This is a genomic window from Sphingobium sp. (genome assembly GCF_033795625.1).
Taxonomy (GTDB): Bacteria; Pseudomonadota; Alphaproteobacteria; order Sphingomonadales; family Sphingomonadaceae; genus Sphingobium.
In genome coordinates, this window is sequence record NZ_JARYGI010000001.1 from 1 (window position 1) to 223,995 (window position 223,995).

Below are 223,995 nucleotides of genomic sequence, written 5' to 3' on the forward strand. Positions count from 1 at the left end.
CGCATCCTCACCTCCCGTCAGCCGCAATGAATCAAATCACGCAGCCATTGGCTAGGGGTTTTTGGAGGTCCCCAGGTGCCCTGGTGCCAACAGCACGCTTGCGGCTGCGTCGCCGTCTCACCGCCAGGCCCTCCTCCTTGTAGAGCCGCTGGGTCTTCTTGCGGTTGATCGTAACGCCGTCTCGGCGGAGCAGGATGTGCAGTCGCCGATAGCCGAACCGCCGGCGCTGCTGCGCCAGCTCGCGCAAACGCGACCGCAGGTCGCCATCATCTGCCCGGCACGAGCGATACCGCATGCTCGTGCGATCCGCCCCGACGACAGCACACGCCCGCCGCTCGCTCATCCCCAGCGCCGTCTGGAGATGCGCGACTGCTTCCCGCTTCGCGGCAGGCGTCACCATTTTTTTGAAAGCAAGTCCTTCAGACCTGCGTTGTCGAGCATCGTGTCCGCCAGCAGCCGCTTGAGCCGGGCGTTCTCCTCCTCGAGCGCCCGCAGCCGCTTCGCATCGGATACCTCCAGGCCGCCGAACTTGGCCTTCCACGCGTAATAGGTCGCGCTCGACATGCCGTGCCGCCGGCACAGATCGGTCACCACCGCGCCCGCCTCCGCTTCCTTCAGGATGCCGATGATCTGCTCTTCCGAAAACTGCTTCCGCTTCATCTGTCCGTCCCTTCTTCGGGCCGGACTCTAGCTCCAACTGAAGGAAAAAACGGGGGTCACGTCAACACCGATCTTGCGTATGAGACCTACCCGTTCAGAGCGCGCGCCAGAGTATATTGAGCATGCGTAGCATGACACTTTCAATCGCAGAAAATCCGCTTAAGTTTCTGCCGTAATGAGCGACGGTGCAGCGCCGGTCTGTGAGCCGTCAGTTTCTCCCCCACGTAGACGCTAGGTCGTGGCCGCCCATCACTGATTGCACTTACGTCACGTAGGTCCAGCTGCCCTAAAGCCTCATCAGAAAAAGCTGGAGTGAAGTAAATGCATTCTTCAAAATAATAATGTGTTACTTGCGACCAACGGGTGAGACGACAGTCATTTTGATGGCTACCGCCGTGTAGCAGGTTTGCGCACCAGATGAGTGCCTGGCCTTTGCGCGCCAGGAATGTTTCCTCCGTTGTGCCATAGGCATCGCACAATGCGCGCCAAGCCGCTCCATAAGGATCTTGAGCCGACTGCAATTTGCCACCAAAACCCCGCCGGCCGATCAGTGCATTTGTCACGATCGGCCACCGATGCGATCCCGAATGATAGAAAAGTGGGCCAGCATCAGGGCTGACATCTTCCATGGCGACCCAGACCCCGCACATAAACCGTTCGGGCAGACTGGAAAAATGGACCGAGTCTGAATGTGCTTCCTGTTGCGTGCCGACAGGGAAGTTCAACGTCTGAAATGGAAACGCTGCCCGGCCGTACAGTTTACCCAAAAGGTCCAAGACCACCTGATTGGCGGCGATGGCGCGGACATCGGCATCCGCCTTCCATGCATCCTGGATACGGCGTGCGCCAATTGTCTTATCGCTTTGTAGATCATCGAAAGCGATGCCGTAGCGCGGCCCCAAATTCTGCTTGATGCGCTCGATCCGCGCATCGAGGCCCGCATCAGGAAAATCGAAGACGGCATAGCCTTTTTCGTGGAGATCATTAGCGATCCGCTCTTCTTCCGTCGTTAGCCCCCAGTCTGCCTTGAGCGCGGGAAAGAGTGGGGATTCGATCAGGGGCAGGCCGGGAAAGATATTGGTCAAGCGCGTCGGTCCCTTGTGCGGCGAATAGATGGTTCAGAAAGCGTCATCCTCAACCCCGATAGAAATTTTGGTCGAGGATCAGGCGCAGGACACGTTTCCATTTGCTCGGCCCCTGCCATGTCTGTTTCAATATTCTAGTAAAATCTTGCCGGATTGTCCCGCGATCATCTAAGTGGCGATAAAGCTTCCAAAAAGCATCCACACCTATCGCCTGCGGCATGAGCCAGGCACCGTGATAGCCGAAACTACTGGACACGTCTCCTGCTCGCTCAGCCGAGAATAGATCAGCGATCACACGTGGAGCAAAGCGCATCCCCTTGCTTTCCAGCCATTCGCGGTTGATTCGTCCAATTGCTATATCTTCGGGGTGACAAGAACGAAAAGCAGAGTCGCGGCACAGCGCCATCAAGCGGCGGCTGCGCAGAGAAAATCCGCCATTTCCGACATCATGCCCGTCGGAAAATTGGGGCCAACTGGCACCGATGTAGTCATAGTCGAGGAAATCGTGCCGCCATCGCGCTGCGTCCAGCACATGGCCGTCCCACTGGGCAACAAGACAGTGGGTCGTGTCGATATGGTCGACCATGTGCGCCAGCAGAAAGTCGGAATATGCATGCGAGGAAGCGATGCGGGCGATCGGTACCACGGTGATTCCCGGATGATCGGATTGGACTGGCGCATCGGTAAACAGCTTGCAGACCGCAAAATCGATCTGTGCCAGACTGGCTTCCAACGCGCGGATCGTGGTCGCGACATTGACCGAACTGGCCGCGCACAACGTCACTTGCGGGAGCGACAACCGTGATGGGGAAGTGCCCTGCCCCATGACGTCAGAGCGCCACCGCGAACTGCTCGCTTGCACGACTGAGTTGGGGATGATGATAGGGATCAACGATTTCGTCGGTCTTCCAAATGCGTTTAAGCGCGGCCAGTTCCCCAGCGAATCGTGCGGCGCCGACCGGATCCTCATCCAGCCCGCGCGACACCGATTCGTGGTGGATCAGAATGGCCCGCGGCTCGTAAAGCGACTGCCACCCGCGCTGATTGAGGCGCAGGCAAAGATCTACGTCGTTGAAAGCGACAGCAAAATTGCGCTCGTCGAGGCCACCAACGGCAAGGAACTTGTCCCGCTCCACTACCAAACAGGCGGCCGTCACAGCCATGGTGAACTGCGGCAGGCTGTGACGATGAAAATAGCCTTCCTCTTCGGGTCGCAGGAAACGATGGGCATGGCCGGCCGCATTGCCGACCCCAAGAACGACGCCGGCGTGTTGTATGCGCCCATCAGGGTAAAGCAACTGTGCGCCTACGGCACCGACCTCAAGTCGAAGCGCCTGGGTCGCCAGCGTTGCCAGCCAATAAGGCTCGGTCGTCTCGACATCATTGTTGAGCAGGCAGAGCAGTCTACCCTGCGCCTCGCTCACAGCCCGATTGTTGATCGCCGAATAGTTGAAGGCTCCGCTATGATGCAGCACCCGATGCCGCGCGGGGTCGAGCGCCCCAAGATAGGCCAGCGTATCAGGATCGTCGCTATCATTGTCTACCACTATGATATCCACGTCAGGATAGGCGGCTGCCGCCACTCCATTGAGGCAGGTGCGCAGCAGGCCCACCTGGTTGCGGGTCGGCACGATGACCGTAACGGGCGGTAATTCGGAGTGCAGAACCAGCGGTCGTGCCGGCAGGCGCTGGGGAGGTCTCCGTCGTCGATGATGCAGCATCTCCCGCAGATGCCGCGGTTCTCCTCGCGCGACGAGCCTTTCGACCAGCGCCTTACTCCAGTCCGGCAGGGCAGCCACCGCTTCCAGGTCGGATCGAGTCGCACGCACCGCGCAGGCACCGGAGATATAGTCCCAGTGCGCGAACAGCTCGGCATTCCAGTCCGGCTTGAAATACGGCGCGCCGCGACGGCGCCCCCTTAGCAGGTCATCGTCGGCATAAATGATACACGCGGCAGGATCATCCATCGCTGCGCGATAGGCGGCGGCAGTGCCGGGCGCTATCCTGTCGCCGCACGCAAGCAAAAGCAGCCATGGCGAATGTTCCCACTCGATCTTTTCGATCGCGGCGGCCAGTGTGGGTGTTTCTATGCTACCGACCATGAGCACCGGGAGACCTTCGGCCGCGACGGTGTCCAACGTTGTCGTAAGATCCTGAGAACCATGATTACCTGTCTTGTCAATCAAGGCAATTATCGGGCTGACGTCATCAGGTGGACTGGGTACGCTTCGTCGCCGCTCCTGCCTTAAAACCCAAAGAAGATAAGCCTTACGCGACTGGCTCAGTAGCGGCGCAAACTGGCCCCGAGCGCGCACTCGCTTCCGCATGAACCACCATTTGGTCGCAGTAACGTAAGCACCTGGGTTGACTCGAAAGGCGTCAACATGGACCAACACGGTCCACCATGCGTTTGTAATCCGTTTGAAATATTTGCCTTTAGACTTTGATCGCATCGAGTTTAGCGAATAACGGTTCAGAACAGGATCACAAAGCAAATCCACTTTTTTTGATAAACGATATCTTTAGGGTACCAAGGGCTTTATTGAACGCTATCGTAATGGTGGGCAGTGGGCCTGCGATCTGTTTCTGCGGGGTTGCGACACCACCCTGGGAAGCTGCCATGTGGAATCGACCGCCGAAGCGCTTCATCGCCACCTCAGTAAAAGCATAAAAAGGGTGAAGCATGGCTGTTAATGGTGGCCGACCGCTAAATGGCCTGTCGCGCCGTTTGGGGGTTTGTAAGCCGCGTGCTATCCTCGCCCATTAGAGGCGCTACGCCCATCGCGGATTAGGCCGGTTTACTGCCGAACCTCGATCGTGCACCGCTTCGGCCGTTTGGCTTTATCGGCGGCGTTCTTGCACTTGGTGATAACATCCAGATTGTCACTGCGCATTTCGACGGCGGCGATGATAGCCTGCCAGGCGCGGGGATCTCCCGCCTGCATCAGGCGCGCGCCCGCATCCCACAGCGTCGGCTCGCCGACAATATGAGTGGCCATGCTTTCAGGCATATGCCAGCTTGTCGGCATCGCTCGCAGGATGACTCCCGGGAGGATTGACCACAAGAGGCACCCGGCGACTACGCCGCCACTTGCTACCCAAATGAGATGTCTACGCTGCTCGCCAGCGCTAGTGATCATCCGGACGAGCGAATGGATGATCCGCGCCGCCTCTTGATGTGCCTCCCTCGCCTCTTTCAATGTAGCCTTGTCGGTGGCGCGTGATGTCTGCGCCGCTGCATCCATCCGTGCCGCCAGTCCCTCCGGCGTCAACTGCATGGCAGGCTTCTCGGCAATACTGGCCAGCCCCTGCGCGACCGCAGCCAGACGTGTGCTCATCTGCGCCAGCGTGGCGCTATAATCGGGAATGTCGACGCTGGCGCGCTCGGCGGCCAGATGTTCGACCGCCCGTGCCATTATTGCAACGCGACCATCCAACCGCGCGAAAGCCTGCGCAGCCGTTTCCTGTTCGGCCTCGTTCATCGAGGATTGTTGGCCATTCATATGTCTGCTCCTTGTCTAGCGGCTCATGCCGCGAGAGATGTCGCGGCCAGGATCGTGGGGAATGGATGCGGCGAGATCGCGCGACAGGCTGCGCCCGATGCTCTCACCGCGTTCCAGGCCAAGGTCGCGGCTGCGTAGGCCCAGCATCGATTCCAGCTGGGCATCGCGCTCCAGGCTCTTGGCCATGTCTGCCATCTGCTGCGTGGCTGTCTTGGCGCCACGTAGATTGCCGTCGCGCACCAGCTCATCATGGTGGCGCTGCAACTGCTGCCAGCCCTCCACGAACCGATCGGCGCGTTGAAAGGGATCGACGCGGGTTTCTGCTTCGAGGTGCATCGCGCGAACCGCAGCCTGGCTTCGCCCGTCAGCTGCCTCGCGCACAAGCTCAGGGCTGCGCTGGAACGCTGCGCCAAGATCGGCAGCGCCATGGGGGCGGATAGCGTCCAGCGCTTCCTTCGCCCGATCAAGCGCTACCTTCTGATGTGGCATGACGGCCAGATCAGAGCCGCGCATGCGCTCGATCTCATCGAACGCCTTGGCGTAGCGCTCTACCGCGCCGCGCTGACCGCCGGCGTGGGCAGAGTGCGCCTGAAGGTATGGCTGCCGCGTTGGTGCGTCTGGACGGAACCCCTCAAACCGGTCGATGCCCTGCTGCGGCGTGGCTGGGGGCTGGAAATTGTCGAAGATCCTACGCGCCTTCTCGGGCAGCGTGCGAATGATTTCGGCAACACGCTCGCCAAAGCTGATGCCGCGCCGTTCGGCGAAGGTGCGCACGGGGTCGAGCTTCTGGTAATCCGTCGCCATGTCCTTGGCGCGTTCGCGCGAGAGGGTGCGGACAAGCCTGCCCTGATCCTTGAAATCGTCGCGGCCATAATGGAGCGCCAGACCGTCGCGATGGCGGGACAGCGCGACGTAGGCGCCATGACGATCCATTCCCGGCGTCGCCAGGACATGGGCATGGGTAACGGTCATGCCCTGCGCCTTGTGGATCGTGGCGGCATAGCCATGATCGAGGTCGCGATAATCCTTGGTGTCGAACGCCACCGACCGCCCGTCGTCGGTGCGCACCGCCATGTGGTTGTCCCTGACCTGCTCGGCCGTGCCCAGCGTGCCATTCTTGACGTCTAGGCTGCGCTCGTTGCGCAGGAACATGATTCGGTCGCCGACCGCGAACTGCCGATCACCCCGCTCGACCTTCACCAATACGTCATCACCTAATGCACCGGCATCGCGCATCCGCCCGCGTGCCGCTTCATTTAGGTCGCGCACCTCGGCATTGGTGTGGGTGAGGATGATGCGGCTTGCATCCGGGTCGGCCTGCCGCTCGCGATCCCAGCGCGCGACCAGATCACGCCGCGCCTCGGCGCGGGTCTCGGCTTCATGCACCATGGCCTTGTCGGCATAAGCGGCTACCGCCGTGCCGGTTCTGCCAGTAGCGAGATGGCGGGTCGCATTGCGCTGCCAGTCCTGCTGCTGGCGACGGACCTGGGTGATCTCGACGCCGCCATGCTGCTCGTGGAGAGATCGGAACGCCGCGCCCGCTTCTATCGACTGCAGCTGCTGCGGGTCGCCGACCAGCACAACCTTGGCCCCGGCCTCGGCCGCATGCGACAGAACACGCTCCATCTGGCGCGTGCCGACCAGGCCGGCTTCGTCGATCACCAGCACATCGCGGGACGTGAGAAGATCGCGACCCTGCGCCCAGCCATGCTCATGTGCCGCGATGGTGCGCGAGGCTATCCCCGAGCCATTCTCCAGGCCTTCAGCGGCGATGCCCGCCAGCGCCGCGCCGCGTACAGTATAGCCTCCAGCTTCCCACGCCTCGCGTGCCACGCCCAGCATCGCGCTCTTGCCGGCCCCGGCATAGCCGATGACAATGCTCATCCCGGCCTTGTCCGTGACATGACCGAATGCACTGCGTTGCTCGCCGGAAAGCAGCAAACCGCTGCGTTCGGCGCGGGCCAGTGCCATGTCCCGATGATTTTCGCCGACGCGGTGCCGGTCGCGCTCCGCCATCATGTCTGCAGCGCGATGCAGCTGCTGTTCGGCCTCGAGCATCTCTTTACTGGTGAAGCGCTCCTCGCCGCGCCCGTCCTTACCCAGCGCGATCATGTCGGGCGATGCGCGTATCGCGCTCATAGCAGCGTCGAACTGGTCCTTGCCCTCACTATGGCTATGCACGAACATCGCCAAGTCGCGGCGCGTGAAGGTGGCCTGGTGGTGGGTGATCGCATTGAGCGCGACACGCGGGTTCTCGATGATGCGCGCACCATTGCGCTGGGCGACGGCGCGATGATCCTCGATCCGCTCGGACTCAAGGCCACGCTCCCCCATGCGCGCGGCCGCTGGGCCGATCTTGTCCTGCGGCTCGAGCGCAATGCCTTGATCCTGTAGGCTGCGATGATCGATGCGCGCGTCGATATCCAGTTCGGCCAAGCGAGCATTGACATGTTCGGCCCAGCGCTCGCGCCATTGCTCGACAAGGTCGGCGCGGTTCCAGTCGCGTACTTTCGCGCTGAAACCATCTTCGCCGACTTCCCTCATCGTCAGCATGACGTGGGCATGGGGCTTTGCCATGCCGTCACTGCCAATATCCCAATGGACATTCAAATCCGCGATCATGCCGCGCGCAACAAATTCCTGGGCCACAAAATCACGGGCAAGAGCGATGCCTTGGGCCTGGGTCATTTCGCGTGGGATTGCGAACTCGACTTCGCGCGCTAGCTGGGCGTCCTTGCGCTTCTCGGATGCTTCGACCTCGTTCCACAGCCGCGCGCGGTCGGACAGATGCTCTGGCGCGCCTTGCGGAAGCATTATCTGGCTATGCACGACGCCTGGCTTGTTGGTGAAGTCATGGCTGCGATCAAGCCGCTCGTCGTGCAGCTGCTCAGCGGATCGGTAGGCGGCCGCGGCCACGGCGCTGCGCCCGCTGGCGCGACTGATGACCTTCACGGAGAAATGGAAGATTGCCATGATGGCAATCCATCTACGCCATCAAAGCAACGTCGGCACGACGTATAAGCGCGCCCTCACCTCAAAAAATCCGGCGAGGGACTAGGCGATGTCAGGCTGTCCCGACGACTCTGCTGCGCTACCGCTGCCGTTCTTTTATCATGGACACATCACGATTCAATGGAGGCTGATGATGCGCAAACCACGGGATTATGATTCGGAATTGAAGGCCCTTGCCGACAAGGCAAGGCAAATTAAGGAACGCCGCCTGCGGCAGCTGGGTGAACTGGTCGCTGCTACCGGTGCTGATGCACTTGATGCCGATCTCTTGGCGGGAGCCTTGCTACAGGCCGCGACCATGAAGGATGCCGCAATGAAGGAGGGCTGGCGCAAGGCAGGTGCAGCCTTCTTTCAGGGCAAGGGAGTTCAGTCTGCGCCAGCACCTCAACGCCAGTCGGGTGGCACTTTACCGCTCGACGGCGGCGCGGCATCGGCTTGAGGCAAGAAAGGCGCGGACCGACATGCGCGAGTGGCAGGTCAAGCGGCGGCAAAGAACGCGGCAGCTGATCGAATTGGGCGGGCTGGTCGTGAAGGCGGGACTCGTCGATCTTACCGAGGATGATCGCGCCGCGCTTTATGGTGCGCTTCTTACCTTGGCGGAGCGGTTGCGGAGCGACGACAAAAGCAGCGCACTTGCCCTTTGGCAACGCAAGGGCAAGCGCGCGTTCGACGCGGAGCGGGAGGCTAAAGCATCCCCGCCGTCTTCTTGAGTTCCGCGATCCGCTCGGAGCAAACTTCGTGCACCACGCGGCCCAGTTCCTCAACGCGCGATCCGAGCCATTCCAGTTCTTCAGCCGTGATGCTGTAGTGCTTCGAGTAGCGCGCCTTCACATAGGCGTCGCGCAGTCGAGTGAAGAGGGCGCGCGCTTTTCGGTCATCGCGCGGCCAGACGCCCACAAGCCTTATGTCGAGTTTATCCGCGAGGGATCGCAGAAAGGCGATATTGTGCCGATGTGGCGTATAGGTCGTCAGCGTCAAAAGTAGGGAGTGGTACGCCCTCTCTGTTGCCTGATGAAGCTGGAACGCGGCATTATTCAATCTTCCTTGTTCAAGGTTGAACCGGAAATTATCGAAGAACTCCCCAGCGCTCGGGAACCACGTGTCTAAATATTCCTGCGCTATCGCGAGCGCATCAGTCGGTTCCTTAGGCTTGGGCTGATGCAGTTCGGTGTCGCTGGACTGGTAGAGCGCAATCCCGTCGCGGGCGATGTCCATGAAGAAGAAACGCCCCTGCGCCAGCGCGTCGTTCACCTCCTTCAAAGAGTGAACGATGAAGTTGGCGGGCGTGCGCAAAACCTTGGTGACCTGCGTCTCGCGGATCAGCCGTTCCTCGGCATTGTGCCAGAGATCGAGCTCGGTGAGATCCTGCTGGTTGACGATGACAAGCAGGTCATAATCCGAGACATAGCCCTTCGCCGTATGCGGCTCATCCACCCAGTCGTTCCGCGCATGCGAGCCGAACAGAATGACCTTGAGGATACGCCCGGCCTTGCGCTTTCCTTCCGCCATCACCGTCGCATCGCCAAACTCCTCGAACAGGAACTGGACGATGCGGGCAAGCTCGCGCTGCTTGGCCTGCGGCAAATGAGAAAGGTCGGTCTTCATGTCGTGACCAATTCTATGAAGGGCGGAGCAATCCTGTTCAAGATAAAGTGGGGGGCAAAGCGCCCCCTAATCTTGTCGACCATGGATTGCGCCATGGAGACTGCGCAGAGCAGCAACGAACAGCGCCGTGGATTGCCCGACGGTGAGACCAAGTCGATCGGCGATTTTGCTGAGCGGTTGGCCCTCAATCCGATGGAGCACATAGACCTCGCGCTGCATCACCGGCAAAGTGTCCAGCGCTTTCCGGAACTGCTGTGGGTCGAGGGACTGCACAGGCGGTCCGGCGAGCACCCATGCACTGATCCACAGGCCCTTGGCGTCGCTCCGCATCGTCGCATCGTTGTCGATGCGAACCCTGTGTTCGTCCTGCCAACGCTCGCGAGTCTCCTCGAGTATGTCGGGCAGCGCGGCCTTCCATGGCAAAGTGTCCAGAAGCCGATCGATATCCTCTACAAGCTTGCGCCCGCTGCGCCTTGGCGCATTGAGCAGGGCCAGCGGCGGTATCTCCGCGATGAAGTCTCGCGCGGCCTGCAGCAGCGCCGATGCCGATGCCTGGTGCGTCATGCCACATCCTCCTCTTGCGGCAGGAAGGCCAACAGATAGTCGGCGGCTTTGCTCGCCTGACTGGCGGCGCGGAAGATCGCCTTGCTGTCCTCCCGTAGAACGGTAAGCCAAGCGCCGAGATAGTCGGCATGGCGGACGGTCGGGACGATGCCCAGTTCCGCGCAGAGGAAGGCACTCGCCATTTCAGCGACCAGTTCCTCCCGTGCATAGGCGGGACTGCCAAAGCCGCTATCAGGCAAGCGATCCAGTCGCGACCTGTGCCCGGTCCAGTGTCCCAGCTCATGCAGGACGGTGCGATACCAGTTGATCGGCTCGTAATAGTGTTCGGGTTGCGGCACACAGATATGGTCGTCCTGCGGTGCATAATAGGCCTCTCCCCCACAGACCCGGATATCCGCTTGTATGCTATCCATCAGCAGTTGCGCGCGCGGGATGATCAGCGCCTTGTTCCATGTCGAAACCGGGGCCGTCGGCTCCACAGCCAGCCCGTCACACTGATCGATGTTGAAGACAGTGAAGCGCTTGAGGAACGCAATCTGCCTCGGTTCGCCATCGGGCCCTGTCGAGGCGTCGTCCCGGTCCTTTGGCGTGAACCTGTCGGCGTAGCATACCGTTGTACCCTGCTCGCCCTTGCGGACATTGCCGCCCAGTGCCTGCGCCTGGGCATAGGTGAGCCAGCGCTGCGAGCTATAGCCTTGCTCAAACAGACGGCTCCACAGGATCAGCACATTGATCCCGGAATAGCGCCTGCCAGTCCCTGCATTGCGGGGAAGCCCAAGTGCTGCGCTGCCATCATCCCATGGTCGCACCCAGGGCACGATACCTTCTTCCAGTTGCGCAACAATCCGGTCGGTCACTTCGCTGTAGAGGTTTGTGCCGCTACGCGTCGCTTTGTCCTGAAAACTCATGTCCTTCAATCCTTGCCAAAACACCGGCCCCGGAAAGCGGGGAGGGCGGCAAGAGCGACCGGAAGGCCCGTCGGCAGAGGCGGGCTGCACCCCCCGGGGTCCCCAGTGCGCTTGCGCAATGGGGTGGCTTGTAAGGGCTGTAACGAAGAGGAAGACCCGGCGCAGCCGGGTTGCGGCCCGCCGCGACGGGCCTAGAGGGTAGCGACGCCCACACCGCTAGTCGGAGCCATGCCAACCTCATCGCGCCGGGCGCGATGGCAGCCAGCAACGGCGCAGCCGATCCCTCGCGTCATGCGATCGTCACGCCGGAGGCGACGAGACGGCGCGCAGCACCGGCTCGGTGATGCGGAAGCGGAATAGAGCGCGGCCGCGCAAAGCGCGAGACGCCACGACCTCCCTCACGGGCTTTGTGCATGATGATACATGTCAGCGCGGCATGTCTTGGGAATGCATGAGAAAAGCATGTCGGCCCTACAGTGCCTGCCCCTTGCAAATCTGGAAAAGCCGGGACACCATGCACGCCGATGGCAATGGCGGACCATCTCAGAAGGAACCGCCATGTCTTGCGAATCGGAACATGTGACGACGGACTGCCAACGGCTCAAGCCTAGGTCGCGTCACCGATCCACTCCAGCAATCACGCACAATAGGTATAGGGCACACGCCAGGCATCGCCTGGGGTTTCCTGCGATACGCCACCATCGCCGACAGAACGAAAATGCCGCCGATCACCTGTATTTACCGCCTTAGTTACGCTGTCGCCCGATGTGCATCGTAAAGCTCTTGCGGACTGGCGGACGGTGCCCATGCTCCTTTTCGAGAGGCGTTATCAACTGATGGATTGTGGATTGTCTCAATGTTCAACACTGCAAACAACGAACGCATCATACGCTTGAAAACCGTTCTCGCTCGTACCGGGCTGTCGCGCTCGACGCTGTATCGCAAGATCGCGGACGGCACATTTCCCCGCCAGATCCCGATAAGCATCCATGGCGCTGGCTGGCATGAGTCTGCCGTTAATCGGTGGATCGCGGACCCGGCAGCCTATCGCGAAGAACAGGCCAGGAGCTCGGCCCAATGACCGCGCCACCAGCATCGCCTGATCCGATATGCGTTCGCGTCAACGACGCTGCCCGAATGATTGGAATTGGTCGCACTAAACTCTATGAGTTGATAGCAGCTGGTGAGGTCGAGACGATCAAGTTCGGTAATGCTACACGTATCACTACCGCTAGCCTACACGATCTTGTCAGACGGCGTTGCGGAACGGAATAGACGGCAAGAACGCCGCAACATTGGCGTCCTCACTATTCTGCCTTGGGTTTTGATCCACGTAATCGCGCAGGGCGCTCTAAGATAACGGCGTTCCCAGGAAAACTCCTCGCCTTTACGCCGCCTCTACGTGACTAGATAGTTGGCGGCATGACTTTCAGCTAATCTGTCCCGCTGGTGACGACACATGGCCGATATGCGGCGTCTGATGAGCAAAGCTAAACACGGACCGCAGGTGTTTGTCTTTAGCCATAGAAGGAGGGTCGTTTGATGCTATATTCCATGCTCACCTGCAAGGATGCCTAATGCGTACTATGATCGCTCTCGACGACGAACTTGTCACAAAGGCGCAGGCTTTCACCGGTCTTACCGAAATATCATCGCTAGTTCGCGAGGCGCTTAAGGCGCCAATCGAGCGTGAACGTGCGTCATGTCTTGCACGTTGATCCTGCCCTCGCCCTTTTCGATACGCGTCAGGTGCTTACTGACTCGTTCGTGATGGGTGAAATGGTGACCTGGCATCAAGGTAGTCTACGTCAACGGGAAATCGTCCTGGATGCACTGCGCGTTTTGTCCAGTGGGCTGATCGAAAGCGACAAGCTCACGCCTTTATTCACCACCAGCAACTTTTTGGAATAGATATCGGCCATCTCGATATCCATCTGCTGGCGGGACATTGCTGTCTATCGACGCACGGCTTTGAACGAGATAAAAGATTGCAAAATGCAGCCTTGCGCCTGGGTGTGCATGCTCCCCAGGATGGTTGAATAGTTAAGGGGGTGCCCCATCGCCGAGTTCTCCGTTCTCGATGCCAAGACTAACCTCTCCCGGTTGATCGCTGACGCGCTCGCGGGCGGCGAAGTGGTTATTACGCGCAGGAGCGTGCCAGTGGTGCGCCTGGTGCCAGTTGCTCCCCGTGGCAAGCGGTGCTTTGGCGTGCTCAAGGGCAAGATCGCCATGGATGCTTGCTTTAATGAGCCGCTGTCCGAAGGTGAACTGGGCGGTTGGAACCTGATTTGAACGGGTCGTCCGACGCGCACGTGTTGATACGGTCGTTGGCGGGCGGCCAGACGTCGATGAGTGGCCAAACCGACAGGGTGAGCTCGGAGGCGGCGATAGCGGTAGCCATTTAGCAGGCGCTATTCGCAGTCGGACTTGCGTCAACATGCAATGCGCGACATCCGCGTCTTGACCGGTACATCGGCAGCCAGGTTCGACAGATAATCTGCGCTCGCTGCTGTGTGCTATCAGCCAGGGGTGGTCTCAGCAATCATACCTTCTCGGCGCAATGGGCACGTGGGTCGAGATCAACGCCCGATGGTATAACGCATCTCTCCTGAGACAAAGGACCGGTTACCGGCCTCGCAATCAGGTTATGGACGAACTCTGTCTACAGCTTTTATTCTGCGACGCCTCCCATGGTTTTCACCGCACTGGCCGTATCGGTTCGCTTATCAGCTGCCTTGTAAACCGCGTTTCGATCGCGGCGTCCCACTGCCACAACCACCACAATCACTTCGGTATCGCGGACTTCATAGACGAGCCGGTAACCGATACTGCGAAGTTTTATCTTGTAGCGATCTTTCGCGCCTGACAGCTTGGCGGAAGGGACATGTGGCGCTTCCAGACGCTCAGCCAGTTTTTTCTTGAATTGGTCCCGCGTCTGAGCGTCGAGTTTGTTCCACTCTTTTAATGCTGATTCTAGAAAACCAACATTATAGGTCATCGAGCGCAATCCTGATGACTTCCTCCGCCTTGCGGGCATCAGCAACTAGATTCAGTTCCATGTCCTCGATGCGATCCAGCAAAGCCTCGAATGCCTTGGCGGGTACGCAGTAGAAGGCCGGTTCGTTGCGATTGAGGATTGCAACTGGGAAGCCTTCGCCGGCAGCCACGGTTCCCATCGGATTGCGCTTCAGCTCAGAAACGCTGGCCGTGGTTTCTGCAAGAAGAATGTTCGCCATGCTCAATGTCCAGTACCTTTGTGGACACCATCTATAGTACTCTAAGCAGGTTTTTTCAACATGCATTGTCCTTCATCAGGCAGTCGGTCGTGGTAAATTGGCCGTGCTGGTGAGTGGCGCGACAGCGCCTTGGACCTATACGTGCGCCTCTGTCGCCACCGCCTAGCTTTAAGGCTGATCCAAATCCGCACCCGCACCACCACGGCCGGAGTGGTGTTCTCGCGGCAGCGATCGTATAATCTGGATTGTGCGTGTAAAGGGTGATCGGCCATGGCGGCGATTTCAAGAGTGCTTTTAATTTTGGGGCAGGCGTATTCGCGTTAGGGACGTTGGCCGCTGAAACTCAGGAAGCGGGTGCGTGCACGCTGCGGTGGATCGGCAGTATCGGCGACAAAAGGCCGATGTTGATCATCAAGGCGCTTTCAGCAGGAGTCCGTGAACCGGATTCCAAAAGCACCGCTTTATCAAGCCTTAAGATCATACGCCTGTGGGTCAGGCACGTCGGCAATAAACTTTGCTTCGATCAATCGGCGCGGTTCAAATGCTAGTCGCTTTCTTGTTTGCCACAAAAACTGGCCCAAGCCTTCATGATTTCCCGCCGTTTTTCAAGCGCAGTACCACGGCGATACGCCCGCTCGGTCTTGGATGCCACGGTGTGCGCTAACGCCACCTCCACATCCTCCCTTGAAAAGGTCGTCGTCTCCCCGGCCCAATCTCGAAATGTCGACCGGAAGCCGTGTACGGTAGTGGCATCATATCCCATTCGTCGCAGCAACATGCTCATTGCCATATTAGAGAGTGGCTGGCCTTTATTCCCGACAAAGACAGTGTTCGTGGCCCTGGCGTTTGGGGGCTGAATACTCTTGAGTATTCTCAAGGTAGCCAGGCTGAGCGGCACTTCATGGGATCTCCCTGCCTTCATTCTTTCTGCTGGCACCGTCCAGATCGCCGCTTCCCAGTCAAGTTCTCCCCAGGTCATGCCGAGCGTCTCGCCCGATCGAGCCGCAGTGAGGATCGTCACTTCCAATGCACGTGCAGCTGATGCCGGACGTGCTGACAGCTTTTCCATAAAGTCGCTGATTTCCACAAATGGAAGGGCAGCATGGTGCACCGGACCACCTTTCGGCTTTCTGGGTAACAACAGCTCCAGATGTCCTTTCCAACGCGCAGGGTTGTCACCACTTCGAAGCCCCTTGGCTTTCGCGGCGTCCAGGACGCGCTCGATCCGGCCGCGGACCCTCGACGCAGTTTCGGGCAAAGCAAGCCAGATCGGCTGTAGGACTTTCAATACAGCTGCTGCGTCGATCTGATCTATTGGCACGGCCCGCAACTCGGCGGCATGGGTGTGCAATGTAGCGCGCCATTGCTTGCGATGCTTTTCGTTTCGGAAACCATCTTCAATGTCATTGAGCAGCGCATCCGCAAACTCTCCGAACGTCTGTATCGGGCGCTCAGCAGCTTTTGCGCGCTTCTTTTCGACCACAGGATCAACGCCAGCCCGAAAGGCGTAACGTAACTCCCGCGCCTTTTCGCGAGCTTGAGCCAAGGAAACATCTCGGACGGACCCGAGGCCGATTTCTCGTCGACACCTGTTGAGCATCCCGATGTAGAGCCAGGATTTGGTGCCCGTGTCTCTAACGCGCATGTAGAGGCCGTCGCCATCGGAATGCACGCCCGGCCGTGATTCAGCCTGAATCGATTTCACAGACAGCCGTCTATAAAGCCTCATATCGACCTCCCGCTGAACTGGCTGGAGCATATTTGGTCATAAATCTGGTCATAAAACAAGACGCGGATTGGAGCGAACAGCGGCGTACCGGTGCAACCCGACTGATACCCAAAACCCAGTAAAACCGGGGATTTCCGTGGTCGCAGCCGTCCGTAGATGTTCATGAAAAAGGCAAAATGGCGGTGGGAGAGAGTCTGCGGACGAACTCTCTCATCGAAGCCCTGCGCTTACCATCGAAAATTGGCGAAATCCCGCACGGGATAAACATGCATTTCGTCTGTATTACACGTCGCAGCTAAAGCCATTCGGCCAAAGGATTCTGAGGCATGTCAGGAATAGGAAACCCTTCAGGTCGTCTCCCATGATCGGCCCGGAAACGCGCCAATCCGCTGGCCCAGTTGTAGGAAACTTGTAGAAGGCGTGCAGCTGTCGGGCGCAGACATTCCGGTGTTAAAATGTCGATCTGCTCGAAATCCATTCGCTGGATGAATTTCAAAATATCCCCATGACAAACGTCATGACGGAGTTGAACGATAGCCACATTATCTTTCGTCTCGATCTGCGAAAGCAAATCCTCGCCATCTGAAAATTTGAGAAGCGCGACAGGCAAACCGGCATCGCGTGCTTTTCTCAGCATAGTATTGCTGAGCAACCGGTATGGAGACAATGCCAGTTTACCGCCGTAATCGGGTTCCAGCTGCGCCATCGTGACTCGCAGGCTTGCCTCGATTCCGTTCAGGAGGGATGAAACTCCAGGAATATAGAGCTCCGCCTCGAGAGCTTGCTGCCCCTGGGTGAAAAACCAGTGAAATGCAGGGTTCATCAGGGCAGACACAAAAAAGACTCTGCGCTCAGCTTCAGCTTGCCTTTCGGCAAGCCACACGACGGGGTCTGCATCCTCTAGATAATCATCGGCGGGGCGCATCATGCCACCTCCCGAAGCAAAACCTCAGCCTGGGCAAGCACCGTCTGCACGGCCTCATCGGCAAGATCGGGCGGGTAGCCGAACCGTTTCAATATCCGCTTCACCAGAACCCGCATCCGGGCACGGGCGCTTTCCCGGTGGTGCCAATCGACGGTCACATTCTGCCGGAGCTGCTCAAGAAGCTCGTGAGCTATCAGCCGCAGCTGTTCGCTGCCCATGGCCTCCACGGCACTCTCGTTTTCTGCGAGCGCATCATAGAACGCGATTTCTTCTGGCGAGAGCCCTTGGTCTTCGCCGCGCTGTCGCGCCGCCTTCATGTCCTTGGCAAGCGCGATCAGCTCGTTGATCATCTCAACAGCCGACAAAGCGCCCGCGTGGTAGCGGGCCACCGCATCTTCCAGCCGCCTGGAGAATGCGCGGCTCTCAACAACGTTTGTCCGCATCCGGCTGGTGATCTCACCTGCTAGAAGTTTTTTCAGGGCCTCCAGAGCGAGATTCTTTTTCTCCATCCCCTGGATTTCCAACAGGAACTCTTCGGACAGGATGGAGATATCAGGCGAGTCGATGCCCGCCACCTTGAGGATGTCGACGATCTCGGCCGAGGCGACCGCGCGGTCGATCAGCTGCTGCACGGCCAGCGTCTTGTCAGCCTGGCTGAGCTTGCCCGTGGCGGTCTTCTTGGCGATGGCAGCACGGACTGCCTGGAAGAACCCGACCTCGTCGCGGATCTCGCGGGCCTCGTCGCTGGCGGATGCCAGCGCATAGGCCTTGGTCAGTTCTAAGACGAGATCGAGGTAGCGCCGGTGTGCTTTCTTCTTATCTTCAGGGGACTGGGCTTTGCCGGCTTCGACCTCGGCCCATTTCAAGACCCAGTCGATAGCGCCAGCAAGGCATGTCAGCCGCTCCATCGGCGCCCCGTGGATTCCGGGCTTGTAGTCGAAACCGTGGAATATCCCGCTGACGATCTCGTACCGCTCCAGCAGGACAGCAACGGCCTCGGCTTCATCAATGCCGGTCTTTTCCTGATCGGAGTCGGTATAGTCGCTGAGCGCCTTCTTCAGGTTCTGCGCGATGCCGATGTAATCGACGATCAGGCCTCCGGGTTTGTCTCGGAACACCCGGTTCACTCGGGCGATTGCCTGCATCAGGCCATGGCCGCGCATCGGCTTGTCGATGTACATAGTGTTCATGCACGGCGCATCGAAGCCTGTCAGCCACATGTCGCGCACCAGCACCAGCCGCAGAGGGTCTTTGGGATCACGGGCCCGTTTAGCGAGCCCGTCGCGGCGGCGTTTGTTGCCGATGTGCTGTTGCCAGTCGAGCGGGTCTGACGCTGCCCCGGTCATGACAATCTTGATCACGCCGGCGCCGTCTTCGTCAGAATGCCAGTCCGGACGAAGCGCCACGATCTCGTTGTAAAGGTCGACACAGATCCGCCGGCTCATGCAGACAGCCATCGCCTTGTATTCGGTGCCATCGGTGCGCGCCTCGAGGTGCGTCACCATATCCGCGGCGATCTGCTTAAGGCGCTTTTTCGAACCGACCAGAGACTCCACGGTCGACCATTTGGCCTTCGCCTTTTCCGCTTCGGTCAGTGTGTCATCCTCGACCAAGGCCTCGATCTCGGCGTCGATCAGCGGCTTCTCGTCTTCGTCCAGCTCGATGCGGGCGAGCCGGCTTTCGTAGTAGATCGGCACGGTCGCACCATCTTCCACGGCGCGGCTGATGTCGTAGATGTCGATGTACTGACCGAAGATCGCCGGCGTGTTCACGTCCGCGGCCTCGATCGGAGTTCCCGTAAAGCCGATGAACGATGCGTTCGGCATGGCCTGGCGGATATAATGGGCATAGCCATAGCGCCGCGCGCCGGTTTTCGCGTCCAGCTTGGCATCGAAACCATACTGGCTGCGGTGGGCTTCATCCGCCATGACGATTACGTTCCGGCGATCCGTCAGCATCGGGAAGCTCTCCTCGCCGCGCTCCGGCGAGAACTTCTGCACGGTGGTGAAGATGACGCCGCCGGAACTGCGGGCAAGCAGACGTTGCAGGTCTTCGCGGCTCTCGGCCTGCTCAGGATTCTGTCTGAGCAGATCCTTGCAGAGGCTGAAGGTGGAGGCGAGCTGGTCGTCCAGATCGTTGCGATCGGTCAGCACAACAATGGTGGGGTTTTCAAGCGCCGGTGACTTGACCGCCAGGCCAGCAAAGAACGCCATCAGGAAACTCTTGCCCGAGCCTTGCGTGTGCCAGATTACGCCGATCTTGCGGTCGCCGTCAGGGCCGCTAGCTTCGACGGCCTCTCGGATGGCTTTGCGGGCGCCATGAAACTGGTGATAGCCGGCAACGATCTTGAAAGGCCCGGCACCCGCATCGCCGAACACGATGAAATCGCGGATCAGGGTGAGAATGTTTTCTCGGGTGAAAACCCCGCGCAGCAGGGTTTCCAGTTCAGGCTGGCCGCGATGAGCAAAGTCCTCACCTGTCACCGTGCGCCACGGCATGAAGCGTTCCTGATCAGCCGTCAGTGTACCGATCCGTGCTTCAATGCCGTCAGACGTCACCATCACGGCATTGGTACGAAACAGGCTTGGGATCTGGGCGAGATAGGTCTGCAGTTGATGAAAGGCGTCAACAATGGTGGCGTTCTCTGCCGCCGCGTTTTTCAGTTCGAGCACCGCCAGCGGCAAGCCGTTGACGAACAGGATCACATCCGGCCGACGATTCTGGGTGCCCTCGACAACGGTGAACTGGTTGACCGCAAGCCAGTCGTTGGCTTCCACCTTCTCGAGATCGAGCAGCCAGACCTTGTCGCCGACAATGCGACCATCCGCAATGCGGTATTCCACCGGGACGCCATCGGTAAGCAGGCGGTGAATCCTGCGGTTCTCCTCGACCAGCGAACCGGTTTCGCTCGTCAGCAGCCGGCGGATGGCCTCCGATCGCGCCGCTTCGGGCAGCGTGGGGTTGAGATCAGCCACAGCCTTTTCCAGGCGGGGCAGCAGGATGACGTCGGAAAAGGCTTGCCGCTCGGCCGCCACACCGTCAGGCGCGATGACTGTGCCGTGGAGGTAATTCCAGCCCAGATCCTGCAGGATCTCGATACTGGCCTGTTCGACCACATCTTCCGAGAAGCCGGTCATGCGGCAATCTCCAGCGCGGCATCGCCCACGCTCACTTCTCCTGAAATCAGACGGGGCAGCAGGTAGTCGCGGGTTTCAGCGAGGGTGCGATTTTCGAGCAGCGCGGCCTGTAGCTTCTGGAAGATGGGCGTCATCAGCTTGTCGAACGCTGCTTCAACGGCTTTTGAGGGCACTACCACTCGGAGGCGCTTCAGGTCTTCCTTCGTTACATGTCCGAGCCCAGTGGTCTGCTTGTCCCGTGCGATCTCTGCGAATTGCGGATTGAGGTATTTCAGCATAGCGAAGAGGAAACCGATGGTTCGGCTGCCGTTGGGACGAACTGCAAAAATGTGCTGGTTTAGCCAAGCGGGGCCGCCGGTCCAGATGAAGGTATCAATCGAGGTGTCCGGATTGCCTGACCATGAGAAGAGCAATTCCCCGTCGTCGATTCGGTAACGGCTTCCAAGATCGGTGTTGGTAAAGCCCGTCGTTGACGTCACACCAGCCTTGAGCTCGGCAATCTTAATGACCGGCAGTCCCTCCCCGGGAGGCACGAAGTGCATTTTCTTGTATGCGGCGCCGTTTACCCAGTTAGCTTGTTCGATCACCGGCTCTTCGTCCCAGGCCATGGGAAGATCGCTCGCGTCAAAGCCCTTAGGGAATAGCGCCGCTAGTTCGGCCGCAGCAGCGGGGGCGGTGGTCAGGCCGCCCAGAATTACGACGGGGTCTGTCACGCCAGCCAATCTGCGGCGGACGGGGCCAAAATCGACGAACCAGTCGCGGAAGATCGCCTGCGCCATCGCCTCCAACGTCTCGTTCATCCGCCGGTTAATGTCTATCTTGTCATTGAGAGAGCCGAGAAGTTCACAGATGGCATCCTGCGTCTTGATGTCAGGGATCAAGACACGACAATCACGCGCATCCCCTTGAGAAATGAACGGTTGACCCGAGCCACGCCTGGGGAAAAAACCCTCTCTATTGCTAAGCCAGTACAAATACTCGGTTCGCACCTGAGGATCGTTAGAGAAAAATCGAATTGTATTCTTGATGCATGACCACCGCCCCCTCGCCAGCCAGACCTTCCCGCATTCGCTTCCAATCGCGCTTAGAACGATGCCTGTGCGATCGTAGTCGTAGTGAGGCAAGAACCCATCGGGGCCGCTAGCGCTGAAAGCGGTGAAGCCATTTGGAGTGTATGATGCCTTTGTAGTGTTCGTGTCGCCCCAGCGAACATCCGCAACGTCACCCAGCCTGGCTTCGCGAAATTCAGGCATTTGCACCGCCCAGCGCCGCCTCAATCCGCGCCTCCAAGGCCCGCCCCGCCTCGAACTGCTTCGCCAGCTTCGCCCTAAGCGCACCGAAGCGCTCATCGAACGAAACCCCATCGTCCTCTACATCAGCTGCGCCCACATAGCGCCCAGGCGTCAGAACGTGTCCGTGGCCGTGCACCTCCTCCAGCGTCGCCGAACGACAGAAGCCCGGCTCGTCGGCATAGGGTTCCAGACCTGCCGTTGCGACCACTTCAGGCTTGCCACGCCAGCGATGGTAAGTGTCCGCTATCAAAGCAATGTCCTGATCCGAGAACTCCCGCCGAGTACGATCCACCATATGGCCGAGCTTTCGGGCATCGATGAACAGGATTTCACCTCGCCGATCCCGGTGGCCGTTCGCGCTCTTGTCACGAGCCAGGAACCACAGGCATGCCGGGATCTGGGTGGAGTAGAACAGCTGGCCCGGCAGGGCGACCATACAATCGACATGGTCCGCTTCGATGAGGGCCTTGCGGATCTCGCCTTCGCCAGACTGCTGCGATGACATCGAGCCATTGGCTAGCACCACGCCCGCCGTGCCGCGCGGGGCCAGATGGTGGATGATATGCTGCAACCACGCAAAATTGGCATTGCCTTGCGGCGGGGTTCCGTGGGTCCAGCGCGCATCACCTTCCAGCTGTGGCTGCCACCAGTCGGAAATGTTGAACGGTGGGTTGGCCATGATGAAGTCGAACTTCGTCTGGGCGAACTCGTCGCGCAGGAAGCTCCCTTCATTGTTCCAGCGGATGTCGGCGTCGATCCCGCGCACCGCCAGGTTCATCCGGCACAAGCGCCAGGTGGTGTGGTTGCGCTCCTGTCCATAAATGGCGATATCGGACCGGCGACCCTGATGGCTCTCGATGAACCGTTCCGACTGCACAAACATGCCACCTGATCCGCAGCAGGGATCGTAAACGCGACCCTGGGTCGGCTCGAGCATCTCGACAATGGTCTGCACTACCGAACGGGGTGTGTAGAATTCGCCGCCGCGACGACCTTCGGCGCCTGCGAACTGCGAGATGAAATACTCATAGGCCCGGCCCAGCCGGTCGCGTGCCTGCCCATGATCGCCGCGCATATCGACGTTGGAGAACAGGTCGATCAGCTCGCCCAGCATGGTCTTGTCGAGCTGGGGACGCGAATAGTTCTTGGGCAGAACGTCCTTCAGAACCTTGATGTTGGCCTGCTCGATCGCCTCCATGGCGTTGTCAATCAGGCCGCCGATGTCGCCCTTCTTTTCGCGACCGGTGGTGACATCAACGAAAATGATTTCCGGCCGCTTGGCATTGGCCTGCAGGTGCGCCCAGCGTGCTTCGGGGGGCACCCAGAATACGTTGGCAGCAAGATACTCTTCCGGATCTTCCGGATCGGCATAATCCTCAGCCTCCAGCCGTGCATGCTGGGCCTCGAAGGCTTCGGAGATGTATTTGAGGAAGATCAGCCCAAGCGCGACATGCTTGTATTCCGAAGGCTCAAGATTGCCGCGCAGCTTGTCAGCAGCCTTGAACAGGTCCGCCTCGAAGCCAAGGTCGCCACCGGCGTTGCCGCTTGCCTTGGCAGCTTTTGCCTTTGCCTGCTTGGGCGCGGATGCAGGGCGTTCCTGAGGCGGCTCGGTTCCACCGGATGCCAGCAAGACGGAGCCACCACGGCCACGACCAGTCAGGATGACGCCTGCCTCTATGAGCGCGTTCTTTACGGCAGCATAGGCATCCTCGTCCCATTGCAGGGTCTCGCGCAGACGCACATTGCCCGCAGAGCCGCCAAGCTCGGCCAGCACTTCCAGAAACCTGTCCTTGTCCGCCTGATCAACCATTCTGCCCCGCTTCGATCGCTTTCAAGCGCTCATATTCTTCAACCGCCAGAACCACGACAACTGCTCGCCCATGCTTCTCGACAGTAACAGGCTCCGCCCGCGCTATGTCGATAAGCTTACCGAAGTGATACTTCGCTTCTTTGGCTGATATTGTTTGCATGGTTTGACGCCCGCTATCGATCTGCTAGTTTTGGCCAAAGTGGCCACAAATGCAAAGCGATTTTCCATGCGCCCCCGCTCCATCAACATTTTCCTGCTCGATGGTGATCCAGACGGCATCCGGGTGGCCCAGATCTCGATGTCGACGATCCAGGCGATCGCGTTCCGAAAGCTTCAGATGAAGCAGGTGCGGGCCACATTTCCAGAGCTTGGGCGCCCGGGCGTGTACCTGTTGCTGGGCTTCGATGAGGCGCAGCCAGATCGACTCATGGCCTATATCGGCGAATCCGAGGGCGTGGCTAATCGGCTCCAGTACCATGCCGGCAACGACAAAGGCATGAACAGCAAGCCCTTCTGGACTGAGACAATTGTCTTAGTGAGCAAGGACGAGAACCTCACCAAATCCCATGCCCGCTATGTTGAAGCCAGGCTGATCGCTGACGCGGGGCAGAACCCGCGTTGGACGCTGCTCAACGCCCAGAAGGCAAGCGAGGTCGGGAAGCTGCCGCTGCCGGATCGGGCCGCCATGGAAGAGTTCATCGACCAGACCAAGACGCTGGTTGGCGCTCTCGGCTGCAATCTGTTCAAGGTCGTCTCGGGCGACCTTACCAATAGTAACAAGTTGGAAATTCCGGCTTCTGCATCCGCACCCAATGTAGTTTTCGCATATCGCGGCCAAGGCTTCGCCGCTCAGATGTCGATCACGGCCAGCGGTGAGTTCGTCGTGAAGAAGGGATCCGTTGCCAGGATCAAAACGACGAACACGATCCCCAAGGGGACTGTCGCCTTGCGCTCCGATCTGCTGGCCAAGGGCATTCTGGTGGAACAGAATGACGGCCTTCTGTTCACCTCGGACTACATCTTTTCATCGGTTTCGGCCGCTGCAGCCACGGTGACCGGGGCCGCAGCAAATGGCCGAATCCTCTGGCGATTGCCGGATGGCAGAACCTATGCGGAATGGGAGGAGGCTGAAAACAGCACCCCTCCGCTCGATCCAGAACCAGAGTTCTAACCAATCCGCGCTTTCGCAGTCTTCCGGAACACCACGCTGCCGATACCGGTTAGCGCGAGTACGACCGTAAGGACGTCGGCCTGGGTCAGCCCCTCGGGCAGGATGCCGAGCGCACCGGCGACACCCCACAGGCTGCCGATGACGCCGGTCCAGATGGCCTTGGACGCCCACCAGGGTTTCAGTTCGTCCATGTCGTTTCTCCATAAAAAAGCCCGCTGGCAAAGCGGGCGGTCGGGTTGGTGATGGTGGTGGCCGCTCAGGCCTCGTTGGTGGACAGCACGCCGTTGGCCGCCAGCTGGACCGGCTTCGCGCTCGCAGGCGCCTTGCGATAGGCCGGCCGACGAATGGCAATGCATCGATCCCGTGCGATCCGGGTGATGGTCACGCCGTCGGACTGGTTGCCGCCCAGCACGTGAAAGGCGCCGTAATCCTCGCCAACATAGAGCCCAACATGACCGGATCCCTGCGCGCGGCGGAACACCAGAATGTCGCCCAATTGAGTCCGGTCGGCTGGTATCCCGAACTTCGCCCAGTTGCGCGCCCAGAGCGGGCCTTCCACCACCGGCCTGCCCGCCCGCTTCGCGACGACCGCCATGAACAGGCCGCACCATGGAATGCTGTCGGCGGTGAAAGTCTTCGTGAGGCCCGTCTCCTTGGCCCAGCCCATGATGGCTGCGTTGTTGTCAGGTCCGGCAACTTCGAAGGTGCCGTAGAGCCTGCGAGCCTCTTCCAGCATCCTGGGTAGCGGGCGCAGGTCATCGATCCAGCCATAGGCTGATGGCAGCGGTTTCATGGGGTTCTCCCGGGGAGTTAGCGGCCGGACAGGCCTTGGCGGTGGCGTAGAGCACGGCGATGCGGTCGCATCTCAGGCCCGATCTGCTGCGCGCTTTGGCGAGAGCGAAAGGTTCAGGTAAGGCCTATCGGTACGTCCATGAATATCATCGAGGGATCACAGAGAATGGCTGTTTCCAAAAATGATCTCGGTTGGCTGACACGCGTCGATCTCCGAAATATCTGGACGAGCGAGTCCAGCGACTTCACCCCTTGGTTGGCGCGAGAAGAAAATCTGGCGGTCCTGGGCGAAGCGCTCGGCATCGACCTTGAACTGGAAGCTCAGGAGAAGGCTGTTGGACCTTTCCGGGCAGACGTCCTTTGCAAGGACATCGGAACGGGGGCGTGGGTACTCATTGAGAACCAGCTTGAACGCACGGATCACGCCCATCTTGGACAGCTCCTGACCTATGCCTCAGGACTGGAGGCCGTGACGATTGTATGGATTGCCGCACGATTTACCGAAGAGCATCGCTCGACGCTCGACTGGCTCAACAAGATTACAGACGAGAGCTTCCGGTTCTTTGGACTGGAGGTGGAGCTGTGGAGGATCGGGGACTCGCCGGCCGCACCGAAGTTCAACATCGTTTCCAAGCCGAACAACTGGTCACGCTTGGTCGCGCAAGCCGCGAAAGCGATCGACGAAACTGAACTGTCTGACACGAGGGTGAAGCAGCGAGCCTACTGGGCCGCATTTCATCAGACATTGGACCAAGCCGATGGGCCTGTTTCTGGAAGCCGCAAACCGCAGCCACAATCGTGGATGAGCTACTCGATCGGTCGGACGGGCTTCAACCTCGGAGCGGTGATGATCCGCCCCAAGCGAGAGATCAGGGCGGAACTATACATCGCTGGCGACCAGGCGAAGGCCTTCTTCCATCTAATCCGAGACCAGCAGCAAGCCATTGAGCAGGAGCTCAGCTATCCGCTCCAGTGGGAGGAGCTTCCCACTCGGCGGGACAGCCGCATCTCTGTCTACATGACGAATGTCGACCCCGAAGAAGAGCGAGATTGGCCCCGCCAGCATGCGTGGCTTTCCGCCAAGATTAACGACTTTCACAGGGTGTTTCTTGCGCGTGTCCGGGACTTGGACGCCAAAGACTGGCAGCATGGCGAACTCGAAGTCTCGGCAGGCGCATCTCAGGTTTCTGGGTAAAGGAATGCAGCCACCTCGAAGGAGCCGTAGAGCTTGCGGGCCTCTTCCAGCATCCTGGGCAGCGGGCGCAGGTCATCGATCCAGCCATAGGTCGGTGGCAGCGGTTTCATGGATGTCTCCCGGGAAGTTAGCGGCCGGACAGGCCTTTAACGGTTGCGTAAAGGACGGCGAGCGCGGTCGCGAAGGTCGACAGCCATTTGACGAACCGGACCATGCCGGTCGCCGTGTTCCAGGCCTCGAGCAGGTCTTTCACATCGGCCCGCAATTCCGCAAGTTCAGAGCGCACTTGTTCGATATCTGCCTTCAGGGAAGGCTGATCCTGTTCGTTGTCGTCCATCTGAATCCCCCTCCTGACCCTCAGACCACAGCGCGGATAGCGGTTACTTCCACGCCCTCGTTCAGGCCGAGCGGCACGACCGAGGTGATATTCCACAGCCCACCGGCAAAGCTGATGCGGTCAAGGACACTGAGCGCCAGCGTCTCGCTGTTGCCCAGAACCCGAAACGTCGCCGGCTGCGAGGCCGAGAGCTGCGCGGCCTCCCGCCGTTCGGCGCCTGTACCCCAGATGACGCCCGCCCAGAGGATCGCGTAATCGGTCCAGGTTGTAATCTCGCCGCCGTAATCGTCCTCGATGACCATCTTGCGCTGGAACACGATCCTGCGATTCCGCGGCCCGGCTCTCATCAGACGCCCCTGCGGTGATTGCACAGCAGGCTGTCGAGAGTGGTCCAGTCGCTGGCTTTGGCATGCTCGCGCCGATCAAAGCTGTCAGCGATGAACAACAGCATGGCGTGGAGCACATCGTCGGGGGGAACGGTGCCGACCGACGCGGTGAGCGTGATGCGTGATTCCGGCTGGACCGCCGGCCATGCAGCGCCGGGTTTCAGGACGATGGCCGCATCCAGCCCGTCAGCGCGCAGTTCAAAAATTGTAGCCGACAGGGTCTGCGCGGCACCCGCCACATCAACATACTCGATCGACGTGACGGAATTTACCGGCGCGAACGGAAGCCGCGCCATATCGGTAAACCTGTCGCACCGCGCCACCAGTGTCCGCTCCGCGAAGGCCACGCCACAATAGGCTTCCGCGTGCGCCCGCGCAGCGGCGATGTAGAGATCAAGCGCGGCGTCTTCGTCAGTACCAATGACCCGGCACTGTAACTTGGCCTCGGCAAGGCTGACCGGCTCGACCGCAGGCGCAACGGGAACCACCGGGTACCAGCTCATGACGCTGCTTTCTTCCTGGCACCGGCACGCAGCTCGGGCACCGATTTCACCGCCCGCTCCACCTTGGGGGCGGCGTCCGGCACCGCGAACCCGGCAGCGATCAGGCTGCAGGCTTCCTCGTCGCTGCATTCATATGCGTCGCCCGCGCTCCATGCGCCATTTGCGCCGGACAGGCTGGCAGTGAGTTTGACCTTCATGGGATGCTCCTTTTGCAACGGGCGCGGACACGCCGCCGGGAAAGGGCGGAGCCGGAGCCCCGCCCGATCCCGTTACGATGCCTTGGTGATGAGGTGCTTGACCGCAGCGGTGTCGCCCAGTTCGCCGTCGAAACGGATAAGCCCTGCGATGCCGAGGTCAGGCCAGAAGCGTTCGCGCATCACACCGATGACGGGCGAGCCGACCTTACGGACAAAATACTTGCCGAAGTCGCCGAACACAGCCACCCGCGTGGCGGCCGCGGCGCCCGGCACAGAGCCAATCGCCTGGTTGACGTGGTAGTTGTAACCCAGCAGCGAGCCGGGGACGCCTGCGCGAACATCGCCCATCTGCCACAGGTAGTTGCCCTGTCCGTCCTTCAGCTTGCGGATCAGCTTCAACGTGGTGTCATTGAACATGAAGCCAACCTTGGGGCCGGTGCGGTATGCCGGATCCACCGAATGCACGAGGTCGATCAGTTCATCTGCAACAATGGCGGTAGCCGATGCGGTCGTTACACCCAGCGAGGACGCCGTGACGATGCCGTTCGGATCACCAGTGCCGTCACCGACGGTGAGTTCCTGATTGGCGATACGGCCAAGGCGCTCGCCAAGCAGTGAACCCAGCAGCGCCTCCATGTTGAAGATGCTGTCGGTGTCGAGTTCCCACGACCAGCGAATGAACTCGGTGTCATAGGCGTAGGCGTCCAGCGACTTCTGGCCGAAGGTCACGTCGCTACCGCCATCGTCGGTCAGCGCGGTGGCCTCGGTGTGCTTCACGGCCGGAACAGCCGTGTCATCGACGGTCGGGATCTTGATCGGGTTCCCGCTCGCCGTGACCATTTCCGTCACAACGCTGCCGTCATACATCGGCCCCCATGCCAGCATCGACTTGATGATCTGATTGGAGAGTTCAGTCGGAACGGTAAAGCCGCCCGCCGTGGTGGTGCCGGCAGTCTGGGCACGAAATTCAGCACGGCCCTTTGCGAGGACGGCGCGCTCTTCCGGCGACAGGTCTTCCAGCGGGCCGCAAATGGCCTTGGCAAAAGCGGTGCGGTACTCGATTGCCGCACCGTCGTCTTGGCTGCGCGCCTGGCTATCGCCCGGGATCGGACGCAGCCTTGCGCGGGCCTCCTCGGCGCGCTGCTCGAGGCGGGCGAGATGCTCCTCGCGGGTGATCTGCTGCTCCAGCCGGTCATAATCCGCCATCGCGGCGTCGTGCTGGATTTCCAGTTCGGCAGCGCGAGCCTCGTCGGTCGCGGCACTGATCTGGTCGAGGCGTTCGCGCGCCTCTGCAACAATCTGCTCCTGGCGCTCGCGCAGGTCTTTCAAACGGGACATGGGTATTCCTTCCAATAAAAAAGCCCGCACTCGGGCGGGCTGTTCGATTGGGCTTGGGGGCACTGCCTCAAGCTTTACTCACCAGCCTGCGGGTGCGCAGGTCGATGGAGACTTTCCGGGCAAGCACGCGCGATGCGGCTGCCCTGAAATTATGCTGGCGCCGCTCGCGCCGCGCGGACTCAAGCGAGCGGAGTGCAAGGGACGTGTCGTCATAGGCCGGGAACGCGACGGCACTGACCTCACGCAGATCGACGGCCTGGATGGTGCGGACCGGGATATCGCCGGTCTCGTCCCAGAACTGGCGGGTGACGATGAACCCGAACGACATGCCCGAGATGTCACCGCGGGCAATCAGCGTGGCGAGATCACGTCCATCCTGGGTGTCGGGCAGATCAATCTCGACCGCGAGGCCCACATCGTCCTCGGCGAGCCGCAGCGTGCCCGCCGCGGTGCGGCCGATCACGCGCCCGCTGTCATGGTCGATCAGCGCGCGCACGTCCCCTGCGATCGTGCCCTGAAAGGCCCCGGGCGCAATGATCTCCCGAAACTGGCCGCCAATATCGGCGGCGGCGCCGAACACCGCGGCGTAACCGGCGATGGTCTGGCCATCGCTGGCCGATCGGAGATCAAGGGGACGCACCAGCGCACGTCGTTCCATCGTCATGCTGTATCTCCATTCGGTACGGCTGCGGCGTCGGTGTTTGTCGCCGCGTTGCTGCCCAGCGGCACGGTGGCGCCCTGGATGTAGAGCTGGTCCCCTTGCGGGCGCGGCGGCCGGTTCTCGAGCGCCCGCGCCTCATCGGGGGTGAGGATCGCGTTCTGGATGCCTTGCGCGAGCCCGGCCATGCGGGCGGCAAAGTCACCGCGCATCAGGCCGCCGAGATTATGCTCGACATAGCGTGCACCGCCGCGGGGCCCGAACAGCTTGAGATTGAGCTCCTCCTCGAACGCCTTCGCCCATTGCGCGATCAGATGTTTGACCAGGTGGAGGTCCTGCTGCTCGGTGTTGGAAAATGTGCCGTGGGTGAGGTCCTGCAGGAATACCGGCGGCAAATTATAGACCCGGGCAATCTCCTCGACCTGAAAGCGGCGGGCCTCGGTCATCTGCCCCTTGGCGGGATCGAACCCGACCTGCTTCAGCTCGTGACCCGGCGGCATCGGAAACACCGGTTTGCGGCTCGCCTTGGCTGCCTCGATGGCGCGGTGGATGTCGCCCATCGCCCGCTTCATCGCCTCGGCGCCTTGCGGCAGCGGGCCTGACAGGGCGAGTGGCGGAACCCCGCCGCCCGCAAAGAAATCCCCGGCATAATCGCCCATGGCCAGCGCCAGTGCGATCGCCTTGGCGCCGTTGATGATCGGGCTGTAGGCACCAAGCTGGTCGCGCTTCAGGAGGTAGGGAATATCGATGACGTCGGCGGCCGGATAGGCTGCCGCCTTGCCAGCAACGGTGTAGAATTTGCGGCCATCCACCCGCTTTACCGTGGTGGCGGCCGGATCCATTGGCCAGATCGCGACAATATTGGCGCCGCTGCGCTCGATCCAGGACACGCCGCGCCCACCGGTGAACACCTGCTGCCACATATATTTGCGCCAGCCAAAGCTGGTCCATTCCGGATTGGGGGCTTCGTTGAGCAGCCGCTGGATGCCGCCGCGGATCCGCTCTGCCCCTTCGCCTTTGGTGCGGTAGGCATGGAGCGGCAGGTTCGCCATGGATGAGGACAGGAACGTGACCGCCGCCGAGACAGCCGGGACCGTCAGCGCGCTGTCGATGGTTACATTGGGCAGATTGCCCGACTGGACACCGAAGAAGGCGAGGAAGTTTTCGGAACTCACCGGGATGGTCGGGTTCTCGATCGAGCCCCGTGTCTCGCGCCCGAGCCAGTCACGCCAGCCCATCACGCCACCAACCGGAAGTTCGGGTCGTCCCATGGGGAGACGGGAACGGCGACGACGCTGCCCATGGCCGCACCCAGCGCCATGCATAGCGCCACCGCGCAATCGATCTTGTTCACAGCTCTCTCCTTGGCCAACCAGTGGTTGCCCCAGCGGTCCTCATCGGTGACGGCTGACATGATGGCCGAAACGAGAACGGGACTGCGTTTGAGGCGCAGGCGCCGTTCCAACAGCGCTTCCTCGACCAGCCGGACCGAACCCGGCATCCACAAACCCTCACTCATCCCCTCGGCGGGCTTGCCGCGCCGGGTGCCGCCCTGGGGGTGCTCCACGAACGGCAGGACTAGCCCGAGTTCGGCTACTTCTTCCTCCAGCCGGCGAAACGCATAGCGATCGTAGGCGGCGACACTGATGGCAAACATCCGGTCATAGTCAGCGAGTGCCTGGGCGACTTGCCGCAGGCTGATATTCTCGCCCCTGGGGGCATGGAGATGACCGTCCCGCACCCAGGTTGCATAAGGCGCCTTGTCGCGCAGTTCGCGTGGCCCCAGCGTATCGCCCGGTGTCCAGGCTTCCACCCAGCCATCGAACAGCGGCTTGCCGGCATGCTCGCCGGACTCCACCACGCCGGTTTGCACGATGGCGGCGAGCGCAGTGATGTCCCGGTTCTGGCTGAGGTCGATCCCGAGCGCCACACGCGCCCCGGCATGATCGGCAATCTCGAAGTCGGCGAGCGCGGGCTCCACCGTCGCCCGGGTCATCCAGGCGGTCTCGGCATCGGTCCAGACGCAGAAGTGCAGCCGCAGGATGCCATTCAATTGCCCCGGGATCGCCTTGGCCTGTGCGACTGTTTCAGTGAGATATTCCGCCGTGATGGTAACGCCGAGCAGCGGGTTGGCTTTGATCCAGCAAGTGGGATCGGCGAGCGGGTCATCGCCCTCGTCAAGGGCGCAGACATAGCTGAACGTCGTGTCGTCGATGACCTCGCCGAGGTAAGTCGGGTCGGTTACGGCATCGATGTTGCCGGCCGCGACCTTGATGGCGTGCTCATGCTCTTCCCAGGCTACCGAATTGCGGTTGGAGCCCGAGTTGGTGATCATGAACAGCAGCGGGTCGCGGCGGAATTTGAAACCGCGCTCCAGCATCTCGATGATCGAGCGGTCGGGCAGCTCGTGGATTTCGTCGGCCAGCACGAAATAGGGCCGCGGGCCCGATCCGGTCCTGCCGGTGTCACGCGACACCGGGCGGAAGAAGGATCCTGAGCCATGGTGCGCGATGTTGAACTCGCGGCCCGCCCCGCCGGAAAACTCCAGCCGCTTTGCCAGCGCGGGTGACTGCCGCACCATCTTGACCGCGTCGGCAAACAGGATGCCGGCCTGTTCGCGCTTGGCTGCCGCGGCATAGATCTGCGCGCCAGCCTCATTGCAGGCGGTCATGCCGTAGAGGCCGATGCCGCCCGCGACCGGGCTTTTGCCATTGCCTTTGCCCTGTTCGATATAGGCCCGGCGGAAACGCCTGCGGCCATCCTTTCGCATCCAGCCGAACACCGAGCCGATGATGAAGGCCTGGCTGGGCTCGAGCCGAAAGGGTTGACCATCAAACTGACCTTCGGAGAGTTTGAGCACTTCCTCGAAAAAGCCGAAAGCATGCGTGGCAGCCTCGAGGTCAAACCGGATGCCGTCGCTGCGTTTAAGGTCATCGAGGTGGCGGCGGCAGGCGTTGCGGACGTGCGGGCCGGCGATGATGTCCCCGGCAATGACGGCCCGGGCGTAATTGGTCGTGCGGTCAGCCGAAGAAGCGCTCCGCCGGGTCGTCGCTTTCCGCCGGCGCTTCAGCTGCAATGCGGGTTCTGGCACTGGGCGTCATCCCGAATTCTGCGGCGTAGCGCATCATGTCCGCCGCGGCCTTGTTGGCGGTGCCGACGAGCGGGTTCTGGATGGCGTTGCCGTTGGTGGTCTTGATCATCAGGCCGCCGGTCAGCTGGTCCTTCTCAGCCATCTTGGCGATGGCACGTTCGGCCTGGACCCAGCGGCCGTAAGCCTGGGCGTAGGCAGCGAGCGCGGCACGATCGACCTCGGACAAGAGCCCGATACGATGAAGCCAGTGCGCGACCCGGTTCCATTCTTCCAGCGCGTCAGCAGTCAGGTGTGCCGGCGCCGTCGGCAATGCCGTTACGGTGCGAGGCTCCTTACGATTGAGCGGCCGCTTGCCGCGGTTGCCCTCGATCAGCTTCAGCTGTGTTGGTTTGGGTTTGGTGCCGGGTTTCATGAAGGATTCCCTTCCTCTATGCGTCCCGACCAGCCCCTCTTACCAAGGTCATGACAATTTTCGGATTTCTGCTGTTTGCCGCTGCGGTCATTGCGCCCTCCGGAGAAACCTTCACCTGCACGCCCATTCGGGTGTGGGATGGCGACGGGCCAATCTGGTGCGCCGAAGGGCCGCGCATCCGTCTGTCTGGTATCGCGGCGCGAGAAATGGATGGCACCTGCCGTCCCAATCACCCGTGCCCGAAGGCATCGGCCGAGCAGGCGCGCGATGCACTGGTCGGCCTGATCGGACGCCCGGTGGGTGTGTCCCGGGAGGGGCACATCCTTGTGAGCGGCCAAGCTTTGCGCTGTCGTTCCGTAGGCGGCGCTGGTGGTTCGCGGACTGCGGCCTGGTGCGTGTCGCCCAAGTCGGGTGACCTATCCTGTGCGATGGTCAGGGGCGGCTGGGCGCTGCGGTGGGATCGGTACTGGCGCAACCATCGCTGCTGATGCTCCGCAGGTTCTGGTTATCGATAAGGTTCGCAAGCGACACCATCGAGATCGCCATCCATACCTTCCCGATATCCTGGCTGCCCCCGAGAGATCGGTGCGACGCCCGCAGCGCGCGCATCGTCACAGCCGGCATAATAGGCTGATTGCTCTATGGCAGCGATTTCCTCAGGCGTTTTGCTGACGGTTGACCATAGGCTTTCCACCACAGGCGCACCCTGCCAAGTCGCCACGCCGGCAATCAGGCTGAGGCCAAGAACCTGCAGGCCAAAACTCCCTTTTGCAGGTTTGCGCTTTTGGTATCGACGCGGTCCGTTCGATCGCCGCCGGGAATCGTACGGGTGACGCTGCATCACCGAAACGTAGCAGTCAAAAGTTAGCAGATACTTATCTGTTTCACCGCTGCTTACCGAGTTCGGGGAATGTCCGCCCGTCACCCTCGAGCGTCGCGGCCTGGCCGGTGAAATCCTGCCAGCGTTTGATGGTCACATCGACATAGGCCGGGTTCAGCTCGATCGCGTGGACCGCACGGCCCGTCATTTCGCCGGCAATGATAGTGGTGCCTGATCCAGAGAACGGCTCGTAAACAGCCTGTCCGGAACTGGAGTTGTTTTCGATCGGGCGCTTCATGCACTCGACCGGCTTCTGAGTGCCGTGCCCGGTCTCGCTCTTTCTCGGCTTCGGAATATGCCAGATGGTCGTCTGCTTGCGGTCGCCGGCCCAATGGCCCTTGGCGCCCTTTTTAACAGCGTACCAGCAGGGCTCATGTTCCCAGTGATAGTCGCCGCGGGACAGAACGAGCTGGCCCTTGTCCCAAATGATCTGGGAGCGGAGGTGGAAGTCGCAGGCCGCTAGACTGTCCCCGACGACACCAGCGAACAGGCCAGCGTGCCAAACATAGGCGACGTCACCCGGGAACAAGGCCCATGCTTCGCGCCAGTCGGCCTTGTCGTCGTTCAGTACCTTGCCCTTGGCGGTTCCCGAGGCGGCGACCCCGGCCTTCTCGCGCCACGCCGGATCATACTCGACGCCGTAAGGCGGATCGGTGACCATCAAGTGCGGGATGACTCCGTTCAGCGCTTTGGCGACGGTGTCGGCATCGGTGCTGTCTCCACATACGAGGCGGTGTTTGCCAAGCAGCCACATGTCGCCGGGTTTGGTGACCGGATTGGCAGGAGCTTCCGGGACCTCGTCTGGGTCGGTTAGGCCTTCGGTCTTATCGGCCGTCAGGGCGGCCAGTTCATCATCGGAAAAACCGGTGATCCCCAGATCGAAGTCGAAGGCCTGCAGGTCCGTCAGCTCAAGCGCGAGCAGTTCGGCATCCCAGCCGGCATTGAGCGCCAGCTTGTTATCGGCCAGCACATAGGCCCGCTTCTGGGCCTCGGTCCAGCCGGCCGCCACCATGACAGGGACGTCGACAATGCCCAATTTGCGCGCGGCAAGCACCCGTCCGTGCCCCGCGATCAGGCCGCCATCTTCATCGACGAGCACCGGAACCGTCCAGCCCCATTCACGGATCGAGGCGGCGATCTGGGCCACCTGTTCCTCGCTGTGTGTGCGGGCATTGCGGGCATAGGGCACCAGTGCCGAGACGCTCCTGCGCTCGACCTTGTCTGCCGGCCAAGATTGCGACATCGGCGCTCCTTTGTGGATGAGCGCCGATATCAGCGCTGTCAGTCGGCCAGTTCGGCCTCGATTGCGAAGTGGGTTACGAAGCCAGTCAGATAGGGCAGTCCCTTGGGGATGCCGGTTTCGTGGGCGGTGTTGCGATCGATCGTCCAGCCCATCCAGCGGGCGATGGCGGCGTCGATCGCCGCGTCGAGGTCGAGGCCGGCGTGGATCCCGTTGTGCACGTCGTCCGCGAAGTGGCGGCCGTGCCGGCTTTCGAGAAACTCCCGAACCCCTTCAGCGCTGGCCGCGGTGACTTTGGCGATCGCCGGAGAGGCGATGGCCCATGCCGCGTCCGCGTCCGTGAACCCGGCGGTGGCGCCGTAGAAACCCCAGGCTTCGTTGCGGGTTGGAAGAGCCTTGTTGGTCATTTGCGTCGCTCCGTGTTCGTGAAGCAACGTTCGCTCTGTTCGCACCGACTATCCAGCCAATTAGACGGTTTTGCGTTACTTTTCCGGCCCTCACCCCCGGTCGCTAACTCGCGGGCGTGAGAAGTTTGGGTCGGCAGCGGTTTCCCTACCGAGAGCGACTGAGAGCGAACCGCCCCCGGGGTCAGGCACAAGGCCAACCATCGGCATTGACCTCGATCCGCCTGCGATGGCCGAACTGCTCGGCGGTGCGGGCCTTGTGGCAGTCAGCGCACAGGCAGCGAATATTACCATCGTCATCGCTGCCGCCTCGGGTGAGCGGAACGATGTGATCGGGCACGGTTGCTGCCGTGATGATCCTCTTCGCCTTGCAGTCCCGGCAGAGCGGCTCGGCCTGGAGGCGGCGACGGCGCTGGGTAACAGCGGCCCGTCCGCGCAGTCGCTCAGCCATGTGCGTCACCTCAAACGAACAACGCCCGGAAGCTGGCGGGCTCCGGGCGCAGTTCTTAACTCTCTATTTCGGAAGGTCTACGGCATCTGGCAAGATTGGTCAATGTGAAATTTATGAATAACGCAATATATTCAGTTTGTTACTTCACTTGGGTGGCGGCGGAAACTGCCAGCGAACTGTCCCCGATCCGGTACAGGCGACACAGGGCATCGAGCCCATGGCACAGGTTGACGAGATCCGCCTGCGGCCAGTTGGTGGCTTCGGCCTCATGGCAGACCACCGCATGGACGAGGACGCTGGGCTTGCGACCAGCCTTGCCCGGGGCGTCACTGTCCGCGGTTCGCAACATCAGGATCGTGCTGGCCGCCTGACGCCGGACCTTCTCGACGAAGGCAGGAACATGGTCGGGCGCGCTGCCACCGAAGATCCCCTCGTTGATCAGCAGCGCTGTGACCGAGCGGGGTTGGTCCATGGGCAGGCCCATGACCGCACGGTGGCGGGCCATGATCTCGCCATACATCGCACCCGCCGCATACTGGTCGGCAGTGACCTTGGCCGAGAACGCGAGCCGTCCCAGCGTAGTACCCAGACGCTCATCCTTCGCCTGCTTGGCCGTCACGCCGTAATGGCGCTGCCGAGCCTCCATGACGGTTGCCACGACTTCGCGCTGGGTTTCGCCCACGCTGGCAGGAGCCAGCTTACCACAGGGGTGACGGCGTCCGGCTTTCCGCTTTCGGCCACGGCTCATCGCACACCGCCACGAGTATCGATCGCCCAGAGCAGGATGGCGATGGCATCGGCCTCGTTATCGTCGGCCGGTGCAAAGCCCTCAGCGCGGACACCCGCCATGACAGCGGCCTTGTCGGCATTGCCCTTGCCGGTGATGAACCGCTTGATCGTACCGACCGGCACGCCCTGGTAGGCGACAAGGTTTTCCTCGCACCAAGCGGTCAGCACCCCAAGCAGGCCACCGTAGACATGGGCAGCATCCGTGCCGACGTGGCGACGGACCTCTTCGAAGTAGACCGCTTCGATCGGGCCCGCATCCAAGTCGAGCTGTTCCAGCCAGCGCCGAAATCGCAGGTAGCGCATCCCGCCACCGTCGTAGCGGCTGTGCTTCAGCGACACCGTGCCAGTGGTGATCTGTCGGTCGGGGGACTGAAGCGCCCAGCCCGTGCTGGTGCCAAGGTCGAGGGCCAGCATGGCGCCACGTGTGATCGTGACCGGCCTTGCCACCGGCGGGGTTGCACTACGCACCGGCGCAGGCAGAGTCAGACTATCCATGATGATTCTCCGTCGAAGGGGATGGGTCGTGGTGCGGACGGCGGCGGCCTGGTGCTTGGCGGTACTGGCTGTCGTCGTCCGGTCTGGGTCCTGTCAGGGAGGCGACCTGGTGCGCGCGGGACACCCCGCTACGTAAGAAATGGGGGGCATACCGGCAGGGTGCCCCCCCTTACGTAGTAAGGGGGCTCTCCCTTCTAAGTCCTCCATGTGGATCAAGTTGCTGTAAAACATATGATTTTTCTGAATTTGGAGGACTGAGCGAGGACCGAGTTCACTCGGTCCTCTTTTTGGACAAATGATTGAACTCATTGGATTTAGGACCGAGGAGGACTGAGGACCGAGAACTCAGTCCTGAGGAGCGAGCGCACTTTCACCCCCTTCCGGATAGACCCAGACAGCCGGGTTCTCGACGTCGAGACACACCCCTGAATGCGGACACTTATAATGGCTGGGGAGCACCGGGCGCGGCACACCGATGACCTCACCGGTCTCCTCGTCGACGACCTCCGCGGCGGCCAACGCCATGCCCTCGACACAGAGATATCCATAGCGGGAGCGAACCGCAGGATAGCCGAACGGCGCGCCGTCCCGGAGGAACTTGACGTAGCCTTTGGTGGCAAGAACGCTGATCCGATCGCGGATCGTAAACTTACCGCCAAGGCCTCCCTTGTTCTCGAACTTTTCCGTGAACTGCGTGACGGTGTAGAGGCGGCCTTCGGTAGCCTCATCAAGCAGCATGCCAAGGATCACATCATGCTTGCGCACCCGTTCGGCATCGAGCCTGGCACCCACATCCTTGCGCACCAGGCGTTCGTTCAGGGAGTTCAATTCAACCCATTCACCCCTGACCTTGTCGACCAGCTTGGGCCGCAATGCCGGCCCGTTGCGCAGCTCGATTTCCAGACGCCGCTGGGGGCTCTCCTCATCCGGCCGGTGCAGGATCAGCCCGGAGGTGTAAAAGCCACGCAATGCGCTCGCACCGGAAAGTGCCAGGAACGGATCGTCCTTGACCTGCTGTTTCGACAGCTTCTTGGTATGGTGAACAAGGATGACCCCGCAGTCGGGATCGATGTGATCGCGCAGGACCTCGACCCGATCTTTCAGGAAGAACATCATGGCCGCGTTGTCGTTCTCGCCGCCACCATCGGGTCCGCCATCGAACAGGTTGCGGATCGGGTCGATGCAGATGATGTCGACAGGATCGGACGGAAACACCCGCTGGATCGTCTCGGCCACGCGCATGCTGCCCTCGGCGTCGAGCAGCATCTTCAGCTTCGGGGTGGCGATAAGGTTGTCGCGCGCGGCTGCCAGCAATTCAGCCGACAGTGCGATCTGCTGTATGCGTTCGCGCAGATAATGGTATTGGATCTCGGCCTGCAGGTAGAAGATGCGCAGCGGGCGCGGCGGCGTAAAACCGAGAAAAGATTGGCCTGCCGCCAAGTGGACAAGCCAGGAAATCAGCAGGTCGCTCTTGCCGACCTTGGGCGCGCCACCCAGCACCAGCAGGCCACCCGGCGTCAGCACGCGCGGCGCGATGATGTCAGCAGGCATGCGGCTGGTGTCGTCAAGCAGTGAGCCCAGCGTGAAGGCCGGCATCTCGTTCGGGGCTGGCTCCGCGCTATCCAGTCGCACCAGCGGCGGACCGTTACGCTCGACATGCAGCCGCCACAGCCGATCAGATTCCGCCTTCAGGCGATCCAGTGGCCAGCTCGGCCGCAGCATGGCGGCATTATATTGGCAGATAGCCTCCCAGCCATCATCCGGGCTTATCCGGCCGTCATGAACCTGGCGGATGAAGTGGCCAATGGCAGCACTGGCACCCTCGAACCGAGACCAGGCATCAGCTCCGCCTTCATGGACCGGAGTGGTCAGAACATCGGCGAGAGCGGGCTTGTCCGCAGCCGGGGCCGCCACCGTGCCAATCCCTGGCATGGGCGGCATGGCTATGACCATCTCGGCAAAATCAGCCAGGTCCACGTCACGCGCGGGGAGATGTTGCAGAATCTGCACCATCCGCTGGCTGCCACCCTTATGGTAGATCGTGCCGGGAACACGGATCGGCTGGTGCGCGGAGCGGAAATGCGTGTCACCTGCTACCTTGTTGGCAATGGTGCCGCGCAGGGCGCAGACCTGCTCGATATCGCTGCCTGTCGCTGGCTCCGACAATTTCCACCAGACATGGAGCTTGTGCGCGCCTTCGGGCGTGCGCCCGCCGCTTTCCACGACCAGCGTGGGATCGCCCAGATGCCGGATCAGGTGGAGGAGCTTGCCGCCGATGTCGCCTGTGTCGATGTCGACGACGATCGCCTGCATGGCGGCGATATCGACGGACTTTGCCTGGCCGCTCTGCGCCACGGTGCCCGGGATGACGTAGACTGCAGCACCCTCGCGCCTCGCCCAATGGGCGAAGGTTGTCAGCTTGTCTGGCGCCGAGGCATCGGCGTCGACCCAGATATTATGCGGCTTGCCCTCGATCCCCTGGCCCTTGTCGATGAAACTGCGGACCGGGATCAGGCCGTCGCAAAAGCTGAACACCACATCGACGAAGGCGGCGATCTGGGCCGGATCCGGCTCGAGCAGCAGCTCTTCCAGCGATGCGGCATCGTTGAAATCACGCCAAGGATTGAAGTGGACGATATTGTCTTCGCTCACCGGTCCATCTCCCAGCAGCGGGCAGCCCATGAGCAGAAACGGCATTCGAAATGATCGCGGGTCCGGGTGAAGCGCGGGAGTAATTCCCCGGCATCGGTCGCTGTCAAAATGCGCACGGCCTTGTCGCTCATGCGCTGGGCCAGATCCGGATCGAACGGCACCAGTTCGTGGTGAAGCTCGGCGGTATCCTTGTTGATCGCGGTGAACAGCGCGGGTGATGCCGATATGCCCGACACCGCAGCCTCCATATAGGCCTGATAGAGCGCGATCTGGGCGGCGTAGACGGGCTTTGACTTTGCCACGCCATCCTTGACGCAGGCCCGCCAGTTCTTCGCGTTCATGGTCTTGCACTCCCACAGCGCGGGAGAGCCCAAGCCAAGCGACGCAGGGGCGGAGGCGATAATTCCATCAACATGACCGCGCAGCCGTCCGCCGGCTGCCGAGAAACCGAACTGCTCCCCATCCGGACGGTTGCCCTTGTAGGTGAACAATTCGAGGCCAGCGCCGCGCAGCCACGCAATCGCCAGATCTTCCAGCGCATGGCCGATGGCGAAGATCCGCAAGGTGCGGCCACCAAAGCCGGCGCCATCATCCTTGGGAGTCTGGCTATACTCGAACTGCAGCGCGCGCTCGCAGGCGACGCCGACCCGTGACCCGCCAAGATATTCGCGGGGGGCCTTCTGCACGTCCTGCTCAATGAGATGACATTCGACCAGCCCGTTGAGACATTCGGCGAAGGCGGGGCGGTGGTTGAAATCCAGCATCAGAACGGCACGTACATCGGGTCGGCGGCCGCAATGTCACGCATCGCGGTCTGGAAGCCTTCGACGGCCACCGAGATCAGTTCGACCATCTGCTCTTGCGTCCAGGCGGCGGGCGCAGTCTGCCAGCCAATCCGGTCAATCAGGGTGGCAACCGGCTGCAGGGCTGCATGAAGTGCAGTTTCTTCAATCGATGTCAGATCAACCATGTCCGACACCTTTCGCGCTCGCAGCCAGAAGAAGCGCTGGCAGCTGATGGAGCAGAACCACACATAGCGCTGCGAATGTTTCGTGCGTTGCGGGCCCGACCAGCCGAAGCCAGAGGTTGGACGAAGGCAGACAGCACACAGCAAACCGCGTGGATGCCAGCACCGCCGACGCTTTTCGGCACAGGGCGATTTTTCCATAGGTCTTGTCCATCATGCTGCCTCCCGCAGAGCATGCGGATCCGCGCCCATTACGAGGCTGCGGATGGCTGACTGGTTGAAACGGAAGGAGAGCAGCGCGGAGGCGTGGTAACGCGTCAGGCCATAATCGGTGCGATAGGCAGGCGGCAGGAAAGCCAGCTGTTTATCGGTCGGCGGCTGCCGCAACCAGCTTCGGCTCTTGTGCGCGGATTCGTCGCTCTCATAGGTGTTGAGACAGTCATCGGCTGCGGCAAGGCAGATGCTGCGCTCACCCACCGCGAGCAGATGTGCAGGTTTCCGGGACTGGCCGCCGATGCCGTACCAGCGGCCGTTCAGGAAAAAGACGCCGGCCCATGCGTGAAAACCGTTGGCGACGAGCGCAGCATCGTCCCCGAACAGATCTACCCACTCGAAGCTCGACCGCTTCAACAGGTCGATTTCGGCCATGATGAACTGGCCCAGCGGTTCGGCGGGATCACGCGCCGAGCCTTCCCAGATGTGACCGCACAGAGGGCATTCGATTACTGCGGCCGGGACGACAGCGCCGCATTCAGGGCATTCCTTGCACGGCGCATCACCGGTGGCCTGCTTGCCATCAAGATCGACGTCCTGTTCGAGCGAGCCATGGATCAATGTCGATGTGCCGAAGTCGAGGACAACGCAGTCGGTCTTGACGATCCCGGAATATTCTTCCGGGTTCACGGTGCGCAGGCCACGCCCGATCATCTGGATCATCGTCGATTTGAACGAACTGGGGCGCAGCAGGACGACGCAGGAGGTCGGGGGATGGTCCCAGCCTTCGGTCAGTACCGCGACGTTGACGACCACCTGAATGTCACCGGCATCATAGGCCGCAAGGGTGGCGCGCCGGACGGCGTCATCGAGATCGCCGTGCACGACCGCTGCAGCAATGCCATTTGCGGTAAAGGCGGCAGCGACATTTTCGGCATGGCAGACGGTCGAGCAGAACACCACCGTCTGGCGGTCGCCGGCTTTTTCCCGCCAATGCGCAATGACCTGGTCGGTTACGGGCGCTTTGTTCATGATGGCATCGACCTGGCCCATGTCGAAATCGGCGGCCGTTTTGCGGACCTGGTCGAGATCCTCACGCACACCGACGTCGATCACGAAGGTGCGCGGGCGCACAAGATGCCCGGAGGCGATGAGTTCGCCCATGCGGATCTGGTCGGCCACATTGCTGAACACATCTCGCAACCCCTTGCGATCACCGCGGTTGGGCGTGGCGGTCACCCCGAAGATGCGCGCCATCGAATTGCGGGTCAGCACCTGGTCGATGATGCGGCGGTAGCTGTCGGCAACCGCATGATGCGCCTCGTCGATCACCAGCAGGTCAACCGCCGGCATGGCGTCGAGATTGGCCGGCCGGGAAAGGGTCGGCACCATCGCGAAGGTGACCTGGCCATCCCAGTTCTTGCTGCCGGCATCGACGACCGAGGTCGACATGCCAGGATTAACCCGGGAGAATTTTTCCCGGTTCTGGTCGGTCAGTTCATCCCGGTGGGCAAGGACACAGGCTTTGGCGCGGCTGTCGCCGATCATCTGGCCCGCGACTGCGGACAGAATGATCGTTTTGCCCGTGCCGGTTGGGGCGACGCCCAGCGTGTTGCCGTGGGTGTCGAGCGCAGACAGGCTGCGCTCGACGAAAAGGGACTGTCGGGGACGAAGGATCATGGCTGCCTCCTCACTGAGCCCAAGTGGGGCGACCGCCGGTTGCGGGCGTGGTGGAGGACTGGGCCGCCGGGGTTGCCGGCGCGGCCGCAACCGATCCCATCAGCGCCGCATATTCCCGGTGGTCCGGAGTCACAGCAGTACGGATGTCATTCTTGTCATCGCCGTTGCTGTCGGTGCCGATATCGATGCGGGCGATGAACTCCAGACCATCGAGATCGCCAAAGCCGCTGATGCGGCGGGCCGCCTGCGCCTGCGGGCTGTTGTCCTTGTCGGAAATCCCGCGCGCCGAGTTCAGCATCGAGCGCACCAGGCCGCGCCCCATATTGGCCCAGTCAGGACCCTTGGCACTGTAGAGCCCGATCATGCTGAAGACCTTGCGCTTGGCAAAGGGGCCTTCGACCACCGTGTACTCGGTGTTCAGATAGACTGAGCCGGTGGTGCCGCGGGTGGCATAGCCGCCCGTCCAGCCCTGGCTGGGATCGTCATGACCCCCGGGCCGGATGGTCACACGAACCTTGGCGAGCGTGCCCTTGGGGATGATGTTCGAGGTCCGTTTGGCGTCGTTGAAATCGTTCCAGCTACCCATGATGGGTCTCCTTGTTCAGGTCAGTTTGGGGGGATTGCGTGTCAGTGGCCGGCAGTGCAGGCAGGCCGAATTCCAGTCGTTCGATGGCTGGCGTTACCGGGCCGCGGATCTTGGCCATGAGGCGACCGAGGTGTGGTTCCTCAACCTGTGCAAGGCGGCCGGACCGGTCCTTTGCCGGGTAGGCCCAGGGGTTGATTGTCTGGCAGATGAAGGCTCGCGAAGCGTTGCCGGCCTCGTCCTTCACCTCGGCCATCGTCAGGACTTCATCGACGATGCCCGGCAACTCGAGTCCGGTCTTGGACCCGTCGATCTGCGGCTGAAAAACCTTGCGATTGAAGTCATCCAGCTTCTCGTCGAGGATGCCCACGAACCAGACATTCTTCGTCCGGGTGTGCTGAAGGTGGGTCAGCCAGGCGATCATCTCCCGGCCATGCAGGCCGTAGGCACCGCGCATGTCCGGCTTGCCCGTCTTGTCGGAAAATGCCTCGGGCTGGCCTTTGCACCACTGGAAGCACAGGCGCCCGGCAACCGTGATCGAGTCGATGAAGACTGTCTCGTACCGGTCGAGCGCCGCGGCATCGCCGAACCGGGCGCAAACGGCATTATAATGCGCCTGGCTGTAGACCTGATCGTCACGCAGCGCCGGGTTCGGCCCGCCGATGAACACGGCAAAGTCGCGGCATTCCTCCCAGGTGCGAGGACGGATGCTGTCGCCGGGCCAGCCTTCAATCGCGAGGTCGCCGGCCTCCAAGTCGAAAAACAAGGTCGTCGTGGCCAGGAGTGTCCAGAGCAGGCTGGTTTTGCCAATACCGGATTTGCCGAAGATCACGCCCTTGATGCCGCGGCTTTCCGCGAGACGCTGATCTGCTGAAATGATCGGGAGAGTCATCAGCCGACACTCCTCTTCAGCGCCGCCTTCACAGCAGGATCGACACCAGCCGCACCGGCCTCGCGGGCCATCTGGTACAAGCGCTTCAGAGCCGAGCCGCGGCGGTATGCCCTCGAGCTTTCCTCTTCCATCGCGACGATCGCGAAGGCGATGTCATCAACGGTCGCGTCCACCAGGGGGAGCGGGTCCTCGCTCTCGCGGGCCGGATGCGTGGGGAACGTGACCGTATCGGGCAGATCTTCGAGAGCGTAATGGGCTTTGCGCAGGCGCGCGATCGGGTTCGGGAACAACATGGCGAGACCTTTCATTCGGGGAGATCGCTGCCCTGGGCATCAGCCTCAGGCTCGCTGGAGTAGATGACCAACAGCGGGGTGCCGTCGGCGTGCGTGCCGGCCTCTTCGATGTGGTACCGGCGCTGAACCTTGAAGATTTCTGGCAATTCCCAGCGACGGTAGAGGCCGGGAATGCGCTTCAGAGGCTCAGTCGGGATGGCAGTCGTATCGCTCATCAACTGGGACTTTCTGTTTCTGGAGAGACGCTCGGTGCGTCCAAAATTGAAAAGCCAACGGCGCGCACCGAACGGGACAAGGAGGTCAGGATTTTTGTTCGGCATGGTCGCGCAGCCGCTTCAGCGCGCGCTGGAAGCGCTTGCGTGCCGCAGGTTCGGACAGGCCGATTTCCTTGCCAGCCTCGGCCTGCGTGCAGCCCTCGACCACGACGCGTATGACCAGACGGGCGTCGGTGCCGGTCAGGCAGGTCAGTTCTGCAATCAGCTTTTCGGGAGGGGTGTCCTCATCGGCGACCTCGATCGATCCGCCGTGGATGTCGGCGTCGAATTCGTCATGTTGCTGTTGCCGGAGGTTTTCTCGGTTGTGCGCGCGGAGGACATCGCGCTCGACATTTTTGAGGATGGTGGCGGCAATCCAGTTGACCTTCGTAAGATCAAGGTTCCGAACCGCCGCTGTGGCGCGAGCCAGTATCTCGGACGCGACTTCATCGGTGTGCCCGAGGCGCCGTGCTCGTGACCGGCGGAATACGCCGTCGAGTCCGGGCCACAGAGCCAACAGCATGATCGTGAGTGCACAGTCGCCGGCGCGGTCGTTCGACTTCGCGCTCTCGATCAGGCCGGCCAGGATGACGTTCTTCCTGTCCGAGGGCGCATCACCGCGATGCAGGTGGTCCAGCAAGGCCGCCGGATCCGCAAAACGGGTCAATTCCCGGTGGCTGCAGCGCACCGTGGCGAAACCGCGCTGGAAGTTGAGGGTGGAGGATGAATGCATGAGATTCCCGTGGAAATCGTGCCACGTGAAGGACATTGGACGCCTGCCTTGCGGCCGGGCGTCCAGCGCCTCCTTCCAGCCAGGTCAGGGCGTCGAGCGCCTCTGCGTTATGGGAATTTGGGGGTGTTTGTGCGCCTCAGCGCAGAGCGGTGTCGGTCACCGTGTTCAGCGATCCGCAGCCACGGCAGGTCGCCACCACAGGAAAGCCCACGAAGTATTCGTGCCCCCGCGCAAAGCGCAGGTGCATCTGGCCGTCACGGCAGACGCCGAGCAGCTTGGCGCAGCTGCTGCAGCGCCATTCGCGTTCAGTGGTGGAAGGGGTAGCGCCGGTGCTGTGGCTCTGATTGGCCACGCGGCGCGAGAGGTAGGGAGTCGTCATTGGGGGTGCTCCTCGTTTCAGGGAGCACACCTGTTGTTAGGTCGAATCGGAGATGGTCAGCCCCCCCAAAGGGAGATCAAACGGAGATGGGCTCTCCGCAAAGCGCCCAATAGGCACGCTGCGGCGAATACAGATAGCGGCCGTTGACCTCACTCCACTCATCGCCAAACAACTGGGGAAGCTGGGAAAAACCGGCGTATTCCTTCAACGCGGCAAGCTTCACGCCCGGCTCTCGGTCGCGGTAGGCGATGTAGAGACGTTCGAATAGTTTTACTTTTTTCGCTCCTGTGACGATGCGGGGATCCTGACCGGGGACAGTAATCTGAGCCGCATCATCGCCCTGCTTCCGGAAATGCACTGCGGTGCCGCGCGCCGCCGGATCAATCGCTGCTTCATACGCCGACCGCACGGCCTCCGGGTCGATCAACCCCGTCTCTTCGTCGATGTGATCCTTCAGGCTCAGGACGACATTGCAACCGATGTAGGGGAACCGGATTTCCTGCGGCACGAAAACAATGCCACGAATACGGTTGCCTTCGCCGCGGATCAGGCGGTCAGCGCCTTCGAGCAGCTTATCATCGGACAGAGCCCGCGCGAGATAGATTGAGGGGGTGGCCAGCCCGATCTGTGCCGACCCGATCTGATGAACGTGGTTAGCCACCTCACGCACACGGCCTTTCAGCCCCATTGGCTTGAGTACATCACGAAGGGCGTCTCGCAGATAATCGAATCTGATCACGTACTGCGTGACGTCCTCGACCGGGATACGCGGCCCAGCCCCCCCTTCGATAAGAGTCAACGTCGCCGCGTCGCCGGTGCTATCGCCCTCCACATCACGGACGACGTCTCCGAGTTCGTCGTCATCGAACAGAATGACATCGGACCATCCCTTTCGGGTCAGGAACCCCGCGCCGGTCAGCTCGGCTGCGCCGATGCCTAGCTCGTCAAGCGTCTGACCCGACGCCTTCTCATCCGTGAAATCGTAAAGCGCGAGTAGCTGCGGGAGCTTCTCTTTGCGCTGAGGCTTCGACAGGTCGCCAATCCGTTCCAGTACACCCCAGGCTTCCAGAAGATCGTAGCCCAACTCCCGTTTAGCGGGATCGCGCTCGCTCTGTATGTTGGACTTGTTGCGGCCGAAGACATCGAACTGCAGCGTTCCTTTTCGTCCGCGTCCATCGACATATTCGATGTGAAAGCGCACCTTGGTTACGTAGCCACCGCCTGAACTCGGAATGATCGCACCGAAAACGGCGCGCGCAATCGCCTCGATGTCGTCCTCAGGCGTAACGCTGAGACTGACCTTTCGAGACCAGCCACCCAGTGCCACCTGGACTTCCGTGATATTCGCTCGGCGGACACGGTGTGCCTCTTCGTCCGGGATCGGGAGCCTAAGCGAGCTCCTGAAGCGGGAAAGATTGTATGTCTTCTGCGTCAGCGGTTTGTTGGAAACGTCGTGCTTCAGAGTGTCGGCCGCGAAGATGTTCGCGACCAGCTTGCGCTCAACCATATCGCGGGAGCAGACCTCGATGCGTCTGCGTGCCTGCGAATAGACGAGAAGCATTTCGTCCGGCGGTCGGAAGTAAAGTATCTCGGTGGTTTTGTCCGGCCGCACGGTCTTCTGGCTGGCATAGGCGCCAAAGAAGGTGACCGCCACAAGCACGTCCTGGCTCTCGCCGTTCTCTGCAGGCAGGTCGATTGCCTCGACCTTGCACCCGTCTTCGTGCTGCAACCGATCCGCAATTTCGGCGGAAAGTTCTTCGTGATTAACCCCTTGGGCTGCCAAAGGGATGGACGCGTCGAGCGACCAGGCTTCGTAGAGCTTTCCGTGATCGCGATATACCCGCACCTGCATCGCTCGTTCGGCAGCTTCGAACAGAGGTTGGGTCTCGAGGTATGCCCAGAGGCTCCTCGCGATGGCATCTCGTTGCGCATTCAGGCCTTGGCTCGCGGCGAACCGCGGATCTTCGCCGAGCCGTCGCAGCATTGCTTCGGGCGTCTTGTCGGTCATCAACATGACACGCCGCGCCTCAATTTCTATTAGGTTTGTCCGGTCAGCTTTCAGGATTGTGATGGCTGCCGCCATGGTATCGCGACGTGCTTGCTCATCGGCGTCAACAGGAACTTCCTTCATCGCCTCTTCGAGAAATAGCGAAAACTGAGAGTGTGAAAGGAATCCGCTAATCAGCTCGATTGGGGATTCGACAAACAAGCGCGAAAGCTCTGGCGCGCTGCGAAACAATGACCGTGCCACCCCGACCCCCCTACCTGCTGCACTTTCAATATCTTAGTGCATGATTATCTGCCGATTTAATCGAGCAAAACAAGATACAAATACAGTCGAAAGGAGTGGAACGGCGACGAGGGCGTTCATTTCCGGCGTGATGTCCCAATTCTGCACGGCATCTGGCTTTTCCTGAGTGAAGTTCATTCTGTTGGAGCCGTCCGTATGAAACACCCGAAGCCGACGCCATCTTCAAACATGACGCCCGACGCCCGGCTTTCCGAGTTGGGTCGCATCCTCGCTGCCGGCGTCCTGCGCCTGCGCGAACAGTCCAGTTCGATATCTGCTGACAGCGGAGATAGTTCACTCGCAATCTCGCCGGCCAAGAGCGTCAGTCGTCCGCGGGCAAAAGCCCGGAATGGAGGACGATAATGCACAAACAGGACAATACGCAGGTGCTGGCCAGGCTGGCCGCGCTGAAGGCGATGACGGTCGGTGAACTGAAGGCGGAATGGCAGACCCTGATGGGATCGGCGGCACCCAATAACAGCCGGTCGTTTCTGGAACAGCGGATCGCCTACCGCATCCAGGAACTGACCTTTGGTGGAGTGACCAAGCCCACGCGCCAGCTGCTGGATGCCCTGGCCGACGAGGTCGAGGGTAAGAAGGTCAGGAGGTCGGTGATTTCAGACCCGCGCAACCCGGTCATAGGCACCCGGCTGGTGCGCGAATGGGATGGCGCGGAGCACGTGATCACCGTGCTGAAAGACGGGTTCGACTGGCAGGGGCGCCGCTACAAATCCCTGTCGGCCATCGCCCGCGACATCACCGGCACCCAGTGGAACGGCTACCGGTTCTTCGGCCTACGGGAACGGAAGGACGCAGCATGACCGATACAGCACCCCGGCGCCGCCTGCGCTGCGCCGTCTACACCCGCAAATCCAGCGAGGAAGGGTTGGACATGGAGTTCAACTCGCTCGATGCCCAGCGCGAGTCCTGCGAGGCCTATGTTGCCAGCCAGCGCGCCGAAGGCTGGGTCTGCATGCGCGAACGCTACGACGACGGCGGGTTCTCGGGCGGCACGCTCGATCGGCCCGGCCTCAAGGCCCTGCTCGAAGATGTCGAGGCCGGCCTGGTCGACGTCATCGTCGTCTACAAGATCGATCGCCTGTCGCGCTCGCTGATGGACTTCGCCAAGCTGGTCGAGGCCTTCGACCGCAACAACGTGACGTTTGTATCGGTGACGCAGGCGTTCAACACCACGACCTCCATGGGCCGGCTAACGCTGAACATCCTGCTGTCGTTCGCCCAATTCGAACGCGAGGTCACCGGCGAGCGCATCCGCGACAAGTTCGCTGCCAGCCGCGCCAAGGGCATGTGGATGGGCGGGTTCGTGCCGATGGGCTACGATGTGGTCGACCGGAAGCTGATCATCAACGACGCCGAAGCCGCCACGGTCCGCCACATCTTCCAGCGCTTTGTCGAACTGGGATCGGCGACCCTGCTGACCCGGGAACTGGTAGCAAACGGCACCCTGAACAAGCGCGGCAAGCCGATCGACAAGGGGTTCCTCTACAAGCTGCTGCGCAACCGGGTTTATCTCGGCGAAGCTGTCCACAAGGGCACCAGCTATCCCGGCGAGCATCAGGCGATCGTCACGCCTGAACTCTGGGATCAGGTCCATGCCATCCTGCAGGAAAGCCCCCGGCAGCGCGCGGCCAACACCCGCACCCAGACCCCGGCGCTGCTCAAGGGGCTGATCTTCACGACAAGCGGCATCGCCATGACGCCGACGGTGACGAAAAAGGGCAGCCGACATTACCGATACTACACTTCGATGGACGCTATCCGGAACCGGGCGTGCGAAGGCCGCGACAGCTTTGTCCGGCTCAATGCCGGCATGGTCGAAGGCGCCGTCGTCCAGCACATCAGGTCGCTGCTGCGCACACCGGAGATCGCGGCGCGGGCCATGGAGGCAGCCAGCCGGACTGCACCGGACATAGACGAGCAGGATGTGGTCACCGCGCTGGCTGGGTTCGATGGGCTGTGGGAATCGCTGTTCCCGGCCGAGCAGGCTCGGATCGCCCGGCTGCTCATCGAGCGGGTCACGGTCAGTGCCGATGGCCTTGCGGTTGACCTGCGCACGGAGGGCCTAGGATCGATCATCCGGGAAATGGTCACCCCGAAGCACGAGCTGGCAGCATGAGTGCCCCCACTACCATGCGGGTGTTCATCCCGCTCACCATCCGCAAGCGCAACGGGCGGCCGAAGATCGTGCCGCCAGCGGAGATGGTGCCGGACACCGGCGGGGTGGATCCGCATGTGCTGAAGGCGATCGCCAAGGCCTGGAGCTGGCGGCGGAAACTGGAAAGCGGAACATTGGCAACCATACAGGACATTGCCGAGGCCGAAGGGGTCACGCCCGCGTTCATCAGGCGCACGATGAAGCTGGCTTACCTGGCCCCGGCTGTGCTGGAGCAGATCCTGATTGCGCGGATCTCGCCGGCGGTGTCGCTGAAGGACATGTCGACGATCGCGGATCTGCCTTGGGTGGCGCAAAAGGGAGTCGTATTCCCGGCGGAATAGCCCTCGGCGCAATCTGGCGAGGTGGCGGTCCCGTGCTATAGGGCGAAGCCATGCCGCCTAAGTTCAAATCCCCGACTGAAAAGACCGTCCGCGACCTGCTCGACAGATATGCGTGTCCGGTTCCCTATCATGAAGTCCGCACACGATTTCTGGGCGCGATTGCGTCGCCGATCGTCGATGCGTCTCCGCTTCCGATTTTGAAAGGACTGTGGGGCGGCGAATTTCCGCCCTTCGACTCCATTGAGGACCTGAACAAACTGATCGATGTGCTGGTCAATGGCTTGTGGAACAGCCTGACCAAGCACAACAGCCGCTCTGCCCCGTTCCACTTGCAGCGTCTTGCACTGGAACCATCAGCCCAGAACCTTGCCAGGCTCGCACAGGTCCGCCGGCAGGAACTCGAGGGGTTTGTCGAAGGCCTGTTCAATGGCCACGACCGAGTGGATCTGCCGGAACGCGCTCACAAGGCGCTTGGGCACCTTGGGGAACTTCGCGCCATGATGGCCGGGATCGAGGATCTTGTGGCTCGCGATATCCAAGCAGAAAGCCGAACCCAGCTGGAGACAACATTCAAGCACGTAAGCGAGCTGACAAAGATCATGGAGGCCGAGATCCATGAGGCCATGATGTCCTGCGCGCGGGCGCGGCAGCAGATGCTGGCAGGCATCGAACTGCCCCGCTCATCCTTGCACTGAGGGCATTCATGCAATCCGAAGACCGCCTGCGAGAGAAACTGCGCAAGATCGAAGCGCTTTACGCCGGCGCTGCAACCGCTGGTGAAAAGGCGGCTGCCGGAGCTGCGGCGGACCGCATCCGTAAACAATTTGAGTCGGCCAGCCGGAAAGAAAACTCCGAGGAGTTCAAGTTTTCAATCCCGGATCCCTGGTCGCGTCAGCTCTTCATCGCCCTGTGCCGCCGCTACGGCGTTCGACCGTTCCGCTATCCGCGCATGCACCGCCAAACTGTCCTCATCCGCGCTCCCGCGAGTTTTGTGCGGCAGGTCCTGTGGCCCGAGTTCGAGGAGCTGAGCGATGCGCTGACCTCGCATCTTCTGAGATCACCGAGAAGATCATCCGTGAGGAGGTGCACGAGGCAACGCAGGACGCCGAAGAGGTCCAGGAGCCCCGCCGCTTACGATGAACCAGCCGGCTGCCTCGACGTCTGAAGTGCTGGTTGGCCATGTGGAACGGGTGACGTTTCACAGCGATGAGAGCGGCTTTTGCGTTCTGCGGGTCAAAGCCCGCGGCCACCGGGATCTGGTCACTACCGTAGGCCACGCGGCGATGATTTCCGCCGGGGAATGGATCACCGCGTCCGGCGAATGGACCAATGATCGGAACCATGGCCTACAGTTCCGGGCTCGGTTTCTGAAAACCTCGGAGCCCTCCTCGATCGAAGGCATCGAGAAGTACCTCGGCTCCGGCATGATCCGCGGAATAGGCCCTGTTTACGCCAAGCGGCTCGTGAAGATGTTCGGCAAAGACGTCTTCGATGTCATCGAAGCCACCCCGGAACGGCTGCGTGAGGTCCAGGGCATTGGCCCCATGCGCGCTGCCAAGATCACTGCGGCCTGGGCAGATCAGAAGATCATTCGCGAGATCATGGTGTTCCTGCACAGCCATGGGGTCGGCACAGCGCGCGCGGTGCGCATCTTCAAGACCTACGGCGCCGATGCCGTGCAGGTGATGAGCGACAACCCTTATCGGCTCGCCAAAGACATCCGTGGGATCGGATTTCGCACGGCCGACACGATCGCCGAGAAGCTGGGCATCGAGAAGACGGCCATGGTGCGGATTCGCGCTGGCATTTCCTTTGCCCTCACCGAGGCCATGGGCGAAGGGCACTGTGGGCTGCCCGTGACCGAATTAAAACAGCTGGCTGCCAAGCTGCTCGAGGTTGATGGCGCGCTGATTGAGACGGCGCTGGCGCTGGAACTGGAGGAACGGACGGTAGTGGCTGACACTGTCGGCGACATCGACTGCATTTTCCTTGGCGGGCTGTATCATGCCGAGAAGGCCATAGCAGATCGGCTAAGGTCGCTGCTCAAGGGACAACTGCCGTGGGCCTCCATCGGCACAGAAAAGGCCCTGCCTTGGATTGAGGGGCGCACGGGCCTGACCCTTGCTCCCAGTCAACGGGAAGCCGTGTCTCTTGCCTTACGCTCGAAGGTAACAGTGATCACCGGCGGCCCCGGCGTCGGCAAGACGACCATCGTCAATTCCATCCTGCGCATCCTGGCGGCCAAGTCCGTCAATCTCCTTCTGTGCGCACCAACAGGGCGCGCCGCCAAGCGTATGACCGAGGCGACGGGCATGGAGGCCAAGACAATCCATCGCCTTCTGGAGTTCGACCCCAAGGCGTTCGGGTTCAAGCGCGGCGAAGACAACCCTCTCGAATGCGACCTGCTGGTCATCGACGAAAGCTCGATGGTCGATGTCATGCTGATGCAGTCGCTGCTGAAGGCTGTGCCGGATACCGCCGCACTGTTGATCGTTGGCGACATCGACCAGTTGCCATCGGTCGGGCCTGGGCAGGTCTTGGCCGATATCATCCAGTCGGATGCTGTCCCGGTGGTCCGACTGACCGAGGTTTTCCGCCAGGCCGCCCAAAGCCGGATCATCACCACCGCGCACCAGATCAATCGCGGCCGCATCCCCGAACTTGGCAAAGTTGAAGGCGATACCGACTTCTACTTCATGCCGGCCGCTGATCCGGAGCAGGCCGTACCGCGGATCATCGATCTCGTCGGCAAGCACATCCCTCGCAAGTTCGGGTTTGACCCGGTGCGCGAAGTACAGGTGCTGTGTCCCATGAACCGCGGCGGCGTTGGCGCGCGATCGCTGAACATCGAACTTCAGGCCGCGCTGAACCCCAATCCGACTGCCAAGGTCGAACGCTTTGGCTGGACCTTCGCCCCCGGCGACAAGGTCATGCAGATCGAGAACGACTACGACAAAGACGTCTTCAACGGCGACATTGGCTACATCCAGTCCGTCGACACCGACGACGGCGAACTGCTGGTCGACTTCGATGGCCGCGAGGTCAGCTATCAGTTCGGCGAACTCGACACGCTGGTGCCCGCCTATGCAGCGACGATCCACAAGAGCCAGGGCTCGGAATACCCCGCCGTCGTGATCCCGGTCATGACCCAGCATTACGCCATGCTGCAGCGGAATCTCCTCTACACCGGCGTGACTCGCGGAAAGAAGCTCGTGGTGCTGGTCGGCCAATCCAAGGCTATCGCCATCGCGGTCAAGAATGAGTCCGGGCGGCGGCGGTGGTCAAAACTCGATGAGTGGCTTCAGGCTGCCGAGGACGTCATACTGCGCTCCGCGTGATCAATCATTCGCAGGCTTGATGATGCGCTTGGCAGCCGCATTGCGGCGGGCAGCGATACGGCCAAGCGCGACCTCGATCGGGAACACGTCCAGTTCTTCGGGGTCATAGCCATCGAGCCATTCGGAGACATCCGCATGGTCGGGGTGCTTGGGATCGACCCGCGCTTCCAGCATCTCGTCGAAACCGGGTATGCCGCCACAGTCCTCTGGCGGGCAGTCGCGCTCACCGGCAATGAAGCGAGGATAGCCAGTTCCGGGCGCGCCTGGGCGGACATCGCTGACAACGAGGCTGTGCTCCCAGCTGTCGCCAAAATCGTAGATGTAGTCGATCCGGGTGGTGTCGCCTGTCAGCACATCACGCAAGCGAACCCGATCTGCCACCTTCCGGGGCGCAGTGCCAAAGTCCTCGTCGATCGGCAGGCCGTAGGTCTTCCCGTCGATCACCATCTCCCAGAGGTGATAATCGCACCAGCCCATCGATACCTGAACAATGTCGTGCAGCACCTTCAGGGTGATGGACGTGGGCACCTCGACCACGCGCCAAATCAGCGGGTCGGAGCCCATAAGCTCGATGCGGAGGGTGACGATTTCAGTGAAGCTGTCGATGGCGCTGCGGGTCGTCATGCCGGGATCCATAGCAGATGGCGTGGCTATTGGCTGCTGCCGCCGGCAGATACCACCAGTTGCATTCCCGCCCGCCTGCCGAGATTGGGCGCAAAAGGTTCGGTTGAACGAAAGCCAGAAAACCTTGGATTTACGTCGTTTCTGGAGACCGAACCTTTTCAGCAGGGGTTCGGGTGAAAAGAGACAAAAGCCGATCAGAGACCGATTTTGGCGTTTTCGGCAGTCTCTGAGGTTCGGTCGCGATCGGCAAAACTGCGCGGAAGCTGGGGATTTTCATGCCCCATAAGGTCCATCTCATTGATTCGCATTGAGATTTTGGCGGAGCGGGAGGGATTCGAACCCTCGATACGCTTTTGACGTATACTCACTTTCCAGGCGAGCGCCTTCGACCACTCGGCCACCGCTCCGCATTGCACTGGAGGACGGCTCCCTATCGTGCGAGGCGTGTGTAAGCAAGAGGCGTGGCGCCGCGTAGTGACTTTCCTTTGCCCGGGGCTTGGTTATGCCTGCTTTCTTTCCCTTGCTTGCCGTCTCGTAAGCTTTGTTTCCATTCGCAATGAGCGAACGTCCTGTTTTCGCACGGCAGCTGATGTTCTGGACAGCACCGACATGTCACCAAACAAGGAACCACTCTTCGGCTTTTCCTTGCCGACGAATGCTCTGAACAGGTTCGGAGCGCGTCCATTACCGGCCGTCAGCTTCCTGCCGTGGAATTTGCGGGATGGAGAACTGAGCAGGCGCTCGTTCACTTCCTGACGTTACCGCATAAGGTAAGGCCGCGCCGACGGCCACTTTCAAAGACCTGGAGGCTTTGCCCACCTGTCCTCTCGTCGGGCTGATGAGCCCAGGCTCGCTGCTTCCTAAAGCGGCAGCCAAAGGCATTTAGCTTTCAGAAGGCCCTGCGGGCCTTTAGCTGGCCCACTTCGGGCTGTAATATTGAGGAAAGCGCTGCTTGAAGGCTGCGAGCTTTGGGGCATCCCAGCGCAGGATGTAAGGGTGGCGCGGATTGTTGGCCATGAAGTTCTGATGGTCAGAGCCGGCCAACTGGAACCCGCTGAAACGCTCGACCTTGGTAACGACTTTCCGCCGCCACAGACCCGACTGCCCAAGTTGCGTCAGATATGCACTGGCTGCGGCCGTTTGCCCGGCAGTCAGGGGGAACAGGGCGCTGCGGTATTGCGTGCCATGGTCGGGGCCCTGATAATTCAACGCGGTAGGGTCGGCGATGACCGAGAAGAACACGCGCATCAGCGTGCCATAGCTCACCTGTCGAGGATCGTAGGAAACCCGAACGGCTTCGGCAAATCCGGTATCACCATTGCTTACCATGTCGTAGTCGACTTTGCGGTTCGACGGTCCGCCAGCAAAGCCGGACTCCACGCGACGAACCCCCTTGACGTGGCTGAAGACGCCTTCCACGCCCCAGTAGCAGCCGCCTGCGAACACCGCTGTTTCCAGCTTTGCGCCAGCGGGCACATCTACTCTCGGCGCGGGTGCCGTGACCGCTTCTTCCGCGGCCAGGGCAACGGGAATGACGCCCGGCGCAAAGTGCCACACGGTTCCCATCATGCCGCCGCCCAAAGCAACGGCAAGAATCAGGGGCTTAAAGCGCGGAGTCATGATCCGAATGCGCCGACACGGTCGCCTGCTCATCCTGGCGCGGCTGGGCCTCGGCGGGATTGAGGGTAAGGAACCCGATGGTGCCAAGGACGAAGCCGCCGATGAACTTGACGAATACATCCGATTTCAAGAATGCGACCATGTCGCGTACCTTTCTTGTCTGCTTCACGGCCAGCTACGGGGGCCGGTTAGAAAAAGTTGCATTTCCCTTGGCTGAATGCCGTGACGAATGTCACAAACAGACGACGAAACTGTCGACCATTTCGACAAACCGCATCCAACAAGGTTGCTGATAGAAACTCATATAACGCGCACCCAGTAACAAACAAGGTGCGAGATTGAAACTGATTGTTTCAGTTCGCGCTATTTCAGCGCTGCGCAGGATTCCTGGATGCGCGTGCATGCCTTTTTCAACACTTCCTCCGAGGTCGCGTAGGAAATACGGAAAGCGGGACTAAGGCCGAATGCCCCGCCATGGACCGCAGCCACCTTGGCTTCGTCGAGGAAGTAGGTGATCAAATCCTCATCGGTCGCGATCTTCAAGCCCTTGGGCGTCGTCTTGCCGATCACGCCCGCGGCATCGGGATAGACGTAGAACGCGCCTTCGGGCGTCGGGCAGTTCAGCCCCGGGGCGTCGTTCAGCATCGACACGACCATGTCCCGACGGCGCTTAAAGGCCGCATTGCGTTCTTCGAGGAAGTCCTGTTCGCCCGTCAACGCCGCGACCGCTGCCGCTTGCGAGATCGAGCAGGGATTGGATGTCGATTGCGACTGCAGCTTGCCCATCGCCTTGATGATCCAAGCCGGGCCGCCCGCAAAGCCGATGCGCCAGCCGGTCATCGAAAATGCCTTCGAGCAACCGTTCACGGTAAGCGTGCGGTCATACAGGTCCGGGCAAACTTCAGCGATCGTGGCGAACGGCGTCGGCGCGTACCAGACATGCTCGTACATATCATCCGTCATCACCAGCACGTGAGGATGACGCAGCAATACTTCGCCCAAAGCCTTCAGTTCGCTTGCCGCATAGGCCGCGCCAGAAGGATTCGACGGCGAGTTCAGCATCACCCAGCGAGTCTTGGGGGTGATCGCAGCCTCCAGCTGTTCGGCTGTGATCTTGTAGCCCTGGCTCGCCGGACCTTCGATGAATACTGGCGTTCCCCCCGCATAGTTCACGATATCAGGATAGCTGACCCAATAGGGTGCCGGGATGATGACCTCGTCGCCCACGTCGACGGTCGCGACCAGCGCATTGAACAAGGTGTGCTTGCCGCCGGAATTGACGCTGATCTGCGAACGTTCATAAACAAGGCCATTGTCGCGCTTGAACTTCAGCGCCACGGCGTCCTTGACCGCTGCGGTCCCGTCCACATCGGTGTACTTGGTCTGGCCGTTACGGATGGCGACGATCGCCGCATCCTTGATGAAGTCGGGCGTGTCGAAGTCCGGCTCCCCCGCCGAGAGGCCGATGACATCGACGCCAGCGGCTTTCAGCGCATTCACCCGAGCGCTCATGGCAAGAGTGGCGCTGGGCTGGATGCGGCCAAGGGCGGCGCTGGTGCGGGTCATGAGAAAGAATCTTTCCTGAAGTAGGGATGCGTTCGCGTATGACGCGACGGTGGCTCCCTTAATGCGCAATCTCCGGTCGAGCAACCGTTGCAGCGGTTATTTCAGCATCGAACCGAAACCTTTTGCGCAGCCACCATCCCGCGCGAAGCATTGCCGATATAGAAGCCATCCTCCAGATCGTGCGGCCGCAGATCGCCTTCGACAGCATGTCCTTCATCCAGCAGGCTCTGTCGCAAAATACCCGGCAACAGACCGCGCGATAGAGGCGGCGTCACTAACCGGTCTCCACGCTCCACGAAAATCGAGGAAAAGCAGCCCTCGGTCAGATAGCCCGAAGCGTCCGTCATGAGGACTTCATAAGTGCCGCCAGCTTCCAGCGCCTGCCGATAGATCGAGCGGTCCGTCGTCTTGTGCGCCAGCCGGAAATCATCGGCAGCTGCAGGACATCGAACTACGGCGACGCGCATGATGGCATCCGGCCAGGTACGATGCTCCCGCACTTCGATGGCGACCGAGCCCTTGGGCGACACCAGCATCCGTATCCGGCTCCGCTCCCGCAGGCGGAAAGTCGCGGCCTGCAGTTCGTTGCGGGCGTCATGCCGGTTGAAGGAAAAACCCAATGCCTCGGCACTGGTTTTCAACCGCTCCATATGGAGATCGAGCAGGCGGACCCCTTCAAGCGGATCGAACGCCATCGTCTCCATGAGATCGAAACGGCCTTCCGCCGCGCCCTGTCCCGCTCCGCCCTGTGCCGCCCCTGCCGTGAAAACCGTCATAGTCGCCGTTTCGTTCATTCCGTTTCCGCCATGTGCGGAGTGAGGAAACGGGCCTTGTCGAGACATTCCCGCCACTCCGCATCGCGCAGCGAGTCCACGACCACTCCCGAGCCCAGACCAATGCGCCCCGTTGCCGCCCCATCTTCGACGGAAATGGTCCGGATGGCAACATTGAAGGCAGCATTGCCGTCCGGATCGATCCGCCCGATCGTGCCCGTATAGGGACCCCGCGGTCCGTGCTCCACTTCTGCTATCACTTCCATTGCCCTCACCTTCGGCGCGCCGGTGATGGAACCGCAGGGGAATATCGTCCGCAGCACGTCTATCGCCGACAGGCCGGGCAAAATGCGGGCGCGCACGGTGGATGTCATCTGGTGCACCGTGGGGAAGGTCTCGACATGGAAGAGTTCCGGCACCGTGACGCTGCCTGCCAGCGACACACGCGACAGGTCGTTGCGCAGCAGATCGACGATCATCAGGTTTTCGGCCCGCTGCTTCGGGTCCTCCCGCAACGCCGTCATGGCGGCTTCGTCCGAGGCGGCATCCACGCCGCGGCGGGCAGTGCCCTTCATCGGCCGAGCCGTCAGCTGGCCGCGCACGAGCGTGAAGAACAACTCGGGCGAGAAAGAGAGCAGCCATTGCCCGCCCGTATGCAGCAGCCCGCCATAGCCTGCCTGTGCCTGCGGGCGCAGGGCAGCGTATATCTCGCAAGGATGTCCGTGCAGCGCCACCTCGCAAGGGAAGGTGAGGTTCGCCTGATAGATGTCGCCCGCCCTGATGGCTTCCTGCACTCGGTCGAATGCGTCGGTGTAGCCTGCGATGTCGATCAGCGGGCGTGGGCGATCTGTGTAAGCGCCTGCCGGGGCGGGCAGCATAGCCGGAACATCTTCCGAGTTTACCGAACGAAAGCCGTCGAACAGGCCGAACCACACAAGCGGCATATCCCGTTCCATGCGTTCGCTTTGCAGGGAGGCAAGCCTGTCTTCCGTCGCGAATGCCGCGTCATAGGCAAGGTATCCTGCTGCATGCAGACCACGATCCGCAGCCTCGCCAATGCGGTCCAGCGCCACCTGAACTTCTCCATAGTCGTGCGCGACTATTATCTCGACGGGGTCACGATACAGCCGGGCAGGGGCGGGCTTGTGCGCGCGGGCGTCGTCGAAGAGGACGAAGGGTTCGGATGGGTCGGGCAGATGCATTTCCCAGCCTTTTGTCAAGTAACGACGGCGGTGACTAGGGCGACGTTGCACTTCCGATGCAAGGCGCTATTTATCGGTCATGTCGCTTGACCACCTTCCGGCCGATGGAGATCGGCCTTTCGGCCCCGCATTGTTCCGAGCCTTACGCAATCGCTGTCCTGCATGCGGCGAGGGCAAGATGTTCGGTCGCTTCCTGAAGCCCGTCGCGGCTTGCCCACACTGCGGCTTCGCCTGGGACCGGCATCAGGCGGATGACTTTCCCTCCTATGTCGTGATCCTTCTACTCGGCCACATATTGGTGCCGATCATGATCGAGACGATCCATCTCGGCATACCTATGGGCGTGCAGATATTCCTGTGGCCGGTGCTGGCGCTGGTGCTGGCTGCGGCGCTGATCCAGCCCGCCAAGGCTGGCGTCATCGCCTTTCAGTGGAGCCGCCGGATGCACGGGTTCGCAGGCTAAGATCGCGCCACTCGTGGCCATAGCTTCTCTCCGGCCAGAGCAAGGATCATCGTTGCGCCGGTGAGGGGGAACACAGCACCGGCGACGAGCATGGCAGTCGTAACGCCCCACATACGGGTTTGCGGCACCGGGCGCGGCGGCGCTGACAAGCGGCCACCCTGCCGCCGCTTCCACCACATTACAGGGGCAGACAGCGCCAGAAGCCAGACGCCGATACAGCCCCCCAGCATCACGAGGCGATTTGCTTCCCCATATTGCTGACCCTGATGCGTATAAATGCCCCACTCAACGGCCTTTGCCCCGGCCCCGAAATCGGCATAGCGCGCATCCTGCAACACGCGCCCGTCAGCAGCGTCGATGAAGAGGATGTGGTTGTCCTGAACGCGGGTCACGGGCGAGCTGGCCACCCACGGCGCGCCGGGCTCCTTTGGGAAGGAAAGCGTCAGTGCGCCGCCCATGCCGTGCGCTGCTGCTATCGCGGCGGCCCTGTCCGGCCCGATCACATGCGCGTGATGCCCCATAGGCTGCGTGCCGTCCCGCATCGACCATGGCAGCATCTGCGCGGTTTCATGATCGGCATGTTCGCTGGACGATGGCGCGGGCGTGGGGGGCCTGCCCAGGCCGGCGGCATTGATGCCCTCGCGCAGTCCACTGCCCCAGAATCCCGACCACGGCATCCCCGTCAGCGCCAGGAACAGCAGCACGCCGCCCACGAGCGCACCGGTGGACGCATGGAAGTCACGCCAGAAACGCCGGTGCTTTGGCGACCCACGCAGCGCCAGGGCTTGGTTAGTTCCCCGCGGCCACCAGAGAATGAAGCCGGTCACGCACAGCAAAATGGCCCAGCCTGCGACAATCTCCACCAGCCCATTGCCTATGGGGCCCGTGATGGCGAGACTATGCAGTTCCTTCACCGTTTCCATCAACCCGCCGCCCGCCATGGACCCCAGCACCAGCCCGAACGCCGGATCCACGAATGCGGTCTGGCGCGTGTCATCCGCCATGGTCACGCCGACTCTCCAGCTTTCCCGAGCATCCCCAGGCCGCTCGATACGTGTGACCCGACCGTTCGTCTGAATCTCCACATTTCGGACGATCTGAGACAGGCTGATGGGTTCTCCTGCATATTGGCGCTGAGTCCAGGCGCCATAATAAGCCCGCTCGATTTCCGGCTTGTAGAGGTACAGCGCCCCGGTGGTCGCCAGCCACAGCAGCATCGGAAGCACGATCAGCCCGGCATAGAAATGCCAGCACCATATGATGCGATGGAAGGAAGCGGCGTCCATCACAGCGCACCACAAGGCGCGCGAAAAAAAGCAGTCATGTGTTCATCCTCTGAAATGCAAAAGCGCCCGAGATCGCGCAGGGCAGGCCGTCAGAGGATAAGAGGCGGTCCCGTCGGTGGAGGCAGGGGCGCGGCAAGACCATTGCCGATGGCCACAGTGCTGTAGAGCAGGGCCTTTTCAATGGTGGGCGCGACGATTGCAACGGACAGCCCGAGATGCTCGGGCAAGGCGAAGAGGTTAAAAAAGCCTGCGAAGGAGCACGGCTGATCGGCGCGGTCGTCGTTGGCAGGCTGTTGCTTGTGAAGCTTGCCATCGCCGTCCACCCAGACGGACATCGCGCCAGCGCCGGTGCAAAGCTGGAGCGTGTAATCACTGCCGGCAGCGGCAGGCATCCATCCCGCCGGAATCAAGGAACGCGTAGCCAGCATGCATAGCAACACTGCCAGCATCCAGAGGCGCGTAAGCCCAAAACCGCGCGCGTTTATGGCCCATAGTCCACGCATTCGGCGCCCTTTAACCAGCCATAGGCGCACTGTCGACTCATCCATAGCTTGCTGCCAGACATGCCAAATGCTCTAGTTCGAACATACAAGACTTTGCAGGGAGACGGTCTTGACCGGAGACATCATCAGCAGACTAGGTGCTAGCCCGCGCTATCATACGCTGGTTCGGAGACGTTCGCGTTTCGGATGGCTGCTGTCGGGTCTCGTTCTGGGCGCATTCACGGTCTTCACGCTGCTGATGGCTTACGAAAAAGCATGGATGGCATCACCCATCGGCGCGGGAGTCACGTCCATTGGCGTTCCGATCGGCATGGGCCTGATCCTGTTCGCCATTGCGATGACGGCGCTTTACGTCTGGCGATCCAATACGGCGTTCGACAGCGAAATGGCGGCCCTAATCGCGGAGCTGGAGCCATGAAGCGCGTTGCGCTGGGAGCTGTGGCCTTAGGCATTCCCGCCCCCGCTTTTGCCGACGCCTTGAGCGGCGCAACCGAGCAGCAGCCGACAAACTGGGTCGCAATCGGCATGTTCGGGCTGTTCGTGCTGCTCACGCTCTGGATAACCAAGGCCGCGGCAGCGCGCACCCGCACGGCCAGCGACTTCTATACAGCAGGCGGCGGGATCACAGGCTTCCAGAACGGGCTCGCGATGGCAGGCGACTATATGTCCGCGGCATCCTTCCTCGGCATCTCGGCGCAGATCTTCGTGGATGGCTATGACGGGCTGATCTATTCGACCGGCTTCCTCGTGGGCTGGCCGATCCTGCTGTTCCTAATGGCGGAGCGGCTGCGCAATCTGGGCAAATATACGTTTGCAGACGTGGCGTCCTACCGCTTCGCCCAGCCGCCGGTGCGCAGTTTCGCGGCGGGGAGTACGCTGCTCGTGGTGTCCTTCTACCTCATCGCGCAGATGGTCGGCGCGGGGCAGCTCATCAAGCTGCTGTTCGGGCTGCCCTACACCTATGCCGTGATCATCGTCGGCGTCCTGATGATGCTGTACGTCCTGTTCGGCGGCATGCGGGCGACGACCTGGGTGCAGATCATCAAGGCGGTTATGCTGCTCGCGGGCGCGACGTTCATGGCAGTCATGGTACTGGCGCAATTCGGCTTCTCGCCCGAGGCGCTGTTCGCCCGCGCCGTGCAGGTCAAGACCAGCCTCGCGCTGGCGGGAGGCGCACCGCCCGCCGAAGCAGCCTCTAAAGGGTTGGCGATCATGGGGCCGGGCGGCTTCATCAAGGACCCCGTGTCGGGCATGTCGCTCGGCCTCGCATTGATCTTCGGCACGGCGGGCCTGCCGCATATCCTGATGCGCTTCTTCACCGTTCCCGATGCCAAGGAGGCGCGCAAGTCCGTATTGTGGGCGACCACCTGGATCGGCTATTTCTACATCCTCATCTTCTTCATCGGCTTTGGCGCGATCGTATTGGTGGCGACGAATCCCGCCTATCTGGACGCGGAGGGGGCATTGCGCGGCGGCGGCAATATGGCGGCGATGCACCTGGCGCATGCCATTGGCGGAAACCTGTTCCTGGGTTTCATATCCGCCGTCGCCTTCGCGACCATCCTCGCGGTGGTCGCCGGGCTCACATTGTCCGGAGCGTCGGCCGTCAGCCACGACCTTTACGCGACTGTGCTCCGCAAGGGAGAGGCGACATCCGACGAGGAACTCAAGGTATCGCGCATGACCACGCTGGGCCTCGGCCTCGTGGCAGTGGTGCTCGGCATCGCCTTCGAGAAGCAGAATGTCGCCTTCATGGTGAGCCTTGCCTTCGCGCTGGCGGCGTCCGGCAATTTTCCCGTGCTGATCCTTTCGCTTCTTTGGAAAGGCTGCACCACACGCGGGGCGGCATGGGGCGGCGCGATCGGTCTGGCTACCGCGTTCATCCTGACGGTCCTGTCCGCAGCGATCTGGGAGAAGGTGCTGGGCCTGCCTGACGCGCCGTTTCCTTACTCCTCGCCGGCGATATTCTCGGTGCCCGCAGGGTTCATCGCGATCTGGCTGATCTCGCTACTGGACACCGGGCCGCGCGCTGCGATCGACAAGGCGGGATATGAGGCGCAGCGCATCCGTGCCGAAACGGGCATCGGAGCGCATGCAGCCTCAGATCACTAAGCCACCCCCATTGCGTTTTCCTTGAAGCTGCGTAATGAGCGCCGCGACGCCCCGGCCTGTCGAGGCGTCATGATCGCGCCGGTGCCCGAAAGGGCTTGAAAGGGAATGTGGTGAGATGGGGCAACCCATCAACTCCACGGCTGTCCCTGCAACTGTAAGCGGTGAGCGCGATGCACGCGCACTCTTCCTTCGCGGAAGGGGCAACCACTGGGGCGCAACCCCTGGGAAGGTGTGCATCAAGCCATGACCCGCGAGCCAGGAGACCTGCCAGCGCACCGGTCGCTCTTGCTTTGGTCCAGGGATAGGTCAGGGCACGGTAGTTCTCCGTCTGAGCGACGAACCGAAGCGGCTGGGGCCGCATCGGCGCGCGTGACGGGTGCTGCGGTGTCCATCCCTGACGTGCGTCGACCGTTCGCGGAAGCCCCGGCCTGTCGCTCTTTGCGACACCGCGGGATATTGATGAAATGACCACTCGTTTTTTGCTGGGCTGCGCCGTTGTCGCACTAGTGCCCAATGCCGCGCTTGCGCAGGCACCTACCCCCGATGCCGCTCCCGCCTCCGATAGCGGCAAGGTCACCGACCAGATCGTCGTGACCGGCACGCGTGCGCCAGATGGACTGACAACCGCCACTTTTGGTTCTTCCATCACTGTCATCAAGGCAGAGGACTTGAGCGATCGCCAGACGCAGATCGTTTCGGACGTGCTGCGCGACGTTCCGGGCATTGCCGTCAACCGTACCGGCGGCGTCGGCGGACTGACGCAAGTGCGCATCCGAGGCGCAGAGGGCAATCACACATTGGTGTTGATCGACGGCATCGAGGCTTCCGATCCGACCTACGGCGAATATGACTTCGCGACTCTGTTCGCCGATGATGGCGCGCGAGTCGAAGTGCTTCGTGGAGAGCAGAGCGCGCTTTACGGATCGGACGCCATTGGCGGCGTCATCAACTACATCACGGCCGCTGGCCGCAGCCTGCCGGGCTTCAGCGCACGGATCGAAGGCGGATCGTTCGATACCGCGCAAGGTTCGGCACGTGCGGGAGGCACCGTCGGCGACGTGGATTACGCCATCAGCGGCTCCTATTCCGGCATCGGCGGCTATGCCATTGCGCCGGGTGGAACGCGGCATGTGGGGTCGAGGATCGGCACCGTCGGGGGCAAGCTCGGCTATGCCATCGGCTCGGTCGCGCTACGTGCCGTCGCTCGCTACAATCACACCGATGCGGAACTCAGCGATCAGGACTATGCCGACACCGGCAACGCCACGGACGGCGGCGGCTCCTATCGTAACAGTGCGTTCTACGGGCTGGTAGGCGCGCGCATCGGCGCGGACGGCGACCGCTGGATCAATGACATAAGTGCGCAGATCCAGGACAGCGACCGCGACTATTACGGTGAAGACGGCGACCTCCAGAGCGCGACGCGTGGACGCCGTCAGAAGGCAAGCTGGGTGTCTACCCTGCAGCTTGGATCTGGCCCTCTCACGCATGGGATCACCGGTGCAATAGACTATGAGCGGGAGGAATTCCGCAACGCCGGCGCCGTCAATGCGGGGAATCCGCTTCGCCGGACAGTGAACTGGGGCTTCGTCGGCCAGTATGACGTAAAGCTGGAAGATCGTGGCGGCATCGGCCTTGCCGTGCGCTATGACGACAACAGCCGCTTCCGCAACAATACGACATGGCGTGCGCAGGGGAGTTATCGGTTCGAAACCGGCACGCGCGTTCATGCGGCGGGTGGCACGGGGGTAAAGGCGCCCAGCTTTTCCGAACTGTTCGGTTATTCGCCCACCAGCGGCTTCGTGGGCAATCCCGATCTTAAGCCGGAAAAGTCGACTGGCTGGGAAGCGGGCGTGGAGCAATCCTTCTTCGAAGGACGCGCGCGTATCGACGCCACATATTTCGAGGCAGACCTAGAGGACAAGATCGTATCGACCTTCTCTCCAGTCTATACCGCCATCAACAGGGCGGGTCAGTCGCCGCATCATGGCGTCGAAGTCTCTGTCGATGCAGCTATCTTGCCAACGCTCCGTTTCAACGCGGCATACACATATCTGAAGGCGAAGGATGAAAGCGATGTCGTGCTGATCCGCCGCGCAAAGCACATTGCCAGCGCCAATCTCAGCTGGCGGACGTCGGATGAGCGCTTCGGCCTGAACGCGACCGTGCGCTACAATGGCAAGCAGCTCGACACCAACTTCGCGAAGCGCGTGACTGCGCCGCTGGATGCTTTCACGCTGGTCAATCTCGGGGCCGACTTCACTGTAGTTCCGGGGGTCTCGATCTACGGACGCGTCGAGAATCTGTTCGACGAGGACTATGTGGAGAATGTCGGCTTCCTGGCACCCGGTCGTGCGGCCTATGCCGGCATCAAGTTCCGCATTTGATCGCCCGCAGGCTTCGGCCTTCAGGATTGTGGAAGGGGGTGGCGCAAGTCACCCCCACAAACAGCGCAGGCCGCGCGCAAGCAATTACCGCCGGAGTTGCTTGGCCAGGCTCTGAGCCGCGCGGACATAGGCGGGGCTGCCGCACACCGTCCATGCTTCGGGCAAGCGAAGGCGCGCCATCGCCTTCAAGGCCGGATGATGGAGCATCTCCGTGCCTTTATCCGGCACCGTGTCCGTCGCCGTTTCGACAATCAGATAATCGGGCCGGGCGACGACCATTTCCTCCAGCGTCAGACGCGAGAGGACGGGCTTGCCAAGCACCGCTGCCAGATTGCGTAGTCCGACGCGCTGCATCATGTCGTCGACCAGCGTACCGGTGCCCGTCATATAACCGCGCCGCTGATAATAAGCGGCGACCGGATGCCGCGTGGGCCTCGGAATGGCGGCCAGTTCTGCATTCATGCGAGCGATCAACGTTTCGCCGCGCCCAGGATGACCGACAGCCGCGGCGACTTGACGCACCTGCGTCACGATCTCCGAATAGCTGGTTGCGTCAGCCAGTGAAAGCTGCCGGAAATTGCCCTTTGCCTGGGGCGGGATCTGGTAATAGGGGCTGGAAATGACGAGATCCGGCTTCAACGCCAGCAAGGTTTCCGCGCTGCCCTTTGCGACCGGCCAGGCTTTCGCCCGCGCTGCCTCTGCTGACATTGCTGTGTCGCGCGCCAATGGCGTTAGCGCCACCACCTGGCTCCGGTCGGCCAGAGCCAGCAGCAACTGGTCCGCACATAGGTTCAGCGACATGATATGCTTCGGCGGCGGAAGCGCGGCCGGAGGCGCGGAGGCCGTGAGGATCATCAGGGGCAGGATCAGGAGCAGGCGCTTCATGGCCCTTCCATGGCGTCAAGCCGACTGGCGGACAAGAGGCGTTTGATGAGACGTCCGCTTCTCCTTACAGCGCTGGCATCGGTCTGCCTGATGGCGGCCACCCTTTCGCTCATGATCGGCACGGCTTCCCTGCCGCCCGCCCGCCTCCTTGCGACGCTGGCTGGCGCAGACGATCCGGTCGCACGCATCATCCTGTTCGAGTTGCGCTTGCCCCGCGCCATCCTTGGGTTGAGCGTGGGTGCGATGCTCGGAGCAGCCGGAGCCGCATTGCAGGGCTATCTCCGCAACCCGCTCGCCGAACCTTCGGTGCTCGGCGCATCCAGCGCGGCGGCGCTTGGAGCCGTCATCGCCTTGTATTTCGGACTGGCTGCCATACACCCGGCACTGCTTCCTGCCTGCGCGATCGCTGCAACCCTGATTGGGCTTTGTGCGCTGGTCCTTTTCGCCGGGCGGAGCGAAAGCCCGCTCACGCTCATCCTCGCCGGCATTGCGATCTCTACGCTGGCGGGCGCGGGCATCAGCCTTGCTCTCAATCTTTCGCCCAATCCCTTCGCGGCGATGGAGATCACCAGTTGGCTGCTGGGCTCGCTGGAGGATCGCTCTTTCGATCATGTCCGCATCGCTCTCCCCTGCATCGTAGTGGGCCTGGCCCTGCTTCTGTGGAATAGCCGCGCCCTCGACGCGCTGACCTTGGGCGAAGATGCCGCCCGATCCTTAGGTGTCGATCTCCATGGCTTGCGTGCCCGGCTGCTGCTCGGCGTCGCCATCGGAGTGGGCGGAGCCGTAGCCGTCTCCGGAGCCATCGGCTTCGTCGGGCTGATCGTGCCGCACCTGATTCGCCCGCTGACGGACCGAACGCCGGGCGCCGTGTTGCTGCCCTCGGCTCTTGGAGGCGCAGCGCTGTTGATGCTGGCGGATGTTGCCGTGCGCCTGATCCCGGCGAGCAGCGAACTGCGCCTTGGCGTTGTCACGGCGTTCCTTGGCGTGCCCGTATTCCTTCTGCATCTGCTGCGGGAGAGGCGGCTGTGGTGACTATCACGATCCAGAGCCTGAACGTGAGCATCGGCAGGCGTCCGGTTCTCCACGGCATCGACGCCATGCTGACGGCTGGCACTCTTGTTGGCGTGATCGGCCCAAATGGGGCTGGGAAATCCACACTGGTCCGCGCAATTCTGGGTCTCACGTCGATTGCGGGGGGCTACGTGCTGGTGGATGGCACGGACGTCAGGCAGATTCCGCGAACAGACATTGCCCGCCGCATCGCCTATCTGCCGCAGGGCCAGACATTGCACTGGCCGCTCTCGGTCGAGCGGCTGGTTGCCTTGGGCCGCCTGCCTCACCTTGCGCCTTTCTCGCGGATCGGAGCGTCGGATCAGGCGGCGATTGATCGCGCCCTCACGCTCGCCGATGTCCAGCACCTGCGCGAACGCAACGCTACGCACCTGTCCGGCGGCGAACGCGCGCGCGCGCTTCTGGCGCGTGCGCTGGCCGTGGAGGCACCGGCCCTGATAGTCGACGAGCCGCTGGGCTCGCTGGACCCCGGGCACCAGATGGAAGTGATGGAGCTTCTCCGGCGGCAGGCGGACGGCGGCGCGCTCGTCATTGCCGTTTTGCACGACCTGTCGATGGCGGCCCGGTTCTGCGACCGGGTAATGCTGCTGAACGAAGGCAGGGTCGTGGCGGACGGAGCACCGGACGATGTCCTGACCGAAAGCAGCATCGCATCGGTGTATCGCATGAAGGTTTGGGCGGGCGACATCGAAGGCCAGCGCGTCATACTGCCCTTGCCGTCCGCATCCGGCCCGCTTTACGAAAGGCTGCCGCCGGATTAGCCGTCGAATATCTGCTACATGCGGGGGAAGTCATGACGCGTCCATCCCACTCCCCCACCAAAATCTTTGCTGCGGTAACTATCGCCTTCATGCTGTTCGCCATTCTCGTGGCGCTTGGGACCTGGCAGGTCGAGCGCCGGAACTGGAAACATGCGCTCATCCGGCAAGTAGAGGCGCGTATTCATGCGCCGCCCGTTCCCGTCCCCGGTCCCGCCGCATGGGCGGGCATCACGGCAGAGAAGGACGCCTATCGCCGGGTCGTTGTGCGCGGCAGATATGTGAACGATCGTGAAACCTATGTCCGCGCCACTACCGTACGGGGGAGCGGATACTGGGTTATGACGCCGTTGCGGACCGACGAAGGCTATATCGTCCTGATCAACCGAGGTTTCGTCCCGCCCGCGATGCGAAAGGCCCACAGCACTGTTACCACGCCCACCACCGTTATCGGGCTACTACGCATCACGGAACCCAAAGGCGGTTTTCTGCGCGGGAACGATGCTGCCGCCGACCGATGGCATTCCCGCGATGTCACCGCCATTGCCGGAGCAAGGAGCCTGTCGAACGTTGCGCCTTACTTCATTGATGCCCAAGCCGAGCCGATGGGAAAAGACACACCTGTCGGCGGTCTGACCGTTGTGACGTTCTCCGACAATCATCTCGTCTACGCCCTGACCTGGTACAGCCTTTCGCTGATCGTGCTGGGCGGAACGGTCGTGTTGATACGCCGAGATTCGCGTGCCCGGCAAAGGACGTCTGGGAAGGACTAATCCGCAGCGTTGCCTGCCGCTTCAGGCGCGGCTGATTCGGACGCATTGGCCGTGGTGTCGCCGGACCGAGCCGGCTTGCCGGCACCGCCATTGGCCTTGCCGCCGATCTTCAACGTATCCGGCCCGGCTTCCGGCCAGGTCATCCGGCACTCGCGCACCCACACGTCATAGATTGGATGCTCGACCACATTGCGCTCCGGTCGCTGTTTGAACAGCCAGCCGGAGAATACGCGCCGCCACTTGCCGTCGCCAGCGCTTCGTACGTCCAGTTGCACGAATGCTCCGGTTTCGGGCGTATTTTCCCAAGGCGCAGTCTGCTCGCAGGCGCGCAGGCGCACTACGGCGTCGCCCACGCGCAAGGCCTTGCCCGGCTTCATCACCAGATCGCGGGTCTGGCCATTGCGTTTGTTCAGCAAGCCGATCACCGCCACCCGATCCGCCATCGGCGTGCCGGGTAGCGCTTCGGCGCCACCGGGCGCTACGATCGTAGAACCCTGCGAGGGCAATTTCTCGGTCGCCTTCTTATCAGGCGCAGTCCCGATGTCGCACGCTGCCAGTGAGAGGAGCGCCATGCCGCCCATCACAGCCTTCGTCATAGTGCGTTTCATCCATCGGGCCCTTTGCGGCAGCGTCGCGTGACGGGCGATATAGGCGGGGAGCGCGCGCGCTGGCAAGCCGAGCCGCTACGCCATCACCTCGTCCAGGAAATCCGCCATAGCCTTGAAGCTGCGCCGGTCCGCGTCGGGCTGATAGGCAAGGCCCCCTTCAGGCATGTTTGCCGAGGGGTCCGTAAACCCGTGCCCCGTGCCGCCATAGGCATGGATCTGCCAGTCGCACCCGGCCTCCGTCAGTTCGCGGCCGAGACCCACCATCGCGTCGGGCGGCGCAAGGGGATCGTCCCAGCCATGGCATATGAGCAGCTTCGCCGATATCGCGGCATTGGGAAAGGGTGGGGCATCGTAGACACCATGGAAGCTAATGCCACCAAGAATATCCGCCCCGGCCCGCGCCAGGTCGAGAACGCATTTCCCCCCGAAGCAGTATCCGATTGCAGCCACATTCGCGCCATCTACGGCGGGCAAGTCGCGCAACACCTCCAGAGAACGCAGGAGCCGCGCTTTCATCAGCATTCGGTCCTCGTTCAACTCCGTCATATAGCGCGCCCTGTCCGCGTCCGCCCGGCTGGTCCGCTTTCCCTGCCCGTAGACATCGGCGACAAGCACCGAGTAACCGAGCGCCGCCACCTTTTCCGCCATCAGGAAATCGGCTTCCTTTGTTCCCAGTACATTGGGGAACAGCAGCACGCCCGGCGCCGCGCCTGCCGCATCATCGACCACTGCCATGGCTTCGAACGTGCCGCCGGGCCCTTCATGAACTATCGTGCGGCGTGTGATTGTCATGGGCGGTCTCCTTCTCTCGGCGACGCATTGCATGGCCCGATTTTGCCGCTATGGAAAGCCCGTCCGATCACCCAAGGGAGACCGCAATGCCCAGCCTAGTCCTCATCCGCCACGGCCAGTCCTCCTGGAACTTGGAAAACCGCTTCACCGGCTGGTGGGATGTGGACGTAACCGAAAAGGGCGTGAACGAGGCGCGTGCGGCGGGGCAGTTGATGAAGGCGAAGGGCCTGGATTTCGACACCTGCTTCACCTCGCTACAGAAGCGCGCGATCAAGACGCTCAATCTGGCACTGGAGGAAATGGATCGCCTGTGGCTTCCGGTCGAGAAGGACTGGCGCCTCAACGAGCGCCATTACGGCGGCCTCACCGGGCTCGACAAGGCAGAGACTGCCGCCAAGCACGGCGATGAGCAGGTCCATATCTGGCGCCGCGCCTTCGACATTTCGCCGCCGCCGATGGAGGCCGGGAGCGAGTTCGATCTTTCGCAGGACCGCCGTTATGCCGGGATCGCGATCCCGCAGACCGAATCGCTCAAAGACACCATCGGCCGGGTGCTGCCTTATTGGGAAAGCCGGATCGTGCCGGAACTGAAAGCGGGCAAGCGTGTGCTGATCTCCGCTCATGGCAATTCCCTCCGCGCGCTGGTCAAGCATCTCTCGGGCATTTCGAATGATGAGATTACCAGCCTCGAAATTCCGACCGGCCAACCCATCGTCTATGAACTGGACGATACTCTTGTCGCCACCGACCGCTATTACCTCTCCGAGCGGTAAGCCGATTGCGATAAGCGTGCGTCCCGGTTAATGGGCTGTGCTTCCGGGGCGACAGCCTCTTAGGGGAGCGATCATGGCGGATCAGGTTCAGGTCGGCATCATCATGGGCAGCCGGTCCGATTGGGAAACGATGCGCCATGCCGCAGAGACGCTGACCGCGCTCGGCATCGCGCATGAATGCAAGGTCGTTTCCGCGCATCGCACGCCTGACCGCCTCTATGACTATGCCAAATCGGCGGCAGGTCGCGGCCTGAAGACGATCATTGCGGGCGCTGGCGGTGCGGCGCATTTGCCGGGCATGGCGGCTGCCATGACGCGTCTGCCCGTGCTCGGCGTTCCTGTGGAATCGAAGGCCTTGTCCGGCATGGACAGCCTGCTCTCCATCGTCCAGATGCCCGCAGGCATTCCGGTCGGCACGCTCGCCATCGGCAAGGCTGGGGCGACCAATGCTGCGCTGCTTGCCGCGGCCATGCTGGCGACGACCGACGACGCGCTCGCCAGCCGGTTGGATCAATGGCGCGAGAAGCAGACTGCCTCCGTCGCCGAAACCCCGGCGGACGACCTATGACGGCGATCCCGCCGGGGTCCACCATCGGCATATTGGGCGGCGGCCAGTTGGGCCGGATGATCGCGATGGCGGCTGCCCAGCTCGGCTATCGCACGCACATCTACGCGCCCGAAGCCAGCGGCCCTGCCGCGGACGTATCTCCGCGCTGGACGCAGGCCCCCTATACGGACGCCGAAGCGCTCGCCCGCTTTGCCGACAGCGTAGAGGTCGTCACGTATGAATTCGAGAACATCGACACTGTCGCCGTCGACGTCCTGAGCGCAAATGGCCTCGTCCGACCCGGCGTAGCGGCACTCCGCATCGCGCAGGACCGCCTCGCTGAAAAGCGCTTCGTCAACGATCTGGGTGGCGTTACCGCACCCTTCGTGCCCGTCGACAGCCTCGACGAACTAGACGCGGCAATCGAGGAGATCGGCTGTCCCGCGATATTGAAGACGAATCGCATGGGCTATGATGGCAAGGGGCAGGCGCGCATCCAGGTGCCCGGCGACAGCGTGGGAGCATGGAACGCCATAGGCCGTGCGCCTGCCATCCTCGAAGGCTTCGTGACGTTCGATCAGGAATTTTCCGTCCTCGCGGCGCGCGGAGCCAGTGGCGAGATCCGCTTCTGGGACTCCCCCGCCAACGTCCATGTCGACGGTATTCTCGCGACCTCCACCGTGCCCGCTGGCGGCATCATCGCTGCGCAGACCGACCAAGCCCGCGCTCTTACGCGCGAGTTGCTCGACACTTTGGATTATGTCGGCGTGCTCGCGGTCGAGTTCTTCGCATCACCCGATGGGCCGGTCTTCAACGAGATGGCGCCTCGCGTTCATAATAGCGGCCATTGGACGATCGAAGGCGCGCTTGCCAGCCAGTTCGAAAATCACGTCCGCGCGATATGCGGACTACCACTGGGCGACACTGCGCTTGCTGCGGCCCAAGTCGAAATGCGCAACCTGATCGGCCATGAAGCCGCCGAATGGCCCGCCATTCTCGCCGACCCTTCCAATCACCTGCATCTTTATGGCAAGGGAGAGGCTCGTCCGGGCCGCAAGATGGGGCATGTGACTCGGTTGACGATATAACAACATATATGTGGGACAGGAGCGAGACCATGCCGACGACCCACCCTGAAATAGTCCTTATCCTCGCCCGCGCCGATAATGGCGTCATCGGCCGCGATGGATCGCTTCCCTGGCATCTGCCTGCCGACCTGCGCCGCTTCAAGATGCTGACGCAGGGCCGACCGATGATTATGGGCCGCAAGACCTTCGACAGCCTGCCCGGACTGCTCGACGGGCGGCGACACATCGTGCTGACGAGGGATGCCGAATGGCGCGACGATGGTGCGGAAGTCGCGCCTGATGTGGACGCAGCCATCCGCCTCGCGAATGCGCCGGCGATTTCGGTGATCGGCGGGGCGGAGATCTACCGCCTGTTCCTGCCTGTGGCGGACAGGATCGAACTAACCGAAGTGCACCTAGACGCCGAGGGCGATGCGGTGATTGACCGTCCCGATCCGGCGACATGGCAGGAAGCCGGGCGCGAAGAGCATCCCGCCGAGAATGGTCGCCCCGCCTATAGCTTCGTAACGCTGCGGCGAGTCTGATCCAGCGCGCCGACAACTCGCAATTGCCTCCGCCTTCTCGCGCCCCTATAGCCCGCCTCATGCAGCGGCTGGGAAGCGGCGGGGCAGTGCCTGCGGAAATTCGCGGGGCAATTGTCGCGCTGGGCAATTTTGACGGATTTCATCTGGGCCATCAGGCCGTGGTGGGCCGCGCCGTCGATTGGGCGCGTGCCGAAGGTCGCCCGGTCATCGTCGCCACCTTCGATCCTCATCCGATGCGTCTGTTCCGCCCTGATGCACCGCCATTCCGCCTCACCAGCCTGGACCAGCGCGAGCACCTGTTCGCGAGGGCAGGGGCGGACGCCATGCTCGTCTTTCAGTTCGACGAAGCGCTGGCCGCCCTTACTCCGGAAGAGTTCGTGGCCGAGATGCTGCACAAGCGCATCGGTCCGGCCGGTGTCGTGACCGGCGAGGACTTCACGTTCGCAAAGGACAAGGCGGGCACCACCGCGCGCCTCGCCGAAATCGGCGCGCCGCTCGATATCGCGACGCAGGTGGTTGGCGCGGTATCCACGCCTGAAGGCCAGCCTGTCTCGTCCAGTCGCATCCGTGCTGCGCTCCAGGCCGGAGATTGCCCCACGGCAACGCGGCTTCTCACGCGCCCTTTTGCCATCGAGGGCATCGTTCAGCACGGCGACAAGGTCGGCCGCACGATCGGATACCCGACGGCCAACATCGACATGGGCAAATATCTGCGCCCGGCTTATGGCATCTATGCCGTACGCGGGCTGCTTCCCGACGGCCGGGTGCTGGACGGAGCGGCCAATCTCGGCATCCGTCCTACCTTTGACCCGCCCAAGGAATTGCTGGAGCCCTATTTCCTCGATTTCTCCGAAAGCCTTTACGACCAGTGCATCGAAGTGCAGCTGATCGAACGCCTCCGCCCCGAAGCGAAGTTCGATGGCCTGGATGCTCTGGTTGCGCAGATGGACCAGGATATCGCCCGCGCACGGCAAATCCTTGCGGCAACGCCCCACGTGGCCTAAGCACCCCGCACGTTTTTCTCACCCGTTCGGGCTGAGCTTGTCGAAGCCTTCCACTGAGCGAAGCGAAGGTGCTTCACTTCGTTCAGCAGTGCCCTTCGACTACGCTCAGGGCGAACGGATTAGTTGATTGACCGGATTAACATGACCGACCAGCCCGTACCCGACTATAAAGCCACCGTCTTCCTGCCGCAGACCGACTTTCCGATGAAGGCGGGCCTTGCGCAGAAGGAGCCCGCCATCGCCGCGCGCTGGGCGGAGATGAACCTGTACGGCAAGCTGCGCGAGAAGCGGGCAGGGCGTGAGCGCTTCATCCTGCATGACGGCCCGCCCTATGCCAATGGCGACATCCACATGGGTCATGCGATGAACAAGGTGCTGAAGGACATCATCGTCCGCAGCCAGTCGCTGCTCGGCAAGGACGCGCCCTATGTGCCCGGCTGGGATTGCCACGGCCTCCCCATCGAATGGAAGATCGAGGAGGAATATCGCAAGAAGAAGCTGAACAAGGACGAGGTCCCCCCCCAGGAATTCCGCGCCGAGTGCCGCGCCTATGCCGACAAATGGGTCGAGGTGCAGAAAGAGCAGTTCAAGCGTCTTGGCGTCATGGGCGACTGGGACGATCCCTACCTCACCATGAAGTTCGAGGCCGAAGCCACCATCGTCGGCGAAATCCTGAAGTTCGCGGAAAGCGGCCAGCTCTATCGCGGCGCAAAGCCGGTAATGTGGTCGCCGGTCGAGAAGACGGCTTTGGCGGAGGCTGAAGTTGAGTATGAGGACGTCGTTTCGACCCAGATCGACGTGGGTTTCGAGATTGTCGATGCGCCGAACGCGCCGGAGCTGGTCGGCGCATATGCGGTGATCTGGACGACGACGCCCTGGACGATTCCTGTGAACCAGGCTTTGGCTTATGGGCAAGAGATTGAGTATGTTCTGCTCACCCCGAGCCACGATCGGGAATTGACGGATGCGTCCTTCGAAAACGCAGAAGCTCTTCAAAACAAACAGTTGCTGATAGCCAAGCAACTAATTCCGGCAGTGAAAGCTCGCTTGGGGTTCACAAGCTATTTCGAGAATTCGACACTCAGAGGCTCCCAACTCGCCGGAGCTACCGCACGCCACCCGATGCACAAGCTGGGCGGCTTCTTTGCCAAGCCGCGCCCGTTCCTGCCCGCAGAGCATGTCACGACCGACGCGGGCACCGGCCTCGTCCACATGGCGCCCGACCATGGCGAAGAGGATTTCCTCGTCTGCAAGGCGCATGGCATCGATCCCGTCTTCGCGGTGACTGCGGAAGGCAAGTATCGCGACGATTGGCTCTGGCTGGGCGGCCAGGGCTCCGTCATCAACATGAAGTTCGTCAGCAAGGACGGGCCGATCTGCACCGACTTGCGCGAGGCCGGGGCGCTGCTCGCCGCGTCCGACGACTTCAGGCACAGCTATCCGCATAGCTGGCGGTCGAAGGCGCGCATCATCTACCGCTGCACCCCGCAATGGTTCATCCCCATGGACCGGCCGACTCCCGCGACCACGACGGAAGCAGGCAACAGCCCTACTCTCCGCGAAGTCGCGCTGGACGCCATCGAGCATACGCGCTGGGTGCCGGAGCGCTCCACCAACCGCATCCGCTCGATGGTCGAAGGGCGGCCCGACTGGGTGATTTCCCGCCAACGCGCCTGGGGCGTGCCGATCGCGCTCTACGTCCACCGGCAGAGCGGCGAATATCTGAACGACCCCGCCGTCAACGCCCGCATCGTCGCAGCCTTCCGGAATGGCGGCGCGGATGCCTGGTTCGGCGCGGATCATGCAAGCCTGCTCGGCCCGGATTACAACCTCGCCGACTATGAAGTTGTGAACGACATCCTCGACGTATGGTTCGACAGCGGCTCGACGCACAGCTTCGTTGTGGAGGCCCGCTACGGCAAAGGCACGCGCGCCGACCTTTATCTTGAAGGCTCCGACCAGCATCGCGGCTGGTTCCAGTCCTCGCTCCTGGAATCCAGCGGCACCCGCGGCTGCGCTCCGTACAAGGCAGTCCTGACCCACGGCTTCGCGCTGGACGGGCAGGGCCGCAAGATGTCGAAAAGCCTGGGCAACGTCGTCGACCCCCTCAAGATCATGAGCGAAAGCGGCGCGGATATCCTGCGCGTCTGGGTCGCTTCGACGGACTATTTCGATGACGTGAAGATCGGCAAGGAAGTGCTCGCCGGCTCCGGCGACGCTTATCGCAAGCTGCGCAACACCTTCCGCTACCTGCTCGGCGCGCTGTCCGATTTCAGCGAGGACGAGCGCGTCCCCGTCACCGCGATGCCGGAACTGGAGCGCTATTTGCTCCACCGCCTCGCCACGCTGGACGCCGAACTGCGCTCCGTCGTCGACAAAAAAGCCGAGAGTGAAAACTGGCTCGAATTCAGCCGCTATACGCGCGCGCTGATGGACTTCGCCAATATCGACCTGTCCGCCTTCTTCTTCGATATCCGCAAGGACTGCCTCTATTGCGACGCGCCCACGGACCCGAAGCGCCAGGCCTATCGCACCGTGCTCGACACGCTGTTCCACGCGCTCGTCCGCTACGCCGCGCCGATCATTCCCTTTACGGCGGAAGAAGTGTGGCAGAGCCGCTACCCCGATCCCCAAGGCAGCGTCCACTTCCTCGAATGGCCGCAGGTCGATGCCGCGTGGCGCGATGACGCCCTCGGTGAACGCTGGGCCGCGATCCGTTCATCGCGCGATCAGGTGAACGAAGCCATTGAGCCGCTGCGCCGCGAGAAGATCGTCCGCTCCAGCCTGGAAGCGGAAGTCGCTATGAGCGCGGTGCCGGAAGCGGAGGGAATCGACTTTGCGGAAATCTGCATCGTTGCCAAAGTGGACATGGGGGCAGGGCAGGACGCCATCGCCGTGCAGCCATCCGACTGGCACAAATGCGGTCGCTGCTGGCGTCTGCTTCCCGAGGTGGCTGATGACGGCGCGCTCTGTGACCGATGCGATGCGGTGCTGAACGCATGACCCGCAGCTATCGCCCGCTCGGGCTCATCGTCGCGGCGATCATCGTGATCCTGGATCAGCTCGTGAAATATGTCGTCACCGTGCCGCTTGCCCTGAAGTCGCGAGCAGACCTCGGTATAGAACTCCTGCCCATCTTCCGCCTGCGCTGGCTGGAGAATCGCGGCGTTTCGATGGGGTTCTTTCATGCAGACACGGAAACCGCGCGCTGGGTGCTGGTCGGCTTCACCGCGCTGATCGCGGCCTTCGTAGCGGTCTGGATGTGGCGGGAGAAGGCGCGCGACGATGTGCTGGCGCTGGGCCTGGTGCTGGGCGGCGCGATCGGCAACATCATCGACCGCAGCCGCCTTGGCTATGTCATTGACTATGCCGACCTGCATATCGGCGAGTGGAGGCCTTTCCTCATTTTCAACCTCGCCGACGCGGCGATCACCATTGGGGTGCTGATCCTGCTTGCGCGGGCGTTGCTGCTGCGCGAGAAGGACGCAAAGACGGAGTCATGATGATAATGCGTAAAGTTCTTCTCGCCTGCGGCCTGCTTGCCAGCGTTTCCGTGCTGTCGGCCTGTGGGTCCACCGGCCTGTTCAACCGCGAGCGGCCTGATGAATTCGCCGTGTCGCGTCAGGCGCCGCTGGTGATCCCGCCCGACTTCGCGCTCGTGCCGCCCGCTCCCGGCGCAGCGCCCGCCGCGACCGCAGATTCCTCGCGTCAGGCGATGGAAGCGATGTTCGGTGGACCCTCCGCCCGCAGTTCGGCAGAAACCGGCGCGCTGGGCGCTGCCGGACGCAACGCCGCCGATCCGGGCATTCGCTCCTCGGTCGCCGATCCGGATACCAATGTGGTGGACAAGGGCGCGACCACGCGCGACATCATCGCCGCTCCGGAAGGCGACGGCCAGAACGCTCGCGCCGCTACGCCGAACTGAAAACAGAGAAGGCCCGGCTGATTGGCCGGGCCTTCGATCTTACCTGGAATGTACCGGGCCGGAGTAGCGGTCGCCATTCGCGCCGCTACTCCGGCTCCAGCTTAGTTGCTTGGCGCGAGACGGCTGTTCAGAACCCAGCCGACATTGTCATTCTCATCGGCCACTTCCCACCACAAGCCTTCCTTCTTGCCGGTCGGATAGACGATCGTGCCAGCCGGAAGCGTGCGAATAGCCGCGCCACCGGCGGCAGGGGTCCTGCGCATGGCGACCGGACCCTGAGCCGTGAAGGTCTTGGTGGGTGAGGCCTCCGCCGTTCCCACTGCGCCGGGCTGCACGAGGCCGAGTTCGTTGACCATCTTCGTGTAAGCCTGAATGAAGGCGAGCGTGACGATGCGGCCGATATCGGTATTGTCGTAGCCGCCGCCTACTGCCGCAGCAGCGCCACCGCCAAAGAAGCTGCCCCCACCGACGCCGAACGAAATGCTGTTCTTGGCGGCGTAGCCATCGACCACCGAAACGGTCTCCGTCGTACGGACATTGGTCAGCGACAGGACGGTGTTCGCTTCCATCTTCTTGCTGCCGATGCCGCCGGCAAGGGCGCCCAGCGCCCGACCGCCGATCAGACCGCCGATCCCACCAGCAACGCCGCCGCCGCCCGAATTACGGTTCGACGCCTGCACTTCGGCGATCAACACATAGTCGGCGGCCTTGATCTGGCCCTGTCCCACGTTGGAGCGGCGCTGCAGGCCAAGGTCGCCACCGATGTCGCGCTCGCGCTGGGCGGCGCTCAAACCCGAACCGCGGTCGACCAGATTGAAGCAGCCTGACCGCTGCACCAAAACCTTGATGAGCTTCTGCGGGCCGGTCAGCTGGAACTGCGTCCAGCCCGATGGATCATCGCCGTCCATGACCGAAACGGTGCCAAGCTTGCGCGAACAGCGCGGCACGTCCTGCACGGCCTGCTCCTGCAAGCGCTGCGTGCCGGACGGCTTTGCCTGGCGCGGCGCGCCATAGGCCGGTGCCGTCATTGTCGCGGCTGCCGCCAACAGCGCCGTAATCTTCCGAATACTCATCTCATCCCCCCAAAATTACCGGTTCGCGCATACCGTAACGGCATCATCTTTAAAATAGCTATACTATGTTCGGCAATGATGATCGTGATGCGCATCACTATTCTCCGGCCATTGCGGCGGCGCTTTTGCTTGGGCGCACATGCTGCTATCGGCGCTGGATGACAGAACTCAGCTTTATTCGTAATTTCTCCATCATCGCCCATATCGACCATGGCAAATCGACGCTGGCCGACCGCCTTATCCAGCGTTGCGGCGGCCTCACGGACCGTGAAATGTCCGCGCAGGTCCTCGACAACATGGACATCGAGAAGGAACGCGGCATCACGATCAAGGCGCAGACCGTGCGCCTCGACTATACCGCCAAGGACGGGCTGACCTACGAACTCAATCTCATGGACACGCCGGGCCATGTCGACTTCGCCTATGAAGTCTCGCGCAGCCTTGCCGCGTGCGAGGGCGCGCTGCTCGTGGTGGACGCGGCGCAAGGCGTGGAGGCGCAGACGCTCGCCAACGTCTATCAGTCGATCGAGCATGACCATGAGATCGTGCCCGTCATCAACAAGATCGACTTGCCCGCCGCCGAACCGGAAAAGGTGAAGGCGGAGATCGAGGAAGTCATCGGCCTCGACGCGTCGGAAGCTGTGCTGGCCTCTGCCAAGTCGGGCATCGGCATCGACGAGGTCCTCGAAGCCATCGTCAAGAAGATCCCGGCACCAAAGGGCGACCGCGACGCGCCGCTGGAGGCGATGCTGGTCGATAGCTGGTACGATCCCTATCTGGGCGTCGTCATCCTAGTCCGCGTCGTCAACGGCGTGATCAAGAAGGGCCAGAACATCAAGTTCATGATCGGCGGCACCGAGCATCTTATCGACCGCGTTGGCTGCATGCGGCCCAAGATCGAAACACTGCCGGAGATCGCGGCGGGCGAAATCGGCTTCATCACGGCGCAGATCAAGGACATCAGCCAGACCCGCGTCGGCGACACGATTACCACCGTGCGCAATCCCGCCGCCAAGCCACTGCCGGGCTTCAAGGAAGTGCAGCCAGTGGTGTTCTGCGGGCTGTTCCCTGTGGATGCGGCGGACTTTGACAAGCTGCGCGACTCTATTTCCAAGCTGCGCCTAAATGACGCTTCCTTCAGCTTCGAGATGGAGAGCAGCGCGGCGCTTGGCTTCGGCTTCCGCTGCGGGTTCCTTGGGCTGCTGCATCTTGAGATCATCCAGGAGCGGCTGACGCGCGAGTACGACCTCGACCTCATCACCACCGCGCCGTCCGTGGTCTACAAGATCCAGCTGACCTATGGCGCGGGCGAGATCGAACTGCACAATCCGGCCGACATGCCCGATCCCACCAAGATCGGCAGCATCGAGGAGCCGTGGATCGAGGCGATCATATACTGCCCCGACGAATATCTCGGATCGATTCTGAAGCTCTGCCAGGACCGGCGCGGCATCCAGAAGAACCTCACTTATGTCGGCGGCCGTGCGCAAGTGACCTACGAACTGCCATTGAACGAAGTGGTGTTCGACTTCTACGATCGCCTGAAAAGCATCAGCCGTGGCTATGCGAGCTTCGACTATCACCAGATCGGCTATCGCGAAGGCGATCTCGTCAAGATGAGCATCATGGTCAATGGGGAGCCTGTCGATGCTCTGAGCATGATCGTCCATCGCGGCACGGCGGAAACCCGCGGGCGCGGCATGTGCGAGCGGCTGAAGGACCTGATTCCTCGCCACCTCTTCAAGATCCCGATCCAGGCAGCGATTGGCGGCAAGGTCATCGCCCGCGAGACCATCGCGGCGATGCGCAAGGACGTTACCGCGAAATGCTATGGCGGCGACATCAGCCGCAAGAAGAAGCTGCTCGACAAGCAGAAGGAAGGCAAGAAGCGGATGCGCGAATATGGCAGCGTGCAAATCCCGCAGGAAGCCTTCATCGCCGCCCTGCGCATGGGCGAGGAATAGCCTCCGCCGCTACAGATGCGCCAGACTGGCCGCCAAATCATTCTGCTTGAACGGCTTGGTCAGGCGCGGCAGGTCCGGCGAAATCCCCTTGGTCTCGGCATAGCCGGAGATCACCAATATCCGCATGTCGGGTTTCAGATGCTTCGCCTGCTTGGCGAGATCCGTGCCCGACAGGCCTGGCATCAGATGGTCCGTCACCAGCAGATCGACGCCGGATGGCGCGTGCAGGACCTTCAGCGCATCTTCGGCGCACGATGCTTCCAGTACCTGATAGCCAAGCTCGCTCAGCATGTGGGCGGTACTGGCGCGCACCAGATCCTCATCATCCACGACGAGCGCCGTACCGCGATGCGAGCCGGAAAACTCTATTTCCGGTACAGGCTCGGCCTTTTCCAGCGGTGCCTGACTGATCGGAAGCCAAAGGTTGATGGTGGTCCCTCGGCCGACCGCGCTTTCGATCGACAGGCCCCCGCCAAGCTGCGCCGCCAGACCGTGGACCATAGATAGACCCAGCCCAGTGCCCTGCCCTACGCCCTTGGTCGTGAAGAACGGCTCGACGGCCTTGGCCATCGTCTCTTCATCCATGCCGACGCCAGTGTCGGCCACGAAGAGGCGGATATAGTGCCCGTTGGGCAACCCCATCATATTCTGGGAAGCGACGCTCTCGACTGTAGCGCCTATCGACAGGGTGCCTCCCTCGGGCATCGCGTCCCGCGCATTGACGGCCAGGTTGAGCAACGCCATTTCGATCTGATTAGCGTCCGCCCGTGCTGGAGGAAGGTCATCCGCCAGCGTGAGTTCGACCTTTACGCGCGGACCCGATGTGCTGGAAACCAGATCCACCATGTCCTTCATCAGCCCGCCAAGGTCGATAGCCTTGACCTGCAAGGGCTGCCGCCGCGCAAAGGCCAGCAGGCGCTGCACCAACATCTTGGCGCGATCGGCAGACTGGACCGCGCCGTCGATCAGGCGGCGCTCCCGCTCGGTGCCGAGGCCGCGTCGCTGCAACAGATCGAGGCTGCCGACGATCGGCGTCAGCAGGTTGTTGAAGTCATGCGCGACGCCGCCGGTAAGCTGCCCCATTGCCTCCAGCTTCTGCGACTGGCGTAAAGCCTCCTGCGCAGCCTCCAGTTCGCGGGACCGCTCCGCCACCCGCTCTTCCAGCGTCTCGTTGAGCCCGCGCAGGCGTTCTTCGCTTTCCCGCAGCGCCGCTTCCATCTTCCGGCGCCCGGTGATGTCGTTGAACAGGACCGCGACTTGCCGTGCCGAGGGATCGCCCACGCGCAGGGCATAGACATCGTACCAATATCCGCCCAGCGCGTCGGCCTGATCTTCGAACCGGATGCTCTCTCCTGTCAGAGCGACCTTGCCGTACAGGTCGAACCAGTGTTGCTCATGGCCCGGAACCATCTGCCGCATGCTCTTGCCAACGGCATCCTTGAGGCGAGTCTGCCGCTCGAAAGCAGGATTGGCTTCCACAAACTTATAATCGACCGGCTTTCCGGCATCATCGAAGATCATTTCTATGATGCAGAAGCCCGCTTCGATGGATTCGAAAAGGGACCGATACTTCTCGGCGCCGCGATGCAGTTCCTCCAGCCGCGCGCGCGCATCATATTGCCGGCGGCGGCCTCGCAGCGCGGACTGCGCAAGGCTGATCAGCGTCGTCGGATGGAAGGGCCTTTCGAGGAAGGTGACGTTGCCCAGCGTGTGCAGGAAGCGCTGAGCCGACGGGTTTCGTTCCAGTCCGCCGCCGCGTTGCGTCAGCAAGACGAAGGGGAAATCCGACCATTCCGGCTGACCTTGAAGCCATGCGGCCAAGGGGTGAAGATCCGCCGTCCGCAAGCCTTCTTCAGCCAGCAATGCGAAGCCCGCGCCCTGCTCCAGCTCCCGAACCAGCGCCAGCACCCCGTCGCAGGTTTGGGAGCGCAGCCCGGCTTCCGTCAGCATCGATGCGGCGATCTCGGCATCTCGGCCATGCGGGGCAAGGATCAGAGCGCGTTCGGAAAGATGGGGGATCATGCCTTTTCGTCTTTGAGCAGCCCCGGACCTTCCCCGGTAAAGCTCGGTACGCCGCGCAACACGCCCTGAAAACCCGTCAGCGGCTGCCCGAGGCGAATGCCGAAGGACCCGATTCGGAATTCGCGGATCGTATCTTCATGGGCCCCCGTACGCTTCTTGATGATCGATATCGCCCGGCGTACGCGTCCGGCCGCTTCGAAGTAACGCAGGAGCACTACCGTGTCGGCCAGATAAGTGACGTCGACGGGCGACTTCATGTCCCCAACCAGGCCATGTTGCGCCACGGTCAGGAAGGTCGTGGCCCCCTGGCGGTTCAGATACTGAAGCAATTCGTGCATGTGCAGGATCAGCGCATTTTCTTCCGGCATGGACGCCTGATAGCCGTTCAGGCTGTCGATGATGATCGTCCGCACCTTGTGCTTTTCCACGCAGTTCCGCACGCGCTCGGAGAATTCACCCGGCGACAATTCGGCCGCATCCACCTGTTCGATCATCAGATTGCCGTCGTCGACCATGGCCTGCATGTCGATGCCAAGGCCCTTCGCCCGATTGAACAGCAGCCCGATCTCTTCGTCGAACACAAACATCGCCGCGCGTTCGCCACGCGCCACGGCCGCCGCGACGAACACAAGGCCGAGCAGCGATTTGCCCGTACCCGCCGGTCCCAGCACCAGCACGCTTGAGCCACGCTCCACGCCGCCGCCGAGCAGCGCATCGAGTTCCGGCGTGTCGCTGGTGATCACATCGCGCGAGAAACTGGTTCTGTGTTCGGCCGATACCAGCCGCGGGAATATCTGAACGCCTCCCGTGGCGATGATGAAATCATGATAACCGCCCCGAAACTTGCGGCCGCGATATTTGACGACGCGCATTCGTCGCCGCTCCGGGCCATAGCCCGGCGACAGTTCCTCCAGGCGAATGACACCATGCGCAACACTGTGCACTGTCTTGTCCGCCACTTCGGCCGTCATGTCGTCCAGCATCAGCACGGTGGCGTTCTGAGTCGAGAAGAAATGCTTCAGCGCCAGGATCTGTCGGCGGTATCGCAGCGAGCTTTGCGCCAGCAACCGAATTTCGGACAGGCTGTCGAGCACTATGCGATCCGGTTTGACGCGCTCGAAGGTGTCGAAGATTCTGCGGGTCGTCTCGCCAAGCTCAAGATCGGAAGAATAGAGCAGACTTTGCTGCTGTTGCTCATCCAGAAGGCTTTCGGGCGGGACCAGTTCAAAAAGCTCGATATTGTCGAGGTTCCACCCATGCGAACGCGCGCTGTCGCGCAATTCTTCCTCGGTCTCCGACAAGGTGACGTAAAGGCATTTCTCGCCTCGGGCCGCGCCATGTATCAAAAACTGCGTGGCGATCGTCGTCTTGCCGGCGCCCGGACTTCCCTCGAGCAGATATACGCGGCCACGTGTGAGGCCACCGACAAGAACGTCGTCAAGGCCACGAACACCAGTAAGCGCCTGGCTGGTATCGTTATCAGGCACGTGTTTTCCCTAAGCTAGGATCTTTATCTTCGTGAATTAGCACAAGCTGCAGAACTGCCAAACCAAGAGAGCGTTGATCGAGATCAAACCCATAACTCATGCAGGTAATACGCAGCTATACCTACTACGTTCCGCCGCCCAGGCAGGACCGGCGTGGTTTTTGGGCTCGCAGCGCTATTCAGTTGTCGCGAAAGGCGCGCTGGATCTGATCGCGCAGCGGCTTGGTGAGATAAGACAGCATCGTCCGGCTGCCGCTCTCTACGAAGATTTCGGCCGGCATGCCTGCCTTCATCTTGATCCCGGTGGTCGCGGCGACTTCGCGTGGGTCCAGTTCCACGCGCACGGGGAAATAGCTGCGCTGGGTGGAAGGCTCGACCGTGCGCTCGGCCGCCACGAACACCACCTTGCCGTGCAACTCCGGCGTCGCCGTCGCATTGGCGGAGGTCAGGCGGATACGGGCAGGCTGCCCGGTGTGGATGCGGTCGATATCCTGCGGGCTGATCGCCCCTTCCACCAGAAGCTTGTCCTGATCGGGCACGATCTCCATGATCGTGTCGGCGGGACGGATCACGCCACCGATGGTCGTCGCAGCCAGCTTGTCCACCACGCCATTATAGGGCGCGCGGATCATCGTGCGGCTCTGCGCATCGGTGGCCGAGACGCTGCGTACCTGCTGCTGGTTGAGCGCGGTGTTGATCTGGGCGAGTTGCACGCCCGCGTCCGAGCGCCGCGTTTCATTGAGCTGGATGATCTGCTGCCGGGTCTCGGAAATGCGCGCCATCGTCTGTGCGATCTGCGCGTTCAGCGCGCCTACGCTGCCGCCGATGTCCGCCGATGTCCGCTCCAGCTGATTGACGCGATTGAGCGTCACCAGCTTCTTGCCATAGAGTTCGCGCACGCCCGCCAATTCGGGCTTGATGAGCGTCGCCTGCTTCTGGAGCGCATTGATCTGTGCGCGGTATCCGGCGATCTCCTGCCCATATTGACCGATGCGCGAATGCAGCTGGGCCGTCAGGCCGGCCCCTTCGGAGCGGCGAATGTCGAACAGCTTCTGTTCGTCGGCCATGGCGCCACGGGCGCTGGCGTCGGTTCGCTTCAGCAGAGCGTCCGGGAACCGAATCGCTGAAGCACCCATCCGCTCCGCTTCGAGCCTAGCGCGCTGCGCCACCATCTGGTCGAGCGACAGCGCGGAAAGCTGCGCGTCCGTGCCGAGGACCTTGTCGTCCAGCCGCATCAGCAACTGCCCTTTGCGGACATGCTGGCCGTTTTCCACGAGAATTTCGGCTACTACGCCGCCGGTCGGGTGTGTGATCTGCTTCACGCGGGACTCGACGCCCAACTGGCCGCTGCCGACGATGGCGCCGCCGAAGGGGATGAACGCCGCTGCGCCGCCGATGCCGAACACCAGCACCGCCATCATCAGTACGGCAGTCTTGAGCGAGCCGTTGATCCGTTCCTCCGATTCATAGACGGCAGGCAATTGGGCGGGGCGGGCGAGTGTCACCATCTGGTCAGTCATGTCAGGCAGCCTGCTGCTGGGCCGAAGGGCCGGACGAAGCGGTTGCGCCGCCCGGTTGGGCAGGGCTTGGCAGTTTCAGGAATTTCTCCAGTATCTCGTCGCGCGGGCCGAAGCCATCCACGCGTCCCTCGCGCATGACCATCACCAGATCGACTGCCGCCAGCGCCGAAGGGCGATGCGCAATGACGATGACGATGCCCTTGCGGACACGGACGCTCATGATCGCGGCGCTGAGCGCACGCTCGCCCGCGCCGTCCAGGTTCGAATTGGGTTCGTCCAGCAGCACGAAGAACGGATCACCATACAGCGCGCGGGCAAGACCGATCCGCTGGCGCTGTCCGGCCGACAACGCCGCGCCTTCATGACCGACCGGCGTCTGATAGCCGAGCGGCATGGCGACGATCATCTCATGCACACCGGCAGCCTGAGCGGCGGCAATCACTGCGTCGGAATTCTGCCCCGGCATGAAGCGGGAGATGTTGTCCGCAATCGTACCGTCGAACAGCTCCACCATCTGCGGCATGTAGCCGATGGAGCGGCCCAGCACGTCCGAAGGCCATTGGTCGAGCGTCGCGCCATCCAGCCGGACCGATCCCCGCACCGGACGCCATGCGCCGACAAGCCCGCGGGCGAGAGAGGATTTGCCCGCCGCACTCGCACCGATCACGGCAAGCGCCGATCCGGCCTCTAGCGTGAACTCCACGCCCTGCACCGTCAGGCGCTGCGTTCCGGGAGGCGCGACGAACAGGTTCTGCACCTCCAGCCGCATCGCAGGTGGCGGCAACAGGATATCGCGCTCCGGCTCAGGCGGAATGTCGTGCAGCAGGCTGGAAAGCCGCCGCCAACCGATCTTGGCCGCCGCGAAAGCGCGCCAGTTGGCGATCGCCTGATCGATCGGCGCAAGCGCGCGGCCCGAGAGGATCGAGGACGCGAAGATCACGCCGCCGCTCGCCTTGCCGTCGATGACCAGCAGCGCGCCTACGGTGAGGATCGCCGATTGCAGGAACATCCGACCCAGCTTGCTGAAACCGCCAAGCACGCCGGTCGAGCGCGCAAGGCTGCTCTGTGCGGAGAGGAACATCCGGTTCACATTCTGCCACCGCTCCTCCATACGCCCGCGCATGCCAAGCACCGTGAGCAGTTCGGCGTGGCGCAGGTTGGTCTCGGCCATGCTGTTGCGATAGGCAGCGACCTGGCTGAGCCTGGCGGCGGGTGCCTTGATCGCGCGGTCGGTCAGCAGCGTCAGCCCCAGCAGCAGGACTGCCCCCACCAGTGCCGTGACGCCCAGCCAGACATGCAGCAGGAAGAGGATACCCAGGAAGAACACGATCCAGGGCAAATCCATGATGGTGCCAGGCCCCGTGCCCGACATAAAGCTGCGGATATTCTCAAGATCGCGCATCGGCGTCAGCCCGTCGCCCGGAACGGCATGGCCACGCAGCGCCGCGTCGGAGATGGCGCGCTGAACCCGCGGCGACCATTCGCAGTCGAGCGCCGAGGCGATGTCGCCAAGAATACGCGTACGCATGGTGTCGAACATGCCCTGGAACACATACATGACGACCAGCATCAGCAGCAGCCCGATCAGCGTCGGGATGCTCCGGCTGGGCAGCACCGAATCATACACCATCATCATGTAGAGCGCACCGCTCAGCTGCAGCACGCTCAGCACCGCGCTCAGGAAACCAACGGTGATCCACGCCTTGCGATAGCGGCGTACGGCCTCCATCAGGTCGGATGCGGGTGCGGCCCGGGGGCTCTCGGAGGACGGCGCAAGCTCGCTCATCGCCGCGACTCGGCGCAGGAAATATCCACTTCAGAGGCATGGCGGGCCCCCGCTGTCAGTCCTTGCGACATTCATCTGCCCCTGGAGCGGTATACTCATGATTCGGCCGGCCGCTCGTCCCGCCTTCAACAACATACTTAATAGCCGCCAATCGCTAAATAATCATTGCTAATCGAGCGCTAAGCACGTGCTTTCCATCGGGAAAACTTCGTTCGTAGCGCTATAGGCTCGGACTGTCGCTGGGGCCGCCAGCCGAACGAGACACTGGGCGCGGTCATGGCCTCTCGACCGTTCGATGTTGACCCGCAATGTTGCGCCTAGCATGGAACAGCCATGCGTTTCTTCTCCGACAATGCTGCTCGCGTTTCGCCACAGGTCCTCGCCGCCCTGATTGAGGCTGATCAGGTCGATACGGCGTATGATGGCGATCGCTGGAGCGCCCGTCTCGACGAGGCTTTCTCCGACCTGTTCGGCACACCCGTAGACGCGCTTTGGGTCACGACCGGCACGGCCGCCAACTGCCTTGCGCTCGCTGCATTGTGCCCGCCGTTCGGAGGCGTGCTCTGCCATGAGGAGGCGCATGTCGAGACGGACGAGGGCGGCGCTCCGGAATTCTACACGCATGGCGCGAAACTGATGACGATCCCCGGCGACGGTGCGAAGATCACGCCCGACGCACTCCGCGCCCGGCTTGGCGGCATCCGCAATGACGTTCATCAGGTGCAGCCTCGCGCACTCACCATCACTAACGCCACCGAATATGGCCGGGTCTATGATCCCGATGAAGTCGCGGCCCTTGGCTCGCTCTGCCGCGAACACGGCCTTCGGTTCCACGTGGACGGGGCGCGGTTTGCCAATGCCGTTGCCACGCTTGGCTGCCATCCGGGCGATCTCACATGGCGCGCGGGCGTCGATGCGTTGTCTTTCGGCTTCGTCAAGAATGGCGGGATGATGGCCGAAGCGCTGATCTTCTTCGACGAATCCCTCGCCGCCGACACGTTGCGCCGCCGTAAGCGGGCGGGGCACCTGCTGTCGAAAGGACGCTACCTCGCCGCGCAATTGCTGGCGATACTCGAAGGCGATCTGTGGCTGGACAACGCCCGCGCCGCCAATGCCGCCGCTGCAATCATCGCCATGGCGGCAGGAGCGCGGTGCCTGCACCCGGTCGAGGCCAATGAGATATTCCTTAGTGTCACCGCAGAGGAAGCAGCGAGCCTGCGCGCCCAGGGTTTCGACTTTTACGATTGGGGCACAGGCGCTGCCCGCTTCGTCACCAGCTGGCACCACGACGCGCAGGATGTGCAGCCGCTCGCCGACGCTATAGCCGCCTTGTGACCGAGGCGACCCCTAGCGACAGCCAAGGTCCAGCGCTCCTCAGCCCGGGCGTGCTCATACCCTTCGCCATAATTACGCTGATCTGGGGTTCGACCTGGCTCGTCATCCGCGATCAGGTCAGCGATGTGCCGCCAAGTTGGTCCGTCGCCTATCGCTTCCTGCTGGCGAGCGCGGGCATGGCCATTCTCGCCCGCGTCCGTCATCTGCCGCTCTGGATCGGGGGGCGGGGCCTCGCCTTTGCGGCTGGGATCGGCGCGACGCAATTCATGCTCAACTTCAACTTCGTCTATCGGGCGGAAATCGTGCTGACGTCGGGTGTGGTAGCGATATTCTATGCGCTGTTGCTGATACCCAACAGCCTGATGGCGTGGATCGCCTTCCGCCAGCCCGTCAGCCGCAACTTCGTGCTTGGGTCCCTCGTCGCCGTGATCGGCGTCGCACTCCTTTTCCTACGCGAATACCGCTATGCCGATGTCGCGCCCGGCGCGGTGCTGACCGGCATCGGCTTGTCACTGTGCGGGCTGGCGGCGGCATCGGTGTCGAACGTGATGCAAGCCAGCCCCATCGCCCGCCGCCTGCCCATCATCAGCGTGCTGGCATGGGCAATGCTGCTGGGCGGGTTGATGGACATGGCGTTGGCCTGGGCGCTGAGCGGCCCGCCCGTCATCGACACACGGCCCGGCTATCTCGCTGGAGTCGCCTATCTCGCCATAGCGGGCTCAGTCTGTACCTTTCCGCTCTACTTCCGCCTGATCCAGCAGATCGGCGCAGGCCGTGCCGCCTATATCAATGTGCTGGTGCCGGTGATCGCGATGCTGCTCTCGACGCTGTTCGAGAACTACCGCTGGTCGACGCTGGCCGTAACCGGCGCGCTGCTGTCGATCGCCGGCATGGTCATCGCAATGCGCGCCAAGCCCTCACGATAAGTAGGGTAGGCAGGCGACCACCCCAGCACGCGCTTCGCCTTGCCATTGGAGACGCGCCGGTTCTCGCCGTAAAAGGCCTGCGCCATCGGCGTCAGCTTTGCTTCTTCCAGCGACAGCAAGGGCGGCAGCGGCAATCCGCTCAGCGCACAGGCCGCCTCGATCAGGCGGTTCTGGCTGCATGGATGATCGTCCGCCAGATTATAGATGCCCGCAGGTCCATCGAACCCGGCAATCACGCCGGATACGATGTCATCGACATGCACGCGGCTGAACACCTGTCCGGGCAAATCGATGCGCCGCGCGCGTCCGTCCCTCAGCCGGTCGAACACCGACCGCCCCGGCCCATAGATCCCCGGCAGGCGGAACACGCGAACCTCGTCGCGCAGGCGGCTCCACGCCATATCCGCCTCCGCTCGCGCGCTGCGCCGTCCGTGCCCGATGGGAGCGCTTTCATCCACCCATGCGCCGCCGGTGTCGCCATAGACGCCCGTCGCAGAAAGGTAGCCGATCCAGCGTGCGGGCGAAGCCACGATGTCGGCGCCATAGCGCACCAGCACGGGGTCGGCGCCGTCTTCGTCCGGCGGAACCGACGACAGGATATGCGTCGCCGTCGCGATCGCCGCCCGTACTGCGTCGCCATCATCGAACGACAGCGCGTTCCCCGCGCCGCTACGCCGCGTGCCAGTCACGCGCCACCCTTCCTTCGCAAGTCGCTCCGCCAGTCGCGAAGTCGTGTAGCCGAGCCCGAAAATCAACATATGCGCCATGGCCCCTTCCTACACATGCCTGCAAAAACGTCCATTTCCCTGCGGCCTGTCATTGCCCCCCGCTCCGCACCGGCATAGGAGAGGCACATGGCCGACATTCAATCCACCTCCGCCGCTGCGCCTGCAGTCGTTCGCCGTTCGGACTACCGGCCACCCGCCTGGCTGGTGCCCGACATCGCGCTCGACTTCCAGTTGGACGCCTCGTCGACGATAGTGCGAGGCACCCTTTCCGTCACGCGCAATGGCGCGATGGGCGAGCCGCTACGCCTCGATGGCGAGGGGCTGATGCTCCGGTCGGTGCGAGTCGACGGCCGCGAACTCGGCCCGGACGAGTGGACGACCGACGCCGGAGCGCTGGTGATCCCCCTCAGCGGCGCGGCGCATGAAATCGAAACGCTGGTCGAACTCTCCCCGGCTGCCAACACGCAGTTGATGGGCCTCTACGCATCCGGCGGCCTGCTTTGCACCCAGTGCGAAGCGGAGGGCTTCCGGCGCATCACCTTCTTCCCCGATCGCCCGGATGTGCTTTCGCGCTACAGCGTCCGGATGGAGGCGGACAAGGCGCTGTACCCGGTGCTGCTCGCCAATGGCGACCCCATTGCCTCGGGCGATCTGGAAAATGGCCGTCATTGGGCGCAGTGGAACGATCCGTTCCCCAAGCCCTGCTATCTCTTCGCGCTGGTCGCAGGCGATCTTGCCTGCAACGCCGATAGCTTCACTACCATGTCGGGCCGCGAAGTCTCGCTCGGCATCTGGGTCAAGGAAGCCGATCTGCCGCGTACCGCGCACGCCATGAAGGCTTTGAAGGATTCGATGGCCTGGGACGAGCGCGTCTATGGCCGAGAATATGACCTCGCCGTGTTCAACATCGTCGCCGTGGCGGATTTCAACTTCGGCGCGATGGAGAACAAGGGCCTCAACATCTTCAACTCGCGCTACATCCTCGCCGATCCCGAGACCGCGACGGATATCGACTTCGACGGCGTGGAGGGCGTCGTGGCGCATGAATATTTCCACAATTGGTCAGGCAATCGCGTCACCTGCCGCGACTGGTTCCAGCTTTCGCTGAAGGAAGGCTTCACGGTCTTCCGCGACCAGACTTTCTCCGCCGACATGGGATCGCCCGCGGTCAAGCGGATCGACGATGTCCGCGTGCTTCGTGCTGCGCAGTTTCAGGAAGATTCCGGCCCACTCGCGCATCCGATCCGGCCGGAATCCTATATGGAGATATCCAACTTCTACACCGCGACCATCTACAATAAGGGCGCGGAGATCATCCGAATGATGCACACGATGCTCGGGCCGGAGCGCTTCCGGGCAGGCACCGACCTCTATTTCGACCGGCATGACGGGCAGGCCGCCACCTGCGAGGATTTCGTCAAGGCGATGGAGGATGGCGGCCAGATCGACCTCAGCCAATTCCGCCTCTGGTACGAACAGGCCGGGACGCCGCGTGTTCGCGCGCTGCTCTCCCACGATCCTGCGACGAGCGAAGCGATCCTGACGCTCTCGCAAACCGTGCCGCCGACACCGGGCCAGCCCATCAAGGAGCCGATGGCCATGCCGCTTCGCGTCGCCCTCTTCGACAGGGCGACGAATGCGCATCATGGCGACGAAACGCTACTGCTGACCCAAGCCGAACAGACTTTCCGCTTCCCTGATTTTTCCGAGCAGCCGTTGCTGTCGATCAATCGCGGTTTCTCCGCTCCGGTCGTAATCGAGAGCGACCGCAGCCAGCAGGACCTCGCCTTCCTCTCCGCCCATGATGACGATCCGTTCGCCCGCTACGAAGCCATGCAGCAGTTGATGGTCAACGTGCTGGTCGGCACCGTAGCAGGCCAACCCATGGACGATGCACCTGTCGTCACCGCGATTCGCGACACCGTCGCGGACACGACGCTTGATGACGCCTTCATCGCCGAAGCCATTCGCCTGCCCAGCGAAAGCTACATTGGCGACCAGATGCTGCTGGTCGATCCCGACGCGATCCACATTGTCCGCGAACGGTTGCAGGCCAGGATCGGCGCAGCCCTGGAGACGACATGGCGCGATCTCCACGCCCGCACCGAAGCCAATGCCTTCTCGCTATCCTCTGCGGCCAAGGGCGCCCGCAAGCTGCGCAGCGTCGCGCTCAATTATCTCGCGGCTTCGGGCGCACCGGATGCGAACGGCATCGCCTTCTCGCAATTCGACCGCGCCGACAACATGACGGAACGGCAGGGCGCGCTCTCGGTCCTCGCCAACGGCACCAGCGGCGAGCGCGAAGCCGCGCTGGACATCTTCTACAATCGCTATGTCGGTGATCCGCTGGTCCTCGACAAATGGTTCCAGACGCAGGCACTGGCCTTCCATCCGGACACGCTGGCTATCGTGAAGGAACTCGGGCGGCACAAGGATTTCACGCTGGGCAACCCCAATCGTGTCCGCTCCCTCTATGGCGCGTTCGCCGCGAACCAGTGGGGCTTCCATCAGGGCAGGGGTGAAGGCTATCGCATGGTCGCCGACATCATCATTGCGCTCGATGCGCTTAACCCGCAGACAGCGGCCCGCCTCGTTCCCCCGCTCGGCCGATGGCGTCGGTTCGACGCGGAGCGCGGTCAGGCCATGCGGGCCGAACTGGAGCGCATTCTCGCCACGCCCGGTCTGTCGAAAGACGTGACCGAGCAGGTGACGAAGAGCCTGGATTAAAGCGTCTTAGCTCCCGCTGACCCAGGCAGCTACCTCGGCCGCAACCTTGTTCGCGGCCTGATTGATCGGCGCGCCTACGCTCACCGCATCGATCGTGCCCACCGGCACGCTTGCGGAGAAACGCTTGCGCTTCACTGGCGCGCCGCCGCCGGGCGCCAGCGTCGCGTCGTAGGTCACGACCGCCATGTTGGTCTGGGCGTCGATGCCGAAATCGATCAACTCGCCTAGCAGGCGCGTACCGGGATCGGTGCTGTACTGACCGGGATCGAGCACGATGGTGTTGCCGCCTGCGGCAATCGTCTCGGTCAACAGATGCTGGAACATCTGGCGCGGACTATCCACCCACTGCGCGTTCTGGACATAGGCTACCGACGTCGCGTTCACCTGAACCGGCACGCGCACCGTATCCAGCTTCTTGGGCGTCTCGGGAGCCAGCACCGTGATGCTCGTGCCCGAAGCGCCGCTCCGCTCCGTCCCTGCTGCGACGCGCGCATCCGGGCTGAGCGAGAGCAGTTGCGCAGGCGGCTTGCTCCCGAACGACACGCAAGCGGAGAGCGACAGCGCCGCCAGCACGGGAAAAATGATCGTCTTGGCGGTCATCGGATGAACCCTTCTCATGGCTTGTAGTCCGGCAGCTTGGGCGATCCGATCAGCGATCCGGCCCCCTGCTGGTCCAGTTTCTCGGAAATAGCACGGAATGAGCGCGTCATTTCGCGCAGGTCGCGCACCAGCAGCCCCACTTCCGGCATCGTCTGTTGCGAGAATGCGCGTACGCCCGGCTGCGCTTCGGCCACCGTCTTGTCCAGCGTGTCGATGCTGCGGCTGGCCGACTGGATCGTCTTGCGCAGATCGCCGATCAGCGGACGGCCCTGTTCGTTGAGGAGGCTGTTGGTGGTCGCCGTCAGCTTCGCGATCTCGTCAGCGGCCAGGCCGGCCTTCTGCACCATCACGCGCGTCTCGGCCAGCGTCGCCGCAATCTCCGGTCCCCGGTCAGCGAGGTTGCCGGAAAGACGATCCACGTTCGCCAATATGCCCGAAATGCTCTGCTGGTTCTTGTCGCTCAGCATCTCCGTCAGCCGCTCGGTCAATGTCGAAAGGCGCTGGAGCAATTGCGGCGCGCTGTTCAGCAGTTCACCGAACGCGCCGGGCTTGGTCGGGATTACCGGCACGCCATCCGGGCAAGCCGCCGCCGTGTTGGTCTCTGGACACACGATGGGGGGGGCGCCCTTGACCGCGCCGTCCAGCACGATTTCCGACAGGCCGGTGAAGCTGCCCTGGATGGTCGCGGTCGTCCCCTGAAGGATCGGCGTTCCTTCCTTGACGGTGATCCGCACCTTCACGAAACCGGGATCGCGCTTCCACAGCTCGATGTCCTTGATCTGGCCCGATGGCACGCCCGCAAACGTGACCGCGGACCCCTTGGCAAGGCCGTTCACCGACTGCTTGAAGTAAATGTCATATTCAACATCGTCGCCCCCGGCCACGCGGGAGAACCAGAAGGCGGCGATCATGATCGCGGCGAGCAACAGCAGCACCACCGATCCCACGAGCACATTGTTAGAGCGTGTTTCCATAGCCTACTGCCTTTCCGCCTGCGCGCCGCTGGCCAATTCCCGCTTGGGCTTCTGCTGCGCGGAGACCGCGGCGCGCCCGCGCGGTCCATTGAAATATTCCTGAATCCACGGATGGTCCGTCGCCAGAAGTTCCTCGATCGTGCCGACCGCGATCACCTTCTTGTCGGCCAGCACCGCCACTCGGTCGCAGATCGAAAACAGCGTGTCGAGATCGTGCGTGATCAGGAAGACGGTAAGACCCAGCGTCTGCTGCAACTGGCGCGTCTGCTCGTCGAAGGCTGCCGCACCGATGGGGTCGAGGCCCGCCGTCGGCTCGTCGAGGAACAACAGGTCCGGATCCAGCGCGAGCGCCCGCGCCAACCCGGCACGCTTCTTCATGCCCCCGGACAATTCGGACGGATATTTCGGTCCCGCATCGTTGGGCAGTCCCGTCATCCGGATCTTATACGCGGCAATCTCGTCGCGCAGTTTCGCGCCGATGTTGGGGTAATATTCGCGCAACGGCACTTCGACATTCTCGGCAACCGTCAGCGTCGAGAACAGCGCACCACCCTGGAACAGCACGCCCCAGCGCTTGCGGATGGCCAGCGCCTCGTCATCGTCTAGCCGCCCGATCATGGATTCGCCGAACACGTTCACTTCGCCGGCATCGGGCGTCTGCAACCCGATGATCGAGCGCATCAGCACCGACTTGCCGGTGCCCGATCCGCCCACGACGCCCAATATCTCCCCTTTGCGCACATCGAGATCGAGATCCTCATGCACGGTCTGCTCGCCGAAGCTGTTGCGCAGGCCGCGTACCGATATCGCGATATCGGATGACTGGACTGCTTCCTCCAGCCGCTGCTCGGCTTCCAGGGCGGCTTCTTCCTCGGGCGTCATATCCACCCCACCCAGGTAAAGAAGACCGCGAAGAACGCATCCAGCACGATGACGAGGAAGATCGCCTGCACCACCGCAGCGGTGGTGCGGTTGCCGACTTCCTCGGCATTGGCCTTGACCTGCATCCCCTGGAAACAGCCGCAGATCGCGATGATCAGTCCGAAAACCGGCGCCTTGATCATGCCGACATACAGGTCGGTGATTGGCACCACTTCGCGCAACCGCTGCACAAACGTCACCGGCGGAATGTCCAGCGCCACGGCGCACAGGAACCCGCCGCCGATGATCGCAACGATCGACGCGTAGAAGCCGAGCAACGGCATCATGATGATCGCCGCGATCACGCGCGGCATCACCAGCGCCTCCATCGGCGACACGCCGATGGTACGCATCGCGTCGATTTCCTCGGTCAGCTTCATCGTGCCGAGCTGCGCCGCAAAGGCCGATCCCGAACGCCCCGCCACCATGATGGCCGTCATCAGCACGCCAAGCTCACGGAAGGTCAGTCGCCCGACCAGGTTGATCGTCATCACCTCCAGCCCGAACTGGCGCAGCTGCACCGATCCTTGCTGGGCGATCACGATGCCGATCAGGAAGCTCATCAATCCGATGATCGCCAGCGCAGAAACGCCCACAACTTCAAGCCGCTGAACCACAGCATTCATGCGCAGACGGCGCGGATGCTTGATCAATGTCCAACTGGCCACCAAAGTCGCGCCGAAGAAGCCGAGCAAGCCCACCATGGTATTGCCCGCCATCCGGGTCGCCGCGCCGATTTCCCCCAGCACGCGCTGGAGCGGCGGCGTCGGATCGGGCCGAATCGCCATGGGTTCATCGTCACGGCCGACTTCGGAAATCAGCCGCGTGGCGTCCTCGCTGGCGCCAACGATCTCCGCCTTGTGGCGCGCGGCGAAGCGATGCACCGTCCATGCACCGATGGTGTCGATATGGTCGACTTGCGCCATATCGATGCGAGCCACTGGGCGGCTGATCGCGTCCAGCTGTTCGGGCAGGTCGCCAAGGTGCGCGACCGCCAGATTACCTGACAGGTGGACGACCGTGCCATCGTCGCGCGGATCCTCCTGAAGATTGGCTGGCTGCATCATGTGGCTGGATTACTGGTCCATTATCGGTTGCACGGCAAGCCGAAACGGCCCATCTGAGAGACAGAACGTGATCTAACGAGGAAAGTTTCGGAAGCGGCATGGAGATAGCCTCCTCCCCGGGTGACATGAAGCCTGTGCAGGTCCAGCGCAAACTCGCCATCTACGACATGGATCGCACCATTACGGTAACGGGCACCTACAGCGGCTTTCTGATGCACATCGCGCTGGCGCTTTCCCCTTGGCGGCTGATTTTCCTGCCCCTCGTGCCGCTCGTCATGCTCGCCTACGTCCTACGCCTGATCGACCGGTCGCGGGTGAAGGAATGGAACCAGGCGTTGATGATCGGGTATGAGGTCCGGCGCGAGGCGCTGACGCCGCATCTCAAAAGCTACGCGGAAAAGGTGATCGCCAACAACGTCCGCAAGGACGCCCTGATCCAGGTGGGGCAGGACAGGGCAGAGGGATATCATCTCGTTCTCGCCACTGCCTCCTATCGCCTCTATGTCGAAAGCATCGCCGAAAGCCTGGGCTTCGACACCGTCATCGCGACCGACAATCTGAGCCAGGACCTCAGCTATGTCCGCGCTCGCATTGCAGGCGAGAATTGCTATGACGAAGGCAAGCTGCGGATGATCCAGGCATGGATGGCCCGCCACGGCATCCCCCGGACCTCGACTCACATCCGCGCCTATTCCGATCATGTTTCGGACGCGCCGATGCTGGCCTTCGCCGATGAGCCCTATGCCGCCAACCCGCACAAGCCGCTGGCGAAATTGGCGCTGGAGAAGGGATGGCCGCGGGTGGATTGGGCATGAGGCATTCCCGCGTCTTCCGCTCCGTCGCGCATCCGGCAAGCCTGGTGCTGCTGATCACATTTGTCGCCCTGATGGTCGCGGCGGGGCTGCGGTCGGCCCCCGGCGTGCTGATGGTGCCGCTGGAGCTTCACTTCGGCTGGAACCGGGCGACCACCTCGCTGACGGCCGCGATCGGCATCTTCCTGTATGGCCTCGCGGGACCTTTCGCCGCTGCGCTTATGCTGTCGTTCGGCATCCGGCGCACGATGATCGCGGGCCTGTCCCTGATGGCCGCCGCTACCTTCGTCAGCCAATGGATGACGGCCTCCTGGCAGTATGTCGCAACGTGGGGCGTGCTCTCCGGGATCGGCAGCGGGGCCATCGCCACGGTGCTGGGCGCCGCAGTCGTCAACCGCTGGTTCGCAAAGCATCAGGGCCTCGCCATGGGCCTGCTCAGCGCCAGCACTGCCACGGGCGCGCTCGTGTTCCTGCCGGTTCTCGCCTGGCTCACGCGGGAGGGCGCATGGAAGCCGGTCGTGCTGGCGGTCAGCCTCGCCTGCATCCTTCTCATCCCGCTCGTCGCCTTCTTCATGCCCGAGCGCCCCGGCGATGTCGGAGCAACTCGCATCGGCGAAACGGCGGAAAGCGCGCCGCCGTCCCCGATCAAGCAGGCCCGCACCGCCGGAGGCGCGATCTCCGCGCTTACCGCTGCCGCGCGCGTGCCGATGTTCTGGCTGCTGTTCGGCACTTTCTTCGTCTGCGGCCTGACGACGAACGGCCTGATCGGCGTCCACATGATCGCCTTTTGCGGTGACCATGGGATCGCAGCGGTTGCGGCCGCCGGCCTGCTTTCAATGATGGGCTTCTTCGACCTGATCGGCACCACGGCCTCGGGCTGGCTCACCGACCGCTACGATCCGCGCAAGCTCCTGTTCGTCTATTACGGTCTGCGCGGCCTGTCGCTGATCGCGCTGCCCTTCCTCGATTTCGGTCCGGCCAGCCTAACGGCCTTCGCCATCTTCTACGGTCTCGACTGGATCGCAACGGTGCCGCCCACGATGAAGCTTGCCAACCAGACCTTCGGCGAACAGGCGGCGCCGATCGTGTTCGGCTGGATCATGGTCGGCCATCAGCTTGGCGCGGCCACCGCCGCTTTCGGCGCGGGCGTGGTCCGCGAACAGACCGGCAGCTACCTTCCCGCCTTCATCGCAGCGGGCGCTTTTGCGATAGTGGCAGCGATCGCCGTCATTGCAGGGCGGCCGTTCTCAGGCGAAGGACGCAAGCCTGCTTTCAATATCTGAGCCGTTACGGCTTTTGCCTCCCGGATCGTTCCCCCGGACATAGGCAGCTCTTGCTGACCCTGTTGCATGTCCGGGAGGCCAAGATGCTGGATCGCCGTTCCTTCATGGCCACCGCCGCGACCGCCGGCGTGCTGGCGCCCTCCGGCGCAGCGGCCTTTGCTGCCTCCATGCAACCGGCAGCCATGCCTGCAACGGGCCTCTACGACAGCAACGAAGACGCCTATTGGGCCGCTCTGCGCAAGCAGTTCCTGATCCCCGAAAACGTGGTGAACCTCAACAACGGCACCGTCGGATCGTCGCCCCGCCCGGTGTTGAAGGCGGTGTTCGACAGCTACGAATTGACCGAGCAGATGACGCAGCCTGCCTCGGAGGACTACCCGATCTGGGGATACGGCCCATGGGTCGAGTTCCGCAAGCCTTTCGCCGATTTCATGGGTGCGTCCGTCGATCAGATGGCGATCCTGCGCAACTGCACCGAAGCCAACAGCTATGTCGCCAATGGCTTCGACATGAAAGCGGGCGACGAAGTGCTGATCAGCGACGAGGAGCATGGCAGCGGCGAGCAGCCCTGGAACCTGCGCGCCAAACGCTACGGAATCATCGTCAAGAAATTCGCGACGCCCAAGGCTCCCAAGGGTCCGGACGAAATACTCAACCGCATCAACGATGCGATCACGCCGCGCACCCGGATCATCTTCGTCAGCCATATCAGCACCGCGACCGGCGTAATCCTGCCTGCCAAGCAGATCGCTACGCTGGCCCGCTCGAAGGGGATTATCTCCGCTTTCGACGGCGCACATGTGCCCGGCATGATGGCCGTGAACCTCAACGACATCGGCTGCGACCTTTATACCGGGTCTATGCACAAATGGCTGTTCGCGCCGAAGGGCACCGGGTTCCTGTACCTGCGCAACGAGGATGTGATGAACCGCGTCTGGAATACAGTAGCGACCGGGGGGTGGGACGACCCGACGCGCAAGGCGGACCGCTACATGCAGATCGGGTCGTCCAACATCCCGACGATGATGGGCCTCAATGCGTCCGTTGCCTTCGCCCAGTCCATAGGCATCGACCGGATAGAGCGCCGCCACCGCTATCTTGCCGACTATCTCCATGCGGCCATGGTGGAGCGAGGCGCGCAGTCGTGGACCTCTCCCGATCCCGCCATGCGCTGCGCCATCGCTACCGTGAACGTCCCGCCGGTTTCCCGCATGGAATTGCAGGACTGGCTATGGAAGACGCAACACATCCGGGTGCGCGGCGGAGAGCCAAGCAAGCTGCGCCTCTCAACACCTTATTATCTCTCGAAGGCCGACATCGACCGTTTCCTCGAACAGTTCGACGCCTTCCGGAAGATGAAGGGAATCGCCTAACCTACCGCCTGCAAAGCCTGCGCGAAATCGGCGATCAGGTCGTCCGCGTCCTCGCAACCGATGGATATCCGCACCATGTTGTCGCCGATATCCAGCGCCTTCTTGCGCTCCGCCGGGACCGATAGATGCGTCATCGCGGCCGGGTGGCTCGCCAGCGTCTCGGTGCCGCCCAGGCTGACGGCCAGCTTCGCGATCTTCAACGCATCGAGAAACGCAAAGCTCTCCGCCTCGCCGCCCTTCAGGTACAGCGAGAACGTCGATCCCGCGCCGGTGCAATGCCGGTCGTAAATGTCCTGCTGCCGGGCGTCCGATGGAAAGCCCAGATAGACGATCTTCTCCACCTGCGGCTGATCGCGCAACCATGCGCAGACCTTCGCCGCATTCTCGCCCGCGCGGCTCATCCGCAGTTCCAGCGTTTCAAGGCTCCGCAGCAGCATCCATGCGCTATGCGGGTCCAGGATCGTGCCGATGGTATTGCGCATCATCCTGATCGCGTCGACCAGCTTCTGTTTGCCGAGCGCGCCGCCTGCCACCAGATCGCTATGGCCGCCCGCATATTTTGTGAGGCTGTAGACGACAAGATCCGCGCCATGCGCCAGCGGCTTGTGCCACAGCGGCCCCAGGAACGTATTGTCGATGACGATCGGCGGTTGATGCGCTTCGCCCGCAAACAGGAAGTCGCGCCGCGCAACTACCGCTTCCACGTCCACAAGCACGTTGGTCGGATTGGCGGGGCTTTCCAGATAGATCATCGCGACCCGGCCCTTGGCCTGCGCCGCTTTGACCACCGCGCCGATATCCTCCTCCGTCGCGCCCGCAGGGAAATCCATCCATTGCACCCCGAACTTGCCGAGGATGCGCCCGATCAGCCCTTCGGTCGCGGCATAGAGCGGCGCGCTGTGAACGATCACATCGCCCGGCTGCACCAGCGCCAGCAGCGTCGTCGCAATGGCGGACATGCCGCTGGAAAACAGCAGCGCATCGTCGGCATCTTCCCAGACGGCAAGCCGATCCTCCGCAATCTCCTGATTAGGGCCATTGAACCGCGAATAGATGAGTCCCTCCGAGCCACCCGGCCGGATACCAGTGACACCTTCGAAGTGCCGCTTGCCCGCCGCCGCGCTCTCAAATGCGAAGGTCGATGTGAGAAAGATCGGCGGCTTCAATGATCCCTCGGACAGCGCCGGGTCGTAACCATGACCCATCATCAGCGTCGCAGGTTTGAGCTTGCGCCCGCTGATCTCCATGATGTCGGGCTTGGGACGGCGACGCGTAGTCGCACCGGTCAGTTCGGCTTCATTGGTTTCAGGAGTTTTCGCGATTTCGTCCGCCATGTCCAACCTCTCGGCGCACAGGAAGCGCGCTGTAATAATGTGACGCTATTTTGAAACCTTATTCCCCACGGCCGTCAACCCCCGGCTGTCAAACGCCTTCGCAATCCTCCAGTTCCTAATCGGCTTTCAGGCCGATCAGCGATATCTGCCGCCCATATCCCGCCTCTCCATTCAGGCAGGACCGGCGATAGCTGTAGAAGCGATCAGCCTGGCGACAGGTATCCTCGCCCAGCACCTCGACTTGGCCCACTCCTGCGGATGCGAGGCGCGCCGCCACATAGGCTTCGATGTCGAACATCCGGTGTCCCGGCTTTCCCACGCCGAAGAACCGCTCGTTCGCGGGATCGGCATCCTCGAACCGCAGCGCAAAGTCTTCCCCGACTTCGTAGGACCGCCGCCCAATGCATGGGCCAATAGCGCAGGCGATCCGTCCCCGATCCGCCCCCAATGCTTCCATCGCCGTGATTGTCCGGTCGGTCACGCCATGCAGCGCACCCTTCCAGCCGGCATGCGCCGCACCTACTACGCCTGCCTGCTCGTCCGCGAACAGCACTGGCACGCAATCCGCCGTCAATATGCCCAGCAGCAATCCCGGCCTATCCGTCACCAGCGCATCCGCGGCAGGTCGGGCGTCCTCGGCAATGGCCTCCGCGACCGTCACGACATCGGGGGAATGCACCTGCCGCACCGTCACCAGAGCCGCACCAGCCAACACGGCGTCACGCGCCAGGTCGCGATTGCGCAGGATAGCGGCGCGATCGTCATCCGATCCCAGCCCGACGTTCAGCCCGGCATACAGCCCGGTCGACACGCCACCGCGCCGCCCCAGAAACCCGTGCGGCACGTTGCCAAGAGCAGCAGCCTCAATCCGTTCGACGCTCATGTAAATCCTTCCGGCAGCGCCCAGTCCGGGTGAACGAACGCCATCACCTTGAACAATGTCCCCATCTGGTCCGCCGAGACGAGCCGCATCCGAGCGGCCGTGACATCCTGCGCGCGGTCCGGAGACTGCCGCGCCAGTTGCGCCGCCCGCGCATCGATCCCGAGCATCCCCAGAAACTCGCCCTGCGCCACTGGTCCTAGCACCTTCAATCCCGCCTGCCGCGCCATGTTCCCGATCAGCGTGAAGTCGACATGTGCGGTCAGATCGCTTTCCCCGACATCGGTAAAAGGATCGGCATGCGCGTGTCCCCGGACCGCCTGCAAAGTATCTCCCAGCGCGGGACCCTCATAGCCATAATCGACGATCAGCGCGGCCCCGCCCTGTTTGGCAATGCGGTTAGCCAGCGCCAGCGCCACCGTCGCCGCCGCGGGCGACACCTCCACGATCGAGCCAATGTCGGCATCCGCCAGCGCCGACGGTACAGCCGCCTCCATCGCCCGATATCCCGCCATCGGTGCGAAGCGGCCATTCTCCTCCGCAATCACCACGCGCTCGCGCCAGCCATTGGCCGTCCGCACCATTTGCCGCACTGGCAGCGCATCGAAGAACTCGTTTGCCACCGCCAGCAACGGCCCGTTTTCCGGCAACGTGTCCAGGTCTTCATGGAACTGAACGGTCGGCAGGACAGCCAACTGGCGATCCCGCAACACGGGGCTCGTTTCGACGAAATGCGGTTTGGGCGCCAGCGCCGCCGCCTCCATCGCCCGCAGCGCGTCGACGGCCAACGTCCCACGCCCCGGTCCTAATTCCACATATAGCGCCCCGGCGCGCCGCCCCGACCGTTGCCAGACGTCGGCAAGGCACAGCCCCAGCAACTCCCCGAACATCTGGCTGATTTCCGGTGCGGTGATGAAATCCCCGGCTGCACCCAGCGGATCGCGCGTACCGTAATACTGCGCATTGGCCTCGGCCATATAATGCGCGACCGATATCGGCCCGCCCGCTTCGATCTGCCGCCTCAGTCTTTCCCCCAATGCCAGCTTGGGGAAAAGCGCGTCATCCGACACTGGCGCTTCCGGCCGTCGACTCGATACGCTGGCGGCGGCCCTTCGCGGTCGCGATGAGGTAGATGCCGCCGACGATCATCGGCAATGTCAGCCACTGCCCCATATGCAGGCCGCTTTCCTGCGCGAACTCCATCAACTGCGCATCGGCCTCGCGGAAATATTCGACGAAGAACCGTGCCAGACCATAGCCCAGCAGGAATATGCCCACCAGCTTGCCCGGCTGATAGCGCGCCTGCGTCTTCCAGAAGGCGAACCAGAGGACGGCGAACAGGACCAGCCCCTCCAATCCCGCCTCATACAGCTGGCTGGGGTGGCGGGGGTCGGGACCGCCCGTCGGGAAGATGATGGCCCACGGCACATCGGTCGCCTTGCCCCACAACTCGCCATTCACGAAGTTCGCCAGTCGTCCGAAGAACAGTCCGAATGGCACGCAGCAGGCGACATAGTCATGCACCCGCAGCCAGTTCAGCCCCTCCTTGCGCGACAACCACAGGATGCCGCAGGTCACGCCGATCACCCCGCCGTGGAACGACATGCCTCCGTTCCACAGCTTGAAGATGTCCAGCGGGTTTTCCAGTATGCCGGGCTGGTAGAACAGCACATAGGCCAGTCGCCCGCCGACGATTATGCCCAGCGTCGCGTAGAAGATCATATCGTCGGCATGCCGACGCGCCATCGGCGAGCCGGGCTGCGCGATCAGCTTCAGCAGATACCAGTAGCCGATCAGGATCCCGGCAAGATAGGCGAGACTATACCATTTCAACGTGAAAAAGCCGAGGTCGAGCGCCACCGGATCGAGACCCAGGCTATTGAAGTCCAGATGCGCGGAAGCAGTCGCGGCAAGCAGGTGTATCAAGACTTTTCCCCGTTTATATGCGCCTGACCGGAGGCAACCCTAGCGCCAATAGGTGGCGCAATGTCATCCTCAGAACGGAACTTCGTCGTCCAGGTCATTGCCGAAGTTCGGGCCGCTGGAGCCTCCACGTGCGCCACCGCTGCTGCTGCGACCACCGCCGAAATCATCGTCATAGCCGCCGCTGCTCGCGCCGCCGCCCCAATCGTTGCCGCCCGAACGCGCGCCGCCGCCATAGCCGCCCCCGCCGCCCTGACCACCGCCGGCACCGGGCGCACCGTCCAGCATCGTCAGTACCGAGCCCAGGCCCTGCAGCACGACTTCGGTCGTGTAGCGGTCATTGCCCGACTGATCCTGCCATTTACGCGTGCGAAGCTGGCCCTCGATATAGACCTTGCTGCCCTTGCGCAGGAAACGCTCGGCAACGCCGACCAGCCCTTCGGAGAAGATCGCGACATTGTGCCACTCGGTCCGCTCCTTCTTCTCGCCGGTTGCGCGATCCTTCCAGTTTTCCGAGGTAGCGATGCGGATGTTGCACACCTTGCCGCCATTCTGGAAGGATTTGACTTCGGGGTCCGCGCCCAGATTGCCGACCAGAATGACCTTGTTGACGCTGCCTGCCATGTTGATTCCCGAAAAGCTCTGCAAAAGCCGTTCTTATAGGCAGCGCGTCTTGTCGAACAAGGCGAAAGGCTAATGCAGCCCTAAAGCTGTTGCGATCCAGAAGGTGATGCCAGCCGCGCAATATGCGAGCGCGAACAGATAACCCACCATGAACGCCGGCCAGCGCCAGCCATTGGTCTCCCGGCGTGCGACGGCAATGGTGGAAATGCACTGCGGCGCGAACACGAACCACGCCAGGAACGCCAGCGCAGTCGGCAACGACCAGCGCCCCTGCAACCGGTCGCCGAGCGAGCGCTCCAAGGCCGCCTCGTCGTCATCCGCTTCCAGCGAGTAGACCGTTGCGAGGGCCGAAACAGCGACTTCCCGCGCGGCCATGGCGGGGATCAGCGCCAGCGAAATGTCGCGATTGAAGCCGATGGGCTCCATCACGACGTTCAGGCCACCTGCGATCCGCCCGGCGATGCTGTAATCCACGGGCGACACCGTGCTGCCGACCGGAGGCTTGGGGAAACTGAGCAGCAACCAGAGGATCACCGTCGAAGCGAAGATGATCGTGCCTGCCCGCTTCAGGAAGATCACGGCGCGCTGCCACAAGCCAATCAGGATGTCCTGCACCCGCGGCCATTGATATTTCGGCATTTCCATCAGGAAGCCGCTGCTCTTCCCCTTGGTCACCGTCATCCGCAGGATCAGCGCCACGACAAACGCGCCGATGATCCCGGCAACGTAGAGGGCGAACAGGACGAGCCCCTGCAGCCCGATGCCCGGCCCTATGGTCCGCGACGGGATGAAGGCGCCGATGATCACCGCATAGACGGGCAGCCGCGCCGAACAGGTCATCAGCGGCGCAATCAATATCGTCGTCAGGCGGTCTTTAGGATCGCTGATCGTGCGCGTCGCCATGATACCGGGAACGGCACAGGCGAAAGATGAGAGCAGCGGAATGAAGGCCCGCCCGGAAAGCCCTACGCGCGCCATCAGCCCATCCATCATGAAGGCGGCGCGCGTCATGTAGCCGGTCGCCTCCAGCATAAGGATGAAAAGGAAAAGGATCAGGATCTGAGGCAGGAACACCACGACCGATCCCACGCCGTTGATGACGCCATCGACCAGGAAAGATCGCAGCAGCCCGTCCGGCAGGGCCGCAGTTACAGCGTCTGATCCCGCAGCCGCCCAGCCCTCGATCATCGCAATGGGCGCTTCTGACCAGGCATAGACGGCCTGAAACATCACGAAGAGCAGCGCCAGCAGCACTATCAGTCCCAGCACCGGATGCAGCGCCACCCTATCCACAGCAGCGGTAAGGCGACGCGAGGGCGTCTCCGCCACGATAGCGGAGCGGGCGATCCGCCGCGCCTCTGCCCGCCGCGCGTCGAATCCGACATCCTGCTGTGGAGCACGCAGCGCGCGTGGACTGCCATCCAGCAGACCATCAAGCGCGCCGCGAAGGTGATCCAGCCCCCGCTTGCGCACGGCCACCGTTGCGATAACCGGAACGCCAAGATCGCGGCTAAGGATATCCGCATCGAGTTCGAGCCCATCGCGGGTGGCAAGATCGACCATGTTCAGGGCAACGATCGTCGGCAGACCAAGTGCAATCAGCTCCAGGGCAAAGCGCAAGTGGTTGTCGAGATTGGACGCGTCCACCACGATCACCAGTGCGTCGGGAAGGCGCTCGCCCTCCTGCCGCCCCAGGATCACATCGCGCGTCACCTGTTCGTCCGGGCTGGTGGGGTCCAGGCTGTAAGTGCCGGGCAAGTCCACCACTTCGACCGGGCGTCCATCCGAAAGCGAGATGCGCCCCGACTTACGTTCTACCGTTACGCCGGGATAGTTGCCCAGCTTCTGCCGCGCGCCGGTCAGCGCGTTGAACAAAGCGCTTTTACCGGCATTGGGGTTGCCGACCAGCGCCACCAGCGGAATACTGGTCATGCCGCCGGTGCGTCCGGCCCGCTACGCACATCGATGGCGGCCGCATGATTGCGGCGCATGGCGATCGTCATCCGTCCCACCTTGCACGCGAGCGGTCCGCGGCCAAGCAGTCCTCCGCGGTGCAGCGCTTCGATACTGGCGCCCTCGCAAACGCCGAATTCGCGCAGGCGCTGGCCCTCCGCTTCGGACAGTTGCGACCAGTCTACGCTATCGACATAGCCGGGCTGACGCAGAGGATAGAGGTGCAGTCGCAAGAACAGGGGCCTTAAGAACGGAAGGACTGCGACTGATTATCAATAACCGCGCAGTTGCGCCAGTGGGAATGATCAGCGGGTCAGATCGCCGGATAGCGTAGGCGACCTATGAAGCGCGCGAGACTGAGGCGACGATCCGCGGCAGGCAGGAGATTGGCTTTCGCCTTCTCGAACCGCATGATCCCATCGATCCGGCGAGAGAGGAAGGCGCGGGTATCCGCATAGGCTTCGCTCTCGTCGTCAATGAACGCAAGCAGCGTAGCCAGATAGACGCCGCCCAGAATCGCCCGCTTGCTATAATGATTATAATCGGTTGCCACATCGCCAGCGAGCCGCCACATCACATCCGCAGCACGCCAGCCCAGCTGTGTGGAACGCACGAGGTTCTGCGGCATCGCAAGCACTGCCAACGCCCGGCGCAGCGATTCGCGATCCCGCGCGAGCAAGTCCAGCCGCGCCTGGATCAAGGCGGTGATACGCTCACGGATTTTCATCGTCCGCAGTGTCTCGGCGGGCAGGCGGGCCGCCATCCGGGCATCGATATCCGCGAACCACGCATCGATCATCGCCACCGATCCCTTGGCAAAGGCCAGTTCCGCAATCGCCGGATCGACGCCAGCCTGCTCGGCTGCATTGATGACTGCCGTGTTGCGCCAGCCATCGAAGGCGGCATTGCGTGCAACCAGCGGTGCCAATGCACTGCGCAGTTCATCCAGGGTCGGGTCTTCGGGCAAATCGATCATGGCCGCAATCTAGGCGCGCGCAGGAAGGCGGACAAGCACCAATGGCGGCGCGCGACCCACAGCCTGACCATTCGACGCCCGACATGCTATTGAAACAGGCATGCACCGTTCCTAGCTGACAGACCGTTGCAATTCCGTTGCATTTTGCAACCATATGAGGAGCCGCTGCATGCCTTCACCTAGCCTTTTCGACCCGATAGCCCTTGGCGCAATCCGGGCGCCCAACCGCATATTGATGGCGCCGCTGACACGAGCCCGCGCCACGCGAGAGCATATTCCGACGCCGTTGATGATCGACTACTATGCGCAGCGCGCCAGCGCCGGCCTCATCATCACCGAAGCGACGGGCATCAGCCGCGAGGGTTTGGGATGGCCTTTCGCCCCCGGCATCTGGACGGATCAGATGGTCGAAGCGTGGAAGCCCGTGACGGAGGCAGTGCATGGAAAAGGCGGCCGCATCGTCATGCAATTATGGCACATGGGCCGCATCGTTCATCCCCATTTTCTTGGCGGCGAAGCGCCAGTCTCCGCCAGCGCCACGACTGCCCCCGGCCAGGCGCATACCTATGCGGGCAAGCAGGCGTTTGCCGAGGCACGCCCTCTGGACGTTGCCGAGATTCCGCGCCTGCTCGAAGATTATGCCCACGCAACACGCAACGCGCTGCGGGCAGGGTTCGACGGCGTCCAGATCCATGCCGCAAACGGCTATCTGATCGACCAGTTCCTCCGGAGCAACAGCAACCTGCGTACCGACGACTACGGCGGAAGTCCCGAAAACCGGGTGCGCCTGCTGCGGGAAGTGACGCAAGCCGTGGCGAACGAAGCAGGCGCGGACCGTACCGCAGTCCGGTTGTCGCCAAACGGAGAAACCCAGGGCGTGATAGACGCAGATCCAGCGAGCGTGTTCGGGCTCGCTGCCGATGCCCTCAACGACATCGGCATAGCGTTCCTGGAACTACGCGAGCCCGGCCCGGATGGAACGTTCGGCCAGACGGATCAGCCTCGCCAGTCGCCGATCATCCGGCAGCGGTTCAAGGGGCCGTTGGTGTTGAACAGCGACTATGACAAAGCGCGCGCGCAAGCGGATCTGGAAAGCGGCCTGGCCGACGCCATTGCTTTTGGCCGACCGTTCATTGCCAATCCGGACCTGCCGGAGCGCCTGTCGAGAGATGCGCCGCTTGCCGAGGCTCCCATGGCGACATGGTACAGCCAGGGTCCCGAAGGTTATATCGATTATTCGACGCTCGATAAGGCGGCAGCCTGATCATCTTTCGGCCAGCTCGCTCACCATGCGGGCTGGCCGAACCTCACGCAAATCGTTCCTTGAGGGCGAGCATGGCTATGGCGGCCTTGGCTGCTTCGCCGCCCTTATCCTTCTCGGTCATTTTCGCGCGGGCCAGCGCCTGCGCCTCGTTTTCGACCGTTATGATGCCATTGCCGATCGCGATTCCGTCCATCGTCAGGGCCATCAGGCCGCGGGCGCTTTCGTTCGATACGACCTCGAAATGATAGGTTTCGCCGCGGATCACCACGCCGATCGCGATGAAGCCGTCATAGCGCCCGCTTTCAGCCGCCAGGGCGATCGCGCCCGGAATTTCGAGCGCGCCGGGAACTGTGAGCACTTCGTGCCGATGTCCCGCATCATCGAGCGCCGCAGCCGCGCCTTCTATTAGCATGTCGTTCAGATGATCGTAGAAGCGCGCCTCGACGATGAGGAACTTGGCCATGGCGGTAATCCTTGAAGCTCGAGGGAATTCAGTCGATCCGGCGTTCGCCGACCACTGCAAGATCATAGCCATCCAACGCGATCAGGCTGTGATGGCTGTTAGTCAGCAGGATCATATCATGCACGCCCAACTCTGCGAGGATCTGGGCGCCCACGCCATAGTCGCGTAGCTCGTCCATCTCGCCTGATGTCGCATTCTGGGCGGCCTTCATCTGAAAGAACCGCGTCAATGCATCCGGAGCATTCCGGTTGAGAACGACGATAAGCCCCGAACCCTCCTCACCTATGATCTGCATCGAACGCTGGAGCAGGCCGGATCTTGGTCCTTCCTCACCAAACGCGTCGGCGAAGGGCGAAAGCTGATGCATCCGCACGAGCGTCGGCTGATCGGGATCGACTCGGCCTTTCTGGAGCACGACCTGTTCCGTCTCGGTGGCTTTGTTGAAGAAGGTCAGGGCCTTCCACTCGCCACCCCAACGGCTGGTAAAGTTCACCTCTGCCCGCTTTTCGACCAGATGATCGTTCCGGCGGCGATAGGCGATAAGATCGCGGATCGTGCCGATCTTCATCCGGTGTTTGTGCGCGAAGGGGATCAGGTCGTCGAGCCGGGCCATCGTGCCGTCGTCCTTCATGATCTCGCAGATCACGCCGGACGGATTGAGGCCGGCAAGACGCGAGACGTCCACTGCCGCTTCGGTGTGGCCGGTGCGGACCAGCACGCCGCCCGGACGCGCCACCAGTGGAAAGATATGGCCGGGCGTCACGATATCGGCTGCGGTTTTGCCGCCGTCGATGGCGACAGCGATGGTGCGGGCACGGTCGGCTGCACTGATACCCGTGGTCACGCCTTCCCGCGCCTCGATGGAAACCGTGAACGCCGTTTCGTGGCGCGTGCCGTTGTGGCGGCTCATCAGGTCGAGACCGAGTTGCTCCACGCGCGACTTGGTGAGCGCCAGGCAGATCAGGCCGCGTCCGTGCGTCGCCATGAAGTTGATCGCATCGGGTGTCGCCATCTGCGCAGGGATCACGAGATCGCCTTCATTCTCCCGATCTTCATCGTCCACCAGGATGAACATGCGGCCATTGCGCGCTTCGTTGATGATTTCCTCGGGCGTCGAAAGCGCGGTGCCGCCTTCGCGACGCAGCAGATAGGCTTCGAGCTTTCCCAATGTATCCGCAGTGGGGTTCCAGTCGCTTTCGCCCAACCGCCGCAAACTGTTGGCGTGAAGTCCCGCTGCGCGGGCCAGTCCTGATCGCGACACGCCTCCGTCGGTGACGAGGTGACGGAGATTCTCGATCAATGCTGTTGTCATAATAGATGCCTAATGTCAGGGCGGAGCAGTACAGCGCCGAAATAATCACATTGAAGTGTGATTACAACAGGCAATAATCACATTGCGCGAACGGCCAGCATCCTTTGAAGGTAGCGCGCCAGCACATCGATCTCGATGTTGAGCGCCCGGCCGACTTCCAGCTGGTCGAACGTAGTCACCTCAGCCGTGTGCGGAATGACATTGACCCCGAATTGCACGCCGCCACCAGGCTGATCTTCTACAGTGTTCACCGTCAGCGATATGCCATCCAGAGTGATGGACCCTTTGGGCGCGATATGGGGAGCCACCGTGGGACCAGCGGATATGGTCACGCGTAAAGAACCGCCTTCATCCGTAACGTCGACGATCTCGCCGATCTCATCGACATGCCCCGTCACGATATGGCCGCCCAGCTCGTCGCCGATCTTCAGAGCCCGTTCCAGATTGAGCCGCCGCCCTTCGGTCCACTGGCCTTGCGCCGTGCGGGAGAGCGTTTCAGCGGACACATCCACGGCGAACCAGTCAGGCCCCTTCTCAACCACGGTCAGGCACACGCCCGAACAGGAAATCGATGCGCCGATCGCGACCGTCTCCATGTCGTAGGAGCAGCCGATGGTAAGATGCAGGTCGCCGCGATGTTGGATCGCGCGAATGTGGCCGATGTCTGTGATGATGCCAGTGAACATCCGCTTTCCCTAGGCGCTGCGATTGCGCAGGTAAACCTCAAGCCGATCCGGCCCCAGCATCCTGCTATCCTGAAGATGCCAGCGTCCGTGGGCGGCCTCCAGCCGGTCCAGGCCGATGTCGCCGATCGACGCCCGACCAGTGCCGATGAGGATAGGGGCGCGATACAAAAGGAGCCGATCCACCAGGTCGGCGCGCAGGAAGGCCGCCGCCGTTGCCGCGCCGCCCTCCACCATCACATGATCGACACAGGAAAGCTCGGAAATCTCCTGGGGGCCGCGGATAACCTGCCAGCCCTGTGGCGGCGCTCCGCTGCCGAGCATCAGGGGCTGGGGAGAGCGGTTTTCGAGCCCCGCCAGCCGCACATCGAGACGCGGCGAATCGGCTCGCACCGTGCCCGCGCCAACGAGTATGGCGTCATGGCGCGCGCGCTCCATATGCGTATGTGCGCGTGCTGCGGTGCTGGTTATCCATCGGCTCGATCCGTCAGCCAGCGCGATCCGGCCATCCAGCGATAGCGCCAGTTTCAGTGTCACATGCGGACGGCCCGTGGTCTGCCGCAGGAAGAAGCCCGCCATGGCGTCACGGGCTTCCATTTCCATCAGCCCCGCCTCCACGCGGATGCCGCGCGACTGCAGAAGGGCGATGCTCTGCCCATCGGTGCGGGGATCGGGATCGCGGGCGGCAATGACCACGCGTGCAATGCCTGCGCGGATCAGCAGGTCGACGCAGCGTGGCCCGCGTGGCGAAAAATGAAAGCAGGGCTCGAGCGTGACATAGGCGGTCGCTCCATGTGCGCGGTCAACCGCCTCCTGCAGAGCCTGCGCCTCGGCATGGGGACGCCCTCCAGCCTGCGTCCAGCCCCGCCCGACAATCCGTCCGTCCCGAACGATCAGGCATCCTACATTGGGATTTGGCGTCGAAAGCCCTCTGCCGCGCCCCGAAAGCGCGATTGCCGTGGCCATTAATCGGCGGTCGAGCGACACAGCGGGCAGGGACGCAGCGTTTATGGCCGAGCAACCTTCTTCGATGTCGGGCCGGTCGCGGCGGCAGCTTCAGCGGCCTCGGCTTTCTCCAGCCGCTTGTCGAGCATGGCGTTGATCGCCTTCAGTGCTTCCTCGCGCTTCGCGTGATTGCGCGCCGCTTCTTCGCGCCATTCGATACCGACCATGTCGGCAACCTTTTGCATTTCCTTCTGCTTCTTGGCGAGCAGCATTTCACCCCTGGCAAGGTCCGCCTTCTGCTTGGCGATGATCACGGCATCGGGGCGATTGGCGTCCCAGCTCTGGACATACATGATCTTGTTCTGGCGTGGCCCCGTATTGGTCTTGCCGTCCAGGATGAAAACCCAGACGATGACCCAGGTGATCGCCATGGCAAGGCCGAGCAACGGCCATTTATGCGCGCGCTTTTCGGAAAAATAAGTCCAGAAATCGCCAAGTGCGCTGCGCGGGGAAACAGGTTTCGGGAAGATCGACATGGGCATCAATATAAGGGATCAGCCGCCGCTATGCAAAGCTCTCTCGCCTGCGGTTTGGGGATGAAGAGCAAATTCTCATAAGTGTGACCTTCGTCACGCTTGAGTCACGCCAATACGCTATCAAGGGCCTGCGACCCGAGGGGCATCATCTGATGGTGCCTCTTACTGACCCGGCAGGTCTTCGGAACTGCCGGGTCTTTTTGCGCGAGCCGCTTTTCCTCAGCTCAGCTTGAAGTGGACTGTCATCACCTTTTCGGATTCGATGGCAACGCCGTCACGCGTGGCTGCGCGGAAACGCCATTTGCGAAGGGCCTGCGTGCGGGCGGCTTCCCAGAAGGCGTCCAAGGTGGCGAACAGCTTTTCCACCGAAACGACATGGCCATCCGCACCGATGATGACGCGCACTGTAACCTTGCCCTCTTCCTGCGCGCGCTGCATCGACGGCGGATAATCCGGCTGAAAATCGCGCATATATCGCGGGTCGATGGAAACGGCGGTCAGGACCGGATCGCGGGCAGGCTCGATCACGCCGGGGTTGAACGGCTCGATGATGCCAGGGTCCAGGTTCGTCGGGAAATTGCTCCCCAGGATCGTTTCGCCGGATGTATCGAGATTTACATTGGGCTCCGGCACGTAGGGGCTGTCGATGGATTTCTGCAGCGGCTTGCTTTCTGCCTTCCGCTCCAGCGGGACTTGCGGCGGAGGGGGCGTCAACGGCACGTTCGTCCCGATGATGATGCTGGGCGTATAGCGCTCGATGACCTCCGCTGGGATCAGAAGATAGCCGCCCACCAAAAGGGCATGAACCGCAACGGTGCCGATGATCCCCGCGCGGGACGGCGCAGCATTGGCATAGCCGCTCGGAACGTGAGGGTCTGTTCGGGAAAAAAGCATTGTCGCATCCTCCATCCTGAGATGTCTCCGCCGGCCCGTGTTCGGACTCGGCGATGCAATGTTACAACGTTTCATTGATCTTGCAACGTCATTCTACCAGTGAGGTAGATTATGGCTTGGAGACCCTCAAAAAGCCGTTTGATCGACCACTTTATGTTCCGCTTAGCAGGGAGCTACTGCGCTACGCCCGTTCTCAGACGCCGCACCGCTTCCTCCTGGCCAATCAGCGAAAGCATTCCCGACATATCCGGGCCATGATCCATGCCCGTCAATGCGCGCCTCAAAGGAAGGAACAAGGCTTTGCCCTTCCGCCCGGTGCCCGCCTTCAGCGCATCGGTAAGGGTGCGCCAAAGATCCTCGCCTTCCGGCAGTTGCGCCAGGATATCTGCCGCCTGGACAAGGAAGGTGCGGTCATCCGCCTCCGGCTGAGGCGGTGCGAACGGCCCCGTGACGATGCGCCACCACTCGGCCGCCTGCTCCAGCGTCTCCAGATTGGGACGGATCGTCAACCAGCCGCTTTCGGTCATTCCGGCAGGCAGCCGCTCATGCACCGCCGCGAAATCCAGCATGTGCAACACCTTCTGGTTAAGCGTCGCCAACTCAGCTTCATCGAAACGCGCCGGCGCGCGGCCAAAACGTGCGAAGTCGAAGCTTGCGATCAGCGGCTCCGGATCGGTTACGGGCTCTACCGGATCGCTGGTCCCAAGCCGCGCCAACAGCGCAACGAGCGTGACTGGCTCGATGCCGGCATCACGGAACGCAGAAACGCCCAGCGATCCCAGCCGCTTCGACAGTTTGCCCTCTGCGCCGGTGAGCAATGCCTCATGCGCAAATTGGGGCGGCGACGCACCAAGCGCGAGGAACATCTGAAGCTGCGTCGCGGTATTCGACACATGATCCTCGCCCCGCACCACATGCGTAATGCCCATTTCGACGTCGTCGATCACGGACGGCAGCATATATAGCCACGAACCGTCTGCACGCCGGATTACCGGGTCGGACAGCAACCTGGGATCGAAATGCTGCTCGCCGCGGATGAGATCGGTCCAGGCGATCGGCGCATCGTGGTCGAGCTTGAAGCGCCAATGGGGCTTGCGGCCTTCGGCTTCCAGCGTCGCACGCTCCTCGGCGGTCAGCGCCAGCGCAGTACGCTCATATACCGGGGGCAGACCCCGCCCCAAAAGCACCTTGCGCCGCAGATCGAGTTCTTCCGCCGTTTCGTAGCAAGGATAGACACGGCCAGCAGAGCGCAGTTCCTCGAACCGCGCTTCGTAAAGCGGGAAGCGGTCCGACTGACGTACTTCATCATCGGGATGCAGACCCAGCCACGCCAGGTCCGCACGGATGGACAGGGCATATTCCTCCCGCGATCGCTCCGCGTCGGTGTCGTCGAGGCGCAACAGGAAGCGCCCTCCGGTCTTCTTCGCCCACATCCAGTTATGGAGCGCCGCGCGGATATTTCCGACATGCAGATGCCCGGTGGGCGAGGGTGCGAAGCGAGTGACGGTGCTCATAATGTCCGGAACGCGTTGGTGATGGGATAGCGGCGGTCGCGCCCGAAGTTGCGGGTTCCAAGCTTCACGCCCGGAGGCGCCTGCCGCCGCTTATATTCGGCAATATAGAGCAGCCGTTCGATCCGCGCCACTATGTCGCGGTCAAAACCCCTGGCCACCAGTTGCTCCACCGACAGTTCCTCTTCCACCAGTCCATAAAGGATCGGATCGAGCACTTCATAAGGCGGCAAGCTGTCGTCGTCGCGCTGGTTGTCCCGCAATTCGGCAGTAGGCGGCTTGGTGATGACCCGCTCAGGCATCACCGGACCTACAGGACCAAGCCCCAGCGAGGGCACATTCCCGTTCCGCCAGCGCGACAGATCGAATACCGTCGTCTTGTAAGCATCCTTCAGCACTGAATAGCCGCCCGCCATGTCGCCATAGATGGTCGCATAGCCCACCGACATTTCGCTCTTGTTGCCGGTCGTCAGCAGCATCGGGCCGAACTTGTTGCTGATCCCCATCAACGTCACGCCGCGGATGCGTGACTGGATATTCTCTTCCGCAAGATCGCGGCCCCGCCCCTCGAACAGGCCCGAGAGCATCGTGTCGAACGCCGCGACTGCAGGTTCGATGGCAATGCTGTCGAGCCGGACCCCCAGCAGCCGCGCGCATTCCGCTGCATCGTCAAGGCTGTCCTGACTGGTGAACCGCGACGGCATCATCACACACCACACGCGGTCCGCTCCCAGCGCATCCACGGCCACGGCGGCGGACAAGGCGCTGTCTATGCCGCCGGACAGCCCCAGAACCACGCCGGGAAAGCGATTGCGGTTCACATAATCGCGCAGTCCCAGCACCATCGCGTTGTAAGTATCTTCGGGATGCGGATCGAGGTCATGGATGTCACCCGGCGCGCAGGTCCATGCACCGTCGCGCTTTTTCCAATGCGTCAGGACCAGCGCCTCGTCCCAGTCCGGCAACTGATGCAGCACTTCCAAATCAGCGCTCATGACGAACGATGCGCCATCGAACACCAGTTCATCCTGACCGCCGACGCGATTGAGATACATGATCGGAAGGCCGGTCTCCTGCACCCTCGCGGCACAAACGACATGCAGGCGGCGGTCATCCTTGCCGATCTCATAGGGGCTACCATTGGGCGTGATAAGGATTTCCGCTCCCTGCGCCTTCAGATGCGCCGTCACGAAAGGGAACCACACATCCTCGCAGATCGGCAGGCCCAGCTTTACGCCCCGGAAGTCCACGGGCTCCGGCAACGGTCCCGGCGCAAAAAGGCGCTTCTCATCGAATGTGCCATAGTTCGGCAGCTCCCGCTTCTGGCGAACCGCGACGACCTCCCCGCCATCCAGCAACGCCACCACGTTGAAAAGAACCCCATGGGCCGCAACGACCGTTCCCACCAGCATCGCTGGTCCGCCATCTGCGGTCGCCTTCGCCAGCCGCGCCAGTTCTTCACCGGCCCGCTCGACCAGCGCAGGCTTCAGCACGAGATCCTCGGGCGGATAGCCCACCAGTTGCAGCTCGGGATAGACGATCAGGTCGGCGCTGCTGGCTTTCTCCCGCCATTCCAGCATCGCATCGGCATTACCCGTCAGGTCTCCGACGGACTGCGTAATCTGGGCCAGAGCGATTGTGAGGGTCTTCGTCATGGCGCGCCCGTAGAGCATTTTGCCTGCCCGCGCAAAAGCGCCTTTCCACTCGGGCACCTCCCCGCTAAAGGGGCGCCGACCAAGCGCGTCATAGAAACGTCACGGGGGTTCTTTCTGCCATGAAATTGATGACGGGTAATTCCAACCTGCCGCTGGCGCGCGCCATTGCAGATTATGTCGAAATCCCGCTGACGAACGCCAGCGTCCGGCGCTTTGCCGACGAGGAAGTGTTCGTGGAAATCCATGAGAATGTCCGCGGCGAAGACGTCTTCGTCATCCAGTCGACCAGCTATCCGGCGAACGACAATCTGATGGAGTTGCTGATCTGCATCGATGCGCTGAAACGCGCGTCTGCAAAGCGGATCACTGCCGTTCTCCCCTATTTCGGCTATGCCCGCCAGGATCGCAAACCTGGCCCTCGCACCCCGATTTCCGCCAAGCTGGTCGCGAACCTGATCACTGTCGCAGGCGCCAACCGCGTCCTGTCGGTCGATCTCCACGCCGGGCAGATTCAGGGCTTCTTCGATATTCCGACGGACAACCTGTTCGGCGCGCCAGTGATGTCTGCGGATATTCAGGCGCGTTTCGGCGACAAGAACATCATGGTCGTATCACCCGATGTCGGCGGCGTGGTGCGCGCCCGCGCGCTCGCCAAGCGACTCGACAACGCGCCTCTGGCCATTGTCGACAAACGTCGCGAACGGGCAGGGGAATCGGAAGTGATGAACATCATCGGCGACGTGAAGGGGCGCTTTTGCGTGCTAGTCGATGATATCGTCGATTCAGGCGGCACCTTGTGCAACGCCGCTGCCGCGTTGCTGGAGGCAGGAGCCGAAGACGTTGTTGCTTATGTGACCCATGGCGTTCTTTCGGGCGGCGCAGTGGCACGCGTCGATGCTTCGAGCCTGAAGGAACTGGTTATCACTGACTCGATCATGGCTACCGAGGGTGTCCAGACATCGAGCCGCATTCGCCAACTGCCGATCGCACCCCTGCTGGGCGAAGCGATCAAGCGCATCGCCGATGAAAGCTCGGTTTCCAGCTTGTTCGATTGAACGGTCAGCGCCTTGGGGTCAGGCGTTGCACCGAACGACTTGGCGTCATGGCCGCATGAGGATCGACGGCAGCGCCAGCAGCATTGCCAGGCACGCCATAATACGCGGCTTGCGACCGATGCCGAATGGCGCTTCGGCCCAGAAGCTCGGACAGGCGAGGAATGCGGCCAGCAACAGGCCATCGGCGATCTGATCCGCGTGGGGAAATGGCGCATCCTGCCGCAGCGCCAACCCGCCGAGCAGCGCGCCTATGCTGATGATCCATCCAATGAGTGCCACGCCATGTCCCCTTCGCCGATTAGAACGGCAGCGGGGGCTGGAGCCTTAGCTCCCAATGATAGCAGCCTTCCTCAAGGTCACTATGTTGGAACTTGGCGAAACTATGGCCTCGGGAAGATGCGGGCAAGCGATAGGGAGCGCTTGCCAATCAAGCCCCGTCAGGCGAAGGAGCATCCATGACCACACGCGATGACCTCCTGCTCGCACAGCGGCTCGCCGACGCGGCCGGGGAAGCGATCCGGCCTTTCTTCCGGGCGCGCTACGATACGGAATTCAAGGCGGACAAGTCGCCCGTAACCGAAGCCGACCGTGCGGCGGAGGCGGCGATTCGCTCGATCCTGGAGAAGGAGCGCCCCGGCGACGGCATCATCGGCGAGGAATATGGAGCGACTCGTGAAGATGCCGAGCGCGTATGGATCTTGGACCCTATCGACGGGACGAAAAGCTTTATCGCCGGACGGCCCATTTTCGGTACGTTGATCGCCCTCACTCAAGGCGGGTGGCCGACGATCGGCATTATCGACCAGCCCATAGCCCGGGAAAGATGGGTGGGTATGGTGGGTCAGCCTACGACCTTCAACGGAAAGCCAGTGTCGACTCGCCGTTGCCGGGGGCTGGACGAAGCGATCCTTGCGACCACCGGGCCGCAATATTTTGCGGGCTGCACGGGCGAACATTTCTCGGTTCTGGCCGGGCAGTGCCGCGACACAGTATGGGGCGGCGATTGCTATAATTATGGGCTGATTGCCTCAGGGCACGTCGATATCGTCGTCGAATCCGGCCTGAAACTGCATGACATTGCCGCTTTGGTCCCAGTCGTCGAGGGCGCAGGCGGGCGCATGTGCGACTGGTCGGGAGAGCCCATCGACTCGGAAGGCGATGGCCGGGTAATTGCAGTGGGCGACCCTGCGCGTGTGGATGATGTGCTCGAAGCTTTGTCGCATGGACATGACAGCCACTGAGCACAAAGCCCTCGATCAGAAGATGCCGAGGAATTTCTTCTTCTGGTCACGACGTTCGTTGCGGTCGCTCTTGCCGCTTTCGGACTTCGCGGTGGTACCCTTGCCGACATCGTCGCGGCGTTCGCCCTTGGTGGTCCGCTGGGCCGAAGCCTGAGCGCCTGTCAGGACAGGCCCGCATGCAGCCGCCTTCGCGTCCCCCACATCTACGAACGCCAGCAGCCCCGCGAGCGGCGTACCCACGAGGGATAGGCCCAGCCCCGCGCCTGCCCTTCCAAGCAGTTCGGGGCTGATCGCTGCGATCGATGGCTTTGCGAAATATCCGCCTATGCCCACTGGCGACTGGCCGGCGAACAGGCTGAACTTCTTGCTGTCGGCGCGGAAAGCGAGGTCGAGGCTCTCGTTTCGGAAGCTGAAACCGCCACGCCCGACCATCACGTTCTTGCGCGTGTCGATCAGGATCGGATCGGCCGCCGCCACGCCGTTGCGGACGGAAAATGCTATTAGGCCGCAGTTGATCTGCACAGGGTCCTTCAGCTTGTCCTCGAACATCTTCTGGATAAACGTGCCGATGTCGAGTTCCGACAGCTGGATATTGCGCGCCCACATGGAACCCGCGGGCAGGATGACGGCTATGCGGCCATTGGCGCTGGCCAGCGACTCATGCACCGAATCGCCCAGTCCCGTAAGCAGAACACGCGCCTTGATAGTGCCAGTCGTCCCCGATTCCTCTACGCCCCATTTGCCAAGCAACTTGCCCATCGGCGTAGGCGACAGGCGAATATCGTAGGTCGTCTTCACGGGGGCGCCGCGCGCGTTCAGCACGATGTCCGACGAGACGAAGCCGCCAGCCATGTCGAAGGTCAGCGGCGAGAGGCTGAGCAAGCTTCGGTCGAGCTTCAAGGCGAGCGAAATGTTACGGATCGGCATATTGTCGCCCCGCACCCCCCCAACCTTGTAGTTTACCACCGCATCGAAGCGCCGGATCGCTTCGGCCCGAAGCGGCGCGTCGGGGAGCAGGCGAGGCCGTCCAGCAACTGTCTCCACTACAGCCTTCGCACCCTGCGCCTCCAGCTTGGCAGGGCTGTAACCGATGAACGGTCCGACATCGATCATGTGCAACGCTTTGGTCTCGACATCCGCCTTGATCAGCAAACGCCCGTCAGGAAGCGAGGCGGTCATCTTGCCCGCAAGGTCGCTGTCTCCGAAATAGCCTTTGAGCCGGGTGAAGCGCCATTCCTCCCCGACTTTCGTCAAATCGGAGGTGAAGCGATAACGGCGGGTATCCGGTAACGCGGCTCCCAGAAAGTCGAACAACAGGGAAAGATTGGGACCCGTCGCGACCAGCTTGAGGTCCGCCCCCTCTATCTCGAACGCTCCCCGAAGCGTACCCGCCACGTTGAGTCGCGTAGATCCTGCCTCTGCCGCGACCACCAGTTGATTGCGCCCGCCCGTGATCGTCTCATTCGGCGCGAGGATGCCGCCGCGAAGGGTGAAAGGCTTGTCGCGCATGGTGCCGTTGCCGGTAAAACGGATGTCATGCGCAAAGCGCGTATTCTGCGCGCGAACGGTGTCGAACGCCAGATCTGCCGACACGAATAGCTTTGGATCGCGGTAACGCAGTGTCGTACCAGCGATCAGGGCGCGTTGAACGACGGGCATTTCCAGCGGCTCGCCCTTCTTGTCGGGATCGCCCATCGTCCACGTGTTGGTTTTGCCGTCCTTGCTCCATTCCAGATCGGCCGCGCCTTTTTGCAGCAGCAGCGACCTGATCCGTCGCTTGTCTCCGAAGATCAGGCTGAGCGGCGAAATGCGCGCATCGATCCGATCGGCGCGAAACAGATAAGGCTGGCTCGCCCATTCGGGATTGGCGATGCTGAAGCCGTCGGCAAGGAACTTGATGCGCAACGGAGCGAAATAGAGCTGGAAGTCGCCGCCGACGCGGACGTCCCTTTCCAGCGACGAGGATATGATCTTCTGGAACGGCCCTTTCAGGAACCGCCCCTTGGTGATGAACAGGATCAGCCAGATCGCGAACAGGACGAACACGATCCACAGGATGATCCGGGCCGCCAAAGGCAGGCGGCGCCAGCGTTCCCGCGCTGAATGCGCATAGGAACCGACACCGCGCCGGGCGGAAGGCGTAACCGACGAAGATGAAATTGCAGGGTCAGCCATAGGCGGCGTAACGCATGGCCGCTTGAATCGCTCCACCGCTTGCCATTCCCGCCGTTCGCGCATATAGGCCCGCGTTCCCTCGGGCTCGGCTGAGTCTTGCGGGAATCGATAGGACGGGCCGGCCAGTAGGGCTGCCGCGTCAGTCCGTAATCGTCAAAACAGCTTCTGCTGCTAGATAAGGAGACGAAAATGCCCAAGCTCAAGACGAAGAGCGGTGTGAAGAAACGCTTCAAGTTCACCGCCACCGGCAAGGTGAAGCACGGCGTAGCCGGCAAGCGCCACCGTTTGATCTCGCATAACGCGAAGTATATCCGCCAGAACCGTGGCACTTCCGTGCTGTCCGAAGCCGACGTCGCGCACGTCCGCCTCTGGGCACCCTACGGCCTGAAGTAAGGAGTAGAGGACAATGGCACGCGTAAAACGGGGTGTTACCACCCGCGCAAAGCATAAGCGGATTCTGGAACAGGCGAAGGGCTATTATGGCCGTCGCAAGAATACGATCCGCATCGCCCGTCAGGCCGTCGAAAAGGCCGGGCAGTACGCCTACCGCGATCGCAAGGTCAAGAAGCGCAGCTTCCGCGCGCTCTGGATCCAGCGCATCAACGCGGCAGTCCGCATGGAGGGCCTGACGTATGGCCAGTTCATGCACGGGCTGAAGCTGGCTGGCGTCGATCTGGACCGGAAGGTCCTGGCCGACATCGCGATGCACGAAGGCGAAGCCTTTAGCGCCATCATCGCCCAGGCGAAGGCGGCGCTTCCCGCAGCGGCTTGAAGCCAGCAGCGAGAAACGAATGCAGGGTGCCGGGGCAGATGCTTCCGGCACCCTTTTTCTTTGCCCGCAATTAGGATAGCGGACGCGGCATGAGCGAAACAACAGCACTGAAATCCGGCCTGCTGGCCGACATCGCGGCGGCAGACACTTTGGCGGCGGTCGAGGAACTGCGCGTCGGCGCGCTAGGCAAGCAGGGCGTGATCACGGCGCTGCTCAAGACGCTCGGCGGCATGTCGCCGGAGGAGCGGCTGGAAAAGGGACCGGCGATCCAGGATCTGCGCGAGTCCGTGACCGCCGCGATCGCGGAGCGCAAGGCCGTGCTGGAGCAGGCGGCGCTGGACGCGCGGCTCGCGTCCGAGCGGCTCGACATGACCTTGCCCGCCGATATCGGGCCAGTCGGCAGCGTCCATCCGGTGAGCCAGGTCATGGATGAACTGGCGGAGATTTTCGCGGACCTCGGCTTTTCCGTGGCGACCGGCCCGGAGATCGAGGACGACTGGCACAACTTCACTGCGCTCAACATCCCCGAGACCCACCCGGCGCGGGCGATGCACGACACGTTCTACTTTCCGGACCATGAAGTGGACGGTAAAAAGCGGATGTTGCTGCGGACGCATACCTCCCCGGTGCAGATCCGCACGATGCTGGCCAACAAGCCACCGATCCGGATCATCGCGCCGGGCCGGGTCTATCGCTCGGACAGTGACGCGACGCATACGCCGATGTTCCACCAGATCGAGGGGCTGGTCATCGACCGGGGCATCACCCTCGGTCATCTGAAGTGGACGCTCGAGACGTTCCTCAAGGCTTTCTTCGAGCGTGACGACATCGTCCTGCGCCTGCGCCCGAGCTATTTCCCGTTCACGGAACCCTCGGTCGAAGTCGATGTCGGCTACACGATGGTCAATGGCCAGCGCGTCATAGGCGGCAGCGATGGTTGGCTGGAAGTGCTCGGCAGTGGTATGGTTCACCGTAAGGTTATCGAAGCGTGCGGGCTCGATCCGGACGAGTGGCAGGGCTTTGCCTTCGGTACGGGCGTCGACCGGCTTGCCATGTTGAAATACGGAATGAACGATTTGCGCGCCTTCTTTGATGGCGACCTGCGCTGGCTGCGGCATTATGGCTTCTCGGCGCTGGACGTCCCCACGCTTAGCGGAGGAGTGGGCGCATGAAGTTCACGCTGAGCTGGCTCAAGGACCATCTGGACACCGATGCGGACCTGACCACGATCCTTGAAGCGCTGACCAATGTCGGCCTGGAAGTCGAAGGAGTTGGGAACCCGGCCGACAAGCTGGCCGCGTTCCGCATCGCCAGGGTGCTGAGCGCCGCGCCGCATCCGCAGGCGGACAAGCTGCAGGTGCTTTCCGTAGATGCCGGTGATGGCCCACTGCAGGTGGTGTGCGGTGCGCCCAATGCGCGCGCGGGCCTGGTCGGCGTGTTCGGATCGCCGGGCGCGACGGTGCCCGCCAATGGCATGGTGCTGAAGGTCGCTGCCATCCGTGGCGTCGAGTCCAATGGCATGATGTGCAGCTTCCGTGAGCTGGAGCTGGGCGAGGATCATGACGGGATCATCGAACTGGCCGAGGATGCGCCGGTCGGGCAGGTCTATGCGCAGTGGGCGAAGCTGGACGATCCGGTGATCGACGTATCCATCACGCCGAACCGGCAGGACTGCATGGGCGTGCGCGGCATCGCCCGCGATCTCGCGGCGGCGGGCATTGGTACATTGAAGCCGCTTGGCATTCCGGTGATCGAAGGCGAAGGCCCCGGTCCTGACGTGCGGACGGAAGATATGGCGGGTTGCCCCGCCTTTTTCGCCCGATCGGTGAAGGGCGTGTCGAACGGCCCCGCTCCCGAATGGCTGCAAAAGAGGCTGAAGGCGATCGGGCAGAAGCCGATTTCCGCGCTGGTCGACATCACAAACTATGTGTCGGTCGATCTGGGCCGCCCGCTGCACGTCTACGACATGGCGACGCTGCAAGGCGGCCTGGTCGCTCGCAAAGCCAAGGACGGCGAGCAGGTGCTGGCCCTCAACGGCAAGACCTACACGCTCGACGCCCGGATGACGGTGATCGCCGATGATGCCATGGTGCACGACATCGGCGGCGTCATGGGCGGCGAGCATTCCGGCGCGCAGGACAGCACGACCGACGTGCTGATAGAATGCGCCTATTTCACGCCCGAAGCCATCGCCTTGACCGGGCAGGCGCTGGGACTGACCAGCGACGCCCGCACGCGTTTCGAGCGCGGCGTCGATCCGGCGTTTCTGGATGACGGCCTGTCGATCGCTACGCAGATGGTGCTGGACCTGTGCGGCGGCGGCGCCAGCGAAGCGACCCGAGCGGGACAGCCGCCAGTTGCCGTTCGCAAGGTTGGCTATTCTCCCACCCAAGCCTTGGCTTTGGCCGGCGTAGACGTTGCCGAAGAAGAACAGGCGCGTATTCTGGAGAGCCTTGGCTTCGGCGTGACGCGCGGACATCCGTGGAACATCACGGTGCCGTCCTGGCGACGCGACATCGACGGTGCCGCGGATATCGTCGAGGAAGTCGTGCGCATTCATGGCCTCGACAACGTGCCGTCCACGCCCCTGCCGCGCGCGCCCGGCGTTGCAAAGCCCACCGCCACGCCCGAGCAACTGATCGAACGGCGCGTGCGGCGCACGGCTGCCGCGCGCGGGCTTTTCGAAGCGATCAACTGGTCGTTCATCTCGGAAAAGGAAGCCGCGTCGGTCGGCGGTGGCGACTGGACGCTGGCCAATCCCATATCCGAGGACATGAAGGTCATGCGGCCTTCGTTGCTGCCCGGTCTGTTGTCCGCAACCCGGCGGAACATGGACCGCGGGGCGGCATCGGTGCGGTTGTTCGAAGTTGGGCGGCGCTACTTTTCGGGCCAGGACGGCGCCAGTCTGGAGCGGGCCACGGTCGGCTTCGTGCTGGCTGGCGAGAAGACTGCACGCGGGTGGCAGAGTGGCAAGGCGTTGGCCGTTGCGGCACATGATGCCAAGGCCGAGGTGCTGGCCCTTCTTGCGGCTGCCGGGGCGCCGGTCGCCAACCTCCAGAATTTCGGCGAGGCGAGCGGCGCTTATCATCCGGGGCAGTCGGGTACGTTGCGACTGGGTCCAAAGACAGTGCTGGCGGAATATGGCGTGCTGCATCCCAGCCTCGCCAAGCAGTTTGGTGTTTCTGGCAGCATCGTCGCCGCGGAAATCTTCCTCGATGCCATCCCGGTCAAGCGCAAGAGCGGCTTCATGCGCCCACCGTTCACGCCGCCCGCGTTGCAGGCTGTGAAGCGCGACTTCGCGTTCGTGGTGCCAGAGGCGCTGGAGGCAGATGCGCTGGTGCGGGCGGTGAAGGGTGCGGACAAGAAGAGCATCGTCGATGCGCGGCTGTTCGATGTCTTCGTCGGACCGGGGGTAGATGAGGGGGCCAAGTCCCTGGCAATCGAAGTGACATTGCAGCCCGGCGAGAAGAGCTTCACCGAGGAAGAACTGACGGCGATCAGCGCGGCCGTGGTGAAGGCGGCAGAGAAGCTGGGTGGGGTTCTTCGTGGGTAAGCCGGTTGCCCTCACATCGGGGGAACTGTCTGCCACGATCGATCCGCTCGGGGCGGAGCTCTGGTCGCTGAAGGATGCGGACGGGCGCGAGTTGATGACCGATGCGGACCCGGCGTATTGGACCGGCCATGCGCCGCTGCTGTTCCCGTTCGTCGGACGGCTGCGCGAGGATCGCTATCGCGTGAATGGCAAGGAGTATACGCTGCCGCAACACGGCTTCGCACGGAAGCGGGAGTTTGCGCTGGTGGAGAGCGACGGCGCGTCTGCTCTGTTCCGGCTGGAAGCGGACGCGGCCACGCGGGAAAACTACCCGTTCGATTTCCGGTTGGAGATGGCGTTCGCGCTGACTGGCGCGACACTGGCTATGACGGCGACGGTCAGCAATAGCGGCGAAACAGATATGCCGTTCAGCTTCGGCTATCATCCCGGTTTCGCCTGGCCATTGCCTTATGGCGCTGCGGTCGAGGAGCACCGCGTCATCTTCGAGAAGCCCGAACCCGCGCCGATCCGCAAGGTGGGAAGCGAGCCCGGCCTGATTGCGCTGGAAACGGTGGCCTCGCCGGTCGAAGGCAATGTGCTGACGCCGACATATGAGATGTTCGCAGGCGACGCCCTGATCTGGGACCGGCTGGAGAGCCGGAGCCTGACCTGGCGCGCGCCGGGCAAGCCGCATCTAAAGATAGATTTTCCCGACATGCCCTGGCTGGGCCTTTGGCAAAAGCCCGGCGCGCATTATCTGTGTGTCGAGCCCTGGGCGGGAATGGCCGATCCGGTCGGTTTCGCTGGCGACGTCTGGGACAAGCCCGGCGTGATCCGGCTTGCGCCAGGAGATGCGCGCTCCTTTCGGATGAATGTGACGCTGGTCGAGAATTAGCCATTCCCCGTCCCCTGCTCAGGCAGGGCTCCGCCTGAACTTGTACCCCCACGTAAAGCGGGAGTCCTGCCTGCGCAGGAATGACGAAGAGAAAACATCATGACGATCCCCTCACGCCGCACGTTCGCGATCATTTCCCACCCTGACGCGGGCAAGACCACGCTGACCGAAAAGTTGCTGCTGGAGGGCGGCGCGATTCATCTGGCCGGCGAAGTGAAGGCACGCGGAGCCAATCGGCGCGCCCGGTCGGACTGGATGAAGATCGAGCAGCAGCGCGGCATCTCCGTGACCTCCTCGGTCATGACGTTCGAGCGGACGCGGGACGGGGAGACGATCACCTTCAACCTGCTCGATACGCCGGGGCACGAAGATTTCTCCGAGGACACCTATCGCACGCTGACGGCGGTAGATTCCGCCGTGATGGTGATCGATGCTGCCAAGGGTATCGAGCCGCAGACGCGCAAGCTCTTCGAAGTCTGCCGGATGCGCAACGTGCCGATTATTACCTTCGTCAACAAGGTTGACCGCGAAGGCCGCGACACGTTCGAGATCATCGACGAAGTGGCGGATGCGCTGGCGCTGGACGTGGTGCCGATGAGTTGGCCGGTCGGCATGGGCGGCGAGTTCGAGGGGGTGTACGACTTCGCCACGAACCGGCTGATGCAGCCGACCGGGCCAAGCAAGGAATTCGAAGGCGACCGGCATCAATTTACCGGCCTTGATGATCCGAAGCTTGCGGATTTCCTGTCGCCGCGCGCATTGGCACGTCTTCGCGAAGAGGCGGAACTGGCGCAGGGCGGCTATAGTGCGTTCGATCTTGGCGCGTATCGGCATGGCGACCTGACGCCCGTCTATTTCGGATCGGCGCTGAAGAAATTCGGCGTGACCGAGTTGATCGATGCGCTCGCCGCCCATGCGCCGCCGCCGCGCCCGCAGCCCGCCGAGCCTGCTCCGGTCGAGCCGGAGCGCCCGGACGTGACCGGCTTCATCTTCAAGGTGCAAGCGAACATGGACCCGCAGCATCGCGACCGCATCGCCTTCATGCGGCTCTGTTCGGGCAAGTTCCGGCGCGGCATGAAGCTCACCCCCTCCGGTAGCGGCAAGCCGATGGCGGTACATTCGCCCATCCTGTTCTTTGCGCAGGACCGGGAACTGGCGGACGAAGCCTATCCCGGCGACATCATCGGTATCCCCAATCACGGCACATTGCGCGTCGGCGATACGCTGAGCGAGCGGGCGGATGTGCGGTTCACCGGCCTGCCCAATTTCGCGCCGGAGATCCTGCGGCGTGTCGCCTTGAAGGACCCGACCAAGACCAAGCAGCTTCGCAAGGCGCTGGACGACTTGTCCGAAGAAGGCGTGATCCAGGTGTTCTACCCCGAGTTCGGCAGCCAGTGGATCGTCGGCGTGGTCGGTCAGTTGCAGCTGGAAGTGCTGATCTCCCGGCTGGAGGCTGAGTATAAAGTGGAAGCCGTGCTGGAGCCTTCACCCTTCGATACCGCCCGCTGGATTTCAGGGAAGGAGACGGCCGTGAAGAGTTTCGTCGAATTCAATCGCGCGAACCTTGCCACGGACCGCGACGGCAACAATGTCTTCATGGCGAAAAGCGCCTGGGATGTCGGCTACCAGCAGGAGCGGCACCCGGAGGTGACGTTCAGCGCTACGCGCGAGCGCTGAACTTACCCCGCGATCAACTGCACGAAGCCGCTCGATACCCAACCGCTTTGGCATGGTCCATCATAGGGCTGCTTGCGATCCACCGGGGACGAGACACCGCAGTCCACGGGTGCTGGTGTAGCGGCATTTGCTGCGTTCCCGGAAGGCGGAGCAGGCGGAGGAACCACGACGCCCAGCCAACGCTGATCAAGGCTGCGGGCACAGACATGCACGCGCGCACCGTTCCCGAGTTGCGCTATCGCCTTCGCATCCTGGAAGGGCGCGGCGCGCATGGCCAGCGTGCGACCATTCGCCATTCCGCGCACGACGCCCAGAGCGCCGCATGCGTCCAGGCGCGGCCCGTCCTCGCCGATTGTGACGCGGCGAGCCAACGTAGCCTCTATCCGGGTGTCCGTCATCGTGTCTCGCGGAGCCCCTGCAATGGAGCTGTTGGGGAGTTCCTCCATCACGTCACGGCTGTCGGAACAGGCGCTCAGGAGCATTATGGCTGTCATTAGGGAAAATGCTGGTTTCATGAGCCATAACTAGAGCATCGAAGCCGCAACGACACCTGTTTTTCCTTTAGTTTTGCAGCACTCCACCCTATATGATGGACCATGAACGAAGACAGCCAAGCTACCCCTAACGCCAATACCTATGGCGCCGACAGCATCAAGGTTTTGAAGGGGCTGGACGCCGTCCGCAAGCGGCCCGGAATGTATATCGGCGATACCGATGACGGCTCCGGCCTGCACCATATGGTGTTCGAAGTTTCCGACAACGCGATCGACGAGGCCCTTGCCGGACATTGCGACCGGATCGACATCACGCTGAACCCGGACGGCTCGGTAAGCGTGCAGGATAATGGCCGCGGCATCCCGACCGGCATCCACAGCGAAGAGGGCGTATCGGCCGCTGAAGTCATCATGACTCAGCTGCACGCGGGCGGCAAGTTCGAGAATACTTCGGACGACAATGCCTACAAGGTGTCCGGCGGCCTGCATGGGGTGGGCGTTTCGGTGGTGAATGCCTTGTCCGACTGGCTGGAGCTGAACATCTGGCGCGACGGGCAGGAGCACTGGATGCGCTTCCGCAACGGCGATGCCGAAGCGCCGCTGAAGGTGCTGGGCGATGCGCCGGAGGGGAAGAAGGGCACGAAAGTCACCTTCATGTTCTCGACCGACACGTTCAAGAACGTCACCGATTATGATTTCGACAAGCTGGAGCATCGTTATCGGGAATTGGCATTCCTGAATTCCGGCGTGCGGCTGTTCCTGACCGATGCGCGGCACGAGGAAAGCAAAACGGTCGAGCTATACTATGAAGGCGGCATTGCGGCGTTCGTCAAATATCTCGACCGCAACAAGTCGGCGCTGATGCCCGATCCCATCGCGATTTCCGGCACGCGCGACGATGTGACCATCGACGTCGCGCTGGAGTGGAATGACAGCTATTATGAAAACGTGCTGTGCTTCACCAACAACATCCCACAGCGGGATGGCGGCACGCATCTGGCGGCATTCCGCGCGGCATTGACGCGCACCCTCAATGGCTATGCCGAAAAGTCCGGCATGATGAAGAAGGAGAAGGTCTCGCTGACGGGCGATGACATGCGCGAGGGCCTGACGGCGATCGTGTCTGTGAAGCTGCCCGATCCGAAATTCTCTTCGCAGACCAAAGACAAGCTGGTTTCCTCCGAAGTGCGCCAGCCGCTCGAAAGCCTGATGGCGGACAAGATGGCGGAATGGCTGGAGGAAAACCCCCAGAACGCCAAGATGATCATCCAGAAGGTGATTGACGCCGCCGCCGCGCGCGAAGCGGCGAAGAAGGCGCGCGAACTGACGCGGCGCAAGGGCGTCATGGACATCGCCAGCCTGCCCGGAAAGCTCGCCGATTGCCAGGAGCGTGATCCGGCGAAATCGGAACTGTTCCTGGTCGAAGGCGACTCCGCAGGCGGTTCGGCCAAGCAGGGGCGCGACCGCCATTATCAGGCGATCCTGCCATTGAAGGGCAAGATCCTGAATGTGGAGCGCGCGCGGCTCGACCGGATGCTCTCGTCCAAGGAAGTCGGCACGCTGATCCAGGCGATGGGCACCGGCATCCGCGATGATTTCAACATCGAGAAACTGCGCTATCACAAGATCGTCATCATGACCGACGCCGACGTGGACGGCGCGCATATCCGTACGCTGCTGCTGACCTTCTTCTATCGCCAGATGCCGCAGATCATCGAGAACGGCCACCTTTTCATCGCCCAGCCGCCCCTGTACAAGGCGGCGCGCGGACGCAGCGAAGTGTATCTGAAGGATGAGGCTGCGCTCGATCAGTATCTGGTGGACAACGGCGTGGAAACGATGGCGCTGGAAACCAATGAGGGGCGCATTTTCGGTGACGAATTGCGTGCGCTGATCGATCACAGCCGTCGGATGCGCACGCTGATGCGCTACATGCCGCGCCGCTACGATCCCCGCATCATCGAGGCGCTGGCGCTGGCCGGTGCGCTCGACCCCGACATCGATACGCCGCGGCGGCAGGCAGCCTTGACCGAAGCGGTGCGCTGGCTGGACCTTGCAGATACCGAGGGCAAATGGACCGGCATCGTCAGTGAGGAGGGCGGCTATCACTTCCAGCGTTTCTGGCGGGGCGTGACCGATCATCACATCATCGAAGCGGCATTCCTGGGGTCGGCGGAGGCACGCAAGCTGCACGCATTGGCGACGGAGCAGGCCGGGGCCTATCTCACCGCCAGCCGACTTGTGTCAGCCAAGACTGCGGTTGCACAGGAAGACACGGCAGAGGGCGAAGAAACGCCCGCCGCATCGGCAAAAGGCATGGCTGTGTCGCGACCGAGCGATTTGCTGAACGCCATACTCGCGGCAGGCCGCAAGGGGTTGTCTATCCAGCGCTACAAAGGCCTGGGCGAGATGAACGCCGAGCAACTATGGGAAACGACGCTCGATCCAAACGCGCGCTCGCTGCTGCGCGTCGAAGTCGACCAGGCGGATGTGGCCGACGAGATCTTCACGCGCCTAATGGGCGACATTGTGGAGCCTCGCCGCGAGTTCATTCAGGATAATGCACTGAACGTCGCCAATCTGGACGTCTAGATCGGCGGCAATTCAGAACCAGATCCGTACGCCCGCCACTAAGCTGGTGGACGTTGGATCGTCGCCATCCGCTCGCGCATAGTCCGCAGTCTGCCCCATCTTCGCGTCGTAGGACAGGCCGACATAGGGCGCGAACTGCCGTGTCACTTCATATCTCAGGCGCGCGCCTAGCTCGACATTCACGAGTCCTGCGCCGATTCGGTTCTGAGCGACGTTTTGCGCAGCGAAATTTGCTTCTATCCGCGGCTGGAAGACGAGGCGCTGTGTGATGCGCTGGTCATAGTAGCCTTCCACGCGGCCGAGCACATCGCCTTTATCCGACACGAACGCTGCGCCCTCCACTTCGAACCAGAATGGAGCCAGTCCTTCGAAGCCGACCGTGGCATAGGTCCGGGCAGGCGAAGGCTGAATGTCCTGCCTGACGCCTGCCTGTAGATTGAAATAGGGGCCGACCGCGCGACTGTAGAGCAATTGCACTTCGGCGGCTTCCAGGCCCTCACGAAATGCGCCTTCGCCTTCGGTCTTGATCGTCACGCGGTTGATGTCGCCTCCGAACCATGCTTCGCCATCCCATCGATAGCCATTCCGGCCGTCGCGGATCTGCGCTTCAGCCAGGTTCAGCAAGACCATATGGAAGGTCTGCCCGCCTTCCTCCTGCATCATCTGACGGCGGGCACGCTTCATGTCCTCCGCGGGAAACATGCGGTCCGCATAATGATCCGGGGCGGGCGCTGGCGCGGGCGCATTACCTGCCGGGAGCGCTGTCCCGGTCTCGTCATCGACCGGCTCGGCATGCGTGGTCCCATCCATCGACGCCTCGGCCGACATGCCCGGCATGTGATGCATCGAGTGATCCTGCGCGTCGGCGGGCCATGCGAGCCCACACAGGCTCGCGATGATCAGCGGGGCGAGGCCGCGGATCATGCTTCGCCCCTTGGGCGAACGCTGACGGTCCGCATCATGCCGGCATGCATGTGGTAGAGAAGGTGGCAGTGGAAGGCCCAGTCCCCCACTGCATCGGCGGTGAAATCCCAAGTCACTTTACCGCCGGGCTGAACGACGACGGTATGCTTGCGCGGCGCGTGGTCGCCATGTCCCGTTACCAGTTCGAAGAAGTGCCCGTGGATGTGGATCGGGTGCCCCATCATGCTGTCGTTGATCAGGTTGATGCGGACACGTTCGCCCTCGATGAAGGGGATGGGTATGTGTGCCTCCGACATCTTCACGCCGTCGAACGACCACATGAAGCGTTCCATATTGCCCGTGAGGTGGATGTCCAGGCTGCGGCTCGGGGCGCGTACGTCGGGGTTGCGCTCGAGCGCCCTTAGATCCTTGTAGACCAGCACCTTGTGAGCGACATCCGCCAGCCCTTGGCCGGGTTCGCCGGTCCGGTCCATCGGCATTGGCGATATCGTTTGAACGCCGGGTCCTTTCTTCACCTGCGGCGCATTTGAAAAGTCGCGCATGTCCATCGAACCATGGTCGGAGGATTCTGCGTGGCCGGGCATCGAACCATGATCCATTCCCTGCATCGTGGAATGATCCATCGCCATTGCAGGAGGTGCATCGTTGCGGCCGGGCGCGGACATGGCCATGTCCTTCATCGTCGCGAGGGGCCGCTTCCGCAGGGCAGGCACTTCGGCGGCCATTCCTGTGCGTGGCGCTAGCGTGGCGCGCGCCATGCCGGACCTGTCGATGGCTTCGCCCACCAGCGTGTAGGCCCGATCCTCGACCGGCGTGACGATCGCGTCATAGGTTTCGGCGACGCCGATCTGGAACTCGTTCACGTCCACCGGCACCACATTCTGTCCGTCGGCCTGCACGATGGTAAGGCGAAGTCCCGGAATGCGCACGTTGAAGGTCGTCATCGACGAGGCGTTTATCACGCGCAGCCGCACGCGCTCACCCGGAGCGAACAACGCGGTCCAGTTATCCCCTGGCCCATGACCATTGACGAGGTACGTATAGGCCGCGCCGGTCGCATCCGAGATGTCGGTCGGGTCCATTCGCATCGCCCCCCACGCCAGCCGTTCCCTGAGCGGCTGATCCTTGCCTGAAAGCAGTCCGGTGAGCGTCTGGCGTTGGTAATTGAAATGACCGGGATCGACCTTCATCCGCCGGAAAATCGCTTCGGGAGCCATCATGCTGTGGTCGGACAGCACGATGATATGCTCGCGGTCGAACTTCACCGGATCGGGTTCGGCCGGATCGATGATGATCGGGCCATAGTGACCCAGTTGTTCCTGCAAACCTGAGTGACTGTGGTACCAGTAGGTTCCGTTCTGCCTGACAGGAAACTCATAGACGAAGCTCGTTCGTGACTTGATGCCGGGAAAGGAGATACCCGGCACACCATCATACTGCGGCGGCACCAGCAGGCCGTGCCAGTGGATCGAACTGTCTTCGTCCAGGTCGTTGATGACGTTAAGGCGCACCGTTTGACCCTCACGCAGGCGGATGAGCGGGCCAGGCACGGTGCCGTTTATGCCAATGGCCTTAGAGCGCCTGCCGTCGATCATCATCGTCTGGCGAGCGATCTTCAGCGCAATATCGGGCCCCGACACCGTGGGGAGAGCAGGTGACAAGCCACTGGAGGTCGTCTGCGCCCAGCCCGGAAGATAACTGCAAAGCGCCAGGCCCGTGGCGCCGAGTCCCATGCCACGAAGAAACGTCCTGCGATCAGACCCAATGTCCATATTTATCCTGCTTCAATGATCCCACTGACTGCCACGCATAATTTTCGTTATACCAAATGCACCTCTTAATCATCGGCGCGCAGCCTGCATCCCGCCCGACAAGGCGTTTACTTTGCTCATGGTCCTTCGATTGTTCCTGCCGAACGCTTTCGCCAGCTATTAGCACTAGCTAAAAAATCTTGTGCAGGACATATCCCCCCGCATGCAACATCTACCTCACTCTACACCACCGGCGCATTTCCGGCTCGGGTTCAAGGAGTTCGTGGCTCTAATTGCGGCCTTGATGGCTACAAATGCGCTCTCCATTGACCCGATGTTACCCGCCTTGCCTGCGATCGGTGAGACGTTGAACGTCCCGCATGCCAACGATCGGCAATGGATCGTGACGGCCTATTTCCTCGGCCTAGGCATCGGCTCACTGATCTACGGCCCGTTGTCGGACCGCTTCGGGCGCAAGCCGATCATGGGCATATCGCTAGTGCTGCTGGCCCTGTCCACCGGCTTTTGCGCCATGTCGCAAAGCTTCGCCATGATGCTGGCCGCGCGATTCGCTTGCGGCTTTTTCGCCGCCGCTACCCGCGTCATAGCCATCAGCATAGTACGCGACCGCTTTCATGGCGATCAGATGGCGCGGATCATGTCGCTGATCTTCATCGTCTTCATGGTCGTTCCGATCCTTGCTCCCTCCTTTGGGCAGGCCGTGCTGCTGGTCGCGCCGTGGCGCTGGATATTCTGGGCGTTGTTGATCGTCACCGTCCTGATCACGCTCTGGATGCTGATCAGGTTGCCAGAGACGCTGGACCCGGCCAACCGAGTCGAAGTCAGGGTGGGCGACCTCAAAAGCACACTTTGGACCATCGTGACGAACCGTGGCTCCATTGGCCATATGCTTGCCAGTGGTGTCGTCCTGGGCGGTCTGGTCGGCTTCATCACGTCGGTTCAGCAGATCTTCTTCGACGTGTTTCATGAAGAAGCCAGGTTTCCGCTGGCTTTCGCTCTCATCGCTGGCTTTATGGGAGTAGGCAGCTTTCTGAACAGTCACCTGGTCGAGCGGATAGGCGCGCGGCGGCTCAGCCAAGGATCGCTTCTGGCGATGATCATGATTTCCGCGACGCATGCATATTATACATGGTCCGGCCTGGAAACGGTCTTCAGCTTTATCGTGTTCCAGGCTGCCACCATGCTGAGCTTTGCCTTCACCGGCTCCAATTTCAGCGCCATATCGATGGAACCGTTTGCACGTGGCGCAGGCATGGCCTCATCATTCCAGGCGTTCCTGACCACTATCGTGTCGGCCTTGCTGGGCGCGGCAGTAGGTTGGCAGTTCAACGGAACGACGCTTCCGTTGGCGCTTGGCTTCCTGTGCTATGGCTTGCTGGCGTTCCTGATCGTCGCATGGGCGGAGCGGTGGCAGCTGTTCAGACGCCGCAGGCTGGCAGACCACCGCGAAAATGCAGTGAGCCCACGATAAGCCAGTAGTGCCGCCGCTCTGGCGGCACTACTGGGCCGTGCTCCTTATCGAATTGGAGGCACGGGCGCCGGCGGCACGTCTGCGTCCCGCTCATGTACTTCCTGAAGCCCAAGACCAACGTGGCTGCGCTTGTAGCTGTAGGCGAAGTACACGATCAGACCGATCGCCGCCCAGCCGACGAACATCATCTTCGTCTCGTGGCCGAGGCTCCAGAACAGATAGACGCAGCCCGCGACCGCTATTGGCGCAGTCAGCGCAATTGCGGGCGTGCGGAATGGCCGATGGCGGTCCGGGTCCGTCCGGCGGAGCATCAGCACGGCGATAGACACCGCCGCAAAGGCGAACAATGTGCCGGAATTGGAGATGTCCGCGAGAATGCCGACCGGGAAAAAGGCGGCGAACAGCGCCACGAAAATGCCCGTCAGGATGGTGATGACATAGGGCGTGTGGAACTTGGGGTGTACCTTCGAGAAGACCGCAGGAAGCAGGCCGTCACGGCTCATGACGAAGAAGATGCGCGTCTGGCCGAACATCATCATCAGGATCACCGAAGGCAAGGCGAGACCCGCTGCCAGGCCGATGAGGTTGCCGATCTGGGGCCAGCCGATTTCGCGCAAGGTCCAGGCCAGAGCCTCCTTCGAACAGACGACGGCTTCCTTGCCGCTGGCGGCGAGCGCAGCACACTGTTGCGACAACTGAACGCTGCCTGGCGAGAGCACTTCGCCGCCGGGCCCGCTCACGGGTTGCGCCCCCACGCTGCCGATCACGCCCGCCGCCACGAGAATGTAGAAGATGGTGCAGATGGCGAGCGATCCGATGAGGCCGATCGGCATGTTGCGCTGGGGATTTTTCGTCTCTTCGGCGGCCGTCGACACAGCGTCGAACCCGACATAGGCGAAGAAGATCGACGCCGCCGCCGCCGAAATGCCGGCAAAGCCAAGCGGTGAGAACGGCGTGAAATTCTCCATGTTGATCACCGGCACCGCCAGCACGATGAACAGCGTGAGCGCCGCCACCTTGATCGCCACCAGCACGGCGTTGACCGACGCGCTTTCCTTGGTGCCGATTACCAGCAGCCAGGTGACGAGGCCCGCAATGCCCATGGCAGGCAAGTTGACCAGCCCGCCGTCATAGGGTCCGCGTACCAGCATGTCGGGAATGTCGATATGAAACGCGTTCTCGATCAGGCCGACCACATAGCCCGACCAGCCGACCGACACCGCACCTGCCGCAACAGCGTATTCGAGGATCAGCGCCCAGCCGACCATCCAGGCGATCAATTCGCCCATCACAGCATAGCTATAGGTATAGGCCGACCCGGAAACCGGCACCATCGCTGCCATCTCAGCGTAACATAACGCCGCTACTGCGCAGACGAACCCGGCAATGACAAAGGCCAGCATCATGCCGGGACCAGCCTTTTGGGCGGCCTCGGCAGTAAGAACGAAAATGCCGGTGCCGATCACGGCCCCGATGCCCAGCATCGTGAGCTGAAATGCGCCCAGCGACCGGGTCAGCGACTTCTTCTCGGCCGTCGCCAAGATCGCGTCGAGTGACTTTATGCGCCCGAAGATCATGAAATGGTTACTCTCTGTATCTCGTGGCGCGCCAGGCGGCGCGCTCCCCTAACATGGGTAACGAGACTATCGACTAAATCCGCCTGTGCAAGCTTGTTGCGCGGCAGGGCAATGATCTTTGATGATTGGAGTGGCGCCGGTCGAGTCTGCCGCGGGTTCAGCGCGCCAGCATCGGCCCCAAAGGCTTGCCTGCAAAGATGTGAACGTGCAGGTGCGGCACCTCCTGATGCGCGTCTATGCCGACGTTCGCGAGCAGCCGATATCCGCTCTCGACATGCCCCGCTTCTCGCGCAATTTTCCCCACGGCGCGCACGAATGCAGCGATTTCCGCATCCGGCGCGCGGGCGGAGAAGTCATCCCAGCTGACATAGCGGCCTTTGGGGATCACGAGGATGTGCGTCGGCGCCTGCGGATTTATGTCGTGGAAGGCCAGAGCGGCGTCATCCTCATAAACCTTACTGCACGGGATTTCTCCCCGCAGTATGCGCGCGAAGATATTGTCGTCGTCATAGGCAAGCGTCGGGTCGATGGGCACGATACTACTCCTGAGGGCGGGACGCCTTTTCCGCTATACCCGATACGCCTTCACGACGGTCCAGTTCCAGGCACACGTCCGAAAGCGACAGGTTCATGTCGGCCAGCAGGATCGCCAAATGGAACAGCAGGTCGGCAGCTTCGGAAGCTGTGCCTTCCTTGTCGTTCGACATCGCGGCAATGACGGTCTCGACGGCCTCCTCGCCCACTTTCTGGGCAATCTTGGCGCGGCCCTTGGCGCTGAGTTTGGCGACATAGCTGCTCTCCGGATCGGCCATGCGACGGGCACGAATGGTCGCCTCCAGGCGGGCGAGGGTGTCAGAAATGGCCGTCATGATGCGCGCCCTCCTTCCGAAGTCGGCGGGAAAACCGGATGACGCACGGGGATTCCCGCGGCGGCGAGTGCAGCATGGGCATCGCCGATCGTATGCTGGCCGAAATGGAAGATAGAGGCGGCAAGGACAGCGCTCGCATGGCCTTCGATCACACCCTGGACCAGATGATCCAGCGTGCCGACACCGCCGCTTGCGATGACGGGCACGGCCACGGCGTCTGCGATTGCGCGCGTCAGGGCAAGGTCGTATCCGGCACGCGTGCCATCACCGTCCATGGACGTCACCAGCAGCTCTCCTGCGCCAAGTTCGGCCAGGCGCCGCGCATGTTCGAGAGCGCCGATGCCGGTGGCGCGGCGTCCGCCATGGGTGAAGATCTCCCACCGGCCATCTGACACGCGCCGCGCATCGACGGAGGCGACCACGCACTGGCTGCCGAAGCGATCTGCGATGTCGGCGACGACTTCAGGGCGCTCGACTGCGGCGCTGTTCACCGCGACCTTGTCCGCGCCCGCCAGCAACAATGCGCGAGCATCTTCGGGCGTGCGCACGCCGCCACCCACGGTCACTGGCATGAAGCAGACCTGCGCGACGCGGCGCACGACGTCGAGGATCGTGCCGCGCGCTTCATGGCTGGCGGTGATGTCGAGGAAGCAGAGTTCATCCGCCCCGGCCGCGTCATAGAGCCGGGCCTGCTCCACCGGATCGCCAGCGTCTGCAAGATCTACGAAGTTGACGCCCTTGACGACGCGGCCATTGGCGACGTCGAGGCAGGGGATGACGCGCGTGCGGACAGTCACGCGCCGTTACTCCCAAGGGACAGCGCCAGCAGCGTCATGCAGCCGCCAGCGCAAGCGCGGTGGCAAGGTCGAGCCGCCCATCATATAAAGCACGGCCAGTGATCACACCCTCGATCCCATCCTCCACATGGAGGCTCAGGATGCGTATGTCGGAAATACCCGCGACGCCGCCGCTGGCAATCACCGGGATGTCAGTGGCGCGGGCAAGATCGACGGTTGCTTCGATGTTGCACCCTTTGAGCATTCCGTCCCGGCCAACGTCCGTGAACAGCAGCGCCGCAACGCCCGCATCCTCGAAACGATGGGCCATGTCTACTACTGGCATGTCCGACTTTTCGGCCCAGCCTTCGGTGGCCACTAAGCCATCGCGCGCATCGACGGCGACGACGATGCCGCCGGGAAAGTCTGCAGCAACGGCCTTGACGAATTCCGGATCCTTCAACGCGGCGGTCCCGATCACGACGCGTGAAACGCCTAGGCCGAACCACCGCTCGACGGCCGCGCGGTCGCGAATTCCGCCGCCCAATTGTACGTGACCCGGAAAAGCAGCGACGATGCTCTCAACTGCCGAGGCATTGACGGCCTGACCCGCGAACGCGCCGTCCAGATCGACGACATGCAGATGCTGGGCGCCCGCCCCGGCGAACAGGAGCGCCTGCGCGGCCGGATCGTCGCCGTAGACGGTGGCGCGATCCATATCCCCTTCGGCGAGGCGCACGACCTGACCGCCCTTCAGATCGATGGCGGGGAAGACGATGAGACTCATGGGCGCCAGTCCAGAAAACGGGAGAGGAATGAAAGGCCGTAAGACTGGCTTTTTTCAGGGTGAAACTGCACGCCGATGATGGTGTCGCGCGCAACGGCAGCGACCAGAGGTCCGCCGTGCTCAGTGGTCGCCGCGACATGCGCCGGATCACTGGCCGCAAAATGATAGCTGTGCAGGAAATACGCCTCGCCCGGTTGCAACAAGGGGTGCGCCACACCGGAAATGACATCGTTCCAGCCCATATGCGGCACCTTTGCGGCCGAATCGGCGGGCGTGATGTGGCGAACGGTGCCGGAAATCCAGCCAAGCCCATCATGCCGCCCGAATTCCTCACCGGCATCGGCCAGCAACTGCATCCCGACGCAGACGCCCAGAAACGGCACGCCCCGCGATGAAACCGCGTCCTCCATCGCCTGCACCATGCCGTCGATCCCGACCAGGGCATCGCGGCAGGCGCGGAAAGCCCCTACACCGGGAAGCACGATACGATCGGCAGTGCGCACGACATCCGGATCGGCCGTGATCGCCACGTCGCCCGCTCCCGCCTGACGCAGGGCGTTATGCACGGAGTGAAGATTGCCCGCGCCATAATCGATCAGCGCGATCATGTTTTGAAGATTTCAAATCCAGGCGCCGTCATGCTCGGGCTGAATTCGACCAATGATAGTTCAGCTACATTGTTGATGACGAAGGGATCGGTCGCCGCCTTGGCCGCAACGTCCTGTTTCTCTCCACGGGCAATCAGAATGCCGCCTTCGCGCGGGACCTGCCGCCCGGCGATTACTACCCAGCCATCGGCAATGGCTGTCTTGAGCCACGCGACGTGCGCGTCCAGATGCGCATCCACTTCAGCCAACGGAGCCGTGTAGCGCAGCGAAATGATGATCATCGTTTCAGCCTTTCACGTCGTCGAGCCCAGTCAGGCCGCGCCCAATATGCCTTTGGTCGAGGGGATGCTGTCTGCCTTGCGCGGATCGATCTCCACCGCCTGCCGCAGCGCCCGCGCCAGCCCCTTGTAACAGCTCTCCACGATATGATGGTTGTTGCTGCCGTACAGATTCTCGATGTGGAGCGTCAGACCCGCCGACTGGGCAAAGCTATGGAACCAGTGCTCGATCAGTTCGGTATCCCATTCGCCAAGCCGCGCCTGGGAAAATTCCGCCTTCCACACGAAGAACGGACGCCCGGAAATGTCGAGCGAGACCCGTGTCAGCGTTTCGTCCATAGGCGAATAGACCGACCCGAACCGCGTGATCCCCTTCTTGTCTCCCAGCGCCTTGGCGACGGCCTCGCCAATGGCGATCCCCGTGTCTTCGGTCGTGTGGTGCTGATCGACATGCAGGTCGCCCACAGCCTGCACGTTCAGGTCGATCAGCGAATGGCGCGAAAGCTGTTCGAGCATGTGGTCCAGGAATCCGATGCCGGTCGACACCGTGTAAGTGCCTGTGCCGTCCAGATTGACGGCGACATCGATCGAGGTTTCCCCGGTCTTGCGATGGATTTCGGCGGTGCGCATGGCGCTCCTATAGCGTTTGCCGCGACGGGCGCAACGATTCCACGCGCGCGGCAAGATGACTGCCCTTGACCGATATCCTCGGGGCGTTAGGAAGATGCCCATGAGCGACACGCTTCCAGATAGCCTGATTCCCTACGACGAGATCGTCCAGGAAGCGCTGCGCGCGGTTGTCGGCCGGGTGTTGGGAGAAGTGCAGCAGTCGGGAGGGCTTCCCGGTGGCCACCATTTCTACATCACGTTCAAGACGCAAGCCGCTGGCGTCGATATTCCCCGCAGCCTCGTCGAACGCTTTCCCGACGAAATGACCATCGTGCTGCAGAACAAGTTCTGGGATTTGAAGGTCGGCCCCAAGGCATTCGAAGTCAGCCTGACCTTCAATCAGGTGGCATCGCATCTGGTCATTCCCTTTGCGGCGATCAGCGCCTTTGTCGATCCGGCAGTCAACTTCGCCCTTCAGTTCCAGGTGCAGGATTATGGCGACGAACCGCAGTTGCACGAGGCGGCCGAAAATGACGGGCCGGTCGTGATGGCGGAAGATGGCTCCAATGTCGTGACCGTGGATTTCGGCAAGAAGAAATAAGGCTGGCGCTAAGCCACTGCCCTTCCCACATCCGCGCTGACTCGTTGAAGAGGAGCGCGACCGCATGACCACTCGCAGTGAAACCGACAGTATCGGGGCGATCGATGTCCCGGCGGATGCCTATTGGGGCGCGCAAACGCAGCGGAGCATCGAGAATTTCCCCTTCGGGGCAACCGAACGGATGCCGATCGGCATTATCTACGCTCTGGCGGTGGTGAAGCAGGCGGCGGCGCGCGTGAACCGGGCGCATGGGCTGGACGCGGGCCTGGCCGACGCCATCGAGGCCGCGGCGGCGGAAGTCGTGGCGGGCAAGCATGACGATCAGTTTCCACTTGTCATTTGGCAGACGGGCAGCGGCACGCAATCCAATATGAACGTCAATGAAGTGATCGCCGGACGCGCCAACGAAGTTCTGGCCGGCACACGAGGCGGCAAGTCGCCCGTGCACCCGAACGACCATGTGAACATGAGCCAGTCGTCCAACGATAGCTTCCCGACCGCCCTGCACATCGCGGCGGCGTTGGCCGTAACGAACCAGCTTTTCCCCGCGTTGGATCGACTGCAGCGGGCACTTCAAGCCAAGGCAGCGGAGTGGACCGAGGTCGTAAAGATCGGCCGTACGCATTTGCAGGACGCCACACCGCTGACGCTCGGCCAGGAATTTTCCGGCTATGCACATCAGCTCTACCGCTGCCGGGCGCGGATCGAGCCTGCGGCTATGCACGGGATGATGGCACTGGCGCAGGGCGGCACTGCAGTCGGAACCGGCCTGAATGCCCCCAAAGGCTTCGGGGAAGCCGTCGCGTCGGAAATCGCGACGCTGACTGGCCTGCCGTTCCGCACCGCCGACAACAAGTTCGAAGCGCTGGCGTCCAACGATCCGCTGGTGCATCTCTCCAGCACGTTGAGCACATTGGCCGTCGCCCTCACGAAGATCGCCAACGATATCAGGTTGCTGGCGTCGGGGCCGCGGTCAGGGCTTGGCGAACTCGAACTGCCCGCCAACGAACCGGGTAGTTCGATCATGCCGGGCAAGGTGAACCCCACGCAGAACGAGATGCTGACGATGGTGGCGGCGCAAGTCATCGGCAATCATCAGGCCGTGACCGCCGGTGGAATGCAGGGGCATCTGGAACTCAACGTCTTCAAGCCGATGATCGGCGCCAATGTGCTCCGGTCCATTCACCTGCTCGCTGTCGGAATGGAAAGCTTTGCCGAACGTGCCGTCGAGGGGCTGAAAGCCAATGAGTCGCGGATCGCAGAGCTTGTCGATCGTTCCTTGATGCTCGTGACTGCACTCGCGCCGCAAATCGGCTATGACAATGCCGCGAAGATCGCCAAGCATGCCCACCAGCACGGATTGACGCTCAAGGAAGCGGGGCTTGCATTAGGATTGGTTGACGAGGCGACCTTCGAGCGGCTTGTTCGTCCGCAAGACATGGTTTGACGCAGCGTCTCCCGGAACCTGCTGCACCGTCAGACATTATCCATCGCAGTAACAGGAAGAAATCCAGCATGGGAATATTCACCAAGATCGCTGCCACTGTGATCGGCACGCGCATCGCCGCCGATAGCGGCAAATCCGGAGTGCTGGGCGTCGCCGCCGGAATGCTGGCGACGCGCGTGATTGCTCGGTCGCCCATGGGTGCATTGCTGGTGGGGGGGACCTATGTCGCACACAAGCTTCTGACTAAGAAGCGAGAGATCGATGCGCTGGGCCCGCATGGCACGGCGGTCAAGGATGGGCTCGCCGGCCCCGATGGAACGCCGCCGACGGATAACATCATAGCTGGCGCCGCGCTGGAAAAGCCTGTTCCGCACGTGGGATAACGAGCGCAAATCACTGCGGCGTTGACGGATCGGCCTCTGCGCGCCAGTAGCAGGCATGGCCGACACCTCCAGAACCGACCGCGTGAACGATCCCCATGGCTTCAAGCGCCGCGGGGTTCTCTTTGTCCTCTCGTCGCCCTCGGGAGCTGGAAAATCGACCATCGCGCGCAAGCTGCTGGCCGCTGACCCAAGCCTTGTCATGTCGGTGTCCGCCACGACCCGCCCGATCCGTCCCGGCGAAGTGGATGGCAAAGACTATCACTTCGTCGATCTGGCCCGCTTTCGGCAGATGGTGGCCGATCACGAGTTTCTGGAATGGGCGCACGTCTTCGGACACCGCTACGGGACGCCACGCGCGCCGGTAGAAGCCATGCTCAAGGCCGGGCGCGACGTGCTGTTCGATATCGACTGGCAAGGCGCGCAACAGTTGTACCAGATTGCCGGCGGTGATGTCGTGCGAGTCTTCATCCTCCCCCCTTCGATGGAGGAACTGGAACGTCGCCTGCGCGGCCGCGCCACTGACAGCAATGAAGTGATCGAGGGCCGCATGAGCCGCGCGGCAGGCGAAATCGCCCACTGGGACGGCTATGATTATGTGCTCTGCAATGACGATGCCGACGCCTGCTTTGAAAAGGTAAGCACCATCCTGGATGCCGAGCGCATGAAGCGCAGCCGCCAGACCGGCCTCATCGGCTTCATCCGCAAGATGGGCAGGGCCATTGGCGAAGGCGACTGACTGTCCCGTCGCGGATAGAAATAGACAGGCGCGCGTTTCTCCTGCAGCCTGACGGCACAACAGGAGGGACTTTGCCATGATACGCACCTTGCTTGGTGGTTTGCTGGGCGGTTTCGCCCTGTTCCTGACGGGCTTCGTCTTCTGGGGCACGCCGCTTGCCAACATCGCCTATTCCCATGCCGATCCGACAGTCAGCACGAATTTGCAGGCGGCCCTTGCGCAGGGCCTGACGCAGACAGGGACAGGCGCTTATCTGATTCCCTCCACTACGACGAGCGAAGGGACGATATTATACGGCAAGGGCCCCATTGCGCAGGTCCTTTTCAACATCAACGGCTACCCATCGCTGGACATGAATGCGCTGATCGGAGGGCTGATCCTCGCTTTGGTGGTGGGCGTGATCTTCGCGCTCGCGCTTCGTTTCGTGTCAGGCGACACGTCGACTCGCATCCGCGCGGTTGTCGCGTTCGCGATGGCGGCGGTCTTGTGGCTGCATATAGGGCAACCTGTGTTCAATCACGCGCCTTGGGGATATTTCTTGTATCTGGGCTTCAGCGACTTCGTCGGACTGGTGCTGGCAGGCGTGATTGCTGCGAAGCTGATGCCCGACAGTCCTGCCACCGTCACTGTGGATCCCGTGACAACCCCGCGCAATCCGACGACCGACAACAGCTTCGGTTCGCCGCTAAGGTCGGACAGCGACCCCCTGCCGTGAGCAGAGGGCCGCTCCCGAACGTCAGGCGGCGGGTGTGCCCGTCAGCGCCTGAGCCGAAGGCTTGTTGACGGCATCGACCGAACCGTCGGCAAGCATCGCCTTGGCCGTCGTTACGGCTTCTTCCTTCACCTTGGGGTCGGCGCTGGTCTGACTGGCGCCGATCAGTGCGCTTAGCAGCAGGTTCTTCGCAACGGGATCAGCGGCTTTTTCGGCCACGGACTTGCGCGAAAGAGCCAGCGCTTCGGTATAGAGCGGGTCCGCGCCTGCCTTGTCCTGCTTGGAAAGCTTGGCATTGCCGAGCTGAACGAGGATGCCTGCCAGAATATCGCGGCTGGCCGCGTCTGCAGGCTTGGCCGCTACTACCTTGCGCCAGTGGGGAGCGCTTTCCTCATAATAAGCGAGCGTCTTGTCTAGCTGCTGCTGGGCACCGGAAGCCGCTGCAGCCGCGTAGAGGGCATTGGCGAGGAAGTTTACATTGTCGATGTTGTCGGGCTGTGCCTGAACGGCAGTGCGGATACCAGGAAGTGCTGCTTCATATTTGGCAAGCGCGGCTGCGTGGTCGCCGCCCTGCTGTGCAGTCTGACCGGCAGTGAAGTCGGTCACGGCCTGATTGAAAGCTGCGACCTGTGCCTGGGTCATCTGCCCCGCCGGAGCGGGTGCGGGCGTAGGGGTTGAGGGAGCGGCCGCAGTCTGCGCCAAGGCAGGTGCGGTCATCGTCATCACGAGGGCAATGAGTGCGGTTCGAGTCAAGGGTCCTGTCTCCTAACGGTGCATGCGCACCCGCTTGGGGTCAGGTACGCAGGCGTAACGAACTGAATAGAACTGACGATTTGCTAACCATCAGGTCCGCGCCATCCTACAGAAAGCGACCGCAGCGTCAAATTCCCGCCGATGCGCGGCGGCGAGCGCCTGCGCCTGCGCATCCTCGCCCCACATTTCCGCTTGCCATAGCGCATCGAGTTCGGCCGCATTCCAGATCACGTCCGGATCGGCATCGGCTTCGGTGATGGCGAGGCCCAGGACCAAAGATCCCGTCAGCGTCACGAGAGTCGAAAGTGGCGCAAGTGTAAAAGGATCATAAGTGGTTACGGCGTTCGAGAGTCGCGTTACCGTCTCAGGGGGCTGGGCAACGTGGACGATGCCGACGGTTGTGCGGAATGCGACGTCATAGCGCCGCCGCGCCCAATCCAGCCAAAAGTCCCACTCGGCAGCCTGACGCGCGACCAGCGCTGCCGGACCTTCTGCACGATAACAGAGCAGATCGGTTTCGGCGTATCGGGCGATAGTTGCGGCGAAATCGGCAGGGTCAGGGGCGACCTGATCGATGGCAGCGTTGGCGAACCCGGTCGCGGGCATCGACAATGGTTCGATGTCATCGCCCTGAGCACGCCATTCGGCGGCGATCGCCTGCGCCATCTGCTCCGTCGGCAATAGCAGCGGCGCGCGACCTGGAGTGCGCACCATGCGTCCATCGAGCGCGATCTGCCATCCGCCTTCCGCAGCGCGTGATTCGACCTGTTTGTAGAAGCGCTTCATGACGTCAGCCTCAGTCGGCAGGCGGCGTGCGCCACGCGCGCAGCAGCACCCGGGGAATGACGATCGTCTGCAGGAGCCCCACGGTGGCGATGATCGCCCCCAGGATCTTCGCGTCGCGCCCTTGCACCCAGCCAAAGCGCTGCATCATGATCAGGAAGCCGAACATCAGGATGAACACGCCGGAAAGGCGAAACAGATTGATGAACAGCAGGCGCTGGCGGGCTGCGGCTGTGGGGTCGACGGGCGGGGGCGGTGAAGCGGTCATGGCGCGCCGATATGGTGGCCGAGGTCCAAGCTGTCCACCGCCACGGCAGCAGCGCCCGCCGCAAGCAGTTCTTCCGGCAAATGATAGCCCCAGTTCACGCCGATCGCCCGGACATCGGCGCTCACCGCCATCTCGATATCATAGGTTGTGTCGCCGATCATGACCGTCGTTTCCGGCACAGCGCCTGCCTCCATCATGGCTTCCATCACCATGGAGGGGTGTGGCTTGGATGGATGCCGGTCGGCCGTCTGCAGCGTGACGAAGCGGTCGAGGATGCCATGGTGCGTCAGGCAGAGATTGAGCCCGCGGTCGGACTTTCCGGTCGCCACGCCAAGCAGCCATCCCTGCGCAGCGAGCGCTTCGATGAGTTCGGCGATGCCATCATAGAGCGGTTCGCTTACGGCGCCTTCGCCGCGCATGGCACGAAAGGCGTCGCGATAATGATCCGACACATGATGGTGAAACGCTTCGTCCGCTTCCGGCAGCAGCTTCGCCATTGCGTGAGGAAGCGACAGGCCAACTACGGACAGGATCGTGAGCCGATCAGGCGTGGCCAGCTTCACGGCGTCGAAAGCGCGCGCCATGGCAGTGCAGATGCTATGCTGGCTATCCACCAGCGTGCCATCGCAATCGAACAAGGCAAGCGGCCTGCTCATGCGGGTGCGCCCTGCATCAGCGCAGCCATATCGTGCTCACCCTGCGCCACCAGAGCCGCTGCGACGGAGAGGCGCGCCGCTTCGGGCTTGTTTTGCCCGATCTTCATGGTGCCGCGCCATTCCCGGATGGTGAAGCTACATCCGATGATGCCGCCCAGCATCCGGTCGAACAGTCCGTCCCGCATCTTTTCGCGCGTCCATTCCTTCTTGGGCGCAAGCCGCGCCTCATGCCGGGCCGAGATGGCATCGATCAGCGCGACGAGCCTTTCGCGATCCATTGCCTTCGCGTGGCCCTCCAGTTCGACGGCCACATAGTTCCAGGTCGGCACCTGATCTTCCATTCCGTACCAGTCGGGGCTCACATAAGCATGCGGGCCCTGCGCTACGAACAGAGCGTCGCCATCCATCAGATGTGCGGCAAGGGGGCTGTGGCGGGACAGATGAAAGCCGACGCAGTCATCGCTCAGGAACAGCACAGGCGCGTGCGCGACTCGCAGTCCTTCGGGCGTCGCTGCAAAGATGGCGCCGAGGCCCACCTGCTCGACAAAGCCGCGCATCGCTGTGCGATCGGTCCAGGCGAATGTCTTGTCGGGATGCACGACCTCGCCTTACCGCGTGCCCCGGCCGCGCCGCTCGCCACGCCGTTCCTTGCGCACGGCCTTGGCGTGCTGCCGCGCGAACTTCTTCTCGTCCTCTCGAGTCGGCGTGGTGTCGATCTCTTCCTCCAGCGGCATGTCCCCCAGAGTGAGATCGAACGCCATGTCGTTGAGGCTTTCGAGGAAGTGCGGCGGCAAGTCCGCTTTCACGTCCACCTTGCCGCCATCGGGATGATCGATGCGGATGCGGCGCGCGTGAAGGTGCATCTTGCGGCTGATCGTGCCGGAGAGGAATGCATCCTTGCCCCCATATTTGCCGTCGCCGACAATGGGATGCCCGATCGCGGCCATGTGGACGCGGAGCTGATGGGTGCGGCCGGAAAAAGGCTGTAGCTCGACCCACGCAGCGCGATTGCCCGCACGTTCGATGATGCGATAGCGGGTGCGGGCGGGTAGCCCTTCTTTCTCGTCCACATGCATCTTCTCGCCGCCGGTGCCCGGCTGCTTGGCTAGCGGTAAGTCGATCATGCCGTCGCGCACATCAGGCACGCCGATGACAAGCGCCCAATATACTTTGCGGGCGGTGCGGCTGGAAAAAGCCTTGGCGAAATAACCCGCCGACCGCGCCGATCGGGCGATCAGGAGCGCTCCGGATGTATCCTTGTCCAGCCGATGCACCAGCTTCGGGCGTTGATCGCTGTCGTACATCAGCGCATCGAGCAGGCCGTCGACATGCGCGTCGGTCTTCGTGCCGCCCTGCGTGGCAAGTCCGGGCGGCTTGTTGAGGACGATCGCCTGCTCGTCGCGATGGATCACCATTTCCTGTGCGAAGGCGATCTCGTCTTCGGACAGCGTAATTTCCCGCTTTGCACGAGCGGGTTTGTCGGGGCGTGGGGCCTTCGCTTCGGCGGGAGGCACGCGAATCGCCTGCCCCTCGGCCAGCCGGTCGCCGGGTGCGGCGCGAGCACCATCGACACGCAATTGTCCGGTCCGGGCCCAGCGCGAGACTATGTTGAAGCCGACGTCAGGCAGATGCCGTTGAAACCAGCGATCGAGACGGATGCCATCGTCATCGGCGGCGACCCGGAACTGGCGCACATCCAGGGTTACACCTGCGACCTTGGCAGGCTTGGGCGCGGCGGCGGGCTTTTCGGCCTTTGGAGCAGCGGCGCGCGCAGGCGACTTAGCGCGCGCATCTTGCCCGGCTCGTGGGGGACCCGCTTTGGCGCTCGGCTTCTTGGCACCGAATTTGGGGCCAAAGCTCTTGCCCGGCTTTCCCTCCTTGGCTGCGGGAAAGGATTTTCCGGCACTGCGGCCGCGTGAAGCAGGCTTGGCGCTCTTCGGCGCGGAGGGCTTGCCGGGTCCGCGCCCGGTGGGACCGCTCTTCATGCGACGCTCCGTACGACGGACAGGCCCAGCGCCAGCGCAACCAGTGCACCGAGAACCGACGCCAGCACATAACCAAACGCCATCAGGCTCTGCCCCCGCTCGATCATCATCACCGTTTCCAGGCTGAAGGCGGAGAAAGTCGTGAAGCCGCCGAGCACGCCGACGCCCAGCAACAGCCGCATCTGTTCACCACTGGCCAGGGATAGCCGCGCCAGCCATCCGGCGAGCAGGCCCATGGCGAACCCGCCGAACAGATTGGCCGCCAGCGTACCCCAGGGATAAGATGTGCCGAGCATGTGCGTGGATATGCGCCCAAGCTGATAGCGCAGCGCCGCCCCGACGGCGCCGCCCGCCATGACGAGGAAGGTATTGGTCATGGCCTAGCCCCTAGAGCCTTTTGGCTCCGGCGTCACCCCTGCGCGAACTGGCGCGGGAAGCGGGTCCTGATCAGCGGCCTTTGTTGGCCACCACGTCTACGGCGGTGCCGCCGTTAGGCGCCTTGGCGAAGGTCATGAAATAAGCGCCATCATCGCTGGCTCGCACGCCGCCCAGGACATGTTCGCCGTCCATCAGTTGGTGCTCGGCGTCATAGCCTGCCCGTTTCGCCTGCGTGTAGTAGAAGTCGATGACGTCCGGCATCGACGCGCTCGCCACGAAGCTTGCAGCGCGGATCGCGCAGGATGGCCCGTCCGCCCCTGCCGCTTCGACCAGCGCAGCGCCGGGATACAAGCCGAAGGGTTCGGGCAGGCGTTGTGCCCACTGCATGCTATAGGCCAGCTTCGCGTTGCATCCGTTGGGCACAGGGTGACGCTTTCCCTGCTCGCGCGCCATCGCCCCAAGAGTAGCCGGTCCATCGGGGCCGCAGTCAGGACACGGCTTGGCTTGGGTCGGCGATGGAGCATGCAGCAGCTTGCCGCCCGCGACCTTGAGGGCCTGCGCCGTCGCATCGGCCGCCTTCAACGACGGGACGCCGCCACTGACCGGCTTCTCACCCGAGCGGACAGCATTGATATTGGATTGCGCCGTGAGATTGGGGTCGACCACGATTTGCCCTTCCAGCGCTCCCCGCAAAGCAGGGTCGCTGGCGTTGTTCGTCAGTTCCGCATCGAGGTTGGCGAGTTGGTCCTCGTCCTTGCCGCCGCCGCAGGCTGCCAGCATCAGCGGAACAGCGCATACCAAAGCCTTCAGCGAATCGATTTGGATCGTCGGCAGGATCATGCAAGGACTCCTTGTTATGAAGAGCCATCGCTGACGAAGGTTAATCTTTCGTTAGGGAATAGAGTAAATGGGGAAATTTTTCGTTAACCAGATGAAGCAAGACCAGCGAGGTTGAAGCAGACCGGCAGGAAGGCCATGTGTGATCCATGCTCAACATCCTCTCCGGCCTGATCGGCCTCCTCGCCCTGCTTCTGATGCTGCCCACAATCATTCCGTTCCTGGGATGGGCAAACTGGCTGATCGTGCCGATAGCTCTGTTCGGCGCCCTTGTCGGCGTGGTCTCATCGCGCAATGGCGGACGCAATTTCTGCCTGATCGTCGCTGCACTGGGGATTTTCCGGCTGTTCATCGGCGGTGGCTTCATCTGAACATCTGTATCGGAGGCGGCGCGTGACAGAGACGAGCACCCGCGCAGCGGAACACAGCGGCATGCCCTACGGCGTGGCTGCCTACGTGGCTTGGGGCCTCCTGCCGATCTATTTCAAGCTGCTGCCCGATGTCATGCCATTGGAGATGGTGGCGAGCCGCGTATTGTTCTCCCTGATCGTGATGATGGTGCTGTTGGCGGCCACCGGCGCGATAAGTGAGTTCCGGCGCACTCTGCTTCATCGCCAGACGATGATCACCATGACAGCCAGCGCAACTCTGATCGGGCTCAACTGGCTGGTCTACATCTGGGCGGTCAACAGCGGGCATATTGTCGCTGCGAGCCTTGGGTATTTCCTGAACCCGCTCGTCAACGTCCTTTTGGGCGTGGTGGTGCTCAAGGAAAAGCTGCGGCGTGCGCAGATCATTGCGATCTTTATCGCTGCACTGGGTGTGACAGTGATGGCGGCATCGGCACTCAACACCTTGTGGGTCAGCTTGATACTTGCATTGACGTTCGCCTTCTATGGCCTGATCCGCAAGACTGCCGCCGTCGGACCGCGCCAGGGCCTTGCAGCCGAGACGCTGATCCTGACGCCGCTCGCAGCGCTCTACATGGTCTGGCTGACGCACCATGGCGGGGCGACTTTTGGTCGCGATCCCGCAACATCCACGCTGTTGGCTCTGAGCGGACTGATAACCTCGGTGCCGCTGCTGCTGTTCGCGACGGCCGCCCGTCGCATGCCTCTCTCTACGCTCGGCCTGCTGCAATATCTGGCGCCGACGCTCCAATTCCTCTTAGGCGTGCTACTGTACGGGGAGAAGCTCAGTGACGGCCAGGTCGTCAGCTTCGTGCTGATCTGGGCCGGACTGCTGGTGTTCACGGTAGACTCCTTGCACGCCGCACGCTCGGCGCGAACCGGCGCCCCTTTGCCCCTTAGAACTGAGTAGCCTCGAACCGGATGGGCTCGCCGGATGCGGCATCGGCAAGCGTGTCGTCCCACATGACCCGTCGCCCCCGAACGATGGTGCCGATTGCCTTGCCAGTCAGTTCCATTCCAGTGAACGGCGACCATTCGCAGCGTGACGCCAGCCAGCCTGCGTCGATAGTCCACTGCTTCTTCAGGTCGACGATGGTGAAGTCGGCATCATAGCCCAGGGCGATTCGGCCTTTTCCGACCAGACCGAATATACGCTGCGGCCCGGCACTGGTGAGTTCGATGAACCGAGCCAGCGTCGTGCGCCCGTTGGCGACGTGATTCAGGAGCAGCGGCACCAATGTCTGGACGCCCGGCATGCCGCTGGGGGATGCGGGATACGTTTTCGCTTTCTCCTCCAAGGTATGCGGCGCATGATCTGATCCGAGCACGTCCGGCACGCCCTGATTGAGCCAGTGCCAGAGCCCGTCGCGGTGAGCGCCCGATCGGATCGGCGGGTTCATCTGAGCATAGGTACCGAGCCGGGGGTAGGCATCCTCTCCCGCCAGCGTCAGATGCTGAGGCGTGACTTCGCAGGTGGCGATGTCCTTGTGCTGGGCGATATATTCCAGTTCCGCGGGCGTCGTAATGTGCAGGATATGGATGCGCCGCTTTGCGGCCCGTGCAAGGCCGATGATACGCTTCGTCGCCAGCATCGCACTTTCGTCGTCACGCCATATCGGATGAGTCGAAGGGTCGCCCTCCAGCGCCAGGTGCTTGCGCTCCTTCATCCGCGCCTCGTCTTCGGCATGGATCGCGACGCGTCGCCGGCCCGACGCCAGCACGCGGGCGAGCGCGCTATCATCATCGACGAGCAGGCTGCCCGTAGAGGCACCCATGAAGATCTTGACGCCCGCCGTGCCGGGAATGCGCTCCAGTTCGGCAAGCTGTTCGGCATTGTCGGCGGTCGCACCGACATAGAAGGCATGATCGCACCACATGCGGTGATGCGCGCGGGCAAGCTTGTCGCGTATCCGGTCTTCGCTGTCGGTGTTCGGGTTCGTGTTGGGCATCTCGAACACGGCGGTCACGCCACCCATCACCGCCGCGCGGCTGCCGCTTTCGAGATCTTCCTTATGTTCCAGTCCCGGCTCGCGGAAATGCACCTGGCTGTCGATCACGCCGGGCAGAATGTCGAGGCCGGTGCAGTCGATCGTCCGCCCCGCTGAAAATCCGCTGCCGATCGCGGCGATCTTCCCGCCGAGCACGGCCACATCGGCTTGCACAGGCCCGCCGGGCGTATGGACAGTACCGTTCTTCAGGACGAGATCGTAGCTTTGGGTCATGATGTGCCAACTTCGGGTTGGAGAAAGACTGGGATCGTCCTACCTAAAGGCCATGGCCGATACCATAGCGAACACCACTCTTCAGGACCGTGCGGTTATCCGCGTCGGTGGCGAGGAAGCCCGACCCTTTTTGCAGGGGCTTGTCACACAGGATGTGCTGGGCCTCGCGCCGCAAGCACCCCGCTGGTCGGGATTGCTGACACCGCAGGGGAAAGCGTTGTTCGACTTCATCCTGTGGGCCGATGGCGCGGACGTGCTGATCGATTGCGAAGCGGCGCAGGCCGACGCGCTGGCGCGGCGGCTATTGATTTATCGATTGCGGCGAGCGGTAACGATCGCGCGCGAGCCCGATCTGGCAGTGCATTGGAGTTTGAACGCGGAGGGGAAGTCGTTTGACCCGCGCCATCCTGCCCTTGGCCATCGCTGGCTCGCTCCCCCCACTGAAGGCGACGCCAGCGGAGCGTTTCGTGCGCACCGCCTGTCGTTGCAGGTCTTTGAGGGTGCGCAGGAACTGGGCCAGGATCAGACCCTGTGGTTGGAAGCCAACGCCGAGGAACTGCACGGCGTCGATTTCACCAAGGGATGCTATGTGGGGCAGGAGAACACGGCCCGGATGCATTATCGGTCCAAGGTGAACCGGCGGCTGGTCGCTGTGCCGCTGGACGAGGCAGAGGCGAAGCGGCAGCGTGTGGCACTGCCCGACCTGGGGCTGTCGATCGAGCATCGCCGGGTGGAAGACCTGAAGGGGCTGGATCTGCCGGAATGGCTCTCCGCTGCGATTGCTGCGCCGGTCGAGTGATGTGGTTGGTTGGCCGCGTCATACTCGCCGTTCTGGGGGCCGTCGTTATCGTCAGTCCGGCACAGGCCGAAACCCGCTGGACCTTGGTGAAGACGTATCCCCATGATCCCAAGGCGTTCACCGAAGGATTGCTGTGGGCCGATGGGGGGCTATACGAAAGCACCGGTCTGAATGGCGCGTCTGAGATACGCCAGGTGCGGCTGAAGGACGGCAAAGTCATCCGCCGTGTCGCCATCGAACCGCAATATTTCGGCGAAGGCATCGTCAACTGGGGCGATCGCCTCGTCAGCCTGACGTGGCGGCATCGGCAGGGATTCGTATGGAACCGCCGGGACTTCAAACGACTCGGCGAATTTCGATACGAGGGCGAAGGCTGGGCGCTGACGCAGGATGGTACGTCTATCATCATGAGCGATGGGACCGCCGGTCTGCGCTTCCTCGATCCCGACACATTGCAGGAGAAGCGGCGGATCACCGTAACGTGGAATGGCCGCCCCGTCGAACGCCTGAACGAACTGGAATATGTGAAGGGCGAAGTTCTGGCGAACATCTGGTACGAAAAACGCATCGCCCGGATCAATCCGCAAAGCGGCGCGGTGATCGACTGGATCGACCTGTCACCGCTTGCCGCTCAGGTGCCGAACAGCGATCCGGACGCAGTGCTGAACGGCATCGCTTATGATGCCGCCAAGGACCGGCTGTTCGTAACGGGCAAATTCTGGCCAAAGCTGTTCGAGATCAAGCTGCAGCGCTAGGCGGCCTTGGTACCTCCCAGCGCCTTCTGACGGCGACGCTGCACCGACGATCCTATGCCGATAGCCTCCCGATATTTGGCGACCGTCCGGCGCGCAATGTCGAACCCCTTTTCCCGAAGCAGATCGACGAGCGTGTCGTCCGACAGGATCTTGCGCGGGTCTTCCGCTCCGATCAGCGCTTTGATCTGGCTCTTGACCGCTTCCGCCGAGACCGCGTCGCCACCGTCCGAAGACTGGATTGCGCTGGTGAAGAAATATTTGAGTTCGAACAGACCGCGGGGACAGGAGAGATATTTGTTCGACGTCACGCGACTTACGGTGGATTCGTGCATGCCGATGGTTTCCGCAACCATGCGCAGTGTCAGCGGCCGCAAGTGCGCAACCCCTTTGCGGAAGAATTCCTCCTGCTGCTTCACGATTTCGCTGGCGACCTTGATGATCGTCTTCTGGCGCTGATCAAGCGCCTTCACCAGCCAGTTGGCGCTGGCCAGGCAATCGGCCAGCCACGCCTTTGAATTCTTGTCATGCACGCCGCCCGACAATTCGACATAATAGCTGCGATTCACGAGCAGGCGCGGGAGTGTGGCGCTATTCACTTCTATAGCCCAACCCGTGCCGCGCGGTGCGACGAAGAGGTCGGGCACTACGGCCTGTGTGGCATCGCCGCCAAAACGCAGCCCGGGCTTGGGATCATAGTTCCGCAATTCGCGGATCATGTCGGCCATGTCCTCTTCATCCACGCCGCAGATGCGGCGCAGATGCGGCAGCGCGCCCTTGGCCAGCAAGTCCAGGTTTTTAAGCAGCATCTGCATGCAGGGATCGTAGCGGTCCGCTTCCTTGGCCTGCAGCGCCAGGCATTCGGACAGGCTACGCGCGCCGACCCCTGTCGGATCGAAAGTCTGGATAACGCTCAGCACGGCCTCAACAGTGTAGAGCGGAACATCGAGATTATAGGCGACCTGCAGCAGGTCGGCTTCCAGATAGCCGGCATCGTCGATCTGGCCGATCAACTGGCCCGCGACCACCAGATCCATGCCGGAAAGCCGCGCACCCGCTTGCGCCATCAGATATTCATGCAGCCCTGCCTCGCTACTGGCGAAGCTGTCGAAGTCCGGCCCATCTTCGCCGAAACCCGCGCCGCTGTCGCTGGAGCCGCCGAGGCCGCGATCGGCCATCGGCAGCCGCTCTGCGGCCCTGTCACCTGGCCCGTCGTCGATGAAGGTCTCCGCACTATAGTCCACATCCAATGGGCTGTCGGTCGCCCCCAGCCCCTGCGCGATCAGGGAGTCCGCGCTCGCGGTTTCGGAGGATAGCAGGGGTGCTTCGAGAGAAACCGACGGGCCATCGGGTTCTTCCACTCCGCCGGACGCAGACTCCAGCAGCGGATTCTTTTCCAGTTCACCCGCAATGAACGTTTCGATTTCCAGATTCGACAATGCCAGCAGCCGGATCGCCTGCTGCAATTGCGGCGTCATGACGAGCGACTGGCTCTGCCGCAGATCGAGGCGCGGACCTAGCGCCATCAGCCGTGCCTACCGGAACAAGGAAGGACGGACCGGGCCATCATGTCACAGCGAGAAGCTCTCGCCGAGATAGAGGCGGCGCACTTCGGCATTGGCGACAAGCTCGGTGGGGCTGCCTGCGAACAGCACCTTTCCATCATAGATGATGCAGGCGCGGTCGACGATTTCCAGCGTCTCGCGGACATTGTGGTCGGTTATCAGCACGCCGATGCCGCGCGTCTTCAGTTGCCTGACGAGATCGCGGATATCGGCGATGGACAGTGGATCGATGCCTGCAAACGGCTCGTCCAGCAGCACGATCGATGGATTGGCGGCGAGGGCGCGTGCGATTTCGCAGCGTCGCCGCTCACCACCCGAAAGCGCCATGGCCGAAGAATTGCGCAAGCGACCCAGCCCGAACTCGGACAGCAGCGTTTCCAGCCGCTCCGCTCGCGCCGCTTTTTCAGGCTCCGCAAGTTCCAGCACCGCGCTAATGTTCTGTTCGACCGTCATGCCGCGGAAAATAGAGGTTTCCTGCGGCAGATAGCCCAGGCCCAATATGGCGCGGCGGTACATGGGAAGGCTGGTGATGTCTTGCCCGTCCAGCATGATTCGGCCGCTATCAGGACGGACAAGACCCATGATCGAATAAAAGCACGTCGTCTTGCCCGCACCGTTCGGGCCGAGCAATCCGACGACTTCACCATTACCGACCGTCAGCGACACGTCCGCCAGTACCGTGCGCCGGTCATAGCTCTTGGCTATAGAGACTACCGACAGGCCGTCGTTGATATCGTGAGGCATTGGCGCTGACGCCGTGCGTTCGATGCTGGCTATATCGTTCATGGCCTGTCCTTATGACCCTGGGGCACCTGCCTGCAATTTGGCAGGCTTTGTGCATGGCCCGTGAGTTATCGGCAAGTGGATTTGCGATAATGTCCGTGTGAATGCCCCTTTATCAGGGTCGGTTCGCCCTTTGTGGCACCGTAAATGTTCCCGATACCCGACCCGAGGAACCCGGAACCGAGCCGGGAGGCCCACCCGCAGACCGGCCATCCACTGTCGAACGGCCGCTCACCAGATCGATCAGGAGCCGTCCGCCCGTCAAACGGTTCGAGCCCTGGTTCAGCTGGACATTGCCGAGCATGGTGATCAGGCGCCTGTTCAGATCGTAGATCGCGACGTTGCCGCGCGCCGTCTCCACCCCTCGTGTCACGACCACATTGCCGGATGCATCGATACGATCGATCTCCACGCCCCCCGCCTGCCGGTAAGCGACCGTCATGCGCGCGGCTTTCAGCGTAAGTCCGCCCTGATCCACGACAACATTGCCCGAAATGACGACACGGTCGGCGCGATCCTGAACTTCGATCCGGTCAGCGGAAAAATTAACTGGAGCATTGCTGTTGTGATTGGCGAAAACCTGCGCCCTCGCGTCCTTCAGCGGCGCCAATGCGCCAGCCGCCGAAGCCAATAGAACGAACAGGGGAAGCAGCCGGGTCATGTTCACCGCCCTTTGAGGCCATTTTGGTCGATACGCAAGCGGGCGCGACCATTCAGCGTTACGGTTCGCTGGCCGAGGTCAGCTTCAAGGCGGTCGGCGCTGAATGTCCCGATCGGCATACGGCCATCGACGCGGCCTGCGCTCTTCATCTGACGGGTCTTGAGGTCGATGCCGACATCGCGCGTGGTCAGGCGATATCCCCCGGCCGCCTGAAATTGAACCGCGCCGTCAATGGCGACGCGCTCCGATTCGATATCATAACGGCCTTTCTGCGCCACGAGCATGGCAGGGCCATCGGACAAGGATATTCGGGCCGACAGGTCCTGCAAATCCACGATCGGCTCCCGCGAACTTTTCTGAACGGCAGAGCCTGCCCGCAAGGAAAAACGCTGCCCCTTGCCGTCCTCGCCCCGGTATAGCGCTTCGGTCACGCGCATGCGTTCCTTGGCAACGGCGACCTTGTTCTTGTCGAGCACGAAGCTGACGTCGCCAGCATTGCTGAAGGGCGCCATGGCGAGGAAAGCGCACAACACACCGACCATTACCGGCAATATGGTCTTGAGCAACCCAATCAGGCGATCGTGGCTCCCGCCGGGCAGGGCCCAGTGTTGACGATGAGTACGTTGATGATCGGCCTGAACGGACATGGGTTCACATATGCGCAAAGATGTCGGTGTCGGGCCAGCCCGCAAGGTCCAGCAATGCCCGGTGCGGCAGAAAATCGAAACACGCTTGTGCCAGTTCCATGCGGCCTTCGCGGATCAGGCGGCGATCCAGTTCCTCCTTGAGCAAATGCAGGTAGCGGACGTCCGACGCTGCATAATCCTTCTGTGCATCGGACAGTACGGGGCCGCCCCAGTCGGAGCTTTGCTGAACCTTGCTGAGATCCTGCGCCAGGAGTTCGCGCACCAGTTCTTTCAGGCCGTGTCGGTCGGTGTAGGTCCGGATCAGCCGCGAGGCTATCTTCGTGCAGTATACCGGAGTGGCCAGCACCCCGAGATAATGCTGCAGGGCCGCGATGTCGAAACGGCCAAAGTGAAAGAGCTTTAATCTTGCCGGATCAACTACGATCGCCTTCAGATTAGGCGCATCATATTTGCTGCCCGGATTGAATCGAACAAGATGTTCGTCCCCCTTGCCATCGCTGATCTGCACGACGCAGAGCCGGTCGCGGGGCGTTATGAGGCCCATGGTTTCGGTATCGATGGCAACGGACCCTTCGGCAAGCACGCCTGCCGGCAAATCCTCCTCGTGGAAATATACTGTCATTGGCTTCCTTTAGGGACGGAAGTCCGGCAACTCAATCAACGGTTTTCGTGAGAATAGCTCTCCTGCGATATCCTTCTTTAATGTAAAATGCAGCGGCTTCTATAAAGGATGGAAAATCATTCGCGTAAGGGAAGAAATCTGTTTATACTGATTCCCAAACCGTGGTTTTGCGGCGGATTCTGCATGTCCCTTCGTCCGGCATGTTCATCCGAAGTTCGATGGGCGAAGCGAAAGTGACTAACAGGGCATGAGTTTTGATAGAGGTCGCCGCGGGCGCGGCAAGGACAAGCGGGACGGTTTCGGCGACGAGAATTTCGGCGGATACGCAGAACAGGGCGGCGGTCGCTTCGGTGGCGGTGGTGACCGATTCGGCGGCGGTGGCGGCGGCTTCGGTGGTGGCGGCGGCGGCTTTGGCGGTGGTGATCGCTTCGGCGGCGGCGGTGCTGGCGGCGGCGGTGGTTTCCGCGGCGGCGGCGCAGGTGCTGGCGGCGGGGGCCGCGGCATGCCTGCTCAAGTGGTTGGCGAAGGCACCGGCGTAGTCAAGTTCTTCAACGGCCAAAAGGGCTTTGGCTTTGTCGTGCGCGACGATGGCGGCGAAGACGTGTTCGTGCACATCAGCGCTGTAGAACAGGCTGGCCTGACGGGATTGGCAGAGGGTCAGCCTTTGGGCTTCACTCTGGTTGACCGTGGCGGCAAGGTTTCCGCGACTGATCTCAAGATCGAAGGCGAACCTCTTCCCGTTACGGATCGTGCTCCTCCGCGCGAACCGCGTGCAGGTGGGTTCGGTGCCCCTCCAGGTGGCGGTGGTGCGGATCGTGGGCCTCAGCGTCAGCTGACCGGCGAGCGCGCCAGTGGCACGGTCAAGTTCTTCAACGCCATGAAGGGCTTCGGCTTTATTCAGCGCGATGATGGTCAGCCAGACGCGTTCGTGCACATCAGTGCAGTGGAACGTGCGGGCATGGCGTCCTTGAACGAAGGTGATCGTCTGGACTTCGAACTGGAAGTGGATCGTCGCGGCAAATATGCAGCGGTGAACCTGCAGTCGAAAGCCGACTGAACGCAGCCAGTCCTAGGGACTGAGAATTAGGAAGGCCCGGCGCATGTATATGCGTCGGGCCTTCTTTGTTGAGTACGAAGTTTAGTCCCGGAGGTCGCTGCTTGCTGCTGCGGCCAGGGCCTGCCAGCAGCAAGCTAGCAAGTCTTCAACCCTTCCGGCTGGTCTCGAACAGGAACCACGCCCGCTCTTCCGCTTCGTCCGTCCAGTCGTCGATAATGCCTTCCGTGGCATTGTCGCCCGCCGTTACGGCCGCTTCCTTGGCGGCACGCAGCGCCTCGACGAGCTTCAGATTATCCTGCCGAAGTTCGGCCAGCATCTCATCAGCGCTGACAAACGCAGCGTCGTTGTCCGACAGCGTCTGGTGGCGGGAAATATCGCCGATCGAGCGCAGCGTCGTATTGCCCGTCTTGCGCACGCGCTCGGCAATGGCATCGGTGGTGGCAAGGATCTGCGAGGCCTGCTCATCGAACATCAGATGATAATCGCGAAAATGCGGCCCCGACACATGCCAGTGGAAATTCTTGGTCTTGAAATACAGCGCGTAGCTGTCCGCCAGCACCCCATTCAGGGCGTCGGCGACGGATTTGGTTTCGTTACTCTTCAGGTCGGTAGGCGTCTTGAGATCGGCTTCGGTCATGGCGTGCTCCTGATCATGGTTGAAGGTTACGGAGACAAAATGAATCGCAGCGACGTTAGTGCCACTGATGAACGAGAAGTCATCGCAGAAATCTTCGCCAAGAGTAATCGTTCCTGCCGATCACAGGATTTTAAGGGCAGACAATCCCAAAATTGCGCCGACCATTGTGAATAAACCACCACCTCCGCGACGGAGAGAGGCTGTAGAGGCTAGGGGGAAGAGCGGTGTGCGCAGGATGACCACAGGCGCACAGGCTATGATCACCCCCAAGGCTCCTCCAATGGCCGCGAAGGCGGGGTTGGACATGCGCGATGCGAGCCCGAACACGATAAACTGCGCCGCGTCTCCAAAGCCCAGTATGAACGTGCCGAACAATGCCGTGGCGAAGGGCCCGATGCGCCACCCTTCGAGCCGATCGGGTTGCTTCACTGTCATCAGCATTTGAAGCCCGCCCAATATCAGCGAAAATGCCAAGAGCAGCGTGCGGGCGTCGGCGTTCACCAAGATCGAAACATAAGCTCCGCCGATCGCGGACAACGCTGCATTCAGCAGAGCAGCGCAGCAGATCCCTGCGAGAACTAGCCCGTCCCGCTCGAATCGCTTCGAGAGCGCGAGCGCCAGTTGCTGATTGGCGCCCCCAAGTTCACATAGCAGGCACGCCAGCAGGGCAGACAGCAGCGCATCCATCGACCGTCCTGATCACGCGCCCATGCGCAGCGACATAGCGGCCATGTAGGTTGCGCTCGCTTGTGGCGCGGCATCTTCACAGGCTGCAGCGTCGCGCATCATGTCGAGATAGGACAGGACGATGGGGCCATGCCCGTCGAGCGCCAGCGCCGATTCGAGCATGGAGGCCAGTTGTTCGAGAGGCTCCATGCCATAGCTGCGGGCGACGTGGCGGATCCGATCGACTTCCTCGCACATCGTCGACAGGCGGATATGGCCGCGCTGGGCGGCAATGGCGTCTATGCGGTTGATCATGTCGGCGCGAATCACCAGCATGGCATCATGTTTCATGAGCTTCGTTCCCCGCTGCCCGTCATCAGGCGATCATGCGCGCGACATAGTTAATGCCGCGTAAAGCGCGCCGCGGGTTCCTGGAACTCGCTAGTCGGCTTGACAGCAGCCCGAATCTGCCGCAATGGGCAGCGCTGAAACGGGCGGCTGCGATGCCGCCTTTATTTTTCACCAGATTCGCGGGGCTGCGCCTCGTTTATTTAGCAAGGATACGGCCATGGCGAAGCCAGCCACCGTCAAGATCAGACTCGTCAGCACCGCTGACACCGGATTCTTCTACGTAACCAAGAAGAACCCGCGCACGAAGACGGAAAAGTTCAGCTTCCGCAAATATGATCCCGTCGTGCGCAAGCATGTCGAGTTCAAGGAAGCCAAGATCAAGTAAAAGCCTGCGGGCCGACGCAACGTCGGCTCTGTTGCGCCTTTGGAAAGGCCCGCCCGGACACCGCGCGGGCCTTTGTCGTTGGTCCTGCCGCTTGGCCTAGCCCGCGGACCCGAACAGCTCGTTCACGACATCCATGAACTTCATCACCGAGATCGGCTTCGACACATAGGCTTCCGCGCCCGCCGCGCGGATCTTCTCCTCATCGCCCTTCCCGGCATAGGCAGTCACGGCCATGACAGGCACCTTCGCCAGCGAAGGGTCGGCCTTCAGCGCGATGATGATGTCGATTCCGCTGACATGCGGCAGATGAATATCCATTATGATCAGTTCCGGAACGAAGTCACGCGCTTGCGAGAGGGCGTCGCGGCCGTCCCGCACCGGCAACGCATCATGTCCGTGTGCGCGCAGCAGATCGCAGAAAAGTTTAAGATTGAGTTCGTTGTCCTCGACAACGAGCACGCGCTTTGCCACCAGAAGCTCCGGAAACTCACCAAGGATGGGACAGTCCCTATCCCTTTAAAAAGGCCATCCTTAAATGCGCGCCAGAGACATGGAAAGCAATATGGACATGTCCGATCCCCATGCGCTCGCATTACATGCACTGGTCTGGATGCTCTCCGATGCGCGGCGTGCCGAACGGCTGCTGGCGATCACCGGGCTCGATGCCGACGCATTGCGAACGGGGATCGGTGATCCGGCGGTTCTGGGCGCCGTTCTGGAGCATCTGGCCAATTACGAACCCGACCTGATTGCCTGCGCAGAGGCCATGGAGGTCTCGCCAGCCGCCCTCGTCGCTGCGCACCGGAGCCTCGCTGCGTGAGTCGTCCCCTGATCGTCACCGATTGCGACGAAGTCCTGCTGCACATGGTGGTGCCCTTCCGCCACTGGCTGGACGAAGTGCATGGCGTTCATTTCGACCTGCGCGGGCAGGAGTTCGCCAATGCGCTGCGGCACAAGGACAGCGGGGACCTGCTGGAACGGGAGCTGGTCTGGACGCTGCTCAGTGCATTCTTCGACACGGAGATGCATAGGCAGCAGCCGATAATCGGCGCAGTCCAGGCCCTTGCCCGGCTGTCGGAAATCGCCGACGTCGAGGTACTCACAAACATCGGTGAACGTGCCCATGCCGGTCGCATCGAACAGCTACGGTTGCTGGGCATCCACCATCGCGTGCACTGGAACCAGGGCGGCAAGGGTGCGCCGCTGGCCCGAATCGTTGAACGGCTAAGGCCCAGCGTCACGGTCTTCATCGATGACCTTGGGGTGCACCACGCTTCGGTCGCCGAGCATGCGCCACAGGTTTGGCGTCTCCACATGGTCGGAGAACCCGAGATCGCGGCGCAGGTGCCACCCGATCCTCATGCGCACGCGCGCATCGACGATTGGGCCGATGCCGAAGAATGGATCGTGGCGCGCTTTGCCGATGGCCTTCCCGCCACAGAGTTGGCCTGATCGTTCACCCTTGACCCCATCCGCTGCCAAGACCAGATAGGGCGCCATGACCATAGACACCCGCCTCGCCGAACTGGGCCTCACCCTTCCGCAGCCTGCCGCCCCTATCGCTTCCTATGTGGCAGCCGTGGAAGTGAACGGCCTTCTGCACATTTCCGGACAATTGCCCTTCGATGGAGATGTGATTCTCACAGGTCGACTGGGTGCGGACCGGGACGTGGCATTCGGACAGAAGGCGGCGGAGAAGTGCGGCCTGATGCTGGTGGCGCAGATGAAGGCGGCGCTGGGGTCGCTCGACCGGGTTGAACGCATAGTGAAGCTGGGTGCGTTCATTGCGAGTACCGACGATTTCACGGACCAGCCCTTGGTCGCCAATGGTGCTTCGGACCTCATGGTATCGATCTTTGGCGACGCCGGTCGTCATGCCCGCAGCGCCGTGGGCGTTCCGGTACTGCCACGGGGAGCCGCGGTGGAGATCGACGCCGTGGTTGCTGTCCGTCGAGATTGAACAGGGTAACGTGACCGAGAGGCGCGTTTCCGGACGAGGAAACTGACCACCGTGAGCGCCTTTCCGGATGAGCCAGTCACCGTTCGCCTGGAACCAGATGGTGTGGCCGCCGTCGACCCGGCGCAATGGGATGCCTGCGCTGGTGCGGATAACCCTTTTGTATCCCATGCTTTTTTGAGTATCATGGAAGAGTCGGGGAGTGTCGGGCAGGGCACAGGCTGGCAACCGCTCCCGATGTTGATAGACGCGGCCGACGGCACGCTGGCTGCAGCGGCGCCATGCTATGGCAAGACGCACAGCCAGGGCGAATATGTCTTCGACCATCAGTGGGCCGACGCCTGGTCTCGGGCGGGCGGGCAATATTATCCGAAGATCCAGATCGCCTCGCCTTTCTCGCCCGTGCCCGGCCCGCGCCTGCTGCTGCGCGACCCGGCGATGGCCCCCGCGCTGATCGGCGGGATCGAAATGCTGGTGGGTAATAACGAGCTTTCCTCCGCCCATGCGACATTCGTCGAGGAAAGTCAGGTTCCGTTGTTCGAAGCGGCGGGCTGGCTAATTCGGGAGGATAGCCAGTTCCACTTCGCCAATCCCGGCTATGGGAGTTTCGACGACTTCCTGGCGGAGCTATCGAGTTCCAAGCGCAAGAACATCCGCAAGGAGCGTGCAAAGGCCGTCGAGGGTCTGGAGATAGTGCACCTGACGGGCCGCGACATCACCGAAAATCACTGGGACATCTTCTGGCAGTTCTATCAGAACACCGGAGCGCGGAAATGGGGGCATCCTTATCTGACCCGTGCCGCCTTTTCGATGATGGGCGAAAGGATGGCGGACAAGGTGCTGCTGATTCTCGCCTATCGCGGGAGGCAGGCAATCGCAGGTGCGCTGAACCTGATCGGCAGTGACGCACTCTTCGGACGCTATTGGGGATGCAGCGAGGACGTGCCGTTCCTGCATTTCGAGCTGTGCTATTATCAGGCGATCGACGCCGCCATCGCCATGCAGTTGAAGCGTGTCGAGGCAGGCGCGCAGGGCGGGCATAAGCTGGCCCGCGGCTATGGGCCGCAGCCGACATGGTCGGCGCATTATATCGCCGATGCCGGATTTCGCCGGGCAGTGGCGGGGTTTCTGGCTCAGGAACGCGAGGCCGTGGCGCGTGACCGAGAATTTCTGGGAGAGCGAGCGCCCTTCAGGAAAGGCTGAGGATCAGGCGGCGGCGCGAGTCGTTGCGGCTATCCAGGCACGCGCCTGACGCTGGGCTTCGACGATTTCACGGGCTGTCATTTCCTCGGCGACTTCGCCGCGCATATACTGGGCTTCCTCGATGCCGGCGCGTGCCGCGAGGTTGAACCACTTATGGGCTTCGATATAGTCGATCTCGATGTCGCCGCTGCCGCTGCTATAAGCCATTCCGAGATCGAACAGAGCCTGGCCACTGCCATATGCGGCATCGGCCAAACGACTTTCCATCAGAAACTGCGCACTCTTGATACTGTTACCCATGACGTGAAATACCCCTGCTGATGATCCCCCGATCCACTTGTTCGAGATGCAATCTGCCGCACGGGCAATAATAAATGGTTAATGGCAGATCAGGATTTCGGTGAATTGATGAACGATTTCACCGGGAAGCAGGGTTAACGCGCTTTATCGGGCGACCGGATGGACTGCGATATTGTCGATGAGGCGCGTGGTGCCGATCCGAGCGGCGGCGAGCAAGCGGGCAGGGCGATCGAGGATCGTCATCTCCTCCAGCGTTGCCGCGTCGCAAAGCCGAACATAATCGACGGAAGCAAAACCATGCGCCAACATGGTCGCCGCGGCCGCATGCAAAGCTTCCCCGACTGCGGCACCGCTGGTCATTTGACGCGCCGCTTCGCCCAAGGCGCGGGGCAAGGCGAGTGCATCCTTGCGCTCTTGCGGCGAGAGGTAGGCATTGCGGCTGGACAGGGCCAGGCCGTCTTCCGCCCGCTGCGTCGGCAGGCCGATGATCTCCAGACCCATGTCGAGATCGGCGACCATGCGCCGGATGACAGCGAGCTGCTGATAGTCTTTCTCGCCAAATACGGCGACATCGGGCCGGACCTGATTGAAGAGCTTCGACACGACTGTCGCAACGCCATCGAAGTGACCCGGCCGCGCAGCGCCATCCAGACCCTCGCTGATACCCGAAACCGACACGTTCGTTGCGAAACCGGCCGGATACATCACTTCGACTTTGGGCGCCCAGAGGATCGCCACTCCGGCATCGGCAAGCATCTGGCTGTCGCTGGCTTCGCGGCGGGGATAGGCGTCGAGATCCTCATTCGGCCCGAACTGCTTGGGATTGACGAAAATCGAGGCGACGACATGGCCCGCGTGCCGTTTTGCCTCCTCGATCAATGCCATATGGCCGTCATGCAACGCCCCCATGGTCGGCACGAGCGCAACCGGCCTGCCATCAGCGCGAAGGGCGGCAAGCGCGGCACGCAGCGCGGGAATATCACGGAGGGTTTGCACGCGGCGGGAGGGTCCGATAAGGGCAGAGGGATGATTTTCGGTACGGCGTGAAAGCCCGGCCGGTCAAGATTCAAACGACAAGAACCGCATCAAGATAGGGAACCGCAGGTCCAATGACGAGCCACACGGCGCACACCATCGTCTTTGCCAATGAGAAGGGCGGCACGGGCAAGTCCACGACAGCCGTTCACGTCGCCGTGGCATTGGCAAGCCAGGGGCACCGCGTGGGCATGATCGACCTCGACCCCCGGCAGCGCACCGTCACGCGATACATGGAAAACCGCGGCGACACGGCCAAGCGCCGTTCTATCACGCTGCCCGCGCCCGAGTTCGCGGTGTTCAAGGGCGATACCGTGGAAGCCCTTGCCGAAGAAACCGATGCAGTGGCGCGCGGCAAGGACTTCCTGATCGTCGACACGCCAGGGCGCGACGATGTATTCGCCCGGAACATGGCAGCGCGGGCGCATACGCTGGTCACGCCCATGAACGACAGTTTCGTCGACTTCGACCTGATCGGGCAGGTGGATGCCGAGACATTCAAGGTAAAGCGGCTGTCTTTCTATTCCGAGCTGATCTTCGAGGCCCGCAAGAGCCGCGCCAAGGCCGACGGCGTGTCGATCGACTGGGTGGTGCTGCGTAATCGTGTCCAGCATCATGACGCGCGCAACAAGAAGCGCGTGGGCGATGCTCTCACCGAATTGTCGCGGCGTGTCGGCTTCCGCGTCATTCCCGGCCTCTCCGAGCGCGTGATTTACCGCGAGTTGTTCCCTTCTGGCCTTACTCTTCTGGACAAGGGGCATCTGGGCGAACTTGGCGTGAGCCACATCGCGGCGCGGCAGGAATTGAGGGAAATGGTAGCGGGCCTTGCCTTGCCTTCGGTGATGCAGGACAATGAGCCAGTAACACCTGAAATGCAGGCGCAGGAACTCGATCCCGAGGCGCTTGGCGCCGCCTGATGGGGCCGATTGCCTTATTGCTGATCGGCCTCGCGGCATGGATGCTCTGGACAGGGCGATTGCAACGGATGACGACCAAGGACGGCATGATGCTGGGCCTTGCCATCGTCGGCGCAGTGACGGCTGCAAAGGGAAAGCCGTTGATCGGCGCATTACCCGTGCTGGCGTCGGTGGCCTATGCCGCGATGCGTATCCGCAAACCTACGAAGCCCGCCAAAGCAACCCAAAATGACGAGGCTCTGGCCGACGCGCGGGCGCTGCTTGGCCTGAGTCCAGATGCCGACGAAGAGGCTATTCGCGCTGCACATCGCCGACTGATAGCCACGGTTCATCCCGACAAAGGCGGTACGCAGGCGCTCGCCGCTAAAATCAATGCGGCACGCGATGTGCTCTTGCAGCATTATGCGGTAACGCACATGCACAACAGACAAGATTCGGATCGCGCCTCTTAACGCTACCCCAGAAAGACAGGACGACGCATGACGCACAGCTTCCACCCGACCTCTTTGCGTGAATATGATATCCGCGGCATTATCGGCGAGACCCTGGGCGAGGCGGATGCCTACGCCATTGGGCGGGGATTCGGCACGTTGATTGGCCGTGCTGGCGGCAAGAAGGTCGCTGTGGGCTACGATGGCCGCGTCAGCTCGCCTGTTCTGGAAGCGGCGCTGGTGAAGGGCCTGAACGAGAGCGGCATTCATGCGGTTCGGATCGGCGAAGGCCCGACTCCTATGCTGTACTATGCCGAAGCCGTGCTGGACGTGGATGGCGGCATCGAGATCACCGGCAGCCATAATCCGGCCAACTACAATGGCTTCAAGATGGTGTTCCAGCACCGTCCGTTCTTTGGCGCGGACATCCAGACGCTGGGCACGATGGCTGCCAGCGGCGATTGGGACGGCGGCAGCGCCGGATCGGAAAGCGTCGACATCATGGACCGATATGTCGCGCGGCTGGTCGAAGGCTTCGACGGCGCAGCCTACCGTATCGGCTGGGACGCGGGTAATGGCGTCGCCGGACCAATCGTGGAAAGGCTGATCAAGCTGATCCCCGGCGAGCATTATACGCTGTTCACGGATGTGGACGGCAATTTCCCGAACCACCATCCGGACCCGACCGAGGAGAAGAACCTCGTCGACCTGAAGGCCTTGGTTGCCGAGAAGAAGCTCGACTTCGGCGTGGCGTTCGACGGTGATGGCGATCGCATCGGCGCGATCGATGGCGAGGGGCGCGTGATCTGGGGCGACCAACTGCTCGCCATCTATGCAGAGCCGGTGCTGAAGGAACTGCCCGGCGCGACGATCATCGCCGACGTCAAGGCAAGCCAGGCACTATATGATCGCGTGGCGGAGTTGGGCGGCAAGCCGCTGATGTGGAAGACCGGCCACAGCCTCATCAAGTCGAAGATGAAGGAAACCGGGAGCCCGCTGGCTGGCGAGATGAGCGGCCATGTGTTCTTCAAGCATGAATATTACGGCTTCGACGATGCGCTGTACGCTGCCGTCCGCCTGATTCGCGCGGCTACGGCTCTGGGTAAGAGCGTCACGCAGTTGCGCGGCGAAATGCCGGCGATGGTCAACACGCCGGAAATGCGCTTCCAGGTGGATGAAAGCCGCAAGTTTGCCGTGATCGATGAAGTGCTGGCGCGGCTGAAGGAAAGCGGCGCAACGGTTAACGATACCGATGGTGCGCGCGTGAATACGCCGGACGGCTGGTGGCTGCTCCGCGCATCCAATACGCAGGACGTTCTGGTCGCGCGGGCCGAAGCCAAGGATCAGGCCGGGCTCGACAAATTGCTGGCCCAGATTGATTCGCAGCTTGAAGCTTCCGGTCTGGAGCGGGGCCCCCAAGCGGGGCACTAAGTGCTTCAAAGGGCGCCGCAAACCTGTAAATCTGGGAAAAGTTCCAGGCTGCGTCTTAAACTTACGTTACGGAATGCTGGATTTTTAGCCTAGTTGCAATTTTTGCAATCAGTCTTTTGTTTTTCGCAGTTGCGACATTCTCTGCTGCAATGCACAAAGATCAGGCCTTTCAGGCATCCTCTCCTAAAACTTCAGGCCGTCCTTCGGGGCGGCCTTTTTTTTGCTTTTGACGTTCTCTCTTTGCGTGGCGATTTGGTCTTAGCCGTTCCGTAGCTATATCAGGAGGATGCTCGCTGCCCTTCCCTCTGTCCTGACGGACTGGTTTGCCAGTCGAGGATGGGCACCAAGACGGCACCAGATGGAAATGCTGGCCGCTGCTCAGTCAGGTCGACATGCTTTGTTGGTGGCACCCACTGGCGCAGGCAAGACATTGGCCGGCTTCCTGCCCGTACTGGCCGATTTGATTGCAACGCCGGCTGAAGGCTTGCACACGCTCTACGTTTCGCCTCTCAAGGCGCTCGCGGTCGACGTGCAGCGTAATCTGCTCACGCCGATAGACGAGATGAGCCTGCCGATTCGAGTGGAGACGCGGACGGGGGACACGCCCAGTGACCGCAAGGCGCGGCAACGCGTCCGCCCGCCGCAGATCCTGCTGACGACGCCTGAATCGCTATCGTTGCTGCTGAGCTACACTGACTCGGCCCTGCTGTTTGCCAATTTGAAGACCGTGATCGTGGATGAGGTCCATGCCTTCGCGACGCAGAAGCGTGGCGATCTCCTCTCGCTGTGCATGGCGCGTTTGCAGGCGATCAATCCTGCTCTGCGCCGCGTCGCGCTGTCGGCGACCGTGGCAGACGTGGACGCCTACCGGGCATGGCTCGCCCCTTTCGGCGATATCGATACGGTCGAGATAGTGATCGGAGAGCCGGGCGCCGATCCTTTGATCGAAATCCTGATCCCCGAAGACCGTATTCCCTGGTCGGGCCATTCGGGCCGCTATGCAGCGGCGCAGGTCATGGCGGAGATCGGGCGGCGTAAGACGACGCTGGTGTTCTGCAACACACGCGGCCTCGCCGAATTAATCTTCCAGGAACTGTGGTCTTCCAATGATGCCAACCTGCCGATCGGCATCCACCACGGGAGCCTGTCGCGGGAGGCGCGGCGGAAGGTGGAAAGCGCAATGGCGGCAGGCAAGCTCCGCGCGCTGGTGGCGACGGCTTCCCTCGACCTCGGCGTAGATTGGGGCGACGTGGATTGCGTGATCCAGATGGGCGCACCCAAGGGCAGCTCGCGCCTGCTCCAACGGATCGGCCGCGCCAATCACCGGCTGGATTGCCCCAGCGAGGCTATCCTGATCCCCGGCAACCGCTTCGAATATCTGGAAGCGCGGGCGGCGCTCGACGCAGTCGAAGCCGGTGAGCGCGACGAAGATGACTTCCGCCCCGGCGCGCTCGATGTACTGGCGCAGCACATCATGGGTGTCGCCTGCGCCGGACCGTTCGAAGAAAAGGCGATGCTGGAGGAGGTGCGGTCCGCGCTACCGTATAGCGCACTGACGGACGAACAGTTCGCCCGTGTGCTCTCGTTCATCGAAGGCGGCGGCTACGCATTGCGGGCCTATGATCGGTTCAAGCGGCTGGTGCGCGACACCAATGGCCTGTGGCGCGTGACGCATCCGCAGTTCATCGCCCAGCATCGGCTGAATGCCGGCATCATTGTCGATCAGCCGGTGCTGAATGTGCGCTTCGCCAATGGACGAAAGCTTGGCACGGTCGAGGAAGGCTTTGCCGCGCAGCTGGCGCCGAAGGACTGCTTTTTCTTCGCAGGCGTCGCGCTGGAAGTCGTGAAGATGGACACGACCGACCTGATCGTCCGCGCCACCAGCCGTCCGGCCCGAATGCCGGCTTGGGGCGGCACGCGCATGGCGATGTCGACGCGTCTCGCCGACCGCGTGCGGCAGTTTCTGGCGAGTCCGGAGCAATGGCATCGCTTTCCCGATGACGTGCGCGAATGGCTGGAAGTGCAGCAGGCGCGATCGGTTCTGCCGCAGCCCGAACAGCTGCTGGTCGAGACATTCCCCCATGAGGGCCGCGAACACCTCATCTGCTACAGCTTTGCAGGCTGGAACGCGCATCAGTCGCTCGGCATGTTGCTGACGCGGCGCATGGAAGCCTTGGGACTAATGCCTCTGGGCTTCGTGTCGAACGATTACGCGCTGGCGATCAACAGCCTGAAACCCGTCACTGATCCGAAGAGCCTGTTTACACCCACGATCTTGACGGACGAATTTGTCGATTGGGTCGAACAATCAAGCCTGCTGAAGCGCGCTTTTCGGGACGTCGCGGTGATCAGCGGCCTTATCGAGCGGCAGCATCCGGGGAAGCGGAAAACGGGCCGGCAAGTGACGTTCTCCACCGACCTCATCTACGACGTGCTGCGCAAGTATGAGCCCCACCACATGCTGATGGATGCGGCTTGGGCCGATGCGCGGGCGCGAATGACCGATGTAGGACGCCTGGGCGACCTGATCGATCGCGCCGCGCGCACGATGCTGCATGTCCCGCTGGATCGAGTGAGCCCGCTGGCAGTGCCGACGTTGATCATGCTGGGCCGCGAGGCAGTGGGCAGCCGCACAACCGAGGACGCTCTGTTGATGGAAGCGGAGGGATTGGTGCGGGAGGCGATGCGCGTGGATTGACTCGCTGGCCGACACGGCTGGCTTTGAGCGCGCCGTCAGGCGGGGCCGCTCCATGCGTCGATCGCGGCCCAGCCTGTGGCGCCGGTCTGTTTGATCGGCGGCCACCGCTCTTTGGTCATGCCGCCAAGCGCTATGACAGGGCGGCGGGCTTGGCGTAGAAGTGCTGCTAACCGCATTGGCCCCAGCGTGCGCGCGGCAGGATGAGAACGGGTGGGAAAGACCGGCGAAAGGAACAGGAGGTGCGCTCCGGCTAGCTCGGCCTGCCTGATCTCGCGAAAATTGTGAGCGGGCGCGGTGTGAAGCATGGTGCTCGGTCCCGGCGAGCGGCCATGCCATCCGTCCGCGCGCCATGCACGGGCCGTCCGCGCGGATCCTGCAAGAATCAGAACGAGGTTTCGCCTTTTTACGATTGTGCGGACCGCATCAAACAGGGCGCGGCGCTGCGCGGGAGGCAGGCTGTAATGTCGGAATATCACGCCCGCCCCGCGCGGCAGACGGGTGAGCGCCCCCATCAGCGCATCAGCGCTGACCCGTTCATCCGTCATCATCCAGACCGTCGGAACTTTTGGGAATTTTTTGCAGTGACGCACGGGCATGCCCGCGCTTATAGCAAGCGCCATGAGCCCCGCCAGCCTTGCCAATGATCCTCCGCACGACGCAACCACGCGCCTGGCCGCGGTGCGCAATAGGATCATCCGCTCTGCGGCACTTGCGGGGCGGAAACCGCAGGATGTGACGCTGATCGCGGTATCGAAGACGCATGGCGCGCCGGACATCACGCCCTTGATCGCAGCGGGCCAGCGCGTTTTCGGGGAAAATCGGGTGCAGGAAGCGCAGGATAAATGGCCCGCACTTTGCGCAGCCACGCCTGACATTTCGCTGCATCTGGTCGGCCAGTTGCAGTCCAACAAGGCCGCCGATGCGGTGGCGCTCTTCGATGTCATCCACTCGCTGGACCGCCCGTCGCTGCTGAATGCGCTGGCAAAGGCTATGGCGAGTGCGGGGCGGCAAGTACCCTGTTTCGTGCAAGTGAACATCGGTGCGGAAGAGCAGAAGGGCGGGTGCCGCATCGCCGACGTCCCTGCGCTGATCATGCAGGCGCGAGAGGCGGACGTGCCGGTGATAGGCCTGATGTGCGTCCCGCCCGCCGATGTCGAGCCTGCCCCTTACTTCGCATTGCTGGGCAAGATGGCACGGGAGGAAGGACTTTCCGGCCTCTCGATGGGCATGTCGGGCGACTATGAGACCGCGATCATGCTCGGTGCCACGCATGTGCGCGTGGGAACGGCCCTGTTCGGGAGCCGCCCTAAGGCATAAGGAAAGCCCGCCCCAAGAGGCGTTGGGCGGGCTCTCCTTTCCTATTTAGAACCTGCCGCGCAAGGTGATCCCGTAGGTGCGTGGCTCGGCGAGATAAGCAGAGATCAGCTGGTTCGCCATTGGCACCGCGGCAGGCGGACTTCCACATAAGGTTCCAAACTGGCCGGTGCTGGATGTACAGGGGCTGCTAGACTGCAATGGGCTGCTGAACGCGACCTGCTCATAGCCGAAGTTGAAGATGTTCTGGCCCCAGAACTCCACGGCCCAGCGCTGGTCGCGACCGCGAATACCTATGCGCGCATTGAAGATCGCATAGCCATCCTGCTCCTTTTCGGGAAACAGGTCGGACCCGGTGTTGTAGTCGCTGGTCATGCGCCCATCGACATAGAACAGGGCGGAGAGGCCGCTCGACCCAATCTCGGGCGTCCATGCGATGCTGGCGGTCGTGACAGCCTGCGGCGCGTTGGAGTTTATGTTTCCGGGAAGCAGAAACAACGCGGGGTCCAGCGGAACCTGCCCGTTCGAACTGCCGACCAGACGGCTGGCATATTTGGCGCGGGCATAAGTGAAGCCGCCCGTCACGCGCAGGTTCCTGACGGGCGAAGCCGCGAGTTCCAGCTCCACACCCTGACTGATCAGGCCGGGCTTCACGTCGTCATTGGCGCAGGTGCGGCTAGCGGTAAGGGCGCTGTCGCAGCCGTTGATGTTCTGTACGACGAAGCTGGTGCCGTTGAAGGTGTTGAGCTGGAAGTTCTTGAATTCCTGTCGGAACGCAGCGATGTTCACGCTCCATTTGGGCTGGTTGTATTTCAGCCCCAGCTCGAAGGCATCTACCTTTTCCGCTGCGAAGCGCAGGGAACTCACGTCGGCGTTGGAACGCGGCGAGAAGACGGCCGGAACTGGGTTGAGGCCAGTCGAACCAAGCTGGAAACGATCCAGGTTGTAGCCGCCTGCCTTGTAACCCTTCGAGTAGCTGCCGTAGACTAGGAGATCATCCGTCGCCTTGTACGACAGGACACCTGTGCCGGAGAACTCTCCGTCGCTGATGCGGTCGTTGAGATCCAGCGCATTGAGGCTGGTGCTGCTGTTGCCAAGGCAACCCAAGGTGAGAATGCCCCCCGCCAGTGTCTGCGCGGAGCCCAGAGCCGGGGTCGTCGCTAGAATGGGCAGGCTGGAGCTTTGCAAGGCTGCGCATGTCGCATTATTGTTGTTGAGGTCGGCTGAGAAGCGCTTGCGCTCGCGCGTATAGCGCAGCCCCACCGTCACGTCGAAACGGTCCGTGACGTGGAAGATGTTATGCGTGAAAATCGCCCAGTTGCGGCTGTTCTGATAATAGCGGTTGTCCAGGTCGCCTGCGCCGCTTGGGATCGCCGCGAGGGCGCGCAGGCCGTTACCGAGACCGGTGGAAATCGCGCCCGCCTGCGGCACCGAGAGGCCGGCTGCAGTTAGACCTGCGTTGAGACTGGCCTGTGTCGCAGCAACCAACGGCGCCGTGGCAAGTCCGCTGGAACATGCGGCAAGTTGGGCCGGCGTGAAGTTGCTGTTGGCACCCGCACCCGCCATCAGACGACAGGCAGCAAAGCGGCCATAGTCCGCGCCGAAGCGGATATTGTCGCGCAACGCCAACTTCTCATTTGCGAAATAGCCGCCCACCAGCCAGTCGAGCTTATCGCCAAATGCCGAGCCCTGAAGGCGCAACTCCTGCGTGAAAGTCTTGAACTGGCGAGACGTACCGGGATCGCGATAGAGGAGATCGGCAGTGCCATAGTCGTAGTCGCCATAATCCTGCGACTTGTAATTGCGATAGGCGGTGATGCTGGTCAGCGTCGCTCCGCCGAAGTCGTAATTGACTTCGCCTGACACGCCCCAGTCCTTCAACTTGCTGACATAGTCGCGGCTTGCCGTGATGCTGAGTTCGCGATCATAGGGATCGGCAGGGAAGACCGCGCCCTGCCCCTGCAGGATCGACACGATCCGGTTGAAAGGGGCCACCGTATAGCTTTCGCCCCCCGCGGGACGGCGCTCGCGCGTTTCGATGAACGCGGCGCCGCAGCAGCTTTCGTCGCGGTTCGTGTAATCGCCGATCAGGCGGACCGACAAAGCGTCGTTTGGCTCATAGAGCATCTGACCGCGCAGGAAGTAGCGGTCGCGGTCATTGGTGTCGCCTACCTTGCTTCCGGTCCTGTCGATCAGGTCATAGAAGCCGTCCCGCTTGGAATAGACGCCGTCGAGGCTGACGGCCAGACCTTCGGTGAGCGGTCCGGTGATGCGGCCGGCCAGACGCCAGTAGTCATAGTTGCCGTACGTCACCTCTGCATTACCCGCGAGTTCGAACTCCGGCTTCTTGCTGACAATGTTCAAAAGACCCGCCGAAGCGTTCCGGCCAAACAGCGTGCCCTGCGGTCCGCGAAGGACTTCAACGCGTTCGATCTCGCCTAGCTCGTTGAGACCTGCGCCCGTGCGAGAGCGATATACGCCGTCGATGAACACTGCGACCGAGCTTTCAAGCCCGGGATTGTCTCCTACGGTGCCGATGCCGCGAATACGCGCGGAGCCATTGGCTTCCGAGCCCGTCGAAGAGACAAGCAGCGATGGCGCAAGTTGGTTCAACTGGCGAATATCGCTTGCCCCGCTATTTTGGAGGGACTGGGCAGTGACGGCCGACACGGCGATCGGAACGTCGGACAAGGGACTGGCGCGCCGCGTTGCCGTGACGATTATGTCAGCTTCCGTCGTGGTGGCTCAGCCTCCGGCGCGCTGCCTGTCTGGGCCGCATCCTGTGCCTGAGCGGGGTTCGTTGCAGCCGCGATCAACGCGGCGAATCCTACGGTTTGCAACCATTGCATGGTCTTCATGTGCGGCACCCTCATCCTGCTGCGTGGCTGTGTTGCCACGTCAGATTAGGTAGTAATGCTATGGTTTGCGTGCGGATATGGCAAGAGACCCACAGCATAAGTGCGACATTGCGGCCGTTATGCAACAGTTACTCAATGCGAATGCGTAATGACTTTGGTTTCCGTAACGTCAGGCCAAACACCTTATGCGACGCCCCGTCTTGAGAAGGGCGCTAGAGGGAAGCGCAGTAACTGGTTTTGTAGCGGCACCAGTGCCTCACTCTCTTCGCCGACCAGCCGAAGGATTGCCGGATGACGTGCATCCAGCCCCCCCGTGAAGGCGCCAAAGGCAGGCAGGATCATCTTTCTTCGGCTTGCTACGAAGCAGGCTCTTGCCAAGTGGCGGCCACGCAAACTCAAGCGGATCTTCGGGTGGAAATGTCCGGAAATTTCTGGACGAGCGTCATCGGCGTCCGCCTCATGCCGCAGGAGAATGCCATCGACGATCGCTTCCGTCACAATCCTGCCTCCCAGGCCAGCGAAGGCATCCAGCCTCGCCATGGCGGAATCGTGATTGCCGGTTACCCAAGTCCATCTCAGGCCGCTGATCAGGTGTGACAGACGTTTTCGGACATCCATTGGCAATCGGGCAGGGCCCTCGCTGTCGTGGAAGCTGTCCCCAAGACACCACAACTCCCTCGCGCCCGTGTGAGCGACCAGCGCTTCCAGAGACTCCAGAGTCGCCATGCTGTCATAGGGCGGCAGCATCTGCCCCGAACGGGCAAACCAACTTGCCTTCTCAAAGTGCATGTCGGCAACGAGGAGTGCGCCGCGGGCTGGCCAGAATAGGGCTGCCTGGGGCAGCGCATGCAACTCGTGCCCGGCGAACGAAAGGTGAACCATTGTTCCTCTATGCGCTCGCTCCGAAACCGTTTCAACCAGTGCCAGCCGCAATTTTCCTAGATAGGCAATCAGCTTGCCGCAAAAACCTCTTCGAAGCGGGATCAGGGATCAAGGGCAGCCAACTGCCGCCCACTCAAGGCACCCTGATCAGGGAGAAGGAAGTCGACGCGTTTCGCGCCGAAGTCGATTGCCACCCGCTGGAACCCGCGCAAAGCGCTGATCCCCAGCAACAAGGCGGGCTTATTCGACAGGCCGAGTTCAGCAAACGGCGCTGCGTCCGCGAACATCACAGGCAAGTCGATCATCCGCAAGCTGCCCATGCGCAGTTCGCGGACCGTGCCCCATTGTCCCTCCATGGTTTCGCCAGTGACGCCCATCATCATTCCCATGCCGGAGAAACGACCCTTCTTTCGGTGCGCCAGCCGCTTCAGCAATGCTATGTTGCCGATGCTATATTCCGATCCCGTATCGAGGATCACATTGACCTTATGTCCCTCGGCGTCCGAATTAAGCAGGATCAACTGACCGAGCTTGCTTCGGGCGGTGACGACGATCGCGTCGGCATTCTCCGGCGAGCGCCTGCGCCTGGTCGGACCAATCTCCATCCGGCCAGAGCGGAAATCGAGAATGAGACGCCGGGACTCCAGTCCATCGAGCCCCAGCAATCCTTCCGCCCCGAGGTGCGCCCCGAGGAAAACTGGCGCCCTGATTTCGCGGACGGAGGTTGCCCCGAACGACACATGCGGCAGAGTGACGGTATCGACCCGAGTAAGTCCGGTCATACTAACCACGTTCACCGGAGCATTCGCCGCCAGCGCAAGCCGGTCTGCCAATTCCCGCGACACGACCGTGCGTTGGGAGCCTGTGTCCACTACGAAAGCATAGGGACCTTTGCCCTCGATATGAATGGGTATCGTTACGCGGTTGTCGCGATCGCTTGCTGTGCGGACCACAGCAGGAGGATCTGCAGGATCGAGCATGGTGGCATCGGGGCGCTCATCCTGCGCCAGCGCCTGCAAGGGAACCAGCAGGCCAAGGAGACCTAAGAACAGGGCCCGCAGCCCTTGCATAGCGTCTCTCCTGCATCCTTGCTCTGTATATGCACAACGATATCACAGCATGTCGTTTGCCTCAATGAGGCATTGGCATATCCTCCCGGCTGGCTGGGCGAACCCCCTTTACCTTCGGGTCAACATGATGGACAAGCGGGATAGGAACATATAAGGAACGCAACCTTGGGGATTGATCCACTTTGGATGAGATGCGGTTCGAGGGCAGAGGGCTAACTGAAGCATGTCCTCAACGCGGATTAGCTTGTTCAGGATTGCCCTCCATAATGGATGAAAAGGAACGATCCACATGAGTAGCCTTTCCAATGCCGGTGTGAGAATTGACATCGAACGCAACTTTGGGATGGCGAACATCATCATGACATCGCGCTGCGATACGCCAGATACAGCCGATACAATCGTTTATTCCCCTGACATCATTCCCTGCGTGCCGGATTGGATCCGGGACAAGCGCAGTTCCCTGCTCATTATAACCTCCAGTACAGAAGGAGCGTGGGACGCTGTAGCCACTGCGAGCGACGCGCGAGGTCTTGGAAGGGTGACGCATGCCGAGGCCGTGGAGCGTCTGTCGTCCATGGTCGATGTGGATGCCGTCGTTCTAGACTGCAGTAATGGCGAGAGCGATATCGAAGCGCTCGCTTCGCGCCTTCTTATGCTGGCGCGCGAGCAGGAAACGGCGCTGGTCATCGAAACAACGCTCGACAGACTGGATGCGCACGTTGCGGCGTGGGAGCCGCAGGCCTGGACGGACATGTCAGTGCAGTGGTTATGTGATCCCACTCCCGCTGGGCGCGCAGAAGCGCTTGCCAAAGCCCTGCACAACAACAGGGCTGCGGCGGTCTTGCATGACAGTAAGGGCGAGCAGCATAATGACAGGCTGGATCAGCTAAGCCATGAAGTGCAGCGTTTGTCGCTGACGCTGGAGTCGCTGCGGCTCTCTCAGGCGCACGCGTTTGAGGATGGCACATCATCTACTCGCGAGCCCAGAGCGCTCAGGAAGAAACACCGCGGCGATTGGCCGGAGGTATCAGACGCACCTTTTCCAGCCTTCGCCAACAGCAATGGAACGCTCACTGCAATGACCGTACAAGAGTTGCTGCGCGCAAGGCGGTTGCGCGATCAGTTTTTTGGCGGGGATTTATTTGCGGATCCAGCTTGGGACATGATCCTGGACTTGATGGCGGCACGCCTCTCGGGGGAGCGTGTCTCGGTTTCGAGTCTCTGCATCGCTGCCGCTGTGCCGCCGACCACCGCGCTTCGTTGGATACGGCACCTGACGCAGGCCGGCATCTTCGAGCGACGACCAGACACGCAGGATGGGCGACGAGTATTCATCGCGCTATCCGACAAGGCAGCAATCGCGGTGCATCGCTGGTTTGCTGCCGTTGTCCCGCCGCGCGCCGAAGAAGAGAATTAAGAAGCTGAACCAAGACCAACAAAGCGGCTTGACCGCCACGGCCACGGCCCTAGATAGGCGAGACCCTCTTTGGGGCGATTAGCTCAGTTGGTAGAGCGTCTCGTTTACACCGAGAATGTCGGCGGTTCGAGCCCGTCATCGCCCACCACTCTTTTGACGTTTGCGAAGCTGGCCTGAACGGCAAATCGCCGGGAGGCGCAAACGCCAGCGATCCCGGGGCGGTTGGCGCGACGCTAGCATTGCTTTAAATAACCTTGTGATCCGTTAGGCGCTTATGTGGATCCTTCGACGCGGGCAAGCAACTTGCGGGCCTGCTTGAGATGCGGCGCATCGATCATCTTCCCGTCGAGCTGGAGTGCTCCCGCCCCAGGTGCGGCCGCGAAGGCATCGACGATTGCCCGTGCCGAAGCGACTGCTTCCGGCGAAGGGGCGAACGCGTGATTGATGACGGGCACCTGAGAGGGATGGATTGCCATCATTCCGGTGAAGCCGTCACGTGCGCTTCTGGCGGCATAGGCGGCGAGACCATCGAGATCGCGGATTGCAGGATATACGGTTTCAATCGCCTCCGTCCCCGCGGCGTGCGCGGCGAACAAGGTCAGCGATCGCGCAAGCTCGTAGGGGGGGGTAAATCGGCCATCCGGCTCCCGGCTCGTTGCTGCGCCGATCGCCGCGGGGAGATCCTCGGCGCCCCACGTCAAGCCGCATAGATTGTCTGCAACCTCGCCATAGCTTCCCAACCCGAAGATGGCCGCCGGCGTTTCCGTGGCGACTGGGAGAATCGGTAGAGGGTGTGCCCCGCGGGCGGCAAGGCGACCAAGCAAAGTCGACACCGAAACTGCACCCTCAGCCTTGGGAAGCATCAGCCCATCGGGCGCGGCACCGACCACGGCATCTAGATCTGCCTCGACGAACTCCGAATCCATCGGGTTGATACGGACCAAGAGCGGGATCGGCCGCGGGGTGATCTCCAGAAAGCCTCTGACGGCCTCTCGGGCGAATAGTTTTCGGGGGCCGCCAACGGAATCCTCAAGATCAAGGATCAGGGCGTCGGCCCCCAGGTGGACTGCCTTTTCCATGCGCTCCGGTCTGTCGCCGGGCACGAAGAGCAGGGAGCGCAACCTCACGCCGCTTTCCGGTGCAGCAGGGCAGAGCGAAGGCACTGGCAGACGACTTGGTCCCGCTGGTTGAGCAGCATGTGCTGGAATGTCACGATGCCGGCTGTCGGACGGGACTTGCTCTCCTTGAGGGCTACCACCTCGGTCTCGGCCCGCAGCGTGTCACCGATGAAGACCGGGCTAGGCATGACGACCTTGTCGTAGCCGAGATTGGCTATCAGCGTGCCAAGGGTGGTGTCGCCGACCGACAAACCGATCATGAGTGCGAAAGTGAAGGTGCCGTTGACGAGGATCTGGCCGAATTCGCTCGCCTTGGCAGCCTCTATGTCGAGGTGGAGCGGCTGCGGATTGTGCGTCATCGTCGAAAACAGAAGGTTATCTGTCTCAGTGACGGTTCGGCGAATATCGTGGGCCAGTCGGTCACCGACCGTCCATTCGTTGTAGTATCGTCCTGCCATCAGGCTGTTCCCTCAATACGGACAAGCAGCGTTCCCTCGGACACCTGCGCCCCTTCTTCGACCTTCAACTCTGCCACGGCCCCGTCGAAAGGAGCAACCAGGGCCTGCTCCATCTTCATCGCCTCAAGCACGACGAGGCGCTGGCCCTTGCTGACGGTCGCCCCCTGTTCCACCGCTACGGCGATGACGCGACCCGGCATCGGTGCGAGAATGGCGCCGTCACCGGCAGCTGCTCCGCCCGCCGCATGATCGGCCCGGCGCTGCCCGAAGGACCATGCTTCGCCATCGGTGAACAGGACGTCGTTTGATTGCGGAAGCGCTTGAGGCATTATGTTGAGCGCGACGAGGTACGGCATCTCCGCCACTTCGACTTCAACGCGCCGATCGGGCGCGGCGTTGCTCCGGAATCCCTGGAGCGCCGACCAAGGATCGGCCGAGCGCGGCGGCACGATCGACAGGGCAGCCGCCTGAAGCACGGCCTCGGATGGCTCACCGCTCGGGATCAGTGTTTCGGCGTGGCGCTCGATAAAGCCCGTATCGACATGTCCCGCCACGAACTCCGGGTGACGTGCGGCCCGGGCTAGGAAGGCGGCGTTGGTCTTGACCGGCCACACTTGAACGCCTGCACAGGCCTCGGAAAGCGCGTGTGCGGCCTGTCTGCGGCTCTCGGCATGGACAATGATCTTCGCGATCATCGGATCGTAGAAGGGTGTCACGCTACCGCCTTCCTCGACGCCGCTATCGATGCGCGCGCTATCGGGAAAACGCAGCCTGTCGAGCGGTCCGGTCGACGGCAGGAAGCCGCTAATCGGGTTTTCGGCATAAAGGCGCGCCTCCATCGCCCAGCCGTTAATGGACAGTTCGTCCTGGTTCCTGGGGAGGGGCTCGCCGCCCGCCACGCGCAACTGCCACTCGACGAGGTCCTGCCCGGTGATCGCTTCCGTCACCGGATGCTCGACCTGGAGCCGGGTGTTCATCTCCATGAACCAGATGCGGTCGGGCCTCAGTCCTTCGGAGCCGTCTGCGATGAATTCGATAGTGCCGGCGCCGACATAGTCGACGGCCCGCGCTGCCTTGACCGCTGCCTCGCATATCGCTGCGCGCGTGGCGGGGTCCATGCCGGGCGCGGGGGCTTCCTCGATAACCTTCTGATGCCGGCGTTGAAGCGAGCAGTCGCGCTCGAACAGATGGACGACGTTGCCCTGGGTATCGCCGAACACCTGCACTTCGATATGGCGAGGCGAGAGGATGTACTTCTCGATAAGGACGCGGTCGTCACCGAAGGAAGCGGCGGCTTCGCGCTTGCAACTGGCCAGCATCTCGGCAAACTCCGTGGCCGCATCGACCTTGCGCATGCCCTTTCCGCCGCCACCCGCGACGGCCTTGATCAACACCGGATAGCCAATCGCATCGGCCTCACGCTGCAGCCGCTCGGGTGTCTGATCCTCGCCGAGATATCCGGGCGTCACCGGCACGCCAGCGGCAATCATGCGCTGCTTGGCGGCATCTTTCAGTCCCATTGCCCGTATGCTTGCGGGAGGTGCGCCGACCCAGATCAGCCCCGCGGCGACGACTGCTTCGGCGAACTCGGCATTCTCGGACAAAAAGCCATAGCCTGGGTGGATGGCCTCGGCCCCCGTTGCCTTTGCAGCCTCAAGGAGGCGATCCTGCCTGAGATAGCTGTCCTTGGCGAGGGCCGTTCCGATACAGACGGCTTCGTCCGCTTCCCGGACAAACGGCATTGTTGCATCGACATCGGAATGGACCGCAACCGTCCGCACGCCCATACGCTTGGCCGACCGGATGATACGCCGGGCAATTTCGCCGCGGTTCGCGATGAGAAGACTTTTGATCACAGGGTCACTCTCCATCGCGATCACATCCGGAACAGGCCGAACTGCGCGCGCTCGGGTATCGGGGCGTTCAGCGTGGCAGAAAAGGCGAGGCCGAGTACGTCGCGGGTCTGGACAGGATCGATGATCCCGTCGTCCCACATTCGCGCGGTCGCATAGTAAGGATTGCCCTCATCTTCATATTTCTGGCGGATCGGAGCCTTGAAAGCTTCGGCTTGCTCGGGCGTCCAGCTCTCGGCATCACGGTGGACGGTGGCGAGGACCGAGGCGGCCTGCTCTCCGCCCATCACCGATATACGGGCATTGGGCCAGGTGAACAGGAACCGCGGCTGATAGGCACGCCCGCACATCCCGTAGTTTCCCGCGCCGAACGAGCCGCCAATCAATACCGTGATCTTGGGCACGCTGGCGGTTGCAACTGCAGTGACGAGCTTTGCACCGTTCTTCGCGATGCCCTCGGCCTCATATTTGCCGCCGACCATGAAGCCTGAGATATTCTGCAGGAAGAGCAGCGGCACGCGGCGCTGACAGGCAAGCTCGATGAAATGCGCGCCCTTCAACGCACTTTCGGAGAAGAGCACGCCATTATTGGCGAGGATGGCGACGGGCATCCCCCAGATACGGGCAAAGCCGCAGACCAGAGTCGTACCGTAGAGCGCCTTGAACTCGTGAAACTCCGAACCATCGACAATGCGTGCGATCACCTCATGCACGTCATAAGGCGCGCGTACGTCCTGAGGAATGATGCCGTAGAGTTCCTGCGGATCGAACTTCGGCGGCTTCGGCGTGGCGATTTCGATATCTGCGGTCTTGGGGCGATTGAAGGTGGCGACGATGTCGCGGACGATCAGCAGGGCATGTTCGTCATTCTCGGCGACATGGTCGACGACGCCCGACTTGCGGGCATGGGTTTCGGCTCCGCCTAATTCCTCCGCGGTAATGACCTCTCCAGTCGCAGCTTTCACCAGCGGCGGTCCCGCGAGGAAAATCGTGCCCTGATTGCGCACGATCACCGTTTCGTCCGACATCGCCGGGACGTAGGCGCCGCCCGCGGTGCAACTGCCCATCACGCACGCGATCTGAGGAATGCCCTCCGATGACATCTGCGCCTGATTGTAGAAGATCCGCCCGAAGTGATCACGATCGGGGAAAACCTCGGCCTGGTGCGGCAGATTGGCGCCGCCTGAATCGACGAGATAAATGCAGGGAAGGCGGTTTTCGCGGGCAATCTCCTGCGCCCGCAGATGCTTCTTGACCGTCACGGGAAAATAGGCGCCACCCTTTACCGTCGGATCGTTGGCGAGGATCATGCACTCGCGGCCCGATACGCGGCCAATGCCCGCGACAACGCCAGCGCCAGGAGCGCCGTCCTCGTACATGCCATTGGCGGCAAGCGCTCCGACCTCAAGGAAGGGCGAGAGCGGATCCAGCAGCCTGTGGATGCGATCGCGCGGCAACAGTTTTCCACGCGCAACATGCCGCTCGCGGTGCGCAGCCGATCCACCGAGCGCCGCCGTCTCGACTTGGGACCGCAAATGCTGAGCCAGCGCCGCATTATGTTGAGCGTTGGCGACGAACGCTTCCGAGGAGGGGTCGATCATCGATGTCAGCATCGTCACTGCCCCTGTGGCCTATCGAGGCCAATAACCTCGCGGCCGATCAGCATCCGACGGACCTCGTTGGTGCCGGCACCAATGTCGAGCAGCTTCGCGTCGCGCCAATAACGCTCGACCGGCCAATCCTTGGTATAGCCGGCACCACCCAATGCCTGGATCGCCTCGCCGGCCACCTTCACCGCATTCTCGGACGCATAGAGGATTGCACCCGCCGCATCGTGACGCGTCGTCTTGCCCGCATCGCAAGCCTTGGCGACGGCATAGACATAGGCACGCGAGCTGTTGAGCGCCACGACCATGTCGGCGACCTTCGCCTGCATCAGCTGGAACGAGCCGATCGGCACACCGAATTGCTTGCGTTCCTGAAGATACGGAATCACCGTGTCGATGCAGGCCTGCATGATCCCGATCTGAAGCCCGGCGAGCACCACACGCTCATAATCAAGGCCCGACATCAGCACCTTCACACCGCCATTGAGCGGCCCCATGACCTGTGTGTCCGGCACGAAACAGTCGTCGAAAACGAGTTCGGCAGTCGGCGAGCCGCGCATGCCGATCTTGTCGATTTTCTGCCCGATCGAGAAGCCGTCGAAGTCCTTCTCGATCAGAAAGGCGGTGATGCCCTTCGACCCGCCATCGGGCACCGTCTTGGCATAAACTACCAGTGTGTCCGCATAAGGCGCATTGGTTATCCAGAATTTGGTGCCATTGAGCCGATAGCCGCCGTCTACCTTGTCAGCGCGTGTTTTCATGGAGACAACGTCGGAGCCAGCGCTGGCTTCGGACATTGCCAACGATCCCACATGCTCGCCGGACACGAGCTTTGGAAGATATTTGGCCTTCTGCTCGGCACTTCCCCAGCGCCTGATCTGGTTGACACACAGGTTTGAATGAGCGCCGTACGACAGGCCGATGGAGGCCGACGCGCGGCTGACCTCCTCAACGGCGACGACATGCTCGAGATAGCCGAGACCAAGACCCCCGAACTCTTCCTCCACCGTAATGCCGTGCAGCCCCAGGCTGCCCATTTCTGGCCACAGCTCCCGCGGGAAACTATCTTCGGCGTCGATGCGTGCTGCCAGCGGCGCTATCCGGTCCGTGGCGAAGCGACGCGTCGTCTCGCGGATCGTGTCCGCCATTTCTCCCAAGGCAAAATCCAGGTCGGCCATTACACTCTCCAAGTTCGTGGCTGCGATAAACTAATGTGACACGGCAGGATAATTGAAGTTTCGGCAGGTATAGCATAGACGAAATCTATGATAGACCGCTACCACCTGCGCTATTTTCTGGCCGTCATCGATCAGGGAAATTTCTCCAAGGCGGCGGCTGCCTGCAACGTGTCACAGCCAACGCTGTCCGTCGGCATATCCAAGCTTGAGAAGACGCTTGGCAAAACTTTGTTCAACAGGACCAATCGGCGCGTCGAACTCACGGACGCCGGGGCGCGCCTGGTAGGTTATGCGCGCCGCATCGAGGACAGTTTCGCGCTTGCTGAACATGATATCCTCGGCACCGGCAGCACCGTAACCATTCGTATCGGCGTCCTGGTGACTACGCCACGGCGATGGATCGAAAACTTTCTCGTCGCTCATCGAAACGCCGGGGCGGGGGAGCGGGTGGAGATCATCGAAGGACGGGAACGTGATCTCCATGAACGGCTATCCCGCGGGAGGATTGACGTTGCACTGACGATTATTCGCGAGAAGGCCGGCAAGGCGAACTCCGAGAAAATTTTTACGGAAGGCTACTCTCTGGCCGTCGCCATGACGCACCCACTAGCGGATCGAGCCGTGGTTCGTGGTGAGGAATTGATCCACGAACCGATGATCGTCCGCCGGCACTGCGAGCTTCTCTCCGAGACTAGCCGATATTTCACTGCCCGTGGCGTACGCCCCTTTTTCGCAGCGCGCACGATCAGCGAGGGCAGGGCCATGAGCTATGTCCGTGCAGGCCTGGGCATCACCGTCATGCCCGATAGCTTTATCGGCGAGGGGATAGCCAGGCCCCATCTGAAAGACTTCCCCTTTACGCGCGATATCGGGCTTGTATTCGCGCCGCACATTGAAGGCGACGCGCTTAAATCAAGCGCGGCGATCCGGCTTCTGAGCGAAACGATCGAGCAAGTGCGGGCCGAGGGGCTCCATGATCGTCGAACACGCTGATCGGTAGAGCAAATCCGTCGGGATGCCGGGTAGAATGTGCTCCTGCTCGGCTTCGCAGGTCAGACACCTCTGCTGTTGGCGATGCTTGCCTTGTTACTGCCATTGGCCCTTGCATTCCTCACCTTTAGGGTAATGCCAATCCATTGCCGGATCGGTGTGCCAGCCATCCTCATTTACTTTCTCGTCGCTGCCATATTGCTGATAGTGGGAGGGGCGCCGTCCAATGAGGAGAGTGCTAAAATGAGGATAGAAGAGGCCCCGCTCTTGAATCTCCACTGCCGGGCAACTTTGGCAACTGGTCCCGCACTGCATGTCTTCGCTGGCCGTGCGGCGCAAGATCACCCATATGATGTTGCAGGTGGGGGGGCGTTTTTCATCCAGCGCGCAAAGGCGCTTTTCACAGCGCCGCAATTAGTGTTCGTTATTGATGTGTGAGGATCTGACGTGAAGCTCTTATCCGTGATCGCGCTCCCGGACCGAGTGAAAGCCCGGTTCGAGTCGAGCTTCTCCTTGGTCGAGGGAAGGCTGGAAGATGCGGTGCATCTTCAACCGGACGCCATTCTCTGCTCCATTCGTCCCTATCGCTTTGACCGGGTGGTGATCGAGACTCTGCCTGCCTCGGTAAAGATGATCGCGACCTACTCCGTTGGACATGATCACATCGATCTCGAAGCGGCGGCCGCCCGGCGCATTGCTGTCTTCAACACACCAGGCGTCCTTTCGGATGCCGTGGCCGACGCCGCGATGCTGCTCATGCTTGGCGCGGCGCGCCGAGCAACAGAGAGCATCGCACTGCTTCGTGAAAAGCGTTGGACTGGATGGACGCCGGACCAACTGATCGGGTCAGAGCTTGGCGGCAAGACGCTGGGCATCCTGGGCATGGGCGAGATCGGGCGCCGCGTCGCCCAGCGCGCCCGCGCCTTCGGGATGAACATCGCTTATCATAATCGCCGGGCGGTGGCGGAGGAGCAGGCGCTATTCCATCCAGATCCCCACGCGTTGATCGCTCAAAGTGACGTCGTCTTGCTGGCTTGGCCATCGACGCCTGAAACACGGCAATTCATCGCCGCAAAAACACTCGCTCTCGCCAAGTCATCCATGATCCTGTTGAATGTCGGGCGAGGCGATCTAGTCAATGACGAGGACCTTATCGATGCGCTAAAAGAAGGGCGCATTCTCGCTGCTGGTCTCGATGTCTTCGACAATGAGCCGAACCTGCATCCAGGCTATCTCGACCTCCCCAATGCGTTTCTGCTTCCACACATCGGCAGTTCAACCTGGGAAGCCCGCCTCGCCATGGCCGACATACTTGTCGAAGCTATGGAGACGCATGACGCGGGCGGCAGGCCCGTGAACCGCATCGCCTGAGTGGCGGCGCCCCGCGGCGGCAGCATGAGGCGATCAACCAGTGCAAGAAGTCGCCTGCCTATGACGTGGTAGAGAACAATGGCCCGATTTGGGGATACATATAAATCGGACCAGGAACATAAGCCGCCGTTCCGGGCGTTCGCGGCGGACGAGGTCCACCAGAAAATCGCTATGTCCCGCGAATCGACATAAAACATACGCGAACGATCTGCAGCTTTGGGAAGGTGGACCGGACAGTTCGCATGTGAATTTGCTTCACGCCAACCAGGCCCGTACATCTTTGGGGGATCGAACGAGGTCTTCCCAACGACTCTAGCAAGCGGACTTCGATGGATGATCCTCGCCTGAATTTTCAGGTGGAGGATACGCCCTCTGAGGCCGAAGCACCGGTGCCGCCCTCAGCCTAGACGATGAATGGCCCGCCCACCATTGACCTGCAGCACCTCCCCGGTGATGAAGCTGTTATCGCTCGCGAGCCAGAGCGCGGCTTCAGCGATATCGACAGCCGTTCCTAACCGGCGGAGCGGCGTTGCGTTGCGGATACGCTGTTTGACAAACTCGTCGGCGAGCACGCCTGCGGCCATGGGTGTGTCTTCGGTGGGCCCAGGAGCGATGCTATTCACTCGAATGCCTCGCACTCCGAACTCGCTGGCGAGCGCACGGACCAGCACGTCTCCGGCCGCCTTTGTCGCCATGTAGGCCGCGTGGTTTGGAAGAAGTGCGGACGCACTGACCGAAGAGATCTGGATGATGGATCCGTTATCGGCAATGCGCCGCAGTACGGCCTGCATGAACAGGAAGGTTCCGATGAACTGGACATCCGTCACACGCCGCAGATCCTCCATCGGCACGTCGAGGAAGGGTTTCACCTGGTTGAGCCCCGTAGCGTTGACGGCAATATCGACCCTGCCAAACCGCTCCACTGCCGCCGCGACCAACGTCTCGAGATCGCTCTGGCTGGTAATATCGCACGTGGCCGACGCGCCGCCGATGCTTTCGGCGAGGCGTGCCAGCTCGTTCGCGTCACGCCCGCCAACCATGACCTTGGCACCTTCGGCCGCGAAGCGAGTGGCGATTGACTGGCCCATATTGTTCGCGGTGCCTGCTCCAAGTACCACAGCAACCTTGCCTTCGAGTGCGCCCATCATTCCATCCGTTCTTTTTTGCCTGCCGACCCGTAGTTTGTTTAATTGCTTCGTTCCACGAAAGACTAGGCGGTACACGCCATGTGCAATGGGGCACCTGTTCGGCCCCAAGGACTTGATAACCCCTTGGTGCGTGGCCGATGACTGCCGCCGTCGAGGTGTCCGGCTACGGGAGGGAACTGGGCATCTTGGCCGTGCCGTTCCCCTCGGAAGTATTTGACCGAAGGGCAGCTATCCTTCAGTCTTCCTTAGAAAGCATATAATAGAAGGAAAAATGTGCGAAGACCGGGAGAAATCGTGATGCATCTTTCGATCCGGAAAGATCGACCAAGTGCCTAAGGGCTTGGCTGCGTGCATCAATGTCGAGGATTTCGCACGAGTCTCAAGGCGGAGGCTGCCTCGACCGATCGTCGACTTCTTTGACGGAGGCGCTGAGGACGAGCGCACCATGGCACGCAATCGCGCTGCCTTCGACGACTGGGCTCTCATACCAAGGAGCATGCACGACGTTGCGCAGGTAAGCGCGCAGGCCAGTGTGATGGGGCAGACCCTTGCATGGCCGTTCGTTGTCGCTCCGACCGGCATGCCTGGGCTGCTGCATCCCGACGGGGAGATAGCAATCGCTCGCGCCGCCGAGAAGGTAGGTGCCCTCTACTCCCTCTCCACGATGGCAAGCCGCTCAATCGAGGAGGTGGCAGCGGCATGTGCCGGGCCCAAAGCATTCCAGCTCTATCTGTTCCGCGATCGGGGGCTTACGCTCGAACTGCTGCAGCGTGCCAAGGCGGCTCGCTACAAAGCGCTTATCCTTGCGATCGACGTGCAGGTGCCGGCGAACCGCGAACGCGACCGCCGCAGCGGGATGCTTATCCCGCCAAAGTTTGGCTTGAAGACCGTTCTGGATTTCGCGCTTCGCCCGCGTTGGTGTTGGGACGTGCTGGTACGAAGGCCTGTGACGCTCGCGAATTTCTCCGGCGAACGGGCCGATCCGGGCGTTCCGCTCCTGACCTTCATCAACCAGCAGTTCGACCCGTCAATCAGCTGGAGTGATCTTGAATGGGTCGCCCAGCATTGGGGAGGCCCTTTGGCAATCAAGGGCATCCTCGCCGAGGATGACGCTGAAAGGGCAGTTGAACATGGCGTCGGCACGATCATCCTTTCCAATCACGGAGGGCGCCAGCTCGACGCGGCGGTGTCGCCCATGGATATGCTGCCGTCCGTCGTTGCGCGGCTCGGTGGACGAGCCGAGATCATCGTGGATGGCGGCGTGCGGCGCGGGACGGATATGCTAAAAGCGATAGCCTTGGGGGCGACCGCCTGCATGGCCGGGCGGGTCGGCCTTTACGGTCTGGGAGCGGGGGGCACTGCAGGCGCAGCGGCGGCGCTCGGTGCTTTGCGAACAGAGTTCCAGAGAGATATGGCTTTGCTGGGTGTCACCGAGGTGTCGCAGATCGATCGATCGCGCGTCCGGGGCATCAACGCTTCCGCTGTCACTCCCGCGGTTTGATCTGCGGCGATCAGCAGGAGGCTTAGCAGGATAACCGCATAATCTTCCATGGAGATAGGTGGGGCTGGCCTAAACCGTGGCGCCGCCGCTACAAATGCTGCAAACTCCCCATTGGTCACAGGCGTCTCGTCGATTCAGAACGAGTAACTGCCGAACTGTGGCATCAGAAGCAACGCATGTACTCAATATCTTGGATGAACCGTTATCTTCATTCGTGTTCTCGGCTGGTTGCTGATCGGAGGGGCATATCGAGCTTGCCGCGGAACTCTTGCATGAAGACGTGGTTGAACATTGGCAGTCGCGGTTTGCCCTGAAGCTTTTGGAGTGAGTATGTGAAGGGCGTGGAGCCTAATGCGCACAACTTCGCGCCCCATGAACGCCCTTTTTTGCCGGGCTCTCCCGCGACGCCTGATCATCCGCCCGCCCGCCGCGTCGGATATTTCGCCATCGGTACATTGCTGGGGCTGACCGGGGGCTTGGGCAACGGGCTTCTTATTGCCAATCTTCCACAAATACAGGGCTCTCTCGGTCTAAGCTCCACCGAGGGGGCATGGCTAACCGCCATCTATACGATGACGAGCGTGTGCATGAGCCTGCTGCTGATCAAGTTCAGGCAGCAATTCGGGCTCCAGCGCTTCATCCGGATCTCGTTGCTGGGTTTTCTGATCGTCACGGTGCTACAGCTTTTCGTGCATAGCTATGCCATGGAACTGATCGTCCGGGGCGCGGCGGGAATAGTCACCAGCGGTCTGACCACCCTCTGCTTCTTCTATATCATGCAGGCCATGCCGGCGGCTGCTCGCCTGTCGGGCATCATCATCGGCTTCGGCCTGGCGCAGGTGGCGCTGCCGCTCGCCCGAGTCATTTCGCCCATGCTGCTGAGGCATGGAGAGATCCAGAATCTGTTCGTGTTCGAACTTGGGCTGACGCTGCTATGCCTGGGGTCCGTCGCCCTGTTGCGGCTGCCCCCGAGCGAGAGGATCGAAGCGTTCGAGCCGCTCGATTTCCTCACCTTTTGCCTTTTCGCGCCGGGCATGGCGCTGCTGTGCGCTGTCCTCGCCCTGGGGCGCATCGTCTGGTGGACGACGCCATGGCTCGGCTATGCCGTTGCAGGGGCGATACTCCTTATCGGCGCTGCCTTGTTGATCGAGCATCACCGCGCCAACCCACTGCTTAACACACGCTGGATGCGGACGCACAACGTGCTGCGTTTCATCGCGATCGTCGCTATCATCCGCGTCCTCCTGTCGGAGCAGAACTTTGGGTCGATCGGCCTGCTGGCGGTCGTGGGCATGACGAACGATCAGCTGGTGGCATTGAACCTGATTGTCACATTGGCGGCGATCGGGGGCATCGTGGCCGGTGTCCTGACCCTCAACCCCAAGGATCTTCTTTGGCCCGTCATAGTCTCGGCCGCGATCATTGCCGGTGGAGCATTCATGGATGCCGATGCCACGAACCTCACGCGCCCGGCCAATCTTTACGCCAGCCAGGCCCTGATAGGTTTTGCTGCGCTTTTCTGGATGGGATCGGCGACCATGGTAGGCGTGTTACGCGCGCTTTCGCGGGGTCCGAGCCATATCGTCAGCTTTTCCGCCGTGTTTGGCATGGCGCAATCGCTGGGCGGGCTCGCAGGCACCGCCTTTCTCGGCAGTTACCAGACAACGCGGGAACGTCTGCATTCGCAGGAGATCGTGGAAACTCTGGTCGCGACCAACCCACTCATCCAGCAGCGGGTTCAGCAACTTGGCGGCGCCTATGCAAGGTCACTAGGCGATCCACTGCTGCGCCAGGCCGAAGGAGGGGCGCTTTTTGCCCAACAGGTCGGGCGTGAAGCGAACATCCTGGCCTATAACGACGTGTTCTTTCTGATCGGCGTCCTGGCGACGCTGGTCGTGCTTTGGCTAGGTGCGCGATGGCTCTATTTGCGAGCCAAAGGCATCAATCCGCTTGCTGAGGAGTTGGTAGCGATGCAGCAAATGCGGGAGCGAGCGGCGCAGTGAACGAAGTGTCCAGAACGCCCCAACCGGATCGGGATGGCCGGCTGGAGGATCCGGTGGAAGTGCCGGATCAGACAACGGCGACTGCCGAAGCGCCACGGCGCGGCTGGGTGCCTCCGCGGGGAAGCCGCCGTGCGACCATTCTGTTCGTTGGGCTTCTGATCGCGGGTGCGCTGCTTGCCCTTTATGCCTGGGATCTGCCGCCGTTCCGGCGTTATGTGCAGGAAACCGACAACGCCTATGTGCGCGGGCAGACCACGATCATTGCGCGGATCGATGACCGCATTTATCGCCAGCGCGTGGATCAGGCGAAAGCCAACCTCTCGACGCAGCTTGCCACTCTTGCCAACAGCCAGCAGAGCCAGCGCTCGAGTGAGGCGGCGCTTGGCGGGCAGGAAGCCGGTATCGCAAGCGCACGCGCGCAACTGCTTCGCGCGCAGGCGGACATGCGGCGGGTCGATGAACTCGCCGGCGAAGGGTCGGTGTCCGAACGGGAGTGGGACCAGACCCGCGCGGGGCTGGCCCAGGCGGAAGCAGCCGTGCGACAGGCACAGGCACAACGCGCGATCGGTCGGGAGGAAGTACAATCCGTGCTGGTCGGTCGGGGAGGCCTTGAGGCAGGGGTCGAAAATGCTCGAGCGGCGCTGAAGCTCGCCGAGATCGATCTGGCAAACACCATTATTCTCGCTCCCCAATCTGGACGGCTGGGAGAGGTTTCGGTTCGCCTTGGCCAATATGTCACCGCAGGTAGCCAGCTTATGTTTCTGGTGCCGCCGACAGTCTGGGTGGCTGCCAATTTCAAGGAGCGTCAGACTGCCCTCATCCGCCCCGGTCAGCCCGCCAGCTTCAGCGTGGATGCGCTGAATGGTGCGGAAATCAGAGGTAGAGTGGAAAGCCTTGCCCCGGCGGCTGGTAGCGAATTTTCCGTAATCCGGCCAGACAATGCGACCGGCAATTTCGTGAAGGTGCCCCAGCGGCTGTCGGTCCGCATCGCGATCGATCACCTCGACCCGCTCTATCCCCGGCTGAGCCCCGGCATGTCGGTGGAAGCGCGGGTGGACACGCGCGGCACGCCTGCGCCGCGATGAGAACCGCTTTTGCGCTGGCAAGCACGGCGATGCTCGTCGCGGGGTGCGCAGCCCCCAACCTACCGCGTCCCTCAGCTTCGTCGGTCAGCGCGCCGCCCGGTTGGCGGACAGAGCTGCCCGCCCCCAACGCCGCGGTAAATGCTGGATGGTGGCAAGGCTTCGGCGACCCGATACTGACTGGCCTCGTCGAACGAGCGCTGGCTCACAACCCGGATGTCGCCATTGCAGCCGCAAGGGTACAGGAAGCGCGAGCCAATGAACGGCTTGCCCGTGCGCAATTATTTCCTACGCTGGATGTCGGCGCGGGCGTCACGCGTTCGCGCAGTATCGGTCCACTGGGCGCTGCTACCGAAACCACGGCGGGTCAGCCCCTGTTCCAGGCGGCCTATGAGGTGGACCTGTTCGGCCGGATAGGAAATCAGGTGGAGGCCGCCCGCCTCACCGCTGCTGCATCGGAAGCTGCACGCGACGCTGCAGCCCTGGCGGTCGCCTCTGCCACGGCGAGCGGCTATGTGACCTTGCTCGGACTAGACGCCCGTCGAGCGATCGTGCGGGCGACGATCGCCTCTCGCGGCGAAGCGCTCAGGCTGGCGCGATCCCGTGCGGAAGCTGGCTACACCTCCGACCTGGAGCTGCGTCAGGCGCAGGCGGAGTTTGAAGCGACGGCCCAGCTTTTGCCGCAGGTCGACTTGGCCATAGGACGGCAGGAGAATGCGCTCAGCCTGTTGGTCGGGGAGTCGCCTCGCGCGATCGCGCGGGAGGATTCCCTCGATCGCCTGAGGCCCCTGCCCGTCCCGGAGGGTCTGCCTTCCGAACTGCTGCGCCGCCGACCCGACCTTGCCCAGACGGAACGGATTCTCGCGGCTTCCGACAGATCGCTCGCCGCGGCACGGGCGCAGTATCTGCCAAGCATCCGGCTGACGGGCACTGCCGGGTTGACGCTGTCGACGGCGTTGCGGGACCCGTTGTCGATCTGGTCACTGGGCGCCAGCATTCTTGCGCCTCTGTTCGAAGGCGGCCGGCTTTGCGCCAATGTGGAGGGCGCGGCGGCAAGGCGTGATCAGGCAGCCTTCGCCTATCAGCGGGCCGCACTGACGGCCTTCCGCGAGGTCGATGATGCCTTGCTCGGCCTTGATCGGCTGGCGGCGCAGCGAGTCCGGCAGGAAGCCCAGCGCAGCGCTCTTGCTGAAGCGCTTCGCCACGCCACCAATCGCTATCGTGCAGGCTACACGACTTATCTGGAACAACTCGATGCGCAGCGCGCATTGCTGTCCGCCGAACTGAGCGTCGTTCAGTTGCGCGTGGACGAACTCAATACTCTGATCACGCTCTATCAGGCCATGGGCGGCGGCTGGTCAGTCAACCCAGGTGAGTAGGTCGTTTGCGCCTTATTGGTCGCCTCGATTTCCTCCATAGCAGGGTTTGCGACCACGACTGCGTCCTGCTTTCTCTCCGGCCTGATGTAAATCGATGTCAGCTGGGGCAGCGCCTGCTTCAATGTCTGCTCTACCTCTTCGATGATCGCTTCCCCGGTCCCCATGGACAGTTCATCGACAAAATCGGCGCTGATGGCGACGAACACCGCATCGGGCGCGGTGTGAATGGTGCGGACGTGATTGACCGCGACGATTTCCGGTCGGTGCTCGAGTACGCGTCGCACATACTGGATCAATTGCGGCTCGGCGCTCTCGCCGATCAGCAGACCCTTGGCCTCGCGGGCGAGCAGGATGGCTACGATCGCCAGGATCAGGCCGATGACGACTGAAGCGATGCCGTCCATGGGAGCATAGTCGTAGTGATGACTGGACCACACGCCGAGCGCCGCGATGAGAAGGCCCATCAGGGCCGCGCTGTCTTCAAACAGGACGATGAAGCCGGCAGGATCTTTCGACCGCCGTATCGCGCTCCACCAACGGATCGTGCCGCGGGTCGCATTGAACTCGCGCACGGCGATGGTCCAGGACGCCCCTTCCAGCAGGAAGGCCACGGCCAAAACCGCATAGTTGACGAACGGATCGCGCAGCGGTTCAGGATTGCGGATATGATCGATGCCCTCGAAGATTGAGACACCCGCCCCGAGCGCGAAGATGAGGATCGCCACGTTGAAGGCCCAGAAATACAATTCGCGCCCGTAGCCGAAGGGGTGGGCGGGATCAGGCGGCTTCCGCGCGCGCCGCTGGCCATAGAGCAGCAGCATCTGGTTGCCTGAATCGACCAGAGAATGCACGCCCTCGGTCAACATGGACGAGGAGCCGCTGATCGCGGAGGCGACGAACTTGGCAAGGGCTATGCCCACATTCGCAGCCAGCGCGCCGTAGAGGACGATATTGGCTTTGAGGCTGCCGGTGCTGGCCTGCTCTGCCGCACCTTCAGGGGAGGGCATAGGCAATGACCTCGTCACCAACGGGCGTTTCCATGAAATGATGGCCGCCGGGCGCGATGACCAGAAATTGCTTTCCACCCACTGCGTAGGTCATTGGCGTCGCCTGGCCGCCGGCGGGCAGCTTGTCGGTCCACAGCGTCTTGCCCGTGCGCAGGTCTATGGCTCGGACGAGATTGTCGGTGGCGGCGGCGATGAAGATGACGCCACCGGCCGTGACCACCGCGCCGCCATTATTGGGCGTGCCGATCTCGAACGGCAGCATGGACGGGATGCCGAAAGGGCCATTGGTGCGAGCCTGGCCGAGCGGGCGGTCCCAGATGGTCTTTCCGGTCGCCATGTCGATTGCCCGGATGCCACCATAAGGCGGGCGCTTGCAGAGCATGCCGGTCCAGGGAAGGCGCCATCCGGCATTGACATCGATCGCATAGGGCGTGTGCGCCTGCGGATCGCCGGCACCTTCCGCTCCGCCAATCTCGCCGCGTGCCTGATCGCGAGGCGCCCAGCCCTTCCGGTTGGCCTCTGCACGCGGAACGAGACGGACGTAATTTGGCATATCGTTGTAATTGGCGATGATTACGCCCCGGCGCGGATCGACCGCGATGCCGCCCCAGTCCGTGCCGCCATTATAGCCCGGATATTCGATCGAGCGCCGATCGCTTTCGGGCGGAGTATAGAAGCCTTTGTAGCTCGCCTTCCTGAACTGGATGCGGCAGATCATCTGATCGATAGGCGACATTCCCCACATATCGCGTTCGGTCAGGTCACGCTTGCGGAGCGTATGCCAGAGCGACACAGGTTGCGTGGCGCTACGTTGTTTCGGCTCGACTCCGCCCTGGGGCACTCGCAGTTCGCCGACCGGCGTCAGCGGTCGGCCAGTGCGGCGGTCCAACACATAGACGTCTCCCTGCTTGGAAGGGAGCACCAGCGCTGGCGTCCCTCGCCAGTCCACCAGCGTCGCCTGCGCGCCGAAATCATAGTCCCAGACATCGTTTCGTACCGCTTGGAACCGCCAGCGCGGCTTGCCCGTGGTCACATCCAGCGCAACCAGTGACGTGGCGAATGTCCGCTCCTGAGGGCGGCGCAGGCTGGAATAATAGTCGGCGGCAGCATTGCCCATGGGCAGGTAGACCAAGCCCAGTGCTTCATCGCCGCTGGCGATCGTCCACATATTGGGTGTGCCGCGCGCCCATGTCTGGCCTTGGGGCGGATAACCGTCCCAATCCGGGTGCATCATGTCCCACGCCCAGCGCAGCTTGCCTGTTACTGCATCAAAGCCGCGAATGGCGCCAGAGGGTGCCCATCGGTCCTGCCCGTCCAGCACCTGATGCCCCGTGACCACGATATTTCGGATGATTGTGGGCGGTGAGTTTATGGAAACATAACCCGAAGGCGTATGTCCCATGCCGATCTTCGTATCGACCTCCCCGTTTCGGCCGAAATCCTGGCAGCGGGCGCCTGTCCGGGCATCTATGGCGAACAGCCGCGCATCGAGCGTCCCGAAGATGAGCCGAGTTGCGCAGGGCTGAGCGGGAGGCGCGCTAGCGACGGCATAGTAGCTCACACCCCGGCAGGCGGCTGTATAGGGGATCGCAGCATCTGGCACGCGCGGATCGAAGCGCCAGCGTTGCCGGCCTGTCGCCGGGTCGAGCGAAAGCACGATGTTCTTAGGCGTGCAGACATAGAGATTATCACCCACCTTGAGGGGCGTGTTTTCACCGCCATAGGTGTTGGCGATCTTATCCGAGGAAGGAAGGTCGCCTGTGTGAATGGCCCAAACCCGCTTGAGCGATCCGACATTGTCCGGCGTGATCTGCGCAAGCGGAGAAAAACGCCGAGCGCTGTAACTGCCACCATAGGCCGGCCAATCGGCACCAGCCCGCATCGGCGCGGGATCGGTCCCCGGACTTGCCATCTGCGGCAGCGGCGAGGAAGGTCCGACGTCGTCGGCGCGGTCGAAAAGGATCGCCGTCACCGCTGTCACGACGACTAAGACGACGCTCGCCGCAATGCCGAGGCGCCATCGGTTCGGACTGCTCGAAAGGACGGGAAGCACAAGGAAGGTCGCTATCAGCAGCACCAGCGGCGCAATGACTCGCGGCACGAGCGCCCAATTATCTGTGCCGACTTCGGCCAGCGCCCATACGATGGTAGCAACGAAGATCAGGATATAGAGCATCCCGCCGGCTTTTCGTCGGCGTATCAGCAAGGTACCCGCGACAATCATCGCCAGCCCCGTAAGCAGATAATAGAGGGATCCTCCAAGCGCAGCGAGCCAGGCTCCGCCGACTGCGAGTATTGCTCCGATTACTGCGATGATCAGACCAAGGATCACTGGCGCAATCGGGCGCGTGACGGGGAATGACGAGGCTGCCATAACCGCGCTTTCCTGAAGTTGTTGAATTGTCCCAATGACAATCATGGGGTCCGGGATCAGTTCCCGCCGAGCCGAACTTGCGTGCCCGAGACTGATTTGCGTGAGTCGCATTCCATGCTCGGCTGTGCCAACCCCACATGAAAGCAACATATGATACCTACTTCCTCAGCGGGAGAGCCAGGCCTGCCAGCGCACTCCAGGCCAAGATAATGGCGCTAAAAGCCTTGGCGATAATGCTGTCGGACGATCCTTTGCCACTCGGCGATGGTTCGGTCGTACTTCTTTTCTATGGAAGGGAAATAGGAAGCCGGGCCTTTGACAGATTGATCTGCCATGACGGGGATAAAAGGCTTTAGTGGGCTCTTGGTCAAGTCAGCTTTGGACGACGCGAGTGGAACTGCCGTCGCGACAAAGGTCCGATCCAGCGATCAGTGGATCAGGCTCCCGAGTGTGACATGCTCCGCAATTTTGTCAGTAAATGTGGTCATCTCCCACCTGCGTTCTCCGCGTCTCCGGTGTAGGGCATGTTCATGGATGCCATCATCTGACGATGTGGTGCGGTATGCAGCCATATATAGGGAGGCCCATCCTTAGTCAGTGACGAGGCTTCGACTGCATGCGTCGGGCTCCGGTTCATCATATGGACTCCTCCAGTCGCGAGGCCTGCAGCGCTCAGCGCCATCCACACGGCCATGGCGATCATCATCAGGTTTTCAGTGAGTGATATGAAACCCAGCGGCACGTTGCTTGAGCCGCCGACGCAGGCGCACTTCAGTTCCCGCTTGTCGACATAGACCGCCTTGAACACAGATACCGCGCCGATTGTGGCGATGAACAACGCAATCGGAACTGACAGCCAGGTGAGCGCGCCCGAGATCATCAATACGCCCGCGAGCCCCTCGGCGAATGGATAGACGTAACTGTAAGGAACCCAGCGCTTCGCCAGCAGGTCATAGTTGAGGAACATCGTTGCGAAGCTCTCAATGTCCTGAAGCTTCAGTAGCGCCAGGACGACCATTGAGAAACCAATGAACCATTCCGCGGCAAGCAAGGTGAACACACTACCGGTTACGGCATGGCTCGCCGCCAGCGCCATCAGGGCAGTCATGGAGAATAAGGCGATTACCGGCCGGTAACTGGTCGCCTTGGGGTCTACCACACGTTTGCCCAGAAAGCGGCGCAGGTCGTCATGGCCGCCGATGCGTATGCCGCCAAGGAAAACCTGGGGGGTGGTGGCGACGCCGTGCTCGTCCTTGAACGCGTCGGTCTCCTCGCGCGTGGTGAGGTGATGATCCTCCACCTCGTAGCCAGCTCGCTTCAGCAGGTGCGCGGCCTTCAACCCGTAGGGGCAGGTATGCTTGGGCATCACCATACGATAGATGACCGCCTTCTTGGCGGCTGTCGGTTGGTTGTTCATGTCCGACATTTCACGCTCCTTGTGATCTTGTCGGGCAGCATATAGGGTCCGTACCATGGTACAGAGTCAAGGCCCTAGATCACTAACAATCGGGCAATTAGCAGCCGGCGGCAATGTGGGTGTCGAGACAGTTCGGTTCTATCAACGCAAGGGTCTGCTCGAGACGCCGACGCGGGAGACGGGCATCAGGCGCTACGGCTCCGAAGATCTCCGCCGACTGCGCTTCATCAAGCACGCTCAGGCCGCTGGTTTCACGCTTGAGGAGATCCGTGAGCTTCTGGAGTTGGATGCGGGCGAGGATCGCAGTCGCGCCCGCGAGCTTGCGAGGGGCCGTGTCGAAGCGTTGGATGCGAAGATCGCCGAACTCGACCGCGCCCGCAACGCGCTCCGAAGGCTGGCGGCAGAATGCGAAGCGGGAGGTCAGGGGCCCTGTCCCATCCTTGCATCATTCGACGTGTGATCCGATTGCCTGCTTCGTCATCGAAATCGCCCTGGCGTCACCCGACTGGGCAGCGGTTGCCAGCGGCTTCACGCCGCGGAGTGAAGGTAAAGACGCTCAGAGCTTTTATTCGCTGGCTAGCGGATCGATAACAGGCTCGGCTCTACGCTGCACTCCCGGCTTGGTTTACCCTTACGCTACAATCTGATAACAACTCGTGCCATGGGTCACAGCCTCTCTCCGGTGCGCTTCCACGCTCTTCAGCCGCAGCTGGTGCGGCTTCTGGGGTCGTCCAGGCGAGCCATTGCGGTATGGCTAACGGTGCTCACGATCCTGTTTTGCGCGGTCTTGCCAGTAGGGTTGCCCTTAACTGCGTCCCATGGATCTGCGTTCAATCCCGCCACGGCGAGCGTCGTCGTCCTTGCCAAGGAACATCATCGCGACGTTCCAGCGGAGCGTCAGGCCGATACCCAGCGCGACAAGTTCCCCCGCGTTTGGCAGGTTGAGCATGTTCTGCCCTCACCGATCCTCACTGCAGTGACGCTCATACTTGCAGCAACATCTATCACTGTTATCCAAGCCGCGGCTTCAACGCTTCATGTACAAGTCGTTGTGCGGGGTCGTTCTGCGCGAGAACCCCCGGCGGCGTGACGTCCATCTGGAGTCTGCCTAGTATCTGACAGAGCAGTGCTAGCAGCGCGTGAGCGCTTCTCCATCATCCCGTGACCTCTTAGCTTTTGAGCGCTGTATGCGTTTCCGGGAGGCTAACATGACAAACGATGACAAACGCCCTCCTTGGTGGTTCGTGCCTACAATTTGGGCAGGAATGGCTGCTTTCGCGACTTTGCTCGCGGCGGCTTCGGCACAGGCATAGGATCGGTCCGTACGGAAGCCGGCAGCTACAGGCCGGCTTCCGCGATGCAACTGTTACAGGAAAATTGATGTCCCATTATAGCCCGCTGATCGCAACCATTGTCGCAGGCCTGTTCGTAGCCTTTGTGTTCGGCGCCGTAGCCTATAAACTCAAAGTATCTCCAATTGCCGGCTATTTGCTTGCCGGCGTCATGGTCGGCCCCTTCACGCCCGGCATCGTCGCGCATTCGGGCATGGCCAATGAGTTAGCGGAAATCGGAGTCATCCTTCTGATGTTCGGCGTGGGTCTGCACTTTTCACTGCGCGATCTCATGTCGGTCCGCAAGATCGCCGTACCCGGCGCAGTCGTGCAGATCGCGGTCGCGACGGGGATGGGGATGGTACTGGCCTGGGTTGTCGGTTGGGGACTGGCAGCGGGGTTGGTGTTCGGGCTGGCGCTGTCTGTTGCGAGCACCGTAGTGCTGTTGCGGGCGCTACAGGACCACGACGTCGTGCAGACCGAACGTGGTAGAATTGCTGTCGGCTGGCTGATCGTCGAAGATCTGGCGATGGTGCTGGCTCTCGTACTTCTGCCTGTCGCAGCTGGCATGATGAATGGCGCCACTCAGGGTGGCAGCGCTATCCTGCAGCCTCTGCTGACGACTTTCCTCAAGGTGGCTGGATTTGTCGCGCTAATGTTGATCGTAGGGCGCAGGGTGATCCCGTGGACCTTGCAATGGGTCGTCGGAACCGGATCGCGCGAATTGTTCCGCCTCGCTGTACTGGCGATCGCCTTGGGAGTAGCCTTTGGCGCGGCGGTCGCATTTGATGTCTCGTTCGCGCTTGGAGCGTTCTTCGCGGGGATGATCTTGGGTGAGACGTCACTCAGCCGCCGCGCGGCCGAGGAGACCCTGCCGCTGCGCGATGCGTTCGCCGTACTTTTCTTCGTGTCGGTAGGCATGCTGTTCAATCCAGCGGTGATCGTCCAGCAGCCTATCGTACTGCTCGCGACGGTGGCCATCATCATCTTTGGCAAATCATTAGCCGCGTATCTGATCGTCCGCGGGTTCGGCCATACCCGGCAGACCGGTCTCACGGTGGCCACGAGCTTGGCGCAAATAGGGGAGTTCTCCTTCATTCTGGCTGGCCTCGGTACCGAGCTGGGTATGCTGTCGCCGGCCGCCCGGGACATAATCCTGGCTGCTGCAATGATCTCCATTTTCCTCAATCCTTTCCTCTTCTCCTGGATCGCCGAAACGGGTGAAGAGCCAGGGTCAGAGGGCGGGCGCATCACCCCTGTGGATCTGCCGGCCGGCCATATCATCTTGGTTGGTTATGGCCGCGTGGGCAGCATGATCGCCGCTGAGCTCAAGCGCCGCAACAAGGCGTTCGTGGTGATAGAAGACCAAGGCGACATGGTGCGTCAGGCGGAGCAGGACGGGGTACGTGTGGTCGAAGGAAATGCACTGATAGCGCGTAGTCTTGTCGCTGCCGGGATCGGATCAGCGAGCAAACTGCTGATTGCGATCCCCGCGGGCTTTGAGGCTGGTGCCATCCTGCAGCACGCCCGCATCCTTAATCCCCGCCTGCCAGTGATTGCCAGAGCGCACTCGACCGATGAAGTTGCTCATCTTCAGAATCTTGGCGTCGACCATGTCGTTATGGGAGAGCAGGAAACGGCCAACAAAATGCTGGAATTGTCTGCCACCATGGCAGCGGCAAGCAATATGCTTTAACGCGTGTGACAGGAACGGCAGGAAGAAAACTGACGATCTCACTTCTTCCTTTTGCAGTCTCAATGGGCAAATTTCCAGACAGCCCTGAGCATCGCAGGGACGATCGCGCACTGGCCAGCTTCGCTATGCGTCGATCTGCGCCGATCAACAGCCTGCGCACAGGGGCCTGGTTACAAAGTGACAGCCCAAAGGCGCATATCTTCAGAAATGATATTTGATACCGATCCGCAATGTGCGAGGTTCGATAACCCGGCTCAGTCGCGCTTCGACTGGCGCAGCGTCAATTTTCGGTAAGTAGGACTCATAGAAATACGCCATGTCCTTGTCCTTCCTGGAAAGAACGTTCAGGACTTCCGCATAAACCTCCGTCCGTCGGAGTCTCCGCGACGCGCGCAGGTTTAGGACCGTGCTTCCCTTGTCACGCACGCTGTCGTCCTCGACTAGCGGATAGGGGCCGAGGTGACGGAGACGGACGCTAGCCGACCATTCGTCAAACACCAGCGAAGCACCCGCCGACGCTGCATTTTCAAAGGCATTGGGAATGCGCGTACCATCGTCATAGCGCGAATGACTGGCCGTAAAGTTCGCGTCCAGCGCCAGCCATGCGACAGGGCGCCAAAAGCCAACCAGTTCATAGCCCCGCCTTGTGCTCGCTCCGGTCGGTTCGACCGCGTTGGAATCGCCGACGAACCGGAGCTCGCTGTCGACCTTGAGCCAGAAGTAGGTCGTGGTCAGGCTGAAGTTGGTGCGCTGGAATCGGGCGCCCAGTTCCTTACCGGTGCCGCGCACCAGCAACGGCACGGGGCTGGTATCGTTCACTGCGCCTCGCGCGTCGTTCGAATGGAAACCACGCCCCCAGTTGGCATAAAATTCTAGGCTGGGATCGGGGGTCCAGGCGAAGGCGAACTTGGGCGACACGATGCTGCTTCGGCCCTTGCCCTCACCGAGCGCCGCGGCTGCGCTGTCACGGGAGCGGATGTCGTACCAGTAATGGTCGCCACGCAAGCCGCCGATAAGGCGAACTCCGGCAAGGGGCCGTAGCGTAAGTTCGCCATATGCGGCTGCGGACCCTTCATCGACGCGATATGCACCGAGGGATTCGACGAACCGGCCGCTATCGGTGTGGTAGACGCCGACATTGCCAATGGCGTCGTAGCGGCCGTCTCCGCCAAGCTTGAGATCCGCCCAGGAAGCGAGGGACCAATCCCGCCAAAGCGATCCGCCGACGACCCAGCGGCGGTCGAATTGTTCGATCTGGGCGCTGGACGCGTCGGGATTGGCGAACGTCGGGTTCGAACTCATCCGCCAGTTATAATATTGCGCGTAAAGGGTGCCCGCCCAGTTCTGGCCATCCAGGTTCGCGCTGAGGATCAACCGATCAGTCCGCCCGCGCGCGGTGGGGTCGGGCGAACAGAAGACGGTCGGGCACGCGGAAGTTCCAATCGCCCGCTCCGGGACCTGCTCCGTCGGACGCCATGTACCATGATAGCCGTGCAGGGCGATCGCTAGACGAGCCAGGCCGATGTCCGCCGAATATTTGGCGAACCCGGAATAATGGCGCAGTCGTTCGGGCAGTTGCCAAGGGCCGTCGTAGATCTTGACCTGCCCCACGAGCGTCAGCTTTCCGCCCTCTCCGGCCGCGTTCAGCGTGCCGCCCGCCGCGACACGGCGCCAGCCATAGCTGCCCCCTTCAACGGAAAGCCATGGCGCATCGAAGGCGTCGATCGTGGAGATATGGGCAGCACCAGCCATCGCAAAGTCGCCGCCATCTGCGCGGTAGGGGCCTTTACGATAATCCTCACGATCGACGAGTTCGGGGATCAGCCCGTTCAGATCGAGATATCCCTGCCCATGGCCATGCGTGCGCAAGTTCATCTGCACGCCGTCGACATAGGTCGCGAAGTCCGATCCATGATCGAGATTGAAGCCGCGCAGAAAATACTGATTGGCCTTGCCGCTGCCCGAATGCTGGGCGGCGACCATGCCGGGAACGGCCTCTAGTAGTTCGGCCACGCGCAGCAGCGGGCGGATCAGGATGTCGGACCCGGCAAGGCTGCCCTCGCTTGCAGCGCCGGCAATTCCGATTTTGCTCTCGCCTCGCCCGAATACGATGATATCTTCTGCGTCCGTATCTGCAAACGCAGGCGAACTCCACACAAGCGCCAGTGATCCTGCCGCGACGAGGCAGGCGACCGGCAAGCGAACCATGAACCATGGCATCAGCTGGGCGCTTTGCCGAACCGTGCTTCGAGGATAGTAGTCAAAGGCTCCACATCTGCTGGAGCCACAGGCGCACCATAGACGGTGATCATCTTTTTGATTGCGTCGCGCCAGAATTGCGCACCCTTGCCGCGGGGCTGAGTGGTGAGATAGTCGAGCGAATGGCACCCCGAGCAATTGGCCTGCACAAGCTGCGCGTCAGGCTGCGACAAGTCGCGCGGAATTGTTTCGGGTGGGATTTCATAGCTGACGGAGCGAGCGACGCTTGCCGAGGTGAGGCCAGCGGCAGCGAGGAGAGCGAGAGCAGAAATGCGCATCATACAGCCTCCACCGTGATGGCTTCCACGACATTGCGCATATAGCCCGCTGGTTGCCAAAGTGGCGTGAAAGGCTGTGTCGCACCATCTTTGCCGATGGCGCGGACATGAATGCCCTGCCGCCCCTTGGGCAGGTTCAGGCCAAGGCGCCATTCGCGGAAGGAATAGCGGCCCAGATCTTCCCCCAATCGCGCTTCCTGCCAGTTAGCGCCGCCGTCCGAAGATATGAGAACAGCCGCAACGCCGCTGCCGCCGTCGAACGCGATGCCCCGAAACTCTGCGATGCGACCGGCGCGCACCTTCCCGCCATCCTTGTGGCTGGTGATGAAGGAGCGGATATTGAGGCGGCCGATCGGCTTGGTCTTGTCGGGCTTTTGACCCGGTTCCACACAATGGCAGTCATTGTCGGGAATGCGATAGGCGGTCTTCATCCAGTAGCCGTCAAACTGCGTATCGACGACGTTGATCTCGTTGAGATGCTTGACCCAATAGGTGCCATAATAACCGGGCACGATGAGCCGTAGCGGGTAGCCGTTGAGGAAAGGCAAATCCGCACCGTTCATGGCCCATGCGACCATCACGTCGCCATCGCGCGCATGGTCGATGTCGAGCGCCTTGATGAAATCGGGAACGCTGTCCATCGGAGGATCGTCGAGACCGTTGAACGTCAATTGCCGCCCGCCACTGCGGAGGCCCGCCTTGTCGAGAAGCGCCTTGAGCGACACGCCGCGCCAGCGCGCATTGCCCATCGCTCCGTTGCCGAGCTGACCGCCGCCGACCCGCGGCGTGACGAAGCCGCGGCTGTTGCCCGAACACTGGTTTACCGCGACTATCTCCTGCACCGGGAAGTCCCGCTTGAGATCCGACAGTGACAGAGATAGCGGCGCCTGGACATGCCCTCCCACGGAGAGGCGAAAGCTGGCAGGGTCGATCTCGGTCGGCAGGCCGCTCAAGTGATAGCGAACGAAGAAGGCGTCATTAGGCGTCAGTATGCCCTCGTTGAAGACGTCAAAGGGCGTCTCCAGCTGTGGCGGACGCGCGGTGAGAGCGATCATCGGGCGCTTCTGCGGCATGCGAACCAGCGGACGCTCGCCATTGTCGAACGGCAAGCGTATCCGATCCGTCCGGGCAACGGCAGGCGCGGCCACCATTGCAGCGGCCGCCTCCGCGAGGAAAAGCCGACGGTTTATCGTAAGCATCTTTCTGTCACCTTTTGTGGAGGGAAGGCAAGACTGCGGTGTCAGGAGCATCGCTATGGTGCGGCGTGCGGGGTAACGACTGGCCGAAATGTAGATCCGGGCGCTGGTCGAATGGGAGCAGGGGCGCCAGGCGTTCGGTCGAACGTTGCGGCCTTTCTCCAGTCAATCGGGACGGATCGATATGCGGCGCTAACATGGCGATAAGCTGATAGGCGTAATTGCGGAGTAGCGAGTTCTTGAGCGCCGCGATCTTCGTCGTGTTGCTTCGGAAGAAGCGATTGGAACCGGGCAGGGAGACCAGCGAGTCAGTTGCTCCATTGTCCACCGCCATTTGCGCCACGATCCCGATGCCCATGCCCAAACGGACATAAGTCTTGATGACGTCGGCATCCATCGCGGTCAGCCGGATGTCCGGTTCAAGCCCTGCTTCCTCAAACACGCTGTTGATTTGCGAACGGCCCGTAAATTCCGGATTATAGGTGATGATCGGATAGCCGGCAATGTCCGCCAGAGTTGGTTCTGCCATGGTTGCCAGGGGATGATCGGCAGGAACGATCGCGACATGTTCCCATGTAAAGCAGGGATAGGCCTCCAGGTCTCCGAACTCGTCTATCGCCTCCGTTGCGACGCCAAGGTCGGCCTCTCCGCGCAGCAGCATGTCCACCACATAGCGGGGCGTGCCCTGTCGCAGCTCGACTTCTACTTCAGGGAATTGCTCGCGGAATCGGACCAGAATGGCAGGCAGGACATAAGTCGCCTGATTGTGGGTGGCGGCAACTATCAGGCGGCCCTTGTTTTCATGCGCGAACTGTTGGGACAGGCGCTTGAGGTTGTCGGCCTCGTTCAGCAGCTTGTCGATAACCAGTGCCGCATTCTCTCCCGCTTTGGTCAGACTGACGAGACGCTTGCCACGTCGGACGAATATATCGATCTTCAGCTCTGATTCCAGTTCCTTGATCTGTTTGCTGACGCCGGACTGCGACGTGAATAAATGGTTTGCGACTTCAGTCAGGTTCAGGTTGTTCTGGATCGCTGCCCGCACATACTTCAGTTGCTGGAAATTCATGATCTGAGTCTGGCGCTGGAGACGACGATTATGCCGCGCAGGCGTGAGCCGCGCTGGCCAGCTATAACGACGGCAACGGATCTTGACCGAGCGAATTGCATGCTGTCCCCCTTGATGTGCTTGTTCGCTGCGGCATCCTTCGAAGGGTAGCTGAATTCTCTATTTAGTTGGTAGAGAGTTCCTGCAAAGCAGCTCTTCTTTAGCTCGCCGCAGAATATCTAATCGCGACATGATTGGTTTACCCGCATCGCCAGCTTCTAGGAGAGCGTGGTTCATTGAGAGCGCTGAATACGAAGGGCGTAGCTGCGACTGTCATGTTCTTTTGGGAGCTATTAATGCGAAGGACGATTTTCTACGTCGCGGCTGCTGCGGGACTAGCCAGTGGGTTAGCGGCAATGGCACAGGAGCAGGCAGTGGCGCCGAGCGAGCCTTTGCCGCTGAAGGAGTTCATGGGCCATGTCATGCAGCGCAACGCCGAACAGCTTTGGCAATGGACGGCGCTGCTGATCGACGAGAAAGGCGAACACTCCGGGCAGCCCAACTCCGATGAGGAATGGGAAAATGCCGAAAGCGATGCGCTCACATTAGCGCAGCTTGCCCAGGCGCTGGAAAGCCCCACCTATCGGATCGACGACAAGCGTTGGGCGAGCCATGTCGCTGGCTTCCGTGCGGCGGCCGCCGCCGGCGCTGATGCCGCGGAGCGAAAGGATTTCCGCGCTTTGGAAAGGGCCGGCGAGGACATCAACACTCAATGCGTCTCTTGCCATTTGACCTTTGCACCCGAGCTGGAGGCGCCGCCGCCCTCTTCGTGATCGCCCATATTCCCGATCCTGGAATAACGAAGAAAGGCGGCCCCTATAAACGAAGGCCGCCTTGTCTTTTCTATGGCTCCACGTCAGCGTGCGATGACGGCTCCGTCGGATGGCACGCCTACAGCGCCGCCGCCAAAGGGGCCATTATTCTCCACGCATACGCGCTCGACTTTCTCGTGAAGAGGAGACTGGTCGGGGCGGTTCGCAACTTTTACGTCATAGTGCCAACCGTCAGGCGCGTCCGCTTCCGTATAGCGGCGCACCGGAATGGTGGCGGTCCACGGTCGGGAATATACCGTGGGATCCGTGAACGTGGCGACGTAGTTGAAGCCGCTGCCGTCATGGTTGAAAATGTATCGTTCCTTGACGGTCGCATTTTCGCTCATGAAGTCCCCAAAGCGCCCGAACAACGGCTTGCCATTATTGTTGGTCACATCGACGACCAGAGTGTTCCCCTCCCAATGGCCGCGAGAGTCTCCATTCCACAGCTTGATGGTGGGACTGAGATGTGGACTATCGTCGAGATGGATGACGCGTGTGCCTGAATCGAAGAGGAACAGCACGTATCCTGGATATTGCCGCAACTCGAACCCGTGCCACATGAATGATTTGGGCACGCCCGCCGGAGCGCAACGCGCCAGCGGCTCGATGTAGCGCGGCTTGTCCGGGTTCGGGAAGTTCCGGGCAAAATCCTCCTGTAGGGCGCGGGCTCCGAGCAGATAGGGGATCTGCCCGTCGGCCGGATCAGACACGCGGCTGGGCGCCCGCTGGTGGCGCGGTAGCTTGGCCGCCGCCGATGGCTCACCCGGCGGTCCCGCCTGCGGGTCAGTGAAGTTGCTGTGATTGGAGATGGTGTTCGAAAAGAAACCGTTCACGTCGGGTTGTCCGTCGGGCAACGTTTTTCCTGCCCAGGCTCCCGATGCGATTGCGGGCACTACCTTGCTCCAGCGAATGGTATTGCCATTACCTGCCGCTGGCGTCTGCCCAATCGGATTAGCGGTCTGCTGCGTTGCGGTTTCGGACGTGGTCTGGGCGGTGAGGGGGACGGAAGCCGCGGCGGAGGCGGCGACTGCGATCAGGGCAATGCAGCGTATCATGGCTTGACTTCCTTGTGCGGATAGGCCGCCTCGTATTCGAGCGTGTAGCAATAGTCTTCGATGAGCTGGAAACCCTTGTCGCGACGCCGATTCAACAGGAATTCGATGGTCCAGGGGCGCGTGAAAACTTTCGGATCTTCAATCGTGGCGCGATAGGAAATGGTGTCCTTGTCGACGAAGCTCCAGCGTTCGGTCACATGCAGTGCGTCGCTGTGATAATTGCCGGACCGATCGAGCCAGGTTTCCTCGTTGAATCCCGTTACATCGACGACGAGCGTGTCGCCTTCCCAACGACCGCGGGAGTCGCCCAGATAATAGCCGTCTTCGGTGTCCTGCTGGTGCCCGGTCCCGTTGGTGAAGATGGTTCGCACCTGGTGGCCGAACTGGTGGACAAGCGTAAGATCCCGGTCACGTTCGAAGATCTGGAAAGGGGCCTGATAAGCAACACTTCGCGGCACGCCAAGCACCCAACATTTCAGGCGTGGGTCATCCTTGGCGCGCGCGTCGAAATTGCGCTTACGCTGCGCCAGCGCCTCTGTCTTGTAGGGGATTGTGCCGCCTTCGATAACGCCCGGCCCCGGAGGGGCATCGCGTCTGCCCGCATGCGGCTCCAGATCGTAATCCGCCTCGCTCAGCGTCTGCCATATGCCGGAGAAATCAGGTTTGCCCGACGCCAGGCGCGGGATCGCGTCAGGTTGTCGAGCGGATGCGGCCTTGGTGTCGGCGGTCCCGGCGAGCAGCGCCAGCGCCGCAACGGCTGCAACCGCTGCGCCCCTGAACTGGGCTACGAAGCTATGGATCATGTCAGTTCCCCGCCGGTCTGGTAGGGGCATCGGGAGCGCTGCCCGTCTGCACCTTGCGACCGTTCTGGAATGTCAGCGCTGTCGCATAGCCGAACGGGCCCCCATTTTTCGCGCGGAAGCCGTTGACGCGGATGGGAGTGCCGGGAGCTACCTGATCCTTGGAAAGCCCATTGGCCCGCAATCCGCTTGGCGTGCCGAATTCGAAGCCCCAGTTGGTGACAGAGCCGTCCTTGTTCTTCACGTCGATATAGATCCAGCTGTGCGGATTGACGAACCGCGCCTTCGTCACCGTGCCCTGGATGGCGACCGGCTTTGCGGCGTCGAACTCCGCAGCGAAGGCATGGTGGGCGACACTGGCCGTTGGAGCGGCCAGCAGAGCGAGGCCCACACCGCAGGCGAGGGCGCTGATGCGAATTTTAAATGACGTGCCTGTTTGCATGAGGACCTCTCAGAACTTGGCGCGCAGGAGCGCGCCGATGTAACGCCGCGGCCCAATGCCGTCGTAGCCGACCGGGGCGTTGTTGCTGAAATCGTTGATGCTGGTGGTGTAGAAGGTGTTGAACAGGTTCTTGGCAACGATGCTGAGTTCCGTCTCGACTCCCTTGATCGGCGCTCCGAAGCCGATGCCGGCGTCGGTCAGATGATAAGCCTTCTGAAAGCCATAGGGCGATAGCAATTGTTCGAGGTTATGCGACGAGCGGTACACGTCGTTGGCAAACAGGTGCAGCGTCACGCCCGAATTCCCCAGTTCGCGCTCGAAGTCAGCGCCAAGATTCACCGTCCAGCGCGGCGCACCCACGATCTGCTTGCCGCTATTGTTGCAGGAAGCGACGCTTGCCGGGAAGGAACGCGGGCAGGTGGCGTTCGACCAGTCCGTATATTTGGCGTCGTTATAGGCGCCGCCAAAGGTGAACGTGACACCCTGAAGCGGACGCAGGGCGCCTTCCCATTCCACGCCTCTGGCCCTGATGCCCGGAATATTGCCCAGAACGGAACTGAAGCCGGTCGATGAGGTGGCGTCGGGCACGTTGGTCGTCGCCTGATAATCACGAACTTTCGTGTGATAAAGGTTGAGGCTAAGTGACAGCACGTCATGGAAGAACGCGCCCTTTATCCCAAGCTCGAAATCCGTCGTTTTCTCCGGCGCAATGTTGCGGCGTGAACCGTCATTGCCGAACGCCACTGCGCCAGATTTGCCGCCTCCGCTTGCCGAACCATAGAACAGGAAAGTGTCGGTGATCTTGAGGCTCGGGTTGATAAGCCATGCAATCGAGTCATCGTGGATCGGATCGCCGATCACGTCAGTATAGCTGTTGCCGAGCTGACCATTGCGGATGGCGTCGGCCGGGGCACTGCCGGTGGAAACAAGCGCCGCACCGTCGGCGAAGGCGGCGGCTTTGCTCGTTCTGCTGCGCTTTTGCTCCCGCGTGTAGCGCAGGCCTCCGGTGATCGTGAGTATGTCTATGGGGTTCCAGTCGATCTGGGCGAAGACCGCCTGACTCGTGGAGATGGGCTTCTGGTATGTCGTCGACCGGACATTCCGAAGCGAATTTTGCAACAGGATGAACCCCGCTGGGTTGTTCAAGGCTTGATACTGGGCGTTCGTGGCATAGAATGCGCCAGCGTCCGTGCCGAAGAGAGTGCGGCTCGTCGTCTCCGTCGCAATCCGGTACAGATAGACGCCACCCTGATATTTGATGGCGGACCCGACGTCGCCCGAGACCCGGAATTCCTGAGAGAGTTGCTCGGTATCGACCAGCGTGCCGCCGCGATTGATTGCAAAGCGGGTCTGCTCGCTATCGTTATTGGCGTCGAAATGCAGCTTGCGGATCGCAGAGATCGATTTGATCTCCAGGGGGCCCGCATCCCAGGTCGCGACGACTGACGCACCATAATTGCGAGTGATGAGCGGCAGCGCCTGATCAATGTCGATTTTGGTCCACGACCCGATGATCGGCGTATATCCGCCGAAATAGCCGCGGCTGAGCCGCGTCGTGTATGTGGTGCCACGCACCGATCCATCGTTCAAAGTCGTGGGATCGACCATGAACGGCTTGGTGTTGCTGTTCTCGTTCGTCTCCGCCCCGTCGACGTTCAGCTTTACCGATAGTGTTTCTGTCGGCTTATACAGGAGCTGAAAGCGGCCACCCCAACGGTTACGCTCATGCCAATGGCGGCCCCGCGAAGGGTTGACGTTGGAGATGTCGCCCTGTTGCCGATCGTAGAAGAAGGAGGCGCGAAAGGCGAGAACGTCATCGATCAGGGCACTGGAGTATGAGCCACGAACCTTCACTGACGGCGTGGAAAGGCCGCCCTCTATGTCGAAGCTGCCTTCGGGTGTGAAGGAGGGTGCCTTGCTGGTATATTTGATTACGCCGAGCGAGGTGTTCTTGCCGAGCAAGGTGCCCTGCGGGCCGCGCAGAACTTCAACTTGCTGCAGGTCCGTGAAATCCTGGTAGGTCATACCGACATGGCCGAGGAACACGTCGTCCACGATAGTGCCGACGGCCGCTTCCATATTGTCATTGCCGCTCGTCTTGCCGATGCCGCGCAGGGAAACGCCGGTACGGCGCGCATTGGGGCTGGTCGCCGTCAGCCCCGGCGCGCGCTGGGCAAGATCGGCGATGTTGAAGACGCGTTGCTGGGCTAGCGTCTCGCCGCTCAGCACGGAGATCGGGATTGGCACATCGTTGATATCCTCTTCCCGGTTACGGGCCGTGACGACGATGCCACCGGCGTCCGCTTCCGCTGCAGCATCGAGAGCCGCATCGGCGGGCGCTTGGGCGTAGGCCGTGGGGGCGCAGGACAGTAGGAGGCTTGCTACTAGCCAGGACAAACGCCTGGATTTGACGCGCGAAGGGGCATGCCCTGGTGGCGTGATACTGAACATGATGAACTCGTTTCTGAATGGCGTGAGGAATGCGGGGCTTACTTGCCCGGCCGCGCGACACCGTGCGTCAGGGTGGCGATCCGATAGACGCTGCCACGGCCGACGGCGTAGAGATGTGCGTGGTCAGGGCCGCCAAATGCCAGGTTTTGCGGGGCTTTGGGCAGTGCGATGATGCCCAGTGCCTCACCGGCGGGAGAGAATATCTGAATGCCTGCACTGCTCGCCACGTAGACGCGGCCCTCGGCATCCACGACAATGCCATCCGCGCCGCTGCTGGGGCCGTTAGGCGTGTCCTTGAACCCGGCGAGCTTCACGAAATCCCGACGCTCCGCCACACTTCCGTTAGCCCGGATGGTGAAGGCGATCAGCGCTTCTCCGGCGGTGTTGGCGACATAGAGCGTTTTCTCGTCAGGGCTGAGCGCAACGCCGTTGGGGCGTCGGATGTCATCCGCGATAAGGGTAACCTTGCCCTTCGGATCAAGCCAGTAAAGGGCAGCCTTTGGCGGCGTGACGCCTGCCTGCGGCGCTGCGCCGGGATCCGAGAAATAGATGTTCCCGCCCTTCGACACCGCAAGGTCGTTGGGGCGATTGAGGAGTTTTCCTGCATAGGCCGAGGCGAGTAGCTTTGGTTTCGGTTGAAGGACAGCGATGCCCGGCGGCGCGGTCTGCACCGCCAGGAGGGCACCTTTGGCATCGACAGCGAGCGCATTGGCTCCGCCCGTTTTCTCCAGATACGTGCTGATGCTGTTATCCGGCGCGATCTTCACGATGCGGTCGGCACGATTTTCGGTGAACAGGATGGCCCCATCCTTGAGCGCTACTGGACCTTCGGTCCCCTCAAACCCTTCACGGATCACCTCGACCCGCGTGTCGGCGGCGACAACGCCAGTGATCGCGGGCGTCACGATCTTCTGGCCGTAGAGGAACCCGCCCTGTTTTGCATAATCCTGAACGCCTGCGGCACCCGCTACGGTGAAGCCGTGTGCCGTCAGATAGGCCGCGGCTTTCTTCGCGCGACCGGCATGGTTGGAAAGCGTCACGATCTGCCTGTCCTTCGGGATAAACGGCAAGAAACGGTCGAGTTCGGACGCCTGTATGTTGAGGAACACCGGGAAACTGCCGATGGCGGAGATCTCCTCGGCGCGGCGTACGTCGATGAAGAGCACTTTGTCCGGCGCCGTCAGCAATGCGTCTAGCTGGGCACGGTCGAGGGCGGGCGCTGTTCCCTCGGAGCGCGCTGCTATCGCTGGCGTCGCGGTCTGTGCGGTGACGCCCGGTCCGGCGAAGACTGCCGCCAACGCGGTGGCAAGCAGTCGCGTGCGAAGGCGCGACCGATACGCATACTGAGTTTTATAGATAATCATGTGTTGCCCCTCTTTGCTGGCCTTAGCCGCAGTAAGCAGGCTGATATGTGGCGCAGGGAGCGTCATGAACTAACGAAATGTAATTAGGATATGAGATCCGGAAATATGCTAGAAATGCGTAAGCTCTTAGTAGAAACGACGCTGATGAATATCATTTGCACCAGTAAACATTATCTTTACTGATGGTTTTATCAGGAGAATCCGATCCATCGTCCTGCGGCTGCTACCGTGATCCATGCGAGAGTTGAAACGAATGCAGTCAACCTTTGAAGCGCTTCTTTTCCAAGAATGCTTTTATCTGTATCTCTTCCGTCCATGGAGTAGGTCGGGAAAGATGCGGCGGCAACGAGGCCAGTGCTGGTCAGGGCGATGCCGATGCCATGGCTCTGCCCCACCAAGGCATCGAGCGAAACATACCACCCGCTCAGTGCGAGCGCCGAAGCGGCAATGATTGCGGGCCGATGCCGGCGTTGTGTTGCCACGGAGAGCAGTGCTGCTCCAGCGAGTGCGATCAGAATACTGCCCGGATTGACCCTGGCCGTCGTGGCGAACAGGAACATCGCGGCGAGCCAGATCGCGAAACCTGCAAGGATGGCTGCCTTGCCGCTTCTACTCTCCAGTGCACGCGAACCGCGCACCTGCCGGGCGACGACATGGCTGAGGATGATCGCTGCGATGAGCGCCACCATCTTGATGAAGAACGCGCCGTTCGGCAGCAGCGTGCGAGCGGTCGTGATGCCCATTATGACGCCGGTTACGATTGCTCCGGCAGCGCCGAACCGATACCAGCTGCGCGTGGTGCGTTCCACTTCCTCGACCGGGACGTCGGTGAGTACGAGGTTCAGTACGCGCAGATTGAGGATCAGCACGGCGCCTCCCAGGATCGTGAGCAAAAGCAGATGCCCGGTCTCAATGGCCGCAAAGATCCAGATCGTTTCGTTCAGATAATGAACGATCGGTATACGTGCAACGCTCTCCAGCGCGGGCTGAAGGGTGGGGAGCAGGTTGGCGAAATTAATAGTCATTGTGCAAGGCCCGGTTCGATTGCGGCGAGTGTCGCGGTGCGCTCCTGGCACTGTTCAGCGGCCGCGACGAAGCCGGAAGCCATGTCGCAGGAAAACCAGTCGTAGGCCATGCAACGGCCGGCCACGATCACCGCGACCCACAATGCAATGGAGGTGCCTGCGGCGAATCGCACTTTGGCCGGTGGCCTTTGCGCATCATCCCAGGCGCCACGATTGGCCTGCACGCGAAAGTGGAAGATGAAGATGTTTATCGCGGCGGCAACGACAAAGACTAGCTTCACGCGGAAGATCACGTTGTGATAATATTCGAAAGGATTGGCGAAAAACAGCGCGGTACCGGTCAGCAGCATCACGAGGAAACCCCCGACCGTATAAGGCAAGATACTGTCGGCCACCTTGGAAACTGGACGGTTGGGCAAAAGCACGCCCAAAAGGCGCAGATCGACAAACAGGATGGACCCGGCGAACAGCATCAGGGTCACAACATGCGTGCCTTCCAGCAGCATCCACAGCTGTTCGGAACCCTGAAGCTGCGCGCTCCAGGACGTATCACTTACGGCGCGACCCGCGCCATCCAGTTCTGCGCCGAACTGATACTGCAGATAGGCAAAAAAACGTGAGATCATGCGTTGCCTCGGCAGAGCGATTGGACAGGGCTGGAGGAGTGCCCGCTCCAGCCGAAACGGCAGAAGGAAATTGAAGGCGCCGCACCACTAACTGATCTGCGAAGACAATAAACGAAGCATATGGCATAACAATCTGATGCTTCGTGCTAAGCCGGAGAGTGAGTGTCATCAGGCCGAGATGAGAGCTGTGCCTGAAGCTCGAAAAACTTGCATCTGCCGAACAAGAATGGATTTGTTCCGAAGACGCACGACCGTAGATGGGGCGGCATTCCGCCGCCGCTCATGTCCTAACCGAGGCATATCGCACCGAGGCAGAACGATCAGTGTTCCGCACCGGTGCTACTGATGAAGAGATAGGCAGGATCGAACTCGCTAAGGCGATAAAGCGCCTCGCGATCCAGAATTTCGACCTGGTTGCCTTGTGTGCGCAGCATCCCCCGTTCGCGCAGTTCCCGCGCCATGCGGTTGACGTGAACCGCCGTAATGCCACAGGCTTCGGCCAGGTCTGTCTGCGTCATCGGCAATTCGAACTTGCATCCATCACTAAGCCCCACCACACGCAGCTTGCTCTCGAGCTCGCAGAAGAAATGCCCAAGGCGGCAAAGGGCATTAAGGCGGCCGAGCCGAAAGATCCACTCACGGTGCATTGCCGCATCGAGCAGCGTACTGAACCATAGAAGTTTGGCCATGCTGGGGCGCTGCGCCATGATGTCATCGAGCCGCGCATGAGGTATCTGGGCGACCCGGCACGTCGTCAGCGTTGCAACATCATGGTCGAGCCGTTTTAGCGGATAGGCGTGGAGGTCGACGAAGTCGCCCGGAACGTGCACCGCGACGATCTGCCTTTGGCCTTCCCGATCGTCTTTATAGCGACACATGAAGCCCTCGATGAGATAGGTGCTCACCGAAACAGGATCGCCTTCGCGTACCAGCATGCTGCGAGGCGGCAGCTTCCTGACCGGGCCTGCCTCATGTTCTAGCGCCTGGATATCCCCTTCGCTCAGCTGATCGCGACGACGCCCCAGCAGGAACTTATCAAACACCATGTACACCCCCGAACGGCACCGAAGTTGAAGCCGAGGCGCGACGGGCCCAGGCTTTTCTCTTTCGTGCTGGCGAAGTCTATACAATCAAATGGGCACATCGCCCTAGTCACTTCAACGCAAGTCCTCTCTGAGAGTGGATCTTTGTTCATATATATCAGCGTAGCCAGTCGCTCGCAGCTTGATCGCTGAAATCGCTTACGGCCTGATCCACGTGTCGGCCAAGGGTCCATTGCATTTTAGCTCAGCTATCAGGATGGCCGATGTCTGACTCTGAAAAGCTGATCTTGGCCTTCCAGTCTTTACGACCGCTGTTTCGCCAAAAGAAGGCAGCGGAAAAGCGCGCGGTCCCCTATTTCGCGGCGTAATCGCCGACTTCCGCCCCGAAATGGTCCCTGGCATGAACCTTGGCAGCTGACGCCGTTTTAAACGTTTCGGCTTGCAATGTTGCGGTGACCAGCGGGTAGCCCTGCGAGTTGTAGCGCGTTTCCCGGACCGTCAGGCGGAAAAGACCACTCTCGTCTTTGCTGACAAGGAAAGGGCGGACGGGGTGTTTGGACATTACGTTCTCCGGTGGACCCAGACGGACCCTATGTTGCGCAGCCTATCTGCGAGGGGATTGCACAGCCAGTTCCGAGGAAAGCCGCCAGATGCGCGGTCGCTGACGTAACCGCGGGCTTATACTGCATATAATGCATGGGGCGGTTTTTAGCAACCGCCAGGGGCCTGCTCGCACGGCATCGTCGTGATCACCGCCCGAGTATCTGCCGGTATAAGCCGATGTAGGCGTCCGCCATATGATCGATCGTAAAGCGGTCCGCGACTACCTGGCGCACGACGGCCCGGTCTATCTCGCTTACTCGCTCGATCGCTGCATGTACCTCCCCTGGATTGTCGACCAGAAAACCGGTGACGCCGTGCTCGATCAGTTCAGGCATCGATCCCCGGCGCGTCGCGATGACAGGCGTACCTGACGCCATGGCCTCGATTACGGAAAGACCGAACGGCTCGTCGAAGTTGATGAGATGCAGAAGCGCGCGCGCCGATCCCAAAGCGCGCAAACGTGCTTCGCCGCCAATGGCGCCGTGGTAGCGGATGAGGGCGCCGTCGACCTCAGGTGCGATTTCCCGCTCATAATAGCCCTGATCCTGCACGATGCCGTAAAGGTCGAGCGACCGCCCCGAAGCACGTGTAGCGGCAATTGCTTCCCTCGCACCCTTGTCAGGATGGATGCGTCCGAAGAACAGCAGGTCGTCGCTGCCCTCTGCGTTAAACCGGAACGTGTCGAACGGGATGCCATGGTGGATGGTAGCGGCATAGCATAGCGCCGGATGGCGGTCGGCGGCGCTGATCGCGACATAATGCACGCAATCCTGGAACGGCACATACATGGGCAGGATGCGGTCGGATGAAAAACCGTGGATGGTGGTGACTATCGGTGTGTCGACCAGCCCGGCAAAAGCGTGCGCAGGGAAATCGGCCTGATTGTGGATGAGGTCGAAGCGGCCCGCCTGCCCGAACAAGTTTGCAAGATGCCGGAACTCCCAGACCTTCGCATCGACCGATGGATCTTCCGAATACGGTGCAGGGACGACAGCGTCGAGCTTCGCCGTCGTGATGCTGTCGCGCGTTGCGAACAGGGTGACATCGATGCCTCGGGCGACGAGCGCTTCCGTCAGCATGCTGGTGACAAGTTCCCATGGGCCATAATGGCGTGGCGGCGTGCGCCAGGCGATCGGCGCGAGCATGGCAATCTTCACGTCAGGCGATATCCTTCAGGCGCAACACCAGCCCCTCGTCGCCGAGCAGCGTGCCGTCGAACAGGCGTGGGCTAAGTGTGGAAGAGAGCACTTCTACTACCTCGGTGCGGGATGGAAGCATTAACTGTCGCGCCCCTGCTGCGAGGTTGAGCGCGATCAGCAGCCGGTCGCCGTCATGCGCTCGTTCGTAAGCAAGAACATCGCGGTCCGCTTCGGCTGCAGCATAGCTGCCAATGGTAAGGGCTGGCGTACTTCGGCGTAAGGCAAGGAGCCTGCGATAGAGCGTCAGCATGGATTCGGGATCGGTCGCCTGCGCGGCAACGTTGCGGTCCATCCAGTCGGTATTGATCGGCAGCCAGGGTTCACCCGTGCTGAACCCCGCATTGGCAGAGGCATCCCAAGGCATTGGGGTGCGTGATCGGTCACGGCCGATATCGAGCGATGGCTGGCGCAGATGCTGGGGATCACGAATGCGGTCGGGCGGAATATCCACTTTCCCGATCCCGATCTCGTCGCCTTGATAGAGCGTAGGCGTGCCGCGCAGGGTAAGAAGCAGCATCGCGGCAACGCGTGCCTGCGCCTCGCCGATCCTTGCGGCTATGCGCGGCGCGTCATGGCTGCCAATGACCCAGTTGGGCCAACCCGATACCGGCAGGGACGCTTCATATTCCGCGATCACGCTAGCCAGCCGCGCGGCGTCCCAATCATTCTCGATGAGCTGGAAATTGAAAGGCAGATGCACTTCCGGGCGTTCGGCCGTTCCGTACCAGCGCGCATGGCGATCGTTGGGCAGGAAGATCTCGCCTATCAAAACGCGATCCCCATAGCTGTCAGCCAGGTCGCGCATCTCAGCAGCAATGGCATGCGCCTCGGGCTGGTCAGTTGAATTGCGCTGAAGTACGCGGTCGCGCTCGGTCCGGGCGGGTGTCCAGTCCGGATTTGGCGGATTGTCGGGCAGGCCTTCCGCCTTCACGATATGCCACAACACGTCGATGCGAAAGCCGTCGACACCGCGGTCCAGCCAGAAGCGCAAGACATCCATCATCGCCGCTCGAAGATCCGGATTGCGCCAGTTGAGGTCGGGCTGTTCCTTCAGGAAGGCATGCAGATAATATTGTCCGGTCGCCTCATCCCATTCCCAGGCAGACCCGCCAAAGTCGCTGATCCAGTTGTTGGGTGGTCCGCCATCCGGTGCCGCATCTCGCCATATGTACCAGTCGCGCTTTGGATCGGTGCGGGAGGAGCGACTTGCGATGAACCAGGGGTGCTGATCGGAGCTGTGGTTTGGCACGAAATCCAGGATGAGCTTCAAACCTCGCGCATGAGCGGCGGCAAGCAGGCGGTCGAAGGCATCCAGATCGCCGAACATCGGGTCGATGGCACAATAGTCGGCAACATCGTACCCGAAGTCGGCCATCGGCGAGGGAAATATCGGCGATAGCCACACGGCGTCCACTCCGAGCCTAACGACATGATCGAGCCGCGATTCGATGCCGGCAAGGTCGCCCACGCCATCTCCATCGCTGTCCTGAAACGACCTTGGATAGATTTGATAAATCACACCACTTTCCCACCATGGGGTGGCCGACTGCTCGAGTTGAACTGGCATCGAAGGCATAAGTATTGAACTCCGAATGAGGCGACTATGGTTGTCTCCTACACCGAGCCGCCCTTGATGTACTGCCCGGGTCGACGCCTAGCTTTATTCTGCGGCTTGGGTGAGTCCTCTTTCCGTGTACGCCGGGGTGTTGTATCTAATGCCTAACCCGACAGAGCGAAGAGCCGCCGGGGGATGAAGACGTTGACCGGCCCCCACTGAGTGGTCCGTGCTGATTGTTAGTGCATTATCGCCTCCGTTGCCATTGCCGCCTGGAGGTGGAGCGAAGCGGAACCGGAGGGCGGTAATGGCGGAGAAGCCGTTTCCGGAGCCGGCGGTCGGTAGCCGAGGCTGCTGTGGGGGCGGATCGTGTTGTAGTGCCGCCGCCAGGCTTCGATCAGCACTTTTGCCTCGGCGAGGCTGTAGAAGATCTCGCCATTGAGCAGCTCGTCACGAAGCGACCCATTGAAGCTCTCGTTGTAGCCGTTCTCCCATGGCGAGGCCGGGGTGATGTAGAGCG

General features: G+C 61.9%; 224 protein-coding genes, 2 tRNA genes, 3 pseudogenes and 1 riboswitch. Of the genes and pseudogenes, 82 read left to right on the forward strand and 147 right to left on the reverse strand.

Annotated features, from left to right (window positions below):
- Positions 1 to 73: 73 nt before the first annotated feature.
- The 6 genes and pseudogenes from QHC67_RS00005 to traA all read right to left on the reverse strand — a co-directional run.
- Positions 74 to 660, reverse strand: a pseudogene (locus tag QHC67_RS00005) (transposase); the annotation flags it as partial.
- 140 nt (positions 661 to 800) lie between these two features.
- Positions 801 to 1,745: a phytanoyl-CoA dioxygenase family protein gene (locus QHC67_RS00010; protein WP_319289581.1), complete on the reverse strand. Its 945-nt coding sequence runs from the start codon at positions 1,743 to 1,745 to the stop codon at positions 801 to 803.
- A gap of 49 nt (positions 1,746 to 1,794) precedes the next feature.
- A complete protein-coding gene (locus QHC67_RS00015) occupies positions 1,795 to 2,571 on the reverse strand; it encodes a DUF5672 family protein (RefSeq protein ID WP_319289583.1) in 777 nt (258 codons plus the stop codon).
- A gap of 4 nt (positions 2,572 to 2,575) precedes the next feature.
- Positions 2,576 to 3,883 (reverse strand): glycosyltransferase family 2 protein, encoded by a 1,308-nt coding sequence (locus QHC67_RS00020; protein WP_319289584.1) that lies wholly within the window; start codon positions 3,881 to 3,883, stop codon positions 2,576 to 2,578.
- A 660-nt stretch (positions 3,884 to 4,543) separates the two neighbouring features.
- Positions 4,544 to 5,248, reverse strand: a complete 705-nt coding sequence (locus QHC67_RS00025; RefSeq protein ID WP_319289585.1) for a DUF6118 family protein — start codon at positions 5,246 to 5,248, stop codon at positions 4,544 to 4,546.
- A gap of 15 nt (positions 5,249 to 5,263) precedes the next feature.
- Entirely contained in the window at positions 5,264 to 8,221 is a 2,958-nt protein-coding gene (gene traA, locus QHC67_RS00030; RefSeq protein WP_319289587.1) for a Ti-type conjugative transfer relaxase TraA, read from the reverse strand.
- Positions 8,222 to 8,393: 172 nt separating this feature from the next.
- Here traA and traD point away from each other — a divergent pair, with 172 nt between their 5' ends.
- On the forward strand, positions 8,394 to 8,699 hold the full coding sequence (gene traD / locus QHC67_RS00035; protein WP_319290032.1) for a conjugal transfer protein TraD: 306 nt from the start codon (positions 8,394 to 8,396) through the stop codon (positions 8,697 to 8,699).
- Positions 8,700 to 8,721: 22 nt separating this feature from the next.
- Positions 8,722 to 8,970 (forward strand): conjugal transfer protein TraD, encoded by a 249-nt coding sequence (locus QHC67_RS00040; protein ID WP_319289590.1) that lies wholly within the window; start codon positions 8,722 to 8,724, stop codon positions 8,968 to 8,970.
- On the opposite strand, the gene QHC67_RS00045 is transcribed toward QHC67_RS00040, so the two are convergent.
- From QHC67_RS00045 to QHC67_RS00055, 3 genes are all read right to left on the reverse strand, one after another.
- Positions 8,945 to 9,865: a HEPN domain-containing protein gene (locus tag QHC67_RS00045; RefSeq protein ID WP_319289593.1), complete on the reverse strand. Its 921-nt coding sequence runs from the start codon at positions 9,863 to 9,865 to the stop codon at positions 8,945 to 8,947. The two genes, QHC67_RS00040 and QHC67_RS00045, sit on opposite strands and share 26 nt — an antisense overlap.
- A 66-nt stretch (positions 9,866 to 9,931) precedes the next feature.
- The gene (locus QHC67_RS00050) at positions 9,932 to 10,429 is read right to left on the reverse strand and encodes an RNA polymerase sigma factor (RefSeq protein WP_319289596.1); all 498 of its coding nucleotides are present in this window, start codon (positions 10,427 to 10,429) and stop codon (positions 9,932 to 9,934) included.
- A complete protein-coding gene (locus tag QHC67_RS00055; protein WP_319289600.1) occupies positions 10,426 to 11,337 on the reverse strand; it encodes an ArdC family protein in 912 nt (303 codons plus the stop codon). The genes QHC67_RS00050 and QHC67_RS00055 overlap by 4 nt, the downstream gene beginning before the upstream one ends.
- Before the next feature lie 856 nt (positions 11,338 to 12,193).
- Here QHC67_RS00055 and QHC67_RS00060 point away from each other — a divergent pair.
- From QHC67_RS00060 to QHC67_RS00080, 5 genes are all read left to right on the forward strand, one after another.
- Complete coding sequence (locus tag QHC67_RS00060; protein WP_319289605.1) at positions 12,194 to 12,418, forward strand: helix-turn-helix transcriptional regulator; 225 nt, start codon at positions 12,194 to 12,196, stop codon at positions 12,416 to 12,418.
- Positions 12,415 to 12,612: a helix-turn-helix domain-containing protein gene (locus QHC67_RS00065; protein WP_319289607.1), complete on the forward strand. Its 198-nt coding sequence runs from the start codon at positions 12,415 to 12,417 to the stop codon at positions 12,610 to 12,612. Before QHC67_RS00060 ends, QHC67_RS00065 begins: the two co-directional genes overlap by 4 nt.
- Positions 12,613 to 12,923: 311 nt before the next feature.
- Positions 12,924 to 13,055, forward strand: a complete 132-nt coding sequence (locus QHC67_RS00070) for a type II toxin-antitoxin system VapB family antitoxin (protein WP_319290034.1) — start codon at positions 12,924 to 12,926, stop codon at positions 13,053 to 13,055.
- A complete protein-coding gene (locus QHC67_RS00075; protein ID WP_319289609.1) occupies positions 13,027 to 13,248 on the forward strand; it encodes a hypothetical protein in 222 nt (73 codons plus the stop codon). The genes QHC67_RS00070 and QHC67_RS00075 overlap by 29 nt, the downstream gene beginning before the upstream one ends.
- A gap of 147 nt (positions 13,249 to 13,395) precedes the next feature.
- On the forward strand, positions 13,396 to 13,629 hold the full coding sequence (locus QHC67_RS00080; RefSeq protein WP_319290036.1) for a type II toxin-antitoxin system prevent-host-death family antitoxin: 234 nt from the start codon (positions 13,396 to 13,398) through the stop codon (positions 13,627 to 13,629).
- Between the two features lie 379 nt (positions 13,630 to 14,008).
- On the opposite strand, the gene QHC67_RS00085 is transcribed toward QHC67_RS00080, so the two are convergent.
- Both QHC67_RS00085 and QHC67_RS00090 read right to left on the reverse strand, forming a co-directional pair.
- A complete protein-coding gene (locus tag QHC67_RS00085; RefSeq protein ID WP_319289612.1) occupies positions 14,009 to 14,335 on the reverse strand; it encodes a type II toxin-antitoxin system RelE/ParE family toxin in 327 nt (108 codons plus the stop codon).
- Positions 14,325 to 14,573, reverse strand: coding sequence for a plasmid stabilization protein (locus tag QHC67_RS00090; protein WP_319289616.1), 249 nt, complete (start codon positions 14,571 to 14,573; stop codon positions 14,325 to 14,327). Before QHC67_RS00090 ends, QHC67_RS00085 begins: the two co-directional genes overlap by 11 nt.
- A 260-nt stretch (positions 14,574 to 14,833) precedes the next feature.
- Here QHC67_RS00090 and QHC67_RS00095 point away from each other — a divergent pair, with 260 nt between their 5' ends.
- Positions 14,834 to 15,121, forward strand: a complete 288-nt coding sequence (locus QHC67_RS00095) for a hypothetical protein (protein ID WP_319289618.1) — start codon at positions 14,834 to 14,836, stop codon at positions 15,119 to 15,121.
- On the opposite strand, the gene QHC67_RS00100 is transcribed toward QHC67_RS00095, so the two are convergent.
- From QHC67_RS00100 to QHC67_RS00125, 6 genes are all read right to left on the reverse strand, one after another.
- A complete protein-coding gene (locus QHC67_RS00100) occupies positions 15,118 to 16,302 on the reverse strand; it encodes a tyrosine-type recombinase/integrase (RefSeq protein WP_319289620.1) in 1,185 nt (394 codons plus the stop codon). The genes QHC67_RS00095 and QHC67_RS00100 overlap by 4 nt on opposite strands.
- Before the next feature lie 295 nt (positions 16,303 to 16,597).
- On the reverse strand, positions 16,598 to 17,230 hold the full coding sequence (locus QHC67_RS00105; protein ID WP_319289622.1) for a hypothetical protein: 633 nt from the start codon (positions 17,228 to 17,230) through the stop codon (positions 16,598 to 16,600).
- Complete coding sequence (locus tag QHC67_RS00110) at positions 17,227 to 20,364, reverse strand: type I restriction endonuclease subunit R (protein WP_319289624.1); 3,138 nt, start codon at positions 20,362 to 20,364, stop codon at positions 17,227 to 17,229. The genes QHC67_RS00105 and QHC67_RS00110 overlap by 4 nt, the downstream gene beginning before the upstream one ends.
- A complete protein-coding gene (locus QHC67_RS00115; RefSeq protein ID WP_319289626.1) occupies positions 20,361 to 21,617 on the reverse strand; it encodes a restriction endonuclease subunit S in 1,257 nt (418 codons plus the stop codon). The genes QHC67_RS00110 and QHC67_RS00115 overlap by 4 nt, the downstream gene beginning before the upstream one ends.
- The gene (locus QHC67_RS00120; RefSeq protein WP_319289628.1) at positions 21,610 to 23,466 is read right to left on the reverse strand and encodes a class I SAM-dependent DNA methyltransferase; all 1,857 of its coding nucleotides are present in this window, start codon (positions 23,464 to 23,466) and stop codon (positions 21,610 to 21,612) included. The genes QHC67_RS00115 and QHC67_RS00120 overlap by 8 nt, the downstream gene beginning before the upstream one ends.
- Positions 23,459 to 23,626 (reverse strand): type II toxin-antitoxin system Phd/YefM family antitoxin, encoded by a 168-nt coding sequence (locus QHC67_RS00125; RefSeq protein ID WP_081659755.1) that lies wholly within the window; start codon positions 23,624 to 23,626, stop codon positions 23,459 to 23,461. The genes QHC67_RS00120 and QHC67_RS00125 overlap by 8 nt, the downstream gene beginning before the upstream one ends.
- Positions 23,627 to 23,629: 3 nt before the next feature.
- Here QHC67_RS00125 and QHC67_RS00130 point away from each other — a divergent pair, with 3 nt between their 5' ends.
- A complete protein-coding gene (locus tag QHC67_RS00130; protein WP_319289632.1) occupies positions 23,630 to 24,637 on the forward strand; it encodes a GIY-YIG nuclease family protein in 1,008 nt (335 codons plus the stop codon).
- Here QHC67_RS00130 and QHC67_RS00135 read toward each other — a convergent pair.
- Together QHC67_RS00135 and QHC67_RS00140 are read right to left on the reverse strand one after the other, a co-directional pair.
- A complete protein-coding gene (locus QHC67_RS00135; protein WP_319289635.1) occupies positions 24,634 to 24,828 on the reverse strand; it encodes a hypothetical protein in 195 nt (64 codons plus the stop codon). The genes QHC67_RS00130 and QHC67_RS00135 overlap by 4 nt on opposite strands.
- A gap of 65 nt (positions 24,829 to 24,893) precedes the next feature.
- Positions 24,894 to 25,430 carry a TIGR02594 family protein gene (locus QHC67_RS00140; protein ID WP_319289637.1) on the reverse strand — a complete coding sequence of 179 codons (537 nt, stop codon included), beginning with the start codon at positions 25,428 to 25,430 and terminating at the stop codon, positions 24,894 to 24,896.
- A 138-nt stretch (positions 25,431 to 25,568) separates the two neighbouring features.
- Here QHC67_RS00140 and QHC67_RS00145 point away from each other — a divergent pair, with 138 nt between their 5' ends.
- On the forward strand, positions 25,569 to 26,624 hold the full coding sequence (locus tag QHC67_RS00145; protein ID WP_319289639.1) for a DUF4268 domain-containing protein: 1,056 nt from the start codon (positions 25,569 to 25,571) through the stop codon (positions 26,622 to 26,624).
- Here the strand turns inward: QHC67_RS00145 and QHC67_RS00150 are convergent.
- The 10 genes from QHC67_RS00150 to QHC67_RS00195 form a co-directional block, all read right to left on the reverse strand.
- Positions 26,609 to 26,734, reverse strand: coding sequence for a hypothetical protein (locus tag QHC67_RS00150; RefSeq protein ID WP_319289642.1), 126 nt, complete (start codon positions 26,732 to 26,734; stop codon positions 26,609 to 26,611). The genes QHC67_RS00145 and QHC67_RS00150 overlap by 16 nt on opposite strands.
- Before the next feature lie 17 nt (positions 26,735 to 26,751).
- Positions 26,752 to 26,961 (reverse strand): hypothetical protein, encoded by a 210-nt coding sequence (locus QHC67_RS00155; protein WP_319289644.1) that lies wholly within the window; start codon positions 26,959 to 26,961, stop codon positions 26,752 to 26,754.
- A 20-nt stretch (positions 26,962 to 26,981) separates the two neighbouring features.
- Positions 26,982 to 27,308: a phage head closure protein gene (locus QHC67_RS00160; protein WP_319289646.1), complete on the reverse strand. Its 327-nt coding sequence runs from the start codon at positions 27,306 to 27,308 to the stop codon at positions 26,982 to 26,984.
- Positions 27,308 to 27,850, reverse strand: a complete 543-nt coding sequence (locus QHC67_RS00165) for a head-tail connector protein (RefSeq protein WP_319289648.1) — start codon at positions 27,848 to 27,850, stop codon at positions 27,308 to 27,310. Before QHC67_RS00165 ends, QHC67_RS00160 begins: the two co-directional genes overlap by 1 nt.
- A complete protein-coding gene (locus QHC67_RS00170; protein ID WP_319289650.1) occupies positions 27,847 to 28,047 on the reverse strand; it encodes a hypothetical protein in 201 nt (66 codons plus the stop codon). The genes QHC67_RS00165 and QHC67_RS00170 overlap by 4 nt, the downstream gene beginning before the upstream one ends.
- A gap of 72 nt (positions 28,048 to 28,119) precedes the next feature.
- A complete protein-coding gene (locus tag QHC67_RS00175; protein WP_319289654.1) occupies positions 28,120 to 29,385 on the reverse strand; it encodes a phage major capsid protein in 1,266 nt (421 codons plus the stop codon).
- Positions 29,386 to 29,452: 67 nt separating this feature from the next.
- A complete protein-coding gene (locus QHC67_RS00180; protein ID WP_319289656.1) occupies positions 29,453 to 30,049 on the reverse strand; it encodes an HK97 family phage prohead protease in 597 nt (198 codons plus the stop codon).
- Positions 30,046 to 31,281, reverse strand: coding sequence for a phage portal protein (locus QHC67_RS00185; RefSeq protein ID WP_319290038.1), 1,236 nt, complete (start codon positions 31,279 to 31,281; stop codon positions 30,046 to 30,048). Before QHC67_RS00185 ends, QHC67_RS00180 begins: the two co-directional genes overlap by 4 nt.
- Positions 31,281 to 33,119, reverse strand: coding sequence for a terminase large subunit (locus tag QHC67_RS00190; RefSeq protein ID WP_319289661.1), 1,839 nt, complete (start codon positions 33,117 to 33,119; stop codon positions 31,281 to 31,283). The genes QHC67_RS00185 and QHC67_RS00190 overlap by 1 nt, the downstream gene beginning before the upstream one ends.
- Entirely contained in the window at positions 33,064 to 33,546 is a 483-nt protein-coding gene (locus tag QHC67_RS00195) for a phage terminase small subunit P27 family (protein WP_319289667.1), read from the reverse strand. Before QHC67_RS00195 ends, QHC67_RS00190 begins: the two co-directional genes overlap by 56 nt.
- 50 nt (positions 33,547 to 33,596) lie before the next feature.
- Here QHC67_RS00195 and QHC67_RS00200 point away from each other — a divergent pair, with 50 nt between their 5' ends.
- A complete protein-coding gene (locus tag QHC67_RS00200) occupies positions 33,597 to 34,034 on the forward strand; it encodes a hypothetical protein (RefSeq protein ID WP_319289671.1) in 438 nt (145 codons plus the stop codon).
- 17 nt (positions 34,035 to 34,051) lie between these two features.
- Here QHC67_RS00200 and QHC67_RS00205 read toward each other — a convergent pair whose 3' ends face one another.
- The 17 genes from QHC67_RS00205 to QHC67_RS00285 form a co-directional block, all read right to left on the reverse strand.
- A complete protein-coding gene (locus QHC67_RS00205) occupies positions 34,052 to 34,387 on the reverse strand; it encodes an excalibur calcium-binding domain-containing protein (RefSeq protein ID WP_319290040.1) in 336 nt (111 codons plus the stop codon).
- Positions 34,388 to 34,430: 43 nt separating this feature from the next.
- A complete protein-coding gene (locus tag QHC67_RS00210) occupies positions 34,431 to 35,669 on the reverse strand; it encodes a site-specific DNA-methyltransferase (protein WP_319289673.1) in 1,239 nt (412 codons plus the stop codon).
- 38 nt (positions 35,670 to 35,707) lie between these two features.
- Positions 35,708 to 36,073, reverse strand: a complete 366-nt coding sequence (locus QHC67_RS00215) for a hypothetical protein (RefSeq protein WP_319289675.1) — start codon at positions 36,071 to 36,073, stop codon at positions 35,708 to 35,710.
- Positions 36,074 to 36,254: 181 nt separating this feature from the next.
- Positions 36,255 to 36,521, reverse strand: a complete 267-nt coding sequence (locus QHC67_RS00220) for an HNH endonuclease signature motif containing protein (RefSeq protein WP_319289680.1) — start codon at positions 36,519 to 36,521, stop codon at positions 36,255 to 36,257.
- Positions 36,522 to 36,660: 139 nt separating this feature from the next.
- On the reverse strand, positions 36,661 to 37,269 hold the full coding sequence (locus QHC67_RS00225) for a hypothetical protein (RefSeq protein ID WP_319289686.1): 609 nt from the start codon (positions 37,267 to 37,269) through the stop codon (positions 36,661 to 36,663).
- The gene (locus QHC67_RS00230) at positions 37,266 to 37,805 is read right to left on the reverse strand and encodes a hypothetical protein (protein WP_319289691.1); all 540 of its coding nucleotides are present in this window, start codon (positions 37,803 to 37,805) and stop codon (positions 37,266 to 37,268) included. The genes QHC67_RS00225 and QHC67_RS00230 overlap by 4 nt, the downstream gene beginning before the upstream one ends.
- A 345-nt stretch (positions 37,806 to 38,150) precedes the next feature.
- Entirely contained in the window at positions 38,151 to 40,457 is a 2,307-nt protein-coding gene (locus QHC67_RS00235) for an AAA family ATPase (RefSeq protein ID WP_319289693.1), read from the reverse strand.
- On the reverse strand, positions 40,454 to 41,221 hold the full coding sequence (locus QHC67_RS00240) for a PD-(D/E)XK nuclease family protein (protein WP_319289697.1): 768 nt from the start codon (positions 41,219 to 41,221) through the stop codon (positions 40,454 to 40,456). Before QHC67_RS00240 ends, QHC67_RS00235 begins: the two co-directional genes overlap by 4 nt.
- Positions 41,221 to 41,625, reverse strand: coding sequence for a DUF6511 domain-containing protein (locus QHC67_RS00245; RefSeq protein ID WP_319289699.1), 405 nt, complete (start codon positions 41,623 to 41,625; stop codon positions 41,221 to 41,223). Before QHC67_RS00245 ends, QHC67_RS00240 begins: the two co-directional genes overlap by 1 nt.
- A 12-nt stretch (positions 41,626 to 41,637) precedes the next feature.
- Complete coding sequence (locus QHC67_RS00250) at positions 41,638 to 43,317, reverse strand: DEAD/DEAH box helicase (protein WP_319289702.1); 1,680 nt, start codon at positions 43,315 to 43,317, stop codon at positions 41,638 to 41,640.
- A 10-nt stretch (positions 43,318 to 43,327) separates the two neighbouring features.
- A complete protein-coding gene (locus tag QHC67_RS00255; protein ID WP_319289703.1) occupies positions 43,328 to 43,903 on the reverse strand; it encodes a hypothetical protein in 576 nt (191 codons plus the stop codon).
- Positions 43,896 to 44,732: an ATP-binding protein gene (locus tag QHC67_RS00260; protein ID WP_319289705.1), complete on the reverse strand. Its 837-nt coding sequence runs from the start codon at positions 44,730 to 44,732 to the stop codon at positions 43,896 to 43,898. Before QHC67_RS00260 ends, QHC67_RS00255 begins: the two co-directional genes overlap by 8 nt.
- Positions 44,733 to 44,791: 59 nt before the next feature.
- Positions 44,792 to 45,100 (reverse strand): hypothetical protein, encoded by a 309-nt coding sequence (locus QHC67_RS00265; RefSeq protein WP_319289707.1) that lies wholly within the window; start codon positions 45,098 to 45,100, stop codon positions 44,792 to 44,794.
- Positions 45,097 to 45,300, reverse strand: a complete 204-nt coding sequence (locus QHC67_RS00270; RefSeq protein WP_319289709.1) for a hypothetical protein — start codon at positions 45,298 to 45,300, stop codon at positions 45,097 to 45,099. Before QHC67_RS00270 ends, QHC67_RS00265 begins: the two co-directional genes overlap by 4 nt.
- An 85-nt stretch (positions 45,301 to 45,385) precedes the next feature.
- Positions 45,386 to 46,108 (reverse strand): sigma-70 family RNA polymerase sigma factor, encoded by a 723-nt coding sequence (locus QHC67_RS00275; RefSeq protein WP_319289711.1) that lies wholly within the window; start codon positions 46,106 to 46,108, stop codon positions 45,386 to 45,388.
- Positions 46,109 to 46,208: 100 nt separating this feature from the next.
- The gene (locus tag QHC67_RS00280; RefSeq protein ID WP_319289713.1) at positions 46,209 to 46,451 is read right to left on the reverse strand and encodes a hypothetical protein; all 243 of its coding nucleotides are present in this window, start codon (positions 46,449 to 46,451) and stop codon (positions 46,209 to 46,211) included.
- 76 nt (positions 46,452 to 46,527) lie between these two features.
- A complete protein-coding gene (locus QHC67_RS00285) occupies positions 46,528 to 48,660 on the reverse strand; it encodes a hypothetical protein (protein ID WP_319289715.1) in 2,133 nt (710 codons plus the stop codon).
- A 443-nt stretch (positions 48,661 to 49,103) separates the two neighbouring features.
- Between QHC67_RS00285 and QHC67_RS00290 the strand changes: the two genes are divergently transcribed.
- From QHC67_RS00290 to QHC67_RS00315, 6 genes are read left to right on the forward strand one after another with little or no spacing between them, the layout of a single operon-like run.
- Entirely contained in the window at positions 49,104 to 49,562 is a 459-nt protein-coding gene (locus QHC67_RS00290; RefSeq protein ID WP_319289717.1) for a DUF2924 domain-containing protein, read from the forward strand.
- Positions 49,559 to 50,878 (forward strand): recombinase family protein, encoded by a 1,320-nt coding sequence (locus QHC67_RS00295; protein ID WP_319289719.1) that lies wholly within the window; start codon positions 49,559 to 49,561, stop codon positions 50,876 to 50,878. The genes QHC67_RS00290 and QHC67_RS00295 overlap by 4 nt, the downstream gene beginning before the upstream one ends.
- On the forward strand, positions 50,875 to 51,258 hold the full coding sequence (locus QHC67_RS00300; protein WP_319289722.1) for a hypothetical protein: 384 nt from the start codon (positions 50,875 to 50,877) through the stop codon (positions 51,256 to 51,258). Before QHC67_RS00295 ends, QHC67_RS00300 begins: the two co-directional genes overlap by 4 nt.
- A 50-nt stretch (positions 51,259 to 51,308) precedes the next feature.
- Positions 51,309 to 51,953: a hypothetical protein gene (locus tag QHC67_RS00305; protein ID WP_319289724.1), complete on the forward strand. Its 645-nt coding sequence runs from the start codon at positions 51,309 to 51,311 to the stop codon at positions 51,951 to 51,953.
- An 8-nt stretch (positions 51,954 to 51,961) separates the two neighbouring features.
- The gene (locus QHC67_RS00310) at positions 51,962 to 52,423 is read left to right on the forward strand and encodes a hypothetical protein (protein ID WP_319289729.1); all 462 of its coding nucleotides are present in this window, start codon (positions 51,962 to 51,964) and stop codon (positions 52,421 to 52,423) included.
- Positions 52,395 to 54,596, forward strand: a complete 2,202-nt coding sequence (locus QHC67_RS00315) for an ATP-dependent RecD-like DNA helicase (protein WP_319289731.1) — start codon at positions 52,395 to 52,397, stop codon at positions 54,594 to 54,596. Before QHC67_RS00310 ends, QHC67_RS00315 begins: the two co-directional genes overlap by 29 nt.
- On the opposite strand, the gene QHC67_RS00320 is transcribed toward QHC67_RS00315, so the two are convergent.
- From QHC67_RS00320 to pabB, 7 genes are all read right to left on the reverse strand, one after another.
- Positions 54,597 to 55,220: a plasmid pRiA4b ORF-3 family protein gene (locus QHC67_RS00320; protein ID WP_319289733.1), complete on the reverse strand. Its 624-nt coding sequence runs from the start codon at positions 55,218 to 55,220 to the stop codon at positions 54,597 to 54,599.
- Between the two features lie 316 nt (positions 55,221 to 55,536).
- Positions 55,537 to 55,627, reverse strand: a tRNA-Ser gene (locus tag QHC67_RS00325).
- A gap of 502 nt (positions 55,628 to 56,129) precedes the next feature.
- Positions 56,130 to 56,789 (reverse strand): peptide-methionine (S)-S-oxide reductase MsrA, encoded by a 660-nt coding sequence (msrA, locus tag QHC67_RS00330; RefSeq protein ID WP_319290042.1) that lies wholly within the window; start codon positions 56,787 to 56,789, stop codon positions 56,130 to 56,132.
- 34 nt (positions 56,790 to 56,823) lie between these two features.
- Positions 56,824 to 56,982: a hypothetical protein gene (locus QHC67_RS00335; protein ID WP_319289735.1), complete on the reverse strand. Its 159-nt coding sequence runs from the start codon at positions 56,980 to 56,982 to the stop codon at positions 56,824 to 56,826.
- 221 nt (positions 56,983 to 57,203) lie between these two features.
- Complete coding sequence (locus QHC67_RS00340; RefSeq protein WP_319289737.1) at positions 57,204 to 58,406, reverse strand: pyridoxal phosphate-dependent aminotransferase; 1,203 nt, start codon at positions 58,404 to 58,406, stop codon at positions 57,204 to 57,206.
- Between the two features lie 101 nt (positions 58,407 to 58,507).
- Positions 58,508 to 59,182, reverse strand: coding sequence for an aminotransferase class IV (locus QHC67_RS00345; protein ID WP_319290044.1), 675 nt, complete (start codon positions 59,180 to 59,182; stop codon positions 58,508 to 58,510).
- A gap of 14 nt (positions 59,183 to 59,196) precedes the next feature.
- The gene (pabB, locus tag QHC67_RS00350; protein WP_319289740.1) at positions 59,197 to 60,381 is read right to left on the reverse strand and encodes an aminodeoxychorismate synthase component I; all 1,185 of its coding nucleotides are present in this window, start codon (positions 60,379 to 60,381) and stop codon (positions 59,197 to 59,199) included.
- 79 nt (positions 60,382 to 60,460) lie between these two features.
- On the opposite strand from pabB, the gene QHC67_RS00355 reads away from it, so the two are divergent.
- Complete coding sequence (locus QHC67_RS00355) at positions 60,461 to 60,844, forward strand: DUF983 domain-containing protein (protein WP_319289742.1); 384 nt, start codon at positions 60,461 to 60,463, stop codon at positions 60,842 to 60,844.
- Here the strand turns inward: QHC67_RS00355 and QHC67_RS00360 are convergent.
- Positions 60,841 to 62,130 carry a PepSY domain-containing protein gene (locus QHC67_RS00360; RefSeq protein WP_319289744.1) on the reverse strand — a complete coding sequence of 430 codons (1,290 nt, stop codon included), beginning with the start codon at positions 62,128 to 62,130 and terminating at the stop codon, positions 60,841 to 60,843. The two genes, QHC67_RS00355 and QHC67_RS00360, sit on opposite strands and share 4 nt — an antisense overlap.
- An 89-nt stretch (positions 62,131 to 62,219) precedes the next feature.
- Positions 62,220 to 62,522: a hypothetical protein gene (locus QHC67_RS00365; protein WP_319289746.1), complete on the reverse strand. Its 303-nt coding sequence runs from the start codon at positions 62,520 to 62,522 to the stop codon at positions 62,220 to 62,222.
- A 220-nt stretch (positions 62,523 to 62,742) separates the two neighbouring features.
- Here QHC67_RS00365 and QHC67_RS00370 point away from each other — a divergent pair, with 220 nt between their 5' ends.
- The 3 genes from QHC67_RS00370 (at position 62,743) to QHC67_RS00380 (ending at position 67,132) form a co-directional block, all read left to right on the forward strand.
- Complete coding sequence (locus tag QHC67_RS00370; RefSeq protein ID WP_319289748.1) at positions 62,743 to 63,051, forward strand: DUF485 domain-containing protein; 309 nt, start codon at positions 62,743 to 62,745, stop codon at positions 63,049 to 63,051.
- Entirely contained in the window at positions 63,048 to 64,745 is a 1,698-nt protein-coding gene (locus tag QHC67_RS00375) for a cation acetate symporter (protein WP_319289750.1), read from the forward strand. Before QHC67_RS00370 ends, QHC67_RS00375 begins: the two co-directional genes overlap by 4 nt.
- Before the next feature lie 62 nt (positions 64,746 to 64,807).
- Positions 64,808 to 65,032: riboswitch (cobalamin riboswitch) on the forward strand.
- A 177-nt stretch (positions 65,033 to 65,209) separates the two neighbouring features.
- Positions 65,210 to 67,132 carry a TonB-dependent receptor plug domain-containing protein gene (locus tag QHC67_RS00380; protein WP_319289752.1) on the forward strand — a complete coding sequence of 641 codons (1,923 nt, stop codon included), beginning with the start codon at positions 65,210 to 65,212 and terminating at the stop codon, positions 67,130 to 67,132.
- 84 nt (positions 67,133 to 67,216) lie between these two features.
- Here the strand turns inward: QHC67_RS00380 and QHC67_RS00385 are convergent, their stop codons facing one another.
- Positions 67,217 to 68,017, reverse strand: a complete 801-nt coding sequence (locus QHC67_RS00385; RefSeq protein WP_319289754.1) for an ABC transporter substrate-binding protein — start codon at positions 68,015 to 68,017, stop codon at positions 67,217 to 67,219.
- 45 nt (positions 68,018 to 68,062) lie between these two features.
- Here QHC67_RS00385 and QHC67_RS00390 point away from each other — a divergent pair, with 45 nt between their 5' ends.
- The 3 genes from QHC67_RS00390 to QHC67_RS00400 are packed head-to-tail and all read left to right on the forward strand — an operon-like array spanning position 68,063 to position 70,619.
- Positions 68,063 to 69,049: an iron ABC transporter permease gene (locus QHC67_RS00390; RefSeq protein WP_319289756.1), complete on the forward strand. Its 987-nt coding sequence runs from the start codon at positions 68,063 to 68,065 to the stop codon at positions 69,047 to 69,049.
- The gene (locus QHC67_RS00395; protein WP_319289758.1) at positions 69,043 to 69,849 is read left to right on the forward strand and encodes an ABC transporter ATP-binding protein; all 807 of its coding nucleotides are present in this window, start codon (positions 69,043 to 69,045) and stop codon (positions 69,847 to 69,849) included. The genes QHC67_RS00390 and QHC67_RS00395 overlap by 7 nt, the downstream gene beginning before the upstream one ends.
- A 32-nt stretch (positions 69,850 to 69,881) precedes the next feature.
- Positions 69,882 to 70,619, forward strand: a complete 738-nt coding sequence (locus tag QHC67_RS00400; protein ID WP_319289760.1) for an SURF1 family protein — start codon at positions 69,882 to 69,884, stop codon at positions 70,617 to 70,619.
- Here QHC67_RS00400 and QHC67_RS00405 read toward each other — a convergent pair.
- Together QHC67_RS00405 and QHC67_RS00410 are read right to left on the reverse strand one after the other, a co-directional pair.
- Positions 70,616 to 71,215, reverse strand: a complete 600-nt coding sequence (locus tag QHC67_RS00405; protein ID WP_413818459.1) for a DUF2155 domain-containing protein — start codon at positions 71,213 to 71,215, stop codon at positions 70,616 to 70,618. The genes QHC67_RS00400 and QHC67_RS00405 overlap by 4 nt on opposite strands.
- 87 nt (positions 71,216 to 71,302) lie before the next feature.
- Positions 71,303 to 72,019: a dienelactone hydrolase family protein gene (locus tag QHC67_RS00410; protein WP_319289762.1), complete on the reverse strand. Its 717-nt coding sequence runs from the start codon at positions 72,017 to 72,019 to the stop codon at positions 71,303 to 71,305.
- A gap of 86 nt (positions 72,020 to 72,105) precedes the next feature.
- Between QHC67_RS00410 and gpmA the strand changes: the two genes are divergently transcribed.
- From gpmA to QHC67_RS00450, 8 genes are all read left to right on the forward strand, one after another.
- Entirely contained in the window at positions 72,106 to 72,792 is a 687-nt protein-coding gene (gene gpmA / locus QHC67_RS00415; protein WP_319289764.1) for a 2,3-diphosphoglycerate-dependent phosphoglycerate mutase, read from the forward strand.
- Between the two features lie 73 nt (positions 72,793 to 72,865).
- Complete coding sequence (gene purE, locus QHC67_RS00420) at positions 72,866 to 73,360, forward strand: 5-(carboxyamino)imidazole ribonucleotide mutase (RefSeq protein WP_319289766.1); 495 nt, start codon at positions 72,866 to 72,868, stop codon at positions 73,358 to 73,360.
- Positions 73,357 to 74,427 carry a 5-(carboxyamino)imidazole ribonucleotide synthase gene (locus QHC67_RS00425; RefSeq protein WP_319289768.1) on the forward strand — a complete coding sequence of 357 codons (1,071 nt, stop codon included), beginning with the start codon at positions 73,357 to 73,359 and terminating at the stop codon, positions 74,425 to 74,427. Before purE ends, QHC67_RS00425 begins: the two co-directional genes overlap by 4 nt.
- A gap of 29 nt (positions 74,428 to 74,456) precedes the next feature.
- Positions 74,457 to 74,951, forward strand: a complete 495-nt coding sequence (locus QHC67_RS00430) for a dihydrofolate reductase (protein WP_319289770.1) — start codon at positions 74,457 to 74,459, stop codon at positions 74,949 to 74,951.
- A 59-nt stretch (positions 74,952 to 75,010) separates the two neighbouring features.
- Complete coding sequence (locus QHC67_RS00435; protein ID WP_319289772.1) at positions 75,011 to 75,955, forward strand: bifunctional riboflavin kinase/FAD synthetase; 945 nt, start codon at positions 75,011 to 75,013, stop codon at positions 75,953 to 75,955.
- A 141-nt stretch (positions 75,956 to 76,096) separates the two neighbouring features.
- Complete coding sequence (gene ileS / locus QHC67_RS00440) at positions 76,097 to 78,958, forward strand: isoleucine--tRNA ligase (protein ID WP_319289774.1); 2,862 nt, start codon at positions 76,097 to 76,099, stop codon at positions 78,956 to 78,958.
- Positions 78,955 to 79,458, forward strand: coding sequence for a signal peptidase II (gene lspA, locus QHC67_RS00445; RefSeq protein WP_319289776.1), 504 nt, complete (start codon positions 78,955 to 78,957; stop codon positions 79,456 to 79,458). The genes ileS and lspA overlap by 4 nt, the downstream gene beginning before the upstream one ends.
- A 5-nt stretch (positions 79,459 to 79,463) precedes the next feature.
- On the forward strand, positions 79,464 to 79,880 hold the full coding sequence (locus QHC67_RS00450) for a DUF3035 domain-containing protein (RefSeq protein WP_319289778.1): 417 nt from the start codon (positions 79,464 to 79,466) through the stop codon (positions 79,878 to 79,880).
- A gap of 101 nt (positions 79,881 to 79,981) precedes the next feature.
- On the opposite strand, the gene QHC67_RS00455 is transcribed toward QHC67_RS00450, so the two are convergent.
- The gene (locus tag QHC67_RS00455; protein ID WP_319289780.1) at positions 79,982 to 80,953 is read right to left on the reverse strand and encodes a CsgG/HfaB family protein; all 972 of its coding nucleotides are present in this window, start codon (positions 80,951 to 80,953) and stop codon (positions 79,982 to 79,984) included.
- Positions 80,954 to 81,111: 158 nt separating this feature from the next.
- Here QHC67_RS00455 and lepA point away from each other — a divergent pair, with 158 nt between their 5' ends.
- Positions 81,112 to 82,917: a translation elongation factor 4 gene (gene lepA / locus QHC67_RS00460; RefSeq protein WP_319290049.1), complete on the forward strand. Its 1,806-nt coding sequence runs from the start codon at positions 81,112 to 81,114 to the stop codon at positions 82,915 to 82,917.
- Positions 82,918 to 82,926: 9 nt separating this feature from the next.
- Here lepA and QHC67_RS00465 read toward each other — a convergent pair whose 3' ends face one another.
- From QHC67_RS00465 to QHC67_RS00480, 4 genes are all read right to left on the reverse strand, one after another.
- On the reverse strand, positions 82,927 to 84,939 hold the full coding sequence (locus QHC67_RS00465) for an ATP-binding protein (RefSeq protein WP_319289782.1): 2,013 nt from the start codon (positions 84,937 to 84,939) through the stop codon (positions 82,927 to 82,929).
- Positions 84,936 to 86,426, reverse strand: coding sequence for an ATPase domain-containing protein (locus tag QHC67_RS00470; RefSeq protein WP_319289784.1), 1,491 nt, complete (start codon positions 86,424 to 86,426; stop codon positions 84,936 to 84,938). The genes QHC67_RS00465 and QHC67_RS00470 overlap by 4 nt, the downstream gene beginning before the upstream one ends.
- 178 nt (positions 86,427 to 86,604) lie before the next feature.
- Positions 86,605 to 87,945: an HlyD family type I secretion periplasmic adaptor subunit gene (locus QHC67_RS00475; protein ID WP_319289786.1), complete on the reverse strand. Its 1,341-nt coding sequence runs from the start codon at positions 87,943 to 87,945 to the stop codon at positions 86,605 to 86,607.
- Between the two features lies 1 nt (position 87,946).
- Entirely contained in the window at positions 87,947 to 89,731 is a 1,785-nt protein-coding gene (locus tag QHC67_RS00480; protein ID WP_319289788.1) for a type I secretion system permease/ATPase, read from the reverse strand.
- A gap of 333 nt (positions 89,732 to 90,064) precedes the next feature.
- Between QHC67_RS00480 and QHC67_RS00485 the strand changes: the two genes are divergently transcribed.
- Positions 90,065 to 91,066 carry a threonine aldolase family protein gene (locus QHC67_RS00485; RefSeq protein WP_319289790.1) on the forward strand — a complete coding sequence of 334 codons (1,002 nt, stop codon included), beginning with the start codon at positions 90,065 to 90,067 and terminating at the stop codon, positions 91,064 to 91,066.
- Positions 91,063 to 91,992 carry a DMT family transporter gene (locus QHC67_RS00490; RefSeq protein ID WP_319289792.1) on the forward strand — a complete coding sequence of 310 codons (930 nt, stop codon included), beginning with the start codon at positions 91,063 to 91,065 and terminating at the stop codon, positions 91,990 to 91,992. The genes QHC67_RS00485 and QHC67_RS00490 overlap by 4 nt, the downstream gene beginning before the upstream one ends.
- Here the strand turns inward: QHC67_RS00490 and QHC67_RS00495 are convergent.
- The gene (locus tag QHC67_RS00495; protein ID WP_319289794.1) at positions 91,905 to 92,759 is read right to left on the reverse strand and encodes an SDR family NAD(P)-dependent oxidoreductase; all 855 of its coding nucleotides are present in this window, start codon (positions 92,757 to 92,759) and stop codon (positions 91,905 to 91,907) included. The two genes, QHC67_RS00490 and QHC67_RS00495, sit on opposite strands and share 88 nt — an antisense overlap.
- 87 nt (positions 92,760 to 92,846) lie before the next feature.
- Here QHC67_RS00495 and pepN point away from each other — a divergent pair, with 87 nt between their 5' ends.
- Entirely contained in the window at positions 92,847 to 95,447 is a 2,601-nt protein-coding gene (gene pepN, locus QHC67_RS00500) for an aminopeptidase N (RefSeq protein WP_319289796.1), read from the forward strand.
- A 6-nt stretch (positions 95,448 to 95,453) separates the two neighbouring features.
- On the opposite strand, the gene QHC67_RS00505 is transcribed toward pepN, so the two are convergent.
- From QHC67_RS00505 to QHC67_RS00520, 4 genes are read right to left on the reverse strand one after another with little or no spacing between them, the layout of a single operon-like run.
- Positions 95,454 to 96,065 carry an ABC-type transport auxiliary lipoprotein family protein gene (locus tag QHC67_RS00505; RefSeq protein ID WP_319289798.1) on the reverse strand — a complete coding sequence of 204 codons (612 nt, stop codon included), beginning with the start codon at positions 96,063 to 96,065 and terminating at the stop codon, positions 95,454 to 95,456.
- Entirely contained in the window at positions 96,062 to 97,021 is a 960-nt protein-coding gene (locus tag QHC67_RS00510) for an MlaD family protein (protein WP_319289800.1), read from the reverse strand. The genes QHC67_RS00505 and QHC67_RS00510 overlap by 4 nt, the downstream gene beginning before the upstream one ends.
- A gap of 3 nt (positions 97,022 to 97,024) precedes the next feature.
- Positions 97,025 to 97,903 (reverse strand): ABC transporter ATP-binding protein, encoded by an 879-nt coding sequence (locus tag QHC67_RS00515; RefSeq protein WP_319289802.1) that lies wholly within the window; start codon positions 97,901 to 97,903, stop codon positions 97,025 to 97,027.
- Positions 97,900 to 99,009, reverse strand: coding sequence for an ABC transporter permease (locus QHC67_RS00520; protein WP_319289804.1), 1,110 nt, complete (start codon positions 99,007 to 99,009; stop codon positions 97,900 to 97,902). Before QHC67_RS00520 ends, QHC67_RS00515 begins: the two co-directional genes overlap by 4 nt.
- A 125-nt stretch (positions 99,010 to 99,134) precedes the next feature.
- On the opposite strand from QHC67_RS00520, the gene QHC67_RS00525 reads away from it, so the two are divergent.
- The 3 genes from QHC67_RS00525 to QHC67_RS00535 are packed head-to-tail and all read left to right on the forward strand — an operon-like array spanning position 99,135 to position 102,477.
- Positions 99,135 to 99,824, forward strand: coding sequence for an HAD-IB family hydrolase (locus QHC67_RS00525; protein ID WP_319290051.1), 690 nt, complete (start codon positions 99,135 to 99,137; stop codon positions 99,822 to 99,824).
- Entirely contained in the window at positions 99,821 to 101,104 is a 1,284-nt protein-coding gene (locus tag QHC67_RS00530; protein ID WP_319289805.1) for an MFS transporter, read from the forward strand. Before QHC67_RS00525 ends, QHC67_RS00530 begins: the two co-directional genes overlap by 4 nt.
- Before the next feature lie 50 nt (positions 101,105 to 101,154).
- Positions 101,155 to 102,477, forward strand: a complete 1,323-nt coding sequence (locus QHC67_RS00535; RefSeq protein WP_319289806.1) for an aminotransferase class V-fold PLP-dependent enzyme — start codon at positions 101,155 to 101,157, stop codon at positions 102,475 to 102,477.
- Here QHC67_RS00535 and QHC67_RS00540 read toward each other — a convergent pair.
- The 8 genes from QHC67_RS00540 to QHC67_RS00575 form a co-directional block, all read right to left on the reverse strand.
- Complete coding sequence (locus QHC67_RS00540) at positions 102,474 to 103,811, reverse strand: cystathionine gamma-synthase family protein (RefSeq protein ID WP_319289808.1); 1,338 nt, start codon at positions 103,809 to 103,811, stop codon at positions 102,474 to 102,476. The genes QHC67_RS00535 and QHC67_RS00540 overlap by 4 nt on opposite strands.
- A gap of 115 nt (positions 103,812 to 103,926) precedes the next feature.
- Positions 103,927 to 104,694 (reverse strand): peptidoglycan editing factor PgeF, encoded by a 768-nt coding sequence (gene pgeF, locus QHC67_RS00545; protein ID WP_319289810.1) that lies wholly within the window; start codon positions 104,692 to 104,694, stop codon positions 103,927 to 103,929.
- Positions 104,691 to 105,761: a class I SAM-dependent methyltransferase gene (locus QHC67_RS00550; RefSeq protein WP_319289812.1), complete on the reverse strand. Its 1,071-nt coding sequence runs from the start codon at positions 105,759 to 105,761 to the stop codon at positions 104,691 to 104,693. Before QHC67_RS00550 ends, pgeF begins: the two co-directional genes overlap by 4 nt.
- Entirely contained in the window at positions 105,751 to 106,617 is an 867-nt protein-coding gene (gene lgt, locus QHC67_RS00555) for a prolipoprotein diacylglyceryl transferase (protein ID WP_319289814.1), read from the reverse strand. The genes QHC67_RS00550 and lgt overlap by 11 nt, the downstream gene beginning before the upstream one ends.
- Positions 106,618 to 106,686: 69 nt before the next feature.
- A complete protein-coding gene (ssb, locus tag QHC67_RS00560) occupies positions 106,687 to 107,238 on the reverse strand; it encodes a single-stranded DNA-binding protein (protein WP_319289816.1) in 552 nt (183 codons plus the stop codon).
- Between the two features lie 69 nt (positions 107,239 to 107,307).
- Positions 107,308 to 109,170: a ferrous iron transporter B gene (feoB, locus tag QHC67_RS00565; RefSeq protein WP_319289818.1), complete on the reverse strand. Its 1,863-nt coding sequence runs from the start codon at positions 109,168 to 109,170 to the stop codon at positions 107,308 to 107,310.
- Positions 109,167 to 109,424 carry a FeoA family protein gene (locus tag QHC67_RS00570; RefSeq protein ID WP_319289820.1) on the reverse strand — a complete coding sequence of 86 codons (258 nt, stop codon included), beginning with the start codon at positions 109,422 to 109,424 and terminating at the stop codon, positions 109,167 to 109,169. Before QHC67_RS00570 ends, feoB begins: the two co-directional genes overlap by 4 nt.
- 80 nt (positions 109,425 to 109,504) lie before the next feature.
- On the reverse strand, positions 109,505 to 110,167 hold the full coding sequence (locus QHC67_RS00575; RefSeq protein WP_319289822.1) for a COQ9 family protein: 663 nt from the start codon (positions 110,165 to 110,167) through the stop codon (positions 109,505 to 109,507).
- 169 nt (positions 110,168 to 110,336) lie between these two features.
- Between QHC67_RS00575 and QHC67_RS00580 the strand changes: the two genes are divergently transcribed.
- Positions 110,337 to 111,431 (forward strand): alkene reductase, encoded by a 1,095-nt coding sequence (locus tag QHC67_RS00580; RefSeq protein WP_319289825.1) that lies wholly within the window; start codon positions 110,337 to 110,339, stop codon positions 111,429 to 111,431.
- A 43-nt stretch (positions 111,432 to 111,474) separates the two neighbouring features.
- Here QHC67_RS00580 and ribH read toward each other — a convergent pair whose 3' ends face one another.
- The 8 genes from ribH to QHC67_RS00620 form a co-directional block, all read right to left on the reverse strand.
- Positions 111,475 to 111,894: a 6,7-dimethyl-8-ribityllumazine synthase gene (gene ribH / locus QHC67_RS00585; RefSeq protein ID WP_319289827.1), complete on the reverse strand. Its 420-nt coding sequence runs from the start codon at positions 111,892 to 111,894 to the stop codon at positions 111,475 to 111,477.
- Positions 111,895 to 111,922: 28 nt separating this feature from the next.
- Complete coding sequence (gene ribB / locus QHC67_RS00590; RefSeq protein ID WP_319289829.1) at positions 111,923 to 113,206, reverse strand: 3,4-dihydroxy-2-butanone-4-phosphate synthase; 1,284 nt, start codon at positions 113,204 to 113,206, stop codon at positions 111,923 to 111,925.
- 77 nt (positions 113,207 to 113,283) lie between these two features.
- Positions 113,284 to 113,892 (reverse strand): riboflavin synthase, encoded by a 609-nt coding sequence (locus QHC67_RS00595; RefSeq protein ID WP_319289831.1) that lies wholly within the window; start codon positions 113,890 to 113,892, stop codon positions 113,284 to 113,286.
- A gap of 9 nt (positions 113,893 to 113,901) precedes the next feature.
- The gene (gene ribD / locus QHC67_RS00600; RefSeq protein WP_413818460.1) at positions 113,902 to 114,855 is read right to left on the reverse strand and encodes a bifunctional diaminohydroxyphosphoribosylaminopyrimidine deaminase/5-amino-6-(5-phosphoribosylamino)uracil reductase RibD; all 954 of its coding nucleotides are present in this window, start codon (positions 114,853 to 114,855) and stop codon (positions 113,902 to 113,904) included.
- Positions 114,856 to 114,896: 41 nt separating this feature from the next.
- Positions 114,897 to 115,376 (reverse strand): hypothetical protein, encoded by a 480-nt coding sequence (locus QHC67_RS00605; RefSeq protein WP_413818461.1) that lies wholly within the window; start codon positions 115,374 to 115,376, stop codon positions 114,897 to 114,899.
- A gap of 213 nt (positions 115,377 to 115,589) precedes the next feature.
- Positions 115,590 to 116,264 (reverse strand): energy transducer TonB, encoded by a 675-nt coding sequence (locus QHC67_RS00610; RefSeq protein ID WP_319289835.1) that lies wholly within the window; start codon positions 116,262 to 116,264, stop codon positions 115,590 to 115,592.
- 173 nt (positions 116,265 to 116,437) lie between these two features.
- Positions 116,438 to 117,778: a glutamate--tRNA ligase gene (gltX, locus tag QHC67_RS00615; RefSeq protein ID WP_319289837.1), complete on the reverse strand. Its 1,341-nt coding sequence runs from the start codon at positions 117,776 to 117,778 to the stop codon at positions 116,438 to 116,440.
- Complete coding sequence (locus QHC67_RS00620; protein ID WP_319289839.1) at positions 117,775 to 119,430, reverse strand: NAD+ synthase; 1,656 nt, start codon at positions 119,428 to 119,430, stop codon at positions 117,775 to 117,777. The genes gltX and QHC67_RS00620 overlap by 4 nt, the downstream gene beginning before the upstream one ends.
- A gap of 119 nt (positions 119,431 to 119,549) precedes the next feature.
- Between QHC67_RS00620 and QHC67_RS00625 the strand changes: the two genes are divergently transcribed.
- On the forward strand, positions 119,550 to 120,485 hold the full coding sequence (locus QHC67_RS00625; protein ID WP_319289841.1) for a ribose-phosphate pyrophosphokinase: 936 nt from the start codon (positions 119,550 to 119,552) through the stop codon (positions 120,483 to 120,485).
- 45 nt (positions 120,486 to 120,530) lie between these two features.
- Here QHC67_RS00625 and QHC67_RS00630 read toward each other — a convergent pair whose 3' ends face one another.
- Positions 120,531 to 120,764, reverse strand: coding sequence for a hypothetical protein (locus tag QHC67_RS00630; RefSeq protein ID WP_319289843.1), 234 nt, complete (start codon positions 120,762 to 120,764; stop codon positions 120,531 to 120,533).
- A 176-nt stretch (positions 120,765 to 120,940) separates the two neighbouring features.
- Between QHC67_RS00630 and hisN the strand changes: the two genes are divergently transcribed.
- Positions 120,941 to 121,726, forward strand: coding sequence for a histidinol-phosphatase (hisN, locus tag QHC67_RS00635; RefSeq protein ID WP_319289845.1), 786 nt, complete (start codon positions 120,941 to 120,943; stop codon positions 121,724 to 121,726).
- Positions 121,727 to 121,741: 15 nt separating this feature from the next.
- Here the strand turns inward: hisN and QHC67_RS00640 are convergent, their stop codons facing one another.
- Entirely contained in the window at positions 121,742 to 123,901 is a 2,160-nt protein-coding gene (locus tag QHC67_RS00640) for an AsmA family protein (RefSeq protein ID WP_319289847.1), read from the reverse strand.
- 189 nt (positions 123,902 to 124,090) lie between these two features.
- Here QHC67_RS00640 and rpmI point away from each other — a divergent pair, with 189 nt between their 5' ends.
- The 6 genes from rpmI (at position 124,091) to QHC67_RS00670 (ending at position 130,777) form a co-directional block, all read left to right on the forward strand.
- Complete coding sequence (rpmI, locus tag QHC67_RS00645) at positions 124,091 to 124,294, forward strand: 50S ribosomal protein L35 (RefSeq protein ID WP_104951759.1); 204 nt, start codon at positions 124,091 to 124,093, stop codon at positions 124,292 to 124,294.
- A gap of 13 nt (positions 124,295 to 124,307) precedes the next feature.
- Positions 124,308 to 124,673: a 50S ribosomal protein L20 gene (gene rplT, locus QHC67_RS00650; RefSeq protein ID WP_127689314.1), complete on the forward strand. Its 366-nt coding sequence runs from the start codon at positions 124,308 to 124,310 to the stop codon at positions 124,671 to 124,673.
- Between the two features lie 89 nt (positions 124,674 to 124,762).
- Positions 124,763 to 125,845, forward strand: coding sequence for a phenylalanine--tRNA ligase subunit alpha (pheS, locus tag QHC67_RS00655; protein WP_319289854.1), 1,083 nt, complete (start codon positions 124,763 to 124,765; stop codon positions 125,843 to 125,845).
- On the forward strand, positions 125,842 to 128,226 hold the full coding sequence (gene pheT / locus QHC67_RS00660) for a phenylalanine--tRNA ligase subunit beta (RefSeq protein WP_319289856.1): 2,385 nt from the start codon (positions 125,842 to 125,844) through the stop codon (positions 128,224 to 128,226). Before pheS ends, pheT begins: the two co-directional genes overlap by 4 nt.
- On the forward strand, positions 128,219 to 129,100 hold the full coding sequence (locus QHC67_RS00665) for an aldose 1-epimerase family protein (RefSeq protein WP_319289858.1): 882 nt from the start codon (positions 128,219 to 128,221) through the stop codon (positions 129,098 to 129,100). Before pheT ends, QHC67_RS00665 begins: the two co-directional genes overlap by 8 nt.
- A 99-nt stretch (positions 129,101 to 129,199) precedes the next feature.
- A complete protein-coding gene (locus tag QHC67_RS00670; RefSeq protein WP_319289860.1) occupies positions 129,200 to 130,777 on the forward strand; it encodes a peptide chain release factor 3 in 1,578 nt (525 codons plus the stop codon).
- Positions 130,778 to 130,779: 2 nt separating this feature from the next.
- Here QHC67_RS00670 and QHC67_RS00675 read toward each other — a convergent pair whose 3' ends face one another.
- Positions 130,780 to 131,271 (reverse strand): hypothetical protein, encoded by a 492-nt coding sequence (locus QHC67_RS00675; RefSeq protein ID WP_319289862.1) that lies wholly within the window; start codon positions 131,269 to 131,271, stop codon positions 130,780 to 130,782.
- Between the two features lie 102 nt (positions 131,272 to 131,373).
- Between QHC67_RS00675 and gyrB the strand changes: the two genes are divergently transcribed.
- On the forward strand, positions 131,374 to 133,863 hold the full coding sequence (gene gyrB / locus QHC67_RS00680; RefSeq protein ID WP_319289864.1) for a DNA topoisomerase (ATP-hydrolyzing) subunit B: 2,490 nt from the start codon (positions 131,374 to 131,376) through the stop codon (positions 133,861 to 133,863).
- Between the two features lie 12 nt (positions 133,864 to 133,875).
- Here gyrB and QHC67_RS00685 read toward each other — a convergent pair whose 3' ends face one another.
- A complete protein-coding gene (locus QHC67_RS00685) occupies positions 133,876 to 134,787 on the reverse strand; it encodes a copper resistance protein B (RefSeq protein ID WP_319289866.1) in 912 nt (303 codons plus the stop codon).
- Entirely contained in the window at positions 134,784 to 136,559 is a 1,776-nt protein-coding gene (locus QHC67_RS00690) for a copper resistance system multicopper oxidase (RefSeq protein ID WP_319289868.1), read from the reverse strand. Before QHC67_RS00690 ends, QHC67_RS00685 begins: the two co-directional genes overlap by 4 nt.
- A 202-nt stretch (positions 136,560 to 136,761) precedes the next feature.
- On the opposite strand from QHC67_RS00690, the gene QHC67_RS00695 reads away from it, so the two are divergent.
- Positions 136,762 to 138,030, forward strand: coding sequence for a multidrug effflux MFS transporter (locus QHC67_RS00695; protein WP_319289870.1), 1,269 nt, complete (start codon positions 136,762 to 136,764; stop codon positions 138,028 to 138,030).
- A gap of 44 nt (positions 138,031 to 138,074) precedes the next feature.
- Here the strand turns inward: QHC67_RS00695 and QHC67_RS00700 are convergent, their stop codons facing one another.
- From QHC67_RS00700 to hisB, 8 genes are all read right to left on the reverse strand, one after another.
- Positions 138,075 to 139,607, reverse strand: coding sequence for an amino acid permease (locus QHC67_RS00700; RefSeq protein ID WP_319289872.1), 1,533 nt, complete (start codon positions 139,605 to 139,607; stop codon positions 138,075 to 138,077).
- A 157-nt stretch (positions 139,608 to 139,764) separates the two neighbouring features.
- Complete coding sequence (locus QHC67_RS00705) at positions 139,765 to 140,142, reverse strand: histidine triad nucleotide-binding protein (RefSeq protein WP_319289874.1); 378 nt, start codon at positions 140,140 to 140,142, stop codon at positions 139,765 to 139,767.
- 4 nt (positions 140,143 to 140,146) lie between these two features.
- Positions 140,147 to 140,476 (reverse strand): phosphoribosyl-ATP diphosphatase, encoded by a 330-nt coding sequence (locus QHC67_RS00710; protein WP_413818462.1) that lies wholly within the window; start codon positions 140,474 to 140,476, stop codon positions 140,147 to 140,149.
- The gene (hisF, locus tag QHC67_RS00715; protein WP_319289876.1) at positions 140,473 to 141,273 is read right to left on the reverse strand and encodes an imidazole glycerol phosphate synthase subunit HisF; all 801 of its coding nucleotides are present in this window, start codon (positions 141,271 to 141,273) and stop codon (positions 140,473 to 140,475) included. The genes QHC67_RS00710 and hisF overlap by 4 nt, the downstream gene beginning before the upstream one ends.
- Before the next feature lie 34 nt (positions 141,274 to 141,307).
- Positions 141,308 to 142,039 carry a 1-(5-phosphoribosyl)-5-[(5-phosphoribosylamino)methylideneamino]imidazole-4-carboxamide isomerase gene (gene hisA / locus QHC67_RS00720; protein WP_319289878.1) on the reverse strand — a complete coding sequence of 244 codons (732 nt, stop codon included), beginning with the start codon at positions 142,037 to 142,039 and terminating at the stop codon, positions 141,308 to 141,310.
- Positions 142,036 to 142,647 (reverse strand): imidazole glycerol phosphate synthase subunit HisH, encoded by a 612-nt coding sequence (hisH, locus tag QHC67_RS00725; protein ID WP_319289880.1) that lies wholly within the window; start codon positions 142,645 to 142,647, stop codon positions 142,036 to 142,038. The genes hisA and hisH overlap by 4 nt, the downstream gene beginning before the upstream one ends.
- The gene (locus QHC67_RS00730; protein ID WP_319289882.1) at positions 142,644 to 142,928 is read right to left on the reverse strand and encodes a YciI family protein; all 285 of its coding nucleotides are present in this window, start codon (positions 142,926 to 142,928) and stop codon (positions 142,644 to 142,646) included. The genes hisH and QHC67_RS00730 overlap by 4 nt, the downstream gene beginning before the upstream one ends.
- 30 nt (positions 142,929 to 142,958) lie before the next feature.
- Positions 142,959 to 143,555, reverse strand: coding sequence for an imidazoleglycerol-phosphate dehydratase HisB (hisB, locus tag QHC67_RS00735; RefSeq protein ID WP_319289884.1), 597 nt, complete (start codon positions 143,553 to 143,555; stop codon positions 142,959 to 142,961).
- A gap of 100 nt (positions 143,556 to 143,655) precedes the next feature.
- Here hisB and QHC67_RS00740 point away from each other — a divergent pair, with 100 nt between their 5' ends.
- The 5 genes from QHC67_RS00740 to QHC67_RS00760 all read left to right on the forward strand — a co-directional run bounded on the left by QHC67_RS00740 (position 143,656) and on the right by QHC67_RS00760 (position 147,416).
- On the forward strand, positions 143,656 to 144,135 hold the full coding sequence (locus QHC67_RS00740; RefSeq protein WP_319289886.1) for an SspB family protein: 480 nt from the start codon (positions 143,656 to 143,658) through the stop codon (positions 144,133 to 144,135).
- 64 nt (positions 144,136 to 144,199) lie between these two features.
- On the forward strand, positions 144,200 to 145,582 hold the full coding sequence (gene fumC, locus QHC67_RS00745) for a class II fumarate hydratase (RefSeq protein ID WP_319289888.1): 1,383 nt from the start codon (positions 144,200 to 144,202) through the stop codon (positions 145,580 to 145,582).
- A gap of 68 nt (positions 145,583 to 145,650) precedes the next feature.
- Positions 145,651 to 145,965, forward strand: coding sequence for a hypothetical protein (locus QHC67_RS00750; RefSeq protein ID WP_319289890.1), 315 nt, complete (start codon positions 145,651 to 145,653; stop codon positions 145,963 to 145,965).
- A gap of 55 nt (positions 145,966 to 146,020) precedes the next feature.
- The gene (gene gmk / locus QHC67_RS00755; protein ID WP_319289892.1) at positions 146,021 to 146,701 is read left to right on the forward strand and encodes a guanylate kinase; all 681 of its coding nucleotides are present in this window, start codon (positions 146,021 to 146,023) and stop codon (positions 146,699 to 146,701) included.
- Between the two features lie 76 nt (positions 146,702 to 146,777).
- Entirely contained in the window at positions 146,778 to 147,416 is a 639-nt protein-coding gene (locus QHC67_RS00760) for a hypothetical protein (protein WP_319289894.1), read from the forward strand.
- A 21-nt stretch (positions 147,417 to 147,437) separates the two neighbouring features.
- Here the strand turns inward: QHC67_RS00760 and QHC67_RS00765 are convergent, their stop codons facing one another.
- The 8 genes from QHC67_RS00765 to QHC67_RS00800 form a co-directional block, all read right to left on the reverse strand.
- A complete protein-coding gene (locus QHC67_RS00765) occupies positions 147,438 to 148,166 on the reverse strand; it encodes a hypothetical protein (protein WP_319289896.1) in 729 nt (242 codons plus the stop codon).
- A 90-nt stretch (positions 148,167 to 148,256) separates the two neighbouring features.
- The gene (locus tag QHC67_RS00770) at positions 148,257 to 148,952 is read right to left on the reverse strand and encodes an ATP12 family chaperone protein (protein WP_319289898.1); all 696 of its coding nucleotides are present in this window, start codon (positions 148,950 to 148,952) and stop codon (positions 148,257 to 148,259) included.
- 10 nt (positions 148,953 to 148,962) lie between these two features.
- Positions 148,963 to 149,217: a hypothetical protein gene (locus QHC67_RS00775; protein ID WP_319289900.1), complete on the reverse strand. Its 255-nt coding sequence runs from the start codon at positions 149,215 to 149,217 to the stop codon at positions 148,963 to 148,965.
- A complete protein-coding gene (locus QHC67_RS00780; protein ID WP_319289902.1) occupies positions 149,214 to 149,873 on the reverse strand; it encodes an HAD-IA family hydrolase in 660 nt (219 codons plus the stop codon). Before QHC67_RS00780 ends, QHC67_RS00775 begins: the two co-directional genes overlap by 4 nt.
- Positions 149,870 to 150,472 carry an FMN-binding negative transcriptional regulator gene (locus tag QHC67_RS00785; RefSeq protein WP_319289903.1) on the reverse strand — a complete coding sequence of 201 codons (603 nt, stop codon included), beginning with the start codon at positions 150,470 to 150,472 and terminating at the stop codon, positions 149,870 to 149,872. The genes QHC67_RS00780 and QHC67_RS00785 overlap by 4 nt, the downstream gene beginning before the upstream one ends.
- A 9-nt stretch (positions 150,473 to 150,481) precedes the next feature.
- Positions 150,482 to 151,858, reverse strand: coding sequence for an RluA family pseudouridine synthase (locus QHC67_RS00790; protein WP_319289905.1), 1,377 nt, complete (start codon positions 151,856 to 151,858; stop codon positions 150,482 to 150,484).
- Positions 151,855 to 152,235 (reverse strand): fluoride efflux transporter CrcB, encoded by a 381-nt coding sequence (gene crcB, locus QHC67_RS00795; protein WP_319289907.1) that lies wholly within the window; start codon positions 152,233 to 152,235, stop codon positions 151,855 to 151,857. The genes QHC67_RS00790 and crcB overlap by 4 nt, the downstream gene beginning before the upstream one ends.
- Before the next feature lie 70 nt (positions 152,236 to 152,305).
- Entirely contained in the window at positions 152,306 to 153,076 is a 771-nt protein-coding gene (locus QHC67_RS00800; protein ID WP_319289909.1) for a hypothetical protein, read from the reverse strand.
- Between the two features lie 146 nt (positions 153,077 to 153,222).
- Between QHC67_RS00800 and QHC67_RS00805 the strand changes: the two genes are divergently transcribed.
- Together QHC67_RS00805 and rarD are read left to right on the forward strand one after the other, a co-directional pair.
- Complete coding sequence (locus QHC67_RS00805) at positions 153,223 to 153,444, forward strand: hypothetical protein (RefSeq protein ID WP_319289911.1); 222 nt, start codon at positions 153,223 to 153,225, stop codon at positions 153,442 to 153,444.
- 22 nt (positions 153,445 to 153,466) lie between these two features.
- Entirely contained in the window at positions 153,467 to 154,393 is a 927-nt protein-coding gene (gene rarD / locus QHC67_RS00810) for an EamA family transporter RarD (RefSeq protein ID WP_319289912.1), read from the forward strand.
- On the opposite strand, the gene QHC67_RS00815 is transcribed toward rarD, so the two are convergent.
- Entirely contained in the window at positions 154,380 to 155,705 is a 1,326-nt protein-coding gene (locus QHC67_RS00815) for a dihydroorotase (protein WP_319289914.1), read from the reverse strand. The two genes, rarD and QHC67_RS00815, sit on opposite strands and share 14 nt — an antisense overlap.
- A gap of 64 nt (positions 155,706 to 155,769) precedes the next feature.
- On the opposite strand from QHC67_RS00815, the gene QHC67_RS00820 reads away from it, so the two are divergent.
- Together QHC67_RS00820 and QHC67_RS00825 are read left to right on the forward strand one after the other, a co-directional pair.
- Positions 155,770 to 156,504, forward strand: coding sequence for a folate-binding protein (locus QHC67_RS00820; protein ID WP_319290057.1), 735 nt, complete (start codon positions 155,770 to 155,772; stop codon positions 156,502 to 156,504).
- Entirely contained in the window at positions 156,504 to 157,259 is a 756-nt protein-coding gene (locus QHC67_RS00825; protein ID WP_413818463.1) for a glutaminyl-peptide cyclotransferase, read from the forward strand. Before QHC67_RS00820 ends, QHC67_RS00825 begins: the two co-directional genes overlap by 1 nt.
- Here the strand turns inward: QHC67_RS00825 and rpoN are convergent.
- From rpoN to QHC67_RS00850, 5 genes are all read right to left on the reverse strand, one after another.
- Entirely contained in the window at positions 157,256 to 158,782 is a 1,527-nt protein-coding gene (gene rpoN, locus QHC67_RS00830; protein ID WP_319289918.1) for an RNA polymerase factor sigma-54, read from the reverse strand. The genes QHC67_RS00825 and rpoN overlap by 4 nt on opposite strands.
- Before the next feature lie 45 nt (positions 158,783 to 158,827).
- Positions 158,828 to 159,607 carry an LPS export ABC transporter ATP-binding protein gene (lptB, locus tag QHC67_RS00835; protein WP_319289921.1) on the reverse strand — a complete coding sequence of 260 codons (780 nt, stop codon included), beginning with the start codon at positions 159,605 to 159,607 and terminating at the stop codon, positions 158,828 to 158,830.
- Positions 159,608 to 159,719: 112 nt separating this feature from the next.
- The gene (locus QHC67_RS00840; RefSeq protein ID WP_319289922.1) at positions 159,720 to 160,265 is read right to left on the reverse strand and encodes an LptA/OstA family protein; all 546 of its coding nucleotides are present in this window, start codon (positions 160,263 to 160,265) and stop codon (positions 159,720 to 159,722) included.
- Between the two features lie 2 nt (positions 160,266 to 160,267).
- Positions 160,268 to 160,912, reverse strand: a complete 645-nt coding sequence (gene lptC / locus QHC67_RS00845; protein WP_319289923.1) for an LPS export ABC transporter periplasmic protein LptC — start codon at positions 160,910 to 160,912, stop codon at positions 160,268 to 160,270.
- Positions 160,913 to 160,916: 4 nt separating this feature from the next.
- Positions 160,917 to 161,534: a ribonuclease D gene (locus QHC67_RS00850; RefSeq protein WP_319289924.1), complete on the reverse strand. Its 618-nt coding sequence runs from the start codon at positions 161,532 to 161,534 to the stop codon at positions 160,917 to 160,919.
- Positions 161,535 to 161,781: 247 nt separating this feature from the next.
- On the opposite strand from QHC67_RS00850, the gene QHC67_RS00855 reads away from it, so the two are divergent.
- Complete coding sequence (locus QHC67_RS00855) at positions 161,782 to 162,591, forward strand: cold-shock protein (RefSeq protein WP_319289925.1); 810 nt, start codon at positions 161,782 to 161,784, stop codon at positions 162,589 to 162,591.
- 145 nt (positions 162,592 to 162,736) lie between these two features.
- Here the strand turns inward: QHC67_RS00855 and QHC67_RS00860 are convergent, their stop codons facing one another.
- The 3 genes from QHC67_RS00860 to QHC67_RS00870 all read right to left on the reverse strand — a co-directional run bounded on the left by QHC67_RS00860 (position 162,737) and on the right by QHC67_RS00870 (position 164,245).
- The gene (locus QHC67_RS00860; RefSeq protein ID WP_319289926.1) at positions 162,737 to 163,228 is read right to left on the reverse strand and encodes a DNA starvation/stationary phase protection protein; all 492 of its coding nucleotides are present in this window, start codon (positions 163,226 to 163,228) and stop codon (positions 162,737 to 162,739) included.
- 120 nt (positions 163,229 to 163,348) lie between these two features.
- Positions 163,349 to 163,915, reverse strand: coding sequence for a hypothetical protein (locus tag QHC67_RS00865; RefSeq protein ID WP_319289927.1), 567 nt, complete (start codon positions 163,913 to 163,915; stop codon positions 163,349 to 163,351).
- Positions 163,916 to 163,927: 12 nt separating this feature from the next.
- Complete coding sequence (locus tag QHC67_RS00870) at positions 163,928 to 164,245, reverse strand: hypothetical protein (RefSeq protein WP_319289928.1); 318 nt, start codon at positions 164,243 to 164,245, stop codon at positions 163,928 to 163,930.
- Positions 164,246 to 164,462: 217 nt separating this feature from the next.
- On the opposite strand from QHC67_RS00870, the gene rpmG reads away from it, so the two are divergent.
- Positions 164,463 to 164,630: a 50S ribosomal protein L33 gene (rpmG, locus tag QHC67_RS00875; RefSeq protein ID WP_066599119.1), complete on the forward strand. Its 168-nt coding sequence runs from the start codon at positions 164,463 to 164,465 to the stop codon at positions 164,628 to 164,630.
- Between the two features lie 96 nt (positions 164,631 to 164,726).
- On the opposite strand, the gene QHC67_RS00880 is transcribed toward rpmG, so the two are convergent.
- Positions 164,727 to 165,101, reverse strand: coding sequence for a response regulator (locus QHC67_RS00880; RefSeq protein WP_319289935.1), 375 nt, complete (start codon positions 165,099 to 165,101; stop codon positions 164,727 to 164,729).
- Positions 165,102 to 165,192: 91 nt separating this feature from the next.
- Between QHC67_RS00880 and QHC67_RS00885 the strand changes: the two genes are divergently transcribed.
- The 4 genes from QHC67_RS00885 to QHC67_RS00900 all read left to right on the forward strand — a co-directional run bounded on the left by QHC67_RS00885 (position 165,193) and on the right by QHC67_RS00900 (position 167,790).
- A complete protein-coding gene (locus QHC67_RS00885; RefSeq protein WP_319289937.1) occupies positions 165,193 to 165,450 on the forward strand; it encodes a DUF3572 family protein in 258 nt (85 codons plus the stop codon).
- Positions 165,447 to 166,082, forward strand: a complete 636-nt coding sequence (locus QHC67_RS00890; protein ID WP_319289939.1) for an HAD family hydrolase — start codon at positions 165,447 to 165,449, stop codon at positions 166,080 to 166,082. The genes QHC67_RS00885 and QHC67_RS00890 overlap by 4 nt, the downstream gene beginning before the upstream one ends.
- A gap of 46 nt (positions 166,083 to 166,128) precedes the next feature.
- Positions 166,129 to 166,590 (forward strand): RidA family protein, encoded by a 462-nt coding sequence (locus tag QHC67_RS00895; protein ID WP_319289941.1) that lies wholly within the window; start codon positions 166,129 to 166,131, stop codon positions 166,588 to 166,590.
- 87 nt (positions 166,591 to 166,677) lie between these two features.
- The gene (locus QHC67_RS00900) at positions 166,678 to 167,790 is read left to right on the forward strand and encodes a GNAT family N-acetyltransferase (protein WP_319290059.1); all 1,113 of its coding nucleotides are present in this window, start codon (positions 166,678 to 166,680) and stop codon (positions 167,788 to 167,790) included.
- 3 nt (positions 167,791 to 167,793) lie between these two features.
- Here QHC67_RS00900 and QHC67_RS00905 read toward each other — a convergent pair whose 3' ends face one another.
- The gene (locus QHC67_RS00905) at positions 167,794 to 168,090 is read right to left on the reverse strand and encodes a hypothetical protein (RefSeq protein WP_319289943.1); all 297 of its coding nucleotides are present in this window, start codon (positions 168,088 to 168,090) and stop codon (positions 167,794 to 167,796) included.
- A 144-nt stretch (positions 168,091 to 168,234) separates the two neighbouring features.
- Positions 168,235 to 169,086, reverse strand: coding sequence for a pantoate--beta-alanine ligase (panC, locus tag QHC67_RS00910; RefSeq protein WP_319289945.1), 852 nt, complete (start codon positions 169,084 to 169,086; stop codon positions 168,235 to 168,237).
- Between the two features lie 113 nt (positions 169,087 to 169,199).
- On the opposite strand from panC, the gene QHC67_RS00915 reads away from it, so the two are divergent.
- From QHC67_RS00915 to QHC67_RS00930, 4 genes are all read left to right on the forward strand, one after another.
- Complete coding sequence (locus tag QHC67_RS00915; protein ID WP_319289948.1) at positions 169,200 to 170,042, forward strand: division plane positioning ATPase MipZ; 843 nt, start codon at positions 169,200 to 169,202, stop codon at positions 170,040 to 170,042.
- Entirely contained in the window at positions 170,042 to 170,494 is a 453-nt protein-coding gene (locus tag QHC67_RS00920; RefSeq protein WP_319289950.1) for a J domain-containing protein, read from the forward strand. Before QHC67_RS00915 ends, QHC67_RS00920 begins: the two co-directional genes overlap by 1 nt.
- A 27-nt stretch (positions 170,495 to 170,521) precedes the next feature.
- Positions 170,522 to 171,904 carry a phosphoglucomutase/phosphomannomutase PgmG gene (gene pgmG / locus QHC67_RS00925; RefSeq protein ID WP_319289952.1) on the forward strand — a complete coding sequence of 461 codons (1,383 nt, stop codon included), beginning with the start codon at positions 170,522 to 170,524 and terminating at the stop codon, positions 171,902 to 171,904.
- A 286-nt stretch (positions 171,905 to 172,190) separates the two neighbouring features.
- Positions 172,191 to 174,602: a ligase-associated DNA damage response DEXH box helicase gene (locus tag QHC67_RS00930; protein ID WP_319289954.1), complete on the forward strand. Its 2,412-nt coding sequence runs from the start codon at positions 172,191 to 172,193 to the stop codon at positions 174,600 to 174,602.
- Between the two features lie 35 nt (positions 174,603 to 174,637).
- On the opposite strand, the gene QHC67_RS00935 is transcribed toward QHC67_RS00930, so the two are convergent.
- Positions 174,638 to 175,222, reverse strand: a complete 585-nt coding sequence (locus QHC67_RS00935; protein WP_319289956.1) for a thiamine phosphate synthase — start codon at positions 175,220 to 175,222, stop codon at positions 174,638 to 174,640.
- Here QHC67_RS00935 and QHC67_RS00940 point away from each other — a divergent pair.
- Positions 175,221 to 175,919, forward strand: coding sequence for a YggS family pyridoxal phosphate-dependent enzyme (locus QHC67_RS00940; protein ID WP_319289958.1), 699 nt, complete (start codon positions 175,221 to 175,223; stop codon positions 175,917 to 175,919). The genes QHC67_RS00935 and QHC67_RS00940 overlap by 2 nt on opposite strands.
- A 45-nt stretch (positions 175,920 to 175,964) precedes the next feature.
- On the opposite strand, the pseudogene QHC67_RS00945 reads toward QHC67_RS00940, so the two are convergent.
- The 3 genes and pseudogenes from QHC67_RS00945 to QHC67_RS00955 all read right to left on the reverse strand — a co-directional run bounded on the left by QHC67_RS00945 (position 175,965) and on the right by QHC67_RS00955 (position 180,726).
- Positions 175,965 to 178,789, reverse strand: a pseudogene (locus QHC67_RS00945) (TonB-dependent receptor).
- 168 nt (positions 178,790 to 178,957) lie between these two features.
- Positions 178,958 to 179,656: a ligase-associated DNA damage response endonuclease PdeM gene (gene pdeM / locus QHC67_RS00950; RefSeq protein WP_319289960.1), complete on the reverse strand. Its 699-nt coding sequence runs from the start codon at positions 179,654 to 179,656 to the stop codon at positions 178,958 to 178,960.
- A 101-nt stretch (positions 179,657 to 179,757) separates the two neighbouring features.
- Positions 179,758 to 180,726 (reverse strand): aspartyl protease family protein, encoded by a 969-nt coding sequence (locus QHC67_RS00955; RefSeq protein ID WP_319289962.1) that lies wholly within the window; start codon positions 180,724 to 180,726, stop codon positions 179,758 to 179,760.
- A 289-nt stretch (positions 180,727 to 181,015) separates the two neighbouring features.
- Between QHC67_RS00955 and QHC67_RS00960 the strand changes: the two genes are divergently transcribed.
- Entirely contained in the window at positions 181,016 to 182,143 is a 1,128-nt protein-coding gene (locus tag QHC67_RS00960) for a winged helix DNA-binding protein (RefSeq protein ID WP_319289964.1), read from the forward strand.
- Between the two features lie 72 nt (positions 182,144 to 182,215).
- A tRNA-Val gene (locus QHC67_RS00965) sits at positions 182,216 to 182,291 on the forward strand.
- 124 nt (positions 182,292 to 182,415) lie between these two features.
- On the opposite strand, the gene QHC67_RS00970 is transcribed toward QHC67_RS00965, so the two are convergent.
- The 5 genes from QHC67_RS00970 to QHC67_RS00990 are packed head-to-tail and all read right to left on the reverse strand — an operon-like array spanning position 182,416 to position 188,357.
- Positions 182,416 to 183,270 carry a CoA ester lyase gene (locus QHC67_RS00970; RefSeq protein WP_319289966.1) on the reverse strand — a complete coding sequence of 285 codons (855 nt, stop codon included), beginning with the start codon at positions 183,268 to 183,270 and terminating at the stop codon, positions 182,416 to 182,418.
- The gene (locus tag QHC67_RS00975; protein WP_319289967.1) at positions 183,267 to 183,719 is read right to left on the reverse strand and encodes a MaoC family dehydratase; all 453 of its coding nucleotides are present in this window, start codon (positions 183,717 to 183,719) and stop codon (positions 183,267 to 183,269) included. The genes QHC67_RS00970 and QHC67_RS00975 overlap by 4 nt, the downstream gene beginning before the upstream one ends.
- Positions 183,719 to 185,575: an acetyl/propionyl/methylcrotonyl-CoA carboxylase subunit alpha gene (locus QHC67_RS00980; protein WP_319289969.1), complete on the reverse strand. Its 1,857-nt coding sequence runs from the start codon at positions 185,573 to 185,575 to the stop codon at positions 183,719 to 183,721. The genes QHC67_RS00975 and QHC67_RS00980 overlap by 1 nt, the downstream gene beginning before the upstream one ends.
- Positions 185,576 to 185,595: 20 nt before the next feature.
- The gene (locus tag QHC67_RS00985; RefSeq protein ID WP_319289971.1) at positions 185,596 to 187,185 is read right to left on the reverse strand and encodes a carboxyl transferase domain-containing protein; all 1,590 of its coding nucleotides are present in this window, start codon (positions 187,183 to 187,185) and stop codon (positions 185,596 to 185,598) included.
- 2 nt (positions 187,186 to 187,187) lie between these two features.
- Positions 187,188 to 188,357 carry an isovaleryl-CoA dehydrogenase gene (locus QHC67_RS00990; RefSeq protein WP_319289973.1) on the reverse strand — a complete coding sequence of 390 codons (1,170 nt, stop codon included), beginning with the start codon at positions 188,355 to 188,357 and terminating at the stop codon, positions 187,188 to 187,190.
- A gap of 87 nt (positions 188,358 to 188,444) precedes the next feature.
- On the opposite strand from QHC67_RS00990, the gene QHC67_RS00995 reads away from it, so the two are divergent.
- The 3 genes from QHC67_RS00995 to QHC67_RS01005 are packed head-to-tail and all read left to right on the forward strand — an operon-like array spanning position 188,445 to position 190,718.
- Positions 188,445 to 189,350 (forward strand): LysR family transcriptional regulator, encoded by a 906-nt coding sequence (locus QHC67_RS00995; protein ID WP_319289976.1) that lies wholly within the window; start codon positions 188,445 to 188,447, stop codon positions 189,348 to 189,350.
- Between the two features lie 36 nt (positions 189,351 to 189,386).
- A complete protein-coding gene (locus QHC67_RS01000; RefSeq protein ID WP_319289978.1) occupies positions 189,387 to 189,785 on the forward strand; it encodes a hypothetical protein in 399 nt (132 codons plus the stop codon).
- A gap of 9 nt (positions 189,786 to 189,794) precedes the next feature.
- Entirely contained in the window at positions 189,795 to 190,718 is a 924-nt protein-coding gene (locus QHC67_RS01005; protein ID WP_319289981.1) for a D-glycerate dehydrogenase, read from the forward strand.
- Between the two features lie 398 nt (positions 190,719 to 191,116).
- Here QHC67_RS01005 and QHC67_RS01010 read toward each other — a convergent pair whose 3' ends face one another.
- Complete coding sequence (locus tag QHC67_RS01010) at positions 191,117 to 191,866, reverse strand: SDR family oxidoreductase (RefSeq protein ID WP_319289983.1); 750 nt, start codon at positions 191,864 to 191,866, stop codon at positions 191,117 to 191,119.
- A 328-nt stretch (positions 191,867 to 192,194) separates the two neighbouring features.
- Between QHC67_RS01010 and QHC67_RS01015 the strand changes: the two genes are divergently transcribed.
- The 4 genes from QHC67_RS01015 to QHC67_RS01030 all read left to right on the forward strand — a co-directional run bounded on the left by QHC67_RS01015 (position 192,195) and on the right by QHC67_RS01030 (position 197,831).
- The gene (locus tag QHC67_RS01015) at positions 192,195 to 193,367 is read left to right on the forward strand and encodes an alpha-hydroxy acid oxidase (RefSeq protein ID WP_319289985.1); all 1,173 of its coding nucleotides are present in this window, start codon (positions 192,195 to 192,197) and stop codon (positions 193,365 to 193,367) included.
- Between the two features lie 332 nt (positions 193,368 to 193,699).
- On the forward strand, positions 193,700 to 195,370 hold the full coding sequence (locus QHC67_RS01020) for an MFS transporter (RefSeq protein ID WP_319289987.1): 1,671 nt from the start codon (positions 193,700 to 193,702) through the stop codon (positions 195,368 to 195,370).
- Between the two features lie 5 nt (positions 195,371 to 195,375).
- A complete protein-coding gene (locus QHC67_RS01025; RefSeq protein ID WP_413818464.1) occupies positions 195,376 to 196,455 on the forward strand; it encodes an HlyD family secretion protein in 1,080 nt (359 codons plus the stop codon).
- Positions 196,452 to 197,831 (forward strand): efflux transporter outer membrane subunit, encoded by a 1,380-nt coding sequence (locus QHC67_RS01030; protein WP_319289989.1) that lies wholly within the window; start codon positions 196,452 to 196,454, stop codon positions 197,829 to 197,831. Before QHC67_RS01025 ends, QHC67_RS01030 begins: the two co-directional genes overlap by 4 nt.
- On the opposite strand, the gene QHC67_RS01035 is transcribed toward QHC67_RS01030, so the two are convergent.
- The 3 genes and pseudogenes from QHC67_RS01035 to QHC67_RS01045 all read right to left on the reverse strand — a co-directional run.
- A complete protein-coding gene (locus tag QHC67_RS01035) occupies positions 197,789 to 198,838 on the reverse strand; it encodes a cation diffusion facilitator family transporter (protein ID WP_319289991.1) in 1,050 nt (349 codons plus the stop codon). The genes QHC67_RS01030 and QHC67_RS01035 overlap by 43 nt on opposite strands.
- Complete coding sequence (locus QHC67_RS01040) at positions 198,825 to 201,212, reverse strand: membrane-bound PQQ-dependent dehydrogenase, glucose/quinate/shikimate family (RefSeq protein WP_319289993.1); 2,388 nt, start codon at positions 201,210 to 201,212, stop codon at positions 198,825 to 198,827. Before QHC67_RS01040 ends, QHC67_RS01035 begins: the two co-directional genes overlap by 14 nt.
- A 658-nt stretch (positions 201,213 to 201,870) precedes the next feature.
- Positions 201,871 to 202,629: pseudogene (locus tag QHC67_RS01045) on the reverse strand (MauE/DoxX family redox-associated membrane protein); the annotation flags it as partial.
- 55 nt (positions 202,630 to 202,684) lie between these two features.
- Here QHC67_RS01045 and QHC67_RS01050 point away from each other — a divergent pair.
- A complete protein-coding gene (locus QHC67_RS01050; RefSeq protein ID WP_319289995.1) occupies positions 202,685 to 203,089 on the forward strand; it encodes a MerR family transcriptional regulator in 405 nt (134 codons plus the stop codon).
- Positions 203,090 to 203,434: 345 nt separating this feature from the next.
- Here the strand turns inward: QHC67_RS01050 and QHC67_RS01055 are convergent, their stop codons facing one another.
- Entirely contained in the window at positions 203,435 to 203,578 is a 144-nt protein-coding gene (locus QHC67_RS01055; RefSeq protein WP_319289997.1) for a hypothetical protein, read from the reverse strand.
- 431 nt (positions 203,579 to 204,009) lie between these two features.
- On the opposite strand from QHC67_RS01055, the gene ybaL reads away from it, so the two are divergent.
- Positions 204,010 to 205,656, forward strand: a complete 1,647-nt coding sequence (gene ybaL / locus QHC67_RS01060; RefSeq protein ID WP_319289999.1) for a YbaL family putative K(+) efflux transporter — start codon at positions 204,010 to 204,012, stop codon at positions 205,654 to 205,656.
- A gap of 201 nt (positions 205,657 to 205,857) precedes the next feature.
- Here the strand turns inward: ybaL and QHC67_RS01065 are convergent, their stop codons facing one another.
- From QHC67_RS01065 to QHC67_RS01080, 4 genes are read right to left on the reverse strand one after another with little or no spacing between them, the layout of a single operon-like run.
- Positions 205,858 to 207,876 carry a TonB-dependent receptor gene (locus QHC67_RS01065; RefSeq protein WP_319290001.1) on the reverse strand — a complete coding sequence of 673 codons (2,019 nt, stop codon included), beginning with the start codon at positions 207,874 to 207,876 and terminating at the stop codon, positions 205,858 to 205,860.
- Positions 207,876 to 208,196 (reverse strand): cytochrome C, encoded by a 321-nt coding sequence (locus QHC67_RS01070; RefSeq protein WP_319290003.1) that lies wholly within the window; start codon positions 208,194 to 208,196, stop codon positions 207,876 to 207,878. The genes QHC67_RS01065 and QHC67_RS01070 overlap by 1 nt, the downstream gene beginning before the upstream one ends.
- Positions 208,193 to 209,392, reverse strand: a complete 1,200-nt coding sequence (locus QHC67_RS01075; RefSeq protein ID WP_319290005.1) for a molybdopterin-dependent oxidoreductase — start codon at positions 209,390 to 209,392, stop codon at positions 208,193 to 208,195. The genes QHC67_RS01070 and QHC67_RS01075 overlap by 4 nt, the downstream gene beginning before the upstream one ends.
- Positions 209,393 to 209,399: 7 nt before the next feature.
- Complete coding sequence (locus tag QHC67_RS01080; protein ID WP_319290007.1) at positions 209,400 to 210,458, reverse strand: LysR substrate-binding domain-containing protein; 1,059 nt, start codon at positions 210,456 to 210,458, stop codon at positions 209,400 to 209,402.
- A 335-nt stretch (positions 210,459 to 210,793) separates the two neighbouring features.
- Here QHC67_RS01080 and QHC67_RS01085 point away from each other — a divergent pair, with 335 nt between their 5' ends.
- Positions 210,794 to 211,270 (forward strand): hypothetical protein, encoded by a 477-nt coding sequence (locus QHC67_RS01085; protein ID WP_319290009.1) that lies wholly within the window; start codon positions 210,794 to 210,796, stop codon positions 211,268 to 211,270.
- A gap of 83 nt (positions 211,271 to 211,353) precedes the next feature.
- On the opposite strand, the gene QHC67_RS01090 is transcribed toward QHC67_RS01085, so the two are convergent.
- The 12 genes from QHC67_RS01090 to QHC67_RS01145 all read right to left on the reverse strand — a co-directional run.
- The gene (locus tag QHC67_RS01090; RefSeq protein WP_319290011.1) at positions 211,354 to 212,367 is read right to left on the reverse strand and encodes a hypothetical protein; all 1,014 of its coding nucleotides are present in this window, start codon (positions 212,365 to 212,367) and stop codon (positions 211,354 to 211,356) included.
- Positions 212,364 to 213,170 (reverse strand): hypothetical protein, encoded by an 807-nt coding sequence (locus QHC67_RS01095; RefSeq protein ID WP_319290013.1) that lies wholly within the window; start codon positions 213,168 to 213,170, stop codon positions 212,364 to 212,366. Before QHC67_RS01095 ends, QHC67_RS01090 begins: the two co-directional genes overlap by 4 nt.
- A 1-nt stretch (position 213,171) precedes the next feature.
- Positions 213,172 to 213,609: a DUF6152 family protein gene (locus QHC67_RS01100; RefSeq protein ID WP_319290015.1), complete on the reverse strand. Its 438-nt coding sequence runs from the start codon at positions 213,607 to 213,609 to the stop codon at positions 213,172 to 213,174.
- 9 nt (positions 213,610 to 213,618) lie between these two features.
- Positions 213,619 to 216,060 (reverse strand): TonB-dependent receptor, encoded by a 2,442-nt coding sequence (locus tag QHC67_RS01105; RefSeq protein WP_319290017.1) that lies wholly within the window; start codon positions 216,058 to 216,060, stop codon positions 213,619 to 213,621.
- A 38-nt stretch (positions 216,061 to 216,098) separates the two neighbouring features.
- Positions 216,099 to 217,424, reverse strand: coding sequence for an SMP-30/gluconolactonase/LRE family protein (locus QHC67_RS01110; RefSeq protein WP_319290019.1), 1,326 nt, complete (start codon positions 217,422 to 217,424; stop codon positions 216,099 to 216,101).
- A gap of 191 nt (positions 217,425 to 217,615) precedes the next feature.
- On the reverse strand, positions 217,616 to 218,449 hold the full coding sequence (locus QHC67_RS01115; protein WP_319290021.1) for a DUF6644 family protein: 834 nt from the start codon (positions 218,447 to 218,449) through the stop codon (positions 217,616 to 217,618).
- The gene (locus QHC67_RS01120; protein WP_319290023.1) at positions 218,446 to 218,955 is read right to left on the reverse strand and encodes a DUF6644 family protein; all 510 of its coding nucleotides are present in this window, start codon (positions 218,953 to 218,955) and stop codon (positions 218,446 to 218,448) included. Before QHC67_RS01120 ends, QHC67_RS01115 begins: the two co-directional genes overlap by 4 nt.
- Before the next feature lie 440 nt (positions 218,956 to 219,395).
- Positions 219,396 to 220,121 carry a Crp/Fnr family transcriptional regulator gene (locus QHC67_RS01125; protein ID WP_319290025.1) on the reverse strand — a complete coding sequence of 242 codons (726 nt, stop codon included), beginning with the start codon at positions 220,119 to 220,121 and terminating at the stop codon, positions 219,396 to 219,398.
- A 349-nt stretch (positions 220,122 to 220,470) separates the two neighbouring features.
- Entirely contained in the window at positions 220,471 to 220,680 is a 210-nt protein-coding gene (locus QHC67_RS01130) for a hypothetical protein (RefSeq protein WP_319290027.1), read from the reverse strand.
- A gap of 187 nt (positions 220,681 to 220,867) precedes the next feature.
- Positions 220,868 to 221,878 (reverse strand): glycosyltransferase family 4 protein, encoded by a 1,011-nt coding sequence (locus QHC67_RS01135; RefSeq protein ID WP_319290028.1) that lies wholly within the window; start codon positions 221,876 to 221,878, stop codon positions 220,868 to 220,870.
- A 1-nt stretch (position 221,879) separates the two neighbouring features.
- Positions 221,880 to 223,487, reverse strand: a complete 1,608-nt coding sequence (locus QHC67_RS01140) for an alpha-amylase family glycosyl hydrolase (protein WP_319290063.1) — start codon at positions 223,485 to 223,487, stop codon at positions 221,880 to 221,882.
- Positions 223,488 to 223,714: 227 nt separating this feature from the next.
- Positions 223,715 to 223,995, reverse strand: a 281-nt coding sequence (locus tag QHC67_RS01145) for a transposase (protein ID WP_319290030.1), incomplete at its 5' end; no start/stop codon positions are given.

Excerpts from the sequence above, each read along its gene's own strand:
- QHC67_RS01070 (WP_319290003.1), bottom strand. The coding sequence starts at position 208,196 with ATGATGCGCATTTCTGCTCTCGCTCTCCTCGCTGCCGCTGGCCTCACC.
- QHC67_RS00390 (WP_319289756.1), top strand. The coding sequence starts at position 68,063 with ATGAGACGTCCGCTTCTCCTTACAGCGCTGGCATCGGTCTGCCTGATG.
- QHC67_RS00805 (WP_319289911.1), top strand. The coding sequence starts at position 153,223 with ATGCTCAACATCCTCTCCGGCCTGATCGGCCTCCTCGCCCTGCTTCTG.
- pgeF (WP_319289810.1), bottom strand. The coding sequence starts at position 104,694 with ATGAGCGTCGAACGGATTGAGGCTGCTGCTCTTGGCAACGTGCCGCAC.
- QHC67_RS00895 (WP_319289941.1), top strand. The coding sequence starts at position 166,129 with ATGACCATAGACACCCGCCTCGCCGAACTGGGCCTCACCCTTCCGCAG.
- QHC67_RS00800 (WP_319289909.1), bottom strand. The coding sequence starts at position 153,076 with ATGATCCTGCCGACGATCCAAATCGATTCGCTGAAGGCTTTGGTATGC.
- QHC67_RS00450 (WP_319289778.1), top strand. The coding sequence starts at position 79,464 with ATGCGTAAAGTTCTTCTCGCCTGCGGCCTGCTTGCCAGCGTTTCCGTG.
- QHC67_RS00860 (WP_319289926.1), bottom strand. The coding sequence starts at position 163,228 with ATGACCGAAGCCGATCTCAAGACGCCTACCGACCTGAAGAGTAACGAA.
- QHC67_RS00375 (WP_319289750.1), top strand. The coding sequence starts at position 63,048 with ATGAAGCGCGTTGCGCTGGGAGCTGTGGCCTTAGGCATTCCCGCCCCC.
- QHC67_RS01105 (WP_319290017.1), bottom strand. The coding sequence starts at position 216,060 with ATGTTCAGTATCACGCCACCAGGGCATGCCCCTTCGCGCGTCAAATCC.
- QHC67_RS01055 (WP_319289997.1), bottom strand. The coding sequence starts at position 203,578 with ATGCTCAACCTGCCAAACGCGGGGGAACTTGTCGCGCTGGGTATCGGC.
- QHC67_RS00280 (WP_319289713.1), bottom strand. The coding sequence starts at position 46,451 with ATGACGACTCCCTACCTCTCGCGCCGCGTGGCCAATCAGAGCCACAGC.
- purE (WP_319289766.1), top strand. The coding sequence starts at position 72,866 with ATGGCGGATCAGGTTCAGGTCGGCATCATCATGGGCAGCCGGTCCGAT.
- ribH (WP_319289827.1), bottom strand. The coding sequence starts at position 111,894 with ATGGCCAAGTTCCTCATCGTCGAGGCGCGCTTCTACGATCATCTGAAC.
- QHC67_RS00525 (WP_319290051.1), top strand. The coding sequence starts at position 99,135 with ATGAAGCCTGTGCAGGTCCAGCGCAAACTCGCCATCTACGACATGGAT.
- QHC67_RS00160 (WP_319289646.1), bottom strand. The coding sequence starts at position 27,308 with ATGAGAGCCGGGCCGCGGAATCGCAGGATCGTGTTCCAGCGCAAGATG.
- QHC67_RS01115 (WP_319290021.1), bottom strand. The coding sequence starts at position 218,449 with ATGACTATTAATTTCGCCAACCTGCTCCCCACCCTTCAGCCCGCGCTG.
- QHC67_RS00040 (WP_319289590.1), top strand. The coding sequence starts at position 8,722 with ATGCGCGAGTGGCAGGTCAAGCGGCGGCAAAGAACGCGGCAGCTGATC.
- ybaL (WP_319289999.1), top strand. The coding sequence starts at position 204,010 with ATGTCCCATTATAGCCCGCTGATCGCAACCATTGTCGCAGGCCTGTTC.
- QHC67_RS00480 (WP_319289788.1), bottom strand. The coding sequence starts at position 89,731 with ATGAGCGAGCTTGCGCCGTCCTCCGAGAGCCCCCGGGCCGCACCCGCA.
- QHC67_RS00780 (WP_319289902.1), bottom strand. The coding sequence starts at position 149,873 with ATGAGCAGGCCGCTTGCCTTGTTCGATTGCGATGGCACGCTGGTGGAT.
- QHC67_RS00275 (WP_319289711.1), bottom strand. The coding sequence starts at position 46,108 with ATGTCCTTCACGTGGCACGATTTCCACGGGAATCTCATGCATTCATCC.
- QHC67_RS00170 (WP_319289650.1), bottom strand. The coding sequence starts at position 28,047 with ATGAAGGTCAAACTCACTGCCAGCCTGTCCGGCGCAAATGGCGCATGG.
- QHC67_RS00270 (WP_319289709.1), bottom strand. The coding sequence starts at position 45,300 with ATGAGCGATACGACTGCCATCCCGACTGAGCCTCTGAAGCGCATTCCC.
- QHC67_RS00850 (WP_319289924.1), bottom strand. The coding sequence starts at position 161,534 with ATGACAGTATATTTCCACGAGGAGGATTTGCCGGCAGGCGTGCTTGCC.
- QHC67_RS00595 (WP_319289831.1), bottom strand. The coding sequence starts at position 113,892 with ATGTTCACTGGCATCATCACAGACATCGGCCACATTCGCGCGATCCAA.
- QHC67_RS00760 (WP_319289894.1), top strand. The coding sequence starts at position 146,778 with ATGATACGCACCTTGCTTGGTGGTTTGCTGGGCGGTTTCGCCCTGTTC.
- QHC67_RS00320 (WP_319289733.1), bottom strand. The coding sequence starts at position 55,220 with ATGACGACCCGCAGCGCCATCGACAGCTTCACTGAAATCGTCACCCTC.
- gyrB (WP_319289864.1), top strand. The coding sequence starts at position 131,374 with ATGAACGAAGACAGCCAAGCTACCCCTAACGCCAATACCTATGGCGCC.
- QHC67_RS00905 (WP_319289943.1), bottom strand. The coding sequence starts at position 168,090 with ATGGGTAACAGTATCAAGAGTGCGCAGTTTCTGATGGAAAGTCGTTTG.
- QHC67_RS00510 (WP_319289800.1), bottom strand. The coding sequence starts at position 97,021 with ATGGAAACACGCTCTAACAATGTGCTCGTGGGATCGGTGGTGCTGCTG.
- QHC67_RS00070 (WP_319290034.1), top strand. The coding sequence starts at position 12,924 with ATGATCGCTCTCGACGACGAACTTGTCACAAAGGCGCAGGCTTTCACC.
- QHC67_RS00090 (WP_319289616.1), bottom strand. The coding sequence starts at position 14,573 with ATGGCGAACATTCTTCTTGCAGAAACCACGGCCAGCGTTTCTGAGCTG.
- feoB (WP_319289818.1), bottom strand. The coding sequence starts at position 109,170 with ATGACCAGTATTCCGCTGGTGGCGCTGGTCGGCAACCCCAATGCCGGT.
- QHC67_RS00410 (WP_319289762.1), bottom strand. The coding sequence starts at position 72,019 with ATGACAATCACACGCCGCACGATAGTTCATGAAGGGCCCGGCGGCACG.
- QHC67_RS00770 (WP_319289898.1), bottom strand. The coding sequence starts at position 148,952 with ATGAAGCGCTTCTACAAACAGGTCGAATCACGCGCTGCGGAAGGCGGA.
- QHC67_RS00885 (WP_319289937.1), top strand. The coding sequence starts at position 165,193 with ATGGACATGTCCGATCCCCATGCGCTCGCATTACATGCACTGGTCTGG.
- QHC67_RS00475 (WP_319289786.1), bottom strand. The coding sequence starts at position 87,945 with ATGACTGACCAGATGGTGACACTCGCCCGCCCCGCCCAATTGCCTGCC.
- hisH (WP_319289880.1), bottom strand. The coding sequence starts at position 142,647 with ATGATCGCGCTGATCGATTATGGCGCGGGCAATCTTCACTCCGTGCAT.
- QHC67_RS00255 (WP_319289703.1), bottom strand. The coding sequence starts at position 43,903 with ATGGGTAGCTGGAACGATTTCAACGACGCCAAACGGACCTCGAACATC.
- QHC67_RS01035 (WP_319289991.1), bottom strand. The coding sequence starts at position 198,838 with ATGCCCTCCCCTGAAGGTGCGGCAGAGCAGGCCAGCACCGGCAGCCTC.
- rpmI (WP_104951759.1), top strand. The coding sequence starts at position 124,091 with ATGCCCAAGCTCAAGACGAAGAGCGGTGTGAAGAAACGCTTCAAGTTC.
- QHC67_RS00175 (WP_319289654.1), bottom strand. The coding sequence starts at position 29,385 with ATGTCCCGTTTGAAAGACCTGCGCGAGCGCCAGGAGCAGATTGTTGCA.
- QHC67_RS00485 (WP_319289790.1), top strand. The coding sequence starts at position 90,065 with ATGCGTTTCTTCTCCGACAATGCTGCTCGCGTTTCGCCACAGGTCCTC.
- QHC67_RS00340 (WP_319289737.1), bottom strand. The coding sequence starts at position 58,406 with ATGACCCGCACCAGCGCCGCCCTTGGCCGCATCCAGCCCAGCGCCACT.
- QHC67_RS01095 (WP_319290013.1), bottom strand. The coding sequence starts at position 213,170 with ATGATCCATAGCTTCGTAGCCCAGTTCAGGGGCGCAGCGGTTGCAGCC.
- QHC67_RS00195 (WP_319289667.1), bottom strand. The coding sequence starts at position 33,546 with ATGAAACCCGGCACCAAACCCAAACCAACACAGCTGAAGCTGATCGAG.
- QHC67_RS00605 (WP_413818461.1), bottom strand. The coding sequence starts at position 115,376 with ATGCCCATGTCGATCTTCCCGAAACCTGTTTCCCCGCGCAGCGCACTT.
- QHC67_RS00400 (WP_319289760.1), top strand. The coding sequence starts at position 69,882 with ATGACGCGTCCATCCCACTCCCCCACCAAAATCTTTGCTGCGGTAACT.
- crcB (WP_319289907.1), bottom strand. The coding sequence starts at position 152,235 with ATGACCAATACCTTCCTCGTCATGGCGGGCGGCGCCGTCGGGGCGGCG.
- QHC67_RS00180 (WP_319289656.1), bottom strand. The coding sequence starts at position 30,049 with ATGACGATGGAACGACGTGCGCTGGTGCGTCCCCTTGATCTCCGATCG.
- QHC67_RS00310 (WP_319289729.1), top strand. The coding sequence starts at position 51,962 with ATGCAATCCGAAGACCGCCTGCGAGAGAAACTGCGCAAGATCGAAGCG.
- traA (WP_319289587.1), bottom strand. The coding sequence starts at position 8,221 with ATGGCAATCTTCCATTTCTCCGTGAAGGTCATCAGTCGCGCCAGCGGG.
- QHC67_RS00045 (WP_319289593.1), bottom strand. The coding sequence starts at position 9,865 with ATGAAGACCGACCTTTCTCATTTGCCGCAGGCCAAGCAGCGCGAGCTT.
- QHC67_RS00315 (WP_319289731.1), top strand. The coding sequence starts at position 52,395 with ATGAACCAGCCGGCTGCCTCGACGTCTGAAGTGCTGGTTGGCCATGTG.
- QHC67_RS00920 (WP_319289950.1), top strand. The coding sequence starts at position 170,042 with ATGGGGCCGATTGCCTTATTGCTGATCGGCCTCGCGGCATGGATGCTC.
- QHC67_RS00790 (WP_319289905.1), bottom strand. The coding sequence starts at position 151,858 with ATGAAGAGCGGTCCCACCGGGCGCGGACCCGGCAAGCCCTCCGCGCCG.
- QHC67_RS00870 (WP_319289928.1), bottom strand. The coding sequence starts at position 164,245 with ATGAAACATGATGCCATGCTGGTGATTCGCGCCGACATGATCAACCGC.
- lspA (WP_319289776.1), top strand. The coding sequence starts at position 78,955 with ATGACCCGCAGCTATCGCCCGCTCGGGCTCATCGTCGCGGCGATCATC.
- QHC67_RS00085 (WP_319289612.1), bottom strand. The coding sequence starts at position 14,335 with ATGACCTATAATGTTGGTTTTCTAGAATCAGCATTAAAAGAGTGGAAC.
- QHC67_RS00295 (WP_319289719.1), top strand. The coding sequence starts at position 49,559 with ATGACCGATACAGCACCCCGGCGCCGCCTGCGCTGCGCCGTCTACACC.
- traD (WP_319290032.1), top strand. The coding sequence starts at position 8,394 with ATGCGCAAACCACGGGATTATGATTCGGAATTGAAGGCCCTTGCCGAC.
- QHC67_RS01110 (WP_319290019.1), bottom strand. The coding sequence starts at position 217,424 with ATGATTATCTATAAAACTCAGTATGCGTATCGGTCGCGCCTTCGCACG.
- QHC67_RS00200 (WP_319289671.1), top strand. The coding sequence starts at position 33,597 with ATGACAATTTTCGGATTTCTGCTGTTTGCCGCTGCGGTCATTGCGCCC.
- QHC67_RS00695 (WP_319289870.1), top strand. The coding sequence starts at position 136,762 with ATGCAACATCTACCTCACTCTACACCACCGGCGCATTTCCGGCTCGGG.
- pheS (WP_319289854.1), top strand. The coding sequence starts at position 124,763 with ATGAGCGAAACAACAGCACTGAAATCCGGCCTGCTGGCCGACATCGCG.
- pgmG (WP_319289952.1), top strand. The coding sequence starts at position 170,522 with ATGACGCACAGCTTCCACCCGACCTCTTTGCGTGAATATGATATCCGC.
- QHC67_RS00825 (WP_413818463.1), top strand. The coding sequence starts at position 156,504 with ATGTGGTTGGTTGGCCGCGTCATACTCGCCGTTCTGGGGGCCGTCGTT.
- QHC67_RS00750 (WP_319289890.1), top strand. The coding sequence starts at position 145,651 with ATGGGAATATTCACCAAGATCGCTGCCACTGTGATCGGCACGCGCATC.
- pepN (WP_319289796.1), top strand. The coding sequence starts at position 92,847 with ATGGCCGACATTCAATCCACCTCCGCCGCTGCGCCTGCAGTCGTTCGC.
- QHC67_RS00505 (WP_319289798.1), bottom strand. The coding sequence starts at position 96,065 with ATGAGAAGGGTTCATCCGATGACCGCCAAGACGATCATTTTTCCCGTG.
- QHC67_RS01120 (WP_319290023.1), bottom strand. The coding sequence starts at position 218,955 with ATGCTGCTGGAAGGCACGCATGTTGTGACCCTGATGCTGTTCGCCGGG.
- gltX (WP_319289837.1), bottom strand. The coding sequence starts at position 117,778 with ATGAGCACCGTCACTCGCTTCGCACCCTCGCCCACCGGGCATCTGCAT.
- QHC67_RS00205 (WP_319290040.1), bottom strand. The coding sequence starts at position 34,387 with ATGCAGCGTCACCCGTACGATTCCCGGCGGCGATCGAACGGACCGCGT.
- gpmA (WP_319289764.1), top strand. The coding sequence starts at position 72,106 with ATGCCCAGCCTAGTCCTCATCCGCCACGGCCAGTCCTCCTGGAACTTG.
- QHC67_RS00930 (WP_319289954.1), top strand. The coding sequence starts at position 172,191 with ATGCTCGCTGCCCTTCCCTCTGTCCTGACGGACTGGTTTGCCAGTCGA.
- QHC67_RS00230 (WP_319289691.1), bottom strand. The coding sequence starts at position 37,805 with ATGGATAGTCTGACTCTGCCTGCGCCGGTGCGTAGTGCAACCCCGCCG.
- QHC67_RS00995 (WP_319289976.1), top strand. The coding sequence starts at position 188,445 with ATGATAGACCGCTACCACCTGCGCTATTTTCTGGCCGTCATCGATCAG.
- QHC67_RS00060 (WP_319289605.1), top strand. The coding sequence starts at position 12,194 with ATGTTCAACACTGCAAACAACGAACGCATCATACGCTTGAAAACCGTT.
- QHC67_RS00775 (WP_319289900.1), bottom strand. The coding sequence starts at position 149,217 with ATGACCGCTTCACCGCCCCCGCCCGTCGACCCCACAGCCGCAGCCCGC.
- QHC67_RS01010 (WP_319289983.1), bottom strand. The coding sequence starts at position 191,866 with ATGATGGGCGCACTCGAAGGCAAGGTTGCTGTGGTACTTGGAGCAGGC.
- QHC67_RS01075 (WP_319290005.1), bottom strand. The coding sequence starts at position 209,392 with ATGCTTACGATAAACCGTCGGCTTTTCCTCGCGGAGGCGGCCGCTGCA.
- QHC67_RS00105 (WP_319289622.1), bottom strand. The coding sequence starts at position 17,230 with ATGATGCGCCCCGCCGATGATTATCTAGAGGATGCAGACCCCGTCGTG.
- QHC67_RS00380 (WP_319289752.1), top strand. The coding sequence starts at position 65,210 with ATGACCACTCGTTTTTTGCTGGGCTGCGCCGTTGTCGCACTAGTGCCC.
- QHC67_RS00110 (WP_319289624.1), bottom strand. The coding sequence starts at position 20,364 with ATGACCGGCTTCTCGGAAGATGTGGTCGAACAGGCCAGTATCGAGATC.
- QHC67_RS01085 (WP_319290009.1), top strand. The coding sequence starts at position 210,794 with ATGCGAAGGACGATTTTCTACGTCGCGGCTGCTGCGGGACTAGCCAGT.
- QHC67_RS00155 (WP_319289644.1), bottom strand. The coding sequence starts at position 26,961 with ATGGACGACAACGAACAGGATCAGCCTTCCCTGAAGGCAGATATCGAA.
- ssb (WP_319289816.1), bottom strand. The coding sequence starts at position 107,238 with ATGGCAGGCAGCGTCAACAAGGTCATTCTGGTCGGCAATCTGGGCGCG.
- QHC67_RS00050 (WP_319289596.1), bottom strand. The coding sequence starts at position 10,429 with ATGACGCACCAGGCATCGGCATCGGCGCTGCTGCAGGCCGCGCGAGAC.
- QHC67_RS00640 (WP_319289847.1), bottom strand. The coding sequence starts at position 123,901 with ATGGCTGACCCTGCAATTTCATCTTCGTCGGTTACGCCTTCCGCCCGG.
- QHC67_RS01125 (WP_319290025.1), bottom strand. The coding sequence starts at position 220,121 with ATGGTGTTTGATAAGTTCCTGCTGGGGCGTCGTCGCGATCAGCTGAGC.
- ribD (WP_413818460.1), bottom strand. The coding sequence starts at position 114,855 with ATGGCCACGGCAATCGCGCTTTCGGGGCGCGGCAGAGGGCTTTCGACG.
- QHC67_RS00140 (WP_319289637.1), bottom strand. The coding sequence starts at position 25,430 with ATGAAACCGCTGCCATCAGCCTATGGCTGGATCGATGACCTGCGCCCG.
- QHC67_RS01130 (WP_319290027.1), bottom strand. The coding sequence starts at position 220,680 with ATGTCCAAACACCCCGTCCGCCCTTTCCTTGTCAGCAAAGACGAGAGT.
- QHC67_RS00215 (WP_319289675.1), bottom strand. The coding sequence starts at position 36,073 with ATGACCAACAAGGCTCTTCCAACCCGCAACGAAGCCTGGGGTTTCTAC.
- QHC67_RS00220 (WP_319289680.1), bottom strand. The coding sequence starts at position 36,521 with ATGGCTGAGCGACTGCGCGGACGGGCCGCTGTTACCCAGCGCCGTCGC.
- QHC67_RS01050 (WP_319289995.1), top strand. The coding sequence starts at position 202,685 with ATGGTACAGAGTCAAGGCCCTAGATCACTAACAATCGGGCAATTAGCA.
- lptB (WP_319289921.1), bottom strand. The coding sequence starts at position 159,607 with ATGAACGATATAGCCAGCATCGAACGCACGGCGTCAGCGCCAATGCCT.
- QHC67_RS00700 (WP_319289872.1), bottom strand. The coding sequence starts at position 139,607 with ATGATCTTCGGGCGCATAAAGTCACTCGACGCGATCTTGGCGACGGCC.
- QHC67_RS00740 (WP_319289886.1), top strand. The coding sequence starts at position 143,656 with ATGAGCGACACGCTTCCAGATAGCCTGATTCCCTACGACGAGATCGTC.
- QHC67_RS00955 (WP_319289962.1), bottom strand. The coding sequence starts at position 180,726 with ATGCAAGGGCTGCGGGCCCTGTTCTTAGGTCTCCTTGGCCTGCTGGTT.
- QHC67_RS00360 (WP_319289744.1), bottom strand. The coding sequence starts at position 62,130 with ATGGACGCCGCTTCCTTCCATCGCATCATATGGTGCTGGCATTTCTAT.
- QHC67_RS01040 (WP_319289993.1), bottom strand. The coding sequence starts at position 201,212 with ATGGCAGCCTCGTCATTCCCCGTCACGCGCCCGATTGCGCCAGTGATC.
- pdeM (WP_319289960.1), bottom strand. The coding sequence starts at position 179,656 with ATGGTTCACCTTTCGTTCGCCGGGCACGAGTTGCATGCGCTGCCCCAG.
- QHC67_RS00495 (WP_319289794.1), bottom strand. The coding sequence starts at position 92,759 with ATGGCGCATATGTTGATTTTCGGGCTCGGCTACACGACTTCGCGACTG.
- QHC67_RS00290 (WP_319289717.1), top strand. The coding sequence starts at position 49,104 with ATGCACAAACAGGACAATACGCAGGTGCTGGCCAGGCTGGCCGCGCTG.
- QHC67_RS00455 (WP_319289780.1), bottom strand. The coding sequence starts at position 80,953 with ATGAGTATTCGGAAGATTACGGCGCTGTTGGCGGCAGCCGCGACAATG.
- QHC67_RS00520 (WP_319289804.1), bottom strand. The coding sequence starts at position 99,009 with ATGATGCAGCCAGCCAATCTTCAGGAGGATCCGCGCGACGATGGCACG.
- QHC67_RS00730 (WP_319289882.1), bottom strand. The coding sequence starts at position 142,928 with ATGATCATCATTTCGCTGCGCTACACGGCTCCGTTGGCTGAAGTGGAT.
- QHC67_RS00540 (WP_319289808.1), bottom strand. The coding sequence starts at position 103,811 with ATGGCGGACGAAATCGCGAAAACTCCTGAAACCAATGAAGCCGAACTG.
- QHC67_RS00125 (WP_081659755.1), bottom strand. The coding sequence starts at position 23,626 with ATGCAAACAATATCAGCCAAAGAAGCGAAGTATCACTTCGGTAAGCTT.
- QHC67_RS00865 (WP_319289927.1), bottom strand. The coding sequence starts at position 163,915 with ATGGATGCGCTGCTGTCTGCCCTGCTGGCGTGCCTGCTATGTGAACTT.
- QHC67_RS00245 (WP_319289699.1), bottom strand. The coding sequence starts at position 41,625 with ATGGAAAAATCGCCCTGTGCCGAAAAGCGTCGGCGGTGCTGGCATCCA.
- QHC67_RS00120 (WP_319289628.1), bottom strand. The coding sequence starts at position 23,466 with ATGGTTGATCAGGCGGACAAGGACAGGTTTCTGGAAGTGCTGGCCGAG.
- QHC67_RS00250 (WP_319289702.1), bottom strand. The coding sequence starts at position 43,317 with ATGATCCTTCGTCCCCGACAGTCCCTTTTCGTCGAGCGCAGCCTGTCT.
- QHC67_RS00855 (WP_319289925.1), top strand. The coding sequence starts at position 161,782 with ATGAGTTTTGATAGAGGTCGCCGCGGGCGCGGCAAGGACAAGCGGGAC.
- QHC67_RS00015 (WP_319289583.1), bottom strand. The coding sequence starts at position 2,571 with ATGGGGCAGGGCACTTCCCCATCACGGTTGTCGCTCCCGCAAGTGACG.
- QHC67_RS00165 (WP_319289648.1), bottom strand. The coding sequence starts at position 27,850 with ATGAGCTGGTACCCGGTGGTTCCCGTTGCGCCTGCGGTCGAGCCGGTC.
- QHC67_RS00815 (WP_319289914.1), bottom strand. The coding sequence starts at position 155,705 with ATGACCCAAAGCTACGATCTCGTCCTGAAGAACGGTACTGTCCATACG.
- QHC67_RS01140 (WP_319290063.1), bottom strand. The coding sequence starts at position 223,487 with ATGCCAGTTCAACTCGAGCAGTCGGCCACCCCATGGTGGGAAAGTGGT.
- QHC67_RS00100 (WP_319289620.1), bottom strand. The coding sequence starts at position 16,302 with ATGAGGCTTTATAGACGGCTGTCTGTGAAATCGATTCAGGCTGAATCA.
- QHC67_RS01090 (WP_319290011.1), bottom strand. The coding sequence starts at position 212,367 with ATGATACGCTGCATTGCCCTGATCGCAGTCGCCGCCTCCGCCGCGGCT.
- QHC67_RS00940 (WP_319289958.1), top strand. The coding sequence starts at position 175,221 with ATGAGCCCCGCCAGCCTTGCCAATGATCCTCCGCACGACGCAACCACG.
- pabB (WP_319289740.1), bottom strand. The coding sequence starts at position 60,381 with ATGCATCTGCCCGACCCATCCGAACCCTTCGTCCTCTTCGACGACGCC.
- QHC67_RS01030 (WP_319289989.1), top strand. The coding sequence starts at position 196,452 with ATGAGAACCGCTTTTGCGCTGGCAAGCACGGCGATGCTCGTCGCGGGG.
- QHC67_RS00915 (WP_319289948.1), top strand. The coding sequence starts at position 169,200 with ATGACGAGCCACACGGCGCACACCATCGTCTTTGCCAATGAGAAGGGC.
- QHC67_RS00515 (WP_319289802.1), bottom strand. The coding sequence starts at position 97,903 with ATGACGCCCGAGGAAGAAGCCGCCCTGGAAGCCGAGCAGCGGCTGGAG.
- lepA (WP_319290049.1), top strand. The coding sequence starts at position 81,112 with ATGACAGAACTCAGCTTTATTCGTAATTTCTCCATCATCGCCCATATC.
- ribB (WP_319289829.1), bottom strand. The coding sequence starts at position 113,206 with ATGACAACAGCATTGATCGAGAATCTCCGTCACCTCGTCACCGACGGA.
- QHC67_RS00935 (WP_319289956.1), bottom strand. The coding sequence starts at position 175,222 with ATGGCGCTTGCTATAAGCGCGGGCATGCCCGTGCGTCACTGCAAAAAA.
- QHC67_RS00305 (WP_319289724.1), top strand. The coding sequence starts at position 51,309 with ATGCCGCCTAAGTTCAAATCCCCGACTGAAAAGACCGTCCGCGACCTG.
- QHC67_RS00690 (WP_319289868.1), bottom strand. The coding sequence starts at position 136,559 with ATGGACATTGGGTCTGATCGCAGGACGTTTCTTCGTGGCATGGGACTC.
- QHC67_RS00670 (WP_319289860.1), top strand. The coding sequence starts at position 129,200 with ATGACGATCCCCTCACGCCGCACGTTCGCGATCATTTCCCACCCTGAC.
- QHC67_RS00335 (WP_319289735.1), bottom strand. The coding sequence starts at position 56,982 with ATGGTCGCATTCTTGAAATCGGATGTATTCGTCAAGTTCATCGGCGGC.
- QHC67_RS00710 (WP_413818462.1), bottom strand. The coding sequence starts at position 140,476 with ATGACGGCCATTTCTGACACCCTCGCCCGCCTGGAGGCGACCATTCGT.
- QHC67_RS00355 (WP_319289742.1), top strand. The coding sequence starts at position 60,461 with ATGTCGCTTGACCACCTTCCGGCCGATGGAGATCGGCCTTTCGGCCCC.
- QHC67_RS00435 (WP_319289772.1), top strand. The coding sequence starts at position 75,011 with ATGCAGCGGCTGGGAAGCGGCGGGGCAGTGCCTGCGGAAATTCGCGGG.
- fumC (WP_319289888.1), top strand. The coding sequence starts at position 144,200 with ATGACCACTCGCAGTGAAACCGACAGTATCGGGGCGATCGATGTCCCG.
- lptC (WP_319289923.1), bottom strand. The coding sequence starts at position 160,912 with ATGTCCGTTCAGGCCGATCATCAACGTACTCATCGTCAACACTGGGCC.
- pheT (WP_319289856.1), top strand. The coding sequence starts at position 125,842 with ATGAAGTTCACGCTGAGCTGGCTCAAGGACCATCTGGACACCGATGCG.
- QHC67_RS00365 (WP_319289746.1), bottom strand. The coding sequence starts at position 62,522 with ATGCCTGCCGCTGCCGGCAGTGATTACACGCTCCAGCTTTGCACCGGC.
- QHC67_RS01080 (WP_319290007.1), bottom strand. The coding sequence starts at position 210,458 with ATGAATTTCCAGCAACTGAAGTATGTGCGGGCAGCGATCCAGAACAAC.
- QHC67_RS01065 (WP_319290001.1), bottom strand. The coding sequence starts at position 207,876 with ATGCCATGGTTCATGGTTCGCTTGCCGGTCGCCTGCCTCGTCGCGGCA.
- QHC67_RS00240 (WP_319289697.1), bottom strand. The coding sequence starts at position 41,221 with ATGCTGGATTTCAACCACCGCCCCGCCTTCGCCGAATGTCTCAACGGG.
- QHC67_RS00960 (WP_319289964.1), top strand. The coding sequence starts at position 181,016 with ATGAGTAGCCTTTCCAATGCCGGTGTGAGAATTGACATCGAACGCAAC.
- gmk (WP_319289892.1), top strand. The coding sequence starts at position 146,021 with ATGGCCGACACCTCCAGAACCGACCGCGTGAACGATCCCCATGGCTTC.
- QHC67_RS00185 (WP_319290038.1), bottom strand. The coding sequence starts at position 31,281 with ATGGGCTGGCGTGACTGGCTCGGGCGCGAGACACGGGGCTCGATCGAG.
- hisA (WP_319289878.1), bottom strand. The coding sequence starts at position 142,039 with ATGAGTCTCATCGTCTTCCCCGCCATCGATCTGAAGGGCGGTCAGGTC.
- QHC67_RS00150 (WP_319289642.1), bottom strand. The coding sequence starts at position 26,734 with ATGAAACCGCTGCCACCGACCTATGGCTGGATCGATGACCTGCGCCCG.
- QHC67_RS00405 (WP_413818459.1), bottom strand. The coding sequence starts at position 71,215 with ATGACGAAGGCTGTGATGGGCGGCATGGCGCTCCTCTCACTGGCAGCG.
- QHC67_RS00985 (WP_319289971.1), bottom strand. The coding sequence starts at position 187,185 with ATGCTGACATCGATGATCGACCCCTCCTCGGAAGCGTTCGTCGCCAAC.
- QHC67_RS00430 (WP_319289770.1), top strand. The coding sequence starts at position 74,457 with ATGCCGACGACCCACCCTGAAATAGTCCTTATCCTCGCCCGCGCCGAT.
- rpoN (WP_319289918.1), bottom strand. The coding sequence starts at position 158,782 with ATGGCGCTAGGTCCGCGCCTCGATCTGCGGCAGAGCCAGTCGCTCGTC.
- QHC67_RS00300 (WP_319289722.1), top strand. The coding sequence starts at position 50,875 with ATGAGTGCCCCCACTACCATGCGGGTGTTCATCCCGCTCACCATCCGC.
- QHC67_RS00115 (WP_319289626.1), bottom strand. The coding sequence starts at position 21,617 with ATGCCTGAATTTCGCGAAGCCAGGCTGGGTGACGTTGCGGATGTTCGC.
- QHC67_RS00425 (WP_319289768.1), top strand. The coding sequence starts at position 73,357 with ATGACGGCGATCCCGCCGGGGTCCACCATCGGCATATTGGGCGGCGGC.
- QHC67_RS00620 (WP_319289839.1), bottom strand. The coding sequence starts at position 119,430 with ATGACGAAGACCCTCACAATCGCTCTGGCCCAGATTACGCAGTCCGTC.
- QHC67_RS00975 (WP_319289967.1), bottom strand. The coding sequence starts at position 183,719 with ATGGCAGGACGATACTACAACGAATGGACGGTCGGTGACCGACTGGCC.
- rplT (WP_127689314.1), top strand. The coding sequence starts at position 124,308 with ATGGCACGCGTAAAACGGGGTGTTACCACCCGCGCAAAGCATAAGCGG.
- QHC67_RS00610 (WP_319289835.1), bottom strand. The coding sequence starts at position 116,264 with ATGCTTTTTTCCCGAACAGACCCTCACGTTCCGAGCGGCTATGCCAAT.
- QHC67_RS00675 (WP_319289862.1), bottom strand. The coding sequence starts at position 131,271 with ATGACAGCCATAATGCTCCTGAGCGCCTGTTCCGACAGCCGTGACGTG.
- QHC67_RS00025 (WP_319289585.1), bottom strand. The coding sequence starts at position 5,248 with ATGAATGGCCAACAATCCTCGATGAACGAGGCCGAACAGGAAACGGCT.
- QHC67_RS00465 (WP_319289782.1), bottom strand. The coding sequence starts at position 84,939 with ATGATCCCCCATCTTTCCGAACGCGCTCTGATCCTTGCCCCGCATGGC.
- QHC67_RS00625 (WP_319289841.1), top strand. The coding sequence starts at position 119,550 with ATGAAATTGATGACGGGTAATTCCAACCTGCCGCTGGCGCGCGCCATT.
- QHC67_RS00580 (WP_319289825.1), top strand. The coding sequence starts at position 110,337 with ATGCCTTCACCTAGCCTTTTCGACCCGATAGCCCTTGGCGCAATCCGG.
- QHC67_RS00145 (WP_319289639.1), top strand. The coding sequence starts at position 25,569 with ATGAATATCATCGAGGGATCACAGAGAATGGCTGTTTCCAAAAATGAT.
- hisN (WP_319289845.1), top strand. The coding sequence starts at position 120,941 with ATGACCACACGCGATGACCTCCTGCTCGCACAGCGGCTCGCCGACGCG.
- msrA (WP_319290042.1), bottom strand. The coding sequence starts at position 56,789 with ATGATGGGAACCGTGTGGCACTTTGCGCCGGGCGTCATTCCCGTTGCC.
- hisB (WP_319289884.1), bottom strand. The coding sequence starts at position 143,555 with ATGCGCACCGCCGAAATCCATCGCAAGACCGGGGAAACCTCGATCGAT.
- QHC67_RS00265 (WP_319289707.1), bottom strand. The coding sequence starts at position 45,100 with ATGAAAGGTCTCGCCATGTTGTTCCCGAACCCGATCGCGCGCCTGCGC.
- QHC67_RS00685 (WP_319289866.1), bottom strand. The coding sequence starts at position 134,787 with ATGATCCGCGGCCTCGCCCCGCTGATCATCGCGAGCCTGTGTGGGCTC.
- QHC67_RS00225 (WP_319289686.1), bottom strand. The coding sequence starts at position 37,269 with ATGAGCCGTGGCCGAAAGCGGAAAGCCGGACGCCGTCACCCCTGTGGT.
- QHC67_RS00055 (WP_319289600.1), bottom strand. The coding sequence starts at position 11,337 with ATGAGTTTTCAGGACAAAGCGACGCGTAGCGGCACAAACCTCTACAGC.
- rpmG (WP_066599119.1), top strand. The coding sequence starts at position 164,463 with ATGGCGAAGCCAGCCACCGTCAAGATCAGACTCGTCAGCACCGCTGAC.
- QHC67_RS00345 (WP_319290044.1), bottom strand. The coding sequence starts at position 59,182 with ATGACGGTTTTCACGGCAGGGGCGGCACAGGGCGGAGCGGGACAGGGC.
- QHC67_RS00530 (WP_319289805.1), top strand. The coding sequence starts at position 99,821 with ATGAGGCATTCCCGCGTCTTCCGCTCCGTCGCGCATCCGGCAAGCCTG.
- QHC67_RS00840 (WP_319289922.1), bottom strand. The coding sequence starts at position 160,265 with ATGACCCGGCTGCTTCCCCTGTTCGTTCTATTGGCTTCGGCGGCTGGC.
- QHC67_RS00575 (WP_319289822.1), bottom strand. The coding sequence starts at position 110,167 with ATGATCGATTTGCCCGAAGACCCGACCCTGGATGAACTGCGCAGTGCA.
- QHC67_RS01100 (WP_319290015.1), bottom strand. The coding sequence starts at position 213,609 with ATGCAAACAGGCACGTCATTTAAAATTCGCATCAGCGCCCTCGCCTGC.
- QHC67_RS00210 (WP_319289673.1), bottom strand. The coding sequence starts at position 35,669 with ATGTCGCAATCTTGGCCGGCAGACAAGGTCGAGCGCAGGAGCGTCTCG.
- QHC67_RS00135 (WP_319289635.1), bottom strand. The coding sequence starts at position 24,828 with ATGGACGAACTGAAACCCTGGTGGGCGTCCAAGGCCATCTGGACCGGC.
- ileS (WP_319289774.1), top strand. The coding sequence starts at position 76,097 with ATGACCGACCAGCCCGTACCCGACTATAAAGCCACCGTCTTCCTGCCG.
- QHC67_RS00385 (WP_319289754.1), bottom strand. The coding sequence starts at position 68,017 with ATGAAGCGCCTGCTCCTGATCCTGCCCCTGATGATCCTCACGGCCTCC.
- QHC67_RS00990 (WP_319289973.1), bottom strand. The coding sequence starts at position 188,357 with ATGGCCGACCTGGATTTTGCCTTGGGAGAAATGGCGGACACGATCCGC.
- QHC67_RS00065 (WP_319289607.1), top strand. The coding sequence starts at position 12,415 with ATGACCGCGCCACCAGCATCGCCTGATCCGATATGCGTTCGCGTCAAC.